Origin of the sequence: Pseudomonas serbica (assembly GCF_028823535.1) — a bacterium.
Taxonomy (GTDB): Bacteria; Pseudomonadota; Gammaproteobacteria; order Pseudomonadales; family Pseudomonadaceae; genus Aquipseudomonas; species Aquipseudomonas serbica.
On record NZ_JAQIYM010000009.1, the window covers coordinates 1 to 230,686 of the forward strand.

The 230,686-nt window shown below is 60.2% G+C and carries 204 protein-coding genes, 1 tRNA gene and 1 pseudogene (1 of these 206 cut by a window edge); 105 read left to right on the forward strand and 101 right to left on the reverse strand.

Features of this window, described 5'->3' with window-relative positions:
- The 5 genes from NQL71_RS36815 to NQL71_RS15700 all read left to right on the forward strand — a co-directional run.
- A partial coding sequence (locus NQL71_RS36815; RefSeq protein ID WP_425520686.1) for a hypothetical protein occupies positions 1-118 on the forward strand: 118 nt, incomplete at its 5' end.
- Positions 119-328: 210 nt separating this feature from the next.
- On the forward strand, positions 329-1,705 hold the full coding sequence (locus NQL71_RS15685; protein ID WP_077185290.1) for an L-serine ammonia-lyase: 1,377 nt from the start codon (positions 329-331) through the stop codon (positions 1,703-1,705).
- A 36-nt stretch (positions 1,706-1,741) separates the two neighbouring features.
- Entirely contained in the window at positions 1,742-2,866 is a 1,125-nt protein-coding gene (gene gcvT / locus NQL71_RS15690) for a glycine cleavage system aminomethyltransferase GcvT (RefSeq protein ID WP_248686868.1), read from the forward strand.
- 402 nt (positions 2,867-3,268) lie between these two features.
- Positions 3,269-3,481 carry a cold-shock protein gene (locus tag NQL71_RS15695; RefSeq protein WP_007977299.1) on the forward strand — a complete coding sequence of 71 codons (213 nt, stop codon included), beginning with the start codon at positions 3,269-3,271 and terminating at the stop codon, positions 3,479-3,481.
- Positions 3,482-3,576: 95 nt separating this feature from the next.
- Positions 3,577-4,065 carry an RDD family protein gene (locus NQL71_RS15700; RefSeq protein ID WP_046818799.1) on the forward strand — a complete coding sequence of 163 codons (489 nt, stop codon included), beginning with the start codon at positions 3,577-3,579 and terminating at the stop codon, positions 4,063-4,065.
- Positions 4,066-4,200: 135 nt separating this feature from the next.
- Here NQL71_RS15700 and nadA read toward each other — a convergent pair whose 3' ends face one another.
- The 19 genes from nadA to NQL71_RS15795 all read right to left on the reverse strand — a co-directional run bounded on the left by nadA (position 4,201) and on the right by NQL71_RS15795 (position 19,361).
- Complete coding sequence (gene nadA / locus NQL71_RS15705) at positions 4,201-5,259, reverse strand: quinolinate synthase NadA (RefSeq protein WP_008054654.1); 1,059 nt, start codon at positions 5,257-5,259, stop codon at positions 4,201-4,203.
- Between the two features lie 276 nt (positions 5,260-5,535).
- Positions 5,536-5,611 (reverse strand) — tRNA-Lys (locus tag NQL71_RS15710).
- A 63-nt stretch (positions 5,612-5,674) separates the two neighbouring features.
- Complete coding sequence (gene queC, locus NQL71_RS15715) at positions 5,675-6,367, reverse strand: 7-cyano-7-deazaguanine synthase QueC (RefSeq protein WP_046818800.1); 693 nt, start codon at positions 6,365-6,367, stop codon at positions 5,675-5,677.
- Position 6,368: 1 nt separating this feature from the next.
- On the reverse strand, positions 6,369-7,016 hold the full coding sequence (gene queE, locus NQL71_RS15720; protein WP_046818801.1) for a 7-carboxy-7-deazaguanine synthase QueE: 648 nt from the start codon (positions 7,014-7,016) through the stop codon (positions 6,369-6,371).
- A 167-nt stretch (positions 7,017-7,183) separates the two neighbouring features.
- Positions 7,184-8,029 carry a tol-pal system protein YbgF gene (ybgF, locus tag NQL71_RS15725; RefSeq protein WP_046818802.1) on the reverse strand — a complete coding sequence of 282 codons (846 nt, stop codon included), beginning with the start codon at positions 8,027-8,029 and terminating at the stop codon, positions 7,184-7,186.
- A 6-nt stretch (positions 8,030-8,035) separates the two neighbouring features.
- On the reverse strand, positions 8,036-8,533 hold the full coding sequence (gene pal, locus NQL71_RS15730; RefSeq protein WP_003178634.1) for a peptidoglycan-associated lipoprotein Pal: 498 nt from the start codon (positions 8,531-8,533) through the stop codon (positions 8,036-8,038).
- 52 nt (positions 8,534-8,585) lie between these two features.
- Entirely contained in the window at positions 8,586-9,866 is a 1,281-nt protein-coding gene (gene tolB / locus NQL71_RS15735; protein WP_178134233.1) for a Tol-Pal system beta propeller repeat protein TolB, read from the reverse strand.
- Between the two features lie 17 nt (positions 9,867-9,883).
- On the reverse strand, positions 9,884-10,981 hold the full coding sequence (tolA, locus tag NQL71_RS15740) for a cell envelope integrity protein TolA (protein WP_077185284.1): 1,098 nt from the start codon (positions 10,979-10,981) through the stop codon (positions 9,884-9,886).
- Positions 10,981-11,433: a protein TolR gene (tolR, locus tag NQL71_RS15745; RefSeq protein ID WP_162488917.1), complete on the reverse strand. Its 453-nt coding sequence runs from the start codon at positions 11,431-11,433 to the stop codon at positions 10,981-10,983. The genes tolA and tolR overlap by 1 nt, the downstream gene beginning before the upstream one ends.
- Before the next feature lie 23 nt (positions 11,434-11,456).
- Positions 11,457-12,152, reverse strand: a complete 696-nt coding sequence (gene tolQ / locus NQL71_RS15750) for a protein TolQ (protein WP_007995636.1) — start codon at positions 12,150-12,152, stop codon at positions 11,457-11,459.
- Positions 12,142-12,609: a tol-pal system-associated acyl-CoA thioesterase gene (ybgC, locus tag NQL71_RS15755; RefSeq protein ID WP_046818806.1), complete on the reverse strand. Its 468-nt coding sequence runs from the start codon at positions 12,607-12,609 to the stop codon at positions 12,142-12,144. The genes tolQ and ybgC overlap by 11 nt, the downstream gene beginning before the upstream one ends.
- Positions 12,610-12,736: 127 nt before the next feature.
- Positions 12,737-13,798 (reverse strand): Holliday junction branch migration DNA helicase RuvB, encoded by a 1,062-nt coding sequence (gene ruvB / locus NQL71_RS15760; RefSeq protein WP_046818807.1) that lies wholly within the window; start codon positions 13,796-13,798, stop codon positions 12,737-12,739.
- Positions 13,799-14,407: a Holliday junction branch migration protein RuvA gene (ruvA, locus tag NQL71_RS15765; protein WP_046818808.1), complete on the reverse strand. Its 609-nt coding sequence runs from the start codon at positions 14,405-14,407 to the stop codon at positions 13,799-13,801. It lies immediately after the preceding gene.
- Between the two features lie 114 nt (positions 14,408-14,521).
- Entirely contained in the window at positions 14,522-15,046 is a 525-nt protein-coding gene (gene ruvC / locus NQL71_RS15770; protein WP_008015799.1) for a crossover junction endodeoxyribonuclease RuvC, read from the reverse strand.
- A gap of 134 nt (positions 15,047-15,180) precedes the next feature.
- On the reverse strand, positions 15,181-15,927 hold the full coding sequence (locus NQL71_RS15775) for a YebC/PmpR family DNA-binding transcriptional regulator (RefSeq protein ID WP_046818809.1): 747 nt from the start codon (positions 15,925-15,927) through the stop codon (positions 15,181-15,183).
- 126 nt (positions 15,928-16,053) lie between these two features.
- Positions 16,054-17,829 carry an aspartate--tRNA ligase gene (aspS, locus tag NQL71_RS15780; RefSeq protein ID WP_046818810.1) on the reverse strand — a complete coding sequence of 592 codons (1,776 nt, stop codon included), beginning with the start codon at positions 17,827-17,829 and terminating at the stop codon, positions 16,054-16,056.
- Positions 17,830-17,938: 109 nt separating this feature from the next.
- Positions 17,939-18,160, reverse strand: coding sequence for an FmdB family zinc ribbon protein (locus NQL71_RS15785; protein ID WP_007977333.1), 222 nt, complete (start codon positions 18,158-18,160; stop codon positions 17,939-17,941).
- Positions 18,161-18,296: 136 nt separating this feature from the next.
- Positions 18,297-18,635 (reverse strand): ribbon-helix-helix domain-containing protein, encoded by a 339-nt coding sequence (locus NQL71_RS15790; protein WP_046818811.1) that lies wholly within the window; start codon positions 18,633-18,635, stop codon positions 18,297-18,299.
- 255 nt (positions 18,636-18,890) lie between these two features.
- Entirely contained in the window at positions 18,891-19,361 is a 471-nt protein-coding gene (locus NQL71_RS15795) for a Dps family protein (RefSeq protein WP_046818812.1), read from the reverse strand.
- A 307-nt stretch (positions 19,362-19,668) separates the two neighbouring features.
- On the opposite strand from NQL71_RS15795, the gene NQL71_RS15800 reads away from it, so the two are divergent.
- Positions 19,669-20,271, forward strand: coding sequence for a cold-shock protein (locus tag NQL71_RS15800; RefSeq protein ID WP_046818813.1), 603 nt, complete (start codon positions 19,669-19,671; stop codon positions 20,269-20,271).
- Between the two features lie 77 nt (positions 20,272-20,348).
- Here NQL71_RS15800 and NQL71_RS15805 read toward each other — a convergent pair whose 3' ends face one another.
- Genes NQL71_RS15805 through NQL71_RS15815 form a run of 3 tightly spaced genes read right to left on the reverse strand, consistent with a single transcriptional unit; the run spans position 20,349 to position 21,284 of the window.
- The gene (locus NQL71_RS15805; RefSeq protein WP_007977339.1) at positions 20,349-20,555 is read right to left on the reverse strand and encodes a SlyX family protein; all 207 of its coding nucleotides are present in this window, start codon (positions 20,553-20,555) and stop codon (positions 20,349-20,351) included.
- Between the two features lie 3 nt (positions 20,556-20,558).
- A complete protein-coding gene (locus NQL71_RS15810; RefSeq protein ID WP_046818926.1) occupies positions 20,559-20,984 on the reverse strand; it encodes an HIT domain-containing protein in 426 nt (141 codons plus the stop codon).
- Between the two features lie 54 nt (positions 20,985-21,038).
- Positions 21,039-21,284, reverse strand: coding sequence for a hypothetical protein (locus tag NQL71_RS15815; protein ID WP_143512448.1), 246 nt, complete (start codon positions 21,282-21,284; stop codon positions 21,039-21,041).
- A gap of 605 nt (positions 21,285-21,889) precedes the next feature.
- Here NQL71_RS15815 and NQL71_RS15820 point away from each other — a divergent pair.
- Positions 21,890-23,218 carry an OprD family porin gene (locus NQL71_RS15820; RefSeq protein WP_046818814.1) on the forward strand — a complete coding sequence of 443 codons (1,329 nt, stop codon included), beginning with the start codon at positions 21,890-21,892 and terminating at the stop codon, positions 23,216-23,218.
- Positions 23,219-23,422: 204 nt separating this feature from the next.
- On the opposite strand, the gene NQL71_RS15825 is transcribed toward NQL71_RS15820, so the two are convergent.
- On the reverse strand, positions 23,423-24,265 hold the full coding sequence (locus NQL71_RS15825) for a mechanosensitive ion channel family protein (protein ID WP_046818815.1): 843 nt from the start codon (positions 24,263-24,265) through the stop codon (positions 23,423-23,425).
- A 137-nt stretch (positions 24,266-24,402) separates the two neighbouring features.
- The gene (locus tag NQL71_RS15830; RefSeq protein ID WP_007977344.1) at positions 24,403-24,888 is read right to left on the reverse strand and encodes a YajQ family cyclic di-GMP-binding protein; all 486 of its coding nucleotides are present in this window, start codon (positions 24,886-24,888) and stop codon (positions 24,403-24,405) included.
- 142 nt (positions 24,889-25,030) lie between these two features.
- On the opposite strand from NQL71_RS15830, the gene NQL71_RS15835 reads away from it, so the two are divergent.
- The 3 genes from NQL71_RS15835 to NQL71_RS15845 are packed head-to-tail and all read left to right on the forward strand — an operon-like array spanning position 25,031 to position 28,614.
- Positions 25,031-25,948, forward strand: a complete 918-nt coding sequence (locus NQL71_RS15835; RefSeq protein ID WP_046818816.1) for a putative 2-dehydropantoate 2-reductase — start codon at positions 25,031-25,033, stop codon at positions 25,946-25,948.
- A 45-nt stretch (positions 25,949-25,993) separates the two neighbouring features.
- Positions 25,994-28,030 (forward strand): ATP-binding protein, encoded by a 2,037-nt coding sequence (locus NQL71_RS15840; protein ID WP_274642992.1) that lies wholly within the window; start codon positions 25,994-25,996, stop codon positions 28,028-28,030.
- A 2-nt stretch (positions 28,031-28,032) separates the two neighbouring features.
- Positions 28,033-28,614, forward strand: a complete 582-nt coding sequence (locus tag NQL71_RS15845; protein ID WP_046818818.1) for a cob(I)yrinic acid a,c-diamide adenosyltransferase — start codon at positions 28,033-28,035, stop codon at positions 28,612-28,614.
- Between the two features lie 133 nt (positions 28,615-28,747).
- Here the strand turns inward: NQL71_RS15845 and NQL71_RS15850 are convergent, their stop codons facing one another.
- The 4 genes from NQL71_RS15850 to secA form a co-directional block, all read right to left on the reverse strand.
- Positions 28,748-29,692 carry a Nudix family hydrolase gene (locus NQL71_RS15850; RefSeq protein WP_274642993.1) on the reverse strand — a complete coding sequence of 315 codons (945 nt, stop codon included), beginning with the start codon at positions 29,690-29,692 and terminating at the stop codon, positions 28,748-28,750.
- On the reverse strand, positions 29,689-30,321 hold the full coding sequence (locus NQL71_RS15855; RefSeq protein WP_274642994.1) for a glutathione S-transferase family protein: 633 nt from the start codon (positions 30,319-30,321) through the stop codon (positions 29,689-29,691). The genes NQL71_RS15850 and NQL71_RS15855 overlap by 4 nt, the downstream gene beginning before the upstream one ends.
- Before the next feature lie 133 nt (positions 30,322-30,454).
- Positions 30,455-31,672 (reverse strand): bifunctional glutamate N-acetyltransferase/amino-acid acetyltransferase ArgJ, encoded by a 1,218-nt coding sequence (argJ, locus tag NQL71_RS15860; protein ID WP_046818821.1) that lies wholly within the window; start codon positions 31,670-31,672, stop codon positions 30,455-30,457.
- Positions 31,673-31,793: 121 nt separating this feature from the next.
- Positions 31,794-34,529, reverse strand: coding sequence for a preprotein translocase subunit SecA (gene secA / locus NQL71_RS15865; RefSeq protein WP_046818822.1), 2,736 nt, complete (start codon positions 34,527-34,529; stop codon positions 31,794-31,796).
- A gap of 307 nt (positions 34,530-34,836) precedes the next feature.
- Between secA and NQL71_RS15870 the strand changes: the two genes are divergently transcribed.
- On the forward strand, positions 34,837-35,292 hold the full coding sequence (locus tag NQL71_RS15870; protein ID WP_274642995.1) for a DUF721 domain-containing protein: 456 nt from the start codon (positions 34,837-34,839) through the stop codon (positions 35,290-35,292).
- Positions 35,293-35,336: 44 nt separating this feature from the next.
- Here NQL71_RS15870 and NQL71_RS15875 read toward each other — a convergent pair whose 3' ends face one another.
- Positions 35,337-36,824, reverse strand: a complete 1,488-nt coding sequence (locus tag NQL71_RS15875) for a helicase HerA-like domain-containing protein (protein ID WP_166618698.1) — start codon at positions 36,822-36,824, stop codon at positions 35,337-35,339.
- 189 nt (positions 36,825-37,013) lie between these two features.
- On the opposite strand from NQL71_RS15875, the pseudogene NQL71_RS36820 reads away from it, so the two are divergent.
- From NQL71_RS36820 to gpgF, 5 genes and pseudogenes are all read left to right on the forward strand, one after another.
- A pseudogene (locus tag NQL71_RS36820) lies at positions 37,014-38,045 on the forward strand (cache domain-containing protein); the annotation flags it as partial.
- Positions 38,046-38,138: 93 nt separating this feature from the next.
- Positions 38,139-38,903 (forward strand): methyl-accepting chemotaxis protein, encoded by a 765-nt coding sequence (locus NQL71_RS36825; RefSeq protein ID WP_410454539.1) that lies wholly within the window; start codon positions 38,139-38,141, stop codon positions 38,901-38,903.
- A 138-nt stretch (positions 38,904-39,041) separates the two neighbouring features.
- Complete coding sequence (gene gpgS / locus NQL71_RS15885; protein WP_166618699.1) at positions 39,042-40,163, forward strand: N-acetylglucosaminyl phosphatidylglycerol synthase; 1,122 nt, start codon at positions 39,042-39,044, stop codon at positions 40,161-40,163.
- Positions 40,156-40,932: an N-acetylglucosaminyl phosphatidylglycerol deacetylase gene (gene gpgD / locus NQL71_RS15890; protein ID WP_274642996.1), complete on the forward strand. Its 777-nt coding sequence runs from the start codon at positions 40,156-40,158 to the stop codon at positions 40,930-40,932. Before gpgS ends, gpgD begins: the two co-directional genes overlap by 8 nt.
- Positions 40,929-41,924, forward strand: coding sequence for a glucosaminyl phosphatidylglycerol flippase (gene gpgF, locus NQL71_RS15895; RefSeq protein ID WP_046818826.1), 996 nt, complete (start codon positions 40,929-40,931; stop codon positions 41,922-41,924). Before gpgD ends, gpgF begins: the two co-directional genes overlap by 4 nt.
- A gap of 213 nt (positions 41,925-42,137) precedes the next feature.
- On the opposite strand, the gene purU is transcribed toward gpgF, so the two are convergent.
- The gene (purU, locus tag NQL71_RS15900; protein WP_046818827.1) at positions 42,138-42,986 is read right to left on the reverse strand and encodes a formyltetrahydrofolate deformylase; all 849 of its coding nucleotides are present in this window, start codon (positions 42,984-42,986) and stop codon (positions 42,138-42,140) included.
- 336 nt (positions 42,987-43,322) lie between these two features.
- Here purU and mvaT point away from each other — a divergent pair, with 336 nt between their 5' ends.
- Positions 43,323-43,700: a histone-like nucleoid-structuring protein MvaT gene (mvaT, locus tag NQL71_RS15905; protein ID WP_008058684.1), complete on the forward strand. Its 378-nt coding sequence runs from the start codon at positions 43,323-43,325 to the stop codon at positions 43,698-43,700.
- Between the two features lie 97 nt (positions 43,701-43,797).
- Here mvaT and sbcB read toward each other — a convergent pair whose 3' ends face one another.
- Entirely contained in the window at positions 43,798-45,228 is a 1,431-nt protein-coding gene (gene sbcB / locus NQL71_RS15910; protein ID WP_274642997.1) for an exodeoxyribonuclease I, read from the reverse strand.
- Between the two features lie 184 nt (positions 45,229-45,412).
- Here sbcB and NQL71_RS15915 point away from each other — a divergent pair, with 184 nt between their 5' ends.
- Genes NQL71_RS15915 through NQL71_RS15940 form a run of 6 tightly spaced genes read left to right on the forward strand, consistent with a single transcriptional unit; the run spans position 45,413 to position 52,132 of the window.
- Positions 45,413-46,138, forward strand: coding sequence for an RDD family protein (locus tag NQL71_RS15915; RefSeq protein ID WP_274642998.1), 726 nt, complete (start codon positions 45,413-45,415; stop codon positions 46,136-46,138).
- The gene (locus tag NQL71_RS15920) at positions 46,135-47,112 is read left to right on the forward strand and encodes a stage II sporulation protein M (protein ID WP_046818929.1); all 978 of its coding nucleotides are present in this window, start codon (positions 46,135-46,137) and stop codon (positions 47,110-47,112) included. The genes NQL71_RS15915 and NQL71_RS15920 overlap by 4 nt, the downstream gene beginning before the upstream one ends.
- Entirely contained in the window at positions 47,099-48,646 is a 1,548-nt protein-coding gene (locus NQL71_RS15925; protein WP_274642999.1) for a DUF4129 domain-containing protein, read from the forward strand. The genes NQL71_RS15920 and NQL71_RS15925 overlap by 14 nt, the downstream gene beginning before the upstream one ends.
- On the forward strand, positions 48,643-49,806 hold the full coding sequence (locus NQL71_RS15930; protein ID WP_046818831.1) for a DUF4350 domain-containing protein: 1,164 nt from the start codon (positions 48,643-48,645) through the stop codon (positions 49,804-49,806). The genes NQL71_RS15925 and NQL71_RS15930 overlap by 4 nt, the downstream gene beginning before the upstream one ends.
- Complete coding sequence (locus tag NQL71_RS15935) at positions 49,803-50,804, forward strand: AAA family ATPase (RefSeq protein WP_046818832.1); 1,002 nt, start codon at positions 49,803-49,805, stop codon at positions 50,802-50,804. The genes NQL71_RS15930 and NQL71_RS15935 overlap by 4 nt, the downstream gene beginning before the upstream one ends.
- On the forward strand, positions 50,801-52,132 hold the full coding sequence (locus tag NQL71_RS15940) for a DUF58 domain-containing protein (protein WP_046818833.1): 1,332 nt from the start codon (positions 50,801-50,803) through the stop codon (positions 52,130-52,132). Before NQL71_RS15935 ends, NQL71_RS15940 begins: the two co-directional genes overlap by 4 nt.
- 33 nt (positions 52,133-52,165) lie before the next feature.
- On the opposite strand, the gene NQL71_RS15945 is transcribed toward NQL71_RS15940, so the two are convergent.
- Entirely contained in the window at positions 52,166-52,525 is a 360-nt protein-coding gene (locus tag NQL71_RS15945; RefSeq protein ID WP_274643000.1) for a PilZ domain-containing protein, read from the reverse strand.
- A gap of 241 nt (positions 52,526-52,766) precedes the next feature.
- Positions 52,767-53,141 carry a tetratricopeptide repeat protein gene (locus tag NQL71_RS15950; RefSeq protein ID WP_046818835.1) on the reverse strand — a complete coding sequence of 125 codons (375 nt, stop codon included), beginning with the start codon at positions 53,139-53,141 and terminating at the stop codon, positions 52,767-52,769.
- A 172-nt stretch (positions 53,142-53,313) separates the two neighbouring features.
- On the opposite strand from NQL71_RS15950, the gene pyk reads away from it, so the two are divergent.
- Positions 53,314-54,765: a pyruvate kinase gene (gene pyk / locus NQL71_RS15955; RefSeq protein WP_046818836.1), complete on the forward strand. Its 1,452-nt coding sequence runs from the start codon at positions 53,314-53,316 to the stop codon at positions 54,763-54,765.
- 337 nt (positions 54,766-55,102) lie between these two features.
- On the opposite strand, the gene NQL71_RS15960 is transcribed toward pyk, so the two are convergent.
- Positions 55,103-56,038, reverse strand: a complete 936-nt coding sequence (locus tag NQL71_RS15960) for an iron-sulfur-binding ferredoxin reductase (RefSeq protein WP_077185267.1) — start codon at positions 56,036-56,038, stop codon at positions 55,103-55,105.
- Positions 56,031-57,137 (reverse strand): GGDEF domain-containing protein, encoded by a 1,107-nt coding sequence (locus NQL71_RS15965; RefSeq protein WP_274643001.1) that lies wholly within the window; start codon positions 57,135-57,137, stop codon positions 56,031-56,033. The genes NQL71_RS15960 and NQL71_RS15965 overlap by 8 nt, the downstream gene beginning before the upstream one ends.
- Positions 57,138-57,460: 323 nt before the next feature.
- On the opposite strand from NQL71_RS15965, the gene NQL71_RS15970 reads away from it, so the two are divergent.
- The 6 genes from NQL71_RS15970 (at position 57,461) to NQL71_RS15995 (ending at position 65,204) form a co-directional block, all read left to right on the forward strand.
- Entirely contained in the window at positions 57,461-58,984 is a 1,524-nt protein-coding gene (locus NQL71_RS15970; RefSeq protein ID WP_008061943.1) for a fumarate hydratase, read from the forward strand.
- Positions 58,985-59,128: 144 nt separating this feature from the next.
- Entirely contained in the window at positions 59,129-60,904 is a 1,776-nt protein-coding gene (gene mifS, locus NQL71_RS15975) for a sensor histidine kinase (RefSeq protein ID WP_248686859.1), read from the forward strand.
- Positions 60,889-62,220 (forward strand): two-component system response regulator MifR, encoded by a 1,332-nt coding sequence (gene mifR, locus NQL71_RS15980; protein WP_046818841.1) that lies wholly within the window; start codon positions 60,889-60,891, stop codon positions 62,218-62,220. Before mifS ends, mifR begins: the two co-directional genes overlap by 16 nt.
- 202 nt (positions 62,221-62,422) lie before the next feature.
- Complete coding sequence (locus NQL71_RS15985) at positions 62,423-63,742, forward strand: MFS transporter (RefSeq protein ID WP_046818842.1); 1,320 nt, start codon at positions 62,423-62,425, stop codon at positions 63,740-63,742.
- A gap of 324 nt (positions 63,743-64,066) precedes the next feature.
- Positions 64,067-64,321, forward strand: a complete 255-nt coding sequence (locus NQL71_RS15990; protein ID WP_274643002.1) for a hypothetical protein — start codon at positions 64,067-64,069, stop codon at positions 64,319-64,321.
- Between the two features lie 253 nt (positions 64,322-64,574).
- Positions 64,575-65,204: a flavin reductase family protein gene (locus tag NQL71_RS15995; RefSeq protein WP_274643003.1), complete on the forward strand. Its 630-nt coding sequence runs from the start codon at positions 64,575-64,577 to the stop codon at positions 65,202-65,204.
- Here NQL71_RS15995 and NQL71_RS16000 read toward each other — a convergent pair whose 3' ends face one another.
- Together NQL71_RS16000 and NQL71_RS16005 are read right to left on the reverse strand one after the other, a co-directional pair.
- On the reverse strand, positions 65,205-65,435 hold the full coding sequence (locus NQL71_RS16000; RefSeq protein WP_046818845.1) for a hypothetical protein: 231 nt from the start codon (positions 65,433-65,435) through the stop codon (positions 65,205-65,207).
- A 41-nt stretch (positions 65,436-65,476) separates the two neighbouring features.
- Positions 65,477-65,830 (reverse strand): putative quinol monooxygenase, encoded by a 354-nt coding sequence (locus NQL71_RS16005; RefSeq protein WP_046818846.1) that lies wholly within the window; start codon positions 65,828-65,830, stop codon positions 65,477-65,479.
- A 336-nt stretch (positions 65,831-66,166) separates the two neighbouring features.
- On the opposite strand from NQL71_RS16005, the gene NQL71_RS16010 reads away from it, so the two are divergent.
- Complete coding sequence (locus NQL71_RS16010; protein ID WP_046818847.1) at positions 66,167-67,096, forward strand: AraC family transcriptional regulator; 930 nt, start codon at positions 66,167-66,169, stop codon at positions 67,094-67,096.
- Positions 67,097-67,178: 82 nt separating this feature from the next.
- Here NQL71_RS16010 and NQL71_RS16015 read toward each other — a convergent pair whose 3' ends face one another.
- The 6 genes from NQL71_RS16015 to NQL71_RS16040 all read right to left on the reverse strand — a co-directional run bounded on the left by NQL71_RS16015 (position 67,179) and on the right by NQL71_RS16040 (position 74,604).
- On the reverse strand, positions 67,179-68,234 hold the full coding sequence (locus tag NQL71_RS16015) for an ABC transporter ATP-binding protein (RefSeq protein WP_077185257.1): 1,056 nt from the start codon (positions 68,232-68,234) through the stop codon (positions 67,179-67,181).
- 18 nt (positions 68,235-68,252) lie between these two features.
- Positions 68,253-69,101 (reverse strand): ABC transporter permease, encoded by an 849-nt coding sequence (locus NQL71_RS16020; protein WP_046818849.1) that lies wholly within the window; start codon positions 69,099-69,101, stop codon positions 68,253-68,255.
- Positions 69,098-70,006 (reverse strand): ABC transporter permease, encoded by a 909-nt coding sequence (locus NQL71_RS16025; protein WP_046818850.1) that lies wholly within the window; start codon positions 70,004-70,006, stop codon positions 69,098-69,100. The genes NQL71_RS16020 and NQL71_RS16025 overlap by 4 nt, the downstream gene beginning before the upstream one ends.
- A gap of 194 nt (positions 70,007-70,200) precedes the next feature.
- Positions 70,201-71,304 carry an extracellular solute-binding protein gene (locus NQL71_RS16030; RefSeq protein WP_046818851.1) on the reverse strand — a complete coding sequence of 368 codons (1,104 nt, stop codon included), beginning with the start codon at positions 71,302-71,304 and terminating at the stop codon, positions 70,201-70,203.
- A gap of 217 nt (positions 71,305-71,521) precedes the next feature.
- Positions 71,522-72,970 (reverse strand): aldehyde dehydrogenase family protein, encoded by a 1,449-nt coding sequence (locus tag NQL71_RS16035; RefSeq protein WP_274643004.1) that lies wholly within the window; start codon positions 72,968-72,970, stop codon positions 71,522-71,524.
- Positions 72,967-74,604, reverse strand: coding sequence for a 5-guanidino-2-oxopentanoate decarboxylase (locus tag NQL71_RS16040; RefSeq protein ID WP_274643005.1), 1,638 nt, complete (start codon positions 74,602-74,604; stop codon positions 72,967-72,969). The genes NQL71_RS16035 and NQL71_RS16040 overlap by 4 nt, the downstream gene beginning before the upstream one ends.
- 159 nt (positions 74,605-74,763) lie before the next feature.
- On the opposite strand from NQL71_RS16040, the gene NQL71_RS16045 reads away from it, so the two are divergent.
- A complete protein-coding gene (locus tag NQL71_RS16045; protein ID WP_046818854.1) occupies positions 74,764-75,645 on the forward strand; it encodes a LysR substrate-binding domain-containing protein in 882 nt (293 codons plus the stop codon).
- Between the two features lie 32 nt (positions 75,646-75,677).
- Here NQL71_RS16045 and NQL71_RS16050 read toward each other — a convergent pair whose 3' ends face one another.
- Positions 75,678-76,556, reverse strand: coding sequence for an MBL fold metallo-hydrolase (locus NQL71_RS16050; protein ID WP_274643006.1), 879 nt, complete (start codon positions 76,554-76,556; stop codon positions 75,678-75,680).
- 120 nt (positions 76,557-76,676) lie between these two features.
- Between NQL71_RS16050 and NQL71_RS16055 the strand changes: the two genes are divergently transcribed.
- Together NQL71_RS16055 and NQL71_RS16060 are read left to right on the forward strand one after the other, a co-directional pair.
- Positions 76,677-77,582: a LysR family transcriptional regulator gene (locus tag NQL71_RS16055; RefSeq protein WP_218639279.1), complete on the forward strand. Its 906-nt coding sequence runs from the start codon at positions 76,677-76,679 to the stop codon at positions 77,580-77,582.
- Positions 77,583-77,804: 222 nt separating this feature from the next.
- Complete coding sequence (locus tag NQL71_RS16060; RefSeq protein ID WP_162837843.1) at positions 77,805-77,981, forward strand: hypothetical protein; 177 nt, start codon at positions 77,805-77,807, stop codon at positions 77,979-77,981.
- A gap of 9 nt (positions 77,982-77,990) precedes the next feature.
- Here NQL71_RS16060 and NQL71_RS16065 read toward each other — a convergent pair whose 3' ends face one another.
- On the reverse strand, positions 77,991-78,887 hold the full coding sequence (locus NQL71_RS16065) for a helix-turn-helix domain-containing protein (protein WP_274643007.1): 897 nt from the start codon (positions 78,885-78,887) through the stop codon (positions 77,991-77,993).
- Between the two features lie 190 nt (positions 78,888-79,077).
- On the opposite strand from NQL71_RS16065, the gene pobA reads away from it, so the two are divergent.
- Together pobA and NQL71_RS16075 are read left to right on the forward strand one after the other, a co-directional pair.
- Positions 79,078-80,262, forward strand: coding sequence for a 4-hydroxybenzoate 3-monooxygenase (gene pobA / locus NQL71_RS16070; RefSeq protein WP_274643055.1), 1,185 nt, complete (start codon positions 79,078-79,080; stop codon positions 80,260-80,262).
- 76 nt (positions 80,263-80,338) lie between these two features.
- Positions 80,339-81,856, forward strand: a complete 1,518-nt coding sequence (locus tag NQL71_RS16075; RefSeq protein WP_274643008.1) for an MDR family MFS transporter — start codon at positions 80,339-80,341, stop codon at positions 81,854-81,856.
- 96 nt (positions 81,857-81,952) lie between these two features.
- Here the strand turns inward: NQL71_RS16075 and NQL71_RS16080 are convergent, their stop codons facing one another.
- From NQL71_RS16080 to NQL71_RS16095, 4 genes are all read right to left on the reverse strand, one after another.
- Positions 81,953-82,801, reverse strand: coding sequence for a cache domain-containing protein (locus NQL71_RS16080; protein ID WP_046818861.1), 849 nt, complete (start codon positions 82,799-82,801; stop codon positions 81,953-81,955).
- A gap of 100 nt (positions 82,802-82,901) precedes the next feature.
- Positions 82,902-83,774, reverse strand: coding sequence for a hypothetical protein (locus NQL71_RS16085; protein WP_046818862.1), 873 nt, complete (start codon positions 83,772-83,774; stop codon positions 82,902-82,904).
- Between the two features lie 107 nt (positions 83,775-83,881).
- Entirely contained in the window at positions 83,882-84,874 is a 993-nt protein-coding gene (locus NQL71_RS16090) for an NAD-dependent epimerase/dehydratase family protein (protein ID WP_274643009.1), read from the reverse strand.
- Positions 84,875-84,949: 75 nt separating this feature from the next.
- Positions 84,950-85,843 (reverse strand): LysR family transcriptional regulator ArgP, encoded by an 894-nt coding sequence (locus NQL71_RS16095; protein WP_274643010.1) that lies wholly within the window; start codon positions 85,841-85,843, stop codon positions 84,950-84,952.
- A gap of 95 nt (positions 85,844-85,938) precedes the next feature.
- Between NQL71_RS16095 and NQL71_RS16100 the strand changes: the two genes are divergently transcribed.
- The 3 genes from NQL71_RS16100 to NQL71_RS16110 all read left to right on the forward strand — a co-directional run bounded on the left by NQL71_RS16100 (position 85,939) and on the right by NQL71_RS16110 (position 87,720).
- Positions 85,939-86,340: an ACT domain-containing protein gene (locus tag NQL71_RS16100; protein ID WP_248686851.1), complete on the forward strand. Its 402-nt coding sequence runs from the start codon at positions 85,939-85,941 to the stop codon at positions 86,338-86,340.
- A 5-nt stretch (positions 86,341-86,345) separates the two neighbouring features.
- The gene (locus NQL71_RS16105) at positions 86,346-86,948 is read left to right on the forward strand and encodes a LysE/ArgO family amino acid transporter (RefSeq protein WP_046818866.1); all 603 of its coding nucleotides are present in this window, start codon (positions 86,346-86,348) and stop codon (positions 86,946-86,948) included.
- Positions 86,949-87,123: 175 nt separating this feature from the next.
- The gene (locus tag NQL71_RS16110; RefSeq protein WP_008052532.1) at positions 87,124-87,720 is read left to right on the forward strand and encodes a superoxide dismutase; all 597 of its coding nucleotides are present in this window, start codon (positions 87,124-87,126) and stop codon (positions 87,718-87,720) included.
- A 118-nt stretch (positions 87,721-87,838) separates the two neighbouring features.
- Here NQL71_RS16110 and NQL71_RS16115 read toward each other — a convergent pair whose 3' ends face one another.
- Together NQL71_RS16115 and purL are read right to left on the reverse strand one after the other, a co-directional pair.
- Positions 87,839-88,150 carry a YqfO family protein gene (locus tag NQL71_RS16115; RefSeq protein WP_077185250.1) on the reverse strand — a complete coding sequence of 104 codons (312 nt, stop codon included), beginning with the start codon at positions 88,148-88,150 and terminating at the stop codon, positions 87,839-87,841.
- 5 nt (positions 88,151-88,155) lie between these two features.
- Positions 88,156-92,052: a phosphoribosylformylglycinamidine synthase gene (gene purL / locus NQL71_RS16120; RefSeq protein ID WP_274643011.1), complete on the reverse strand. Its 3,897-nt coding sequence runs from the start codon at positions 92,050-92,052 to the stop codon at positions 88,156-88,158.
- A gap of 285 nt (positions 92,053-92,337) precedes the next feature.
- Here purL and mltF point away from each other — a divergent pair, with 285 nt between their 5' ends.
- Positions 92,338-93,798, forward strand: coding sequence for a membrane-bound lytic murein transglycosylase MltF (gene mltF / locus NQL71_RS16125; protein WP_046818869.1), 1,461 nt, complete (start codon positions 92,338-92,340; stop codon positions 93,796-93,798).
- A gap of 126 nt (positions 93,799-93,924) precedes the next feature.
- Here the strand turns inward: mltF and pdxJ are convergent, their stop codons facing one another.
- From pdxJ to lptF, 8 genes are all read right to left on the reverse strand, one after another.
- Positions 93,925-94,671, reverse strand: a complete 747-nt coding sequence (gene pdxJ, locus NQL71_RS16130) for a pyridoxine 5'-phosphate synthase (protein ID WP_248686849.1) — start codon at positions 94,669-94,671, stop codon at positions 93,925-93,927.
- A gap of 49 nt (positions 94,672-94,720) precedes the next feature.
- A complete protein-coding gene (gene recO, locus NQL71_RS16135; protein WP_046818871.1) occupies positions 94,721-95,404 on the reverse strand; it encodes a DNA repair protein RecO in 684 nt (227 codons plus the stop codon).
- Positions 95,405-95,563: 159 nt separating this feature from the next.
- Positions 95,564-96,466 carry a GTPase Era gene (gene era, locus NQL71_RS16140; protein WP_046818872.1) on the reverse strand — a complete coding sequence of 301 codons (903 nt, stop codon included), beginning with the start codon at positions 96,464-96,466 and terminating at the stop codon, positions 95,564-95,566.
- The gene (gene rnc / locus NQL71_RS16145; protein ID WP_008056598.1) at positions 96,459-97,148 is read right to left on the reverse strand and encodes a ribonuclease III; all 690 of its coding nucleotides are present in this window, start codon (positions 97,146-97,148) and stop codon (positions 96,459-96,461) included. The genes era and rnc overlap by 8 nt, the downstream gene beginning before the upstream one ends.
- 184 nt (positions 97,149-97,332) lie before the next feature.
- Complete coding sequence (gene lepB / locus NQL71_RS16150; RefSeq protein WP_248686847.1) at positions 97,333-98,187, reverse strand: signal peptidase I; 855 nt, start codon at positions 98,185-98,187, stop codon at positions 97,333-97,335.
- A 5-nt stretch (positions 98,188-98,192) separates the two neighbouring features.
- Positions 98,193-99,992 (reverse strand): translation elongation factor 4, encoded by a 1,800-nt coding sequence (gene lepA / locus NQL71_RS16155; RefSeq protein ID WP_046818874.1) that lies wholly within the window; start codon positions 99,990-99,992, stop codon positions 98,193-98,195.
- Between the two features lie 170 nt (positions 99,993-100,162).
- Positions 100,163-101,224 (reverse strand): LPS export ABC transporter permease LptG, encoded by a 1,062-nt coding sequence (lptG, locus tag NQL71_RS16160; protein WP_046818875.1) that lies wholly within the window; start codon positions 101,222-101,224, stop codon positions 100,163-100,165.
- Positions 101,217-102,335: an LPS export ABC transporter permease LptF gene (gene lptF, locus NQL71_RS16165; protein ID WP_046818876.1), complete on the reverse strand. Its 1,119-nt coding sequence runs from the start codon at positions 102,333-102,335 to the stop codon at positions 101,217-101,219. Before lptF ends, lptG begins: the two co-directional genes overlap by 8 nt.
- A 431-nt stretch (positions 102,336-102,766) precedes the next feature.
- Here lptF and NQL71_RS16170 point away from each other — a divergent pair, with 431 nt between their 5' ends.
- The 5 genes from NQL71_RS16170 (at position 102,767) to rlmF (ending at position 109,368) form a co-directional block, all read left to right on the forward strand.
- On the forward strand, positions 102,767-104,257 hold the full coding sequence (locus tag NQL71_RS16170) for a leucyl aminopeptidase (RefSeq protein ID WP_046818877.1): 1,491 nt from the start codon (positions 102,767-102,769) through the stop codon (positions 104,255-104,257).
- Positions 104,258-104,317: 60 nt separating this feature from the next.
- The gene (locus NQL71_RS16175; RefSeq protein ID WP_274643012.1) at positions 104,318-104,746 is read left to right on the forward strand and encodes a DNA polymerase III subunit chi; all 429 of its coding nucleotides are present in this window, start codon (positions 104,318-104,320) and stop codon (positions 104,744-104,746) included.
- An 8-nt stretch (positions 104,747-104,754) separates the two neighbouring features.
- Positions 104,755-105,141, forward strand: a complete 387-nt coding sequence (locus tag NQL71_RS16180) for a hypothetical protein (RefSeq protein ID WP_046818879.1) — start codon at positions 104,755-104,757, stop codon at positions 105,139-105,141.
- 225 nt (positions 105,142-105,366) lie between these two features.
- Positions 105,367-108,213, forward strand: a complete 2,847-nt coding sequence (locus NQL71_RS16185) for a valine--tRNA ligase (protein WP_046818880.1) — start codon at positions 105,367-105,369, stop codon at positions 108,211-108,213.
- A gap of 132 nt (positions 108,214-108,345) precedes the next feature.
- Entirely contained in the window at positions 108,346-109,368 is a 1,023-nt protein-coding gene (gene rlmF, locus NQL71_RS16190; protein ID WP_046818881.1) for a 23S rRNA (adenine(1618)-N(6))-methyltransferase RlmF, read from the forward strand.
- Positions 109,369-109,566: 198 nt separating this feature from the next.
- Here rlmF and NQL71_RS16195 read toward each other — a convergent pair whose 3' ends face one another.
- Positions 109,567-109,848 (reverse strand): HU family DNA-binding protein, encoded by a 282-nt coding sequence (locus NQL71_RS16195; protein ID WP_007905514.1) that lies wholly within the window; start codon positions 109,846-109,848, stop codon positions 109,567-109,569.
- A 395-nt stretch (positions 109,849-110,243) separates the two neighbouring features.
- Between NQL71_RS16195 and yejK the strand changes: the two genes are divergently transcribed.
- A complete protein-coding gene (gene yejK, locus NQL71_RS16200; RefSeq protein ID WP_046818882.1) occupies positions 110,244-111,248 on the forward strand; it encodes a nucleoid-associated protein YejK in 1,005 nt (334 codons plus the stop codon).
- Positions 111,248-111,598 carry a glutaredoxin family protein gene (locus NQL71_RS16205; RefSeq protein ID WP_046818883.1) on the forward strand — a complete coding sequence of 117 codons (351 nt, stop codon included), beginning with the start codon at positions 111,248-111,250 and terminating at the stop codon, positions 111,596-111,598. Before yejK ends, NQL71_RS16205 begins: the two co-directional genes overlap by 1 nt.
- 110 nt (positions 111,599-111,708) lie before the next feature.
- Here the strand turns inward: NQL71_RS16205 and NQL71_RS16210 are convergent, their stop codons facing one another.
- From NQL71_RS16210 to NQL71_RS16240, 7 genes are all read right to left on the reverse strand, one after another.
- On the reverse strand, positions 111,709-112,644 hold the full coding sequence (locus NQL71_RS16210; protein WP_274643013.1) for a glutathione S-transferase family protein: 936 nt from the start codon (positions 112,642-112,644) through the stop codon (positions 111,709-111,711).
- 88 nt (positions 112,645-112,732) lie between these two features.
- Positions 112,733-113,050 carry a GIY-YIG nuclease family protein gene (locus tag NQL71_RS16215; protein WP_248686842.1) on the reverse strand — a complete coding sequence of 106 codons (318 nt, stop codon included), beginning with the start codon at positions 113,048-113,050 and terminating at the stop codon, positions 112,733-112,735.
- A 40-nt stretch (positions 113,051-113,090) separates the two neighbouring features.
- Positions 113,091-113,561, reverse strand: coding sequence for a nuclear transport factor 2 family protein (locus NQL71_RS16220; protein WP_046818886.1), 471 nt, complete (start codon positions 113,559-113,561; stop codon positions 113,091-113,093).
- Between the two features lie 100 nt (positions 113,562-113,661).
- Positions 113,662-114,960: a CynX/NimT family MFS transporter gene (locus NQL71_RS16225; protein ID WP_077185243.1), complete on the reverse strand. Its 1,299-nt coding sequence runs from the start codon at positions 114,958-114,960 to the stop codon at positions 113,662-113,664.
- Complete coding sequence (locus NQL71_RS16230) at positions 114,950-115,609, reverse strand: FadR/GntR family transcriptional regulator (RefSeq protein ID WP_046818888.1); 660 nt, start codon at positions 115,607-115,609, stop codon at positions 114,950-114,952. Before NQL71_RS16230 ends, NQL71_RS16225 begins: the two co-directional genes overlap by 11 nt.
- A gap of 144 nt (positions 115,610-115,753) precedes the next feature.
- A complete protein-coding gene (gene grxD, locus NQL71_RS16235; RefSeq protein WP_046818889.1) occupies positions 115,754-116,095 on the reverse strand; it encodes a Grx4 family monothiol glutaredoxin in 342 nt (113 codons plus the stop codon).
- Positions 116,096-116,192: 97 nt separating this feature from the next.
- Positions 116,193-118,301 carry a molybdopterin oxidoreductase family protein gene (locus tag NQL71_RS16240; protein WP_274643014.1) on the reverse strand — a complete coding sequence of 703 codons (2,109 nt, stop codon included), beginning with the start codon at positions 118,299-118,301 and terminating at the stop codon, positions 116,193-116,195.
- A gap of 476 nt (positions 118,302-118,777) precedes the next feature.
- Between NQL71_RS16240 and argF the strand changes: the two genes are divergently transcribed.
- Entirely contained in the window at positions 118,778-119,698 is a 921-nt protein-coding gene (gene argF, locus NQL71_RS16245; protein WP_046818891.1) for an ornithine carbamoyltransferase, read from the forward strand.
- A complete protein-coding gene (locus NQL71_RS16250; RefSeq protein WP_046818892.1) occupies positions 119,695-120,804 on the forward strand; it encodes an ABC transporter ATP-binding protein in 1,110 nt (369 codons plus the stop codon). The genes argF and NQL71_RS16250 overlap by 4 nt, the downstream gene beginning before the upstream one ends.
- Positions 120,805-120,923: 119 nt before the next feature.
- On the opposite strand, the gene ybaK is transcribed toward NQL71_RS16250, so the two are convergent.
- A complete protein-coding gene (ybaK, locus tag NQL71_RS16255; RefSeq protein ID WP_077185241.1) occupies positions 120,924-121,394 on the reverse strand; it encodes a Cys-tRNA(Pro) deacylase in 471 nt (156 codons plus the stop codon).
- Between the two features lie 298 nt (positions 121,395-121,692).
- Between ybaK and NQL71_RS16260 the strand changes: the two genes are divergently transcribed.
- The 14 genes from NQL71_RS16260 (at position 121,693) to NQL71_RS16325 (ending at position 135,984) form a co-directional block, all read left to right on the forward strand.
- Positions 121,693-122,544: an MIP/aquaporin family protein gene (locus NQL71_RS16260; RefSeq protein ID WP_274643015.1), complete on the forward strand. Its 852-nt coding sequence runs from the start codon at positions 121,693-121,695 to the stop codon at positions 122,542-122,544.
- A 76-nt stretch (positions 122,545-122,620) separates the two neighbouring features.
- A complete protein-coding gene (gene glpK, locus NQL71_RS16265) occupies positions 122,621-124,126 on the forward strand; it encodes a glycerol kinase GlpK (RefSeq protein ID WP_077185239.1) in 1,506 nt (501 codons plus the stop codon).
- 95 nt (positions 124,127-124,221) lie between these two features.
- A complete protein-coding gene (locus NQL71_RS16270; protein ID WP_008056633.1) occupies positions 124,222-124,977 on the forward strand; it encodes a DeoR/GlpR family transcriptional regulator in 756 nt (251 codons plus the stop codon).
- Between the two features lie 271 nt (positions 124,978-125,248).
- Positions 125,249-126,787: a glycerol-3-phosphate dehydrogenase gene (gene glpD, locus NQL71_RS16275; RefSeq protein ID WP_274643016.1), complete on the forward strand. Its 1,539-nt coding sequence runs from the start codon at positions 125,249-125,251 to the stop codon at positions 126,785-126,787.
- Between the two features lie 357 nt (positions 126,788-127,144).
- Entirely contained in the window at positions 127,145-128,059 is a 915-nt protein-coding gene (locus tag NQL71_RS16280; protein WP_046818897.1) for a glutamate/aspartate ABC transporter substrate-binding protein, read from the forward strand.
- 194 nt (positions 128,060-128,253) lie between these two features.
- Positions 128,254-129,000 carry an amino acid ABC transporter permease gene (locus NQL71_RS16285; protein ID WP_046818898.1) on the forward strand — a complete coding sequence of 249 codons (747 nt, stop codon included), beginning with the start codon at positions 128,254-128,256 and terminating at the stop codon, positions 128,998-129,000.
- Positions 129,000-129,671: an amino acid ABC transporter permease gene (locus tag NQL71_RS16290; RefSeq protein WP_046818899.1), complete on the forward strand. Its 672-nt coding sequence runs from the start codon at positions 129,000-129,002 to the stop codon at positions 129,669-129,671. The genes NQL71_RS16285 and NQL71_RS16290 overlap by 1 nt, the downstream gene beginning before the upstream one ends.
- The gene (locus NQL71_RS16295; RefSeq protein WP_046818900.1) at positions 129,668-130,402 is read left to right on the forward strand and encodes an amino acid ABC transporter ATP-binding protein; all 735 of its coding nucleotides are present in this window, start codon (positions 129,668-129,670) and stop codon (positions 130,400-130,402) included. The genes NQL71_RS16290 and NQL71_RS16295 overlap by 4 nt, the downstream gene beginning before the upstream one ends.
- Before the next feature lie 162 nt (positions 130,403-130,564).
- Complete coding sequence (aauS, locus tag NQL71_RS16300; protein WP_046818901.1) at positions 130,565-132,466, forward strand: two-component sensor histidine kinase AauS; 1,902 nt, start codon at positions 130,565-130,567, stop codon at positions 132,464-132,466.
- Positions 132,463-133,791: a two-component response regulator AauR gene (gene aauR, locus NQL71_RS16305; protein ID WP_046818902.1), complete on the forward strand. Its 1,329-nt coding sequence runs from the start codon at positions 132,463-132,465 to the stop codon at positions 133,789-133,791. Before aauS ends, aauR begins: the two co-directional genes overlap by 4 nt.
- Before the next feature lie 20 nt (positions 133,792-133,811).
- A complete protein-coding gene (locus tag NQL71_RS16310; protein WP_162488918.1) occupies positions 133,812-134,141 on the forward strand; it encodes a GlpM family protein in 330 nt (109 codons plus the stop codon).
- Positions 134,142-134,283: 142 nt separating this feature from the next.
- Positions 134,284-135,204 (forward strand): arginase family protein, encoded by a 921-nt coding sequence (locus tag NQL71_RS16315; protein ID WP_274643017.1) that lies wholly within the window; start codon positions 134,284-134,286, stop codon positions 135,202-135,204.
- Positions 135,201-135,575: a DMT family transporter gene (locus tag NQL71_RS16320; RefSeq protein WP_077185238.1), complete on the forward strand. Its 375-nt coding sequence runs from the start codon at positions 135,201-135,203 to the stop codon at positions 135,573-135,575. Before NQL71_RS16315 ends, NQL71_RS16320 begins: the two co-directional genes overlap by 4 nt.
- 10 nt (positions 135,576-135,585) lie before the next feature.
- Positions 135,586-135,984 (forward strand): EamA family transporter, encoded by a 399-nt coding sequence (locus tag NQL71_RS16325; RefSeq protein WP_046818906.1) that lies wholly within the window; start codon positions 135,586-135,588, stop codon positions 135,982-135,984.
- 113 nt (positions 135,985-136,097) lie between these two features.
- Here NQL71_RS16325 and NQL71_RS16330 read toward each other — a convergent pair whose 3' ends face one another.
- Positions 136,098-136,859 (reverse strand): MipA/OmpV family protein, encoded by a 762-nt coding sequence (locus NQL71_RS16330; protein ID WP_274643018.1) that lies wholly within the window; start codon positions 136,857-136,859, stop codon positions 136,098-136,100.
- A gap of 218 nt (positions 136,860-137,077) precedes the next feature.
- Here NQL71_RS16330 and NQL71_RS16335 point away from each other — a divergent pair, with 218 nt between their 5' ends.
- From NQL71_RS16335 to NQL71_RS16360, 6 genes are read left to right on the forward strand one after another with little or no spacing between them, the layout of a single operon-like run.
- On the forward strand, positions 137,078-137,761 hold the full coding sequence (locus NQL71_RS16335) for an MtnX-like HAD-IB family phosphatase (protein ID WP_274643019.1): 684 nt from the start codon (positions 137,078-137,080) through the stop codon (positions 137,759-137,761).
- Positions 137,754-139,148 (forward strand): aspartate aminotransferase family protein, encoded by a 1,395-nt coding sequence (locus NQL71_RS16340; RefSeq protein ID WP_046818909.1) that lies wholly within the window; start codon positions 137,754-137,756, stop codon positions 139,146-139,148. Before NQL71_RS16335 ends, NQL71_RS16340 begins: the two co-directional genes overlap by 8 nt.
- Positions 139,145-140,035, forward strand: a complete 891-nt coding sequence (locus NQL71_RS16345; protein ID WP_046818910.1) for an alpha/beta hydrolase — start codon at positions 139,145-139,147, stop codon at positions 140,033-140,035. Before NQL71_RS16340 ends, NQL71_RS16345 begins: the two co-directional genes overlap by 4 nt.
- A gap of 14 nt (positions 140,036-140,049) precedes the next feature.
- Positions 140,050-141,177 (forward strand): GNAT family N-acetyltransferase, encoded by a 1,128-nt coding sequence (locus NQL71_RS16350; RefSeq protein WP_248686838.1) that lies wholly within the window; start codon positions 140,050-140,052, stop codon positions 141,175-141,177.
- Entirely contained in the window at positions 141,174-142,946 is a 1,773-nt protein-coding gene (locus NQL71_RS16355) for a sensor histidine kinase (protein ID WP_248686837.1), read from the forward strand. The genes NQL71_RS16350 and NQL71_RS16355 overlap by 4 nt, the downstream gene beginning before the upstream one ends.
- The gene (locus NQL71_RS16360; RefSeq protein WP_077185233.1) at positions 142,936-144,327 is read left to right on the forward strand and encodes a sigma-54-dependent transcriptional regulator; all 1,392 of its coding nucleotides are present in this window, start codon (positions 142,936-142,938) and stop codon (positions 144,325-144,327) included. Before NQL71_RS16355 ends, NQL71_RS16360 begins: the two co-directional genes overlap by 11 nt.
- Here NQL71_RS16360 and NQL71_RS16365 read toward each other — a convergent pair.
- A complete protein-coding gene (locus tag NQL71_RS16365) occupies positions 144,324-145,358 on the reverse strand; it encodes an alpha/beta fold hydrolase (protein WP_274643020.1) in 1,035 nt (344 codons plus the stop codon). The two genes, NQL71_RS16360 and NQL71_RS16365, sit on opposite strands and share 4 nt — an antisense overlap.
- Before the next feature lie 153 nt (positions 145,359-145,511).
- On the opposite strand from NQL71_RS16365, the gene NQL71_RS16370 reads away from it, so the two are divergent.
- The gene (locus NQL71_RS16370) at positions 145,512-150,764 is read left to right on the forward strand and encodes a dermonecrotic toxin domain-containing protein (protein ID WP_274643021.1); all 5,253 of its coding nucleotides are present in this window, start codon (positions 145,512-145,514) and stop codon (positions 150,762-150,764) included.
- 44 nt (positions 150,765-150,808) lie between these two features.
- Here the strand turns inward: NQL71_RS16370 and metE are convergent, their stop codons facing one another.
- Positions 150,809-153,121: a 5-methyltetrahydropteroyltriglutamate--homocysteine S-methyltransferase gene (metE, locus tag NQL71_RS16375; RefSeq protein WP_274643022.1), complete on the reverse strand. Its 2,313-nt coding sequence runs from the start codon at positions 153,119-153,121 to the stop codon at positions 150,809-150,811.
- Between the two features lie 107 nt (positions 153,122-153,228).
- Here metE and metR point away from each other — a divergent pair, with 107 nt between their 5' ends.
- Positions 153,229-154,146: a transcriptional regulator MetR gene (gene metR, locus NQL71_RS16380; protein ID WP_008056654.1), complete on the forward strand. Its 918-nt coding sequence runs from the start codon at positions 153,229-153,231 to the stop codon at positions 154,144-154,146.
- Between the two features lie 121 nt (positions 154,147-154,267).
- Here metR and NQL71_RS16385 read toward each other — a convergent pair whose 3' ends face one another.
- Genes NQL71_RS16385 through NQL71_RS16395 form a run of 3 tightly spaced genes read right to left on the reverse strand, consistent with a single transcriptional unit; the run spans position 154,268 to position 155,865 of the window.
- A complete protein-coding gene (locus NQL71_RS16385; protein ID WP_274643023.1) occupies positions 154,268-154,765 on the reverse strand; it encodes a GNAT family N-acetyltransferase in 498 nt (165 codons plus the stop codon).
- A 2-nt stretch (positions 154,766-154,767) separates the two neighbouring features.
- Positions 154,768-155,406 carry a LysE family translocator gene (locus tag NQL71_RS16390; protein ID WP_046818917.1) on the reverse strand — a complete coding sequence of 213 codons (639 nt, stop codon included), beginning with the start codon at positions 155,404-155,406 and terminating at the stop codon, positions 154,768-154,770.
- A gap of 24 nt (positions 155,407-155,430) precedes the next feature.
- Positions 155,431-155,865, reverse strand: a complete 435-nt coding sequence (locus NQL71_RS16395) for an NUDIX hydrolase (protein ID WP_274643024.1) — start codon at positions 155,863-155,865, stop codon at positions 155,431-155,433.
- 135 nt (positions 155,866-156,000) lie between these two features.
- Between NQL71_RS16395 and NQL71_RS16400 the strand changes: the two genes are divergently transcribed.
- Positions 156,001-157,620 carry an FMN-binding glutamate synthase family protein gene (locus NQL71_RS16400; protein WP_274643025.1) on the forward strand — a complete coding sequence of 540 codons (1,620 nt, stop codon included), beginning with the start codon at positions 156,001-156,003 and terminating at the stop codon, positions 157,618-157,620.
- Positions 157,621-157,694: 74 nt separating this feature from the next.
- Here the strand turns inward: NQL71_RS16400 and NQL71_RS16405 are convergent, their stop codons facing one another.
- Genes NQL71_RS16405 through NQL71_RS16415 form a run of 3 tightly spaced genes read right to left on the reverse strand, consistent with a single transcriptional unit; the run spans position 157,695 to position 160,517 of the window.
- Positions 157,695-159,203 carry a glucosyltransferase domain-containing protein gene (locus NQL71_RS16405; protein WP_046818919.1) on the reverse strand — a complete coding sequence of 503 codons (1,509 nt, stop codon included), beginning with the start codon at positions 159,201-159,203 and terminating at the stop codon, positions 157,695-157,697.
- A 1-nt stretch (position 159,204) separates the two neighbouring features.
- On the reverse strand, positions 159,205-160,146 hold the full coding sequence (locus tag NQL71_RS16410) for a glycosyltransferase family 2 protein (RefSeq protein ID WP_046818920.1): 942 nt from the start codon (positions 160,144-160,146) through the stop codon (positions 159,205-159,207).
- Complete coding sequence (locus tag NQL71_RS16415; protein WP_166620502.1) at positions 160,143-160,517, reverse strand: GtrA family protein; 375 nt, start codon at positions 160,515-160,517, stop codon at positions 160,143-160,145. The genes NQL71_RS16410 and NQL71_RS16415 overlap by 4 nt, the downstream gene beginning before the upstream one ends.
- 252 nt (positions 160,518-160,769) lie before the next feature.
- Here NQL71_RS16415 and NQL71_RS16420 point away from each other — a divergent pair, with 252 nt between their 5' ends.
- On the forward strand, positions 160,770-161,897 hold the full coding sequence (locus NQL71_RS16420; protein ID WP_274643026.1) for an OpgC family protein: 1,128 nt from the start codon (positions 160,770-160,772) through the stop codon (positions 161,895-161,897).
- Between the two features lie 54 nt (positions 161,898-161,951).
- Here NQL71_RS16420 and NQL71_RS16425 read toward each other — a convergent pair whose 3' ends face one another.
- Positions 161,952-163,373, reverse strand: a complete 1,422-nt coding sequence (locus tag NQL71_RS16425) for an amino acid permease (RefSeq protein WP_046818923.1) — start codon at positions 163,371-163,373, stop codon at positions 161,952-161,954.
- A 378-nt stretch (positions 163,374-163,751) separates the two neighbouring features.
- Between NQL71_RS16425 and NQL71_RS16430 the strand changes: the two genes are divergently transcribed.
- Positions 163,752-166,874, forward strand: a complete 3,123-nt coding sequence (locus tag NQL71_RS16430; protein WP_046818924.1) for a transglycosylase domain-containing protein — start codon at positions 163,752-163,754, stop codon at positions 166,872-166,874.
- Between the two features lie 372 nt (positions 166,875-167,246).
- Positions 167,247-172,073: an NEL-type E3 ubiquitin ligase domain-containing protein gene (locus tag NQL71_RS16435; RefSeq protein WP_343228881.1), complete on the forward strand. Its 4,827-nt coding sequence runs from the start codon at positions 167,247-167,249 to the stop codon at positions 172,071-172,073.
- Between the two features lie 52 nt (positions 172,074-172,125).
- Here NQL71_RS16435 and NQL71_RS16440 read toward each other — a convergent pair whose 3' ends face one another.
- From NQL71_RS16440 to NQL71_RS16465, 6 genes are all read right to left on the reverse strand, one after another.
- A complete protein-coding gene (locus NQL71_RS16440; RefSeq protein ID WP_077185227.1) occupies positions 172,126-173,379 on the reverse strand; it encodes a hypothetical protein in 1,254 nt (417 codons plus the stop codon).
- Positions 173,380-173,418: 39 nt separating this feature from the next.
- Entirely contained in the window at positions 173,419-174,669 is a 1,251-nt protein-coding gene (locus NQL71_RS16445) for a hypothetical protein (RefSeq protein WP_274643028.1), read from the reverse strand.
- Between the two features lie 25 nt (positions 174,670-174,694).
- Complete coding sequence (locus NQL71_RS16450) at positions 174,695-175,195, reverse strand: CS1 type fimbrial major subunit (protein WP_046819066.1); 501 nt, start codon at positions 175,193-175,195, stop codon at positions 174,695-174,697.
- A gap of 5 nt (positions 175,196-175,200) precedes the next feature.
- Positions 175,201-175,941, reverse strand: a complete 741-nt coding sequence (locus NQL71_RS16455; protein ID WP_077185225.1) for a pilus assembly protein — start codon at positions 175,939-175,941, stop codon at positions 175,201-175,203.
- A 40-nt stretch (positions 175,942-175,981) separates the two neighbouring features.
- Complete coding sequence (locus tag NQL71_RS16460; protein WP_274643029.1) at positions 175,982-178,504, reverse strand: TcfC E-set like domain-containing protein; 2,523 nt, start codon at positions 178,502-178,504, stop codon at positions 175,982-175,984.
- A 107-nt stretch (positions 178,505-178,611) separates the two neighbouring features.
- Positions 178,612-179,100 carry a CS1 type fimbrial major subunit gene (locus NQL71_RS16465; RefSeq protein WP_046819063.1) on the reverse strand — a complete coding sequence of 163 codons (489 nt, stop codon included), beginning with the start codon at positions 179,098-179,100 and terminating at the stop codon, positions 178,612-178,614.
- A 492-nt stretch (positions 179,101-179,592) separates the two neighbouring features.
- On the opposite strand from NQL71_RS16465, the gene NQL71_RS16470 reads away from it, so the two are divergent.
- Both NQL71_RS16470 and NQL71_RS16475 read left to right on the forward strand, forming a co-directional pair.
- Positions 179,593-180,168, forward strand: a complete 576-nt coding sequence (locus NQL71_RS16470; protein WP_046819062.1) for a PadR family transcriptional regulator — start codon at positions 179,593-179,595, stop codon at positions 180,166-180,168.
- Positions 180,169-180,200: 32 nt separating this feature from the next.
- Positions 180,201-180,950 carry a siderophore-interacting protein gene (locus NQL71_RS16475; protein WP_143512452.1) on the forward strand — a complete coding sequence of 250 codons (750 nt, stop codon included), beginning with the start codon at positions 180,201-180,203 and terminating at the stop codon, positions 180,948-180,950.
- 75 nt (positions 180,951-181,025) lie between these two features.
- Here the strand turns inward: NQL71_RS16475 and NQL71_RS16480 are convergent, their stop codons facing one another.
- Both NQL71_RS16480 and NQL71_RS16485 read right to left on the reverse strand, forming a co-directional pair.
- Positions 181,026-181,685 (reverse strand): Pr6Pr family membrane protein, encoded by a 660-nt coding sequence (locus NQL71_RS16480; protein ID WP_077185223.1) that lies wholly within the window; start codon positions 181,683-181,685, stop codon positions 181,026-181,028.
- Between the two features lies 1 nt (position 181,686).
- A complete protein-coding gene (locus tag NQL71_RS16485; RefSeq protein ID WP_046819059.1) occupies positions 181,687-181,917 on the reverse strand; it encodes a VF530 family protein in 231 nt (76 codons plus the stop codon).
- A 258-nt stretch (positions 181,918-182,175) separates the two neighbouring features.
- Here NQL71_RS16485 and NQL71_RS16490 point away from each other — a divergent pair, with 258 nt between their 5' ends.
- From NQL71_RS16490 to NQL71_RS16505, 4 genes are all read left to right on the forward strand, one after another.
- Positions 182,176-183,558: a carbohydrate porin gene (locus NQL71_RS16490; protein ID WP_077185222.1), complete on the forward strand. Its 1,383-nt coding sequence runs from the start codon at positions 182,176-182,178 to the stop codon at positions 183,556-183,558.
- A 212-nt stretch (positions 183,559-183,770) separates the two neighbouring features.
- Positions 183,771-186,179, forward strand: coding sequence for a glucose/quinate/shikimate family membrane-bound PQQ-dependent dehydrogenase (locus NQL71_RS16495; protein ID WP_274643030.1), 2,409 nt, complete (start codon positions 183,771-183,773; stop codon positions 186,177-186,179).
- 315 nt (positions 186,180-186,494) lie between these two features.
- Positions 186,495-188,546, forward strand: coding sequence for a putative bifunctional diguanylate cyclase/phosphodiesterase (locus NQL71_RS16500; protein ID WP_046819056.1), 2,052 nt, complete (start codon positions 186,495-186,497; stop codon positions 188,544-188,546).
- A 224-nt stretch (positions 188,547-188,770) separates the two neighbouring features.
- Positions 188,771-190,126, forward strand: a complete 1,356-nt coding sequence (locus NQL71_RS16505; protein ID WP_046819055.1) for an imelysin family protein — start codon at positions 188,771-188,773, stop codon at positions 190,124-190,126.
- A 72-nt stretch (positions 190,127-190,198) separates the two neighbouring features.
- Here the strand turns inward: NQL71_RS16505 and NQL71_RS16510 are convergent, their stop codons facing one another.
- On the reverse strand, positions 190,199-194,443 hold the full coding sequence (locus tag NQL71_RS16510; RefSeq protein WP_274643031.1) for a dermonecrotic toxin domain-containing protein: 4,245 nt from the start codon (positions 194,441-194,443) through the stop codon (positions 190,199-190,201).
- 192 nt (positions 194,444-194,635) lie between these two features.
- Here NQL71_RS16510 and NQL71_RS16515 point away from each other — a divergent pair, with 192 nt between their 5' ends.
- The 5 genes from NQL71_RS16515 to NQL71_RS16535 all read left to right on the forward strand — a co-directional run bounded on the left by NQL71_RS16515 (position 194,636) and on the right by NQL71_RS16535 (position 202,670).
- On the forward strand, positions 194,636-196,063 hold the full coding sequence (locus tag NQL71_RS16515; protein ID WP_166619542.1) for a di-heme oxidoreductase family protein: 1,428 nt from the start codon (positions 194,636-194,638) through the stop codon (positions 196,061-196,063).
- 26 nt (positions 196,064-196,089) lie between these two features.
- Positions 196,090-197,154 carry an imelysin family protein gene (locus NQL71_RS16520; protein WP_046819052.1) on the forward strand — a complete coding sequence of 355 codons (1,065 nt, stop codon included), beginning with the start codon at positions 196,090-196,092 and terminating at the stop codon, positions 197,152-197,154.
- Positions 197,155-197,168: 14 nt separating this feature from the next.
- The gene (locus NQL71_RS16525; RefSeq protein ID WP_274643032.1) at positions 197,169-198,269 is read left to right on the forward strand and encodes a DUF1513 domain-containing protein; all 1,101 of its coding nucleotides are present in this window, start codon (positions 197,169-197,171) and stop codon (positions 198,267-198,269) included.
- Between the two features lie 205 nt (positions 198,270-198,474).
- Positions 198,475-199,623: an efflux RND transporter periplasmic adaptor subunit gene (locus tag NQL71_RS16530; RefSeq protein WP_046819050.1), complete on the forward strand. Its 1,149-nt coding sequence runs from the start codon at positions 198,475-198,477 to the stop codon at positions 199,621-199,623.
- Positions 199,624-199,637: 14 nt separating this feature from the next.
- Positions 199,638-202,670 carry a multidrug efflux RND transporter permease subunit gene (locus tag NQL71_RS16535; protein ID WP_077185218.1) on the forward strand — a complete coding sequence of 1,011 codons (3,033 nt, stop codon included), beginning with the start codon at positions 199,638-199,640 and terminating at the stop codon, positions 202,668-202,670.
- 88 nt (positions 202,671-202,758) lie between these two features.
- Here NQL71_RS16535 and NQL71_RS16540 read toward each other — a convergent pair whose 3' ends face one another.
- From NQL71_RS16540 to colR, 5 genes are all read right to left on the reverse strand, one after another.
- Positions 202,759-202,986, reverse strand: coding sequence for a hypothetical protein (locus tag NQL71_RS16540; protein ID WP_046819048.1), 228 nt, complete (start codon positions 202,984-202,986; stop codon positions 202,759-202,761).
- A 2-nt stretch (positions 202,987-202,988) separates the two neighbouring features.
- Entirely contained in the window at positions 202,989-203,702 is a 714-nt protein-coding gene (locus NQL71_RS16545; RefSeq protein WP_046819047.1) for a lipopolysaccharide kinase InaA family protein, read from the reverse strand.
- 3 nt (positions 203,703-203,705) lie between these two features.
- The gene (locus NQL71_RS16550) at positions 203,706-204,374 is read right to left on the reverse strand and encodes a class I SAM-dependent methyltransferase (RefSeq protein ID WP_046819070.1); all 669 of its coding nucleotides are present in this window, start codon (positions 204,372-204,374) and stop codon (positions 203,706-203,708) included.
- Between the two features lie 135 nt (positions 204,375-204,509).
- Positions 204,510-205,793, reverse strand: a complete 1,284-nt coding sequence (locus NQL71_RS16555; RefSeq protein ID WP_077185217.1) for a sensor histidine kinase — start codon at positions 205,791-205,793, stop codon at positions 204,510-204,512.
- Complete coding sequence (gene colR, locus NQL71_RS16560) at positions 205,783-206,466, reverse strand: two-component system response regulator ColR (protein WP_020799911.1); 684 nt, start codon at positions 206,464-206,466, stop codon at positions 205,783-205,785. The genes NQL71_RS16555 and colR overlap by 11 nt, the downstream gene beginning before the upstream one ends.
- 219 nt (positions 206,467-206,685) lie before the next feature.
- Between colR and NQL71_RS16565 the strand changes: the two genes are divergently transcribed.
- Positions 206,686-207,429, forward strand: a complete 744-nt coding sequence (locus tag NQL71_RS16565; RefSeq protein WP_046819045.1) for a phosphatase PAP2 family protein — start codon at positions 206,686-206,688, stop codon at positions 207,427-207,429.
- Between the two features lie 88 nt (positions 207,430-207,517).
- Here the strand turns inward: NQL71_RS16565 and groL are convergent, their stop codons facing one another.
- From groL to NQL71_RS16585, 4 genes are all read right to left on the reverse strand, one after another.
- The gene (groL, locus tag NQL71_RS16570) at positions 207,518-209,164 is read right to left on the reverse strand and encodes a chaperonin GroEL (RefSeq protein WP_020799909.1); all 1,647 of its coding nucleotides are present in this window, start codon (positions 209,162-209,164) and stop codon (positions 207,518-207,520) included.
- Between the two features lie 49 nt (positions 209,165-209,213).
- Positions 209,214-209,507, reverse strand: a complete 294-nt coding sequence (locus NQL71_RS16575) for a co-chaperone GroES (RefSeq protein WP_020799908.1) — start codon at positions 209,505-209,507, stop codon at positions 209,214-209,216.
- A gap of 249 nt (positions 209,508-209,756) precedes the next feature.
- Positions 209,757-210,233: an FxsA family protein gene (locus tag NQL71_RS16580; RefSeq protein ID WP_046819044.1), complete on the reverse strand. Its 477-nt coding sequence runs from the start codon at positions 210,231-210,233 to the stop codon at positions 209,757-209,759.
- A 66-nt stretch (positions 210,234-210,299) separates the two neighbouring features.
- Positions 210,300-211,031, reverse strand: coding sequence for a HugZ family pyridoxamine 5'-phosphate oxidase (locus NQL71_RS16585; protein WP_077185215.1), 732 nt, complete (start codon positions 211,029-211,031; stop codon positions 210,300-210,302).
- A gap of 165 nt (positions 211,032-211,196) precedes the next feature.
- On the opposite strand from NQL71_RS16585, the gene NQL71_RS16590 reads away from it, so the two are divergent.
- On the forward strand, positions 211,197-211,955 hold the full coding sequence (locus tag NQL71_RS16590; RefSeq protein ID WP_046819042.1) for an SDR family oxidoreductase: 759 nt from the start codon (positions 211,197-211,199) through the stop codon (positions 211,953-211,955).
- Between the two features lie 130 nt (positions 211,956-212,085).
- On the opposite strand, the gene apbC is transcribed toward NQL71_RS16590, so the two are convergent.
- Entirely contained in the window at positions 212,086-213,180 is a 1,095-nt protein-coding gene (gene apbC, locus NQL71_RS16595) for an iron-sulfur cluster carrier protein ApbC (RefSeq protein WP_046819041.1), read from the reverse strand.
- Between the two features lie 152 nt (positions 213,181-213,332).
- On the opposite strand from apbC, the gene metG reads away from it, so the two are divergent.
- From metG to NQL71_RS16635, 8 genes are all read left to right on the forward strand, one after another.
- Complete coding sequence (gene metG / locus NQL71_RS16600; RefSeq protein WP_046819040.1) at positions 213,333-215,384, forward strand: methionine--tRNA ligase; 2,052 nt, start codon at positions 213,333-213,335, stop codon at positions 215,382-215,384.
- A 144-nt stretch (positions 215,385-215,528) separates the two neighbouring features.
- Positions 215,529-216,098 (forward strand): electron transport complex protein RnfA, encoded by a 570-nt coding sequence (locus tag NQL71_RS16605; RefSeq protein WP_274643033.1) that lies wholly within the window; start codon positions 215,529-215,531, stop codon positions 216,096-216,098.
- Positions 216,095-217,120 carry an electron transport complex subunit RsxB gene (rsxB, locus tag NQL71_RS16610; RefSeq protein WP_274643034.1) on the forward strand — a complete coding sequence of 342 codons (1,026 nt, stop codon included), beginning with the start codon at positions 216,095-216,097 and terminating at the stop codon, positions 217,118-217,120. Before NQL71_RS16605 ends, rsxB begins: the two co-directional genes overlap by 4 nt.
- Complete coding sequence (locus NQL71_RS16615) at positions 217,107-218,093, forward strand: RnfABCDGE type electron transport complex subunit D (RefSeq protein ID WP_046819037.1); 987 nt, start codon at positions 217,107-217,109, stop codon at positions 218,091-218,093. Before rsxB ends, NQL71_RS16615 begins: the two co-directional genes overlap by 14 nt.
- Positions 218,090-218,701 (forward strand): RnfABCDGE type electron transport complex subunit G, encoded by a 612-nt coding sequence (locus NQL71_RS16620; RefSeq protein WP_274643035.1) that lies wholly within the window; start codon positions 218,090-218,092, stop codon positions 218,699-218,701. The genes NQL71_RS16615 and NQL71_RS16620 overlap by 4 nt, the downstream gene beginning before the upstream one ends.
- Positions 218,694-219,281 carry an Rnf-Nqr domain containing protein gene (locus tag NQL71_RS16625; protein WP_046819035.1) on the forward strand — a complete coding sequence of 196 codons (588 nt, stop codon included), beginning with the start codon at positions 218,694-218,696 and terminating at the stop codon, positions 219,279-219,281. Before NQL71_RS16620 ends, NQL71_RS16625 begins: the two co-directional genes overlap by 8 nt.
- A gap of 25 nt (positions 219,282-219,306) precedes the next feature.
- Positions 219,307-219,945 carry an endonuclease III gene (gene nth, locus NQL71_RS16630; RefSeq protein ID WP_046819034.1) on the forward strand — a complete coding sequence of 213 codons (639 nt, stop codon included), beginning with the start codon at positions 219,307-219,309 and terminating at the stop codon, positions 219,943-219,945.
- Between the two features lie 106 nt (positions 219,946-220,051).
- Positions 220,052-220,231 (forward strand): PA3496 family putative envelope integrity protein, encoded by a 180-nt coding sequence (locus tag NQL71_RS16635; protein ID WP_046819033.1) that lies wholly within the window; start codon positions 220,052-220,054, stop codon positions 220,229-220,231.
- Between the two features lie 90 nt (positions 220,232-220,321).
- Here the strand turns inward: NQL71_RS16635 and NQL71_RS16640 are convergent, their stop codons facing one another.
- Positions 220,322-220,948: a response regulator transcription factor gene (locus NQL71_RS16640; RefSeq protein WP_046819032.1), complete on the reverse strand. Its 627-nt coding sequence runs from the start codon at positions 220,946-220,948 to the stop codon at positions 220,322-220,324.
- A 507-nt stretch (positions 220,949-221,455) separates the two neighbouring features.
- Between NQL71_RS16640 and NQL71_RS16645 the strand changes: the two genes are divergently transcribed.
- Positions 221,456-222,187, forward strand: coding sequence for a hypothetical protein (locus NQL71_RS16645; protein ID WP_046819031.1), 732 nt, complete (start codon positions 221,456-221,458; stop codon positions 222,185-222,187).
- 104 nt (positions 222,188-222,291) lie between these two features.
- Here NQL71_RS16645 and NQL71_RS16650 read toward each other — a convergent pair whose 3' ends face one another.
- Positions 222,292-223,509 (reverse strand): argininosuccinate synthase, encoded by a 1,218-nt coding sequence (locus tag NQL71_RS16650; protein ID WP_020799894.1) that lies wholly within the window; start codon positions 223,507-223,509, stop codon positions 222,292-222,294.
- Between the two features lie 129 nt (positions 223,510-223,638).
- Positions 223,639-224,544, reverse strand: coding sequence for a flagellar protein MotY (locus NQL71_RS16655; protein ID WP_046819030.1), 906 nt, complete (start codon positions 224,542-224,544; stop codon positions 223,639-223,641).
- Between the two features lie 159 nt (positions 224,545-224,703).
- Between NQL71_RS16655 and pyrC the strand changes: the two genes are divergently transcribed.
- Entirely contained in the window at positions 224,704-225,750 is a 1,047-nt protein-coding gene (gene pyrC / locus NQL71_RS16660; RefSeq protein WP_046819029.1) for a dihydroorotase, read from the forward strand.
- Positions 225,747-226,424, forward strand: coding sequence for a ribonuclease T (rnt, locus tag NQL71_RS16665; RefSeq protein WP_008057533.1), 678 nt, complete (start codon positions 225,747-225,749; stop codon positions 226,422-226,424). Before pyrC ends, rnt begins: the two co-directional genes overlap by 4 nt.
- 90 nt (positions 226,425-226,514) lie before the next feature.
- Here the strand turns inward: rnt and NQL71_RS16670 are convergent, their stop codons facing one another.
- Positions 226,515-227,117: a peroxiredoxin gene (locus tag NQL71_RS16670; RefSeq protein WP_008057532.1), complete on the reverse strand. Its 603-nt coding sequence runs from the start codon at positions 227,115-227,117 to the stop codon at positions 226,515-226,517.
- A 305-nt stretch (positions 227,118-227,422) separates the two neighbouring features.
- On the opposite strand from NQL71_RS16670, the gene NQL71_RS16675 reads away from it, so the two are divergent.
- The 6 genes from NQL71_RS16675 to NQL71_RS16700 all read left to right on the forward strand — a co-directional run.
- On the forward strand, positions 227,423-227,641 hold the full coding sequence (locus NQL71_RS16675) for a bacterioferritin-associated ferredoxin (RefSeq protein WP_274643036.1): 219 nt from the start codon (positions 227,423-227,425) through the stop codon (positions 227,639-227,641).
- Between the two features lie 199 nt (positions 227,642-227,840).
- Positions 227,841-228,317 carry a bacterioferritin gene (bfr, locus tag NQL71_RS16680; RefSeq protein WP_046819027.1) on the forward strand — a complete coding sequence of 159 codons (477 nt, stop codon included), beginning with the start codon at positions 227,841-227,843 and terminating at the stop codon, positions 228,315-228,317.
- Between the two features lie 201 nt (positions 228,318-228,518).
- Positions 228,519-229,421, forward strand: coding sequence for a chemotaxis protein CheV (locus NQL71_RS16685; RefSeq protein WP_046819026.1), 903 nt, complete (start codon positions 228,519-228,521; stop codon positions 229,419-229,421).
- A 27-nt stretch (positions 229,422-229,448) separates the two neighbouring features.
- Complete coding sequence (locus tag NQL71_RS16690) at positions 229,449-229,907, forward strand: GNAT family N-acetyltransferase (protein ID WP_274643056.1); 459 nt, start codon at positions 229,449-229,451, stop codon at positions 229,905-229,907.
- 88 nt (positions 229,908-229,995) lie between these two features.
- Entirely contained in the window at positions 229,996-230,310 is a 315-nt protein-coding gene (locus NQL71_RS16695) for a hypothetical protein (RefSeq protein ID WP_274643037.1), read from the forward strand.
- Positions 230,311-230,415: 105 nt separating this feature from the next.
- Positions 230,416-230,686, forward strand: the start of a protein-coding gene (locus NQL71_RS16700; protein ID WP_274643038.1) for an efflux RND transporter periplasmic adaptor subunit. The gene runs 890 nt beyond the window's last position; only the first 271 of its 1,161 coding nucleotides appear in the window; its start codon is at positions 230,416-230,418; the stop codon falls past the right edge of the window.

Consider the following 230,686-nt stretch of genomic DNA (forward strand, 5'->3'; position numbering starts at 1 on the left):
TTACCCGGTAGCGTCGCTGATCGAAGGCAAATACTGGCCGCCGGTCGGTCGTGTCGACAACGTTTTCGGCGACCGCAACCTGGTTTGCGCCTGCCCGTCGATCGAAAGCTACGCTTAAACGAATGGGGGCAGGTTCGCCTGCCCCCACTTTCCAGAACACCGCTCCCCCCTGCAGGAGCTGGCTTGCCAGCGAAGACGGAATATCAGCCGACACAACTGTTGCCTGACACACCGCCTTCGCTGCGATGCGGCGACCCGACAAGCCAGCTCCTACAGGATCTCCACAAGATTTGCGCCAATTCCTATAACAAGAAACCGGAGAACAACCATGTCGTTAAGCGTGTTCGACCTGTTCAAGATTGGCATCGGCCCCTCCAGCTCCCACACCGTCGGTCCGATGCGTGCTGCTGCGCGTTTCGCCGAAGGTCTGCGCCGTGAAGGGCTGTTGGCTGCAACCACCTGCGTCAAGGTTGAGCTGTACGGCTCACTGGGCGCCACCGGCAAGGGCCACGGCAGCGACAAGGCTGTGTTGCTCGGCCTGGAAGGCGAACACCCGGACACCGTGGATACCGAAACCGTCGCCGCCCGCCTGCAAACGATTCGCGGCAATGGTCGCTTGAACCTGCTCGGCGAACACAGCATTGCGTTCAATGAGAAAGAACACCTGGCGATGATTCGCAAACCGTTGGCCTATCACCCCAACGGCATGATTTTTCGCGCGTTCGATGCCGCCGGTCTGCAAATCCGCAGCCGCGAGTACTACTCGGTCGGCGGTGGTTTTGTCGTCGATGAGGACGCCGCTGGCGCCGACCGCATCGTCGAAGACGCCACCCCCCTGACCTTCCCGTTCAAAAGCGCCAAGGACCTGCTCGGTCACTGCACCACCTATGGCTTGTCCATCAGCCAGGTGATGCTGACCAACGAAAGTGCCTGGCGCCCGGAAGCGGAAACCCGCGCCGGCTTGCTGAAAATCTGGCAGGTGATGCAGGACTGTGTCGCCGCCGGTTGCCGCAACGAAGGCATCCTGCCCGGCGGCCTGAAGGTCAAGCGTCGGGCAGCCGCGCTGCATCGGCAATTGTGCAAGAACCCCGAATCAGCACTGCGCGACCCGCTGTCGGTACTGGACTGGGTCAACCTGTACGCCTTGGCGGTCAACGAAGAAAACGCCAACGGCGGGCGCGTGGTGACAGCCCCGACCAACGGCGCGGCCGGGATCATTCCGGCGGTGCTGCATTACTACATGCGCTTCATTCCCGGCGCGACCGACGACGGGGTGGTGCGCTTCCTGCTGACCGCCGCGGCCATCGGCATCCTGTACAAGGAAAACGCCTCGATCTCCGGCGCCGAAGTCGGCTGCCAAGGCGAAGTCGGCGTGGCTTGCTCCATGGCGGCGGGCGCCCTGTGCGAAGTGCTTGGCGGCACCGTGCAACAAGTGGAAAACGCTGCGGAAATCGGCATGGAACACAACCTCGGACTCACCTGCGACCCGATCGGCGGGCTGGTGCAAGTGCCTTGCATCGAGCGCAACGCCATGGGTTCGGTCAAGGCCATCAATGCCGTGCGCATGGCCATGCGCGGCGACGGGCAGCACTTCGTGTCCCTCGACAAGGTCATCCGCACCATGCGCCAGACCGGCGCCGACATGAAAAGCAAATACAAGGAAACCGCCCGAGGCGGTTTGGCGGTCAACATTATCGAGTGCTGATGCGCGCTCATCTGCACACTTCTCCAGGAGTTGAATATGTCCACCGAACAACTGTTGAAAACACCGTTGCACGCCCTGCACATCGAACTGGGTGCGCGCATGGTGCCGTTCGCCGGCTATGACATGCCGGTGCAATACCCACTGGGCGTGATGAAAGAACACCAGCACACCCGCGAGCAGGCCGGCCTGTTCGATGTTTCGCACATGGGCCAGATCCGCCTGACCGGCGCCAATGCCGCCAAGGCCCTGGAAACCCTGGTACCCGTCGACATCATCGACCTGCCGGTGGGCATGCAGCGCTACGCGATGTTCACCAACGAGAGCGGTGGCATCCTCGACGACCTGATGGTCGCCAACCTGGGTAACGACGAGCTGTTCCTGGTAGTGAATGCCGCGTGCAAGGACCAGGATCTGGCCCACCTGCGCAAGCACATCGGCGACCAGTGCACCATCGAGCCGCTGTTCGAAGAACGCGCCCTGCTCGCCCTGCAAGGCCCGGCTGCCGTGACCGTGCTGGCACGCCTGGCACCAGAAGTGGCCAAGATGACTTTCATGCAGTTCGCCCGCGTGACACTGCTGGGCGTGGATTGCTTTGTCAGCCGCTCGGGTTACACCGGTGAAGACGGTTACGAAATCTCGGTTCCGGCCGCCAGCGCCGAAGCCTTGGCCCGCGCCCTGCTGGCCGAGCCGGAAGTGGCGGCCATCGGCCTCGGCGCGCGCGACTCCCTGCGCCTGGAAGCCGGCCTGTGCCTGTACGGCCATGACATGAACACCGACACCACCCCGATCGAAGCCAGCCTGCTGTGGGCCATCTCCAAGCCGCGTCGTGCCGACGGTGCGCGTGCCGGCGGCTTTCCTGGTGCAGAAACGGTATTCGCCCAACAACAGGGCGGTGTTACCCGCAAGCGCGTTGGCCTGCTACCGCAGGAACGCACCCCGGTGCGCGAAGGCGCGGAAATCGTCAACGAAGCTGGCGAAATCATCGGCAGCGTTTGCAGCGGCGGCTTCGGACCGACCTTGGGCGGCCCTCTGGCCATGGGTTACCTCGACAGCGCCTACATCGCCCTCGACACGCCGGTATGGGCCATTGTTCGTGGGAAAAAGGTGGCTTTGCTTGTAAGCAAAATGCCATTTGTTCCACAACGCTACTATCGCGGCTGATTAACTGTTCCTATAAGTAACGCGGTTGTGCTTACACTGCACTAATGTGTAACGCAACCGCCATAAAATAGTGCATCGTTTGGCTCTAAGCTTCGATTATGAACTTTGATTATAACGATCGAAAACATTTGAACACCGCCAGTGCATAAGGCCGGGCTAGTTGTCATCCATGCCAGGAACCTGAGCAAATCCGGGCCTTGCAGAGGGCTTGTTTTTTATCCCGTAGTTGGCGTAGAGTTTGTTCACTGTGTTTGCATGGGTCGCTTGGAATCGTGACCTGGGCAGTAGCCTACAAGTTAGCTACATCCCGTTCGACGTCTTCTTACTCTCCTGCAACCAGCCCCAGTACTCTTTCATGAGAGAGAGACTGTCATTAATTTTTTGCGTCAAAGGAAATAAGAAATGTCCCAACGTCAGAGCGGTACCGTCAAGTGGTTTAACGACGAGAAAGGTTTTGGTTTTATCACTCCTGAAAGCGGTCCGGATCTGTTCGTGCATTTCCGCGCCATCCAGGGCAACGGCTTCAAGAGCCTGAAAGAAGGCCAGAAAGTGACTTTCATCGCCGTGCAGGGCCAGAAAGGCATGCAGGCTGACGAAGTACAAGCAGAAGCCTAATCTTCTGTAACGAAAAAGCCCCTGATGCTGACATCAGGGGCTTTTTTGTGCGTGTAAATCCGTAAAATGGCTTCTTTTTGCGCCCAGAGGCTGCCATGTCGAAACACCTCCTCAAACCCCAGGGCGACTTCCCCGCCGTCGGCCTGGGTCGTCGCCTGGCAGCGATGTTCTATGACTTCCTGTTGTGCACCGCCCTGCTCATCGTCACCAGCGGCGTCTACAAGATGATCCAGATGGCGATCATCGGGGAAGAGAAAATGCGTACCCTCACCGAAGCCGGCGCGCTGGACGGCGATCCACTGCTGTCGACGGTGCTGCTGTTCGTGCTGTTCGGCTTCTTTGCCAAGTTCTGGACCTACTCCGGCCAGACCCTGGGCATGCAGGTGTGGGGCGTGCGCGTACAGAATGCCGATGGCTCGTCCATCAGCCTGTGGCAGGCCCTGTTGCGCTTCGTGGTGTCGATCGCATCGTTGTTGTGCGTGGGCCTGGGGTTCTTCTGGTCGCTGTTCGACAAGCAGAAACGCAGCTGGCATGACATGTACTCCAATACCCAGCTCGTTCGCATTCCAAAGAAGACCAAATAATTTTCGGTAAACACAAACCAATGTGGGAGCGGGCTTGCTCGCGAAGAGGCGCATCAGACAATATCACTGTCGACTGATACACCCTCTTCGCGAGCAAGCCCGCTCCCACAGTTTTATCGGGTTACCTGACAGACCTCAGGCGTTCCCGGCCAGCTTCATCCGCGCCGCCTGGGTAAAGTCCAACATCCGCTTCAACGGCCGAATAGCCTGCGGAATCAACGCCGGATCAACAAAGATCTCGTTCGTCCCCTCTTTCAAGCTCTTGAGCGTGCGCTCAAGGGTATTCATCGCCATCCACGGGCAATGCGCGCAACTACGGCATGCCGCGCCGTTACCGGCCGTTGGCGCTTCGATAAAGACCTTGTCCGGACACAACTGCTGCATCTTGTAGAAGATACCGCGGTCGGTGGCGACAATCAGGGTCTTGTTCGGCAGGCTCTGTGCCGCCGCGATCAACTGACTGGTGGAGCCGACGGCATCCGCCAGCTCGATCACCGAGGTCGGCGACTCCGGATGCACCAGGATCGCCGCATCCGGATACAGCGCCTTCATATCTTCGAGCTGCTTGGACTTGAACTCTTCGTGAACGATGCAGGCACCGTCCCACAGCAGCATGTCGGCACCGGTCTGGCGCTGGATGTAGGTGCCCAGGTGCTTGTCCGGCCCCCAGATGATGGTTTCGCCGTTATCCATCAGGCTTTCGACGATTTCCAGCGCACAGCTGGACGTCACCACCCAATCCGCGCGGGCTTTGACCGCCGCCGAGGTATTGGCGTAAACCACCACCGTGCGCTCCGGATGCTGGTCGCAGAATGCGGAAAACTCATCGACCGGACACCCCAGGTCCAGTGAGCACGTCGCCTCCAGGGTCGGCATCAGGATGCGTTTCTCGGGGTTGAGGATCTTGGCCGTCTCGCCCATGAATTTCACCCCGGCGACCACCACGGTCTTGGCCGGATGGGCATTGCCGAAGCGGGCCATTTCCAACGAGTCGGAGACACAGCCACCGGTTTCTTCGGCCAGGGCCTGAATAACCGGATCGCAATAGAAGTGCGCCACCAGCACCGCGTCCTGAGCCTTGAGCTCGGCGGCGATGGCGGCACGGTAATAAGCTTCCTCGTCGGCGGTCAGCGGCTTGGGCTGCTTGGCGTCGAGGTGGGCTTGAACCAGAAGGCGTTCGGAAATCTGCGTCATTTTCGCAAGACCTGCAGGCGCTTAAGCGCGAAAGTCGAGTATACACCCCGGCTCCGGACCCTTGAGGGTACCGCCGGGAGAGTGAGTCATCATCAGAGCTTTGAAGAGGCGCAAGGCTACAGAATATCCGCGGGATGCAAAAGATGATTCTGACCTGAGCCGTGCGGTGCTGATCGGGATCGGAATCAGGATCGGCGAAAGCACAAATCGCAGGCAAAAAAAAACCCGGAAATCCTCACTTGCGTGGGCCTTCCGGATTTTCTAAACCGCCAAAAATGGTGGGTCGTGTGGGATTCGAACCTACGACCAATTGGTTAAAAGCCAACTGCTCTACCAACTGAGCTAACGACCCGCTGTGTGGTGGCGCGTATAATACTGATTTTTAAGGACTATTCAACACCTATTTTAAAAATAATCAAAAATAAGGTGTTGGGTCGCTGATTCCGGCCGCCGCAAAGCCTTCTGCGCGCAGACGGCAGCTGTCGCACTTGCCGCAGGCACGGCCGTTATCGTCGGCCTGATAGCAGGAAACGGTCAGGCCGTAATTCACACCCAGCTTCACGCCAGCCTGGACGATTTGCGCCTTGCTCAGGTTTTGCAGTGGCGCCTGGATGCGGAAGCCATTGCCTTCTACGCCGGCCTTGGTCGCCAGGTTGGCCATACGCTCGAAAGACTCGATGAACTCGGGACGGCAGTCCGGGTAACCGGAGTAATCCACTGCGTTGACACCGATGAAGATGTCCCGTGCGCCGAGCACTTCCGCCCAGCCCAATGCCAGGGACAGGAACACCGTGTTACGCGCAGGCACGTAGGTCACCGGAATGCCCTCGCCCAGCTCTTCCGGGATATCGATGCTGCTGTCGGTCAGCGCCGAGCCACCCATGCCGTTCAGGTTCAGGCCGATGACCTTGTGCTCGACCACCCCCAGGTCGCGGGCGACCCGCTCGGCGGCGTACAGCTCGGCGTGGGAACGCTGACCGTAGTCGAAACTCATGGTGTAGCAGCTGTAGCCTTCGGCACGCGCCATGGCCACGACAGTTGCCGAGTCCAGGCCACCGGACAACAGGATGACCGCACGTTTTTCAGCAGTGTTGAGTGGTTCAGTCATTTCAGCGCCCCGGTTCGTCATTCCATAGATATTTATGCAGCTGCAACTGCAAACGCACTGGCAGGTTATCCGCCACCACCCAGTCCGCCAGGTCTCGTGCATTGAGATCATGGTGGCTAGGCGAGAACAGGACTTCACCAGCGCGCTTGTCCAGACCGTACTGGATCAGCTTGGACACGGACCAGTCATAGTCTTCCCGCGAGCAGATGACAAACTTCACCTGATCGTTGGGCGTCAACAGCTCGATGTTTTCGTAGCGGTTGCGATGCGCTTCCTTGGACCCTGGGGTTTTCAGGTCGACAACGCGACTGACCCGGGAATCTACCGCCGAGATATCGATCGAGCCACTGGTTTCCAGTGACACTTCGTAACCGGCATCACACAGGCGCTTGAGCAATGGAATGGCATTGGGCTGGGCCAGGGGCTCGCCGCCCGTGACACAGACGTAGCGCGGACGAAAACCGGCGACCTGCTCGAGGATATCGTCGAGGGTGCGCAGGGTTCCGCCAGTGAAGGCGTAGGCGCTGTCGCAGTATTGGCAACGCAGGGGGCAACCGGTCAGGCGCACAAAAACAGTGGGCAGGCCAGCAGTCCGCGTTTCACCCTGCAACGAGTAGAAAACTTCGGTAATTCTCAATGTGTCTTGCATAGTCGCCACGGGCGTAACAGCTAAACAGGCTGTCCGCCTCCGTCAGGCACTTCAAGGAGCCTCGGCAATGCGCAGGCCCCAAAAAGCGTGTTTCATAAAAAGGGCGTGAATTCTAACGAAAAAACCCGCGACAAGCGCGGGTTTCTTCGAAAGGGGTCAAGCAGCCCTTACATTTTTTGCAGGTCACGCTGGGCCAGCTGAGCGGCGGAAGTGCCCGGAAACTGGGACACAACCTGCTGCAGAATGCCTTTTACCTTGTCTGGATGACCGAGGCGGCGCTCTACGTCAGCAAGCTTGTACAGCGAGTCAGGCACTTTGGCGTGCTTGGGGTACAACTGCGAAACCTTGGCAAAGGCCTGACCCGCACCTTGCAGATCGCCTTTGGCCAGGTTCACTTCACCCAACCAGTACTGGGCATTGCCGGCGTACTGGCTGTTCGGGTACTTGCGCAGGAATGCGGCAAAAGCCTGGCTGGCCTTGTCGAAATCCTTGGCCTTGATCAGGTCGAAGGCAGCATCGTAATAGAGCTTTTCCTTCGCCGGATCCGCCGGCTCGCTACCCGCGGCGGGTGCTTGAGCGGCGGCCGCTCCTGCACCTGCAGCTGCGCCAGCGGCTGCACCGGGGGCGTTCAAGTCGCCACCGGTTGAAGAATTCTCAGGAGTCGCGGCCGGTGCAACGCCGGTTCCTATGCGCCGATCAAGATCCTGGTATCGCTCCAGGCTTTCCTGCTTCATGCGCGCTACATCATTTTGCAGCTCTTCGATCACACCCTGTTGGCGTGAGATCTGATCCTGCATTTGTTGCAGTTGGTTGAACAGCTGGCCCTGTGCCGAGACAGGGGCCGAAACCCCTCCCCCGGCATAGGCGCCGTTCGTACCGTAGCCTGCAGGCGGATAAGTGCTCCCGCTATTGTTATAGCCGGAGTCATTATCGACCACAGGAACCGCAGCCCACGCCGCAAGCGGCGCGAGGCTGAGAGCCAGAACAGTTACAGCACGACGGCACGTTCGCATGACGAATTACTTACGCAGTTCGACGCGACGGTTTTGAGCCCAGGACTGCTCGTCGTTGCCGGTAGCAACTGGACGCTCTTCGCCGTAGGAAACCAGTTCCAGCTGAGCTGGGGAAACGCCTTGCAGTACCAGGTAGCGCTGAACGGCTTTCGCACGACGCTCGCCCAGTGCCATGTTGTACTCACGAGTACCACGTTCGTCGGTGTTGCCTTCCAGAACAACGCGAGCGCCGTTTGCTTTCAGGTCTTTGGCGTGAACGTCCAGAGCGCGCATGGCTTCTGGCTTCAGGTCCGAACTGTCGTATTCGAAGTAGAAAGTGGTGATAGCGCGCAGTGCAGCTTCTTCGCTCAGGGAGCCGTCAACTGCACCAGTGTTTGCGCCGTAACCAGCGTTTGGATCTACCGCGCCTTCACCGGCATTGTCGCCGCCTTTGGACGAGCAACCTACAGCTACAGCCATGGCCAGTGCCAGCGCAGCAAATTTACCAAACTTCAGCATTTCCATCGTGAAACTCCTAATGAACCCCAGTGTGTTAAGTAAAACGTATAGCGCCGCGTCAGTTCAGGTAAGGGGACCAGGAAGGTTCTCTGACTTCGCCTTGAGCGGTAGGAAGCGGGAGCCTTACGCGTCCATTGATAGACACGAGCATCAAGACTCCCCGGCCCTGCTGGCGGGTGGCGTAGATTACCATGGTGCCGTTGGGCGCGACAGTGGGCGACTCGTCCAGAGTGCTATCAGTGAGGATTTTTACACTACCGCGTTGCAAATCCTGGGCCGCCACCTTGAAATTGGTGAAGCCATCCTGACGGTGAATCATGACAAGCGTCTTTTCATCAGCCGACAGTTTAGGGTTGGCGTTGTAGTTACCGACGAAAGTCACTCGTTCGGCACCGCCGCCGCCCACACTGGTCTTGTAGATCTGCGGCTTGCCACCACGATCGGAAGTGAAGTAGATGGTCGAGCCATCCTTGCCCCAGAACGGTTCGGTGTTGATGCCAGGACCGTTGGTGACACGGGTGATCTGACGCGAACCCAGGTTCATCACATAGATGTCCGGGTTGCCGTCTTTCGACAGTACGAACGCCAGGCGATTGCCATCCGGCGACCAGGCTGGCGCGCCGTTCAGGCCTTCGAAGTTGGTGATCTGCTCACGGCGACCGGTGTCGATGTTCTGCATGAAAATGCGCGGACGCTTCTGCTCGAACGAGACGTAGGCGATACGCTTGCCATCGGGTGCGAAACGCGGCGACAGGATCGGCTCGCGCGATTGCAGCAGGGTCACGGCACGGGCGCCGTCATAGTCCGAACGCTGCAGCGTGTAACGGGTGTTCTTTTCGGAGAAGCGCTCGGCCGTCACGTACAGCAGGCGAGTCGAGAACGCACCCTTGATACCGGTGAGCTTCTCGAACGACTGGTCGGCGATGTAGTGCGACATGTCGCGCAACTGATCGACGCTGCCCGACACGCTGCCGGTCAGCACTTGCTGCTCGGTGGCGACGTTGAACAGGGCGTATTGAACCTGCAGGCGACCGCCCGCTGGCGCAATGCTGCCGACCATGACGTACTGTGCGCCCAGCGCCTTGAAGTCGCGGAAGATGATTTCGCTGGCCTGGCTAGGCTGGCTGATCATGTTCTGCTTTGGAATCGGCGAGTAGTAACCCGAGTTGCGCAGGTCGTTACCGATGATTTCCGCCATGTCGTCCGGCAGCACGCTGCCGCCCTGGTTGCCAAACGGCACGACCGCGATCGGGGTGGCCCGATCGCTGCCGCTGGTGACCAGAATGTTTTTCTCATCTGCCATCGCGATCCCTGCCATGCAGCAGATCACGACGAGCATTCCTCGAAGGAGGTTTCTCACGGGGCTAGATCCTCAGGTGTGAATGTCATCTTGAATGAACGATACGGAGCAAAATCGCTCGGCTTCATTCCCTGCATTTCTGTCAAACGTCCAATATTCTTCACTGCCGCTACGGCTGAAGCGTCAAACGGACCGTCGCCACTGGACTTGAGCACCTTGACCGAAGTCACCGTACCGTCCGGCAACATGCCGATTTGCAGCTGAACCGTCATGCCTTTGCGGGCCGAAGGTGGACGAGCCCAGCCTTCCGCTGCACGCACTCGAATCAGGTCGTCGAAACTGCCGGCGACTTCGTCACCCTGCTCATCGGCCAAGGCCTGCTGACGCTGCGGCGTGTCGGAAAGCAAATCTGCCAGGGCCTGGGCCTTTTTGTCTTCGGCGGATTTACGCGCCGCATCCTGCGATTTCTTCTTCGCAGCATCGGCAGCAGCTTTCTTCTTCGCTTCTTCGGCGACTTTCTTCTTCGCCTCTTCAGCTTCAGCTTTCTTCTTGGCGTCTTCGGCGGCTTTCTTTTTCGCGTCTTCGACGATCTTTTTCTTCGCTTCTTCAGCGGCCGCTTTCTTGGCCTCTTCTTCAGCAGCCTTCTTGGCTTCTTCTTCCGCTTTCTTCTTGGCTATATCAGCCAATTGTTTCTCTTCTGCCTTCTTGGCTTCGGCGGTCTTCTTCGCTTCATCGGCTTTCTTGGCTTCATCAGCCTTCTTGGCCTCATCAGCCTTTTTCGCCTCTTCCGCTTTCTTCGACTCGTCGGCCTTCTTGGCTTCCTCGGCCTTTTGAGCCGCGTCTTCTTTCTTTTGTTCCGCAGCCTTTATCGCTTCCTGCTCGACCTTCTTCTGTTCCAACTGCTCGACTTCGGTCTGGCGCGCGGCGGATTTCTTCGCCTCACCCGCAATCTTCTGATTGGTCTGGGTGGTCGCCTGACTTTTCGATTTCAGCTGGTACAGGGTCGCCTGGACGATCGGCTTGGCCGGCGGCAGCTCCGGGGTGAAGGCAAAACTGACGAACAGCATGCCGAACACCAGCACGTGCAAGCCAATCGCCCAGACACTAGGCCAGAAGTAGCTTTCCGAGGCGGACGGCTCTCGCTGTTGCTGCATCAGGGCGCCTCGGTAATCAAGCCAACATTACCGACGCCGGCTTTCTGCAACCCGCCCATGGCGCCCATGACGGAGCCGTAGTCGACACTCTTGTCACCGCGGATGAACACCTGGGTGCGCTTGCCGCTTTCGTTGCCCACGCGAATGATCTTGGTCACCGCATCAGTCATCTGCGGCAGGGTCATGGCCCTGTCCTGCTGCTTCTCGGTGTCGACTTCGCTGCCAAGGTTCCAGTAGTAGGTCTTGTCGGATTTGATCGAAATGGTCAGGACCTGGGTGTTGTTGTCTTGCGGCAAGGCTTCGCTGGAAACCTTGGGCAGATCAACTTTCACGCCCTGATTGAGCATTGGCGCGGTCACCATGAAGATGACCAGCAGCACCAACATCACGTCGATGTAGGGCACTACGTTCATCTCGGCGACCGGCTTGCGCTTTTTGCGAGCTCGAGCGATTAAAGCCATTGGAAATTACCTGCTTATTCTTCGCTGGTGTGCACTTTACGGTGCAGGATCGCCTGGAATTCATCGGCGAAGGTGTAGTAGCGGCCCAGCAAGGTTTCGCTGCGAGCAGCAAAACGGTTGTAAGCGATAACGGCTGGAATGGCAGCGAACAGACCGATCGCGGTGGCGATCAGGGCTTCGGCGATACCCGGGGCAACGGTGGCCAGGGTCGCTTGCTGGGCAGTCGCCAGGCCACGGAAGGAGTTCATGATGCCCCAGACCGTACCGAACAGACCGATATACGGGCTCACGGAACCGACAGTGGCAAGGAATGGCAGGCTCTGCTCGAGCTTTTCTTCTTCACGGGAAATGGCCACGCGCATGGCACGGGCCACACCTTCCATGACCGCCTCGGGATCGACCCCAGGCTGCTGGCGCAGACGGGAGAATTCCTTGAAGCCGGCGCGGAAGATCTGCTCGACACCTGAATCCGGGTCCGGGTTGCTACCCGCCTGACGGTAGAGCTTGGACAGGTCGATACCCGACCAGAAGCGCTCTTCGAAGCTCTCCAGGGCACGTCGACCGGCGCGCAGCAGGTTGCTGCGCTGAAAGATCATGATCCATGAGGTCACCGATGCGGCTACCAGGGTCAGCATTACCAGTTGCACCACGATGCTGGCATTGCTGACCAGGCTCCACATGGAGGAATGGTCGACGACGTTAGCTTCCACGCTTTATCTCCTGCTTTGAGTGTGTACCCGCGCCGCTCACGGCGGCAAAGGCCGCTCGTAGAGCTTCGGGAATGGCCCGGGGTTTCAAACTGTCGGTGCGCACACAGGCCACCAAAAACTGCCCTTCGCAGAGCAGCGCATCATCCGTCGCCCGCCTGACCTGCTGTTTGAAGCGCAGGCTGGCACGGTTCAATTCAATTACTTCAGCGCTTACCAGCAGCTCGTCGTCCAGTCGCGCCGGCGCGTGGTAGCGCGCTTCGCTGGAATGCACGACGAACAACAGGTCCTCCCCTGCCAGCTGCGATTGGGCAAAGCCCAGCTCTCGTAGCCGCTCGGTTCGAGCCCGTTCCATAAACTTGAGGTAATTAACGTAATACACGATGCCGCCCGCATCGGTGTCCTCGTAATAAACGCGACAACGATGTGCGAAAGGCTCAAGCCCGTTTTGCGCGCGCATACTCTAGTGCTTACTCCTCAGGTTGCCAATCCGGCCAGGCAACTGTTTTTCAAAGTTCTGCGGCTTTCGCGCAAAAGTACGGTCCTCGGACCACACATTGCCCGAAAAAATCAGCTCGCAACGTTAATTAATCGTCCACGGCATCAAGAAACTCGTCTACTACGGGCATTTCGCCCAATCGTGACGGAATGTTTAATCCGAAATGCAGGTACGCATGCCGAGTCACCACCCGGCCCCGCGGCGTGCGCATGATGTAGCCCTGTTGGATCAGGTATGGCTCCAGCACGTCTTCAATGGTGTGACGCTCTTCGCTGATGGCTGCGGCCAGGCTGTCCACCCCCACCGGGCCGCCATCGAACTTCTCGATCATGGTCAGCAACAGACGTCGGTCCTGATGATCGAAGCCACGCTCGTCGACATCCAGCAGGTTCAGGGCCAGGTCGGCGATCGGCTTGGTGATGTGGCCTTTGGCGCGCACTTCGGCGAAATCCCGTACCCGGCGCAGCAGGCGGTTGGCGATCCGCGGTGTGCCACGGGCTCGGCGAGCGATTTCGAAGGCGCCCTCCGGGTCCAGCGGCAGGCCGAGAATGTTCGCCGAACGGCTGACAATCGTCGACAAGTCGGCGGTGCTGTAGAACTCAAGACGCTGGACGATACCGAAACGATCACGCAACGGGTTGGTCAGCATCCCCGCCCGGGTGGTCGCCCCGACCAGGGTGAACGGTGGCAGATCGAGCTTGATCGACCGCGCAGCCGGACCTTCGCCGATCATGATGTCGAGCTGGAAATCCTCCATGGCCGGATAGAGCACTTCCTCGACAATCGGCGACAAGCGATGGATTTCATCGATGAACAGCACGTCGTGCGGCTCAAGGTTGGTCAGCAGCGCCGCCAGGTCACCAGGCCGCTCGAGGACCGGCCCCGAGGTGCTCTTGATCGACACGCCCATTTCCTGGGCGATGATATTGGCCAGGGTGGTCTTGCCCAGCCCCGGCGGGCCGAAGATCAACGTGTGGTCCAGGGACTCGTTGCGCCCGCGGGCAGCCTGGATGAACAACTCCATTTGCTCGCGAACGGTCGGCTGGCCAATGTACTCGGCCAGGCTGACTGGACGTATCGCCCGGTCCTGGACTTCCTCGCGATCACGGGGGGCGCCCGTGGCGGCGATCAGACGGTCGGCTTCAATCACTTAGATCATTCCCTTCAGGGCACGACGAATCAGGTCTTCGCTGCTCAAGCCTTTCTCCTTGATCGCGGAAATCGCCTTGCTGGCTTCCTGCGGCTTGTAGCCCAGGGAGATCAGCGCGCTGACCGCATCGTTTTCGGCGCTGTTGACCGGCGCTGGCCCGTCCGGCTGGTTCGGCACCAGGGCAAACATGGCCGGCACGGTTTCCCAGGCCTTGAAGCGATCCTTGAGCTCGACCAGCAGGCGTTCGGCGGTTTTCTTGCCGACGCCCGGCACCTTGGTCAGTGCCGAGGTGTCCTGGGACTGCACGCAACGGACCAGCTCGTCGACTTCCAGGCTCGACATCAGGGCCAGGGCCAGTTTCGGCCCCACACCATTGAGACGGATCAATTCGCGAAAAAAGTCTCGCTCACGCTTGCCGACGAAGCCATAGAGTAACTGCGCGTCCTCGCGCACGACCAGATGGGTGTGCAGCGTCAGCGGTTCACCGACCGACGGCAGGCGATAAAGCGTGGTCATGGGCACTTCAAGCTCATACCCCAGGCCATTTACATCCAGAATCAGGTGCGGCGGCTGTTTCTCAGCCAGTGTGCCGCGCAAGCGTCCAATCACGTTACAGATCCTTGAGCGTTGGCCAGCCCTGGGCCAGCGACTGAGAGAACGAGGATCTGGCGCCGACAACCCAGGCGCATCCCCCTCATTCCAGAAAAATGATTGCTGATGCTATCAGAGACGCAAGCGCCCGCCACGACTGCGTGCGGCGCCCAGGCCATGGGGCAACAGGCTGGAGCGGGTGTGCGCATGGCAAATGGCAATGGCCAGGGCGTCGGAGGCATCGATTTGCGGTTTGCTGGTCAGCTTGAGCATGTGCATGACCATCATCTGTACCTGTTCTTTATTGGCCGCGCCGGTGCCGACCACGGCCTGTTTGACCTGGGTTGCCGTGTATTCGGCGATCTCCAGGCTTTCCTCGGCGCCGGCGACGATGGCGGCGCCACGGGCCTGCCCCAGTTTCAGGGCGGAATCGGCATTGCGTGCCATGAACACCTTCTCGATGCCCATGGTGACCGGATGGTAGGTCTGAATGATCTCGCGCACCCCGCGATAGACAATCTGCAGACGCTCATGCAATTCGCCAGCTCCAGTGCGGATGCAACCGGAGGCCACGTACTCGCAGCCACGCCCGGTATCACGAACCACGCCATAACCGGTAATGCGCGAACCGGGGTCGATACCAAGAATTAAAGTCATAACGCCTGCAACGCTGAAGCAAATATCCAAGGGAATTGTAGGAGCTGGCTCGCCAGCGAAGGCGGCCTCAAGACTTGCACAAGTTCAAGGGCCTCTTCGCTGGCAAGCCAGCTCCTACAATGAAGGCGTAGCATTCAGCTTAGTTGTGCGGCGACCGATTCCGGGATTTCGGCGTTGGAGTAGACGTTCTGCACGTCATCCAGGTCTTCGAGCATGTCGATCAGCTTGAGGACTTTTTCGGCACCTTCCAGGTCGAGCTCGGCACTGGTGGTCGGCAACATGACGATTTCCGCGTCATCGCCTTTGAAACCGGCCGCTTCCAGCGCGTTGCGCACCGCGTAGAATCCGGTGAACGAGGTGAACACATCGACGGAGCCATCTTCGTTGCCGACCACGTCATCGGCATCGGCTTCCAACGCTGCTTCGGTCAAGGCATCTTCATCGACGCCTGGCGCAAAGCTGATTTGCCCCTTGCGCTCGAAAAGATAAGCCACCGAACCGTCGGTGCCGAGGTTGCCGCCGCACTTGCTGAATGCATGGCGAACAGCCGCTGCGGTCCGGTTGCGGTTGTCCGTCATGCACTCGACCATCACCGCCACGCCGCCAGGCCCGTAACCTTCGTAGGTCAATTCTTCGACGTTGTCGGCTTCGGTCGCACCCGCGCCACGGGCAATGGCGCGATCGATGATGTCGCGACTCATGTTCGCCCCAAGCGCCTTGTCCAGGGCCAGGCGCAAGCGCGGATTCGAGCCCGGATCGCCACCACCCTGACGGGCCGCGACGGTCAGCTCACGAATCCATTTGGTGAAGATCTTGCCCCTCTTGGCATCCTGACGTTCTTTGCGGTGCTTGATGTTCGCCCACTTGGAATGACCTGCCATAACTCGCTCCGAATTCTCTTTGAAACATTGCCCGCCACGCTGCATCGCGCCGGCCGGCAAAACAAAAATCTTGAACTGCTTTATGTATAAAGAAAGGGCGCATCCGCAGATGCGCCCTCCTGGGCCTTACTCAGCCTTGGGCGTTTCACGCAAGCGAATGTGCAGTTCGCGCAATGCCTTGGCATCGACCTGGCCCGGTGCCTGAGTCATGACGTCCGCCGCGCTCTGGGTTTTCGGGAAGGCGATCACTTCACGGATCGACTGGGCGCCGGTCATCAGCATCACCAGACGGTCCAGACCGAAGGCCAGGCCACCGTGCGGCGGCGCGCCGTATTTCAGGGCGTCGAGCAGGAAGCCGAATTTCTCTTCCTGTTCCGCTTCATTGATGCCCAACAGACGGAACACCGACTGCTGCATCTCTTTGCGGTGGATACGGATCGAACCGCCACCCAGCTCGGTGCCGTTCAAGACCATGTCGTAGGCACGGGACAGGGCGCCAGCCGGATTGGCTTCCAGCTCTGCCGGGGTGCACTTCGGCGCGGTGAACGGGTGGTGCAAGGCGGTGAAGCTGCCGTCTTCGTTCTCTTCGAACATCGGGAAGTCGACGACCCACATTGGTGCCCACTTGCAGGTCAGCAGGTCCAGGTCGTGGCCGAGCTTGATCCGCAGCGCGCCCAGGGCTTCGCTGACGATCTTGGCTTTGTCGGCCCCGAAGAACACGATATCGCCGTCGACCGCACCGACGCGATCGAGGATCACGTTCAGGTTGGCTTCCGGGATGTTTTTCACGATCGGCGATTGCAGACCTTCAACACCGGCAGCGCGCTCGTTGACCTTGATGTACGCCAGGCCCTTGGCACCGTAGATACCGACAAACTTGGTGTAGTCGTCGATCTGTTTGCGCGGCATGCTCGCCCCGCCTGGAACGCGCAGAGCGGCGATACGGCATTTAGGGTCGTTGGCCGGGCCGCTGAATACCTTGAAATCGACTTCCTTGAGCTGGTCGGCAACGTCAACCAATTCCAGCGGGTTACGCAGGTCCGGCTTGTCGGAACCGTAGCGACGCATGGCCTCTTCGAAGGTCATGTGCGGGAATTCACCGAACTCCAGACCCAGCACTTCCTTGAACAGGTTGCGGATCATTTGTTCGGTCAGGCCCATGATCTCTTTTTCATCGAGGAAACTGGTCTCGATGTCGATCTGGGTAAATTCCGGCTGACGGTCGGCGCGCAGGTCTTCGTCGCGGAAGCACTTGGCGATCTGGTAGTAACGGTCGAAGCCGGCCACCATCAGCAGTTGCTTGAACAGCTGCGGCGACTGCGGCAGGGCGAAGAACGAACCGGCGTGGGTACGGCTCGGCACCAGGTAATCGCGCGCACCTTCAGGGGTAGCACGGGTCAGGATCGGCGTCTCGACGTCAAGGAAGCCGTTCTCGTCGAGGAAACGACGGATGCTGGTGGTCATGCGCGAACGCAGGCGCAGCTTCTCGGCCATTTCCGGACGACGCAGGTCCAGGAAACGATAGCGCAGGCGGGTTTCCTCACCGACGTCGGAGAACTCGTTCAAGGGGAACGGCGGAGTTTCCGACTCGTTCAGCACTTCCAGCTCATAGCCCAGGACTTCGATCATGCCCGACGCCATGTTGGCGTTGGTGGCACCGGCCGGACGCAGGCGAACCTTGCCGGTGATTTTCACGACATACTCGCTGCGCACGCGATCGGCGGCGGCGAAGGTTTCAGCGCGGTCCGGGTCGAACACCACCTGGGCCAGACCGTCACGATCACGGATATCGAGGAAAATCACCCCACCGTGGTCACGACGACGGTGGACCCATCCGCAAAGGGTAATTTCCTGGCCGTCCAGGCTTTCGTTCAGTTGGCCGCAATAATGGCTGCGCATCATGGTAGTGGTTTCACTTCTCGTAATTCGACATTCGGTTGGAGTGCTTGCGTCGATCCGCTGACGGATGACGCAAGCACTCGCGCGTGTGGTTCAACTCAGGTCCGAAACCCTAGTCAGCTTTGTCACCGCCGGCCAGGTTCTTCTTGGAACCGGTCTTGAAATCGGTCTCGTACCAGCCCGTGCCGCTGAGGCGGAAGCCTGGCATGGATAGCATCTTCTTAAGCTCCGGTGCCTGGCACGCAGGGCAGTCGACCAACGGTGCATCGCTGATCTTTTGAATGGCTTCCAACTGATGACCACAGGAAGCACATTGGTAATCGTACATCGGCATGGGGGTTGTCTCGGCGATCAGATTGCTACCGCGCACGCTGGGTTTTGCGGCAAAGAGCGGGATTATATCCATTAAATGCAGCCTGTGCAGCCGTAAGACTGCACAGATCGACACGTTGCTCTTTGATTCATTCGGTTCATGCCATGGCCGGGCAACGCCCCTCCTTGAGGCTGTGGACAACACAGACCACCCGCACCAACCCGCTGAAATTTCGCACCCCACCATGACGCAAATGCACTTCGCGATCGAAATGGGACAGCAACGCACTGACCGAACAGCAATTGACCCTGGCCATGTCGGCCAAAATATCCCAATACACCTGCTCAAGCCGCAAGCAGGTGGCAAAGCCATTCAATCGCACCGATCGGGACTGCGGCCGGGCCAGCCCCATGTCGAACTCGCTGACAAATGGATCGATCCATCCATCCCTGGCCGAACTCACCCGCCCCTCGCCTCTCCTGCCTTCATATTCCATAACGCTGACACTCCTTTGCCATTTGCGGTTTCTATAAAAGCCATTGCATGCCTATAAAAACGTGAGGGCAAAGTTATAGCCAGATGACTTTATGACCATCCACGTAGGATAAGCCAACAACAGAAGGCGGATCAGGGAGAGCGTCCTAGTCCAGCACTTTTCCCACAGCAACAAGCGAAGAATCGTTCAGGCTACAGATCGCTAATCCGAAGAAACGCAGCGCGCAAACAACAGAGCCATCCGCGCGCCGGCGCATCATTGATCGAGCATTGCGCGGAGCATCCAAGCCGTTTTCTCGTGGACCTGCATGCGCTGGGTCAGCAGGTCAGCCGTAGGTTCATCGCTGACTTTGTCGAGCAGCGGGAAGATCCCCCGGGCTGTACGCGTGACAGCCTCCTGCCCCGCCACCAGTTGCCTGATCATGTCCTCAGCCGCAGGCACGCCCTCTTCTTCCTTGATGGAGGACAGGCGCGCATAAACAGAATAGGCACCCGGCGCCGGAAACCCGAGCGCACGAATACGCTCGGCAATTGAATCGACCGCCAAGGCCAACTCGTTATATTGTTCCTCGAACATCAAATGCAGGGTTCGGAACATCGGGCCTGTAACGTTCCAATGGAAGTTATGGGTTTTCAGGTAAAGCACATAGGTGTCCGACAGCAGGCGCGAAAGCCCTTCGACGATGGACTTGCGGTCCTCTTCACTGATACCGATATCGATTGCCATGTTTTTCCCCTAAAGGTGATGAAGTTCATCCAACAGGTGCAGGACCACTCTAGCAAGCCTGTCGCCAGGCTGCAGCCCGACCACCTCGCCAGGCGATGGCAAGATCACCCGATGCACCGCTGGACTCCTTGATTTGAGTAGGCTGCAGCTTTGCTGTTAAATAGGCAGCGTGTCGTCAGTGCCTATTTTTTCGGGCGCTACGCATAGGCTGATACCGGGCACGTGTCCAACGCCTCTTATTTATTCCGAAGCGAACCGTGCGCCATCAGCTCTTCCTTTTGAGCTGTCTTAACGTGAGTTAATCAAAATGTTGAAAATCGTCCACCTGCTGATAGGCGCAGCGGCTTTGCTGCTGTCCTTCATCCCTAGCCTGCGATCCGAAGCTTTACCGTACCTGCAACAACCCGATGCGCTGTACCTGGCCTTTTTCGGCCTGCTCAACCTGACGCTTGCCCCAGTTATTCCTTACTGGAACAAAGGCCCTCGCCATCAACTGCAAAACCTGGTCAGCATCCTGCTGGTTCTGGCGGTCGTCCTGCAAACCGTGACACTGATCGCGGAAATGCCGGTCATTGCCGGTCAGCCTGCCGTGCTGTTCAGCCTCATTGCAGCCTTTATCGCTGTTGCCCTGCACCTGGCCATCAGCTTCTACAAATCGTCACCGGCCGCCGCTTCGCCTAGCTATGACATGAGCAACCGCGATACCGGGACCGTCAAGTGGTTCAACACCTCCAAAGGCTTCGGCTTTATTTCCCGCGACTCAGGCGACGATATTTTCGTGCACTTCCGGGCCATTCGCGGCGAAGGCCATCGTGTCCTGGTCGAAGGCCAGCGCGTCGAGTTCTCCGTCATGAATCGTGACAAAGGCCTGCAAGCCGAAGACGTCATCGCCGCCCTGCCGCGACGCTGATACAAAGGCAAATAAAAAACCGCGAACATGTTCGCGGTTTTTTATTGCCTGCACTCTTTGTAATGGGGCCGCGGCGCTTAATAATGTGGCGGCGGCGCTTCTTCTTCGAAAGACTCGAACTGGCCGACCATTTCCTCTTGCCGCTTGAGCAGCGCGGCCATTTGCAGCTGCAGGCGTTCGACCACCCGCTGCTGCGCCACCAGGACATCATTCAACGCCTGGATGGTGTCATCCTGAAACGCCAGTCGGCTTTCAAGGTCGGTTACGCGTTCTTCGAGGCTCATGGCTCAACCCTCCACAAACTTGAAATCATCGGTCAACACCAGGCGCAGCCGTTCGCGAATCGCCGCGACCTGCTCTGCATTGTAAGGCTTGGCTGAAATTTTGCCCCAGATCGGCGCGGGCCAGGCCGCGTCTTCACGCTTGCGCACGATCACATGCATGTGCAACTGGCTGACCACGTTGCCCAGGGCAGCGACGTTCAGCTTGTCGGCATCGAACGAGTCCTTGAGCAACTCCGACAACGAGGTCGTTTCCTGCCAGAGTTGCTGCTGATCGGCGACACTCAACTGAAATATCTCGCTGATATCGTCCCTGCGTGGCACGAGGATGAACCAGGGGTAGTTCGAATCATTGGACAACAGTAACCGACAAAGCGGGAAATCACCGATCGGTAGTGTGTCTTGTTGAAGTCGTGGATCTAAAGTGAACACTGCGCATACTCCCGCCAGGTCATCATTTTTCAGCTTGGCGCCCATCCCGAGAGATCATACGCCACGCCACTTGACGGAAGCATACCCTGCTGGCTTCACGGCGAACCACTGCTTGCGCCGCCGGAGGATCAACAAATGGCGCGAACCCGCCCCGCGATGAGACATTTCCTGCGAAAACGCACCAACACCGAACCAAGCATCGACAAAATGCGCTGAAATGACCAGAAAACCACAACCTGTTCCCGATACGTCAAATGCCCGGCTGTGTGAATTCGGCACAGTCATAAAAATTTTTTGCACCAAAACCGCACAGTACGTCTACGCTGAGTGCTTCGCACATCCGCCAATTACTCACTGGCGGGGTGAACCGGTAACGCTTTTATCTGTCGCGCGACCAAACAGAAGGCTAAACCACGAGGCCAACCACGGCGTCAAGCCCGCAGCAAAGAGGTGTGATACCCCCGGTTTCATGAGGTTTTTACCGCATCAGGCAGCCAATCAGAAAAAAAATCCGTAGAGTTCTGATTTGTGCACGTTTGTTGCATTGTTACCCACATCGTCTATAAGGCACCGCGGGAAGCGGGCAGCCTTAAGACCAAGAAAAACAGTGGCAGGGTAGCCCGATGGAGATTCAAACGTTTCACCAGGGACTCTTTTTATCGATGCGCCAGTCCAGAAAAACAGCATTAAAGTTGTCAGTCCGGTTGCATCGGGGCTGTAAATTTGCGACATCTAGCTAGCCGTTTACGACAGGGTCGTAAAGAAGCTGAAAGGATAGATGCGCAAGTATCGCCAACATTGTCGGCGTGATATAAGTTTGCGCCGACACAAAAAGAAAGAGCCGCCCAGATAATAAAACAGGTGGAGCGGCAGTACTCTTCTAAAAACCAAAGGAGCAAATCACGATGCGCGTGATGAAGTGGAGCATGATCGCACTGGCTGTTGCAGCAGGCACCTCGCAGTTCGCAATGGCGTCTTCCCAGGACGAATCCAAGGGTTTCATCGACGATTCGAGCCTGAAACTCAAAACCCGTTTTGAGTACATGAACCGCGACTACAAGAATGGTGCAAGCAACCCTAGTTCCGGCACTGCCGGCTATCGTCAGGATTCCGGTCTGAGCCAATTGCTCACCTACGAGTCGGGCTTCACTCAAGGTATCGTTGGTTTCGGCCTCGACGCCATGGCCATGGGTTCGGTCAAGCTGGACGGCGGCTCGGGCAAGCGCGGTAACGGCCTGTTCGCCAACGACAGCGACGGCAACCCGGAAAAATCCCAGGGCAAGGTAGGCGGTGCAGTGAAACTGCGTCTGTCCGACACCACCCTGAAATACGGCCAGCAATTCGTTGCCAGCCCTGTATTCGCTACCGACGACAGCCGTCTGATCCCGGAAGTCGCTACCGGCACCCTGCTCACCTCCAAGGAAATCAAAGGCCTGGAACTGAGCGCTGGTCGCTTTACCGCGCTGAGCAAGCAAACCGGCATGGCCCGTGACAGCATCGGCGGCGTATCCGATGAAGATGGCAACCACGGCAAAGGCCTGAGCGGCGGCATCAACATCTTCGGTGCAAGCTATGCCTTCACCGACAACTTCACCGCTGCACTGGCTGCATCGGATGCCGAAGAGTACTTCAAGAAGTACTACGCCAACCTGAACCTGACCCTGCCGATCAACGACGAACAGTCGCTGAACTTCGACCTCAACGCTTACAAAACCAAAGGCGATAAGCGCGGCGACACCATCGACTTCCTCGGTGACGGCGTTCTGGGCGTGGACAACAACCTGTGGTCCCTGGCAGCAGCCTATAGCCTGGGCGCTCACAAGTTCACCCTGGCCTACCAGCAGTCGAGCGGCGACAACGCTTACTACTACGGCGTTGACGGCAACAGCACCATCTTCGTATCCAACTCCATTCAGATCTCCGACTTCGTGGGCCGCGAGGAGAAATCCTACCAAGCTCGCTATGACCTGAACATGGCGACCTACGGCGTACCTGGCCTGAGCTTCATGACCCGTTACGTAATGGGTGACAACATCAAGACCAACGGTCTGGGTGAAGGTAAGGAAAACGAGTGGAACCTGGAGTCCAAGTACGTAGTACAGGAAGGTCCAGCAAAAGACCTGTCGTTCCGTGCTCGTTTCGCCAACTACCGTTCGAACGGTGCGTACAGCGCCTATTCGGCTGACAACTACGACACCCGCCTGATCATCGAGTACCCGCTGAGCATCCTGTAATCAGGCTGTAAAACCGGAACTCTGTAGATCAAGAAACCGCCCACCTCTTAAGGTGGGCGGTTTTTTTATGCCTGCCACATACCCAACACTTGGGCAAGCAACTTGCGCGCATAACGTTAATACTTTTTTCAATGAACCGATCAATAGTCACAAAAAAACCCAAGAGACTATTAGCCTCTTGGGTTTATGCAGTAACAAACAGACTTACTGTACTGACGCTTCCTGAACCACGCGAACTACACGCTGGGGAAATGGAATGTCAATACCCGCCGTCTTCAATCGGTCACGCGACTGTTCGTTAAACATGAACATCACGTCCCAGTAATCCGCCGTTTTCACCCAGACCCGCAGGGAAACAGTGATGGAACTGTCACCCAGGGTCGAAATGACTGCCTGAGGCTCCGGATCGGTCAATACGCGCGGATCCTTGGCCAGTTCCAGCAAGACTTCACGGGCCTTTTGCAAGTCCGCTTCGTAATCGACCCCCACATCGAATACCACCTTGCGGGTCGGTTGGCGGTTGGTGTTGGTGATGATGCCGTTCGACAGGTTGCCGTTAGGCACGATGATGGTCTTGTTGTCGCCGGTACGCAGTACGGTGTGGAAGATCTGGATGCTGTCGACGGTGCCGGCAACCCCTTGGGCTTCGATCCAGTCACCGATACGGAACGGACGGAACAGCAAGATCAGCACGCCGCCGGCGAAGTTTGCCAGGCTGCCCTGCAACGCGAGGCCGATGGCCAGGCCCGCAGCACCGATCGCCGCGACGAACGAGGTGGTTTCAACACCGATCATCGACGCTACGCTGACGACCAGCAGGATCTTGAGAATGATGTTAGCCAGGCTGCTGATAAACCCTTGCAGCGCAAGGTCGGCGTTACGCAGGGCAAGCAGGCCGCCAAGCTTTTGCGTGACCTTGTTGATCAACCACCAGCCGACAGCCAGGGTGATCACCGCCAACAGCACACGGCTGCCATACTCCATGATCATTGGGATCCATGACTGGGACACCTTGACCAGGTTGTCTACTTCAGCATTCAAATCCATTGTCGTTCTCCTGATTTCCGGCTACCCGGTACACGAAAAATAAACGGCAGAAAAGACCGTACCCGTCAGAGTCAATCGTTTCTACCGTTGCTTGGGCCTCGGACGCCTAAAACGCCTTTAGGTTCCCGCCTTGCAGGTCAATCGCGGAAGTTGTTGAACTGCAGCGGCATGCCGAATTCCTTGGCCCGCAACACAGCAATGGCTTCCTGCAGGTCGTCACGCTTCTTGCCGGTGATGCGCACTTGCTCACCCTGGATGGCAGCCTGCACCTTCAGCTTGGCGTCCTTGACGTGAGCGACGATTTTCTTCGCCAGCTCTTTGTCGATACCTTCCTTGAGCACCGCTTCCTGCTTCATCAGCTTGCCCGATGCGAACGCATCCTTGACCTCAAGGCACTGCACATCGATCTTGCGCTTGACCAGGGCCAGCTTGAGGATCTCAATCATCGCTTCGAGCTGGAAATCCGCTTCAGCGGTCAGGTTGACGGTCAGGTCCTTTTCCTTGAATTCGAAGCTGCCTTTGCCTTTCAGGTCATAACGACGATCGAGCTCCTTGACGGCGTTCTCGACCGCGTTGGTGACTTCGTGTTTGTCCAGTTCGGATACCACGTCGAACGACGGCATGTAATCTCTCCAATAAATAGGGCACGCTCAATCAAGAGGGAGCACGCCTGGCTTGCGGTTAAAATCCGCGCTGATTATAACGGGTCTTTCCCATCATTCACTGCGAGCCTCCCATGCGCGCCTTAAACAGAGCAAAAAGCTGATGTCCACCACCTGGCATGTTCTAGGCGCCGGTAGCCTCGGCACATTGTGGGCCGCGCGTCTGGCGCGGGCCGCCGTGCCGGTGCGACTGATTCTGCGTGACGCGGCCCGGTTGCAGGCGTACGAGGCGGCAGGCGGCTTGACCCTGGTCGAACATGGCCAGGCTCAGTGCCATGCGGTAAGCGCCGAAACGGCCGACAGCCTCACCCCGATCAATCGCCTGCTGGTCGCCTGCAAGGCTTACGACGCGGAACAGGCCGTGGCACAACTGGCACCGCGCCTGGCGCCCGGGGCCGAACTGATCCTGTTGCAGAACGGCCTGGGCAGCCAGGACGCCGTGGCAGCGCAAGTACCGCAGGCGCGTTGCATTTATGCGTCAAGCACTGAAGGCGCCTTTCGCGATGGTGACTGGCGCGTGGTCTTCGCCGGGCACGGGTTCACCTGGCTGGGAGATGCCGGGCATCCCGTCGCACCGATCTGGCTGGACGACCTCGACGCCGCGGGCATTCCCCATGAGTGGAGTACCGAAATCCTCACCCGGCTGTGGCGCAAACTGGCACTCAACTGTGCGATCAATCCGTTGACGGTGCTGCACGACTGCCGCAATGGCGGATTGCAGGAGCATCACTGTGAGGTTGCCACCCTGTGCGGTGAGCTGATCGAGCTGCTGGAGCGTTGCGGTCAGCCGGCAGCAGCGGAAAACCTGCAACAGGAGGTTGAACGGGTGATTCACGCGACCGCCGCCAACTACTCGTCGATGTATCAGGATGTCAGCAACCGGCGCCGCACCGAAATCAGCTACCTGCTCGGCCACGCCTGTAAAGTTGCCGCACGGCATCAACTGACCCTGCCGCACCTCAATCAGCTCGAATCGAGGTTGATCGCGCGCCTGCAAAGCCTTGGATTGCCCAGCGACTGAGCAGCGGCTACGCTGGCCACTTGTTCCTTCGCAGCGATTAACCTGATGCCATTGCGCCAGCGTCTTGAAAACCTCCCTGTCGGCCAGAAGCTGCTGGCCGCCCTGTTGGTGCTGTTGACCACTGTACTGCTGGTCGCCAACCTGACCTTCATCAGCGCCGCGTACTACATTTCCCAGGAAAGCATGGCGCCCCAGGCCCTGCAAACCATCGGCCGCCTGGTCTCCAACCCGAGCCTGGTGTCCGAAGCCTTGCAGTCGCCGGAAAGCGCCCAACGCCTGCTCAATGAGCTCGACAGCTATTCGCCGCTACGGGCCGCAGCCCTGTATGACGGCAAGGGCGAGCGCCTGGCGCAGTTGCAGCATGGCGATCATCTGAGCCTGCCCAAGCGTTACCAGCACATCGAATCCTGGCAAGTCACCGAGTTTCGCAGCAACCAGGTCATCACCCTGCCCCGCACCGGCACCGCACCCGGCCATCTGCTGCTGGTGGCCAGCAGTGAGTTGCCCATGGCGTTCTATACCGGGACACTGACCGCCAGCCTGGGCATCCTGATTTTCAGTGTGCTGCTATGGATGATCATCGCGCGGCAGATCAAACGCCTGATTACCCAGCCTATCCATCAGCTGGAGGAACTGTCCCGGCAGGTGACCCGGGAAGAGAACTACGCCCTGCGCGCCTCCCGGGGCAACCACGATGAAATCGGCAGCCTGGCCGAAGCATTCAACACCATGCTCTCGCGGATCGAGGCCCGAGAGCAGCAACTCAAGCGCGCCCGTGATGACTCCCAGGCCGCGTATGACCAGGCCCAAGGCCTGGCAGAGGAAACCCGCCACACCAATCGCAAGCTGGAACTGGAAGTCCAGGTCCGGAGCAAGATCGAGAAAAAGCTCACGGGATTTCAGAATTACCTCAACAGCATCATCGACTCCATGCCATCGGCACTGATCGCCCTCGACGAACAGCTCTACGTGACGCAGTGGAACCAGGAAGCCAGCGCCCTTTCCGGTACGCGCCTGGATGAAGCCTTGAACCAGCCGATCTTCCTCGCCTTCGAACCGCTCAAGCCCTTCCTCCCGCAGCTCAAGCAAACCGTAGAGCAGCACACGGTGGCCAAGATCGAGCGCGTGACCTGGGTCAAGGACGATGAACCGCGCCACTACGCCCTGACCTTTTATCCGCTGATGGGCGGTGCCGGGCGTGGCGTGGTGATCCGGATCGACGACATCACCCAGCGTCTCTCACTGGAAGAAATGATGGTGCAATCGGAGAAAATGCTTTCCGTCGGTGGCCTCGCCGCCGGCATGGCCCACGAAATCAACAACCCGCTCGGCGCGATCCTGCACAACGTGCAGAATATCCGCCGTCGCCTGTCCCCCGAACTGCCCAAGAACCTGGAGCAGGCCGAGCAGGTCGGCATCGAGCTGTCGACCGTCAACCAGTACCTGCAAGCGCGCGAAGTGCCGCAGCTGCTCGACGGTATCCAGCAGGCCGGCGCCCGGGCGGCGAAGATCGTCACGCACATGCTCAGTTTCAGTCGCCGCAGCACCCGGCAAATGGCCCCGTGCGATCTGCCGGCACTGATCGATCAAGCGGTGGAAATCGCCGGAAATGACTTCGACCTGGCCATTGGCTTCGACTTCAAGGGGCAGGCAATCATCCGCCAGTTCGACCCGGCGCTGGGGCCGGTACCCGGCACCGCCAACGAGCTGGAACAGGTGCTGCTCAACCTGCTGAAAAACGCCGCTCAAGCCATCCATTTACGTGAAGACGACAGTGAACCTGGCCGTATCATCCTGCGCACCCGTCTCAATCCACCCTGGGCGGAAATCCAGGTCGAGGACAACGGCATCGGCATGAGCGAAAGCGTGCGCAAGCGCACCTTCGAACCGTTTTTCACCACCAAGGAAATCGGCCAGGGCACCGGCCTTGGCCTGTCGGTCTCGTATTTCATCATTACCAACAACCACAAGGGCCAGATGGAAGTGCAATCCACCCTCGGCCAAGGCACCTGCTTCACCCTGCGCCTGCCATTGGCGAGCACCCCGCTCGTCTCTCAAGAACTCAACCAGCTATCGAGGTAATCATGGGCTTTCGCCTGTCGAAGATTTACACCCGCACCGGCGACAAAGGCGAAACCGGCCTGGGCGACGGTCGCCGCGTGCCCAAGGACCACCCACGGGTCGAGGCTATCGGCGAAGTGGATACGCTGAACAGTCAGGTCGGCGTATTACTGGCCGCACTGACGGCAGAAAGTGCCCTGCATCCGGGTTTGCAGGAAGTGATCGAGGTCTTGGCACCTTGTCAGCACAGGTTGTTTGACCTGGGCGGTGAGCTGGCGATGCCGGAGTATCAGGCGTTGAATGCCGGGGAAATCGAGCGCCTGGAAGTGGCGATTGATGTGTGGAATGAAGAGCTGGGGCCGTTGGAAAACTTCATCCTGCCCGGCGGCTCGATGCTGATTGCCCAGGCTCATGTCTGTCGCAGCCTGGCGCGCAGTGCCGAGCGCCGCTGTCAGCATCTGAATGCGATCGAGCCGCTGGCCGGGGTGGGTTTGGCATATATCAATCGGTTGTCGGATTTGTTGTTTGTGGTGGCACGGGTGATTGCCCGGCGCCAGGGGGTTGCGGAGATTCTTTGGCAGCCGGCGGCGAAACCTGAAGCTTAGTCGTCGCCTATTAGGCCCATTTCGCGGGCAAGCCCGCTGCCACAGTGATCGCGTCGAACACAAAACCTGTGTACACCGCTAAACCTGTGGGAGCGAGCTTGCCCGCGAAGAGGCCGGCAGCATCACAGCATAATCAGGCCTCAGGCCAAAAAGCCCGAATCCCCGCCACGCCCTGGGCACCTGCCGCCCAAGCCTTCTGAACCTGCGCAGGGCCAACGCCGCCCAGCAAAAACACCGGTTTGCTGAAGCCCTCGATCAAGCTCGAAGCCTGCTCCCAACCCAGCGGTTGCGCCCCCGGATGCGTCAAAGTCGGTTGTACCGGCGACAAGGTCACAAAGTCGACGCCCATTTCTTCGGCCAGCGCCAGCTCCTCAGCGTTATGGCAGGACGCCGCCAACCAGCGCGATGCCGGCAGTGGCCGACCAGCGGCTGCGTACTTGCGCAATTGTGCCGAAGTGATGTGCCAACCAGCGGAAGGGAAATCCCCCAGCCACTCGAACGGCCCCTTGATCATCAATTGCGCCTTGCCGGCACACAGCCCTGCCGCATCCACGGCCAGATCGCGGTACTTGGGGTCGTAACCGTTTGGCGCGCGCAACTGGATCAACTTGATGCCGCCCGCGATGGCCTTCTGGATTCCCCGCAGCAGAGCCGGGGTTTCCAGATCTTCCGGGGTGATCAGGTATTGCTCGGGCAAGCGGGCAGCCGCGACGATCGGCCGGTTGGCCTCGGGGAACTCGTATCCCGACAGGTCCCGGGCGGTGACCCAAGCCAGGGGCTGGCCTTCGGCGCCATGAGGCTCGCCGGTGAACGCCGAGACTTCCCAGACGTCCAGCAACACCTGTTTGTCCGGGTAATCATGGTGGACCTTGATCAACGGGCGCGCCGCGCCGACCACGATACCCAGCTCTTCGTGCAGCTCTCGGGCCAGGGCGCTTTCGACCGACTCGTCGGCCTCGACCTTGCCACCGGGAAACTCCCACAGGCCGCCTTGGTGCTGAGAGTCGGCACGGCGGGCGATGAGGATCTTGCCGCTGTCATCACGGATGACGGCGGCCGCTACGTGTACTCGTTTCACCGCTCGATTTCCTCCAGGCCAGCCTTCTGCCAGGCCTTGAAGGCTGGCCATTGGTAGATGGTTTGAACATAGGCTTCGTCAGTCTCGGGCAATTTCACCTGATAGGTGCGCAGGCGTACGGCAATCGGGGCGAAGAACGCATCGGCCAGGCTGATACGGCCAAACAGGTACGGACCACTTTCGGTGGCCGCAGCACGGCACTCGGCCCACAGGGCCGACATGCGCTCGATGTCGGCCTGCACGTCCGCCGGGAGCGGCGAGAGTGGCGCATCATGGCTCAGGTCGAAGGGCATGTTGCCGCGCATGGCGAAGAAACCGCTGTGCATCTGCGCGCACGCCGAACGTGCCTGGGCGCGAGCGCGCACATCTTTGGGCCAGAGGCCAGCGTCCGGAAACTGTTCCGCCAGGTATTCGGCAATCGCCAGGGAGTCGGCGATGGTGCCGTGCTCGGTCTTCAACAGCGGGACCTTGCCGGTTGGCGAGTGTTTGAGCAGGCGTTCGCGGGTGTCCGGCTGGTTCAGCTTGATCAGTTCTTCGGTGTAAGACGCGCCGGCCAGATCAAGGGCCAAGGCGCCGCGCAGGGACCAGGAAGAAAGCAGTTTGTCGCCGATGATCAGGTGCAGGCTCATGTTCAAGCGTCCTTCAAGCTAAAGGGATACCTGTAGGAGCTGGCTTGCCAGCGATAACGGTAGCGGCCTCAACACATCTTTCGCTGCAGAGGACGCCTTCGCCGGCCAGCCGGCTCCTACAGTTTCTGCAGCGTTATGTACGGTACTCGGCGTTGATCTTCACGTATTCGTGGGACAGATCGGTGGTCCAGATGGTTTCGCTGCAGTCGCCACGACCCAGCTCGATACGGATGGTGATTTCTTCCTGTTGCATCACCGCTGCGCCCTGGGCTTCGGTGTAGGTCGCAGCGCGGGCGCCACGGCTGGCGATGCACACTTCACCAAGGAACACATCGATCTTGCTCACATCCAGGTTCGGTACGCCGGCACGACCGACCGCCGCGAGGATACGGCCCCAGTTCGGGTCGGAAGCGAACAGTGCGGTCTTGATCAATGGCGAGTGGGCCACGGTGTAGCCGACGTCCAGGCATTCCTGGTGATTGCCGCCGCCGTTGACTTCAACGGTAACGAATTTAGTCGCACCTTCGCCGTCGCGTACGATCGCCTGGGCCACGTCCATGCACACCTCGAACACCGCTTGCTTGAGCTTGGCGAACAACTCGCCTTCGGCGCGGGTGATTTCCGGCAGCGCCGCCTGACCGGTGGCGATCAGCATGCAGCAGTCGTTGGTCGAGGTGTCGCCGTCGATGGTGATGCGGTTGAACGACTTGTTGGCGCCGTCCAGCATCAGGTTCTGCAACACATCGCGGGCGACCTTGGCGTCAGTGGCGATATAGCCAAGCATGGTCGCCATGTTCGGACGAATCATGCCCGCGCCCTTGCTGATACCGGTGACCGTGATGGTCACGCCATCGTGCTGGAACTGGCGGCTGGCGCCCTTTGGCAGGGTATCGGTGGTCATGATACCGGTGGCGGCAGCTTCCCAGTTGTTCTCCGACAGATCGTCGAGGGCGGCTTGCAATGCACCTTCGATTTTCTCGACCGGCAGTGGCTCGCCGATCACGCCGGTGGAATACGGCAGCACCTGGCTGGCATCGACACCGGTCAACTCGGCCAGTTTGGCGCAAGTACGCTCGGCCGCGGCCAGGCCTGGCTCACCGGTACCAGCGTTGGCATTGCCGGTATTGGTCAGCAGGTAACGCACCGGCCCCTGCACGCGCTGCTTGGCCAGGATTACCGGGGCTGCGCAAAAGGCGTTCAGGGTGAACACGCCCGCCACCGTGGAGCCTTCGGCACAACGCATGACTACAACATCCTTGCGCCCCGGGCGCTTGATACCGGCCGAGGCGATACCGAGTTCAAAACCGGCAACCGGGTGCAACGTTGGCAAAGGACCAAGACCAACAGCCATGAATGCGCTCCTTTATAGATGATGTCTGCACCGCTTTAGCAAAAGCGGGGGATTGAAATGGCAAAACGCCGCGACGGCATGAGCCGGTCGCGGCGCGGGTATTTCAGCGTATGGAACGGGTTTACTGGATCTGCCCGTGGCAATGCTTGAATTTCTTGCCCGAACCGCAGTAGCACAGCTCGTTACGGCCCAGCTTCTGCTCGTTGCGAACCGGGGCGGTAGCCAGGGCCACATCGACCTCTTCACCCAACTGCTCCGGCTGCTCCAGGCTCGGGGCCTCTTCATGCAGGAACTGCATGCGAGCGGCCAGCGCTTCGGCTTCCTGGCGCAGGCGCTGCTCTTCTTCGATCGGATCTTCGCGACGCACCTGAACGTGCGACAACACACGGATCGAGTCGCGCTTGATCGAATCCAGCAGCTCGGAGAACAGCGTGAACGACTCGCGCTTGTACTCTTGCTTCGGGTTCTTCTGCGCATAACCGCGCAGGTGGATGCCGTGACGCAGGTGGTCCATGGTCGACAGGTGGTCTTTCCACAGGTCGTCCAGTACGCGCAGTACGATTTGCTTCTCGAAGGTGCGCAGCGCTTCGGCGCCCGCCTGGTCTTCTTTCTCGTTGTACGCGGCGATCAACTCCTGCATCAGTTTCTCGCGCAGGGTTTCCTCGTACAGGTGATCGTCTTCGTCGAGCCATTGCTGGATCGGCAGTTTCACCCCGAAATCGCTTTCCAGTGCCGCTTCCAGACCCGCCACGTCCCACTGCTCTGGCAGCGATTGCGGAGGAATGTGCGCGCTGACGGTAGCGTTGAGTACGTCCTGACGGAAGTCGGCAATGGTTTCACCGATGTTGTCAGCGGCCAGCAACGTGTTACGCATGTGATAGATCACTTTACGCTGTTCGTTGTTGACGTCGTCGAACTCGAGCAGTTGCTTGCGGATATCGAAGTTGCGGCCTTCGACCTTGCGCTGGGCCTTTTCGATGGCGTTGGTCACCATGCGGTGCTCGATCGCTTCGCCAGGCTGCATGCCCAGGGCCTTCATGAAGTTCTTCACCCGGTCCGAGGCGAAGATGCGCATCAGGCTGTCTTCCAGCGACAGGTAGAAACGGCTCGAACCGGCGTCGCCCTGGCGACCGGCACGACCACGCAACTGGTTGTCGATACGGCGCGATTCGTGACGCTCGGACGCGATCACCTGCAAACCGCCCGACTCGAGCACTTGCTGGTGACGTTTCTGCCAGTCGGCCTTGATCTGGGCGATCTGCTCAGGGGTCGGGTTTTCCAGGGAAGCGACTTCAACTTCCCAGTTGCCACCCAAGAGGATGTCGGTACCACGACCGGCCATGTTGGTGGCGATGGTCAGTGCACCCGGACGACCGGCCTGGGCGATGATCTCGGCTTCCTTTTCGTGGAACTTGGCGTTCAGTACCTTGTGTTCGATGCCTTCCTTCACGAGCAGGCTGGACATGTGCTCGGAGGTTTCGATGGTCGCAGTACCCACCAGCACCGGACGGCCAGCGGCCATGCTTTCCTTGATGTCGGCGACGATGGCCGCGTATTTCTCGTCGGCGGTCAGGAACACCAGGTCGTTGTAGTCCTTACGGGCCAGCGGCTTGTTCGGCGGAATGACCATGACCTGCAGGCCGTAGATCTGGTGGAACTCGAACGCTTCGGTGTCGGCCGTACCGGTCATGCCGGACAGTTTGTTGTACAGACGGAAGTAGTTCTGGAACGTGGTCGACGCCAGGGTCTGGCTTTCGGCCTGGATGTTCAGGTTTTCCTTGGCTTCGATGGCCTGGTGCAGGCCTTCGGACAAGCGACGGCCCGGCATGGTACGACCGGTGTGTTCGTCGACCAGGACAACCTGGCCATCCTGCACGATGTATTCGATGTTGCGATGGAACAGCTTGTGCGCACGCAGGCCGGCATACACGTGAGTCAGCAGGCTCAGGTTATGCGCCGAGTACAGGCTCTCGCCTTCGGCCAGCAGGCCGATGCGAGTGAGGGTTTCCTCGACGAACTGGTGACCGGCTTCGTTGAGTTCGACCTGGCGGGTCTTCTCGTCAACGGTGTAGTGGCCGGCCTTGGTGACTTCGCCTTCAACTTCTTCAACGTGCAATTCCAGCTGCGGGATCAGTTTGTTGATCTCGATGTACAGCTTGGAGCTGTCCTCGGCCTGACCGGAAATGATCAGCGGGGTACGGGCTTCGTCGATGAGGATGGAGTCGACTTCGTCGATCACGGCAAAATTGAGTTCGCGCTGGAATTTTTCTTCCATGCTGAACGCCATGTTGTCGCGCAGGTAATCGAAACCGAATTCGTTGTTGGTGCCGTAGGTAATGTCGGCAGCGTAGGCCGCGCGCTTCTCTTCCGGCGGCTGGAACGGCGTGACCACGCCGACCGTCAGGCCGAGGAATTCGTAGAGCGGACGCATCCAGTTGGCGTCACGGCGGGCCAGGTAGTCGTTCACGGTCACAACGTGCACGCCCTTGCCGGACAACGCGTTGAGGTAAACGCCCAGTGTTGCCACCAGGGTCTTGCCTTCACCGGTACGCATCTCGGCGATCTTGCCTTCATGCAAGGTCATGCCACCGATCAGCTGGACGTCGAAGTGGCGCATGCCCATGACACGCTTGCCGGCTTCACGGGCGACCGCGAAGGCTTCCGGCAGCAGCTTGTCGAGGGTTTCCCCTTTGGCGAAGCGGGCCTTGAACTCATCTGTCTTGGCACGCAATTGATCGTCCGAAAGGGCCACCATTTGCTCTTCGAAGGCATTGACGAATTGCACCGTCTTGAGCATGCGTTTGACTTCACGCTCGTTCTTGCTTCCAAAAAGTTTCTTTAACAAAGGCGCAAACATATCGGCAGGATCTTCCACACTAAAGGGATGGAGGGCGGCCCCGTGAGTCGCCCGAGCAGCCCTCATGGCCGCATGCGAACGAGCATTCTACCCGGAAACGGTGGTGAGGAAAGTGGCGTTGTTCCACGATGCTGGCACTGCGTTGTAACGGGGCTCACTTAAAATAAGGGCAAATCGCTGAACTTCAAGCCATTCACGGCAGAAGTTACTTGTTGATTTAATGGGTAAAGCACGTGCAAAGCAATGGGTCGGGCGCATCCGCTGCTTTCTGCTACCATGGCGGCTCTGTTACTTCAGGTGTCTGATCATGGCATTTCGCCCTCTTACGGCCAGAGCACCCGCCGTTCTGCTTCGCGAAGCCAAGCCGCTCAAGGCCATTCTCGGTCACGCCCAACGCCTGGGGCATTTGCAACGTCTGCTCGAAAGCCAGCTGCAACCCGCCGCGCGCGCCCATTGCCATGTGGCGTCCTGGCGCGAAGGCAGTTTGTTGCTGATTGTCACCGACGGTCATTGGGCCACTCGTCTGCGTTACCAACAAAAACGCCTGCTCCGGCAATTGCAGATGTTCGACGAATTCGCCAACCTGACGCGAATCCTGTTCAAGGTGCAGCCGCCGACCGTGCAGCAAGGTGCGGCCGGGCATACCATGGATTTATCCGATGATGCCGCCGCGACCATCCAGGCCACGGCTGACGGGATCAGCGATCCGAACCTGCGGGCGGCGCTGGAGCGGTTGGCGGCGCACGCCAGACCCAAAGCCTGACACAGACCCCATGAGGGAGCGGGCAAGCCCGCTCCCTCATGGATTTAGCGGCTTTTCTTGCCACCTAATAATGAACCCATCAAGCCGCGCACCAATTGTCGGCCCAACTGGTTGGCCGCCTGTCGCATCGCCGACTTCAGTGCCTGCCCCGCCGCCGTGCCGAGGAACTCCCCGGCCTGTTCGGTGAAGCTTGGCTCTTCGGCCGCCGGTTTACCCGGTGCCGCCTCAGGTTCCGGCGCCAGCCCCTTGCGCCCCATCAGCACCTCATATGCCGATTCCCGATCGATCGGTTTGTCATACCGCCCTTTGAACGGCGAGCCGCCGATCAGCACGGTGCGTTCCGTGTCACTCAATGGCCCGATTCGCGACTGTGGTGGCGCCACCAAGACACGCTGGACCCTCTCCGGCGTGCCCTTGTCCTGCAAGGTACCCACCAGCGCCTCGCCGATGCCCAGTTCGGTCAGCACCGACAGGGCGTCAAACGCCGGGTTCGGGCGAAAACCGTCGGCCACCGCCCGCAGGGATTTCTGCTCCTTGGCGGTGAACGCGCGCAAGCCGTGCTGGATGCGCAGGCCCAACTGTGCCAGCACGTCGTCGGGCAAGTCGCCGGGTGATTGGGTGACGAAATACACCCCCACCCCTTTGGAACGAATTAGCCGCACCACTTGCTCCAGGCGGTCCTGCAGCGCCTTGGGTGTGCCGGCGAACAACAAGTGCGCCTCGTCGAAAAACAGCGCGAGCAGTGGTTTGTCCGAATCGCCGCGTTCAGGCAGTTGCTCGAACAGCTCGGCCAGCAGCCATAACAGGAAAGTCGCATAGACCTTCGGCGCTTCATGCACCAGGCGACTGGCATCGAGCAAATGAATGCGACCGCGGCCATCGGCAGTCGGTTGCAGAATGTCCTCCAGTTGCAGCGCCGGCTCACCGAATAGCGCTTCAGCGCCCTGCTGTTCCAGGGTTGCCAGGCGCCGTAGCAGGGCCTGGCTGGAGCCGGTGGTCATCAGCGCCGCGTCATCACCCAACAACTGTGGATTGTCCTTGAGGTGATTGAGCAGTGCCTTGAGGTCTTTTAGATCCAGCAGCAACAGGCCTTCGCGGTCGGCAACCTTGAACGCGGCATACAGCGTCGACTGCTGGCTGTCGGTCAGTTCCAGCAGGCTTCCCAGGAGTAACGGTCCCATTTCGCTCAAGGTCGTGCGCAGCGGATGACCGGACTGACCGTGAATGTCCCACAAGGTCACCGGATACGCCGCAGGCTTGTGGTTCAGCCATGGCATGCCGGCTATCCGCTCGGCGATCTTGCCCTGGGGGTTGCCGGCAGCGCCCAGGCCGCACAGGTCTCCCTTTATATCGGCGGCAAACACCGCCACGCCGGCATCGCTGAAGGCTTCGGCCATGCGTTGCAAGGTTACGGTCTTGCCGGTCCCCGTAGCACCCGCGATCAAACCGTGGCGGTTCGCCAGGCGCATGGCCTGGGCGATCGGCTGTCCCGCGAGGTCGGCGCCGATAACTAGCTGCAATGAATCAGGCATTTGGTCACCCATGGTTAATCTTTGGTCCTACACGGCCGATAGAAATAACGACAAAGCAGACAGACACAAATCTGTCGGACATTTCCCTTAAGGAGCGATGGAAATTTCACTTGCTTTCAACATTGCCCATCGTGCGTCCCTTTATAAAAGCACGCGCAGGACATTAAGACCTTAGCGGAACCCCAAGCCATGAACAAAAATCTACGCTTCAGCCATAAAATCCTGCTTGCCGCCGCCCTCATCGTCATTGCCACTTTCGCCTCATTCACCCTGTATAACGACTATTTACAGCGCAATGCCATCCGCGAAGACCTGGACAACTATCTCAACGAGATGGGCGACGTCACCGCCAGCAACATCCAGACCTGGCTGACCGGCCGTATCCTGCTGATCGAGAACCTGGCGCAAAACATTGCCATCAACCCGGAACAAACCAACGTCGCCGCCCTGCTGGAACAGAAAGCCCTGACGTCGACGTTCATGGCGTCCTACCTCGGTGACGCCACCGGGCACTTCACCATCCGTCCGGATGCGAAGATGCCAGACGGTTTCGACCCACGGGTTCGCCCTTGGTACAAGGGGGCGCAAAATAGCAGCACGCCGACCCTGACCGAACCCTATGTCGACGCGGCGACCGGTCAGACGATCATTTCCATCGCCATGGCCTCGACGAAAGCCGGGCAAGGCGTAGGCGTGGTGGGCGGCGACCTGAGTTTGCAAACCTTGATCGACACCCTGAGCGCCCGTGACTTCGACGGCATGGGTTACGCCTTCCTGGTCAGCGCCGACGGCAAGATCCTGGTCCACCCGGACAAGGCCTTGGTCATGAAGTCCCTGGGCGAGGCATACCCGCAAAATACCCCGCGCATCAGCCGCGACTTCAGTGAAATCGTGGTCGACGGCAAAACCCGCATCGTCACCTTTACCCCGATCAAGGGCCTGCCTTCTGTCAACTGGTACATCGGTCTGTCGGTGGACAAGGACAAAGCCTTCTCGATGCTCAGTGAGTTCCGCGCCTCGGCGGTGGTTGCCACAGTGATCGCCGTCGCCATCATCATCGCCCTGCTGGGCATGTTGATCCGCCTGCTGATCCAGCCACTGCACGTCATGACCCGGGCCATGGCCGACATCGCCGACGGTGAAGGCGACCTGACCAAGCGCCTGGTGATCCAGAACAACGACGAGTTCGGCAGCCTCGGTACCGCCTTCAACCGTTTTGTGGAACGTATCCACGGTTCGATCCGCGAAGTGTCCTCGGCCACGGGCCAGGTCAACGAAGTGGCGTTGCGCGTGGTCGCCGCCTCGAACTCGTCGATGTACAACTCCGACCAACAGGCATCACGCACCAGCAGCGTGGCAGCGGCGATCAACCAGCTCGGCGCTGCCGCCCAGGAGATCGCCCGCAATGCCGCGCAAGCGTCGAGCCAGGCCAGCGATGCCCGTAACCTGGCCGAAGATGGCCAGCAAGTGGTGGACCGTAGCATTGCCGCGATGAATCAACTGTCGAACATGCTCAGCGCGTCCAGCAGCAACATCGAATCGCTCAACAGCAAAACCGTGAACATCGGACAGATTCTCGAAGTGATCACCAGCATTTCCCAGCAAACCAACCTGCTGGCGCTCAACGCTGCCATCGAAGCGGCGCGGGCCGGGGAAGCCGGGCGTGGATTTGCCGTGGTGGCCGATGAAGTGCGCAACCTGGCACATCGCACCCAGGAATCGGCGCAGCAAGTACAGACCATGATCGAAGAACTGCAGGTCGGTGCCCGCGAGTCGGTCAGCACCATGAGCGACAGCCAGCGCCACAGTCAGGACAGCGTGGAAATTGCCAACCTGGCCGGCGAGCGCCTGAGCAGCGTCACGCAACGCATCGGCGAAATCGATGGCATGAACCAGTCCGTGGCGACCGCCACCGAGGAACAGACCGCGGTGGTCGAGTCGATCAACGTGGACATCACTGAAATCAACACGCTGAACCAGGAAGGCGTGGAAAACCTGCAATCTACCTTGCGTGCCTGTTCGGACCTGGAGCAACAGGCGGCGCGGTTGAAGCAGTTGGTGGGCAGCTTCCGCATCTAACCTTTTATCCAGCTTCTTCGCGGGCAACGCTCCAACTTGCCCGCGAAGTAGCTCTTCCAGGCACGCCACCCCTCCAAATCCCAACCGAACATCTATTCTTCATAAAGGTCAACCAAGGGAGAACAACGGACCGGAGGGATGTTCATCGTGCATATCGCTGACATAACCATGTTCTACGCCCCTGCCAGCGGTGGCGTGCGCACCTATCTGGATGCCAAGCATCATCGCCTGTGCACCAGGCCAGGCATTCGCCACAGTGTGCTGATACCAGGAGCAGTCCTCAGCGAAAAGGATGGCATCTACACGGTTCCGGCGCCTGCCCTGCCCTTCGGCAAAGGTTATCGTTTCCCTCTGCGTCTCGCGCCCTGGCGCAATGTCCTGCAGGTTCTGCAACCCGATCTGATTGAAGTCGGCGACCCTTACCTCACCGCCTGGGCGGCTTTGGACGCGCGTCGCCAACTGGATGTGCCAGTCATCGGCTTTTATCATTCGGACCTGCCACTGCTGGCCAGCAATCGAATGGGCAACTGGGTCACGCCAAATGTCGAGGCCTATGTCAGCAAGCTCTATGGCAATTTCGACCGGGTACTGGCACCGAGCCAGGTCATGGCCGATAAACTGACCGCCCTGGGGGTGAAGAATGTTTTCGTGCAGCCCTTGGGGGTCGACCTCCAGGTGTTTCATCCCGACGCACGGGATACCGGCCTTCGGGCCGAGCTGGGACTGGACGAAAACACTTATCTATTGATCTTCGCCGGGCGCGGTTCCAAGGAGAAGAACCTGCCGGTACTGCTCGAATGCATGAAACGCCTGGGCCGACGCTATCACTTGCTGCTGGTCGGGTCGTCGATGCCAACCACGGTGCCGGACAATGTCACGGTTATCGACCAATTCTGCCCGGCTACGCAAGTCGCTCGCCTGATGGCCAGTGCCGACGCACTGCTGCATGCCGGTGACCAGGAAACTTTTGGCCTGGTGATCCTTGAAGCCATGGCCTGCGGTATCCCGGTAGTGGCGGTGGCAGCTGGCGCGTTTGAGGAAATCATCACCGAACAATGTGGCCTGTTGTGTGCCCCCAACGATCCGTTGGCCATGGCCAACGCGGTGCGCGAGCTGTTCAGCCAGGGCAGCGCAGCCCTGGGCCAGCAAGCCCGACGCCATGTCGAGCGGCACTATGCCTGGGACGCGGTAGTCAACAGTCTGCTCGGCCACTATCACGCCGTCCTCGGCAGCCAATGGCCGCGAGCCGCCAATGCTTGAAACCACGGATGCGCCCGGCTTGCTGTTGGTGCTGCACGATGTCGCGCCACCGACCTGGGCCGATTACCAACCCTTTGTCGAAGCCGTCGACGCACTGGGCCGTGTGCCAATCACCTGGCTGGTGGTGCCGGATTTCCACAAACACAACGACCTGCAAGCCCATCCGCAATTTCGTCGTCAACTCGGCGCACGGCTCGAGCGCGGCGACGAACTGGTGCTGCACGGTTACTTTCACTGCGACGACGGTCCGAAGGCGAGCAATCCCCGCGACTGGTTCATGCGCCGGATCTACACCCACGAGGGCGAGTTCTACAGTCTGTCTCGCGAGGCAGCACTCACCCGCCTGCATGCCGGCATTGAAATGTTCCAGCGCTACAATTGGCCACTGCAGGGCTTCGTCGCGCCAGCCTGGTTGATGAGTGACGGCACGCGCCAGGCCTTGAGCCAATTACCGCTGAATTACACCAGCGACGCCCGACATCTGTATCGCCTGCCTGATTTCACCGCGATCGATGCCCCAGGACTGGTCTGGAGTGCGCGCAGTGCCTGGCGTCGTGGCGTGTCGAAACTGGTCAGCCAGCAACTCGAACAACGCTGGCGAACAGCGCCGGTGATTCGCTTGGGTCTGCACCCGGTGGACATGCGCCATGAGTTATCGCGCACGTACTGGCTGCAAACCCTCAAGCGCCTGCTCGATGAGGGCCGCGTGCCGATGACCAAGGCCCGTTGGCTGGCCTTGCACTGCCAGCGCATGGGGCTTGCGGCATGAGTCGCTCGATTCTGCTGTGCATCGGCCTGCTCGCCGCGCTGCTGATTCCCTGGCTGCTGGGTGGCAGCGAAACCTGGTCTCGGCTCAATGACTTTCCGCTGAGCAGCTTGCTGGTCATGTTCGGCATGATCCTGCTGTGTTGGGTGGTCAATACGATGCGCTTGCGCCTTTTGCTGGGGGATCAGCGCGACAAGGTCCGCCCGCTAAAGAGCCTCGGCGTGGTGATGGCGGCCGAATTTGCCTATTGCGCCACACCAGGTGGCAGCGGCGGACCACTGACCATCATGGCGTTGCTGGCGCGCAACGGCGTGCGACCGGCCCGGGGCAGCGCCGTGTTTGCCATGGACCAACTGAGCGATTTGTTGTTTTTCCTCTGCGCATTGATCGGGATCCTGATTTACGCCCTGTTCCAGCATCTCAGCCAGCACATGGCGTGGTTGCTGATCGTCAGTGCCCTGTCGATGTTCGGTGGGCTGGTCGGTTGCGTGGTGGTGGCGCGCTATCACCGAATGCTGATTCGCATGGGGGGCCGACTGCTGGCACGCCTCAACGTCGAGCCCTCGACCCGTATGCGCTGGGCACGCAAGCTCCTGCACTTTCTGGCGGCGTTCACCGATACCCTGAAGCTGCCTGCGCACACGCTGATCACTGTGTTTGGCTTGACGTGCGTGCACTGGATCTTGCGTTACAGCGTGTTGTACCTGGCGCTGCGCGGGCTCGGCGCGGACTTGCAATGGGCCTGGAGTTTTCTGATCCAGATGGTTTCACTGAGTGCGGGGCAGTTCAGCCTGTTGCCAGGCGGAGCGGGGGCGGCAGAATTGACTTCAGCGGCATTGTTGGCGCCCATGGTCGGCAAATCCACGGCGGCGGCGGCCATTCTGATCTGGCGGGCGGTGACTTATTACTTTTATTTGCTGGTGGGTGGACCGGTGTTTTTGTTGATGCTGGGGCGGCCGTTGCTCAAGAAACTCATGAAGAGCGTGTATTTGTAGGAGCCTGGCTCGCCAGCTCCTACATGCCATCTTCAGGGCTCATTTCATCGGGGGCGTAACGGCTCAAGCACCCCTCGCCCAAGGTCGCGGGTGCCCTGCAAGTGGCTTTGTCCAGCGGATCGGCCATGTTCAAATCCTCGGTGCAGAAACGGCGAAGGGCCTGCAGCGATTGAACGCCCAGGCCCTTCGAATTTCAACCGTTTAGTGCGGTGATCAGAACACCACGGTTTTGTTGCCGTGGACCAGCACCCGGTCTTCAAGGTGGTAGCGCAGACCACGGGCCAGCACCATTTTCTCGACATCACGGCCGAAACGCACCATGTCTTCGATACTGTCGCTGTGGCTGACGCGCACCACGTCCTGCTCGATGATCGGGCCGGCGTCCAGTTCTTCGGTTACATAGTGGCAGGTAGCACCGATCAGCTTCACACCACGCAGGGAAGCCTGGTGGTAGGGCTTGGCGCCGACGAACGACGGCAGGAAGCTGTGGTGGATGTTGATCACTTTGTGCGCATATTCACGGCACAGCTCAGGCGGCAGGATTTGCATGTAGCGGGCCAGTACGACCACTTCGGCATCGTGTTGCTTGACCAGGCGCGAAACCTCGGCGAATGCAGGCTCCTTGTCCTGGGGATTGACCGGTACGTGGTAGTACGCAATGCCGTGCCATTCGACCATGCTGCGCAGGTCGTCATGGTTGGAAATCACGCAGGCGATTTCGCAATCCAGTTCATCGCTGTGCCAGCGATGCAGCAAGTCGGCGAGGCAGTGAGATTCGCGGCTGGCCATCAGGACCACACGCTTCTTCTGCGCGGTATCGGTGATGCGCCAGTCCATCGAGAACTCTTCGGCAATCGGCGCAAAGGCTTCGCGCAAGGCGTCGATACCGAAAGGCAGCGAATCGGCACGAATTTCGTGACGCATGAAGAACCAACCACTGAGATTGTCCGAGTGGTGGCTCGCTTCGGTGATCCAGCCGTTATGGGACGCCAGAAAGTTACTGACTTTGGCAACGATGCCGACGCGGTCCGGGCAAGAAATCACCAGCCGAAAAGTGCGCATGAGGGGGAAACTCCAGAACTTCGCAAAGGCGGCCATTCTAGCGATTGCGCAGCAAAACTGCAGTATTGATGACGTATTGCCTCAGCCAACGGCTGGCGCCAAGGTTCTCGCGCCACCAGATTCGCACCGGGCACAGTGCACTAGACCCTCGACAAGCAGCAGTTTGTAAATATCTGTAGCACAAGCAGCGAACTATTTAACTGCGTATCCAATGTGCGCTGAATTCACAGGAATTAAATTAAATAAACTCAGGTTTAATGTTTACTTGATGAAACACCCTGACTATTATTGCCGCACTGTCACCTGCCATCCTGTGCCCTACATAAGGTAGTAATCATGTCCTTGATCAACGAATATCGCGCCACCGAAGAAGCTATCAAAGAGCTGCAAGCCCGTTTGAAGAACCTGTCCCAAGACGACAAACTGCAAACCGAGCTGGAATTCGAAGGCAAACTGCGCACCCTGATGGGCGAATATTCCAAGTCCCTGCGCGACATCATCGCGCTGTTGGATCCAGAAGCCAAAACCAAAGCCCCACGTGGCGGCGCAGTAAAAACTACTGGCACCAAGCGTGCTCGCAAAGTTAAACAATACAAAAACCCGCACAACGGCGAAGTCATCGAGACCAAAGGTGGCAACCACAAAACTCTGAAAGAGTGGAAAGCCAAGTGGGGCGGTGACGTGGTTGAAGGCTGGGCGACCCTGTTGGGCTAAGTCTGCTTGCCTGTCGCAGCTCGATTGCGACAAAAAACGCCAGCACAAGCTGGCGTTTTTTATGCCCGGAGTTTTTTGCCGCCGGGCATTTTCGAATTCAAAGATTCAAACGTTTGCGCAGATCCTGAACATATTCCTGCCATTCATTCAGTACCGCCTGTTGCAACGATGTGGCGGTTGGGGCCAATTGGGCTGCGGCCTCTACGAAACTATCCAGGGTATGTGGCGCGCCGTATTCAGGCACTGACAAACGTTTCTGACAGAATATTCGCCAGCGTTCTTGCTCGTCGAGACTCAAGGTGTCCGGAAAGTTACGCGCTCGATATCGAAACAATAGCTCGGGCAATCGTTCATCATCGAAAGGCCATTGCTGTTGTGCCAATTGCAGTGGGTCGACTGTTCTGACTTGCTCGCATAGACGCCGATCACGGTCGCCGATAAATCCGTCGTATAACTGTTGTTCAGGATCCTCGCTGGGGGAAAAATCTTCACGGGCATAAATCGCCACAACTTTAGCTTGCCACTCTTGCTGCGCGCCACTTAGTCGCAGCGCTCGTTGTCGATAGAGGGCAACATCCGTCTCCAGGCGCAGCTGATCTTCAGGCCGAAGAACCGCTAACGGCGCCACCACGGGGCATTTGTTGATGTGGATAAGCTTGAGCGGTACTGGCAACTCACCGTCGGCCAGGTCTTCGCGACGGGTATACAGGCGCTGGCGCAAGGTTTCGGCATCGAGATCGAATAAACCCTGCGGGTCGAGGTGCAGGTCGCAGACGATCAAAGCATTCTTGTTGCGCGGGTGCCAGGCCAAGGGCAACACCACGCCGACATAGTTGCGCGCCGCAGAGAAACGCCCCGACACATGCACCATGGGCTGCAACAGACGAATCTGGTCCAGAACCTTTTGCTTGCTGCGAAGCTGAAACAACCAGTCATACAACTTCGGCTGTTTCTCCCGGATCAGGCGCGCCAGGGCGATGGTGGCGCGGACATCCGACAGCGCTTCGTGGGCATTGCCATGATCGATGCCGTTGGCGGCGGTCAGGCGTTCGAGCTTGAGCGTCACCCGCCCCTCATCGTCCGTCGGCCAGACAATGCCATCGGGGCGCAAGGCATAGGCCGCGCGCACGACATCGATCAGGTCCCAGCGACTGTTGCCGCCCTGCCATTCCCGTGCATAAGGGTCGAAAAAATTGCGGTACAGGCTGTAGCGGGTCATCTCGTCGTCGAAGCGCAACGTGTTGTATCCCGCACCACAAGTGCCCGGTGCCGCCAGCTGGGCATGGACCCGGGTCATGAAGTCGGCTTCGCTCAACCCGTCCTCGGCCAGTCGGGCAGGCGTGATGCCGGTGATTGCGCAGGCTGCGGGATGCGGCAGGATGTCGTCGCTGGGCCGGCAAAAGAGGTTGACCGGATCGTCGATTTCATTGAGCTCGAAGTCAGTACGCAACCCCGCCATTTGCAGGGGGCGGTCGCAACGGGGATTGATGCCCGTCGTTTCGTAGTCGTACCAGAAGATGGAGGTCACGGGCTATTCCTGAACTGAAGATTGGCGAAGTCTAGGCGTTCCCGTCCCGCTCCGGCCAGCAATCGCGCCATTCAATCATCCCTGGCTACGCAATGTGCAATACATAGTTATGTCGTTTTTCCCGGTGAGGCTGCTAGCATCCCGTGAAGAGACAAACCGATCAGGCCACACCATCAGGTTGCCTATGCTCGACACTACAGCACTGCCACGGAAAGCAACGCTGTCCCCGCCACTGGACACGCGGTACCAGGTCGAAACGCCCGAAGGCATCGACTTGCCACTGCGCCCGGCCGGGTTGATGGTGCGCGCCCTGGCGTTTTCCATCGACCTGGCGTTGCGCGGGTTGATCCTGGGCCTGCTGTTCGTTGCCCTGGCGATGCTCGGAAAACTCGGTGCGGGGCTGGGATCGATCCTGCTCTTCGCCGTGAGCTGGTGGTACATGGTGCTGTTCGAAGTCTTCAACCAAGGCTGTTCACCGGGCAAACAATGGATGGGCCTGCGTGTCATCCAGGACGATGGCACGCCCGTTGGCTGGTCTGCATCACTGCTGCGCAACCTGTTGCGGTCTGTCGACATGCTGCCCTTCGGCTACTTCCTCGGCGCCATCAGTTGCCTGCAACATTCCAGCTTCAAGCGCCTCGGTGACCTGGCCGCCGGCACGCTGGTGGTCTACCGCGAACAGCCGCTCACCCGCCCGCAACTGCCACCTTCACCACCCCGGCGCCCACCTTTTGCACTGACATTGTCCGAGCAGCGCGCCATCCTAGGGTTCGCCGAACGCCAGGCCGGGCTTTCCGACGCCAGGGTCAACGAGCTCGCCTCGATCCTCGCGCGCCCCTTGCAGGTTCCGCCACCCCAAGCCATGGCCGAACTCAACGGCATCGCCCATGGCTTGTTGGGGCCGGCATGAAACAAAGCCATTTCGAACACCGGCACATGGCCGAATGGGAGCAGTTTTCCCTGTTGCTGGACAGGCTGGAGCGGGACAGGCAAGCCGAGGGCGCCGCTCATTTCCCGGCCGATTATCGGCGCATGTGCCAACACCTTGCACTGGCTCGCGAGCGTGGTTACAGCAGCTTCCTGATCGACTCACTGCAGCAACAGGTGTTGCGTGGGCACCAGCAACTTTATCGGCATCGCAGCCAGCTGGGGGCCAATGCGCTGGGTTTCATCCTGGCCGGCTTCCCCCGTCTGGTACGCGAACAATGGCGCTTCGTACTCGCCGCCAGCCTGATGTTTTTCGGCAGCCTGATCGTGTTTGCAGGGCTGGTGTATCTGTTTCCGGAGCTGGTCTATAACCTGATTCCGGTCGAACAGGTCAGCGAGATACAAAGCATGTACGACCCCGATGCCGGTCACCTGGGGCGCTCCGTGGAGCGGGCAGCCAGTGAAGACTGGGCGATGTTCGGCTACTACATCACGCACAACATCGGGATCGCCTTCCAGACGTTCGCCAGCGGTTTGCTGTTTGGCTTGGGCAGCGCTTTTTTCCTGGTCTACAACGGCTTGATGATCGGTGCGGTGGCCGGGCACTTGACGCATATGGGCTATGGGCAAACCTTCTGGTCATTCGTGGTGGGGCACAGTGCCTTTGAACTGACGGCCATTGCCCTGGCGGGTGCCGCCGGCCTGCAACTGGGTTGGGCGTTGATCGCACCGGGACGCCTGCCCCGTGCCGAATCCTTGCTCCTGATGGCCCGCAAGAGCGTGCTGCTGATTTGCGGAGTCATGATGTTTCTGCTGATTGCGGCATTTATCGAAGCCTACTGGTCGTCGCGGACAGCCCCGGCGCCCCTGGCCAAATACCTGGTCGGTGCAGCCCTCTGGGTGCTGGTGGCGGTTTACCTGCTATTCGCCGGAAGGAGCCGCCATGCGCCTGAGTGACACCACAGTGGTCATTCGCCCGAGAGCCTCCTGGGAAGCCATGGATCTCGGCGTGCTGTTGAGCCAGCGCCACCGGCGCCTGCTGATGACCAGTTGGGCGTTTGTCACCTTGCCGGTTTTCGCCCTGCTCACCTGGTTGCTGTGGGATTCGCCGACCCTGGCCGTGTTCATCTTCTGGTGGCTGAAGCCGGCCTTCGAACGCTTACCGTTATACATCCTCTCCAAAGCCATCTTCGGTGAAACGCCCACCCTCAAACAGGCACTTTACCAATGGCCACGGTTGCTCAAGCCGCAACTGCTGGCCAGCCTGACCTGGCGACGCCTGAGCCTGAGTCGCAGCTTCCTGCTGCCCGTGTTACAGCTCGAAGGCCTGAGCGGTGAGGCACGCCAACAGCGATTGCAGGTGTTGTTGCAGCGCGACGCTGGTGCGGCACGCTGGCTGACGGTGATCGGTGTGCACCTTGAAAGCGCGCTGTGGATCGGTTTGATGGTGCTGTTTTACCTGCTGTTGCCGCAACAGGTCGCACTCGACTGGAGCTGGCAGACGCTGATCAGCGCCGCGACGCAGGACTGGCACTGGCTGGAACACCTGTCCAACGGGTTCTACGCCCTGGTGCTGGTGGTGTGGGAGCCGGTCTACGTGGCCGCAGGCTTCAGCCTGTATCTGAACCGGCGCACCGCGCTCGAAGCCTGGGATATCGAGCTGGTGTTTCGCCGCCTTTCCCAGCGCCTGAGCGGCGCAACCCTTGCCCTGTTGCTGGCGGCGACCTTGCTGGTGCCGATCGCATCCACCGTCTGGGCGGCGGGGCCAGCGCCTGCAGCACCCGACAGCCCGCGCTTGCTGGAGCAATCATTGACCAGCCAGGCATCCCGGGACAGCATCAAGGCGATCCTCGATCAACCTCCGTTCAAGAACCGGGAAACCATCACCCGTTATCGCTTCGGCGAAAACCAGGCCGCCGACGAAAGCGCGGATGACGACATCACACCCCAATGGCTGAAAGCGTTGCTCCAGATGTTTGACAAGCAGCATTTCGGCGCCTTGGCCACGCTGATCGAAGTCATGCTGTGGGCAGCCGTGATCGGCGCCATTGGGGTCCTGGTCTGGCACTATCGTGAGTGGTTGCAGGCGTTCGTCAGCCGCCGCCCGCGCCTCGCTGAGAAAGCCCCACGTCCACTTCCAGCACAGGCCTTCGGCCTCGACCTCGACCGCGAAACCCTGCCCCCGGACATCGCTGCCAGTGCCGAACACCTCTGGCAGAGCAACCCGCGCGCAGCGCTTGGCTTGCTCTATCGCGCCCTGCTCAGCCGCTTGTTGCACGACTTCGATATCCCGCTCAAGGCCGCCGACACCGAAGGCCAGGTCCTGGAACGCATCGAGCAACTGCAGCAACCGGCCCTGCTGGCCTTCAGCAAGGACCTGACCACCCACTGGCAAAACATGGCCTACGGGCACCAACTGCCGCCCGCCCATGTGCAGCGCCAACTGTGTGATGGCTGGCGTGGCGTATTTGACCCGGGAGGCGTCCGTTGAACCGACGCACCTGGCATATCGTCAGCGCGGTGAGCGCTGTGCTGCTCGGCACACTGATGATTTATCTGTACCTGAAGGCAACGCCCTATCCGGCCGAAATCGACCACGGCCCGGCGCCTGAAGCCCAGGCTAATCCCTACCTGGCCGCCGAGCATTTCCTGCGCAAACAAGGCCTGAGTGTCAGCCATGCCAACAGTCTCGACATCCTGCCCAGCCTGACGCCGAACCATCACAGCCTGTTGTTGTTCGGCGACCGCTACAACATGACGCCCAGGCAGATCGATCAAGTGCTGGAATGGACCCGGGCCGGCGGGCGCCTGCTGTTTGTTGCTCAATCGCTATGGGATGAGCAGACCGGGCAAAGCAATGACCTGTTGCTTGATCGGGTGCAACTGCAGCAATCGCTGAGCAAAGACCTCAAGGATCCGCCGTCCGACACCCCGGGCGATCCCTACCCGCAGCTGACCAAACTCTATCTGGAAAATGAAGACGCACCGGCCTACGCCGGCTTCGATACCGCGTTCCATCTCGAAGACCCGAAAAACCTCGCCCAGGCCTGGGCCAACAGTGGCAAGGCCACCCATATGATGCAACTCAACCACGGCCTCGGTTCGATCATTGTGGTGACCGATGCCGACCTGTGGAAAACCCCGGCCATCGATCAATACGACAATGCCTGGCTGCTCTGGTACCTGACTGTCGATACCGATGTGACCCTGTTGTTCAACGCCGAGCACGATAGCCTGCTGACATTGCTGCTGCGGCATTTCCCCCAGGCGTTGGTCGCCTTGGTCGCCCTTATCGGGCTGGCTTTCTGGCACTTCGGCGTGCGCCATGGCCCATTGCAGCAACCGCAGCCCAAAGCTCGCCACCAGTGGCAGGACCACCTGCGCGCCAGCGCCGATTTCATGTTGCGACACAATGGCCAGGACAGCCTGCTGCAAGCCTTGCAGCAAGACGTACTGCGCCGTGTGAGACATCGCCATCCCGGCTACGAACAATTCGATGTTGCCGAACAATGGCGGGTACTCGCCCGCTTGAGCGGCCAACCCACGAGCGCGGTCAGCCAAGCCATGAGCCCGCGGCCGAGACAGCGGCTTTCCAGCGCTGAATTCAGCCGCCAAGTCGCCCGTCTGCAAAACCTGAGGAATGCGTTATGAGTCAACCGACCGAGCCCGATGCAATCAATCACGCCACTGCGCAACGCCAGCGCGCCAGCCAGTTGGCCCAGGCGGTGCGCCATGAATTGCAAAAAGCCTTGATCGGCCAGGACACGGTCATCGACGACGTGCTGACAGCATTGCTCGCCGGCGGCCACGTGTTGCTCGAAGGCGTACCGGGGCTGGGCAAGACGTTGCTGGTCAGGGCGCTGGCACGTTGTTTCGGCGGCGATTTTGCGCGCATCCAGTTCACCCCGGACCTGATGCCCAGCGATGTCACCGGGCATGCGGTGTACGACTTGCAGACCGAGCAATTCAAACTGCGCAAAGGTCCGTTGTTCACCAACCTGTTGCTGGCCGACGAGATCAACCGCGCCCCGGCAAAAACCCAGGCTGCACTGCTCGAAGCCATGCAGGAACGCCAGGTCACCCTCGAAGGCCGCGCCCTGCCGATCGCTCAGCCGTTCATGGTGCTCGCCACACAAAACCCCATCGAACAGGAAGGTACCTACCCCCTGCCAGAAGCCGAGCTGGATCGCTTCATGCTCAAGGTGCGCATGGACTACCCCGATGCCGAGCAGGAGTTGAACATGGTGCGTCAGGTCAGCCGCTCGACCCGGGCAGACATGCTCGACGTGCAACCGCTGCGCACCGTGCTGCAAGCCAAGGACGTGCTGGTCCTGCAACGCATTGCCAGCCAATTGCCAATGGATGAACAGGTCCTCGATTATGCCGTGCGCCTGGCCCGCACCACCCGCAGCTGGCCCGGCCTGACCCTCGGCGCCGGGCCTCGTGCGTCCATTGCGCTGGTGCGCTGCGCGCGGGCCCGGGCCTTGTTGCGAGGCGGCGAGTTCGTGATTCCAGACGACATCAAAGGCTGCGCCCTGTCAGTGTTGCGCCATCGCGTGCGCATCGCGCCGGAGCTGGATATCGAAGGTCTGGACGTCGATCACGTGCTACGGCAACTGCTCGATCAAGTACCGGCGCCACGCCTTTGAAACCTTCGCGCCTGCTGCTGATCTGGCTTGCGATCCTGCTGCTGATCGGCATAGCACTGGGCACATTGCAGGCACTGGACATTGCCGTTCCATCAACGCTGTTCTCGATCAACTGGGGCTTGCTCCTGGCGCTATTGGCCCTGGCTATGCTCGACGCCCTGCGTCTCAAACGCCTGCCCTCCCCCCGCGTACAACGACAAATGCCCGGTAGCCTGGCCCTCGGCCGTTGGAGTGAAGTGCGACTTAAAGTCGAGCACGACTTTGCCCTGCCACTGAACATCCGGGTCCATGACCACGTACCCGACGGTCTGAGCTTCGAGAACCTGCCCCTGTCGATCGAACTGCTTCCCGGCCAGCACAGCCACGTCGGCTATCGCCTGCGCCCGCTCAAGCGTGGCCACTTCACCTTCGATCACTGTGAGATCAATCTGCCGAGTCCATTGGGCTTATGGTCCGGCAAACGCCTGCTGAACGTGACCGACAACACCCGGGTCTACCCGGACTTCGCCCGACTCTACGGCGGCCAACTACTGGCGGTAGACAACTGGCTCAACCAACTCGGTGTGCGCCAGCGGCAACGACGTGGCCTGGGCCTGGAGTTTCATCAATTACGGGAATTTCGCGAAGGCGACAGCTTGCGCCAGATCGACTGGAAAGCCACCGCCCGTCAACGCACACCGATTGCCCGGGAGTACCAGGACGAACGCGACCAGCAGATCATCTTCATGCTCGATTGCGGTCGACGCATGCGCAGCCAGGACGGTGAATTAGCGCATTTCGATCACGCGCTCAATGCCTGCCTGCTGCTGAGCTACGTCGCATTGCGCCAAGGGGATGCGGTCGGCTTCAGCACTTTTGCCAGCGACCACCCGTGCCATCTCGCCCCCGTGAAAGGCGCCGGCCAGCTCAACGTCTTGCTCAACACGGTATACGACCTGAAGAGCACCCAACGCAGCGCCGACTATCAAGCGGCTACCACCCAACTGCTGGCTCGACAGAATCGCCGGGCGCTGGTGCTGCTGATGACCAACCTGCGCGACGAAGACGATGAAGAACTGCTGACCGCCGTCAGGCGATTGAGCAAAAAGCATCAGGTGCTGGTCGCAAGCTTGCGGGAAAATGTCCTGGATACAACACGACTATTGCCGGTGCAAACCTTGTCGGAGGCATTGGTCTATTGCGGGACCGTTCAATACCTGAATTCACGCGCAGCACTCCATGAGCGTTTGAACGCCCATGGAGTTCAGGTAGTGGACATGCAGCCTGAGGCGCTGGGCCCAGCATTGGTCTCGCGTTATCTGAACTGGAAAAAAGCAGGAACGATTTAGAGCCGCTCTTCTCCCGGCGCAACGCTGGCCAGATCAGGCCGAAGCCGGCAACGGCTGGAAACTGAAGTATTGCTTCAATGCCTCCACCAACTGCCCATACTCCGGCGGTGCCCGTTGCAGGCTGAACCCGGCGTCGTAATGGTGGGGTGTTTCGTCCTCGTGGCACCACAAGCAACACGCCTGCAAATCGATGACCTGCATACACCCGCCGCTCGCGGGGATTTTCAGGCGCAAACCGAAATCGGCACCGATCATCATCGGCAACTGACTGATGAGCATCAGCCCGTCTTCGGAGACGTTGCCCAGAAACCCAATCGGCTTGTCGGTGACACTGTTGAACACTTTCAGAAAGTACGGCAGTTGATGCCGCTCGATACGGCGGTCAGTGAACATGCGCAATTCGCCCAGCCAGGCCCTTAAGCAGGGCCGCACTAATGCTTCGGAACGTGCCTGCCCGCTGTTGCATAAGGCATGGGCGCGCTCTCCCCGTTCCTGGTGCGACAGTCCATGAACCGCTGCCGCTTACTCCTGCCGATCACGGGTGTTACGTCGGTTTCGAGGCGAGGCTCCAAACCGCTTTATTCGACTATAGCTCACCGTCGCCGGTGAGCCAGCCACCCAATGATAATCACAATCAGAAGCGGGTAGGACGCACCGCCGCCGAACTGCGCAGCGGGTAGTGACCCAGCGCTTGCAAGGTTTCCAGGCGCGCCTGGGCGCGGTAGGCGTATTCGCTTTGCGGGTATGACGCGATAATGAACTGGTAGGTTTGCGCCGCATCGACAAACAGTTTCTGCCGCTCCAGGCACAGACCGCGCAGCATCGACACTTCCGGCCACACATAAGGCCGCGCGCGACTGGCGCGTTCGACCTTGGACAGCTCGAGTGTCACTTGCTCGCAATTACCGCGGTCATAGGCACTGTAGGCAAGATTCAAATGATGGTTCATCGACCAACGGGTGCAGCCCACGACACTGAGGGCAAGGACGGCTATGAGCACGAATCGCATGGGAGTTCTCCTGACTTGAGTTCTGTATCGACCCATGGCTCAAAATCTTCAGGCTGCCGACAACCAAAAGTGTTCGGTTCAATAAACAAACGAATAAGTAGTGCACATGAACAATGACTACACCCCAAGAGCATAGTAGCCTCACTCAGCGCTTGAACTCAGGAGTCTTTGCATGTCCGTCCGTCGTACCAAAATCGTCGCCACCCTTGGCCCGGCCAGTAACTCGCCGGAAGTTCTCGAACAGCTGATCCTGGCTGGCCTGGACGTCGCCCGCCTGAACTTCTCCCACGGCACCCCCGACGAGCACAAGGCTCGCGCGAAGCTGGTGCGTGACCTGGCCGCCAAGCACGGCCGTTTCGTTGCATTGCTGGGTGACCTGCAAGGCCCGAAAATCCGTATCGCCAAATTCGCCAACAAAAAGATCGAGCTGAAGATCGGTGATCAATTCACCTTCTCCACCAGCCATCCCCTGACCGAAGGCAACCAGCAAGTGGTCGGCATCGACTACCCGGACCTGGTCAAGGACTGCGGTGTAGGCGACGAGCTGCTGCTCGACGACGGTCGCGTGGTGATGCGCGTCGATACCGCCACTGCCACCGAACTGAACTGCACCGTGACCATCGGCGGCCCGCTGTCGGACCACAAAGGCATCAACCGTCGTGGTGGCGGCCTGACCGCTCCGGCCCTGACTGAAAAAGACAAGGCTGACATCAAGCTCGCTGCGGAAATGGAAGTCGACTACCTCGCGGTTTCCTTCCCGCGCGATGCCGCCGACATGGAATACGCCCGTCAACTGCGCGATGAAGCCGGCGGTACTGCCTGGCTGGTGGCGAAGATCGAACGCGCCGAAGCCGTGGCCGATGACGATACCCTCGACGGCCTGATCAAAGCCTCCGACGCCGTGATGGTGGCCCGTGGCGACCTCGGTGTGGAAATCGGCGACGCCGAGCTGGTGGGCATCCAGAAGAAGATCATTCTGCACGCACGCCGCCACAACAAGGCCGTGATCGTGGCGACCCAGATGATGGAGTCGATGATCCAGAACCCGATGCCGACCCGCGCTGAAGTCTCTGACGTAGCCAACGCCGTGCTCGACTACACCGACGCCGTGATGCTTTCGGCCGAAAGTGCTGCCGGCCTGTATCCGCTGGAAGCCGTTCAGGCGATGGCGCGCATCTGTGTCGGCGCTGAAAAGCACCCGACCAGCAAGACCTCCAGCCACCGTATTGGCAAGGAATTCACGCGCTGTGACGAAAGCATTGCACTGGCGACCATGTACACCGCCAACCACTTCCCGGGCGTGAAGGCGATCATCGCCCTGACCGAAAGTGGCTACACCCCGCTGATCATGTCGCGCATCCGCTCCTCGGTGCCGATCTATGCGTTCACCCCGCACCGCGAAGCCCAGGCCCGCGCGGCCATGTTCCGTGGCGTGTACACCATCCCGTTCGACCCGGCGTCGCTGGCGCCGAACGAAGTCAGCCAGAAGGCGATCGACGAGCTGGTCAAGCGCGGCGTCGTACAGAAAGGCGACTGGGTCATCCTGACCAAGGGCGACAGCTACCACACCACCGGCGGCACCAACGGCATGAAAATCCTGCACGTTGGCGATCCAATGGTCTGAGTGATCGAGCGCTGAAAAGTAAAAGCCCTGCCATGTGAATGGCGGGGCTTTTTTTCGTTTGAAGGAGTCAGTTCTCTCTAATGGCCAAGCGCCAGCCGTCAACGTTGACAGTTCCTATTTTTCCTCCGCGGTTTTACTAATGAACAACTGCAGATATGCCTGCAGAACATTCCAGGGAGAGAGAAATGACCATTTCAGTTGCAGCACAAACGACAAAATTGTCATTGCCGGCCTATCAGAATTCAGGAGTGCTGTAATTCGCTACCACGGCTGACACGTTGCACCCGCGGATCGCCAACGGGATGGTCAGAGTGGCCGACCACTGAAATATCAGCGTTCAGCCACGGCTCAGGAACACGTCGGCCAACAGCTGATTGCGCGGCAGTCCCGCCAGATACAGGCGCCGGGCAAAGACGTCGACGCTGTCGGGGGCTCCGCAGACCAAGGCCAGGGTTTGTCGGGAAACAAGACGCAGTTGTGTCAAGGCCGCTGGTAACTCGGCCGGCGTCCAGAATTCAACCGTCAGGTTCGGGCGACTGGCCGCCAGGGCTTGCAGTGGTTTGGCCAGATAATGCTCGTTGGCATCGTGCGCCAGGTGAATGACGCGAATGGCGCCTCGATGATCTTGGCGTAACGCTTCTCGCAACACCCCAAACAAAGGTCCCAATCCGGTGCCGGCCGCCATCAGCCACAGCGGTCGGTCGTGCCAGTCCGGGTCGTATTGCAAGGCCCCGCCGCGCAACTCGCCGAGACGGATCGGGTCACCGATGTTTAGCTGACGAGCTGCGTCGCAAAATTCCCCCGACTGGCGACAATCGAGGTGAAACTCGAGAAAGCGGTCCTCTTCCGGGAGGCTGGCAAGGGAGTACGGCCGCGCCACGTTACCCGCCCACAGCACCAGATGCTGGCCGGCCCTGTAGCGCAATGGCCGCAGTGCAGTCAGGCGCAAGCGCAATACGTTGGGGCTCAACCAATCGGCGGCGGCGACCTCGGCCGGACGACCGTCCTGTTGCGGGTCGAAGGTGTGCACTTGCAAGTCCTCGACCACCTGGCACTGGCAGGCCAGGCGCCAGCCTTGCTGACGCTGCTCCGCGCTCAGGGCATCGGGGCGGCTATCGCTCGGCAACCCCTGCACGCACTGCACCAGGCACGCATGACAACTGCCGGCGCGACAGCTGTAGGGTACGGGCACACCGTTCTGATTCAGGGCATCGAGCAGGTTTGTGCCGGCTGTCACCGACCATTGGCGATCGCCCACGCGTAATTCAGGCATCGACATTTTCCCATGCCGCCGCGCAACGATTGCGGCCGTCACGCTTGGCGCGATAAAGCGCCTGGTCTGCCCGCTGCAAGGCTTCATCGAGATCATCGCCCATTTCCAGCAGGGTCATGCCGGCGCAAAGGCTGAGACTGCCCACCTTCAAGCCAATCAGCTGGACATCGGTAAAGGCGATGCGCAGCCGCTCGCAACAGGCGGTCAACCGTTCGGCATCGCAATCAGGCAGTAACACCACGAACTCTTCTCCGCCGTAGCGTGCCAGGACATCACCGTCACGCAGGCAGGCCGACGCCACGCCGGCAAAAGCCTGCAGCACCTGATCCCCAGCCGCATGGCCGTGAAGGTCATTGATGCGCTTGAAATGATCGAGATCGATCAGCGCAAGGCCATGCACGACGCCGGCCTCCATGGCTTCCAGTTCCCGTGAAGCCAGGCTCAGGAAATGCCGGCGATTGAACAGCCCGGTCAACTCGTCGGTAGCCACCAGGTCCTCGAGCTGGCGCATCATCCCGCGCAACGTGTCCTGGTGCGCCTGCAAGGCGAAGCGGCGCTGGCGCATGCGCAGGCGTGAAGCCTGGACGTGACGGGCGTACACCTCAAGCCAGACCAGGACAATAAACAGCACGCACACCTGCAACACCGCTAGCGCCGGGTCGGCCAGCTGAAAGTGGTAGCCCTCCCACAGCGTGATCGCGCTGAAACTGAAGAACACCAGCAACGCGCACCGGGCAAACGCGCGGCGCGACAGATGAAACAGCCCGAACAACAGAATCAGCACGTAGAACACCAGGAACGCGCCGCGTGCCTCATCCAGATTGACAATCAGCCAGGTTTGCCAGCCCAGCCCCAGCAATACCTGCGCCTCGGTCAGGCTGGGGTCGGAAAAACGCAGGTTGCAGCCGCTGTAGAACACCACGAACAACGCCGCCTGGCTGATGACCACGAGTGCGCTGCCAACGGCGACATTGGCCAGCGGCTCATCGTAATGACCGGTAAAAAACGCCAGCCACAGCAGCAGCAAAGCCAAGGCATAGGTGCCGGCCGCGAGGGCAAAACGTTTGAGCAACAGGCGCTGGATGGCGTTATGGGTCAATCGTTGACTCACCCTATGAAAGGAGACTGACAGAGCGTCCTACTCTACAGACCGATTGCCACTTTAGTGGTGCGGCCGATAAATGACCATTCAATTTTCAGGGGTTGCAGGCACTTTGCCCATAGCGGGGATCGGCTACGACAATGAGACCAAGGTTTGACCACCGGCGCGTGTACCCGCCAGCAAGGCGCGTTATACTGCCGCGCCTTTTTAGCGTCGCGCCAGCATGCCCGGCGTGCCTTGAAAGGTGCTTGCAACCGACCGATGCACCCAAGCTGCAAGCACCTTATTGAATGTTCCCGTCTTTTAGAGGAGCGCGACTCATGACCGTGATCAAGCAAGACGACCTGATTCAGAGCGTTGCCGACGCCCTGCAGTTCATTTCCTACTACCACCCCGTGGATTTCATCCAGGCGATGCACGAGGCCTACCTGCGTGAAGAATCGCCGGCAGCTCGCGATTCGATGGCGCAGATCCTGATCAACTCGCGCATGTGCGCCACCGGCCACCGCCCGATCTGCCAGGACACCGGCATCGTGACCGTGTTTGTCCGGGTGGGCATGGACGTTCGTTGGGATGGCGCCACCATGGGCCTGGACGACATGATCAACGAAGGCGTGCGTCGCGCCTACAACCTGCCGGAAAACGTCCTGCGTGCTTCGATCCTCGCCGACCCGGCGGGCGCTCGCAAGAACACCAAGGACAACACCCCGGCCGTTATCCATTACTCCATCGTCCCGGGTAATACCGTGGAAGTGGACGTGGCGGCCAAGGGCGGCGGTTCCGAGAACAAGTCGAAAATGGCCATGCTCAACCCGTCCGACTCGATCGTCGACTGGGTTCTGAAGACCGTTCCGACCATGGGCGCCGGCTGGTGCCCACCGGGCATGCTCGGCATCGGCATCGGCGGCACCGCCGAGAAAGCCGCGGTCATGGCCAAGGAAGTGTTGATGGAATCCATCGACATTCACGAGCTGAAGGCCCGTGGCCCGCAGAACCGCATTGAAGAAATGCGCCTGGAGCTGTTCGAGAAGGTCAACCAGCTGGGCATCGGCGCCCAGGGCCTCGGTGGCCTGACCACCGTGCTCGACGTGAAGATCATGGACTACCCGACCCACGCCGCTTCGTTGCCGGTGTGCATGATCCCGAACTGCGCCGCCACCCGTCACGCCCACTTCGTGCTCGACGGTTCCGGCCCGGCCTCGCTGGAAGCGCCACCGCTGGACGCCTACCCGGAAATCGTCTGGGAAGCCGGCCCGTCGGCCCGTCGCGTCAACCTCGACACCCTGACCCCGGAAGAAGTGCAGAGCTGGAAACCGGGCGAAACCGTCTTGCTCAACGGCAAGATGCTCACCGGTCGCGACGCTGCGCACAAGCGCATGGTCGAGATGCTGAACAAGGGTGAAACCCTGCCGGTGGACCTCAAGGGTCGCTTCATCTATTACGTCGGCCCGGTTGATCCGGTTCGCGAAGAAGTGGTTGGCCCGGCTGGCCCGACCACCGCGACGCGGATGGACAAGTTCACCCGCCAGATCCTCGAGCAAACCGGCCTGCTGGGCATGATCGGCAAATCCGAGCGCGGTCCTACCGCCATCGACGCGATCAAGGACCACAAGGCCGTTTACCTGATGGCAGTGGGCGGCGCGGCTTACCTGGTGGCGCAAGCGATCAAGAAATCCCGCGTTGTCGCTTTCGCCGAACTGGGCATGGAAGCGATCTACGAGTTCGACGTCAAGGACATGCCTGTGACCGTTGCGGTCGACAGCAAGGGCGAGTCCGTGCACATCACCGGTCCTGCCATCTGGCAGCAAAAGATCAGTGAAAGCCTGGCGGTAGAAGTGCAGTAAGCGCTTCGACCGGCACGAAAAAGGCGACAGGGGGATGCTCCTGTCGCCTTTTTTATTGCCTGCTTTTGCAAGAGCCGCTTTTATGGGATGACAGCAAAGCCCCATGGTATGGTGCGCCCCCGTACACCTGTGTAATACCCAAGCATGTTTGAATCCTCTCGTCCTTTGCGCCTGGCGCTGTATACCCTGTTGATCATCGCTGGCGCCGCCCTCGCCGCGACCCTGGCCGTTCGTCAAACCGTGCGCCAGTCACTGGTCGATGACGCAGCCCGTGCCAATCAGCAATTGGCGCTGTATGCCACCTCCCTGCATACCCTAATCGAACGCTACCGCGCCCTGCCCTCGGTGCTGGCACTCGACCCGCAATTGCGCGACGCACTCAAAGGCCCGGTGAGCCCCGGGCAACAGGAGGTGCTCAACCGCAAACTGGAACAGATCAACGGCGCCGCCGAGTCTTCGACCCTGGAACTGCTCGATCGCACCGGCCTGGCCGTGGCAGCGAGCAACTGGCGTTTGCCCAGCAGCTACGTCGGCCACAACTACGGTTTTCGCCCCTACTTCAACCAGACCCGCACCCAAGGCACCGGGCGTTTTTACGCCGTGGGGGTGACCAGTGGAATTCCGGGCTACTTCCTCTCCAGCGCGGTGACTAACGACGATGGCCAGTTTCTCGGCGCCATGGTGGTGAAACTGGAGTTTCCCGAGCTGGAACGCGAATGGCGCCAGGGTAGCGACACCCTGCTGGTCAGCGACGCCCGCGGCATCATCTTCATCGCCAACCAGCCGGGCTGGCGCTATCGGCACCTGAAACCGCTGAGCGACATCGATCGCGCCGAACTCAAGACCACCCGCCAATACGACAAGCAGCCGCTGATGCCGCTTGAATACCGATCATTGCGCCGCTTCGACGAAAACAGCGACCTGGCACGGGTCGATGGCCCCGACGGCCCGGCCGATTACCTGTGGGAATCCCTGCCGCTGGCCGCCGAAGGCTGGACCCTGCACCTGCTGCGCCGCCCGCAGGTTGCCTTTGAAGACAGTCGTAACGCCGCACTCGCTGCAGCGGGTATATGGCTGACGCTGGTGTTTCTGCTGCTGTTTCTCAACCAGCGCTGGCGCCTGGCCAAACTGCGCCAGCGCAGCCGCGAAGAACTCGAGCAACTGGTTGAAGAACGTACCCGCGACCTGCGCACCGCTCAGGAAGGCCTGGTGCAATCGGCCAAACTGGCCGCCCTCGGCCAGATGTCCGCCGCCCTCGCCCACGAGATCAACCAGCCGCTGACCGCCCAGCGCATGCAATTGGCGACCCTGCGGCTGCTGCTCGATCACGGCCGGGTCGACGAAGCCTACAAGGCGCTCAAGCCGCTGGATGAAATGCTCACGCGCATGGCCGCGCTCACCGGTCACCTGAAGACCTTCGCCCGCAAAAGCCCCAGTGGCTTGCGCGAACGCCTGGACCTGGCCTCGGTGGTGGACCAGGCGCTGCAACTGCTCGACACACGATTGCGCGACGAACAGGTCAGCACCGTGCTGCACCTGACGCGACCGGCCTGGGTGCGTGGCGATGCGATTCGCCTGGAGCAAGTGCTGATCAATCTGCTGCGCAATGCCCTGGATGCGATGCAGGACAAACCCTGCAAGCGTCTGGAGATTCGCCTCGAAGCCGAAGAGCAAGCGTGGCGCCTGAGCGTCATCGACAACGGCGGCGGGATTGCCGAAGAACATCTGTCGAAAGTGTTCGACCCGTTCTTCACCACCAAACCGGTGGGCGATGGCCTGGGTATCGGCCTGGCGGTGTCCTTCGCTATCGTTCATGAATCGGGTGGACGCCTGACGGCGGATAATCATGACAAAGGCGCGGTGTTCTCCCTGACCTTGCCGATCGACCTGGAGGCGCACGGTTCATGCTCAATTCAGTGATGGTGGTCGACGACGAAAGCAGCATTCGCAGCGCCGTCGAGCAATGGCTGAGCCTGTCGGGTTTCGAAGTGCAGTTGTTCAGCCGCGCCGACGAGTGCCTCGCGCAGTTGCCCAGGCATTTTGCCGGGGTGATTCTGAGCGACGTGCGCATGCCCGGCATGAGCGGCCTGGAACTGCTGGCCGAAGTACAGCGCCGCGACGCCGATTTGCCGGTGATTCTGCTGACGGGCCACGGCGATGTCCCCATGGCGGTCGACGCGATGCGCGATGGCGCCTACGATTTCCTGGAAAAACCCTTCAGCCCTGAAACCCTCCTCGGCAGTTTGCGCCGGGCGCTGGACAAGCGCCGGCTGGTCCTGGAAAACCGAGCCCTGCACGAACAGGCGGACAACCGCGCCAAACTTGACGCCACCTTGCTCGGTGTTTCCCGTAGCTTGCAGACCTTGCGCCGGCAGGTGCTCGATCTGGCGGCGCTCCCGGTCAATGTCTTGATCCGCGGCGAAACCGGCAGCGGCAAGGAGCTGGTTGCCCGTTGCCTGCACGACTTCGGCCCACGTGCCGATAAACCCTTCGTCGCCTTGAACTGCGCGGCCATCCCCGAACAACTGTTCGAGGCCGAGCTGTTCGGCCACGAAAGTGGCGCATTCACCGGCGCCCAGGGCAAGCGCATCGGCAAGCTTGAATACGCCGATGGCGGCACGCTGTTTCTCGATGAAATCGAAAGCATGCCCCTGGCGCAGCAGGTGAAATTGTTGCGGGTGTTGCAGGAGCAAAAGCTCGAGCGATTGGGTTCAAACCAAAGTATTCGCGTGGACTTGCGGATCATCGCCGCGACCAAACCGGACTTGCTCGAGGAAGCGCGGGCCGGACGTTTTCGCGAGGACCTGGCTTACCGTCTGAACGTCGCTGAGTTGCGCCTGCCACCCTTGCGCGACCGCCGCGAAGACATTCCGTTGTTGTACGAGGCCTTTGCCCGCAGTGCCGCCGAGCGCCTGGGCCGCACCTTTGCGCCGTTGAGCGGGCCGCAGCTGAGCCATCTGTTGAGTCACGACTGGCCGGGCAATGTGCGTGAACTGGCGAATGTTGCCGAGCGTCAGGTGTTGGGACTTGGCGAGCCTGTACCGGCGGGCATAGAGCCCGGGCAGTCACTGGCGGCGCAACAGGAAGCCTTTGAAGCGCAGTGCCTGCGCGCGGCGTTGACCCGGCACAAGGGTGATGTGAAAGCGGTGCTCGAAGAGCTGCAACTGCCGCGCCGGACATTCAATGAAAAAATGCAGCGGCATGGATTGAACCGGGAGATGTTCCTCGGTGAATGATCGTTCCCACGCTCCGCGTGGGAACGATCAGGCTCGGCGAATTTCCGCTCACAGCCATTCCTTCATAAGCGGATTTCCGCTCATCCACTCTACCAAACCCCTCTAAACCGGCCTTCTCCCTGTTGGCACAGCTCCTGCTATAGCCCCCGCAGGCTGCGTTAACGCGCGCTCCACAAAAAATAATTAAACGAAGGATCCTTCAATGGATAACTCCAATACCCTGCCCCGTGGGTCGGCTGCCGTGCCGACAAAAGAACGAACCACCTCCAGCCGCATCAAATCGATCTTCAGCGGTTCCGTGGGCAACATGGTCGAGTGGTATGACTGGTATGTCTACGCCGCTTTCTCGCTGTACTTCGCCAAGACCTTTTTCCCCAAAGGCGATACCACCGCACAACTGCTGAATACCGCCGCGATCTTCGCCGTGGGTTTCCTGATGCGTCCGATCGGCGGCTGGTTGATGGGCCTGTACGCCGACAAGGTGGGCCGCAAAAAGGCGCTGATGGCCTCGGTGTACCTGATGTGCTTTGGCTCTCTGCTGATCGCCCTGAGCCCCGGCTATGAAATCATCGGCATCGGCGCGCCGATCCTGCTGGTGTTCGCCCGTCTGCTGCAGGGCCTGTCGGTCGGTGGCGAGTACGGCACCTCCGCCACCTACCTCAGCGAAATGGCGACCAAGGAACGTCGTGGTTTCTACTCCAGCTTCCAGTACGTGACCCTGATCTCCGGTCAGCTCATAGCGCTGGCCGTACTGATCATCCTGCAAAACGTACTGACCACCGAAGAACTGTATGCCTGGGGCTGGCGCATCCCGTTCGCCATCGGCGCGCTGTGTGCCGTGGTCGCGCTATACCTGCGTCGCGGCATGGAAGAAACCGAGTCCTTCACCAAGAAGGAAAAGGCCAAGGAAAGCGCGATGCGCACCTTGATGCGCCATCCAAAAGAACTGATGACCGTGGTCGGCTTGACCATGGGCGGTACGCTGGCGTTCTACACCTACACCACCTACATGCAGAAATACCTGGTGAACACTGTCGGCATGAGCATCTCCGACTCCACCACCATTTCTGCGGCCACGCTATTCCTGTTCATGTGCCTGCAACCGATCATCGGCGGGCTCTCGGACAAAATCGGCCGCCGACCAATCCTGATTGCCTTCGGCATTCTGGGCACACTGTTCACCGTGCCGATCCTCACCACCCTGCACACCATCCAGACCTGGTGGGGCGCGTTCTTCCTGATCATGGCGGCGCTGATCATCGTCAGCGGCTACACCTCGATCAACGCGGTAGTGAAGGCCGAACTGTTCCCGACCGAAATTCGCGCCCTGGGCGTGGGCCTGCCGTATGCCCTGACCGTGTCGATCTTCGGCGGCACCGCTGAATACATCGCGCTATGGTTCAAGAGCATTGGCATGGAAACCGGTTACTACTGGTATGTCACTGCCTGCATCGCCGTGTCGTTGCTGGTCTACATCACCATGAAAGACACCCGCAAGCATTCGCGGATCCTCACCGACTAAGTCCAGGCGCGTCTTGGCAAAAGGGGGCAGTCCGTCGGGATCTGCCCCCTTTTTTGTTTGTCCTGAGCGCTGTAGGAAAAATCTGTCGTGCACAGCGTCAGACGGATTAATCACGAGTTAATGCCCGCCCGCCATCCTGAACACGTCCACTCGATTGACTGCGATTCGCTCATTCAGCTTCTGATAGCGAAAAAGCCTGACGGCCTTAACATCTAATTAATCGATTGTTCTTAGCATTATTTTGCGCTTTTTAATCAGTTTAATTGGCGTAGCATGAAACCCATACCCAAGACACAAAACGCCAAAGAACCTGGAGAAATGAACATGAAAACCAAACTGATCCTCGCCATCGCCCTGTCCGTATTGGCCGCCAACACCTTTGCCGCCGACGGATTCGACCGCACAGGCTCCGCCGTTGCCGCCGATGGCTACGACCGCACCGGCGGCGCCACCGTCGCCGAAGATGGCTACGACCGTACTGGCGGCGCCACCGTCGCCGAAGATGGCTACGACCGTACTGGCGGCGCCACCGTCGCCGAAGATGGCTACAACCGTACTGGCGGCGCTTCCGTCAGCTGATTCATTCAAGCGGCATCACAGCCCGGCTTCGGCCGGGCTTAGTCATTTCTGTGGCACCGAAAATCTGCGGGCAAACCATAGAACCTGTGGGAGCGGGCTTGCTCGCGAATGCGGTTTTACATTCAACATTTCTGTTGCATGACACACCGATTTCGCAAGCGAGCCCGCTCCCACATTGACTGAGTCCGTACTGGAAAAATGTCGGCGGTCCTTGCACCATGTCCGCCTCCCGTAAGTGCCAGGAATTCCCGCCATGCCCGACGACATCCACTACTACGAACCCGTCAACGGCCACGGCCTGCCCCACGACCCGTTCAACGCGATCGTCGGCCCGCGTCCCATCGGCTGGATTTCTTCACAGGATGCCGAAGGCCGCTTGAACCTGGCGCCCTACAGCTTCTTCAACGCCTTCAACTACATTCCGCCGATCATTGGTTTTTCCAGCGTCGGACGCAAAGACAGCCTGAACAACATCGAACAGACCGGTGAGTTCGCCTGGAACCTGGCCACCCGGCCATTGGCTGAGCGAATGAACCAGAGCAGCGCCATGGTCGAGCCGCAGGTCAACGAATTCGAACTGGCGGGCCTGAGCACTGTCGCCTCGAAAGTCATTCAGGTGCCACGGGTCGCCGAAAGCCCGGTGTCTTTCGAGTGCAAGGTCACGCAGATCATTCAGTTGCAGCGGGCGGACGGCAATGTGGTGCCGAGTTGGCTGATTCTCGGCGAAGTGGTCGCCGTGCATATCGCCAAGTGGCTATTGAAGGATGGGTTGTACGACACCGCCGCGGCAGAACCGATTCTGCGCGGCGGCGGGCCGGCGGATTATTTCCAGTTGGGGCCCGAGGCGTTGTTCAAGATGTACCGCCCGGGGGCGGTGAAGTAATTACCAGATCAGCCCGCCGTCCTCGCTGACCCCCTTGAGGTGGGTCAACTGCAGGGCTGCGGCTTCGTCCGCATCTTTGGCGGTCTTGAAAGTCTGTTCTTCCAGCAATTTGTTGAAGCGAGGCGCACCGGAACCACCAATGGCTTTGGTGGCGATTGCCGCGTAATACCCGCCCTCACGGGGGACTACAGCCGATACGGCTTCGAAGGTTTCAAAGGCTTTACGTGCCATGTCGCGAATCCTGGCTGATTGAGAATGCCGTCATTAAACCCTCAACCGGCCAGTTTGTGTATATCTGCCCCGGACTGACGCAAGGCCTGCGCCGCCGACACATCCTTGAAGGTGTGAAAATCCAGGCTGTCGACCACCAGTTCCTGGACCAATTCGGCAAAAACCTCCATCGCCGGCGTGCTGAAATACGCGGTCATGGCTTGCTGGTTGGCCCAGAAACCGGACACCAGCCACAACTGCGGGTCGCATTGTGAATGCTGCAAGGCAAAATTCAGGCAACCGGGTGCGGCGCGGGACGGTTCGATCAGCGCACTCAGGCGCACACCCAGCTCTTGGGAACGCCCGGCGCGCGCTCGGACAAAGGCCATATGACTGACGGGGATCTGCTTGGACATGTTCAACCCTCCCGGGGAGTCGCGTGGCAGCCAGGGGACGGGCTGCGACAGGATCAAAGGTTAAAGGCCACGGCGCCTGTGTCGTTAGTCGATTCCTGCTGGCGCGTTGCACAATCCTGCGAACGTGCATGGGCGACCTGTAACAATGTGTGAAACCCAGGCAGGCTCGTGCCATACGTGTTTCAAGCAAGTTTTCCCGTCTGCGTCCTGCCTTGTCCGGATCCGCAAACAATCCCGTGCAGAATCAGGCAAGCATCAGGCAGGATGTGTCTACCGCTATTGCTTGCACAAACTTATGCTCTGCCCATCACCCATGCCTTGCCGAGGATGCCTTGCATGTCGTCGTTCGATCAATTCCAAGCCCCGCTTGACACCGACATGGAAAAGCAACGCGCGGAACTGGCGGCGATCATCCGTCGCAACACCGCCGAAGATGGCAGTTATGCCACTGCCATCGGCTCACTGTTCATGTCGCGCCACAGCCAGTCCCACGAGTTCGCCCCGGTGCTCGCGCAACCGGCGCTGTGCATCATGGCCCAGGGGCGCAAGGAAGTTCAGCTGGCTAACGAGTACTTCAATTACGACCCGCTGAACTATCTGGTGGTCTCGGTCTCGATGCCGCTGAGCGGGCGCGTGGTCGATGTCTCGGCCGAGGAGCCGATCCTGGCGTTGCGGCTGGACATCGACCCGACGGAAATCACCGCGCTGATCGCCGACGCCGGCCCTCTCGGCGTACCGACCCGGCCAACCGGGCGCGGGTTGTATGTCGAGCAGCTCGACAGCGCCATGCTCGACGCCGTGCTGCGCCTGGCACGGTTGCTCGACACTCCGAAAGACATCGCCATGCTCGCGCCGCTGATTCGCCGGGAAATTCTCTACCGCCTGTTACGCAGCAAGCAGGGGCACCGGCTGTATGAAATCGCCATTGCCAACAGCCAGAGTCATCGCATCAGTCAGGCGATCAAGTGGCTCAACGGCAACTATGAGCAGCCGTTGCGCATCGATGAGCTGGCAAAGGAAGTGAACCTGAGCGTGTCGACCTTGCATCACCGCTTCAAGGCGATGACAGCGATGAGTCCGTTGCAGTATCAGAAGCAATTGCGCCTGCAGGAAGCGCGGCGGCTGATGCTGGCCGAAGGGTTGGAGGCTTCGGCGGCGGGGTATCGGGTCGGGTATGAAAGCCCTTCGCAGTTCAGCCGGGAGTACAGCCGATTGTTCGGGGCTCCGCCGTTAAGGGATCTGGCGCGGTTGCGGTTGACGGTTTGATCCGGCGCCTTCGCTGGCAAGCCAGCTCCTACAAGGGATCGCTGTAACCTGTAGGAGCTGGCTTGCCAGCGAAGGGGGCCTGTCAGGCGCCGAGTACCCGGCAAGCCTCAGCTGGCAATGTCACCGACACCGGATGCCCAACGCTCAAGCCAAAGCCCTGGCACGGCGTACTCAGCGCCGTAAACGACACCCCGGAACACTCCACCGTGGTCTCGATGGTCGCGCCGATATCGCGCACGAACGTCACCTTGCCCAGCAAGCGGTTACCCGCCGTGGCCTGCGGTGCCGACAGTTGCAGGTCTTCCGGGCGAATCAGCATCTTCACTTTCTCCCCCACCACGATGCTGCTGCAGATCGGCACTTGCAGTGCATCGCCGCCCGGCAGGCTGATCTTGCCGTTGCCCAGCGCCGTGGCCGGGAAGATATTGCCCGAGCCAATGAAGTCGGCGACGAACTCGTTGGCCGGGTGCCGGTAGATCTCGATCGGGGTACCCACCTGCTGCACCTTGTGTTCGCCCAATACGACGACGATATCGGCCATGGTCATGGCCTCGCGCTGGTCGTGGGTCACCATGATGGTGGTGATGTTCAGGCGCTGTTGCAGCTGACGGATCTCCACCTGCATCGACTCGCGCAACTTGGCATCCAGCGCCGACAGCGGTTCGTCGAGCAAGAGGATTTTGGGGTGCGAGGCAATCGCCCGGGCAATCGCCACGCGCTGACGCTGGCCGCCGGACAGTTTCGCCACCGGCCGATCGATCATGGGTTGCAGCTGGATCAATTCCAGCAACTCCACCACCCGCGCCTGCCGATCCGCCTTGCTGACCCCGCGCAGTTTCAGAGGATAAGCAATGTTTTCGCCCACGGTCATGTGCGGGAACAGCGCCAGCGACTGGAACACCATGCCGAAATTTCGCAGGTGCGCCGGGGTGTGACCGATGTCTTCGCCGTCCAGGCGAATTTCGCCACCGCTCAGGGTTTCCAGCCCGGCGATCATCCGCAGCAAAGTGGTTTTGCCGCAACCCGAGGGGCCGAGGAAACACACCAGTTTGCCTTCGGGCAAATGCAGGTTTACATCCTTTACCGCGCAGGCCGAGCCGTAATGTTTCTCGACGTTTTCCAGAATCAGACCAGTCATGTGAATCACCTCAAGAAATCAGAACGAAACGCCACCTTCACCGACCAGCTTCTCCAGCGCCCAGATCAGGACGAAGTCGATCAGCACGATCAGCACGGCAAACGAAAATACGGTTGGGTCGAGCGAAGACACGGTGCGGCTGTACATCCAGATCGGCACGGTCATGACGTCGATGGTGTAGAGGAAATAGGTCACGGTGAATTCGTTGAACGAAACGATGAACGCCAGCAGCATGCCCGCCAGGATCCCCGACTTCATCAACGGCACGACCACGTCGACAATCGCCCGCAGCGGCGAAGCGCCAAGCATTTGCGCAGCTTCCTCGACTTCGCTGCCGATCGAGAGCATGGCCGCCGTGCAGTTCTTCACCACGAACGGCAAGGCCAGGATCACGTGGGCAATCACCAGGCGCGAGGTGGTCATATGGAACGGCAGGCTGTCGAACACCAGCAGCAGCGCCAGGCCCAACACCACCATCGGGAACACCAGCGGCAACGACATCAGTTGCAGCGCCACGGCCTTGCCGCGGAACTCGCAACGGGTCAGCGCGTAGGCTGCCGGCACCGCGATGATCGTAGCGAAGATCATGGTCAGGCATGACACCAGCAAGCTGGTGGTCATGGCTTGGCCGAGACTCAGCACGTCACTGGAATCAGGTGACACAAAGGTGTGCCAGGCGGCCTTGTACCATTGCAGGCTGTAGCTGCTCGGCGGGAAGTCGAGGTTCGATGCGCCGCTGAACGACATGACGATCATGGTCAGGATCGGCAGTACCGCCAGCAGCAGGATGAAGCCCGAAAGGATGCCGGCAAACTTGCCGGTCTCGCCGGGCAACAGTCCATAACGCTTCTTGGTCAGGGTGCTCATTGGGAAGCCTCCAGCATGCGCCGACGACGGCCAGTGATGTATTCGGACAAGGTCATGATCGCGAGCGTGGTGACGATCAGCACCACGCCGGCAGCGGACGCGGCGGGCCAGTTCATCAGCGGGGCGATCTGGTCATGCACCATCACCGCCAGCATCGGCACGCGCCGGCCACCGAGCAGCAAGGGCACCACGAAGCTGCTGGCGTTGTAGGCGAACACCAGGGTCGCGCCGGTGATGATCCCCGGCATGCTCATCGGCAACACCACCTGGCGGAACACCTGGAAGCGACTGGCGCCGAGGGTGGCGGCCGCTTCTTCGTAACTGCGGGCGACGCCGCGCATGGCGCTGGCAATCGGCAACACGGCCAATGGGAAAGCGGTTTGCACCAGGCCCATCAACACGCCGTTCTGGTTGTAGAGCAGCATGATCGGGCGCTTGATCAGGCCCAGGCCCATCAGCGCCTGGTTGAGCATGCCACCGGGGCCGAGGATCACCAGCCAGCCGTAGCTTTGCAGCAGCAGGTTGACCAGCAATGGCAGCAACACCGCCGCCAGGAAGATCCGTCGCACGAACGGCGAGGTCAGGCGCGACATGGTGTAGGCCACCGGGATCGCCAGGATCACTGCGATCACCGCGCTGATCAGCGCCAGGCGCAGGGTCAGCATCAGCGACTTGAGGTAATAGGGTTCAAGCAACTGGGCGTAACTGGCCAGGCTGAAGCCGGACCATTCCGCGCCCTTGGTGCCCACGCTCATGCGCAGCACCAGCAGGCTGGCGGCAATCAGCACGCCCAGGAACAGCATCGACGGCGTGAGGAAAAACCAGGCGCGGGCGGTCGGCGAAACACCGAGGCGTGGGCGCGACTCAGCGGCGCTGACCGAATGGGTCAAAGGTTGGTGTTCCATAGCAAAGGTCTCGTCAATGGAAAGCAGCTGACAGACACAAGACTTCCAGACACATCGGCCCCCTTGTGGGAGCGAGCCTGCTCGCGAAAGCGGTGTGTCAGTCACATCAATATTGAATGTGCTGACGCATTCGCGAGCAGGCTCGCTCCCACAGGGGATCTTCAGTGTTTGAAGATCCTGTGTAGGTCACTCGATCAGGAAGAAAAGATTTCCGTGTAACGACGAATCCATTGGTCATGCACGGTGGCCAGGAAGGCGTTGTCGTGCATGATCGCCTTCTCGGCAATCTGCTCCGGCGTGAGGATGTACGGGCTCTTGCGCGCTTCGGCGGAGATGATCGCCTTGGCGTTGACCGGGCCGTTGTAGATGTCTTCCGCCATCTTGCCCTGCACCAATGGGTCCAGAGAGTGGTTGATGAACGCGTAGGTCAGGTCGGTATCGCCCGGACGATTCTTCGGCATCACCGAAAGCATCAGGTCGGTGTAGAAACCTTCCTTCATGCCGAAGGTGGCGCCCAGGCCGTAGTTCGGATCGCGGATCTGTTTCGGGAAAAACGCCGGGGCGTACAGGCCGCCCATGTCCAGGGAACCGGTGCGGAACAGCTCGGCGATCTGGTTCGGGTTTTCGCCCAGGGTCACCACACGGTCCTTGAGCTCGGCGAGTTTCTTGAAGCCCGGCTCGATATTGTGCTCGTCACCACCGGCCAGTTTGGCGGCAATGATGATCAGGTCCATGGCCTCGGTCCAGTTCGGCGGCGGCAGGAAGATGTTCGGCGACAGGTCGGCATCCCACAGGGCGGCGTAGCTGTTCGGCGCTTCCTTGATCGTACGGGTGCTGTAGACCAGGCTGTTGCACCAGAGCAAGTAGCCGATACCGTGGCCATTGGCGCCGGTGCGGTATTTCTCAGGTACATCGACCAGGTTGGGAATGCGGTTGAGGTCGGGTTTTTCCAGCAGGTTGGCGGCGGCCAGGCCTTCGGCGCCGACGCCGGCCAGGGTGATGATGTCGTACTGCGGACGATCACCGCCGGCCTTGAGCTTGGCGACCATTTCCGAGGTACTGCCGGTGCGGTCGGCGATGACCTTGCAGCCATACTTGTCTTCAAACGTCGCGGCGATGTTGCGCAGCGCAGCCAGACCGGTGTCGTCGGACCAGGTCAGCAGGCGCAGGGTCTTGCCTTGAAAGCGGGTGTCGCTGGCATTGGCCTTGACGAACGGCAGGCTCATGGCTGCCGCGGCAACCGAGGCTACGCCCACGGTCTTGATGAATTGACGTCTGTTCAGATCATGCTCGCCCATTACGGACTCCCTTTGTTTTTGTAGGTATAAGGCAGGTCGAAACTGTTGCATCCGCGCGGCTGGACCAGCGTTACCCCTCGTATTTTCGGGGGTTTTACTGAGCCAGCGAGGTCATCCTGAGGTCGTGTAAAACAGCTGACTATCGATAAAAACTCATTGAAGCCATGACGCCGGCGCATGCCTCATCACATGGCACGCGCCGACCGTTTTCGTGCCGTCAGACGGCACGAATCACGTGCTTGATTTCCTGGAAAGCCTGCAAGCCCCACGGCCCCAATTCGCGGCCGATGCTGCTCTGCTTGTAGCCACCCCAAGCGGTCTGCGGGAAGATCACCTGCGGCGCGTTGATCCACACAAGCCCCGCCTGTAAGGCGTTGGCGACGCGGTCCGCAGTCTCGGCATTGCGCGTAACCACGCTGGCGACCAGGCCGAACTGGCTGTCGTTGGCCAGGGCAATCGCTTCGGCCTCGGAGGCGAAACGGCGCACGCAGATCACCGGGCCGAAAATCTCTTCACACCACAGCGCACTGTCCAGGGGCACGTCGGTGAAAACCGTCGGCTGCAAAAAATACCCGCGCGGCAGGTCGGCCGGACGATTGCCACCGCACACCAGCCTGGCGCCAGCGCTCAAGCCGCGATCGATGTGGCCGAGCACGCGCTGGTATTGCGCCTGATTGACCAGCGCGCCCATTTCCACGTTCGGGTCGAACGGGTCGGCTACGCGGATGGCTTCAGCGCGGGCTTTCACACGGGTGAGGAATTCATCGGCCAGTTCATCGGCGACCAGCACGCGGCTGGTGGCGGAGCACATTTGCCCGGCGTTGAAGAAACCACCACCGCAGGCCACCTCCACCGCCAGGTCGAGATCGGCATCGGCCAGCACCAGCAAGGAAGATTTGCCGCCCAGTTCCAGGCTCACGCCCTTGACGGTTTCCGCTGCACGCTGCATGACATGCACGCCGACTGCGTTGCTGCCGGTGAACGACACCTTGGCGATACGCGGGTCCGCTGTCAGCGGTGCGCCAACGGACAGGCCCGTGCCGCACACCAGGTTGAACACACCAGCCGGCAAGCCGGCCTGGGCAATGATCGTCGCCAGTTCCAGCTCCGGCAGCGGCGTCACTTCCGACGGCTTGAGCACCACGCAGCAACCGGCGGCCAGGGCCGGGGCGAGCTTCCACGCGGTGGTGACCATCGGGAAGTTCCACGGCACGATCAGGCCGACCACACCGCAAGGTTCACGGCGCAGGCGCGCACTGAAGTCGCCAGTCGGCAGTTCGACCGGGCTGTCCTGTTTCGCATCCAGCCCCTCGGCCAGGCCTGCGTAATACTCGAACGTGGCGATCACGTCATCGACGTCGATGGCCGCCTCGAACAATGGCTTGCCGTTGTTGCTCGACTGCAGGTGCATGAGTTTTTCGCGACCGGCCTGCACGCCTGTCGCAATTGCGCGCAGGATTGCACCGCGCTCGGCACCGCTGGTGTGCGACCAGGCGGCGAAGGCCTTGGTTGCCGCGCCCACGGCCAGGTCGACGGCGTGTTCGTCGCCGCCATTGACCGTGGTCAACAGCGCTTCAGTGGCCGGGTTGATCACCCGCAAATGTTCGTCGCCCGCCGACCATTGACCGTTGATGTACAAGCCGTCCAGGGTGATTGGAAAACTCATTTCGACACCGCCTTGGTCCACTCGGCCTGATCGATTTCAATCAGGGTCGGGCCCTGGCGATCGGTGGCGACACGCAATGCCGTGCGCAGTTGCTCGACACCATTGACCGCCTCGGCCGCGCAGCCCAAAGCCTTGGCGACACCGATGAAGTCCGGGGTATAGATGTCCACGCCGACCGGCTCGATGGCGCGGTTGACCATGTACTTCTTGATCTCTTCGTAGCCCTGGTTATTCCACAGCAGCACGATCACCGGCGTGCGCGCTTCAACGGCGCTGGCCAGTTCCGGCAGGGTGAATTGCAGGCCACCGTCGCCGATCAGGCACACTACCGGAGGACGTGCGCCGCCTTCGACAGTGCCGCCCAACCAGGCGCCAATCGCCGCTGGCAAGGCGTAGCCGAGGGTGCCGTATCCGGTGGACGAGTTGAACCAGCGACGCGGGCGCTCAGGGTTGAATGTCAGGTTGCCGGTGTACACCGGTTGGGTCGAATCGCCGACGAATACCGCGTTCGGCAGTTCGTGCAGGACGGTTTCCAGGAAACGGGTCTGGGCCAGGGTCGGCGCATCCCAGTTGGCGGCCAGCGCTTCACGCAAGCGGGCCGCGCGCACCTGGCCCCAATCGTTGCGGCGCTCGGCCAGTGGCTTGTGCGACAGTGCGCTGAGCAAGGCCTGGGCGGCGTTGCGCGAATCGGCCACCAGGGCCACGTGTGGCGGGTAGTTGCGAACGGTCTGGTCCGGGTCGATGTCGATGCGCAGCAGCTTGCCGGGAATCTCGAAGCCACCGGCGAAGGTGACATCGTAGTCGGTCTCGGCCAGTTCGGTACCGATGGCCAGGACCACATCGGCCTCGGCGACCAGTGCGCGAGTGGCGACCAGGCTCTGGGTCGAACCGATCAGCAGCGGGTGGGCGGCGTGCAGCATGCCCTTGGCGTTGATGGTCAGCGCAACGGGCGCGTCCAGCAATTCAGCCAGCTCGGTCAGCTCGGCGGCTGCATCGATGGCGCCGCCACCGGCGAGGATCAACGGCCGCTTGGCGCCCGCCAGCAGTTCGGTCATGCGCGAAACGGCGGACGGCGAAGCGCCAGCGCGGTCGATGTGCACCGGCAGGCTGCCCAGCAGGTCGTCGGCGTCTTCAACCAGGACGTCCAGCGGAATCTCGATGTGCACCGGACGCGGACGACCCGCCTGGAACAGCGCGAAGGCGCGGGCCAAGATACCCGGCAACTCGGACGCCGACATCAGGGTATGGGAGAACGCCGCCACGCCGCCGACCAGTGCGCTCTGGTTCGGCAACTCGTGGAGCTTGCCGCGACCGCCGCCCAGTTGGTTGCGGGTCTGTACGCTGGAGATCACCAGCATCGGGATCGAATCGGCATAGGCCTGGCCCATCGCCGTGGTGATGTTGGTCATGCCGGGGCCGGTGATGATGAAGCACACACCTGGCTTGCCGCTGGTGCGGGCATAGCCGTCGGCCATGAATCCGGCGCCCTGTTCGTGGCGAGGGGTGACGTGGTTGATGCTCGAACGGGCCAACCCGCGATACAGCTCCACGGTATGCACCCCGGGAATGCCGAACACCTGCTCGACCCCGTAACCTTCGAGTAACTTGACCAATACTTCGCCGCACGTCGCCATGTGATTGCCCTTCTTGTTCGTTTGAGACGCCGGGCCTGCGCAGTGTTTATGATGGATTCGCAGGTCCAGGGATGGCCTCATTGGAACGGGCGACACGTAGCCGCAACAATGGATAAAAAGTCATACTAGCCATGTCCTCACGTCATACCTTGGATCCCAATGAAACGATTGCCTCCCCTGCCGGCGCTGCACACTTTTCTGATTACCGCGCAGTGCTGCAACTTCACCCGGGCCGCCGAGCAACTGCACATCACCCAGGGCGCCGTGAGCCGGCAGATCGCCGGGCTGGAAGATCACCTGGGTTATGAACTGTTCATTCGCCAGGCCCGAGGCCTGGACCTGACCGCCGAGGGACGCGAGTGGCTGCCCCGGGTCCAGCAGATTTTCGGCCTGATCGACGAAGCCGTTGAGCAGATCGGCGAGAAGCGCGAAACCCTGCAACTCAAGGCCCCGACCTGCGTCATGCGCTGGCTGTTGCCACGGTTGTTGCAGTGGCAAAAAGAACGCCCGGACGTGCCGGTCGAACTGACCACCACGGTCAAGCATGGGGTGGATTTTCACCTCGAACAATTCGATGCGGCGGTGATGTACGGTGCGTCGCCAGACCATTCGCTGGTGGCGCAAAAACTCTTCGATGAGCAACTGACGCCGGTGTGTTCCCGGCCCATGCTCGAAGGCCCCATGGCCCTGCAGACACCGACCGACCTGCAACAACACTTGCTGCTGCACCCGACTCGCGATGAACGGGACTGGAAGGCCTGGTTGAAAGCCGCTGATGTGCAATTGAGCAATGTCGGCAAGGGCCAGCATTTCGAGACCCTGGACCTGGCCATGTCGATGGCGTCCCAGGGGACCGGCGTGGCGATCGGTGACTGGTCGCTGATCGGCGACGACTTGAATGCCGGCCGATTGGTCATGCCGTTCGAATTGAAGGTGAAAACCGGACTGGCGTATTACCTGGTTTTCCCGGAAAAACCCGGGCCTTCGGCGAAGTTGCGTGAATTGATGGGGTGGTTGGTGGAACAGGCGCAGGCGCGTTGAAACGCCCCCGCGCCTTCATTTGATACCGTGGGTTACCACTTCATCTCGCCCTTGGCGACCTTCGCGCTCAACTGCAGTGAGCTCTCTTCACCCAGTGCCGGGTAGCGCTTTTTCATCGCCGCGATCAGGGCCGCCGAATCCTTGGCCTTGGCGGTTTCCTCGTCAAAGGCCTTGATGTAATCGGCGGTGAATTGCACGGCGGCCAGGGAACGGGCGCTGTCGCCAAGGTAGTGACCCGGCACGATGGTGGTCGGCTTCAGGGTTTCGATCGAGTGCAATGTCGCCAGCCAGTCGGCGTGAGACTGCGGGGTTTGGGTGTCGGCCATCCACACGTGGATGTTGTCTGCCACGACCACGCCACCGACCACGGCCTTGATCGATGGAATCCACACGAAACTGCGATCCGGTTGCTTGCCCTCAAGGCCGACCACCTGCAGCTTCTGCCCTTCGAGCATCAGGCTGTCGCCCTTGAGCACGTCCGGCACGAGGGTTCTGGCCGGCACATCGGCGCCCATTTTCGGGCCCCAGAACGCCAGTTTGCCGTCGACGGTCTGCTTGATGTGATCCACGGTCGGCTGTGATGCGAGCACCTTGGCCTTGGGGAATGCAGCGGTGAGGGTATCGAGGCCGAAGTAGTAGTCCGGGTCGCCGTGGCTGATGTAGATGGTGGTCAGTTGCTTGCCGCTGGCGCGGATTTTTTCCACCACCTGTTCGGCCTGGGATTTGCCGAACTGGGCGTCCACCAGAATCGCCTCTTTCTCGCCGCTGACCAGCACCGACGTCACCGGGAATATCGCTTTTTCGCCGGGATTGTACACGTCCAGGGTCAATGTCGACGCCGCGGCGTGGGCGGCGAAACCGAAGGCGGTTGCCGCCAGCAAAACGCGCTTGAAGGTAGTTAAACCGGTCATCTGTTGCTCCGTTGTTTGAAGGCCTGGGTTGGCCGATAACTGGGAACAGAGCTTAGTTGCCTGGATCAGTACAAAAAATGCGATGCTTGAACATAGTTTGTTTCTGAAATCGGGCAAATCATGGATCGTCTACAAGCAATGCGGGTGTTCGTCACGGTGGTCGATCTGGGCAGCCAATCGGCCGCCGCCGATCATCTGGAGCTTTCAAGGCCGGTGGTTTCGCGTTACCTGGCGGAACTGGAAGATTGGGTCGGCGCACGCCTGATGCACCGCACCACGCGCAAATTGAGCCTGACCGCCGCCGGCAGCGAAATACTGCCGCGCTGCCGGCAGATGCTCGACTTGTCCACGGACATGCAGGCCGCCGTCAGCGTGCCGGACGATGCACCCCGTGGCCTGCTGCGCATCAGCGTCAGCACCTCGTTCGGCCAGGCGCAACTGGCCGATGCCATGGCGGCCTACGTCAAGCGCTATCCCGGTGTCAGCATCGACCTGCAGATGCTCGATCGCACGGTGAACCTGGTGGATGAGCGCATCGACCTGGCGATTCGTACCAGCAATGACCTGGACCCCAACCTGATTGCCCGTCGCTTGACGGTGTGTCGCTCGGTGATCTGCGCCGCCCCTGCCTACCTGCGCGAACACCCGGCACCCCAGCGGATCGAGGACCTGAGCGCACACAATTGCCTGACCCACTCCTACTTCGGCAAAAGCCTGTGGCACTTTGAATTGAAGGGCGAGCAAGTGTCGGTGCCCGTGCAAGGCAACATCAGCGCCAACGAAGCCAGCACGCTGCTGCGCGCCACCCTGGCCGGCGCCGGTGTGGCGATGCTCCCCACTTACCAGGCCGGTGTGCACATCCACAGCGGTGAACTGGTCCGCCTGCTGCCCCAGGCCGAACCGCGGCAGATGAACGTGTACGCGGTGTATGCCTCACGCAAGCACATGCCGGCGGCGCTGCGCAGCTTGCTGGATTTTCTGGTGGCGAGGTTTCCGGAAGAACCGGAGTGGGATGTTGGCCTGTAATCGGATCAAAAATGTGGGAGCGGGCTTACTCGCGAAGAGGTCGGTACATCCGACGCAAATTTTGCGCGTGAACTACCGCTTTCGCGAGCAGGCCCGCTCCCACAAGGGGTCATCAGTGTTCTGAATACCAGGTCAAATGCGACGCCCGTAACCCTGGCAACTCACCACCCCTGACCTATGCTCAAGGTAATACCCAAGGGTATCCGTTCAGAGGTCTACGCCATGAACATCAAGACAAGAAGGTACCTCGCCATCTTCATCACCTGCGCGGTCACGCTCGGGCTATACGGTGCTGCCGCGTGGCGCGTCGAGCAGCTGCGCAATCTGCCCCGGGAGTATGCCAGCTGCAATTTCGAGCGCTGCATTCCCCACAACGCGACCCTTAACGCCCTGCGCTAAGCCGGTGGGTCAGGCGTCGTTGTCCTGATCGGCCTTCAGGCGGTCGCGGAACGCCTTCGGCGAGATTCCCACTCGGCGTCGGAACAGGCGCGTGAAGTTGGTCGGATCAGAGAACCCCAACACGTCGGACATTTCATAGATGGTCATGCTGGTGTAGGTCAGCAGTCGCTTGGCCTCCAGCAACTGCCGCTCGTGCATGATCTGCAACGCCGGTTGTCCCGCCAGCTCTCGGCAGGTGCCGTTCAGGTGAGAGACCGAAATCCCCAGGCGATGGGCCAGGTCCTCGACCTTGACGTGCTGGCGATAGGTCTCTTCCACCAGCTGGATGTAGCCATTGAGGTATTCCCGCGCCCGCTGCGGCCGTTGACTGGCCGACCGGCGCTGGATCACCTGGCGACTGACCCAGACCATGATCACGCTGACCAGCGAATGCATGAGCATTTCCCGCGCCGGTTGATGGCTGGTGTACTCGTTCTGCAACGCGCAAAACAGACTGTTCAGGTACTCGGCGTCCTGGCCTGCGGGGTAGCTCTCGGCCTGGGCCAGGGCATTCACCGAATGCCCCAGTTGCCCCTGAAGGTGCGCGATCAGGGGCGCCGCGAGGGTGACCACGAACCCCTCGACATCTTCGCTGAAGCGGAAGCCATGCACCGACAGCGGCGGCAGGATCTGGATCGCCGGATCAGTCAGTTGCGTACGTTTGCCTTCGATTTCAAGCTCTGCCTGACCTTTCAATACGAAGAGCAACTGACATAAATCGGCGTGACGGTGGGGTTTGATTTCCCATTGATGTTCGCGACTGCGTTTGGAAATGGTTTCACAGTGCAGCAAGTCCGGAGTCGGCCAATCCAGGCTTTCCCCGTAGAGCTTGAACACCGGAATCGAAGGCAGGTCAGGCTTGTTCATCACTTCAATCCAGGTTTCGGAATGGACGGCGGGCGATAATCGCACCGATTGGCAGAATGTACAGCTATCCGCTCAGTTTTCACCTTCAATTGACAGACCCGCAAGTGAAAAATGCAAGCACTCGATCCATAAAAATCATTCACCGACCCCCGTCGCGTGTAGCTTGCGAGTCATAAAAACAATGAAAACACTGAAAACCCAAGTTGCCATTATCGGTGCCGGTCCGTCCGGTTTGCTGCTCGGCCAGTTGCTGCACAACGCCGGCATCGACACGGTCATTGTCGAACGACAGGCCCCGGATTACGTGCTCGGGCGAATCCGTGCCGGCGTACTTGAACAAGGCATGGTAGAGCTGTTGCGCCAGGCCGGTGTGAGTCAGCGCATGGACGCCGAAGGGCTGGTCCACGGTGGCTTCGAACTGGCGCTGGACGGCCGCCAGGTGCATATCGATCTGCAGGCGCTGACCGGTGGCAAAACGGTGATGATCTACGGTCAGACCGAAGTCACCCGTGACCTGATGGCCGCTCGTCAGGTCGCCGGCGCGCAGACGATTTACCAGGCCGCCAATGTCGTTCCCCACGGCATGAAAACCGATGAAGCGTTCGTGACGTTCGACAAGGACGGCGAAAGCTGGCGACTCGATTGTGACTATATTGCCGGTTGCGACGGGTTCCATGGCGTAGCGCGGCAGGCGATACCCGCCGAATGCCTGAAGGTCTTCGAACGGGTCTACCCGTTCGGCTGGCTGGGGATTCTCGCCGATACTCCGCCTGTGCACGAAGAATTGGTGTACGCCCGCCATGCGCGGGGCTTTGCCTTGTGCAGCATGCGTTCGGCCACGCGCACCCGCTATTACCTGCAGGTGCCAGCGGACGAAAAGGTCGAGGCCTGGTCCGACCAACGCTTCTGGGATGAACTCAAGACCCGCCTGCCCTCATCCTTGGCGGACAATCTGGTGACCGGTCCATCCATCGAAAAGAGCATCGCGCCATTGCGCAGTTTCGTGGTCGAACCGATGCAGTATGGGCGCATGTTCCTGGTCGGCGACGCGGCGCACATTGTCCCGCCCACCGGCGCCAAGGGCCTGAACCTGGCGGCCAGCGATGTCAGCACTCTGTTCAATATCCTGCTCAAGGTTTACCGCGAAGGCCGTCTCGATCTGCTCGAGAAGTACTCCGAGGTCTGTCTGCGTCGGGTGTGGAAAGCCGAGCGGTTTTCCTGGTGGATGACCTCGATGCTGCACCGTTTCGATGATCACGACGCCTTCAGCCAGCGCATTGCCGAATCGGAGCTGGATTACTTCGTCGACTCCGAAGCGGGCCGCAAGACCATTGCGGAAAATTACGTCGGTCTTCCCTATGAGGCTATCGAATAGCTTGCTACCGACTTAAACTGGCGAGCATCCCGCTCGCCTTGCCTCTGGCGGGTCTATCACTGCCGCAGGTTTCCCCGTGACCACTCTCCACCAGCCTGAATTGCCCAAACCGGCCATCCGCAGCGTGCTGATCGCGCTGATGCTGGCCATTTTTCTCGGCGCACTGGACCAGACCATCGTTGCCGTGTCGATGCCGGCCATTTCCGCGCAGTTCAAGGACGTCAGCCTGCTGGCCTGGGTGATTTCCGGCTACATGGTGGCAATGACGGTGGCGGTGCCGATCTACGGCAAACTGGGTGACCTGTACGGCCGGCGCAAACTGATGCTGTTCGGCATGGGCCTGTTCACCCTCGCGTCGTTGTTCTGCGGCATGGCCCAGAGCATGGAACAGCTGGTGCTGGCGCGCATTCTCCAGGGGATCGGTGCCGGTGGCATGATCTCGGTCAGCCAGGCGATCATCGGCGACATCGTGCCACCCCGCGAGCGCGGCCGCTATCAGGGCTACTTCAGCAGCATGTATGCGGTCGCCAGCGTGGCCGGTCCGGTTCTGGGCGGGTACATGACCGAATATCTGTCCTGGCGCTGGGTCTTCCTGATCAATCTGCCGCTGGGCCTGGGGGCGTGGCTGGTGGCCAATCGCACCCTGGTGGGCTTGCCGATTCCACAACGCAAGCCGGTGATCGATTACCTCGGCACGCTGTTGATGATCATCGGGCTGACGGCCTTGCTGCTGGGCATCACCCAGTTCGGCCAGGGCCATTCCTGGCGCAGTGCCGAAGTCCTGGGTTTGCTGGCGTGTGCGACAGCTGTGCTGGGCCTGTTCGTGCTGCATGAACGACGAGCGGCGGAGCCCTTGCTGCCGATGCACCTGTTTGCCAACCGTAATGCGATCCTGTGCTGGTGCACGATCTTCTTCACCAGCTTCCAGGCCATCTCGTTGATCGTGCTGATGCCGCTGCGTTTCCAGAGTGTCACCGGTGCCGGCGCAGACGCCGCCGCCCTGCACCTGTTGCCGCTGGCCATTGGCTTGCCGATCGGTGCGTATTTTGCCGGCCGCCGTACCTCCATCACCGGGCGCTATAAGCCGATGATCCTGGGCGGCGCTCTGCTGATGCCACTGGCGATTCTCGGCATGGCGTTCAGCCCGCCCCAAGCCTTTTTGCTCAGCAGCCTGTTCATGCTGCTCTGTGGGATCGCCTCGGGGATGCAGTTTCCAACCTCTCTGGTCGGCACGCAGAACTCGGTGCAACAGCGCGACATCGGCGTGGCCACCAGCACCACCAACCTGTTCCGCTCATTGGGTGGTGCGGTGGGCGTTGCATTGATGTCGGCGCTGTTGCTGGCGTTGTTGCAGGATTCGAGCTTCACCCACTTGGCCGGCGCTTCACTGCTGGGCGAGGGTCACTCGGGCAATGTCTTGCTGGACGGCCTGAATGCCGCGCCGGGAGATGCTCAAAACGCCTTGCGCGCTGAATTGCTGCTGACTTTCCGGCATTTGCTGATGATGAGCGCGGCTGTATCGCTGCTGGGTTTGGCGGCGGCGATTGCCATGCCGAACATGTTGTTGCGCGGGCGCGAAGATAAAGTCCTGTAGGAGCCCGGCTTGCCGGCGAACCAGACGCTGCGGTGTGTCTTCAATACCGCGTTATCGTTTTTCGCCGGCAAGCCGGGCTCCTGCAGGTCTGCAATCTCAAGGACTGTAGTAACCCACCGCCACCAGGAAATGCCCGACCTTCTTCAGGTAGGCATGCTTGTTCTCGACCTTCCCGGTCACCGGGTTTTTCCAGCGGTACTCATACTCGCCGTAATCCTGTTTCGCGATGAGCGCCAGCATCGGCTCACCCACCGGTTTGCCATCCGGATCCTTGATCAGGCTGAAATCAGTGTTGATCAATCGCAGGTTGGTGCCATGGGCCACGTAGCGCCCGGTATCGAGGTCGACGACAAAGACATACAGGTCATCCTGCAGATAGCCGCCCTTGAGGGAGTTGATCGCTGCCAGGGTGCCCTTCTCGTCCTTGGCCAGGTCGGTTGCCGCCTTGTTCAGCAAGGCCATGGCCTGTTCCGCCGAGGCCCGGGGCAAGTAGTAGCCAACCGCGAGAATGCGCTGGCCGACGCGCTGATAGTAGACATGCTTGCGCTCGACCTTGCCGTCGGACCAGTTCTGCCACCGGTACTCCGCTTGCTGGATGCCATTGCCCTCGGGCGTTTTCAGCGCATCCTTGAAGGCCTTCTGCAGATCCGGCCCCAGCACATCCGACACATCCCGGCCAATCAGCGCCGCCGAAGGCCCGCCGCTGGCGAGCATCACACCCTTGGTATCGACAACGAAGACATACCGGTCCTGATCGACGAACTCGCCCTGGCGGCTGAACGCGGCAAAGGCCTTGTCGCCATTGTCGTGGTAGTAGGCCAAGGCCTTTTCCAGCAAGGCGATGGCGGCCTGGCTGTCAGCCTTTTGCGTTTGGGCCGCTTGAACCTGGCCCAGGCACATCAGCAGCATGCCGCATAACCAGGCCAACTTGTGCACAACTCCCATGGCGTGTCCCTCGTTCTTTTTTGATGTTTCAAGAGCGTAGACGGCAATGGCGTGGGTGCGGGAGGGATTCATTCCCGGCGAACCGGGAATGAAGCAGGGCTTACTGGCGAGTGCGCAACTGCTGTTGCAGGTGCTGGATCTGCGCTTGCAGGGAGTTGATGGTCCGGGTGACCTGGCTGCGGAACGCATCGAACTCCGCCAGGTTGGCGCTTTGAGAAGCGCCCGGACGGTTGTCCTGCTGGCTTTTGAGGACAACGATGTCCTGCTCCAGACGGTCGATGGCGGCGCTCGGATTCCCCTGTTTCTTCAGCGCCGTGATGTCAGCTCCCAGGCTTTTAAGCTGCGCATCGAATTTTTCGGTGTCCGCCGGGGTATTTTTCAGGGTTGTCAGTTCAGCGCTCAAGGCTTTGACCTGCGCCTGCAGTTGCGTATCGGCATTCTGTTGTTCGGTGTACTGGGCCGCCATTTGGGCCAGGCGCTTGTCCAGATCGCTGGTTTGCGCGGTCATCTGCGCCAGGCGCTTGTCCAGGTCCGAAGCCTGGCCGGCGACGCCCTGTTGTTGCTTGCCCTGATCCTGCAACTGGTTTTCCAGCTGTTTGATTTGCAGCTTCAGCGCTTCGCTGTCGGTGGTGACGTTAGTCTGGCTGGCGACCACCTTGCCGGAAATGTCCTGCAGGCGCCCCGCCGCTTCTTCACTGATTCGCGCAAAGCTTTCCTGGGTCGCCACCAACTGCTGCTCCATCAGCGAAATCTGCTGGAAGCTCCACCAGGCCAGGCCCGCGAAGGCAAAGAACAAGGCGCCGACCAGGGCCCACAATGGCCCGGTGCTCGCCGCCTTGACCTTGACCACGGGCGGCGTGCGCGAATGCATGGTGGTGCGGGTGTTCTTGGGGAAATCATCGTCATCGAGGATGTCTGCACGCAGGCTCGGTACATCGTCGAAGTCATCGTTGGCATCGTTACGCATGGACATTGAGTCAACCTTTGTGAAACGCGGTGATGGCTTGATGCGGCGCAGTATAACCTTCATGGCCGCATCGATTGACCCTGAACCCGAGCCCTTGTTCAGTGCAGCGGGTATCAGCGGATGTCCTGAGCCTTCCACCACGCGCAGAATTCATCGAGCGCGGTCCAGAGACTGACCTTGGGGTCGTAGTCCAGATAATGCCGGGCGCGGCTGATATCCAGGGTGAAATTCTTGTTCATGACCTGCATGCCCAGGCGCGACAGGGTCGGCTCCGGTCGTCCCGGCCACAGCTTGCAGACCCCCTCGTTGAGCGCCGCGACGCTGTAACCCAGGCCGTAGGAACGGTAGCGCGTCACTTGTGGGACTTCCATCCTGCGCATGACGTAATTGACTACGTCCCACAACGGGATCGGCGCTCCGTTACTGATGTTGTACACCTTGCCCAAGGCTGAACCGCTGGCCAGCAAGCTGCTGAGCAAGGCTTCATTGAGGTTTTGCACACTGGTGAAATCGACCTTGTTCAAACCGTTGCCAATGATCGCCAGACGTCCCTTGCGCTGCATGTTGAGCAACCGCGGGAAGATGCTCATGTCCCCCGCGCCGGTGACGAAACGCGGGCGAAGCGCTACGGTTTCAAGGCCAAACTCCTGGGCACCGAAGACTTTTTGCTCCGCCAGGTACTTGGTCGCGGCATAGGGGTGCTTGAAGCGTTTGGGCACTTGCTCTTCGGTCAGCCCCAGGTGATCGCGGCCATCGAAATAGATCGACGGCGACGACAGATGCACCAGACGCCGCACCCGCTGTTTCAGGCAGGCTTCGACCACGTTTTCGGTGACCTGGACGTTGCCCAGATGAAAGTCCTGATAACGCCCCCACAGGCCAACGGCACCGGCGCAATGCACCACGGCCTCAACCTCGGAACACAAGTCGCGTGCCAGGAGCGGGTCGCTCAAGTCCCCCTGGATAAATTCGGCGCCGCGGCGCACCAGATGCTCGACACTTTCGGCCCGGCGACCGGTGACCCGCACGTCCAGGCCCTGCTCCAGGGCGAAACGCGCAAAGCGCCCGCCAATGAAGCCGCTTGCGCCGGTGACCAGAATCTTCATGTATTGCTCCGAATATTTCGTTTTGCGTTTTGCGTTTTGCATATTGCGTAGGGCGTGAGGACTTGACGCTGCCCGTCAGTCCAACGGCACCAACCATTGCTTCGACGCCTGCACCAATTGCTCGGTCAGCAACCCCAGCAACTGCCCGCCATTGCGCCAATGATGCCAGTACAGCGGCACGTCGATCGGTTTATCTGGCAGAAGCTCCAGCAAAATGCCGCGCTCCAGTTGCTCGCGCACCTGCAATTCCGGCACCAGGCCCCAACCCAGTCCGGCTTCGGTGAGGCGGATAAAGCCTTCAGACGATGGGCACAGATGGTGTTCGAAACCGCCATCAACGCCCAGGGACGCCAGGTAGCGATGCTGCAGGAAGTCGTCCGGGCCGAACACCAGCGCCGGGGTACGGGCCAACTGGTCGGCACGTATGCCTTGAGGAAAGTGCCGTGCAATGAACGCCGGACTGGCCAAGGCCCGGTAACGCATGGCGCCGAGCAACACGCTGCGCGCACCGGCTACCGGGCGCTCGCTGGCACAGAGGCACGCGGCGACTTCGCCGGCGCGCATGCGTTTGAGGCCAACGGTTTGATCCTCTACCACCAGATCCATCAACAGCTGTTGCTCTGCGCAAAAATCCCCCACTGCCTGGGCCCACCAAGTCGCCAGGCTGTCGGCATTCAGGGCGATCCGCAGGCGCTCCGGCAGGCCCTCTTCGTCCAGCGCCGGCACCAGCGTCTGCAAATCCCGCTCAAGCAGCCGCACCTGTTGCACGTGGTTGAGCAGACGCCGGCCGATCTCGGTGGGTGACGGCGGCGTACCCCGCACCAATACCGGTTGGCCGACCCGTGCCTCGAGCAATTTGATGCGCTGGGAGATCGCCGATTGCGACAAACCCAACACTTGGGCGGCCCGTTCGAAACCGGCCTGCTCAACCACCGCAGCCAAGGCAGAAAGCAATTTATAGTCGAACATCAGTTTTCCTAATGAGCGATCAGCAATATTGGTTTTTCTTATACAGGCTCGTACCCGACAATAGCCAGCAAGAACTCTTCAAAAGGACCACTGATATGGCTGGCGAAACTTCATTGGCAACGCTGCTACGCAGCATGAGCCCGCAACTCAACGCCGGCGAGTACGTGTTCTGCACCCTGGGCGACGGCCAGTTGCCTGCGGGCCTGGAAATCGTCGGCAGCTTTCGCGAGCAGGAAGGCCTGACCGTGATTGTCGAACGTTCCCGCGCCGAGCAGGCGGGCTTGAGCTTCGACTATGTCGCCGCGTGGATCACCCTGAACGTGCATTCGGCCCTTGAAGCCGTCGGCCTCACCGCTGCATTCGCCACGGCGCTGGGCCAGGCCCGGATCAGCTGCAATGTGATCGCCGGTTATTACCACGACCATTTGTTTGTCGGTCAGGCCGACGCCGAACGCGCCCTGCAAGTGTTGCGCGACCTGGCGACGAACGCGGAGTAACTACCATGTGGCAAAGCTATGTGAACGGCCTGTTGGTGGCCTTCGGACTGATCATGGCGATCGGCACGCAGAATGCGTTTGTGCTGGCGCAAAGTCTGCGCCGCGAACATCACCTGCCGGTGGCGGCACTCTGCGTTGCCTGTGATGCCTTGCTGGTGGCTGCCGGTGTATTTGGCCTGGCGACGGTGCTGGCACAGAACCCGACACTGCTGGCCATCGCCCGTTGGGGCGGCGCTGCGTTTCTGTTGTGGTACGGCAGTCAGGCGCTGCGCCGTGCCTGCTCGAAACAGAGCCTGCAACAGGGTGAAAACCAGACTGTGCGCTCGCTGCGCGCGGTAATGCTCAGCGCCTTGGCGGTAACGCTGCTCAATCCGCATGTCTATCTGGACACCGTATTGCTGATCGGCTCCCTCGGCGCACAGCAAACAGAACCCGGCGCTTATGTGGTGGGGGCGGCGAGTGCTTCGTTGTTGTGGTTTTTCACCCTGGCGCTCGGCGCGGCATGGCTGGCGCCGTGGCTGGCACGGCCAAGCACCTGGCGTATTCTTGACCTGCTGGTGGCCGTGATGATGTTCGCCGTAGCATTGCAACTGATCAGTGCTGGCTGATTTATTCCAAAAGGCTCTGGAACCTCTATTCCACACAGTTGTTGCGTGGTTATGCCGCACCCCCGGTGCTATGATCCGATCCCTGCGCCGCAAAGAGTACAAACTCCCGGCGCTTGTTTGGCCGCCCGTGATCGGCCTTGCGCTCACCGCAACAGACCTGATTAGGAGAATCATCATGGCTTTCGAATTGCCGCCACTGCCGTACGCACACGATGCCCTGCAGCCGCACATCTCCAAGGAAACCCTGGAGTTTCACCACGACAAGCACCACAACACCTATGTCGTGAACCTGAACAACCTGGTGCCAGGCACCGAGTTCGAAGGCAAGACCCTGGAAGAGATCGTCAAGACTTCCTCGGGCGGCATCTTCAACAACGCCGCTCAAGTGTGGAACCACACTTTCTACTGGAACTGCCTGGCACCAAACGCTGGCGGTCAACCAACCGGCGCGCTGGCGGAAGCCATCAACGCAGCCTTCGGTTCGTTCGACAAGTTCAAGGAAGAGTTCAGCAAGACTTCCATCGGCACCTTCGGTTCCGGTTGGGGCTGGCTGGTGAAGAAAGCTGACGGCTCCCTGGGCCTGGCCAGCACCATCGGCGCCGGCAACCCGCTGACCAACGGCGACACCCCGCTGCTGACCTGCGACGTCTGGGAACACGCTTACTACATCGACTACCGCAACCTGCGTCCGAAGTACGTTGAAGCGTTCTGGAACCTGGTCAACTGGAAATTCGTGGCTGAGCAGTTCGAAGGCAAGACCTTCACCGCTTAAGCTCGACGCTCCTGAAAAACCCGGCTTTCTTGCCGGGTTTTTTTATGCCTGAAGAAACCGCAGGCAATAAAAAACCCGCTGATTCGTCAGCGGGTTTTTTATTGCGACGATCCAAGGATCAGAAATCCTCCAACCGCCACACTTCATAAGCCGGTGTCTCATAGGGATGGCTCTGCTTCAGAGCCTCCACTACCGGGCGAATCAACTCATCGGCCACCACAAGCTCGACCTTCCATTCCTCGACCTGTTCGACCTGCCCTGCCTCGCCAATGAACGGCTGGCTGCCGTCCAGTGGGCGAAACTGGCCCTGGCCCAATACCTGCCAGGCGCAGTGATCGTAAGCGCCGATCCGCCCGCCACCGGCAGCGAAAACGGCGCTCTTGACCGATTCGACATGACTGTCGGGAACGAAGAACGCAAGCTTGTACACGGCTATCAGTTCACCCACACACGCGCATTACGGAACATACGCATCCAAGGTGCGTCTTCATTCCAGTCTTCCGAACGCCACGAGTTCTGCACGGCACGGAACACACGCTCCGGGTGCGGCATCATGATGGTCACGCGACCGTCGCGGCTGGTCAAACCGGTGATCCCGCGCGGCGAGCCATTCGGGTTGGCCGGGTAGCTTTCGGTGACCTTGCCGTGGTTATCGACAAAACGCATCGCCACGCAACCGGACAGATCGGCTTCCAGCAACGCTTCTTCACTGGCGAACTCGGCATGGCCTTCACCGTGGGCGATGGCGATCGGCATGCGCGAACCGGCCATGCCCTGCAGGAAGATCGAGTTAGATTCCTGGATTTGCACCATGGCCACACGGGCTTCGAACTGCTCGGAACGGTTACGCACGAAGTGCGGCCAGAACTCGCTGCCCGGGATCAGCTCGTGCAGGTTGGACATCATCTGGCAACCGTTGCACACGCCTAGGGTGAAGCTGTCGTTACGCTCGAAGAAGCCCTGGAACGCATCGCGGGCACGGCTGTTGAACAGTGCCGACTTGGCCCAGCCCTCACCGGCACCCAGTACGTCGCCGTAGGAGAAACCGCCACAAGCCACCAGGCCCTTGAACTCGTTCAGGTCGACACGACCGGCCAGAATGTCGCTCATGTGCACGTCGATCGCATTGAAACCGGCGCGGTCGAAGGCAGCCGCCATTTCCACCTGACCGTTGACGCCCTGCTCACGCAGCACGGCAACCTGTGGGCGGATGCCTTTCTTGATGTAAGGCGCGGCGATGTCCTGGTTGACGTCGTAGCTCAGCTTGACGCTCAGGCCCGGGTTGTCTTCTTCCAGCAGCACGTCGAACTCTTGATCGGCGCAATCGGCGTTATCACGCAGACGCTGGATCTGGTAGCTGGTCTCGGCCCACTGGCGTTGCAGCAGACGACGCTGGCCTTCGAACACGGTGTCACCGTTGAAGGTGATGTTGATCTGGCCATTGTTGATTGGCTGACCGATCACCGACACGCATTCGCCCAGACCGGCAGCGCTGAACTGCGCGAGGATGTCTGCGGTAGCGTCCTGGCGAACCTGGATCACGGCGCCCAGTTCTTCGTTGAACAGGATCGCGGCGATGTCAGCGGAAGTTTCCGCCAGGCCGTCGAGATTCAGGCTCAGGCCGCAATGACCGGCAAACGCCATCTCGACCACGCTGGTCAGCAGACCACCGTCGGAACGGTCGTGGTAGGCCAGCAGGTGACCGTCGGCGTTGAGGCCCTGGATCACCGCGAAGAAAGCCTTCAAGTCTTCAGCATCGTCGACGTCCGGCGCCTGCTTGCCGAGCTTGCCGTGAACCTGGGCCAGGATCGAGGCGCCCATGCGGTTCTGGCCACGGCCCAGGTCGATCAGGATCAGGTCGGTGGTGCCCTTGTCCATGCGCAGTTGCGGGGTCAGGGTCTGACGGATGTCAGTCACTGGCGCGAAACCGGTCACGATCAGGGACATCGGCGAAGTGACGGATTTGTCGACGCCTTCATCGTTCCAGCGCGTGGCCATGGACATCGAGTCCTTGCCCACCGGAATGGTGATGCCCAGCTCAGGGCACAGTTCCATGCCGACTGCCTTCACGGTGTCGTACAGACGCGCGTCTTCACCCGGGTGACCAGCGGCGGACATCCAGTTCGCCGACAACTTGATGTCGGAGATCTTGCCGATGCGCGAAGCGGCGATGTTGGTCAGGGTTTCGCCGATGGCCATGCGGCCCGACGCCGGAGCGTCCAGCAGTGCCAGCGGCGTACGCTCGCCCATGGCCATGGCTTCACCGGTGTAGACGTCGAAGCTGGTGGCGGTGACGGCAACGTCAGCCACCGGAACCTGCCACGGGCCGACCATCTGGTCACGGGCCACGAGGCCGGTGATGGTGCGGTCGCCGATAGTGATCAGGAAGCTCTTGCTCGCCACGGCCGGGTGATGCAGGACGCGCTCGACGCATTCGCCGATGTCCAGGGTCGACGGATCGAAATCGTCGCCCAGCTCGTTTTCACGCACCACCGAACGGTGCATGCGCGGGGCTTTGCCCAGCAGCACTTCGAGTGGCATGTCCACCGGGCTGTTGCCGAAGTGGCTGTCGGTGACAGTCAGCTGCGGTTCGGCAGTGGCTTCGCCGACGACGGCAAACGGGCAACGCTCGCGTTCGCAGATCGCCTTGAAGCGCTCGAAGTCGGCCGGGCCGACTGCCAGCACGTAACGTTCCTGGGATTCGTTGGACCAGATTTCGTGCGGGGCCATGCCCGGCTCGTCGTTTGGAATGTTGCGCAGTTCGAAACGGCCACCGCGGTCGCCGTCGTTGACCAGTTCCGGGAAGGCGTTGGACAGGCCGCCCGCACCCACGTCGTGGATGAAGCTGATCGGGTTCTTTTCGCCCAGCTGCCAGCAACGGTCGATCACTTCCTGGCAACGACGCTCCATCTCAGGGTTTTCACGCTGTACGGAAGCGAAGTCCAGGTCGGCCGAGCTGGTGCCGGTGGCCATGGAGGAAGCCGCGCCGCCGCCCAGGCCGATCAGCATTGCCGGGCCGCCGAGCACGATCAGCTTGGAGCCAACGACGATCTCGCCTTTCTTGACGTGTTCTTCACGGATGTTGCCCATGCCGCCGGCCAGCATGATCGGCTTGTGGTAACCACGCACTTCGTCGCCGTGCGGGGTGCTGATCGACTGTTCGAAGGTACGGAAGTAGCCGGTCAGCGCCGGACGACCGAATTCGTTGTTGAACGCAGCGCCGCCCAGCGGGCCCTCGATCATGATGTCCAGTGCGGTCACGATTCGCTCGGGCTTGCCGTACGGCACTTCCCACGGCTGTTCGAAACCCGGGATCTGCAGGTTGGACACGGTGAAGCCGGTCAAGCCAGCCTTCGGCTTGGCGCCGCGACCGGTCGCGCCTTCGTCGCGGATCTCGCCACCGGAACCGGTGGAGGCGCCCGGGAACGGGGCAATCGCGGTCGGGTGGTTGTGGGTCTCGACTTTCATCAGGATGTGCACCGGCTCCTGCACCGCGCCGTACTGGCGGGTTTCAGGGTCCGGGAAGAAGCGCCCGGCCACGGAGCCGACGATTACCGAAGCGTTGTCCTTGTAAGCCGACAGGACACCTTCGCTGTGCATCACGTAGGTGTTCTTGATCATGCCGAACAGGCTTTTTTCCTGGCTCTCGCCGTCGATGTCCCAACTGGCGTTGAAGATCTTGTGACGGCAGTGCTCGGAGTTCGCCTGGGCGAACATCATCAGTTCGATGTCGTGCGGGTTGCGCTTCAAGCCGACGAAGGCGTTGACCAGGTAGTCGATCTCGTCTTCGGCCAGGGCCAGGCCCAGCTCGGTGTTGGCTTTTTCCAGCGCAGCGCGGCCGCCACCCAGCACGTCGATCGCGGTCAGGGGCTTGGGTTCGGCGTGGCTGAACAGGCCGGCGGCCTGCTCCAGGTTGCCCAGGACGATCTGGGTCATGCGGTCGTGCAGTGCATCGGCAATCAGCTGGGCGTCAGCATCGCTGAACTGGCCGGCCACGTAGAAGGCAATGCCGCGCTCCAGGCGCTGGATCTTGGTCAGGCCGCAGTTGCGAGCGATGTCGCTGGCCTTGCTCGACCAGGGCGAGATGGTGCCGAAACGCGGCAACACCAGGAACAGACGACCGGTCGGTTCCTGGACGGGAACGCTTGGACCGTACTTCAGAAGGCGCGCCAGCACCTGCTGTTCGTCGCCGGTCAGGACGCCGGCAACTTCGGCGAAGTGAGCGAATTCAGCATACAGGCCGCTGACAGCCGGAACCTTCTGGCTCAGTTGCTCAAGGAGCTTGCTGTGGCGAAAGGCAGAAAGGGCAGGAGCGCCGCGCAGGATCAACATCTTCGGGACAGCCTCGGGAAGGGGTGTGCTTTGAGGCCGTGCATTCTAGCCTAAACAGCCCGCGACAGCACCCGAAACGCTACGCACGGTTGCACCCGAGTGTCGATCTGTGTTTCTGCCCCGAAAGTCAGGTTAATCGGGCGTGTAGCCACAGCTTATTTTTACTGTATCAAAATGCACAAAAGGCCCATTCCTGCGGGGTTTCGTCCGTTTTTCCCATCGCTAGCAGATAGGCCCTTCGCTGTCGAGATATGGCGCCCGTGGTCCTTTGCGTATACTGCGCAGATGTTTTCCCCAATGGCTTTGCGTCCGCGGTACGCCAAATGGCTGATCGCAACCGGACTCTTCCTGATGCTCAGTGGCTGTGTTGATAAACCCAACACACTGGAGCGCGTAAAGGAGGATGGTGTGCTGCGGGTGGTTACCCGAAACAGCCCCGCCACCTACTTTCAGGATCGCAACGGTGAAACCGGCTTCGAATACGAGCTGGTGAAGCGCTTCGCCGACGATCTGGGGGTCGAGCTCAAGATCGAGACGGCCGACAACCTCGACGACCTGTTCGACCAGGTGGGCAAGCCCAATGGCCCGGTACTGGCGGCCGCCGGCCTGGTCAGCAGCGAAGCGCGCAAGAAGCAGGTGCGGTTTTCCCATTCCTACCTGGAAGTAACGCCGCAGGTCATCTATCGCAACGGCCAGTCGCGCCCCACCGACGCCAAGGATCTGGTCGGCAAGAAGATCATGGTGCTCAAGGGCAGCACCCACGCCGAGCAACTCGCACAACTGAAACAGAAGTTTCCTGGCATCGAATACGAAGAATCCGACGCGGTCGAGGTCGTGGATCTCCTGCGCATGGTCGACGAAGGTCAGATCGATCTGACACTGGTCGACTCCAATGAAGTCGCGATGAACCAGGTGTACTTCACCAACATCCGGGTCGCCTTCGACCTGGGGGATGCCAGCAACCAGAGCTGGGCCGTGGCGCCGGGCGACGACAACAGCCTGCTCAACGAGATCAACGAGTACCTCGACAAGGTCAAGAAGAACGGCACCCTGCAACGCCTCAAGGACCGTTACTACGGGCATGTCGATGTACTCGGCTACATGGGCGCCACCACCTTTGCCCAGCACTTGCAGCAACGCCTGCCCAAGTACGAACAGCACTTCAAGGCGTACGCCAAGAAAGAGAAAGTCGACTGGCGCCTGCTGGCGGCCGTCGGTTATCAGGAGTCGTTGTGGCAACCGGCCGTGACCTCCAAGACTGGCGTGCGTGGCCTGATGATGCTGACCCAGAACACCGCGCAAGCCATGGGCGTGTCCAACCGCCTCGATCCGAAGCAGAGCATCATGGGTGGCGCCAAGTACCTGGCCTACATGAAGGACCAACTGGACGACTCGATCCAGGAACCGGACCGCACCTGGTTTGCCCTGGCCGCCTACAACGTTGGCAGCGGGCACCTCGACGACGCCCGCAAGCTGGCGGCCAAGGAAGGGTTGAATCCGGACAAATGGCTGGATGTGAAAAAAATCCTGCCGCGCCTGTCCGAGAAGAAGTGGTACAGCAAGACCCGCTACGGTTACGCCCGTGGCGGCGAGCCGGTGCATTTCGTGGCGAACATCCGTCGCTACTACGACATCCTGACCTGGGTCACGCAGCCGCAGCTTGAAGGCGACCAGGTGGCCGAGGGCAACCTGCATGTGCCGGGGATCGACAAATCAAAACCGACGCAGGAACCTGCGCCGCTCTAACAGTCACCGCAAAGCAAATGTGGGAGCGGGCTTGCTCGCGAAAGCGGTGTCTCAGCCAACAAAGATGTTGAATGATAATCCGCATTCGCGAGCAGGCTCGCCCCCACAGTAGTTTTGGGTTGACCTTTAAGCCTTGGTAGCCGCCGCCAGAATCAGCGCCTTCATCTCCGAAACAGCCGACTTGAAGCCCACGAACAACGCATGGGCCACCAGTGCATGGCCGATGTTCAGCTCGTTGATGCCCTTGATCGCCGCCACTGCCTCGACGTTGTGATAATGCAGGCCGTGGCCGGCATTGACGATCAGGCCTTGAGTCAGGCCGAACGCTACGCCGTCGGCAACACGCTTGAGTTCCTCAGCCACTTCGATCGGCGTCTCGGCATCGGCATAACGTCCGGTGTGCAGTTCGATGGCTGGCGCACCGACGCGACGCGACGCTTCGATCTGTCGCTCGTCGGCATCGATGAACAGCGACACTTCCGAGCCGATCTTCGACAGGCGCTCTACGGCAGCCTTGATCCGCGCTTCCTGCCCCGCCACATCCAGTCCGCCTTCGGTCGTCAGCTCCTGACGGGTCTCCGGCACCAGGCAGATGTGCGCCGGGCGAATGCGCTCGGCGAACTGCATCATTTCTTCGGTGACGCCCATTTCGAAGTTCATGCGGGTTTGCAGCACGTCCTTGAGCAGCAGCACGTCGCGCTCCTGGATGTGCCGGCGGTCTTCGCGCAGGTGCACGGTGATGCCGTCAGCGCCCGCCTCTTCCGCATCCAGTGCCGCCTTGACCGGGTCCGGGTAGCGCGTGCCCCGGGCCTGACGCAGGGTGGCAACGTGGTCGATGTTTACGCCAAGAAGAATGCGGGTGCTGGTGGTCACGGAAGCGCTCCAGAATCAGAAAAAGTTCGGTACACAGCATACGGGGAGACTACGGCTTGCGAAACAGCTCGCGACTGACCAGGGGCCGACCACCCAGGTGAACGGCCAGCGCCTGGCGCATCAAACGCTTGGCCGCCGACAACGCACCCGGTGCGCTCCAGTCGGCGTCAGCCATGGCCAGCAGTTCGGCGCCATTGAACAACCCGGGTTGCAGCAGATAGACCCGCTCCAGTCCCGCATCGACCTGCAAACGGTAAAGACCGTCGGGCGCAATGGCTTCGTCATGGATATCGGCAGTCAGTGAAAAGCCGTAGCCCAGATCATCCAGCAGGCGCCATTCGAACGACCGCAGCAACGGCTCCAGCGCTCGACCTTCGGCCAGGGCCAGCAACGTCGCGGCATAGTGGTCGAACACCGAAGGGAAAGGGTCTTCGGCGGGCAGCAGGCGAATCAACAGCTCATTGAGGTACAGCCCGCTGAACAGCGCCTCGCCGTTGAGCCAGGTGGCGATGCCGGCACTCTCCATGCGCCCGACGTTCTTCAGTTCGCCACGCCCGCGAAACTCGACCTCCAGCGGCACGAACGGCCGCGCCAGCGTCCCGGCCTTGCCCCGCGCACTGCGCAATACCGCCCGCAGCCGACCTTGCGGCGTCAGGAAGTCGACCAGGGCGCTGCTTTCGCGGTAGGCGCGGGAGTGGAGGACGTAGGCGGGTTGGGGGATGGGTTGGGACATGGAATTCTCAATGAAGGACTGCTGCTTTCAGACACCCCAAAACCACTGTGGGAGCGGGCTTGCTCGCGATGGGGGACTAACATTCAACAGAGTTGTTGACTGATAGACCGCTATCGTGAGCAGGCTCGCTCCCACAGTTTTATCACCTGTGCTCAGGTATTACAGGTCGCCGTAACCCAGCGAACGCAAGGCGCGCTCGTCATCGGACCAGCCGCCCTTCACCTTGACCCACAGGTTGAGCATGATCTTGGAGTCGAACAGCAGCTCCATGTCCTTGCGCGCCTCGGTGCCGATGCGCTTGATGCGCTCGCCCTTGTCGCCAATGATGATCTTCTTCTGGCCATCACGCTCGACCAGGATCAGTGCATGGATGTGCAGCGTCTTGCCCTGCTGCTTGAACTCTTCGATTTCGACGGTGATCTGGTACGGCAGCTCGGCGCCCAGCTGGCGCATGATTTTTTCCCGTACCAGTTCGGCAGCAAGGAAACGGCTGCTGCGGTCGGTGATCTGGTCTTCCGGGAAGAAGTGATCGTTCTCCGGCAGATGGTCAGCGATGACCTTTTCCAGTGCGTCGAGGTTGTGCCCGTGCTGCGCGGAAATCGGGATGATCTGCGCGTTCGGCAGCTGCTCCTGCAACCAGCTCAGGTGCGGCATCAGCTCGGCCTTGTCTTCGATGCGATCGGTCTTGTTCAAGGCCACGATCAGCGGACCGGTCACGTACTGGACGCGTTCGAGGACCATCTGGTCTTCTTCGGTCCACTTGGTGCGATCAACCACGAAGATCACCACGTCGACGTCTTTCAACGCCGCCGAAGCGGTTTTGTTCATGTAGCGGTTCAGGGCCTTTTCGCCGCCCTTGTGCATACCGGGCGTATCGACGTAGATCGCCTGCACATCACCCTCGGTCTTGATGCCGAGCATGTTGTGACGGGTGGTTTGCGGCTTGCGCGAGGTGATCGCCAGCTTCTGGCCGAGGATGTGGTTCAGCAGCGTGGACTTGCCCACGTTCGGACGGCCGACGATGGCAACATAGCCACAGCGCGTTGCATTTGTATCAGTCATTGCCATTCTCCACACCCAGGGCAATCAGTGCTGCGGCGGCCGCTACCTGTTCGGCAATACGACGGCTCACACCTTGACCTCGGCTTTTTTCATTCAATAGGGTGATTTCACATTCGACGAAGAACGTCCGGCAATGCGGCTCACCCTGGATATCCACCACTTCGTAACGCGGCAGCTCGCAACCACGGGACTGCAGGAATTCCTGCAGGCGGGTCTTTGGATCTTTGTTGGTGTCGACCAGCGTCAGGCCTTCGAACTCTCCAGCCAGCCAGGCCAGCACGCGCTCGCGTGCCACTTCCATGCCCGCGTCCAGGTAGATCGCACCAATCAGCGCTTCCAGGGCATCGGCCAGAATTGACTCGCGACGGAAACCGCCGCTTTTCAATTCACCGGAGCCCAGGCGCAGGTATTCGCCCAGATCGAAACCACGGGCCAGTACAGCCAGGGTTTCACCTTTGACCAGGCGTGCGCGCAAACGCGACAGCTGGCCTTCGCGAGCCAGCGGGAAGCGATCGAACAAGGCTTCGCCAGCAACGAAATTGAGGATGGCATCACCCAGGAATTCCAGGCGCTCGTTGTTGCGCCCGGCAAAACTGCGGTGAGTCAGGGCCAGGACCATCAGTTCCTGATCCTTGAAGGTGTAGCCGAGCTGACGCTCGAGACGGCTTAAGGAGACGCTCACGGTTTACCCACGCTGAGTTCGTGGTTGGATTCCACCGCCATCGCCGTGAGTCGGCGCAGGCTTGGGACAATTAACGCTGTGTTCAAAAATAACGTCCTGAATATCGTTGTTTTCATGCTTCTGTCGCCGATTGTGCCGACTCCAGAAATGCATTCGGCGCTGTGTTCAACAGCGCCGTGTTTGATTACTGGATCAGGCCAACCCGCGAGAAATTCGGCAGGTGACTGAGTTTGGGTTCCGGCCAGCTCATCCAGACCGCGAAGGCCTTGCCGACGATATTCTTGTCGGGAACCATGCCCAGCAGATCCTTGGGAATAGCTGGATCATCCCAGTAGCGACTGTCGTTGGAGTTGTCGCGGTTGTCGCCCATCATGAAGTAGTGCCCGGCTGGCACGGCCCACGAACGGTCCGGCGTTGCGCGATAACGGCTCATTTCCTTGCGGATCAAGTGCTCGGCGGCACCGAGTTTTTCCTTGTAGAGCTCGGCGCTGCCCAGCGTGCCCGGCTCGGAGCCGATCAGCTTCTCGGCAATCGACTCGCCGTTGACGAACAGACGCTTGTCAGCGGTATACCGCACCGTGTCGCCCGGCAGCCCGACTACACGCTTGATGTAGTTGACGTTCGGATCGCTCGGGAAGCGGAATACCATCACATCGCCACGCTGTGGCTCACCGACTTCGATGATTTTCTTGTCGATCACCGGCAAGCGAATCCCGTAGGAAAACTTGCTCACCAGAATGAAGTCGCCGACGTCCAGGGTCGGTTTCATCGAGCCGGACGGGATCTGGAACGGTTCCACCAGGAACGAACGCAGTACCAGCACGATGAACAACACCGGGAAGAACGACTTGCCGTATTCGACCAGCAGCGGTTCCTTGCTCAGCTTCTCGACCACCACCCCATCAGGCTGGCTGACGCTGCCCTGATAAGAAGCGATGGCGGCACGCCGACGCGGTGCCAGGATCAACAGATCAAGCAACGCCAACAGGCCGCAGACGAACACGGCGATGACCAGCAACAGCGGGAAATTTAGTGACATAGGACCTAACTATCCAACCTGAGCACGGCAAGGAAGGCTTCTTGTGGAATTTCCACGTTGCCGACCTGCTTCATGCGTTTTTTACCGGCCTTTTGCTTTTCCAGCAGCTTTTTCTTACGGCTGACGTCACCGCCGTAGCATTTGGCCAATACGTTCTTTCTGAGCGCCTTGACGGTTGTACGCGCCACAATCTGCCCGCCAATGGCGGCCTGGATTGCCACGTCGAACATCTGCCGCGGAATCAGTTCTTTCATCTTCTCGGTCAACTGGCGACCTTTGTAGTGCGCATTGTCACGGTGCACGATCAACGCCAGGGCGTCGACCTTGTCGCCGTTGATCAGCACGTCCAGTTTCACCAGACTAGCCGATTGGTAACGATCGAAATGGTAATCCAGCGAAGCATAGCCGCGGCTGGTGGACTTCAGGCGATCGAAGAAGTCCAGCACCACTTCGTTCATCGGCAAGTCGTAGGTCACCTGGACCTGGGAGCCGAGGAACAGCATGTCGACCTGCACACCGCGTTTTTCGATGCACAGGGTAATGACGTTGCCCAGGTGCTCTTGCGGCACAAGGATGTTGGCGCGCACGATCGGCTCGCGCATGTCTTCGATCGACGACAGATCCGGCAACTTCGACGGGTTATCGACGTAGATCGTCTCACCGGTCTTGAGCAGCAGCTCGAAGATTACCGTCGGCGCCGTGGTGATCAGGTCCAGGTCGTACTCGCGCTCCAGGCGCTCCTGGATGATCTCCATGTGCAGCATGCCGAGGAAGCCGCAACGGAAGCCGAAGCCCAGGGCGTCGGAGCTTTCCGGGGTGTACTGCAGCGACGAGTCGTTCAGGGTGAGCTTTTGCAGGGCTTCACGGAAGTCTTCGAAGTCGTCGGAGCTGACCGGGAAAAGGCCGGCGTAGACCTGCGGCTGAATGCGCTTGAAGCCTGGCAGCACATCGACGTCCGGCGTCGAGCTCAAGGTCAGGGTGTCACCCACCGGTGCACCGTGAATGTCCTTGATACCGGCGATGATGAAGCCTACTTCACCGGCCTTGAGGTCGACGGTAGCGGTGTGTTTCGGGTTGAACACGCCCACGCTGTCCACCAGGTGGATCTTGCCGGTGGACTTGACCAGGATCTTGTCGCCCTTCTTCACGCGACCGTGGCGCACGCGCACCAGGGACACGACGCCCAGGTAGTTGTCGAACCAGGAGTCGATGATCAACGCCTGCAGCGGATCTTCGATGTTGCCGGTCGGAGCAGGAATGGTGGTGACCAGACGCTCCAGCACTTCATCGACGCCCAGGCCGGTCTTGGCACTGCAAGTGACCGCGTCGGTGGCATCGATGCCGATGATTTTTTCGATTTCTTCTTTTACGCGGTCCGGATCGGCCTGTGGCAGGTCGATCTTGTTCAGGACCGGCATCACTTCCAGGCCCTGCTCGATCGCCGTGTAGCAGTTGGCAACCGATTGCGCTTCAACGCCTTGACCGGCATCGACCACCAGCAGCGCGCCTTCACAGGCTGCCAGCGAACGGCTCACCTCATAGGTGAAGTCCACGTGACCGGGCGTATCGATGAAGTTCAGTTGGTAGGTGACGCCATCGCGAGCCTTGTAATACAGCGTGACGCTGTGCGCCTTGATGGTGATCCCGCGCTCACGCTCAAGATCCATGGAATCCAGTACCTGGGCTTCCATTTCACGCTCGGCCAGGCCGCCGCACATCTGGATGAAGCGATCGGCCAGCGTCGACTTGCCATGGTCAATGTGGGCGATGATGGAGAAATTGCGGATATGACTCAAATCACTCACGGATCAACACTCAAAAAGGCTGCAGGCATAGCCCGCCGAAAAATAGCCGGGAATTGTACCTGATCCACGGCGCAAGCGTCACGTTTGCAGGCCAGACGGCCCGTACAAAAACGCCCCGGTCTTGCGACAGGGGCGTTTTTATCACCAGTCAAGCGTCGAACAGACCGCCATCAACCAGCGCGACGCAACAACCAGAGCCCGGCCAGGGCACAGATACTGGCGGGCACAAGCACCGCAAACAGTGGCGAGAAACCGAAGACCAGGCTCGAAGGACCCAGCAAATCCTGGGCTATACGGAAGGTGAAACCCACCAGTACACCGGTAAACACCCGCTGACCGAGGGTCACTGAGCGCAACGGACCAAAGATGAAGGAAATCGCCATCAGTACCAGGGCAGCGGTGACCAGCGGCTGCAACACCTTGACCCAAAACGCCAGCCAGTAACGGCCATTGTTCAGCCCCTGGTCCGCCAGATAGTGGATGTAGCCCCACAGCCCCGAGATCGATAGCGATTCCGGCGCCATGACCACCGTACTCAACAGTTGCGGGCTCAACGCCACATCCCAGCGCTCGACCGGGGCGGTCACCACTTCGGTGTTCTTCTCATGAAAAACCGTGGTGGTGACATCGGACAGCTGCCAGTGATCCTTGTCGAACTCCGCGCGCTTGGCGAAGCTGGCCGACAGCATGTGGCGTTCCTTGTCGAAGTGATAACGGGTCACGCCATACAGCAGGCCATTGGGTTGCACGGAGTTGACGTGGATGAATTCGTCACCCTGGCGATGCCACAGGCCGTGCTTGGCGCTTTGCGCGTCGCCACTGCCCTGGGCCAGCGAACGGTTGGCCTGGGCGGTGCTTTCGGTCGCCGGCGCAACGTATTCGCCGATCAGCACGCCCACCACCATCAGCACCAGCATCGGCTTCATGACCGCCCAGACGATTCGCCCGATGGACACGCCAGCCGCACGCATGATGGTCAGCTCGCTGTTGCTGGCCAGGCTGCCGAGGCCGATCAGGCAGCCGATCAGGGCTGCCATCGGCAACATGTCGTAGAGCCGGCGTGGCGCCGTCAACAATACGTAGCTCAGGACATCGAGCAAGGTATAGGTATCGCTGGCGTCGCCCATTTCGTCGATGAAGGCGAACAACGTGGCCAGGCCGAGAATGATCCCCAGTACCGCCAGGATCGCCACGAACACGCTGCTACCAATGTAGCGGTCGAGCTTAACCACGGGCCACCTCCAGCGCACTGCGGCGACTCGCCCTCTTCAACTGCAAGGGCTCCCAGTAGAGCAAGCCCAGGCCGATGACCAGGAATATCCCGTGCACCCACCACAACCCCAACGCCGGCGGGATCTTGCCCTTTTCGAGGGCGCCGCGAGCAGCAATCAGGATGGTCAGGTAGGCCATATAAAGAAGGATTGCCGGCAACAGTTTGAGGAAACGGCCCTGGCGCGGATTGACCCGCGACAGCGGCACCGCCATCAAGGTCACGATGAACACCAGCAACGGCAGGGACAGGCGCCATTGCAGCTCGGTGCGGGAACGGAGGTCGTCGCTGCCCAGCAAGGAGCTCGTGGGCATGGCGTCCCGGTCGGTCACTTCGTCGCTCACGTCCGGCTTGGGCAGCAGCACGCCGTATTCGTCGTACTTGATTGCCCGGTAATCGGCCTGACCTGGATTACCGTCATAGCGGTAGCCGTTGTCGAGGATCAGGTAGCGGTTGCCGTCAGGGCGGATTTCCTGCCGGCCTTTTTCCGCCACCAGCACCGAGATCCCGCGATCCTTCTTGTCGGAACTGACGTTCTTTTGCGAAATGAAGACCCCGGCCAGATTGATGCGGTCGTCCGACAACTTCTCGGTATAGGTTACCCGCGTGCCGTCGCGCAGGGCCTGGAAACGGCCAGGCTCAAGGGTGTCGAACTCGGTCAGGGCATCCTGCTTGTTCAGCAGCAACTGGAACTGATTGGCGCCCTGTGGCGCCAGGCTCAGACTCAACCAGGCAACGATCAGCGCAACCAGGGTTGCCGGGAACAGGGTCATGCGAAACAGGCGTTGCTGGCTCATGCCCGTGGCCGACAGCACGGTCATCTCGCTTTCCAGGTAAAGGCGGCCATAGGCCAGCAGGATCCCGAGAAACAGGCCCAGGGGCAGGATCAGCTGCAGGAACCCCGGCAGGCGAAAGCCCATGATGAGGAACAGCGAGCCCGGGTCCAGCTGACCCGATGCTGCCTGCGCGAGGTACTTGATGAAGCGTCCACTCATGATGATGACCAGCAACACCGCACTGACGGCACTCAAGGTCAACAGGACTTCGCGGGATAGATAACGGAAGACAATCAAACCAGACACTCCAGGGTTGTCAGGCTAAGGCGGCCAAACAAGCAAACACATCAGACAGCCCACAATGCAGAACTGCCGAAAAAAAAGATGGCGCATTATCCTGTGATTGGGTCCGCCTGTCACTGCGCAATGCATTGGCGCGGGTGTAGGAGCGAGCTTGCTCCGGGCGGCGATCCGACGATGGTCGTCAACGATAACGCGGAAAACCTGCACCCCCTCGGCGCCCCCAGGTTCTTCGCGAGCAGGCCCGCTCCTACGGTGGCCGACAAAACCGCGAAGATCGTACAACCGAGGGTTGTCAGGCGCCGCTGGCGAGGTTCAAACTGCCGCCTTCGTCGCCGGTCGATCCTGGCGCCTTCCTATTTATAAGCAAGCGCTGCCCGTACCTTGTCCAGCGCTTGCGTATCGACCATCAATTCAGGGACCCGGACATGGAACTGGTTGTAAAAAGCGTCAACCCGCAAACGTTGAAGACCGCCACGCTGGTGGTTGCCGTCGGCGAAGGCCGCAAGCTCGGCGCTGTGGCCAAACAGCTCGACGAACTCAGCGCCGGCGCCATCAGTGCAGTGCTCAAGCGCGGCGACCTGGCCGGCAAGGTTGGCCAGAGCCTGTTGCTGCACAGCCTGCCAAACCTGAAAGCCGAACGGGTATTGCTGGTCGGCGTGGGCAAGGATGAAGAACTGGGCGACCGCCCGTTCCGCAAGATCATCGCCGGCATCCTCAACACGCTCAAGGGCCTGGGTGGCAGCGATGCAGTGCTGGCCCTGGATGAAATCGTGGTCAAGGGCCGCGACAGCTATGGCAAGACCCGCCTGCTGGCCGAAACCCTGGTGGATGGCGAGTACCAGTTCGATCAGTTCAAGAGCCAGAAAGCCGAGCCACGCGCCCTGAAGAAAGTCACTTTGGTGACCATCAAGGCCGCCGAGGCGGAAGTGCAACGCGCCGTGAACCACGCCACTGCCATTGCCAACGGCATGGCGTTCACTCGCAACCTGGGCAACCTGCCGCCGAACATCTGCCACCCGACTTTCCTCGGCGAGCAAGCCAAGAACCTGGGCAAAGCGTTCAAGGACCTGAAAGTCGAAGTCCTCGACGAGAAGAAAATCAAGGCCCTGGGCATGGGATCGTTCTATGCCGTCGGCCAGGGTAGCGCCCAGCCACCGCGCCTGATCGTCATGCAATACAACGGCGGCAAGAAATCCGAGAAGCCGTACGCGCTGGTCGGCAAAGGCATCACCTTCGACACCGGCGGCATCAGCCTCAAGCCGGGCGCCGGCATGGATGAAATGAAGTACGACATGGGCGGCGCCGCCAGCGTGTTCGGCACCCTGCGTGCCGTGCTCGAACTGAAGCTGCCGATCAACCTGGTGTGCATCCTGGCCTGCGCCGAGAACATGCCGAGCGGCAACGCTTCGCGTCCGGGCGACATCGTCACCACCATGAGCGGCCAGACCGTGGAAATCCTCAACACCGACGCCGAAGGCCGCCTGGTGCTGTGCGACGCCCTGACCTACTCCGAGCGTTTCAAGCCGCAAGCGGTGATCGACATCGCGACCCTGACCGGCGCCTGCGTGGTTGCCCTGGGTTCCCACACCTCGGGCCTGTTGGGCAACAACGACGAATTGATCGACCAACTGCTGAGCGCCGGCAAGGCTGCCGACGACCGCGCCTGGCAACTGCCGCTGTTCGATGAATACCAGGAACAGCTGGACAGCCCGTTCGCCGACATCGCCAACATTGGCGGCCCGAAAGCCGGCACCATCACGGCGGCCTGCTTCCTGTCGCGCTTCACCAAGAACCTGAACTGGGCACACCTGGACATCGCCGGCACGGCCTGGACCAGCGGCGGCAAGGACAAGGGTGCCACTGGCCGTCCGGTTCCCCTGCTGACCCAGTACCTGCTGGATCGCGCCAAAGCCTGAAACCGTTGATGGGCAGCGGCGTCACTTTCCGGTGACGCCGCTAGCCGCTCTGGAACCGCCATGACCAAAGTCGACTTCTATATCCTGCCCAGCGCCGATCCTTCGGCACGCCTGGACTTTGCCTGCAAGCTCACCGAGAAAGCCTGGCGCATGGGCCACCGCATCTACCTGCATTGCAGTGATGCGGCCCAGCGCGATGATCTCGATGCACGCCTGTGGGCGTTCAAGGGCGAAAGCTTCGTGCCCCACGGCCCTGCCGACAGCGAACCTGACGGCTTGATTGCCCTGGGCTTGGGCGAAGACTGCGGTCAGCATCAGGATTTGCTGGTCAATCTCGACCTGAAAGTCCCGGCCTTCGCCAGCAAGTTCGCCCGAGTGGCGGAAGTGGTGGTGGAGGATCCGACGATCAGGGCTGCTGCGCGGGAGAGTTTCCGTTTCTACCGCGAACAGGGCTATCCTCTGCAAGATCACCGTTTACAGCGACTCTGAGCATTCCGATGGACACTCCAAAACCGCTGCAACAATCCGCGCACCTGCTGGACGACCTTGAGTCGATCCGCCAACTGCTCGGCGATGACAACCTGCAACCTCCCCTGCTGACCGATACGGTCGAAGAAGGTGACCAGGAACAGATTCCGATGTTGTTCGACACCGTGAACGAGCCTGCGCCGGTCGTCGAGCCACCCGCTCCCAAACCCGCCGAACCGGCACCGACGACCAGCAAAAGCGCTGACGCCCTGCTGTACCTCGACACCGAACTGCGCGCCGCCGCGCAATTGATCATGCAAGACGTGATCGACGACTTCGCGCCGCACATCGAAACCGAAATCAAACGCCGCCTCAGTGCGCGCATGGAGCGGCTTCTCAGCCAGTACAACGACTGAGCCCAAACACAGCTCCCCCTGTGGGAGCGGGCTTGCTCGCGAAAGCGTGTGCCAGCCACCATTCAAGTCGACTGACACACTGCCATCGCGAGCACGCTTGCTCCGACAAGGGGATTTGCATCAGTTTTGCGGACGCGCCCTGTCCGCACCTGCTCGCCCTACGCCCCATGCCCCGCTATACTTGCCGGCTTTTCCTGAATAAATGCCAATAGGGTCCCGCCGCGCATGGATAAGACCTACCAGCCGCACGCCATTGAAACTTCCTGGTACAACACCTGGGAGTCAGAGAATTACTTCGCCCCGCAAGGCGCGGGCGAGTCCTACACCATCATGATCCCGCCGCCGAACGTCACCGGCAGCCTGCACATGGGCCATGGCTTCAACAACGCGATCATGGACGCCTTGATCCGTTTCCGCCGCATGCAGGGTCGCAACACCCTGTGGCAACCGGGTACCGACCATGCCGGTATCGCCACGCAAATGCTGGTGGAGCGTCAACTCGAAGCCCAAGGCCAAAATCGCCACGATCTGGGCCGCGACAAATTCCTCGAGAAAGTCTGGGAATGGAAGGATCAGTCCGGCGGCAACATCAGCCGTCAGATCCGTCGCCTCGGCTCGTCCGTGGACTGGAGCCGCGAGCGCTTCACCATGGACGACGGCCTCTCGGAAGCCGTGAAGGAAGCCTTCGTGCGCCTGCACGAAGACGGCCTGATCTACCGCGGCAAGCGCCTGGTCAACTGGGACACCAAGCTGCACACGGCGATTTCCGACCTTGAAGTGGAAAACCACGACGAGAAAGGTTTCCTGTGGAACCTGAAATACCCGCTGGCCGACGGCGCCAAAACCGCTGAAGGCAACGACTTCCTGATCGTCGCGACGACTCGTCCGGAAACCATGCTCGGCGACTCCGCCGTCGCGGTTAACCCGAACGATGAACGCTACAAAGCCCTGATCGGAAAATTTGTCGAGCTGCCGCTGGTCGGCCGCCGCATCCCGATCATCGCCGATGATTACTGCGACCCTGAATTCGGCACCGGCTGCGTGAAAATCACCCCGGCCCACGATTTCAACGACTACGAAGTCGGCAAGCGTCACAACCTGCCGCTGCTAAACATCTTCGACAAGAACGCCAACGTCCTGCCAGCCGTTCAGGCGTTCAACCTCGACGGCAGCCTGAACGAAACGATCGACGGCAAGATCCCGGCTGAATATGCCGGCCTGGACCGCTTCGAAGCGCGCAAGCAGATCGTAGCGGCATTCGAAGCCGCAGGCCTGCTGGTCAGCGTCGACGATCACGCCCTGAAAGTGCCGAAAGGCGATCGCTCCGGCACCATCATCGAGCCGTGGCTGACCGACCAGTGGTACGTGTCCACCAAACCGCTGGCCGAACCTGCGATTGCCGCCGTTGAAGACGGTCGTATCCAGTTCGTGCCCAAGCAGTACGAGAACATGTACTTCTCATGGATGCGCGACATCCAGGACTGGTGCATCAGCCGTCAGCTGTGGTGGGGCCACCGGATTCCCGCCTGGTACGACGAGTCGGGCAAAGTCTACGTCGGTCGCGACGAAGCTGAAGTGCGCGCCAAGCACAACCTCGGCCCGGACGTGGCGTTGCAACAGGACAACGACGTACTCGACACCTGGTTCAGCTCGGGCCTGTGGACCTTCTCCACCCTCGGCTGGCCGGAACAGACCGAATTCCTGAAAAAATTCCATTCCACCGACGTGCTGGTCACCGGTTTCGACATCATTTTCTTCTGGGTTGCCCGGATGATCATGCTCACCATGCATTTGGTGAAGAACGAAGACGGCACGCCGCAGGTACCGTTCAAGACCGTGTACGTGCACGGCCTGGTGCGTGATGGCCAGGGCCAGAAGATGTCCAAGTCCAAGGGCAACGTCCTTGACCCGCTGGACATCATCGACGGCATCGAGCTGGAAGAGCTTGTTCAAAAGCGTACCTCCGGCATGATGCAGCCGAAACTGGCGAAGAAGATCGAGAAGCAGACCCGCGAAGAGTTCGCCGAAGGCATCGCCAGCTACGGCACCGACGCCCTGCGCTTCACTTTCTGCTCGCTGGCGTCCACCGGTCGCGACATCAAGTTCGACATGGGCCGCGTCGAAGGCTATCGCAACTTCTGCAACAAGATCTGGAACGCTGCGCGCTACGTGCTGGACAAAGGCGAAGACTGCGGTCAGAACGGCGAAGCCTACGAGCTTTCGCTGGCCGATCGCTGGATCATTTCGCAGCTGCAGCGCACCGAAGCCGAAGTGACCCGTCAGCTCGACCAGTTCCGTTTCGACCTGGCTGCGCAAGCCTTGTACGAGTTCATCTGGAACCAGTATTGCGACTGGTACCTGGAACTGTCCAAGCCCGTGCTGTGGGACGAAAACGCACCGGTCGAACGCCAGCGCGGTACGCGCCGCACCTTGGTTCGCGTGCTCGAAGTGGCCCTGCGCCTGGCGCATCCGTTCATGCCGTTCATCACCGAAGAAATCTGGCAGCGCCTCGCGCCGCTGGCCGGTATCGAAGGCAAGACGATCATGCTGCAACCTTGGCCTGTGGCCAACGAAGCACGCATCGACCAGGCCGCCGAAGACGACATCGAATGGCTCAAGGGCCTGATGCTCGGCACACGTAACATCCGTGGCGAAATGAACATCGGCCCGGGCAAACCGCTGCCGTTGTTCCTGAAGAACGTCAGCGCCGAGGACCAGCGTCGCCTGAGCGAAAACGAAGCCCTGCTGAAGAAACTGGCGCGCCTCGAATCGATCACCGTGCTGGCGGCTGGCGAAGAAGCGCCGCTGTCCGCCACCGCACTGGTCGGCGAGATGGAAGTGCTGGTGCCGATGGCCGGCCTGATCGACAAAGGTGCCGAGCTTGCGCGCCTGGACAAGGAAATCCAGCGCCTGCAAGGCGAAGTGCAGCGCGTCGGCGGCAAGCTGTCCAATGCCGGTTTCGTTGACAAGGCGCCTGCCGAAGTCATCGAGAAAGAACGCGCCAAACTGGCCGAAGCCGAACAGGCTCTGGGCAAGCTGGCGGAGCAACATGCGCGGATTGCCAGCCTGTAACGGCAAATCGCAATAAAAAAGGGAGGCCCGGGTGGCCTCCCTTTTTTATGCCCGCCACTTTTTTCCAAACACCCCTAAACACCTGTGGGACAATGCCAGCCACTTTCAGCCATACCCGAATCGACCACACCCATGACCGCCCCCCGCACACCCAGACCTGCGCGTAAAAAGCCCGAATCCGCGACCCCGGCCAAGGCCGTTGAGCCGCGCGAAAAGGCCAGCCTGCACCCGCGCAATCGCCACCAGGGTCGCTACGACTTCCCGGCACTGATCAAGAGCACGCCGGAGCTGGCGAAGTTCGTGATCATCAACCCGTACGGCAAGGAAAGCATCGACTTCGCCAGCCCGGACGCGGTGCGGGTGTTCAACCGGGCGCTGCTCAAGTCGTTCTACGGCATCGCCCACTGGGACATACCGGCCGATTACCTGTGCCCGCCGGTCCCGGGCCGTGCGGACTACGTACACTTCCTCGCCGACCTGTTGGCCAGCGTCAATGACGGCGTCATTCCCCGCGGTGCGGCGGTGAAGGTGCTGGACGTGGGCATGGGCGCCAACTGCGTGTACCCGTTGATCGGCCACAGCGACTACCGCTGGCAGTTTCTCGGCTCGGAAATCGACACCACCGCCATTGCCGCCGCCAAGGCCATCATCCAGTCCAACGGCTTGAACAAGGCCATCCAGGTTCGTCAGCAGGGCAACCGCAAGCATATCTTGCTGGGCCTGCTGGAGAGCGCCGAGCGCTTTGACCTGACGATGTGCAACCCACCGTTCCACGCCTCGCTGGAGGAAGCCACCCGGGGCAGCAGCCGTAAATGGCGCGCGCTGGGCAAGGCCGATCCGAAACGCAAACTGCCGGTGCTGAATTTCGGCGGTCAGGCGGCGGAGTTGTGGTGCGAGGGCGGCGAAGCGCGGTTCGTTACGCAACTGATCAGCGAGAGCGCGCAAGTGGGCCAGCAGGTGTTGTGGTTCAGCACCCTGGTGTCGAAAGCCTCGAACCTGCCGGCGATCCAGACCGCCCTGAAGAAGGCCGGCGCCCTGCAAAGTCAGGTGGTGGAAATGTCCCAGGGCCAGAAGCAGAGCCGTTTCGTGGCCTGGACCTTCCACACTCAAGAACAGCAGCAGGCCTGGCGCGAGCGTTGGACAAGCAAAAGCTGAACAAGTGATCGACGCAGATCAACTGTGGGAGCGGGCTTGCTCGCGAAGGCGGTGCATCAGTCGACTTCAATGGTGACGGATACACTGCCTTCGCGAGCAAGCCCGCTCCCACATTGGAAATAGGGTGTTCGTGGTAAATCGCAGATACAAAAAAACCGTGCGCGGATCGCTCCGGCGCACGGTTTTTTTTAACAAGTCTTACTTGTTAACAGCGTCGGTCAGGCCTTTGGCCACAACCAGCTTGATCACTTTCTTGGCAGCGATTTCGATGGCAGCGCCAGTCGAAGGGTTACGGCCAGTACGGGCAGGACGCTCAGTCACTTTCAGCTTGCCGATACCTGGCAGAGTGATTTCGCCGCCGTTTTCCAGCTGATCGGCAACGATTTGGCCCAGTTGGTCCAGAGCGTTACGCGCGGTGGTTTTCGGCGCGTCGATAGCTTCAGCGATGTCGGCGATCAGTTGGTCTTTAGTAAGAGCCATGTAGTGTTCCTTCCCTATCAAATTCATATGGATTGCAGAGTGCAGTGTCAGCCATCGAGCCCGATCTTCTGGATCTGGCACCCTCGGTCAAATAACCACGGGATCGGGGTTATAGATTCCGAAATCAGGGTTTGGTTCGACCTGACAAATGCTGAATGCACGCTTAACGCAGTGACTACGCGTAAGACCGGGCAAAACTAGCACAGAGACGGGGAAATATCCGCCTCTAGCTACCCAATTGGTCAGCTTTATTGCTCTAAATCGGGAAAAAACCGCATAAGCACCACCGGTCACCCCGCAATTGCCGTTCGCACCACGCCAAAACCAGTGGTTGCGGTACACTGGGCGCTTTTTCGGGGAGCGCGCACTCCCGTCTTCAATCAGCCGAGAAGCCCATGCCGATCCGTCATTGCATCGTCCACCTGATCGACAAAAAACCCGACGGCACACCTGCAGTTCTGCACGCTCGCGACTCCGAACTGGCCGAGTCGAGCGCCATCGAGAACATGCTTGCCGACCTCAACGAAAGCTATAACGCCAAACAAGGCAAGGCCTGGGGTTTCTTCCATGCCGAATCCGGGGCGCATCCGTTCAGCGGCTGGCTGAAGGAGTATTTCGAGGGCGGCAAGGACTTTACCGCCTTCAGTCGCGTGGCTGTCGAGCACCTGCAAAAACTGATGGAGGAGTCCAACCTCTCGGTCGGCGGCCACGTCCTGTTCGCCCACTATCAGCAAGGCATGACCGATTACCTGGCCATCGCCTTGCTGCACCACAGTGAAGGCGTCGCAGTGACTGACGAACTGGACGTGACCCCCTCCCGCCACCTGGACCTGGGCCAGTTGCACCTGGCGGCGCGGATCAACGTGTCCGAGTGGCAGAACAACAAGCAGTCCAAGCAGTACATCTCGTTCATCAAGGGCAAGAACGGGAAAAAAGTATCGGAGTATTTCCGCGACTTCATCGGCTGCCAGGAAGGCGTCGACGGCCCCGGGGAAACCCGCACCCTGCTCAAGGCCTTCAGTGACTTCGTCGAAAGCGAAGACCTGCCCGAAGACGACGCCCGCGAGAAAACCAAGACCCTGGTGGACTACGCCAGCAGCCAGGCCAAGCTCGGCGAGCCCATGGGCCTGGAAGAGTTGTCGGGGCTGATCGACGAAGAACGCCCGAAAGCCTTCTACGACCATATCCGCAACAAGGACTACGGCCTGTCGCCAGAGATCCCGGCCGATAAGCGCACCCTGAACCAGTTCCGCCGCTTCACCGGCCGAGCCGAAGGCCTGTCCATCAGCTTCGAAGCGCACCTGCTGGGTTCGAAAATCGAGTACGACGAAGAAGCCGGCACCTTGATCATCAAGGGCCTGCCGACCTCGCTCACTGACCAGCTCAAGCGCCGCAACTGATGCTGGGCAACGTACTGAAGAAATGCCTGCTGGTCCTGCTGGTGGTCGTGGTCTATCAGAACTGGGGCAAGATCGAGCGGGTATTCAACCCTTCACAGGTGGTGTCCGAGCAGACCCAGGCCAAGGCCAACGTCGTGCTCTACGCCACTGAGTGGTGTGGCTACTGCAAGCTGACCCAGCGCTTTCTTGATCAGAAGGGCATTGCGTACAAGGCGTTCGATATCGAGAAGGATGCCGAGGCTCGCAAGGCCTACCAGGCGTTGGGAGGCGGTGGGATTCCGATCATCGATGTGAACGGGACCTTGATTCGCGGGTATGACCCGGATGCGATTCTGGCGGCGTTGAAATGACTGGTAGGAGCTGGCTTGCCAGCGAATGCGGTGGTTCAGTCGGCACATTTGTCGACTGAACCACCGTCTTCGCTGGCAAGCCAGCTCCTACAGGGTCGCGTAGGGCGAAGTTATTGCGCCTCGATACGGAAACCGAATCGCGGAACGTGTACATGCACCACGCCGCCACGCTCGTCTTCTCGACGCACAATCAACTCCTCCCTGCCGGCAAACACCAACTCCCCCGCCACCGGATCAACGCCATAGTCAGTGGCGGCAATCACCACTTGCTGACCCGCCTTGAAACCATTCGGATCTTCGAACGCTTCATCCGGCAATGCAGCAGGCGTCGCGTCACGGGCCACACTCAGCGCTTCTTCAGACGTCATTTCACTCGGCGCACCGTGGCCGAATCCCAGCACCCGCGCCAACCACGCCGAGATCGCCGGGTAGTTATCCACAAGCGGCGAAGTCACGGGTGTTGCCTTGAGGAACCACAGCGGATGAGCCATGGCGAAGTCGGCAATCGACGGCTCGCCAAACAGGTAATCCCCCTCCTCGCGCTGCAGCTGCTGCTCCAGGCGCGCCATGATTGTCGGCCATTGGTGCCGGGCCTGCTCGGCGGACAAGCGGGTCGCACTGCCGCCACTGAACAAACCGGTCCGGTCGGCGATGAAGGCCTTGATCGCTTCAGGGGACAAATTGCCGAAACGCACCGCTATCGATTCCGGCTGGAATACCAGGCTGACCGCATGCTGGAACACCACCGAATCGGCCCACGCCGCGAAGGACGCGGCGATCATTTCCTGTCCTTCGGGGAAGAACGCCGGCAGGGCTTTTTCCTGCTCGAGGCGACGGGCGATCAAGGCGGTGTCGCAATAGATATCCGCGCCGATCTGCAACACCGGGGTCTTGCGATAACCACCGGTCAACGCCGTCAAATCGGGCTTGGGCATTACCGGCGAAATTTTCACCGAGTGCCAGGACAGTCCTTTGAAACCTAACAGCAGCCGGGTTTTTTCGGCGAAGGGGGACGTCGGGTAATGATGCAGAATCAACTCGGACATGCTCGGCTCCGCCGCAAGAATCAGGAACCCGCAGCTTAGCGCGCAATCTGTTCGCAGCCTACAGATCGGCCTGATGGGAACTGATCAGTCAAATTGATAAGGCGGTATTCGCGCTCGCCACCAGGCACTCCTTGGCACTCTTCCTGAGTTTCTTTATCAGGCGCTCCTGGCGCAACGCGTCGCTCTTGTCGCGACAGGCTTCGGTGTAGACCAGCGCCATGGCCGGACTGGAGAGAAAGAAGCGTGCGCCCTTACCGCTTTGGTGCTTGGCGAAACGTTTTTGCGGATCGTCACTGATCCCACAATAAAGCGATCCATTGGCCGCGCGAACGAGGTAGACGAACCAGGTTTTACTGACGGGTGTGGGTTCGGCGGCAATGGCGCAGGATTCGCTTGGGCTGTTCACGTGACGATCGGGGCTTGGAGGGAAACAAGCCGCAATCTTATCAGCGACTGGCCTGGAATGCCTTCAGGCCCTTCAGCGCCTGTGCTCGAACGGCGTTGCGCACCAGTGGGCTCCAACCCAGCAGCAGGCCTTTGAGGCCCAGTGCCTGACGCGACCACTTCCACAAATCAAAGCGGTCGTGATGCTCGCAAATCTTGCCGTCGCGAAAGACGAAGCGCGCATGGATGTCGTTGATCACCGTGTTGCCCGTCTGGCTGAACAGGTACGTCGCCACCCAATGAGCAGTACCGGTGCGCTCGCCCGCTTGAACGTTATCGAAGGTCAGGGAAAAATCCTTGGCCCGGGTCGTCAGCATGCGCCACATGTCACCCGCATCGCGCCCGCGAAGCTCGCCGAACGCCGGATCACTGAACACCACGTCATCGGTATAGCAGGCACTCATGGCCTCGGCATCCAGCCGCTGGAAGGCTTGGTAGAACTGGGTGATCAATGCGCTATGGGCATCACTCATGGGCAGGCTCCGTACGGTTGATGAATTGCCTGCACGATAGTCTGCAAATACACCGAACACTATCGGCATTCGCAAGGCGAATACCGATAGTGGGCAGGGGTCAGACTTTTTCGCTTGCGACTTGCACGTACAGTGCCCGCCCGGCACCGAGCCCGGCGATGATCGCACCCAGGCCGATGACGCCGAAGATCCAGCCCACGGCGTTCCAGCCACCGGTCCAGTCATGCACGATGCCGACCGCGAACGGCCCCATGGACGCCAGGGTGTAACCGAAGCCCTGGGCCATGCTCGACAGGTTCGCGGCCACATGGGAGTCCCGTGAGCGCAGCACGATCAGGGTCAACGCCAGGCTGAACGTGGCGCCCTGCCCCAGTCCCAGCACAATCGCCCAGCCCCACAAGCCATCGATTGGCGCGTACAGGCAACCGAACAGGCCACCCAGGGTCAGCGCCATGACGATCACGATCGCCAGGCGCTGGTCCTTGCCGCGTGTCGCCAGCCAGGGTGCCGCGAGGGAGCTAACCAACTGAACGATCACTGAACCCGACAGCACCAGGCCGGCCTGGGTCGGGGTGAGCCCGCGACCGATCAGGATCGACGGCAACCAACCGAACACGATGTAGGCCAGCGACGATTGCAAGCCCATGTACAAGGTCACCTGCCAGGCCAGCGGGTCGCGCAGCAGGCCACGCACTCGATAGGCCACGTTGTGCGCGCCGTGTTTGTGCCCGACCTGGGGCAACCAGAACAGCGCCGCGACCAGCGCCGGAATCACCCAGAAACCGAGGCCCATGGCCCAGCTTTTATCGAAATGTTCACTCAGCGGCACCGTCGCGCCCGCCGCCATGGCCGCACCGAGGCACAGGGCCATGGTGTAGACGCCGGTCATGGTCCCGGCCTGTTTGGCGAAGTCGCGCTTGACGATGCCAGGCAGCAACACGCCGATCACGCCGATGCTGGCACCTGCCAGCACGCTGCCAGCGAACAGGCCGATCTCGCCAAAGGAACTGCGCAGGATGATCCCGCCCGCCAGGGTCAGGAGAATGCCCAGCACCACCCGCTCCGCGCCGAATCGACGCGCCAGCACCGGCGCCAGCGGCGCGAACAGGCCAAGACAAAGCACCGGCAAGGTGGTCAGCAACCCGGCCTGTGACGCCGACAGCCCGAGGCTTTTCGACACTTCACTCAGCATCGGCGCCATGCTCGACAACGCCGGGCGCAGGTTCAGTGCCACCAGGATCAAACCCAGCAGCAACAGCCACGGCCGAACCAGGATCGGTTGGGTTTGCTGGACCTGTTCGTCATCGGCCTCGGCATCGATCAGCAGCTCTTCCAGCTCTGCCGTGCGCTTGGGTGATGGGAGATCTCTGGACATGGGGTTCTCGGTTTCAAGGTTCATTGATCAACTGCCTCGACAGGGCTTTGGCCCGTTCCGGGTCGCGTTGCTCCACGGCATCGAGCAATTCGACGTGCAGGTCGAAGACCTCCTGGCGCCGTGGCGTGATGTTCAGGCAGTGGCGCAATTGTTCGCCGACGACGCTGGAGAAATAGCGATACAGCTCGCTGAGGGTCGGGTTGTGTGCGGCGTCCACCAAGCGGCGGTGGAACACCAGGTCACAGGCGATGTAGGTGTCGAGATCGCCGTGATAGTGGCTGCCGCTGACGCCCAGGGCCTCGCGCAATGCCACCAGGTCTTCATCGGTACGGCGCAGGGCAGCAAGGCCGATGGCCTCGACTTCGAGGATGTGCCGGGTCTCGCGTGCCTGCTCGAGGGAACAGCGGGACAGCGCCTTGAGGGTGTCCAGCGGGTCGACCAAGGCTCGCAGGTAACTGCCGTCACCCTGGCGAATCTCGATCAACCCGGAAAACGCCAGCACACGCATGGCTTCGCGCACCGTGTTGCGACTGATGCCCAGTTCGGCGGACAGCTCGGGCTCGGTCGGCAGGCGTTGCCCCACCGTCCAGACGCCCTGGTTGATGCGCAAGCGCAATTGCTCCAGGGCCTGGTCGACCAGGGAGCGTTTTACTAGCGGAGAAATATCAGACATCGGATTCGCCCTGTCATCCAATCATAGGATGAATTTTCTGACATGTTAGTCAGCTTCATCCGGCAGGACAACCCCGATGATTTTTCCCGGGGCGAAAAAAAACCCTTCACGAATAACCGTGAAGGGTTTTTTTGATGCCCTGTATCAGGCTTCGGTCTTGGCTGCTGCAGCTTTGGCTGCCGCGTCCTTGATCAGGGACTGCAGCGAACCGTCAGCGGACATCTCGGTCATGATGTCGCTACCGCCGACCAGCTCGCCCGCTACCCACAGCTGCGGGAAGGTTGGCCAGTTGGCGTACTTTGGCAGGTTGGCGCGGATTTCCGGGTTCTGCAGGATATCCACGTACGCAAATTTTTCGCCACACGCCATCACGGCCTGCGCGGCTTTCGCGGAGAAGCCACACTGCGGGGCATTCGGCGAGCCTTTCATGTAAAGCAGAATGGTGTTGTTGGCAATCTGCTCTTTAATCGTTTCGATGATATCCATGGAGCACCTCGGCTGAACTTTCCGACTCATGGGTCGGCACGGTGGCGCATTGTAACGGAAAGCCGAGCGCCCTGCTCGGTCTCTCCGTCAGATGCGATCAGGCCGCTACTACGGTCACCGGCACACCGTTCAACGCCGCGTTACCCGACAACTCGTCGAGCTGACACTCGTCGGTCAGGTCATTGGCGCTGGAGCCCGGTTGGCCGCTGGCGATGGTCATCTGTACGCCTGGTCGCGCATGACCCCAACCGTGCGGAAGGCTGACCACACCTTTCATCATATCCAGGCTGGCCAACACTTCCACCTCGATCACCCCGACCCGCGAACTGACCCGTACCCGCTGCCCGTCGTTCAGCCCGCGACTGGCCAGATCCTGCGGATGCATCAACAACTGGTGACGCGGCTTGCCCTTCACCAGCCGGTGATAGTTGTGCATCCACGAGTTGTTGCTGCGCACATGGCGCCGGCCGATCATTAGCAACTCATCGGCGGCGGGCGCCTGCAATGCCGCGAAGCGCGCCAGGTCGGCGAGGATGGCGAAGGGGGCCGCCTGGACTCGCTGGTTGGCGGTTTTAAGACGCGGCGCCAGGTTGGGTTTCAGCGCGCCCAGGTCAACCCCATGGGGATGATCGAACAGGGTGGCCAGTGACAGCTTGTGCCGGGACGCGTCGCCGTAAAGTCCCAGGCGCAAACCGCGGTCGATCATCTGCGCCGGGGCGATGGTGGGCTTCAACTCCTTGCCCGTTTTTGCCGCGAACGCCTTGGCCAAGCCGACGAAAATCTCCCAGTCGTGCAAGGCACCTTCAGGCTTGGGCAGTATGGCGCGATTGAAGCGGCTGACGTTGCGCACCGCAAACATGTTGAAGGTGGTGTCGTAATGATCGTTTTCCAGCGCCGAGGTGGACGGCAGGATCAGGTCGGCATAACGCGTGGTTTCATTGATATACAGGTCGATGCTGACCATGAACTCCAGGCCATCCAGCGCCTGTTCCAGCTGACGACCATTGGGCGTGGACAGCACCGGGTTGCCCGCTACGGTAATCAGCGCGCGAACCTGCCCTTCGCCTTCGGTCAGCATCTCTTCGGCCAACGCCGACACCGGCAGTTCGCCGCCGTACTCAGGGCGCCCGGACACCCGGCTCTGCCACAGATTGAAATGCCCGCCCGACGTCGAGGCCACCAGGTCAACCGCTGGCTCGGTGCACAACGCGCCGCCGACGCGGTCGAGGTTACCGGTGACCAGGTTGATCAACTGCACCAGCCAATGGCACAGCGTGCCGAAGGCCTGGGTCGAGACGCCCATGCGGCCGTAGCAAACCGCCGTGGGTGCTGCGGCAAAATCCCGCGCCAACTGGCGGATCTGCTCCGCCGGCACCGCGCACAAGGGACTCATGGTTTCGGCGCTGAAACCTGCCACGGCTTCGCGCACGTCATCCAGGCCGTCCACCGGCAAATGACTGTCGCGGGTCAGGCCCTCGGCGAACAAAGTATTGAGCAGACCGAACAGCAGCGCCGCATCGCCACCGGGACGCACGAACAGATGCTGGTCGGCAATCGCCGCCGTTTCGCTGCGACGCGGATCGACCACCACCACTTTGCCGCCCCGGGCCTGGATGGCCTTCAAGCGTTTTTCCACGTCCGGCACAGTCATGATGCTGCCGTTGGAGGCCAGCGGATTGCCGCCGAGGATCAGCATGAAGTCGGTGTGATCGATGTCCGGTATCGGCAACAGCAAACCGTGGCCGTACATCAAGTGACTGGTCAGGTGATGGGGCAACTGGTCGACCGACGTCGCGGAAAACCGGTTGCGGGTTTTCAACAGGCCAAGGAAGTAATTGCTGTGGGTCATCAACCCATAGTTGTGCACGCTGGGGTTGCCCTGGTAAACCGCTACCGCGTTCTGCCCGTGGCGCGCCTGGATGGCCGCCAGGCGTTCGGCAACCAGGTCGAAGGCGGCGTCCCACTCGATCGGCTGCCATTCGCTGCCCACCCGCAGCATCGGTCGATGCAGGCGATCCGGATCGTTCTGGATGTCTTGCAGGGCCACCGCCTTGGGGCAGATGTGCCCGCGGCTGAAGCTGTCCTGGGGGTCGCCCTTGATCGAGGTGATCTGCAGGTTTCCGGCTTCGACTTCGGTGGTTTCGATGGTCAGGCCGCAGATGGCTTCACACAAATGGCACGCACGGTGATGGAGAGTCTTGGTCATGGCCAGTCTCTGTCTTGTTCTGGGCGGGCAATATCGACCGCGGGAACAAAACTATGGCGCCAGCCCCGCCACCGCGCCAGCGACGTTCGTCTTGTGAATCGGTGGACATCAGGCCTGCCGATAACCGCCGGCGATCATCGCGACGACAGCCTCGGTGGCGGCGACGGGTAACCGTGCGCAAAGCGACTGCCTGCGCACCATCCCCGCCCCCTCTGATTGCCAAGTTCCACGGCGCCGGTGTACAAATACCTGGCTGCAGTCAGGAAACAGGCTTCAAAAGCGCTATCGCGGTCATCCCGTAGCCCCTCCGAATCCCCTAAAAACCGTAGCCCTATTGGTAAGACGCGACATTTAATTATAAGATCGCGCCTTCCCCTATTTCGTCGCCCCGTGCGGCTTACGCCGCAGGTCTCGCCCGTTGTTCCGTTAAACAAGGCTTTGAGCATCTGCGGTTTGTAGCAAAAAGGTAGTCAATGATGAGCGCAAGGCACTTTCTCTCCCTGATGGATTGCACGCCCGAAGAGCTGGTCAGCGTGATCCGTCGAGGCGTTGAGCTCAAAGACCTGCGTAACCGCGGCGTACTGTTCGAGCCCTTGAAAAATCGCGTGCTCGGGATGATTTTCGAAAAGTCCTCGACCCGCACCCGCATTTCCTTCGAAGCCGGCATGATCCAGCTCGGTGGCCAGGCGATCTTCCTGTCGCCCCGCGATACCCAATTGGGCCGTGGCGAGCCGATCGGCGACTGCGCGATCGTCATGTCGAGCATGCTCGACGCCGTGATGATCCGTACCTTTGCCCACAGCAACCTGACCGAATTCGCCGCCAACTCCCGCGTGCCGGTGATCAACGGCCTGTCCGACGACCTGCACCCGTGCCAGTTGCTGGCCGACATGCAGACGTTCCTCGAACACCGTGGCTCGATCCAGGGCAAGACCGTGGCCTGGATCGGCGACGGCAACAACATGTGCAACAGCTATATAGAAGCGGCGATTCAGTTCGACTTCCAGTTGCGTGTGGCCTGCCCGGAAGGTTACGAACCCAACCCCGAATTCGTGGCCAAGGCCGGCGACCGGGTGACCATCGTTCGCGATCCAAAGGATGCCGTGCGTGGTGCGCACCTGGTGAGCACCGACGTCTGGACCTCGATGGGCCAGGAAGAGGAAACCGCCAAGCGCCTGCAACTGTTTGCGCCGTATCAGGTCAACCGCGCCCTGCTCGACCTGGCTGCTGAAGACGTGTTGTTCATGCACTGCCTGCCGGCTCACCGCGGCGAAGAAATCAGTGTCGACCTGCTCGACGACGCGCGTTCGGTGGCATGGGACCAGGCTGAAAACCGCCTGCACGCGCAAAAAGCCCTGCTCGAGTTCCTCGTCGAACCGGCGTACCACCACGCATGAGCCAGCCATTACTGCTTAACCTGCGTAACCTTGCCTGCGGCTACCAAGACCAGCGGGTGGTGCAAAACCTTAACCTGCATTTGAACGCCGGTGACATCGGTTGCCTGCTCGGCTCTTCAGGGTGCGGCAAGACCACCACCCTGCGTGCCATTGCCGGTTTCGAACCGGTGCACGAAGGGGATATCCAGCTGGCGGGCGAGACCATCTCCAGTGCCGGTTTCACCCTGGCGCCGGAGAAACGCCGGATCGGCATGGTGTTCCAGGATTACGCGCTGTTTCCGCATTTGAGCGTGGCCGACAACATCGCCTTCGGTATTCGCAAGCATCCGCACAAGGATCGCGTCGTCGAAGAGTTGCTGGAACTGGTCAATTTGAAGAACCTCGGCAAGCGCTATCCCCACGAACTCTCCGGCGGCCAGCAGCAACGGGTCGCACTCGCTCGCGCACTGGCGCCGGAACCGCAATTGCTGCTGCTGGACGAACCCTTCTCCAATCTCGACGGTGAGTTGCGCCGCAAACTCAGCCACGAGGTGCGCGACATTCTCAAGGCCCGGGGTACAAGCGCGATCCTGGTGACCCACGACCAGGAAGAAGCCTTCGCGGTCAGCGATCACGTCGGTGTGTTCAAGGAAGGCCGGCTGGAGCAGTGGGATACGCCCTACAACCTCTATCACGAACCGCTGACGCCGTACGTGGCCAGCTTCATCGGCCAGGGGTATTTCATCCGCGGCCAGCTGAGCAGCCCGGAGTCAGTGCAAACGGAACTCGGGGAATTGCGCGGCAACCGCGCCTACACCTGGCCGGTTGGCGGTGCGGTGGATGTGCTGCTGCGTCCGGACGACATCGTTTATGCACCTAACAGTGCATTGAAGGCGCGGATCGTCGGCAAGTCTTTCCAGGGCGCCTCGACGCTTTATCGCCTGCAATTGCCTACCGGCGCGCAGCTGGAATCGATCTTCCCAAGCCATGTCGATCACATGATCGGCGCAGAAGTCGGTATTAGTGTCGCGGCGGAACACCTGGTGCTGTTCCAGGCGTCCGGCAGCATGGCGGCGCAGATTCCGACGGTTGATTCAGGGGTCCGGCGCTACAGTCCCGCCCACTGAAGAAGCAATTCGCTGTAGGAGCTGGCTTGCCAGCGAAGGCGTAGTCTCAGTCGACATCTTCGTTAACTGATCTGCCGCATTCGTCGGAACGCCGTCTGGGGCAAGCCCGCTCCTACAGTTCAAGCACGGCCAATCTCGGCAAATTTCCCCTGGGTGTGCTCCGCCAGCACCGCCGGTGCCAGTTCGACTTCCAGCCCCCGCCGGCCCGCACTGACAAAAATGCTCGCCAATGGTTGAGCCGAACTGTCGATAAAGGTGCGCAAGCGCTTCTTCTGCCCCAGCGGACTGATCCCCCCCAATAGATAACCGGTGGAGCGCTGGGCCGCCGCAGGGTCGGCCATTTCGACTTTCTTCACCCCGGCCGCGTGCGCCAAGGCCTTCAAGTCCAGACTTCCGCCAACCGGCACCACAGCCACCAGCAACTCGCCTTTCTCACTGGCCGCCAGCAGGGTCTTGAACACCTGCGCCGGATCCAGTCCGAGCTTCTCCGCGGCTTCCAACCCATAGGACGCCGCCTTCGGGTCATGTTCATAACTGTGCACACGGTGTTCGGCACGAACCTTTTTCAGCAAATCCAATGCGGGTGTCATGACGGCTCCAGACTGGGTGGCAGTAGAAAAATCCTGCGCCGGATTCTAGGACATTGATCCACAAAAGGCTCTATCGCCTCGCAGCTGCAATAAACGCCGCGCCCGCGCACTGACGCGATCATTCACACAACTAATAGATTATTTGTGACCGATGGTTCACTTTCGACCTTTGACATCAGCGTTTCTTGTCTATATTTTTTCGTTTCTGAATCTGTATGAAAAATCCTACCGCAGTACCCTGCTGTATACCGGGAACAGTGGAATGAAAGCGCCAGACAAGAAAAACAATGAGGTTTCAATGACAACTGCTTTACAACAACCGTCACTCTCAAGCCAATGCATGGCCGAGTTCCTGGGGACTGCGCTGCTGATCTTCTTCGGCACCGGTTGCGTTGCCGCGCTCAAGGTCGCGGGTGCCAGCTTTGGCCTGTGGGAAATCAGCATCATCTGGGGGGTCGGCGTGAGCATGGCGATCTACTTGACCGCCGGAGTGTCCGGCGCTCATCTGAACCCTGCCGTGAGTATCGCACTGAGCCTTTTTACCGACTTCGAAAAGCGCAAACTGCCTTTCTATATCATCGCCCAAGTGGCGGGTGCCTTCTGCGGCGCCTTGTTGGTGTACACGCTGTACAGCAATCTATTCTTCGATTTCGAACAAACTCACCAAATGGTTCGCGGCACCGCTGCCAGCCTTGAACTGGCGTCGGTGTTTTCCACCTTCCCCAACCCAAGCCTGTCCACCGCCCAGGCGTTCCTGGTTGAAGTGATCATCACCGCCATCCTGATGGGCGTGATCATGTCGCTGACCGACGACAACAATGGCCTGCCCAATGGCCCGCTGGCACCGATCCTGATCGGCCTGCTGATTGCGGTGATTGGCAGTTCGATGGGGCCGCTGACCGGTTTCGCGATGAACCCGGCGCGCGACTTCGGTCCTAAACTGATGACTTTCTTCGCTGGCTGGGGTGAAATTTCCTTCACTGGCGGCCGAGTCATTCCGTACTTCCTGATTCCGGTGTTTGCACCGATTGTCGGTGCCTGCCTGGGTGCTGTCGCCTACCGCGGCTTGATTGCCCGTCACCTGCCGGGGACTGCACCTGCTACAAAGGATGCACAACCTGCCATTGACGGCAAGCCCAGAACCTCTTGATTCCGTTGGCGCGCGCCCCTGCCCGTTTGATCGCGCGCCAGACTTCACTCTCCCTTTTTCGTCCAAGGCAATCGACATGACCGACACTCAGAATAAGAACTACATCATTGCCCTCGATCAGGGTACGACCAGCTCGCGCGCGATCATTTTCGATCGCGACGCCAACGTGGTCTGCACCGCCCAGCGCGAGTTCGCGCAGCACTATCCGCAAGCCGGTTGGGTCGAACATGACCCAATGGAAATTTTCGCTACCCAGAGCGCAGTGATGGTCGAAGCCCTGGCGCAAGCTGGCCTGCATCATGACCAGGTCGCAGCCATCGGCATCACCAACCAGCGTGAAACCACCGTGGTCTGGGACAAGAACACCGGCCGCCCGATCTACAACGCGATCGTCTGGCAATGCCGGCGCAGCACCGAGATCTGCCAGCAGCTCAAGCGCGACGGCCACGAGCAATACATCAGCGACACCACGGGCCTGGTCACCGACCCATACTTCTCCGGTACCAAGCTCAAGTGGATCCTTGATAACGTCGAAGGCAGCCGCGAACGCGCGCGCAACGGTGAGCTGTTGTTCGGCACCGTCGACAGCTGGCTGATCTGGAAATTTACCGGCGGCAAGGTGCACGTCACCGACTACACCAATGCCTCGCGCACCATGCTCTTCAACATCCACACCCTGGAGTGGGATGCGAAGATGCTGGAAGTGCTGGATATCCCGCGGGAAATGCTCCCGCAAGTCAAATCGTCGTCGGAAATTTACGGCCGCACCAAAAGCGGCATTGCCATCGGCGGCATCGCCGGTGATCAGCAGGCCGCCCTGTTCGGTCAGATGTGTGTCGAAGCCGGTCAAGCGAAAAACACCTACGGCACCGGTTGCTTCCTGCTGATGAACACCGGTGACAAAGCCGTGAAATCCAACCACGGCATGCTCACCACCATCGCCTGCGGCCCCCGTGGCGAAGTGGCTTATGCGCTGGAAGGCGCGGTGTTCAACGGTGGTTCCACCGTCCAGTGGCTGCGCGACGAATTGAAGATCATCAACGACGCCCACGACACCGAATACTTCGCCAACAAGGTCAAGGACAGCAACGGCGTGTACCTGGTCCCGGCCTTCACCGGCCTGGGTGCTCCGTACTGGGATCCCTATGCCCGTGGCGCGTTGTTCGGCCTGACCCGTGGCGTGCGCGTCGATCACATCATTCGCGCCGCGCTGGAGTCGATTGCCTACCAGACCCGCGACGTGCTCGACGCCATGCAGCAGGACTCCGGCGAACGCCTCAAGGCCCTGCGCGTGGACGGTGGCGCCGTGGCGAACAACTTCCTGATGCAGTTCCAGGCCGACATTCTCGGCACCCAGGTCGAGCGTCCGCAGATGCGCGAAACCACGGCCCTGGGCGCCGCTTACCTGGCGGGCCTGGCCTGCGGCTTCTGGGGCAGCCTGGACGAATTGCGCGGCAAGGCAGTGATCGAACGCAAGTTCGAGCCGACGCTGGATGAAACGGCGAAGGAAAAACTCTACGCCGGCTGGAAAAAAGCCGTCAGCCGCACCCGCGATTGGGAGCCACACGAAGGCGCTGAATAAGCCAGGTTGAGGGCTCGTATCGGGATGTAACTGGTAGGGAGCAGATTCCTGCGGCATCATGGGCAAATTTTGCACGGCAGCCCAAAGGACGCCCCATGAATCTGCCTCCCCGTCAGCAGCAAATCCTCGAACTGGTCCGCGAGCGCGGCTATGTCAGCATCGAGGAAATGGCCACGCTGTTCGTTGTTACCCCGCAGACCATCCGTCGCGATATCAATCAACTGGCAGAAGCCAATTTGTTGCGCCGCTACCACGGTGGCGCGGCTTACGATTCCAGTGTTGAAAACACCGCCTACGCCATGCGCGCCGATCAGATGCGCGACGAGAAACAGCGCATTGGCGAAGCCATCGCCGCGCAGATCCCAGACCACGCCTCGCTGTTCATCAATATCGGTACGACCACTGAATCCATTGCCCGTGCCCTGCTCAACCACAATCACCTGAAGATCATTACCAACAACCTGCATGTGGCCTCGATGCTCAGCGCCAAGGACGACTTCGACGTGCTGCTGACCGGGGGCAATGTGCGGCGTGACGGTGGCGTGGTCGGCCAGGCCAGCGTCGACTTCATCAACCAGTTCAAGGTCGACTTTGCCCTGGTCGGCATCAGCGGCATCGATGAAGACGGCAGCCTGCTGGATTTCGATTATCAGGAAGTGCGGGTATCCCAGGCCATCATCGCCAACGCCCGCAAGGTGATTCTCGCGGCCGACTCCAGCAAGTTCGGGCGCAACGCCATGATCCGCCTGGGGCCGATCAGCCTGATCGATTGCCTGGTCACCGACCAGCAGCCCGTGCCAGCGCTGACCCAGTTGTTGAATCAGCACAAGATTCGTCTGGAGGTCGTTTAACACCGAAGGTGCTTAAACAACCTGTAGGAGCCGGCTTGCCGGCGAAGGCGATCTCAGCAACGCCTTCGCCAGCAAGCCTGGCTCCTACGGAACACACGCAATCCCTCCCGCCTTTTAAATGTTCGAATATTTTCCTTTAATCACCCTTCGATGAGTATTTTCAATCGAAGCCGACTGGCTGCGCGCGTCTTTATAGGCTAAGATTTTCGCAAATGAACATTAATGTTCGAATTCAAATACAGAAAATCAAAGAATTCCGAGGCCTTAGCCGATGCCCACTACTCATTTGCCAACGCCGCCTCTCGCCGAGGTCTACGATATCGCCGTCATCGGTGGCGGCATCAATGGCGTTGGAATCGCGGCAGATGCCGCCGGTCGCGGCCTGTCGGTGTTCCTTTGCGAAAAGGATGATCTGGCCAGCCACACCTCGTCGGCCAGTAGCAAGCTGATCCACGGTGGCCTGCGCTACCTCGAACATTACGAATTCCGTCTGGTGCGCGAAGCCCTGGCCGAGCGTGAAGTGTTGCTGGCCAAGGCTCCGCACATCGTCAAGCCCATGCGCTTCGTGCTGCCGCATCGCCCGCATCTGCGCCCGGCCTGGATGATCCGCGCCGGCCTGTTCCTTTATGACAACCTGGGCAAACGGGAAACGCTGGCCGGTTCAAAAAGCCTGAAGTTCGGCCCGGACAGCGCGCTGAAAAGCGAAATCACCAAAGGGTTCGAATACTCCGACTGCTGGGTCGACGATGCGCGCCTGGTGGTATTGAACGCCATGGCGGCCCGGGAAAAAGGCGCCCACGTCCACACCCAGACTCGCTGCGTGAGCGCGCGCCGCACCAAAGGCCTGTGGCACCTGCACCTGGAGCGCGCCGATGGCAGCCTGTTTTCGATCCGCGCCAAAGCGCTGGTGAATGCGGCCGGCCCGTGGGTCGCCAAGTTCATTCGCGACGACCTGAAGATGGAATCGCCGTATGGCATCCGCCTGATCCAGGGCAGCCACCTGATCGTGCCGAAATTGTACGAAGGCGATCACGCGCATATCTTGCAAAACGAAGATCAGCGCATCGTCTTTACCATTCCGTATCTCAATCACTTCACCCTGATCGGCACCACCGACCGTGAGTACACCGGCGATCCGGCAAAAGTGGCGATCACAGAGACCGAGACCGATTACCTGCTGCAAGTGGTCAACGCTCACTTCAAGAAGCAGAGCAGCCGTGACGATATCCTGCACAGCTATTCCGGCGTGCGTCCGCTGTGCAACGACGAGTCCGACAACCCGTCGGCCGTCACCCGCGACTACACCCTGGCGCTGTCGGGCAGCGGCGAGGAAGCGCCCCTGCTGTCGGTGTTCGGCGGCAAGCTGACCACCTACCGCAAGCTGGCCGAGTCGGCGCTGGCGCAACTGGCACCGCACTTTCCACAGATCAAGCCAAGCTGGACCGCCACCGCGACCCTGCCGGGTGGCGAAGACATGAGCACACCGCAGGCGCTGAGCTCGCTGATCCGCGACAAGTACGACTGGATTCCCAGCGAAATCTCGCGCCGCTGGGCCACCACCTACGGCAGCCGGACCTGGCGCATGCTCGATGGGGTACAGAATCTCGATGACATGGGCGAACACATTGGCGGCGGCCTGTACACCCGTGAGGTCGATTACCTGTGCAGCGAAGAGTGGGCAAGCAGCGCCCACGACATTCTATGGCGTCGCAGCAAGCTCGGTCTGTTCACCACCCCTGAACAACAGGAACGGCTCGCCGATTACTTGAGCAAGGTCGAGCAGAACCGCAGCAAGATCCAAGCAGCCTGATCCCCCCTCTGGTAGGAGCCCGGCTTGCCGGCGAAGGCGTCCTCAAGCCTTGCGCCAGTCTGTCGGGCGCCTTCGCCGGCAAGCCGGACGCCTATGGATTCGCATTCGGTTTTCCGAACGCGACTCGGCGGTCAATTCGGTAAACCGGATTTCTTCTGCCCGCCAACGCCCCCAATAAATATTTAATTTCCTTATAAATCAGTTAATTAGCCCATACAGCCTGGCCTGGCACGAGTCATGCTCTACACTCTTGAACGAATGCCTGTTGTGCCAACACTTCAGGAGCCGTCAGGCATTCGAAGCACAAAAGGGCCGAAGAACTGGCTCCATAAAAAAAACAATGTCGAGGAAAATTTGATGCGCATCGTTCCCCATATCCTGGGCGCAGCCATTGCTGCCGCTCTGATCAGCACGCCAGTTTTCGCCGCCGAACTCACCGGCACCCTGAAGAAGATTAAAGAGTCCGGTGTCATCACCCTCGGGCATCGTGACGCTTCCATTCCTTTCTCCTACATCGCGGACGCTTCCGGCAAACCGGTCGGCTACTCCCACGACATCCAGTTGAAAGTCGTCGAAGCCCTGAAAAAAGACCTGGACCTGCCGAACCTGCAGGTCAAGTACAACCTGGTCACCTCGCAAACCCGTATCCCGCTGGTGCAGAACGGCACCGTGGACTTGGAATGCGGCTCCACCACCAACAACGTCGAGCGTCAGCAGCAAGTTGACTTCTCCGTCGGCATCTTCGAAATCGGTACCCGCCTGTTGTCCAAAAAGGACTCCAAGTACAAGGATTTCGATGACCTCAAAGGCAAGAACGTCGTGACCACCGCCGGCACCACGTCCGAGCGCATCCTCAAGGCGATGAACGCCGACAAGCAGATGGGCATGAACGTGATCTCCGCCAAAGACCACGGCGAATCCTTCCAGATGCTGGAAACCGGCCGTGCAGTGGCCTTCATGATGGACGACGCCCTGCTCGCCGGTGAAGCAGCCAAGGCCAAGAAGGCTGATGACTGGGCCGTGACCGGTACTCCACAGTCCTACGAAATCTACGGCTGCATGGTGCGCAAAGGCGACGAGCCGTTCAAGAAGGCCGTGGATGACGCCATCAAGGCCACCTACGCGTCGGGCGAGATCAACAAGATCTACGAAAAATGGTTCATGCAGCCAATCCCGCCAAAAAACCTGAACCTGAACTTCCCGATGAGTGACGAACTCAAGGCCCTGATCGCCAATCCGACCGATAAAGCGGCTGACGACAAGAAGTCCTGATTTCTGACTAACCTTATCTCCTGAGAGGGCCCCGGCCCTTTCGGGGGGTTGTCACTCCCTGCTGGCATTTTTTGGAAACACTCGCACCGGTCGCTGTCGAGCCGATGTCGTGTGCCTGACCGTCAAGGTCGGGCGGGAACGGAGCTTCCCCCAAGCGGGTACCTGTACATCGATCGATCTGAGGGGAGACCCTAATGAATTACAACTGGGACTGGGGCGTGTTCTTCAAGTCCACCGGCGTTGGCAGCGAGACCTATCTCGACTGGTACATCACCGGCCTGGCCTGGACCATCGGCATCGCCATCGCGGCCTGGATCATTGCCCTGACACTGGGCTCGATCCTGGGTGTCATGCGTACCATGCCGAACCGCATCGTATCGGGCATCGCCACCTGCTACGTCGAACTCTTCCGTAACGTGCCGCTGCTGGTCCAGCTGTTCATCTGGTACTTCCTGGTACCCGACCTGCTGCCCGCAGACCTGCAAGAGTGGTACAAGCAGGACCTGAACCCGACCACATCGGCCTTCCTCAGCGTCGTCGTGTGCCTGGGCCTGTTCACCACCGCACGGGTTTGCGAACAGGTGCGCACCGGTATCCAGGCGCTGCCCCGCGGCCAGGAATCCGCGGCCCGCGCCATGGGCTTCAAGTTGCCGCAGATCTACTGGAACGTGCTGCTGCCCCAGGCCTACCGGATCATCATTCCGCCGCTCACCTCGGAATTCTTGAACGTCTTCAAGAACACTTCCGTGGCCTCGCTGATCGGCCTGATGGAGCTGCTGGCGCAGACCAAGCAGACCGCCGAGTTCTCGGCCAACCTGTTCGAAGCCTTCACCCTGGCCACGCTGATCTACTTCACCCTGAACATGAGCCTGATGTTGCTGATGCGCCTGGTCGAGAAGAAAGTCGCCGTACCGGGCCTGATTTCCGTAGGGGGTAAATGATGGAATTCGACTTCTCGGGCATCATCCCGTCCCTGCCGGGCCTGTGGAACGGCATGGTCATGACCCTCAAGCTGATGGCCATGGGCGTGATCGGCGGGATCATCCTCGGCACGATCCTGGCGCTGTGCCGTCTGTCGCACAACAAACTGCTGTCGAACCTGGCCGGCGCGTACGTCAACTACTTCCGCTCGATCCCGTTGCTGCTGGTGATCACCTGGTTCTACCTGGCGGTGCCGTTCGTGCTGCGCTGGATCACGGGCGAAGACACACCGATCGGTGCGTTCACCTCGTGCATCGTCGCGTTCATGATGTTCGAAGCGGCTTACTTCTGCGAAATCGTCCGCGCCGGGGTGCAGTCGATTCCCAAGGGCCAGATGGGCGCTGCCCAGGCGCTGGGCATGACCTATGGCCAGATGATGCGCCTGATCATCCTGCCGCAGGCGTTTCGCAAGATGACCCCGCTGTTGCTGCAGCAGAGCATCATCCTGTTCCAGGACACCTCGCTGGTGTACGCCGTCGGCCTGGTGGACTTCCTCAATGCTTCGCGCGCCAGTGGCGACATCATTGGCCGCTCCAATGAGTTCCTGATCTTCGCAGGTCTCGTGTACTTCATCATCAGCTTTTCCGCCTCGCTGCTGGTCAAGCGTCTGCAAAAAAGGTTCGCCGTATGATCTCTATCAAAAGCATCAACAAGTGGTATGGGGACTTCCAGGTACTGACTGATTGCAGCACCGAGGTCAAGAAAGGCGAAGTGATCGTGGTGTGCGGGCCGTCCGGTTCCGGCAAATCGACCCTGATCAAGTGCGTCAATGCTCTGGAACCGTTCCAGAAAGGCGACATCGTGGTCGACGGTACGTCCATCGCCGACCCGAAGACCAACCTGCCGAAACTGCGTTCGCGGGTGGGCATGGTGTTCCAGCATTTCGAACTGTTCCCGCACCTGACCATCACTGAAAACCTGACCATCGCGCAGATCAAGGTGTTGGGCCGCAGCAAGGAAGAGGCCACCAAGAAAGGCCTGCAGTTGCTGGAGCGTGTCGGCCTCTCGGCCCATGCGCACAAGCACCCGGGTCAACTGTCCGGCGGCCAGCAGCAGCGCGTGGCGATTGCCCGCGCGCTGGCGATGGACCCGATCGTCATGCTGTTCGACGAACCGACCTCGGCGCTGGACCCGGAAATGGTCAACGAAGTGCTGGACGTGATGGTGCAACTGGCCCACGAAGGCATGACCATGATGTGCGTGACCCACGAAATGGGCTTCGCCCGCAAAGTGGCCGACCGCGTGATCTTCATGGACGCTGGCAAGATTATCGAAGACTGCAAGAAAGAGGATTTCTTCGGCGACATCAGCCACCGTGCCGAACGTACGCAGCACTTCCTCAACAAGATCCTGCAACACTAAGAAAACACCGCTCCCCAAATGTGGGAGCGGGCTTGCTCGCGAAAGCGGTGTGTCAGTCGCACCTGTTTTGAATGTGCCGCCGTCTTCGCGAGCAAGCCCGCTCCCACATTGGGTCAGCGGTGATTTTAAGATTTGTGTTGTGGTTGACCCAAGGCATCTGTGATGAAATGCGACCCCAATCTTTATCGCGCCACGTCGCCATCACTCGCCGTGAAACCCCGCCTGATTCGCCATCTGTTCCTGCCGCCGCTGATCATCGCGCTGATGATCGGACTGGGTTATATCGGCTTCTGGACCAGTGAACACTATGGTATCCGCAGCCTCGGCGAAAACGGCCAGCGCCAGCTGGAACTGCACGCCCGTGCCGTCGAAAGCGAGATCAGCAAATACACCTACCTGCCCAGCCTGCTGGAACTCGAAACCAGTGTTTCCAAGCTGCTGGCCGACCCGACGCCGGAACACCGGCAGACCGTCAATGATTACCTCGAAGGCCTGAACCGACGCAGCCGCAGCCGGGCCATCTACGTGATGGACACCACTGGCCGCGTCATGGCCACCAGTAACTGGCGCGATGTCGACAGTTACCTGGGCGAAGACCTGTCCTTCCGTGCCTATTTCCAGAACGCCGTACGCGGTCAGCCCGGCCGTTTCTATGGCATCGGCAGCACCAACGGCGAACCCGGTTACTACCTGGCCCATGGCCTGGAAGAACACGGCAAGATCATCGGCGTCGCGGTGGTCAAGGTGCGCCTCGAAGCCATGGAAGAACGCTGGCAGAGGGCGCGCCTGGAAGCCTTCGTCAGCGACGAGAACGGCATCATCATTCTCTCCAGCGATCCGGCACGACGCCTGAAGTCAGTGGTACCGCTGAGCGAAGAAACCAAGGAAAAGCTCGCCCGCAGTCTGCAGTACTACTGGTTTCCGCTGAACGAACTGCAACCGCTGGCCCGGGAAACCCTATCCGAGGGCGTGGAAAAACTCACCTTCCCCGCCAACAGCGAACTGGTTTCCGATGACGAAAACATCAGCTACCTGTCGCAAACCCGGCCCTTGAGCGACACCCCCTGGAATTTCACCCTGCTTACGCCACTACAGGATTTGCGCCGCGAAGCGATCAACCAGGGGATTCTGGTGGCCGTGGCATTTGCCCTGGTCGCGTTCCTGCTGATTGCCTGGAACGAGCGGCGCAAGGTGATCGCCACCCGCCTCGCCGCCCGGGAAGCCTTGCAGGAAGCCAACAACCAACTCGAGCGTCGGATTACCGAACGCACCACCGACCTGCGCGCCAGCAACGAGCGGCTCAAGGGTCAGATCCGCGAACGTCGTCAGGCCGAAGAGACGCTGCGCCGTGCCCAGGACGAACTGGTGCAGGCCGGAAAACTCGCCGCGATCGGGCAGATGTCCACCAGCATCGCCCACGAATTGAACCAGCCATTGGCGGCGCTGCGCACCCTGTCCGGCAACACCGTGCGTTTCCTCGAGCGTGGTCAACTGGACGTGGCCAGCACCAACCTGAAGACCATCAACGAATTGATCGACCGCATGGGCCGGATTACCGCCAGCCTGCGCTCCTTTGCCCGGCGCGGTGACGACAAGGGCCAGGCCTGTCTCGGCAAAGCCGTGGACGCGGCCCTGCAATTACTCGGCGGACGCATGGAAAACGCCCATCTGCAATTGCATCGCCACTTCGAGGATGTTCAGGTGCGGATCGACCAGACCCGCCTTGAGCAAATCCTGGTCAACCTGATCGGCAATGCCCTGGACGCCATGCAGGCGCAACCGCAGCCAGAGTTGTGGCTCGAAGGCGAAGTATTCGATGGCAAACATCGTCTGCGAGTGAGGGACAATGGCCACGGCATCGATGCCGAAGCGCGCAAGCACCTGTTCGAACCGTTTTTCACCACCAAACCTGGCGAACAAGGTCTCGGCCTCGGCCTGACCCTTTCCGCGAGCCTGGCCGCTGCCACTGGCGGTCATCTGGGGGTCGAGCACCCGGCCAGTGGTGGTACCGCTTTCGTCCTCAGTTTACCGTTGGTAAGCCCCACTTCCGCTGAGCCAATATGAACAACGACCTTAGTGTATTGATCGTCGAAGACGACCCACATGTGCTCCTCGGCTGCCAACAGGCGCTGACCCTGGAAGACATTCCCTGCATCGGTGTCGGCAGTGCCGAGGAAGCCTTGGAACGGGTGGGCGATAACTTTGCCGGCATCGTCATCAGTGACATTCGCCTGCCGGGCATCGATGGCCTGGAACTGCTGAACCGCCTCAAGGCCCGCGACCGCAGCCTGCCGGTGGTGCTGATTACCGGTCACGGCGACATTTCCATGGCCGTCGGCGCCATGCAGAAAGGCGCCTACGACTTCATGGAGAAACCCTTCTCGCCCGAACGCCTGGTGGACGTCGCCCGTCGAGCCCTGGAACAACGCAGCCTGGCACGGGAAGTCTCATCGCTGCGCCGGCAACTGGCCGAGCGCGACTCCCTCGAAGGGCGGATCATTGGTCGTTCGCCGGCCATGCAGAACCTGCGCGAACTGATCGCCAATGTCGCCGATACTTCAGCCAACGTGCTGATCGAAGGCGAAACCGGCACTGGCAAGGAACTGGTCGCGCGCTGCCTGCACGACTTCAGTCGTCGGCACACCCGGCCATTCGTCGCGCTCAACTGCGGTGGCCTGCCGGAAAACCTGTTCGAAAGTGAAATTTTCGGCCACGAGGCCAACGCTTTCACCGGCGCAGGCAAACGGCGGATCGGCAAGATCGAGCACGCCGACGGCGGCACCCTTTTCCTCGACGAAGTGGAAAGCATGCCCCTATCCCTGCAGATCAAACTGCTGCGGGTGCTGCAGGAACGCACCCTCGAACGCCTCGGCTCGAACCAGAGCGTGGCGGTCGACTGCCGGGTGATCGCGGCCACCAAATCCGATCTCGATGAATCGAGCAAGGCCGGTGAATTTCGCAGTGACCTGTATTACCGCCTCAATGTGGTGACCCTGGAACTGCCTCCCCTGCGCGAGCGCCGCGAAGACATCCTGCAACTGTTCGAGTATTTTTTGCAGCAGTCGTCCTTGCGCTTCGACCGCGTCGCACCGGAACTGGACAACCAGACCTTGTCAAACCTGATGAGCCACGACTGGCCAGGTAACGTGCGCGAACTGCGTAACGTCGCCGAACGATTTGCCCTGGGCCTGCCGGCGTTCAAGAAACCGGGTGCAGGCGGCGGCGCCCAAGGCCTGGCTTTCGCTGAAGCGGTGGAAGCCTTCGAGCGCAACCTGCTCAGCGACGCCTTGCAACGCAGTGGTGGCAACCTGACCCAGGCCAGCCTGGAACTGGGCATGGCCAAGACGACGCTGTTCGACAAAGTGAAAAAGTACGGCCTGAGCCATTAAGCGAGACCCGTGTGGACCTGATACTCAAAGCAACCTTGGGCGCGGCGGTGGTGGTGATCCTCGCCGCCCTGGCCAAGACCCGGAACTACTACATCGCCGGGCTCGTGCCGCTGTTTCCGACTTTTGCGCTCATCGCCCATTACATCGTCGGCAAGGGCCGTTCGCTGGATGACTTGAAGACCACCATCGTGTTTGGCATGTGGTCGATCATTCCGTACTTCATCTACCTGGCCACGCTGTATGTGATGGTCGACCGCCTGCGTCTTGAGGCATCGCTGGCCGTGGCGGCCGTGGCGTGGTTGATCGCGGCATCGGCATTGGTCAGTGTCTGGGTTCGCCTGCACGGTTGAGCACAATCTCCTGTTACAGCCTGGCACGAATACCTGCAGGTGCTGGCCCGCCCCTTGCATTTACCCTCTAAAGCCCCTCGGCCGGTCTTCATGTCAATGAAGCCGGTGTCCGGGAGGGGTCTGCCAAGGGTGAATACTGACCTTGAACATTCTAGATCTCGACCACAGCCTCACGGCCCAGGCACCGATCGCGCAGTTGCTCGACAGCGGCCGCGCCAAACGCCTGGACCTGCTCGACCTCGGCCCGAAACTGCGGCTTTGGTCCAGTGAACGCACCTGGCGCCGCTTTTGCGAGCGCTTGCAACAACGCCCCCGCCACAGCGGCCCACAGCCGGAAATATTCTTCTTCGGCTCCGGCGACTACCACCATTTGACCCCGGCTTTCCTCACCGACCTGCCGGAGCCCACCAGCCTGATCCACTTCGACAACCACCCCGACTGGGTTCGGTTCGCGCCGCGCAGGCATTGCGGTTCATGGGTCAACCAGGCACTGAAACTGCCGAACATCCAGCGCATCGTCACCCTCGGTCCCTGTAGCGACGACCTGCAAAATCCGCAGCTCAAGGGCGGCAACCTGCCAGCGCTCAAGCGCGGCGTGTTGCAACTGTTTCCCTGGCAGCACGCACCGTCGCGCATCTGGGGGCTGATCGGCGATGGTGCCGGGCATCGGCAACAGGAAAACCTGCTGCACTGGCACAACCTGGCTGGATTGGACTGGCCGGCGTTTCTCCAGCAACTGATCGCCAGCCTGCCTACGCAGGCGGTGTGGATCACGATCGACAAGGACGTGCTGGCCAGCGAGGACGCCGCCACCAATTGGGACCAGGGCGCCATGCGCCTGAGCCATCTGTTGCAGGCAATTCGCATGCTGGCAGCCGGCAAACGCATCCTCGGCATCGATGTCTGTGGCGACTACGCCAGGCCGGGCTTCAGTAATGTCCTGAAACGCTGGGAGGCCAGGTCTGACCAACCCCCGGCCGAGCGCTGGTGCGAAGCCGACCTGCTGCGCAATGCCGCGACCAACCAGGCTTTGATCGAGTTGCTGGAGGAGCTGTTCCCATGACCTTCACCGTGATCGTGCTGGTGGCGATTTCCATTGTGCTGGACGTCATCGGTCAACTCTGTTTCAAACTCGGCCTTGATCGCTTGCCGGAGCTCGAAGGCGGGTTTCGCCTGAATGCGTTCTGGGGCCAGGTATTCAGCGCGCCACTCCTGTGGTGCGGGGTCGGCGCCTACGTGATCGAGTTCTTCATCTGGCTCGAAGCCCTGTCCAGGGCACCGCTGAGCCTGTTGTTTCCAGCGGCGGCGCTGGCCTATTGCGGTGTGGTGTTGGCGGGCAAGGTCATTCTCGGCGAACACGTCAGCCGACGACGCTGGCTCGGCACGCTGGTGATTACGGCGGGCGTCATGCTCGTGTGTGCGGTCAATGCATGAAGATCGAGCGATGATCAGGAGCAAGGCCGACTGGCTGCACGAACGTCTGGGCACCGTTGTCCTGTGGGTCCTGTTGATCGGCCTGGAAAGCGCGGGCCAGATCGCTACAAAGGTCGGTGGCGATGAATTGGGGCAAATGGACTTCAACCTGCAGTGGCTGCTGGCAGTGGCGGCAAACACCGGGGTCTGGCTGGCAATTGCCTGCTACATCGCTGCGTTCTTCGTGTGGATGCTGATCCTGCGACGCAGCCATTTGTCCCTGGCCTTTCCCTTGAGCTCACTGGTGTTCGTTGGGGTACTGCTGGGATCCTGGCTTTGGTTGGGGGAGCACATCAGCGTGCTGCATTGGTTGGGAGTAGCCGTGATCATGGCAGGGATTGTGTTGTTGGCCGGGGGTGAAGAAACCTGACTCAGCCCATCCGCCATTTCCTCTTTAGGAGCTCGATTGCGCGAAAGCGCCGTGCCTGTCACATCGCGTCGTTTGGTTCGCCAGCAAGCCGGTTCCTACGGACGCTACGGGAATCAGTCGAACTCATAGGCAAGCGCAGCCTGGAATTCTCTCTGACGCCCGTCACCAACGGCTTTGACGATACTGCTGTCGGCCGCAGAACCCGTCAGGTGAATCCAGCTGGCGCTACTCAGCAGCGACCAGTTCGGCGCCAAGGGAATCTCGAAGCTCAGGCTCAGCGCCACGTTCTGCAACCCTCCACTTGCGCTGTAGCGAGCAATCCCCGAAGCCTGTGATTCATCGGCACTGACGCCGAAGTAGGTCTGGGTTTGTCGGGCATCGGCGAAGTGCGCTGTCAGGTTGGTGCTGCCGATCACCCCGCCTCCCACCGGGTAACCCACCTCGCCACCTACTCGACCCAGCACGCCACCCTGCCCGTCGTGCCCGCCGACCGCTTGGCCAACAGAGGCAAATACCCGCCAGAAATCGGCCGGGGCGAATTGCACGAACCCGCCCACCTCGCCCATGTCCGGCACATCGCGCAGGCCCTGCAACTGACCGTTCGCGGTCCGGCCCGGCAGGTAATTCACGAAAGGCCCGGCGCTGAAACCGTTGACCTTGAATGCATTCCAGGTCAGCCCGTCATCAGTGCCCAGGCTGACATCGCCCCAGTCCAGATCGAGGTACGGCAAGGGCCGGGTTTCGTAACGACTGCCGGTCGGATCGTGGGGTTGATAGCTCAGGCCCAGCCCGGCTTCACCGCTGATGCCATCGGCGCGCACGTTGATTGAAAGGCAAGCAAGCGCACCAAGTAGCGCAACTGTAATCCTCGACATGAGGCAATTCCTTGAACGGGACATGCGCGCATCAATCCCCGGATTGCCCCGACCACGCAAGCACTCATGTTGATTGTAGAAACCTACAAAAATTGTAGCTCCGCCTCCGACAATATCTGCCAAACCCCCGGCCCCACGGGGCCAGCCACGATTGGCACAGTCCCTGCTCTGTCCCTTGGAAAGCGCACGGAGCGCATCCTGCCCAATAGGTACAAAACATGATTGACTGGCATATCGTGTGTGATTTCGACGGGACCATCACCCGCACCGACGTGATCGACAGCATCCTCCAGCGTTTCGCCGACCCAGGCTGGGAAGCGATCGAAAATGCATGGCTGGCGGGCGACATCGGCTCCCGAGAATGCCTCAGTCGCCAGCTTTCGCTGGTCAAGGCCACGCCTGCCGAACTGCTCGGCCTCTTCGACAGCATCGAAATCGATCCGCACTTTCCCGATTTCGTCGACCACGCCATCGGCCTCGGCGCGTCCTTCGAAGTGGTCAGCGATGGCATCGAACAAGCCATTGCAAGAATCCTGGCGCGCCACTACGTCAGCCTCCTGCCGATTCTCGCCAATCGCTTGCGCCAGGTCGAAGACAGCCGCTGGCGCATCGACTTCCCGCATGCCAGCGACGCCTGCCGCGGCGCTGCCGGCAATTGCAAGTGCAAGTCTGCACCGATGGCCCGTCGGGTCCTGGTGATCGGCGACGGCCAGTCCGACATGTGCGTAGCCTCCACCGCCGATTTCGTGTTCGCCAAGGATCGCCTGGCCGAACACTGCGAACGCAACAACATCGCTTACGCACGCTTTGACAGCTTCGCCGAACTTCCCGCCCTGCTGCCAAGCGTCAGCGCCGCCAACACTTTCAAACGCGCCACACAGGAGTTTTTCCAGCATGTCTGATATTCGAATCGCCACCGCTGAAGACCAGCTTCTTTTGGAAAAAGAAGCCCGCTATTGCTCCTACGGCGACACCGTCCACTACATAGAACCACCCCGTATTTTCAGCCGCTGCAAAGGCTCGTATGTCTGGGACACCAGCGACCAGGCCTATCTCGACTTGCAGATGTGGTATTCGGCGGTCAACTTCGGCTACGCCAACCCCCGCCTGAACAATGCACTGAAACAGCAGATCGATGCGCTGCCGCAAATCGCCAGTCAGTATCTGCACAAGGGCAAGATCGAGCTCTCGGAGATGATAGCGGTCGATGCCAGGAACAAGTTCGGCCTGGACGGGCGCGTGCATTTCAACGTGGGCGGTTCACAGTCCATCGAGGACTCGTTGAAAGTCGTGCGCAACGCCTCCCAGGGCAAGAGCCTGATGTTCGCCTTCGAGGGTGGGTATCACGGGCGCACCCTAGGTGCTTCGTCGATCACGTCCAGTTACCGCTATCGACGCCGCTACGGCCATTTCGGCGAACGCGCCCACTTCATCCCGTTTCCGTACCACTTTCGCGGCCCCAAAGGCATGACCAAGGAAGAGTACGGCAGTCACTGCGTGAAGCAATTTGCCAGGCTGTTCGAGACTGAATACAACGGCGTCTGGGACCCGAAAGTCGGCCAGTGCGAATACGCTGCATTTTACGTCGAACCGATCCAGGGAACCGGCGGCTATGTCATCCCACCGATGAACTTCTACAGCGAACTCAAGCATGTGCTCGACCAGCACGGCATTCTGCTGGTGGTCGACGAAATCCAGATGGGCTTCTACCGCACCGGCAAGCTGTGGTCGATCGAACACTTCGACGTCAAGCCGGACGTGATCGTCTTCGGCAAAGCCTTGACCAACGGCCTCAATCCCCTCGGTGGCCTCTGGGCCAGGGAAGAGCTGATCAACCCCGGGATCTTCCCGCCAGGGTCGACCCACTCGACCTTTGCATCCAACCCGCTGGGCACCGCCGTCGGCCTGGAGATGTTCAAGATGACCAGTGAATTCGATTACGGCGCGATGGTCATGAACAAAGGCAAGTATTTCCTCGAGGGCTTGAAAGACCTGCAGAAACGTTACCCGATCATTGGTGATGTCGACGGTCTCGGGCTGGCCCTGCGTTGCGAAATCTGCGCTCCGGACGGATTTACTCCAGACAAGGCAACCCTGGACTTCATGGTCGAAGAAGGCATGAAGGGCGACATCGAAATCGACGGCACCCGACTGGGCCTGATCCTGGATGTGGGCGGGTACTACAAGAACGTGATCACCCTGGCACCGTCGCTGGAAATCAGCTACCAGGAAATCGACCTTGCCATCGCCCTGCTCGATCGCCTGCTGCATCGGGCGATGCAACGATGAACGCTCGGCCTTCACCCGAAGCGGTCGACATTGGCGAAGGTGACGCCGGGTTCATTCTCGGCAGCGGGAATGTGGCGGTGTTGCTGATTCACGGCCTGACCGGCACGCCGACGGAGTTGCGTCGCGTGGCCATGGGCCTGGCCGCGGTGGGGTATACGGTCTACGTGCCAACCCTGGCCGGCCACTGTGGCAGCAACGCCGACCTGCAAGCCACGCGATGGCGCGACTGGTACGAGAGCGCACGCAACACCTACCTCGGCGTACGGCGCAAACACCAACGCGTTTTCGTCGGCGGCTTGTCCATGGGTGCCGTGCTGTCGATGTACCTGGCGGCCGAGCACCCGGGACAGATCGAAGGCCTGCTGCTCTACTCGACCACCCTGCGCTACGACGGCTGGAACATACCCAAGGCAGCGATACTCACGCCGTTGCTGATGGCGATTCCGTTCGGCGTGCACCTGTGCCGCTTCAAGGAAAAATCACCTTTTGGCATCAAGGACGAACGCCTGCGGGCAATCGTCGAGCGACAGATGAAGGCAGGCGACAGCGGTAATGCCGGGCTGTTGAGCATGTCCGGGGTCTGTATTCGCGAACTGCACCGGTTAGTGGCGGCAGTGAAAAAACGCATGCCGCACATCACCACCCAGGCACTGGTGGTGCATTCACGCGAAGACGATATCACCAGCCGCTGGAATGCCGACTACGTGGAACGCAATCTCGGCGGACCGGTCGTGAAAATCCTGCTCGACGACTGCTACCACATGATCACCGTCGACCTGCAGTACCGGCAGGTGGTGGCGTTGAGCGTGGATTTTATCCAGCAACGTTTCAAGCAGCAGTCCAACACCCCGCTTTCCGTGCGCCAAACATATCGGCAATTGGCCTGAGACAAGGAAACCCCGTGATCACTGCCCTAGCCTTTTCGACCATCGAGGCCATCGACCGCGATGCCTGGAATGATTGCTTCCCTGCCGAGCTCGAGGATTGGGATTACTACCGGGCTGTTGAACGGGCGGGCATTGCCGGTTTTCAATGGCGCTATCTGGCTGTGTATGAGCAACAGGTTTTGATCGCCGCAGCCGTGGCGTTCACCACTGCCTATTCACTGGACACCACGGTTCAAGGCCTGGGCAAGCGTATCAGTCAACGGTTGCGCCGCTGGTGTCCGGGGCTGCTCGACATTCCGCTCTACGCCCTGGGCTCACCGGTGGCCGAGCGCTGCCATGCGGGCACGCTCCGGCATATCGAACCTGCCAGACGCCCCGCCTTGCTCGAGCAATTGTTGATCCTGGCCCGTAACGATGCGGACCAGGCCGGCATTGGCTTGATGGCTGTGAAGGACGCATCCGACCGGGACCCGCAGTGGTTGCAGGCGTGCCACGATGCCGGCCTGCAAAGCATGCCCGGCTTGCCCGGCGCCGAACTGCCCATCAGGTTCGCCAGCCTCGACGCCTACCTCGACACCCTCGGCAAATCCACCCGCAAGGACCTGCGCCGCACCTTGCGCACCCAGGGGCCGCGTATCGAGTGGCGACGGCAAGTGGAAGATCTGCTGCCGGTCATGATGCCGCTCTACGAATCCACATTGAACCGCAGTGACTTGACGTTCGAACGCTTGCCACCAGCCTACTTCAGCCAGGTGCTGGAACAACTCGATGAACGAGCCGCCTGTGTACTCTATTGGCTCGACGGCGAACTGGTCGCGTTCAACCTGGTATTGCTGGACGACCAGCAGATGGTCGACAAGTTTTTCGCCCACGACCTTGACCGCACCCGCGAACACAACCTGTACAGGCGCAGCTGGCTGGCCAATGTCGACTACTGCATTGAACATGGCCTTACGATCTATGCAAGCGGCCAGGCCGGCTATGCCGGTAAGCTGCGCCTGGGTTGCTCGTTTACCGCCAACACCGTGTTTTTCCGCCACCGCAACCGCTGGCTCAACGGCCTGTTGCGCGGGCTGAAAATGTTTATCCGTCCGGACCGATCCGACCCTGCCATGGCTGCTGCGATAAGCGAAACCCGATGACTAATGCCCCACGCCCCAACACCCGCCCCTTCGCCCTCTCCGGCTGGAGCCTGCAGCGCAAACTGGTGCTGGCCTTCTGGCTGGTCAGCGTGATTCCGACGATGATCGCCGCCGAACTGGCGGCCACCACCCTGTCGCAGATTTTCGACAGCAACGTGCGGATCTGGCTGCAGGAGTCGACCAGGATCGTCGAGGACGAAATCAGCGAAATCCTGCGCGACCATACTCGGGCCGTGCACCTGTTCCTACGCTATACGCGCCCGTCCACGGACCGGCTATCTGCCCGAAATGACAAACTGACCACTGACATCGCCGACTCAATGGGCATCGATGTGGTGGCGCTGGTGCGCAGCAACGATCAAAAAGTGGTATTCAGCACCGTCGCCGACGATATCGTCCGCCAGATCAGCACGGCCCCCAAAGCCACGCTGCAAACCTTGCAAGTCGCCGGGGTGGCCACCGGCACTGTGGTTTCGACCTTCGAGACCGAGCAGGAAGGCCTCGCGTACAAACTGGTGATCGCCACTTATCTGGACAACAGTTTCCTCACCAGCGTGGCGGACGTTCATTCCCTGGACCTGCGCCTGTACCTGGCCAAGGCGGGCGACTTCTCGGAGATTTTCTCAACCCAACGCTTCGAGAATCACCCCCTGCAGGTTCCAGCAAAAATCGAACAGTCCATGCGCCAGAGCAAACAACCCATTGAGCAATTCACCAGTCGCTACAGCGGCATCTACCAACCGATACTCAACGAAAACGGCGAGCTGCAAGGCGTGATCTACAGCGGGCTGCTGCGCCACAGCAGCCTGGTCGGGCTGGTGAACCAGAGCAACCTGTTCATCCTGATTTTCCTGCTCAGTTCGGCGGCCTCACTGGCGGTCGGCTGGATGGTTTCGCAACGGCTGACCAAACCCTTGCGCGGGCTCTCCAAGGGCGTGCAGGCCGTGATTGCCGGGGACTATCGCCAGCGCTTGCCCGTGACCGGCGGCGACGAACTGGCGGAATTGAGCAGCACCTTCAACCACATGAGCGAGCGCCTTGGCCAGTTGCAGCATTTGGAATCGCAGCTGCGTCGCCGCGACCGCCTGCTTGCCCTGGGCGAAGTCGCCATGGGCCTGGCCCATGAAATCCGTAACCCGCTGGGGATCATCAAGACCGCGACACAACTGCTGCATCGGCGCGCCGATCTGCCAGAGTCCGACAAGCGTCACCTGGAATACGTTGTCAGCGAAGTCAGCCGGATCAACGACCTGATCAGCGATTTTCTCGAATTCGCCAAGCCCAGTGCGCCCATGCGTTCTACGCAAACAGTCCGGTCGCTGGTAGAGGATTTGCTGGGCTTCTGCGCACCAGAGCTGGCCAGCCACCACATCGAGGCGCACATCGACGATCAGGCCCCCGGTGCCACCGTCCACGCCGACCCACGACAACTCAAACAAGCCGGCCTGAACCTGATCGTCAACGCCATCGATGCCATGCCCGACGGTGGACAGCTGACCCTTGCGATCAGAAGCGATCCGCCATACACCGTGATCAGCATCCGCGACACCGGCCCGGGCATCGACCCGGACATGCTCGAACGCATTTTCACGCCGTTCGTCACCACCAAGGCCTCGGGCACCGGCCTGGGCTTGGCGAAGGTGTATTCGATCATGGAAAGCCATGAAGGGCGCATCGAGTGCACCAGTGGAAAAAATACCGGCGCCACATTCAGCCTTTACCTACCGGCCAAGGGTGATGGGTTCGACGAGGGTAGCGATGACACATAACGTACTGGTGGTCGACGACGAGCCCAAGCTCTGTGACCTGCTGGCGTCGGCGCTGAATCAGAATGGCATCACGGTGTTCACTGCGGGCAATGGCTTGCACGCCCTGAAAGTGCTGGAGACCGAAGACATCGACCTGGTCATCAGCGACTGGCGCATGCCCGGCATGGACGGTCCGCAGTTGCTGGCAGAAATCAAAAGCCGATTTGCGCACTTGCCGGTGATTGTCATGACGGCCTACAGCACCGTGAAAAACGCCGTGCAATCGATGCGCAACGGGGCGTTCGACTATATCGCCAAACCGTTCGACATTGATGAACTGGACATCACCGTCAGCAAGGCCCTGCAATTTCGCGACATCCTCAAAGACAACCAGCGCATGCGCGCCGAACTCGATGAACACCAGCAAATCGACAGCCTGATCGGGGACAGCCCGAGCTTCCGTCGGGTGTTGCAGGCGATCGATTCGGTACGTGAAAGCAATGCGACGATTTTGCTGACCGGCGAAAGCGGAACCGGCAAGGAAATGGTCGCCCGGGCCATCCACAAACATGGCAATCGCGCCGACAAGCCTTTCGTCGCGGTGAACTGTGCGGCCATCCCCGAAGGATTGCTTGAGAGCGAGATGTTCGGCCATCGCAAAGGCGCGTTTACCGGCGCCGTGGCCGACCGCGTCGGGCGCTTCCTGCAAGCGGACAAGGGCACGCTGTTCCTCGATGAAATCGGCGAAATGCCCTTGGCCTTGCAGGCGAAGATCCTGCGGGCGTTGCAGGAGCGTGTGATTGAGCCGGTGGGCGATCCCCGCGAGCGCAAGGTGGATGTGCGAGTGATTGCGGCCACCAACAAGAACCTGCTCGATGCGGTGGCCAACAAGGAGTTTCGCGAAGACCTCTACTACCGCCTCAACGTATTCCCGATCCCGCTGCCGGCCCTGCGCGAACGGGTCGAGGATATCGCCCCGCTGGCCCGGCATTTCGCCCATGTCCTGGGCGCAACAGCTGGCAAACGCATCAGTGGGTTCAGCCCGGCGGCGCTCCAGGCCATGGCCCGATATTCGTGGCCTGGCAACATTCGCGAACTGCAGAACTGTGTGGAACGTGCGACCATCGTCGCGTCAGGGACGGTCATCGACGACGACGATCTGCCAGCGTACCTGTTTGCTTCAGCCGCGGCCACCTGCAGTGCCATTCCCACCGAGGGCATGGGCGTGCCGTCGGACCTGGAAGCCGCACTGGCGCAGGTCGAGAAGAACTACATCCTGGCAGCCTTGGCCCAGAGCAACGGTGTACAGGCCGCGGCGGCGCAGTTGATCGGTATTTCCGAGCGCAGCTTCTGGTACCGGCTGAAGAAGCTGGGCATTCACGTGGACAAGATCGTGCGCTAAAGAAGGTTGTGTTCAGCCACAGGCTCGATCTGCGCCCAATGCGAAGTGTCCTCTCGATGAGCGCGCAGGTACGGCAAGACTGCCGCCAGCAACGGCGCCTTGAACGCTTCCTGAAAACGATGGGCCAACCCCGGTATCAACTTCAACTGGCTGCCACGCAAATGCGCCGCCAGGTGCACGCCATGCATCACCGGCAACAACGGATCGGCCGTGCCATGCACGACCAGCGCCGGCACCCGTAACTGGTTGAGCAATGCCACTCGGCTCGGCTCGGCCAGGATCGCCAGGATCTGGCGCTTGGCCCCCTCGGGGTTGAAGGCCCGGTCATACGCCAGTGCCGCCTGCTGCAGCAAGGCCTGTCGATCATCAGTCACCGCCGGACTGCCCAGTGCCGCCAGCAGGTCCGCCTGCTGCTCCAATGCGACTTCACGATTGGGCGCCCCCCGACGCGCCAGCAACTGCAACAACGCCGCACTCGGCGCCGGCAATCCTTCGGCTCCGGAAGTGCTCATGATCAGGGTCAGGCTCTCGACCCGTCGTGGCGCCATCGCCGCCATGTGCTGGGCAATCATGCCGCCCATGCTGGCGCCCAGCACGTGAAATTGCTCGATGTGCAACGCATCCATCAGCCCCAGGGCATCGTCCGCCATATCGGTCAGGGTGTAAGGCGCCGACACCGGCAAGCCGAGCTTGTAGCGCAACACTTCGAAGGTCAGGTTGGTCTCGGCCGGCGCTTGCCGCCAGGTCGACAGGCCGACATCGCGATTGTCATAACGAATCACCCGAAAACCTTGCTGACACAGTGCGACCACCACTTCGTCGGGCCAGTGGATCAACTGCCCGCCCAGCCCCATCACCAGCAGCAGTGCCGGATCCGACGCACGGCCGATGCTCTGGTACGCCAGGCTTACCTGGGCCAGATCAACCCGTTGGGTGGCAACATCGACGTCACAGCGAGACGCCGCAAGAGACGGCAGACCGCACAACAGTGCGGCCAGGAATAGAACCCGTGAAAAAAACCAAGCACCCATGGAAAAACACCAAAACGCAGAACCCCAGTAGAGCGCGAGTCTGATGAAGTTTGTTCAATCGCGCTGCCACAGTTGCATGACAGTTTCATGAATGCTGCTCAATGGTCGATGCGATAACTATGTAGTGCCACGGGTCCGGAGGATTTTTTTTTAATGGCGCTTGATCAGGCGCGGATCCGCCGCTCCTCCTGGATGAGCTACATCACCATGACCGAAAGACTCTTCCCGACACTCCCCCTCTCCTCGCCAACGGCCGCAGACGAGTTTTCGACGCTGCCAGGCAATATCGACCAGAGCCTGCTGCAAAGCGCCTTGACGCGCTGGCAAGCCTGCCAGGAAGGTTTGCAGGCGCTGCTCACAAACGCACCGCCGGACGCAGGCGCGACGGCCTATTGGGAGGCTCGCGCCCCCGGTACGCCGCTGTCGCGCCGCGATCGGGCGGTTCAGCTATACCGCGGACACATTGAAGCTGCAGCGCAAATGGGATTCGCCCAGAGAACCCTGAGCGCCGAGCAATTGAAACCACTCTGGTTGATCCTGGACTCCGGGACAGAGGCGATGCGCCTGGACGACCAGCCCATCCATTGCGAACAGCTGGCGCTGAAACTGAGCGACAACACCTTGGTAAAAATCCCGGCAGCCTGGGTGATCAGCGTGGGCAACCGGCAACCCGTCGAACAATTGCTGTACCTGCCCTCTCGACCGGTTCCCGTCCAGGCCTTCGACGAACGCAGCGACATGGAGCACTGGTTGTCCGGGCAATTACTTGTTCCGCCAGAGTTGACCACTCGATACATCAGTTTTGAATACACGGCCAAAAGCGGCCCATTGACGACAGGCATCACGGCCCTGTTTGCCCCCGGACCTCAAGCCAGCCGCACCGGCGTATTTGCCCAGGCACCGACCCTCGAGAGCCTGGAGCTGATCGGAGCGTTTGACAATGTAGATCAATCATCGCCTTTCGACAGCCTGGCGGCCGATATTCCACTGGCCTTGCGTCAGTCCTCGCTGCGTAAACAGCTCGCAGCGCTGGAAACACTGCTGGGAGATGATGGCGATAGCGACCGTCATCGGACATTCAACGACACCCTCAAGACTCTGGAAGTGGCAGAACAGGCTGCGGACAAGGCTGCATTCGCCCTGCTCTACCGATCCAGAGTCCTGGACCTTGAGACTTTCAACCGTGAGTTCGGCGCGCTGTATCAGGCCCGCAAAAACGGCTTGCAAGCCGAGGCCAGGCTGCAACGGTCCCTCGATCAGTTGGACAATGTGCAGTTGGACATGCTTCAGGCCATCCTGGACCCGGCTGACGAAACCGATAGCGATGTCATGGCGGCCAGCCTGTCGTTGGTCGACCAGAGCACTGGCAATAAAACCCAGGCACTGGACGGTCCGTTTGTCATCACCCGATCCCAGGCGCTGCTCGATCCTGCCGCACCTCACAGCCTGCTGCTCTACTGGCCCGGCACTGGCGGCGGCTTGCAGCGCTTCGCCAATCGCCGGGAGCTGGAAAGTCAGTTGTTCAAAATCCAGGAACAGGATCCGGAGCTGACGCTGAAACTGACGAAAATCAGTTCCGATCCGCTGCTTCACAGTCTGAATCAACAGACCAGCCACTTTGAAGAACAGGCCGCGCAAATACGCCAGCGCCATGCCGACCCGGCACAGGCGTCAGCACGCGAAGATGAACTGGCAAAGCTGCGACAAACAACCCTGGCCGCACTGCAGGTCCCGATGAACGCGGCCAGGCTTCTGGCTCTGGCGCATCGTCTGGAACAAAGCCGCAGTGCCGCCATTGCCTCCCGGCTGCCCGTCTGGCTGGCGACGCTGTCGGCGTCCGCCAGTGCCGGGCTCAAAAGCCTGGTCGAGGCCTATATCCAGGCCATGCATCGCAGTCACGAGCAACTGGAATCGGCGCTGGCGCCCCGCGACGCATTCACCCGTCGACATCTCCAGGCGCGGTTGCGCGAAGACTTCTCGCTAACGGGACACTTTGACGTCCAGCTGGACCTGCCGGATTCGGTCAAACTGCAAAAACAACTGGCCGACGGCGCGGCGCCAGGCACCCCGCAAAAACTCGTGCCGGTACCCAGTGCCAGCCGAAGCCGAATGTCACTCGAGGAGCTGGCCCAGCTCAATATCGATAACACCCCGTCCATGCAGCTGGAACCTCTTTCGCTGCGTCTAGGTTTCATGCGGGTGCACGTCAGCGCGGCCAACGAAAGCGAACGCCAGGCACTGGCGGCCGGCATCACATCGACCTACCTGCGCAGGGTCCTGCCCGAGCTTGACCTGCCCCAGCTCTACGAAGACCAGATTCGCAATACCTTCATGGGCTCTTCCAGCGAAACACTCTTTGTCAGAGAGCATCGCCGTGAATGCCTGATCGAGCCGTGGCGCCTGATGCTCAAATTGCAGGGTCAATGCGCGCACCTGCAAACGCAGATCAATCAGGATCAGCTACAGGTCTTGACCATTGCCATCGATGCCCAAACGCGTGAAGCCTGGCAAGCGCAGGGCAAACGTATCGTCCTGCTCCCGGTGCATCTGACTGCTGGCGGCAAGGACACACCAAACGAAGGGCCGACCACCCTGTCCGGCGTGACCTTCATCGAAGAACAGGTCAGCAAGATGACATTGCTGTATCTGCCCGATAGCCCCGACGGCCAATTTCTGCGCAGCTATAGCGACCTGGAGACCGCTCGTCGGGCCCTGTTCAATCTTTGTCTGCGCAGCGAGATGGTCAGCTACCTGGCCGGGCGAGCTCTGTCAGGCAATGAGCAAGCCCATGCAAGCCGGATCAACCAGGCCGTATTGAAGCATTTCGACGCGATGATCGGCGTTGGCGTACCGTGGCCCTCGACGACGTCACTGGCCGAACATTTGCTCAATGCCCACATGGGCCGCCTGATCGAAGCCCATCGCGACACATCGCGCTCGCGCAATGCCTTGTACCTGGAGCGCTACGCGCTCAGCGGCTCGAAAGCGTTGAACTACATGAAGATGGCGTTGGGGCTCGTGCCCTTCGTCGGTACCGGGATTGCGCTTTATGATGCCTGGAGCAGTGCCAACAAGGCCGTCACCGCAATGATCAACGGCGAGGTGGGTGAGGGCCTGACAGAGATAGAGTCAGTGCTGCTGGCGTTGATCGATGCCGCCATGGACATCGCTCCCGGCACTTCTCTGCCTCCCCGCTCGACCACCACCGCCCGCTCGCTGACCCGTGCCCGCCAGTTGAAGGCGCTGGGCAAAGACGCTTCGGCGTTACAGCCGACGACAACGCGCCAGGCACGGCACGTCGCCCAGCGTTTCGCCGGTTACGAGTATGAACGTCCGATATCCCTCGCCGGGTTGCAACCGGTCGAGCACGGAGTCTATCGCAATGTCTATCGTCATGCCGATGGCGACTTCATCACTCGCCAGGGGCGCATTTTCCAGGTTGAACTGAGCAAGGACTCACGCGGCTTTAGGCTGAGCGGCACGCACAAGAAAACCTACAAGCAACCGATCGCCCTCGATGACGCAGGCCATTGGGACACCTGGTTCGGTGTTTACGGATCGACCTTCGAAGGCGGCGGGCTGGGCGGCGGAGGCGTGCTTGGGCATCTGGCGGACACCCTCGATCCGATCTGGCCACAAGCCATTCGTGCCCGCTTGCCAGAGTGGTGGCGCAACCGGGTGGTTCGTCGGCATGAGCAACTCACCGCAAAAGCGAACAGCCTTACCCAGCAAATGAATGATCGAATTCCGACAAGCAATGCCGCTATCAAAACCTACCATGCCAGCTCGCTCGACAAACGCAAGGCAATGCTGTCGTCCGTCGACGCAACGTGTATCGCCGACATCGAGTTGGGCATCCGGCAGTATCGGAACCTGGTTGAGTTGCTGCCCCTGGCCAGAGGCAATAAACTAAGTAGAGCACGCGTCATGCAAAGCAATGCCGCCCACCTGCTGGCAGACCGGTTCAAACTGCGCATTTACTATCTCAATCACCGGATGTCGCCATTGCTGGATGAGATAGATGACTTGATCGAGAAACTGGACAATTTGCCACAAGATTCGCTCAAGCAACGCCTGGCCACCCTGGAGCAGATCCGCAGTGTACGGGCGGCCGTGGTCCGGGACATCGATCAGATCGATGCGTTGATGGTCGACCTTAACACCTGGTACGCACGCATCACCAACAAGGGCGAAAAAGCGACACTCACACCCGAAGTCGAGGAAATGACCGGGCGCTTCAGCGATGCAAATCTGCTCTATCTGAAAACCGCCCATTTGATGGAAACCGTCAATCGCTTTGACGGCATCAAGGATGTGTCCTGGTTCTACCTGCAACAACAGTCAGGCAGCCTGCGGGCCAGGGTCGATCGGGCCTTGTATACCCAGCACATGCTATCGCATGGCAGTGGCATCCGGGGCCGCAACCAGGTATTGCAGAACGCCCTTGCGCTTTACACCCGATTCTTGCGGGAAATGAAAGTCTGGACCACCAGCTACCCGCAACACTTCCATATGGACTCGGTCGAGCAATTGATGGCGGGCATCGAGAAGATGGCGGAACGGGCTCGCAAGGGCATTGACCTTCCCGCACTGCCTGCACCGCCCGGGCAGGCCAGGAAAAAAGTCTTCACCACAGAAGATGAGCAGGTGCTTTTCGGCGTTGAAGAGTGGGTGGAGGCAACCCAGTCACACCGGTACCGTTTGACTGGAAAAGGCAACGTCGAGGAAGTCTGGGAACAAGGCAGTAACGGCAGGTTCCGCCAGTTGAACGCCCCGGTTGCGCCATCGACGACAGCGCCAACGGATCTGGCGATGCTGGTGGCCGACGCGCGCAAACGCTTGGACTTGCAGCCGACGTACCAGGCCAAGGTGCAGTCCTATGCCGAGCAAGACATGCTGCCAGTCGACCTGGAACACATGATGGTCAGCGAAGCAGACGAACTGACCCGACGCGCCCTGCACATCGAACAATTGGACGCGCAGAACACTATCATTCAAACCCTGCGTGACAAGGCCGGCGAACTCACCACCCTCGGACGTACCCTGCGAACCCGGCAGTCGCTGAGTAGCAAAAGGCCTACCGACGGCATGCTCGATGATCTTGTGCGCCAGAATGCAGTGGAGATCCGCAAACCCGACGTCATCAAGAACCTCGGCAAGCGCAAGGACGGTCGCGTTGATTACCTGCAGGAATACGAGATCTGGAACCTGAATGCGATACCCGCGAACGTCCTGTGGTACGCCCACTTTCACTACACCAATGCCACGCCGGTATTCAGGCAATTCGAGAAGGCCCATTTGAAATTACCCGAACACCGTTTTCTGACCCACGCTGACGACGCCAGCCTGCCCTATGCGGATATCGGCAAACGATCGGCCGCACTGGAACACTTCGAGAGCCTTTGAACATAAAGGGAGGGCGTGGGTTGCCCACACCCTCCCCAGTGGCTTCAAGCCAACTGACTGCGCAACTGTCGCGCTGCCGCCACCATGTTCACCAGCGCCGCCTCGGTCTCCGGCCACGCCCGAGTCTTCAACCCGCAATCGGGGTTGACCCACAAGCGCTCCGCCGGAATCCGTTTCACGGCCTTGCTGATCAACTTGACCATCTCGGCCGTGTCCGGCACCCGTGGCGAGTGGATGTCATAGACTCCCGGACCGATTTCGTTCGGGTAGTCGAACGCTTCGAAGGCTTGCAGCAACGCCATGTCCGAGCGTGAGGTTTCGATGGTGATCACATCGGCATCCATCGCCGCGATGGCCTCGATCACGTCGTTGAATTCGCTGTAGCACATGTGGGTGTGGATCTGCGTTTCATCACGCACACCGCTGGCGCTCAAGCGGAACGCCTGCACCGCCCAGTCCAGGTATTCCTGCCATTGCGCCCGACGCAGCGGCAGGCCTTCGCGGAACGCCGCTTCGTCGATCTGCACAATCTTGATGCCGGCGGCTTCCAGATCCAGCACTTCATCGCGCAGGGCCAGGGCCAGTTGCTGCGCCTGGACTTTGCGCGACACGTCTTCGCGGGGGAAGGACCACATCAACATGGTCACGGGACCGGTCAGCATGCCTTTCATGACCTTGTCGGTCTGGCTCTGTGCATAGGTGATCCAGTCGACCGTCATGGCTTTCGGGCGGCTCAGGTCGCCGTAGATGATCGCCGGTTTCACGCAGCGCGAGCCGTAGCTCTGCACCCAGCCGAAACGGGTGAAGGCATAACCATCAAGCTGCTCGGCGAAGTACTCGACCATGTCATTGCGTTCGGCCTCACCGTGCACCAGCACGTCCAGGCCCAGACGCTCCTGGATTTGCACGGCGTGGCGAATTTCGTGGTGCATGGCGTCGGTGTAGTCGTTGGCCGACAGCTTGCCCTGCTTGAACGCCTGACGCGCCAGGCGAATCGACCCGGTCTGCGGGAACGAGCCGATGGTGGTGGTCGGGAACGCAGGCAGTTTCAACCGTGCACGCTGTTGCTCGATGCGTTTGGCAAACGGCGAATGGCGCTGGCTGTCCGCAGCACCGATGGCGTTGATCCGCGCCTGCACCTGGGTCTTGTGGATACGCGGCGACTCGGCGCGGCGGGTCGCAATGGCACGGCTTTCGGCCAACGCGGCTTGTACCCTGGGCGCTTGCGGATCGTTCAGGGCATCGCGCAGTACAGCAATTTCACCGCATTTTTGCACCGCAAACGCCAGCCAGCTTTTCAGTTCCGGATCGAGTTTGTCTTCGCGCTCCAGGTCCACCGGGCTGTGCAGCAGCGAGCAGGAGCTGCTGACCCAGAGGTTGTCGCCAAAACGTTCCTGGGCAAATTGCAGTTGCGCCAGCACCGGTTCCAGCTCACAGCGCCAGACATTGCGCCCGTTAACCAGCCCCACCGAGAGAATCTTGTAGGTCGGCAGGCGATCGAGCACGTGCAGCAGTTGATCCGGCGCGCGCACCGCGTCGATGTGCAAGCCTTGCACCGGCAGGCCGACGGCCAGGCCGAGGTTGTCCTGCAGGCCGCTGAAGTAGGTGGCCAGGAGCTTTTTCAGCGGCGAGTACTGGAGGATGTGGTAGGCGCGTTCAAAGGCGTTTTTCCACGCCTGCGGCAGGTCGAGGGTGAGGATCGGCTCATCGATCTGTACCCACTCCACCCCTTGGGCCGCCAGGCGCACGAGGATTTCGTTGTAGACCGGCAGCAGGCGGTCCAACAGCTCGAGTTTGTCGAAGTCGTTGCCCTTGACCTTGCCCAGCCACAGGTAAGTCAGCGGGCCGATGATGACGGGCTTGACGGTGTGCCCCAGGGCCCGGGCTTCGTCGACTTCGTCGAACAGCTGTTCCCAGCTGAGTTTGAACGCCTGGTCGGCACTGAATTCCGGGACCAGGTAGTGATAGTTGGTGTCGAACCACTTGGTCAGCTCCTGGGCGTATTGCGCCTGGCCGTGCTCGCTGCCGCAGCAGCTCGCGGTGGCGCCGCGGGCCATGGCGAACAGAGTGTCGAGGCTGGGCAGGCCGCGCTCGTCCCGGGTGCTGTCGAACCGCTCGGGGATCACACCGAACGCCAGGGAGTGGGTCAATACCTGGTCGTACCAGGCGAAGTCGCCGACCGGCAGCAGGTCGATGCCCGCGTCTTTCTGCAATTGCCAATGGGTGGCGCGCAATTGGCGACCGACGTTTTGCAGCGACGGCTGGTCGAGGTCACCCTTCCAGTAGGCTTCGAGGGCTTTTTTCAGTTCGCGGTCGGCACCGATGCGGGGAAAACCAAGGGTGTGGGCTACGGCCATGTCGAATTGCTCCTGTAAAAGATGGCGCTATTGTCGACAGCCGAGGCATCATGAGACAAACTCAACCTTTTCGTGTTGATCACAAGTTTTCCTCATGGAGCCGCCCGGTGCTTGAAATCCGTCACCTGAAGACCCTGCACGCCTTGCGCGAAGCCGATAGCCTGGTGGACGCGGCCGACCGCCTGCACCTGACCCAGTCGGCGCTGTCCCATCAGTTCAAGGAGCTCGAGGAACGCATGGGCATGCCGTTGTTCGTGCGCAAGACCAAGCCGGTGCGGTTCACCAGCGCCGGTTTGCGCCTGCTGCAACTGGCCGATGCCACGTTGCCGCTGCTGCGCGCCGCCGAGCGCGACATCGCGCGGTTGGCCGGTGGCACCGCCGGGCGCCTGCACATGGCCATCGAATGTCACAGTTGCTTCCAGTGGCTGATGCCGACCATCGACCAGTTCCGCGATGCCTGGCCAGAAGTCGAGCTCGACCTGGCGTCGGGTTTTTCCTTCGCCCCCCTGCCCGCCCTGGCCCGTGGCGACCTGGACCTGGTAGTAACGTCCGACCCGGTGGAGCTGGTGGGGATCACCTATGTGCCGCTATTTACCTATGAAGCGATGCTCGCCGTAGCGAACCAGCACCGCCTGGCCAGCAAAGCCTACATCGTCCCGCAGGATCTGCTCACCGAAACCCTGATCACCTACCCGGTGGAACGCGACCGCCTGGATATCTTCACGCGCTTCCTGGAACCGGCCGACGTCGAACCGGCCCAGGTCCGCACTTCTGAATTGACGGTGATGATGATGCAGCTGGTGGCCAGCGGGCGCGGCGTGTGCGGCATGCCCCATTGGGCGCTGCATGAATACAGCTCACGGGGCTACGTGAAGGCCAAGCGCCTGGGCGAGAAAGGCTTGTTTGCAACGCTGTATGCGGCGATCCGGGCCGACATGCTCGATGCGCCCTATATGCGCGACTTTTTGCTGACGGCCAAGGACACGTCGTTTTCGACATTGGATGGGGTGAGTGCGGTTCGTTGAAATGCGATCAAATGTGGGAGCGGGCTTGCTCGCGAATACGGTTCAACATTCAGCATTGAAGCTGACTGATACACCGCTTTCGCAAGCAAGCCCGCTCGCACAATTTTTGATCGGGGTGGCTTCAGAGTTCGCGCCACATGTGGATCTTGTCGAAGTACTCCTCCCCCACCCGCACCGCCATCGGCTCCAGGCCAAACTGGACGAAGCCGCAGCGCCGATAGAGGTTTAACGCGGCATCGTTGCCGGCGGTGACGGTCAGCTTGACCAGTCGCAGATGCGCGTGGGTTTGCGCCTCGGCCAGCACCGCCTGCACCAGCTGCAAGCCGAACCCGCGCTGGCGCACGTCGGCGGATACGTACATGCCAAACAGCGTCGCCTTGTGCCAGGCTTTTTCCCGGGGCTCGAAGGCCAGCCCGGCGATGCCCGCCAACCGGCTGTCGTCGAAGGCACCGAGCACCACATCCTGCTTGCCGGTCAGGCGCGATTCCCACCAGCTCAAGGGCATTGAGGCACGCTCGCGCACGCTGGAGGTGAATGCCTGCGGATGCCGGTCGTAAGCTTCGAGCGTCATCGTCCGATAGTCCAGCGCGTGGCTGGCATCGAGTCGCTGAATCCACATGTTCAGGCCATCCGTTTTTGCTCGAGCATCAGGCGCAACGCCAGTGCCGACAAGACAAAGCCCATGAAATAGCGCTGCATCGCCAGCCAGGTCGGATTGCTGACAAACCATGAGGCGATACCCGCCGCGAACAGGGCGATCATCAGGTTCACGCAGAAACTGACGCTGATCTGGGTCAGGCCCAGGACGATGCTTTGAGTAAACACCGATCCGTGCTCGGGGCTGATGAATTGCGGGAACACCGACAGGTAGAACACCGCAATCTTCGGGTTCAGGGCGCTGGTCAGAAAGCCCATGGTGATCAGCTTGCGCGACGAGTCCGGTGGCAACTGCTGCGCTTCGAACGGCGAACGGGCACCCGGCTTGACCGCCTGCCAGGCCAGCCACAGCAGGTACAACGCGCCGGCCCACTTCAACACTTCATAGGCCATCGGCACCGCCAAAAACACTGCGGTCAACCCGGCCGCGGCGGCGAACAGATGCACGAAGAACCCCGCGACCACGCCGAGCAAAGAGGTCACCCCGGCCTTGCGTCCCTGGCATATCGAACGGGAGATCAGGTAGATCATGTTTGGCCCCGGTGTCAGCACCATCAACAATGCGGCAGCGGCGAAAATCAGCAGGTCTTGAAGCGGGATCATGGGCGAAGTCCCTGGCGTGAATGATCAGGCGGTCGCGATCAGCGAAGCTCGATAAAACGGCAGGATCAGGTCCCGTGTCAATGGTGCCAGAACGACGCCACCGTCGGTGGCCGGATCCATCCAGATCACCTCTTCGATCTCGGCGGCCGGGGTGACATCGGCATCGATGGCCAGCAGAAACAGTTCGGCCTGCACGACAAAACCCGGCTCATTGGCGGCGGGTGCCGAGAACTGCCCGAGGAAGGTGGCGTGCGTCGGATCGATGACCAGGCCCAGCTCTTCTTCCAGCTCCCGGGCCAGTGCATGGGCAGGTTTTTCATGGGCCTCGATTTTGCCACCCGGTTGCATGAACGCCTGGGTGCCGCGCTTGCGCACCAACAGGGTTCGGCCGTCGGGGCCGATCAACAGGGCGGCGGCAATGTGAATAAGTCCGCAGGGTTGGGTAGCAAAAGTCGACATGAAAAAGGCCTTTTGACTCAAAAAGGTCATTATATTCAACATTGATGCTGGCTGACCCACCGCTTTCGCGAGCAAGCTCGATCCACAGTGGTTTTTGCATCGCAAATTTTTTCAGTCCGAACCCAAGGAAACCGTATGAGCCTGTCACTCCTGAGCCGCTACGCCTTCTTTGCCGTCTGCGTGATCTTCACCCTCGCCAGCCTGCCCTTCCTCGAACACGACTGGCTCTGGCCAATCACCGCCATCACCGGGGTGCTCAGCCTGATCGGCCTGATCGATCTGCTGCAAAGCCCCCATGCGGTGCGCCGTAACTACCCGATCCTGGGCAATATTCGCTATCTGGTCGAAGCCATTCGCCCGGAAATCCGCCAATACCTGCTCGAATCCGACAGCGACGCGCTGCCCTTTTCCAGGGCCCAGCGCTCGCTGGTTTACTCCCGGGCCAAGAATGAAAGTGCCGACAAACCGTTCGGCACCTTGATCGACGTGTATCAGTCGGGTTTCGAATTCATCGGCCACTCGATGAGCCCGGCGCCCTTGAGCGACCCGAGCGGTTTCCGGGTCACGGTTGGTGGCCCGCAGTGCACCCAGCCGTATAGCGCGTCAGTGTTCAACATTTCGGCCATGAGCTTCGGCTCGCTCAGCGCCAACGCCATCCGCGCGCTGAACCAGGGCGCCAGGCTCGGCAACTTCGCCCATGACACTGGCGAAGGCAGCATCAGCCCCTATCACCGCGAACACGGTGGCGACCTGACCTGGGAGCTGGGCAGTGGCTACTTCGGCTGTCGCACCAGCGATGGCCGCTTCGACCCGGAGCGTTTCGCCGCGCAGGCCCGAACGCCTCAGGTGCGGATGATCGAAATCAAGATGAGCCAGGGCGCAAAGCCAGGTCACGGAGGGATTCTGCCCAAGCACAAGGTCACCCAGGAAATTGCCGATACACGGGGCATCCTGATGGGCGAAGACTGCATCTCGCCGTCACGCCACAGCGCGTTTTCAACGCCGATCGAGATGATGCATTTCATCCAGCAATTGCGTGAGTTGTCCGGCGGCAAACCGGTGGGCTTCAAGTTTTGCCTGGGGCATCCGTGGGAGTTCATGGGCATCGCCAAGGCCATGCTGGAAACCGGCATTTTGCCGGACTTCATCGTTATAGACGGCAAGGAAGGCGGCACCGGCGCCGCGCCCGTGGAGTTCACCGACCACATCGGCGTGCCGATGCGCGAAGGCCTGTTGTTCGTGCACAACACCCTGATTGGATTGAACCTGCGGGACAAGATCAAGCTCGGCGCCAGCGGCAAGATCGTCAGCGCGTTCGATATCGCCAGCGTGCTGGCCATCGGTGCCGACTGGGCCAACTCGGCGCGCGGTTTCATGTTCGCCATCGGTTGCATCCAGTCGCAAAGTTGCCACACCAACAAATGCCCGACCGGCGTCGCCACCCAGGACACCCTGCGCCAGCGCGCGCTGGTGGTGCCGGACAAGGCCCAGCGCGTCTACAACTTCCACCGCAACACCCTCAAGGGCCTGGCCGAGATGCTCGCCGCCGCGGGCCTTGAACACCCATCGCAGCTATCGGCCAAACACCTGGTGCGACGCATGTCGGCGACCGAGATCAAGTTGTTCTCGCAGCTGCATGTGTTTCTCAAGCCGGGGGAATTGCTGACCGGTGAGATCAATGGCGAGTTCTACTCGCGGATGTGGCAGATGGCGCGGGCCGACAGTTTCGAGCCCAATGAAATCGCCGCCGCCTGACCCGAACCTACTCTTGCAGGAGCTGCCGCAGGCAGCGATCTTTTACGCTTCAACGCGCCCCCTTCAATGCGTTTTCACCAACGCAACGATTTGATCGGGGCGGGTTCCTTCATGACAATGAACCCATAATCGCCAATCAGGTAAATCCGGTAGAACTGGCTCTCCACCAGCGGCGGGTAGCCTTGATAACCCACCCGCGTCGCGTTGCGTCGCTCCTTCTCCGCCACCACGTTGGTGATGCCCACCTTCGGCAGATTTTCCGCCAGCATGTAGAAGTCGATGTTCAGCAGATAATGCAACACCGGCATCTGTTTGAACGAACCCGCCGCCCCCAGCAGCCAGTGATCGGAATAAGTCACCGACATGTAGATACGCTTGGCGTCACGCAAGGGTTGCTGGCTGGCGATGTCGCGTTCAAGGCTGTTCAGCGCACTGGTGGCGAAGGATTTCTGCACCGTCAGGACCCGGCCATAGGCGAAGGACAACGACAACATGGCCAGCAGCGGTATCAGCAACAGCAGCGGCAAGCGTTCGTGCAGCGTTGCCAGCGCCAGATGACTCAAATAGAACAGCAGCACCAGCAACACCGCGAAGCCCATCAAGGTCCTGGCGCCTTCGTTGAAGTCGCGGAAGAACAGCGCGACACCGGACACCAACAACACCACCACCGGTACGGTCAGCAAACACAGCAGGCCGATCAACAGTCTCTTTGGCCCGCTGTCCTTGCGCTTGACAACCTTCAATCCCAAACACCCGGCGCCGGCAATGGCACATAGCAACAATCCGGCGGCCAGCCAGGTAAATCCGCCATGGAACAGCAGCACGACTTTTTCCAGTACTCGCGCGATGTTGATGTGGATCTGCAGCAAAGGCTGCGCTGCCCAGTTCAGCAACACCGTGCGACGCTGCCCCATGAAGGGGTAGGCACTGACAAGGTAAATCAGCCCACCGAGAAACAATTGGGAGATTCTCCAGCCGATCAGACTGCCCCACTGCGGCCACGCCACTTTGTCATTGACCGCCCTGAGCACTTCAAGACAGCACAGGCCGAGAAACACATTGATGCTGATTTGATACAGGCCCAGCGCCAGCGCAATCAGGAAGGACGGCACCAGCCATTGCAGACTGCGCGAGGGGTGACGAAAGGTGATGGCGTAAATCACCGCCACCACACTCAAGATCATGACCGGCCCGTCGTATTGATAGGTCAGGTTCTGCAGAAAAAACGGGCTGTACCAGAGCGGCAACAGCACCAGGCAGCAGCCGATGGTCGGTTGGCGGAAGTGGTGAAAGGTCAGGCTGGTCAGTGCCCAGGACATGGCCAGGGTGGCGATCAATAACGGCAGTGGATAGATGTTCGGCGCACCGTTGCTGAAAGTCAGGGCCTTGTAGAACAACTCGGCGAACAGGCGCCCTTCCTTTGCCCAGGCCATGCCGGCCGCCAGCGCGCGCCAGTTGTCATCGATGTAGGGATAATCCGCCAGGATCAGCGGCAGGACATACACCAGGGTCGCGAGCAGAAAAAACAGCCAGGCCTGACGTCGCGTGAGTTCCTTGATGAAGAAATCGCTGAACCTGCTCATGCTAGGGTTTGCGCCTGTCTTTGCCGCCGACGATATCCTTGACCACATAGCGCGGCCGGTGCTTGGCTTCGATGTAGATCCGACCGACATACTCACCGAGAATGCCGATGCCAATCAGCTGCACGCCGCCGAGAAACAGGATAGCGGTCATCAGCGAAGGGTAACCGGGCACGTTGTTACCGAAGAACATCTTGTCCAGCACCATGTACACCGCATAGAGCACGGCGAAGATCGACACACACCCCCCGACGTACGTCCATAACCGCAATGGCACCGTGCTGAAAGAGGTCACGCCTTCCAGCGCCAGGTTCCAAAGTTTCCAGCCGTTGAACTTGCTGTCCCCCACTACCCGCCTGGCCCGTTCGTATTCCACCACCACGGTATTGAAACCCGCCCAGGACAGCACGCCCTTCATGAACAACTGATGCTCAGGCAAGGTGCGAATCACGTCCACCACCTTGCGATCCATAAGCCTGAAGTCACCGACGTTCTCTTCGATCCGGGTGTAGGAAATTCGATTCAACAGGTGGTAGAACAGCGCTGCACTGTGGCGTTTCAAATAACCGTCGGCGGTGCGGTCGCGGCGTTTGGCCAACACCACGTCCGCGCCTTTTTGCCATTGTTCGATCAATAACGGAATGACGCTGATCGGGTCCTGCAGGTCGACATCCATCGGAATCACCGCATCGCCGCTGGCATATTCCAGGCCGGCAAACAGCGCCGGCTCCTTGCCGAAATTGCGCGAAAAATTGATCAGCACGACCTGTTCGTCCACCTGCGCCAGGGCTGACGCCCGTTCGGCTGTGCCATCGGAACTGCCGTCATTGATAAACACGATCTCGACTTCGATGGCGTCGAGTTTCAACTCACGTCTTACCGCCTGGTAAAACAGATCGATTGCCTGTTCTTCGTTGAACACCGGGACGATGAGCGAAACCTTCATACATCACGCTCACGAAACACCACATGCTTGGAAAACAGGAAGCCGAACACCAGGCTCAGCGCAGAAAACAGTGCCACGGTCAGCAAGCCATGCAGCCGCCAGACATCGCCGGCATGGCCCACACCCAGGCTGAGCGCACCCATCGCCAGCATGAACAACAGATAGCCGCCGACTGACGCCTTGGCATCGAAGGTATAGAGCGCATTCATATAAAAGGAAAACGAGGCTGCCACACAAAAGGCTGCCAGGTTGCTGGTCGCTTGCGTGAAGCCGAACGCCACGCTCAAGAGAAAAAAGATCTGCCAGTGAATCAGCGTATTGGCGACGCCAATCACGCTGTAGCTGGACAAGCCCTTGCATGAAAGTCTCACATGACGCTCCTGCAATAGAACGCTGCCTACATAGGTATTTGAGCTTGTCTACTGTCAGAAATCGCAGGTATGACGACCTTTCAGACCAGCGGTCAGGGTCTGCGCCAACGTCAGGAGACATCCAGCAATATCCCGCCTTTGCAATTGCCGGCGAATCAGTCCACCCTGCGCGCCGCCAATAGTTAGCGCGCAACTTTTTGCGCTTTCGGCCAATCCTTTGTTCAATACCTGTTTACCAACGAGCCTGCCGTCATGACGCTAGCGCGCGATCACCGGATCGATTTTTTTCGCGGTCTGGCACTGATCTTCATTTTCTGGGATCACGTGCCACACAATCCTCTGGGTCAAATTACCCTGCGCAATTTCGGCTTCAGCGATGCCGCCGAAGTCTTCGTGTTCCTGGCAGGTTTCGCGGCCGTCCTGGCCTACGGCAAAGTCCTTGCCCGGGAAGGTTTGCTGATCGCCTGTGTGAAAATCCTGCGCCGCGCCTGGGTGCTCTATGTGGTGCACATCTTCCTGTTGGCGATGCTGATGGGCATTGTGTTCTTCGCCAACAGCCACGTGGAAACCCGCGACCTGGTGGAAGAAATGGGCATGCACCACTTCATCAGCGATCCCCAGCAGGCCTTGATCGATGAACTGTTGCTGCGCTTCAAACCAAACCTGATGGACCCGCTGCCGCTGTACATCGTGTTACTGGCGGGCTTGCCGCTGGTGTTGCCGATACTGGTGCGCAAGGTCTGGCCGGTGGTGGCGGTGTCGTTTGCGCTGTACCTGACCGTGCCGCTGTTTGGCTGGAACCTGGCTGCGATCAAGGATGGCGTCTGGTACTTCAACCCTGTGGCCTGGCAACTGCTGTTTATCCTTGGCGGCGCGGCGGCGATTCATGCTCAACGTCCACGTGTGCCCGACACCCGGCCGCTGGTGCGCCAGCCGCTGTTCATGACGGCGGCGGTGTATGCGGTACTCGCCGCGGTGCTGACGTTCGCCTGGCGCTGGCCACAGGTCCACGACGCCCTGATGCCGGCGAGCCTGAGCAACCTGCTGTACCCGATCAGCAAGACCAACCTGTCGCCGGTGCGCTTGCTGCACTTCCTGGCGCTGGCCTACGTCACCGCGAAACTGGTGCCCGACACCGGCTGGACGCAAAACTGGCTGGCCCAGCAAAGCTGCCGCATGGGGCGTTTTTCCCTGGAGATCTTCTGCCTGGGGGTGTTGCTGGCGCCCCTGGCGGACATGCTCAATGCGCTGACGGACGATGCATTCGCCATGCAGATCTTCACCGCGTTGGTGGGGGCCGGGTTAATGGCGTTGCTGGGGGCGTGGCTGGAATTCAACAAGCGCTTGAATCGACCGTTGTCGGCGGTCACCGCCGTGTAGGTGAAAAAAAGCCCCGATCAACTGACCGGGGCATTGCATTTCAGGCGTTACGGCTTACGAAGCCGAACTCACTGCACCTTGCGAAACATTGGTCGGTTGCAGCTTGAACATGTAGAACAGCACCGTCAGCAGCACCAGGAACGCCGGGCCGACATACAGCGCCACGCGGGTGTCCGGGAAGTACGCCATCAGGCCGACCACCAGCACCAGGAATGCCAGCGCCAGGTAAGAGCTGATCGGGAACAACCACATGCGGTACTTGAGGCCGGCACGCTCGCTGGCGCTCAGGCCTTTGCGGAACTTGAGCTGGGCCAGCAGGATCATTACCCAGGTCCAGATCGCGCCGAAGGTGGCAATGGCCGTCACCCAGACAAACACCTTCTCAGGCACCAGGTAGTTGAGCAGTACGCCCAATAGCAGGGCACCAATGGACAGCAGCAAGGCGCGACGCGGCACGCCGTTGCTGGAGGTCTTGGCGAAACCGGCCGGGGCCTGGCCGTTCTGCGCCAGGCTGTAGAGCATGCGCCCGGTGCTGAAGATGCCGCCGTTGCAGGACGACAACGCCGCCGTGATCACCACGAAGTTGATGATGCCGGCGGCGGTCTTGATGCCCAGACGCTCGAAGGTCATCACGAACGGGCTGCCCTGGGTGCCGATTTCGTTCCACGGGTAGATCGACAGGATCACGAACAGCGCGCCAACGTAGAACAGCAGGATGCGCCAGAACACCGAGCCGATGGCGCTGGGAATGGTCTTTTGCGGGTTTTTCGCTTCACCGGCGGTCAGGCCGATCATCTCCACCCCGAGGTAGGCGAACATGACCATTTGCAGGGACATCAACACGCCCTGCACGCCGTTCGGCATGAAGCCACCGTGGGTCCAGAGATTGGCAATGCCGAGGGCCACACCGTCGTTGCCAAAGCCGAAGGCGATGATGCCGATACCACCGAGCACCATCGCAATGATGGTGACGATCTTGATCAGGGCGAACCAGAATTCGAATTCACCGAAGGCTTTCACCGCGATCAGGTTGATCGAACCCATGCTGACCAATGCCGCCAGCGCCCAGATCCAGCGCGGCACATCGGGGAACCACACGCCCATGTACACCGCCACGGCAGTGATTTCCGCGACACAGGTCACCAGCCACAGGAACCAGTAGTTCCAACCGGTGAGGAAGCCCGCCAGCGGGCCGAGGTAGTCTTGGGCGTAGCGGCTGAACGAGCCGGCGACCGGGTTGTGCACGGCCATTTCGCCCAGTGCACGCATGATCACCAGGATGGCCAGGCCACCGATGATGTAGGACAGCATGATGGCCGGGCCGGCCATTTCGATGGCTTTGGCCGAACCAAGGAACAGACCGACGCCGATACAGGCACCGAGCGCCATCAAGCGAATATGCCGTTCGCCGAGTTCGCGTTTGAGCGGGCCGCCTTGAGCGGTCTCGCCGTGGGGCAACTGATTGCCTACGGACATGGGGTACAACCTCGTCTTGTTATTGGATATATCCACCGAGTGGCGAAGCGCTGACCGATAAGCCAGTGCCTCCCGTAACCGGCCCTGCTTCATGGGCAGTACCGTCTGGCAGGGCAGAACCTGCGAGATCAGCGGGGGATGCAGTATAAAAAGCTTGTGTCAGAGATTTTCACTCTATAAACCACAAAAATCAGGCGTAAATCTCGGAGAAACCGCTATTCACGGAGATGGATTATCTGATATTCACACGATTTTATCGATCCCTATAGGAGCCGGCTTGCTGGCTCCTACAGTCCTCACAATTTTTTCACCAACGCCAACCACCGACTAAGCTTCAAACAAGTCCGATAAATCTGCGCGTGAATGGATCAATCGACTATGGGCGCTTTAGAACAAACTGATTCGAGTAAAACCGTGGTCCAGACTGAACCTGTGGATGAAGCGCCAACACCTGAAAAACCACCTCGCAGTCGCGTCAAGCACGGCTGGAAAGCGTTCTGGCTGTTGCTGGTGATCATTGCGATCGTCCTGGGCCTGGCGGCGTCCAAGGAAATGCGCACGTCGCGGTTTCAAGCCCGGGAAGCCAGCAAGTTCGCCAAGACCCTGAGCTATGAGCTCAAACCCGGCCCCACCGATTCGATTCGCTACCCAGGCGCCGGGCCTTTCGACCTGCGCCTGGGCTACAGCTCGCTGGGCGAGTTCCTGCCGCGCCTGCTCAAGCGCGATTACGTGATTTCCGCCCAGACCCGGTTTTCCCCCGCCTTGATGGACTACACCAGCAAGGGCCTGTTCGTGCCCTATGCGGAGAAAATCCAGGCGGGATTGTCGATCACCGATTGCCGCGCCAACCCTCTGTACCAATACAAGTATCCGCAACAGCTCTACTCCAGCTTCGAGGCGATACCGCCGGTGGTGGTCAACAGCTTGCTGTTCATCGAAAACCGCTTTTTGCTCGACCCTCGCCAACCCCTGGCCAACCCGGCTGTGGACTGGCCGCGGTTCGGCATGGCGGCCTATACCCAGGTCGCCAAGATGCTGCACCTGCCCGGTCAATCGGCGGGGGGCAGTACCCTGGCCACGCAACTCGAGAAGTATCGGCACTCACCCGACGGGCTGACCGTGTCGGGCGGGGAAAAGATTCGCCAGATGGTTTCCGCCACCGTGCGCGCCTACCAGGATGGGCCGCAAACGCTCAAGGCCCGGCAAAACGTGGTGCGCGACTACCTCAATAGCGTGCCGCTGTCGGCGGTGCCGGGCCACGGTGAAGTCCATGGCATGGCAGAGGGATTGCGCGTGTGGTACGGCGCCGACTTCAACAAGGCCAACGAAACCCTGGCGAGCAATGCCACGGATCCCAAGAGCCTGGCGGACAAAGGCCTGGCCCTGCGCGAAATGCTGTCCTTGATGATTGCCCAGCGCCGCCCTTCCCATTACCTGACCAAGGGTCGCGATGAACTGGCCGACCTCACCGACAGCCACATTCGCCTGCTGGCACAAAATGGCGTGATCGATGCGCCCTTTGCCGCCGCGGCACTGGCCAGCAAAGTGACCTATCGCGACTGGGCGACCCAACCGACCATCCAGCCGATCGAAACCAACAAGGGCATCAGCGTGGCGCGCAGCCGCCTGGCCGGGCTGCTCAATCGTCCGCTGTACGATCTGGACCGGCTCGACCTCTCGGCCACCAGCACCCTGCAGGGCGAACTGCAAACCCAGGCCACCGCCTACCTCAAGCGCCTGGCCGACCCGGTCTATGCCGCTGAAATCGGCCTGATGGGCGAACGCTTGCTGACCCCCACCAGCACCACCCAGGTGCGCTACAGCTTCACGCTGTTCGAACTGACACCGGATGGTTCGCGGGTGCGGGTACAAACCGACAGCACCGACCAGCCGTTCGATATCAATGAAGGCAGCAAACTGGAACTGGGCTCCACGGCAAAAATGCGCGTGCTCACCACTTACCTGCAAATCATTGCCGAGTTGCACGAAAAATATGCCGATATGAGCGTCCCGGAACTGAAGAAAATCGAGGTGCCGGAGCAGGATCGCCTGAGCCGCTGGGTCGTCGATTACCTGATCCAGAACAAGGACCACAGCCTGCAACCCATGCTCGGCGCCGCACTGGATCGCAAGTACTCCGCCAGCCCCGGCGAAGCGTTTTTCACCGGCGGCGGTTTGCACACGTTCAATAACTTCCGCAAGGAAGACAACGGCCGCAACCCGACCCTGCGCGATGCCCTGCGTGAGTCGATCAACCTGCCGTTCATTCGCCTGATGCGCGACCTGGTGCGCTACACCACGTATTCCGGCGTCAACAACCGGGCCGAATTGCTCAAGGACGACCGTGACCCCCGACGCCAGGAATACCTGGCGTCCTTTGCCGACCGCGAAGGCACGTCGTTCCTGCTCAAGTTCTGGAAGAAATACAAGAACAAGGACACCCAGGAGCGGCTCGAGACTTTCCTCGACAGCATGCGCCCGACCCCCATCCGCTTGGCCGCCGTGCACCGTTACCTGTTGCCGAACGCCAGCCAGCAAAGTTTCAACAACTTTGTGCGTTCGCACCTCAATGGCGAAAAGGTCACCGACAAAGAGAAGCTCACCGACGAGCGCCTCGAACGCCTGTACCTCGCCTATGGGCCCGGCACCTACGACCTGCCCGACCAGGGCTTCATCGCCAAGGTCCACCCGCTGGACCTGTGGATGATGGGCTACTTGCTGACCCACCCGGACGCCACGTTCAAGGACATCGTCAAAGCCAGCCAGTTCGAACGCCAGGAAGTCTACAGCTGGCTGTTCAAGAGCCGTCACAAGGGCGCCCGGGACAACCGTATTCGCACCATCCTGGAGATCGAAGCCTTCCTCGACATCCACCAGCGCTGGCAGAAAGTCGGCTATCCGTTCGATCACCTGGTGCCATCGCTGGCCACTGCCATCGGCAGTTCCGGTGACCGGCCGGCGGCGTTGGCAGAGCTGATCGGCACCATCCTCAACGACGGCGTGCGCATGCCGACGCTGCGCATCGACAGCCTGCACTTCGCCGCGAACACGCCCTACGAAACCAAACTGATCAACGACCCGGATGTCGGCAAACGGGTGATGCCTTCCGAAGTCGCCACGGCCATGCGCGAAGCCTTGTCGCAAGTGGTGGACGCCGGTACAGCCAAACGCGTCGCCGGCAGTTTCATCACCCCCGATGGCAAGCCGTTGGCCATGGGCGGCAAGACCGGCACCGGCGACAACCGCATCGAAGCCATCGGTTCAGGCGGACGGATCCTGAGTTCGAAGTCGATCAACCGCACGGCGACCTTCGTGTTCTACATCGGTGACACCCATTTCGGCACCCTGACCGCCTTCGTGCCGGGACGCACGGCCGAGGCCTTCAAGTTCACTTCCGCACTGCCGGTGCAAGTGCTCAAAGGCATGGCGCCGATTCTTACCCCCTATTTGCAACCAGGGAGCAATACACAGTGCCTGCCCGTAGAGGTGGCACGGCGTTGAGCAACGAAGGTAGTAATTAATAATTTTCGGCATGGAAAATTCCGCTGTTTCGTCCAGACGAACAGCGGTTTAACCACAAGAATTCAGACTTTTACTTTGGGCGATGGAAGATAGGCTGGTGACTTCCATCATTGCTCAAGGATTGAAAGCACGATGTCTGATTTACAAGGAAGTGCCGCCGAGAACAAAGGCCACCACTACGACTTTATAAAAAGCCGTATTCCCGACACCTTCAAAAAAGCCTCAGTGCGCAGAGTCAAGGAACTCAGTGCCCGCCGAACAGGGCCAAATCAATGGCTATTCACTGCCTCCAACACGAGTCACAACTTACTGCGAGACGCTAACCTGAAACTTTGGGAATCACAAAGCCAGGTGGATACAACGCTTGATGGGCTACAGGATGTCTATACCTTCGCCGAACCCTTGCTAAGCGCCGCCCTGAAAGAACAGTACGGCGTCGACGATGATGTTAGAACAACTTACTTGCATCTTTACCTCCCCAAGGAAAGACCCTGGTATGCCGCCAACCTATCCAAGGGGGTGGTGACCCGCAAGGTTTCACTGCTTGATGCTGCACTGCATAACTTCGCCGAATCGGAAACCTGCGAAGCGGATTCCGACTTCATCAGCCAGCCCGATGAACGCGGCCACTTCGATATCAAGCCGATCAAGAAAAAAATGTCCATCGCCCAGTTCCAGACCCTGTGTCGCGAACTGGACATTGGCTCGCGTTATACCGAACACCTTGAAAGTTATTTGCTGTCCGATAATCCGGTTGCCCAGGCTTGGCTGCAAATCAAAGTGATCGAGAGTCAGAAGGCCGCACTCACAGCGGCGACGCATCTGGCGCAGATGACTGGCGACATTACGCACGATACCCGCGAGCTGATGCTGTCCATGATCGATGGCCAGCGCACGCTCACCCTCAAGGGCAAGATCGTGCAATTCGGCGAGCTGTCTCTTCTGGACACTCCCTTGACCGGCATCGTGCTGATATCAGCGGATCTGAACAAGACCGAGGATACCGTCCCGGTGATCGCCTACGTTCCTCAGGATCCCGAGCATCCGCTCAAGGAATACCCCTCGGTCACCGCCTTCATGAATGAGCTGGCTCGCCAATTTCGCGACAACGACTTCATCGAATCATCACAAATGACCTATTGCCAGTTCTTCAGCCAGTTCGTCGCCCAGCCACAGCGCGGGCACTTCTTTGCCGAACTCCAGCAACGCCTGTTCACGGTCACGCAACACGAAAAACAGGCACTGGACCAACGCCCGGTGTGGCGACAGGAGCCGGTGGATAACCCCAGGCTGCAATTGAGCGTCACTGCGATGACAGGCGATGTCTGGACCCACCTCTACCAGCAGAAACTCAACAAGATTCTCAATGACGCCAGGCACATTGCCGTCTCCACCGCCGACACGGATAGCGATGCCCGCTGGGCCTGGTGGGACAACTTCAAGAAAATCGTCTCGGACATCTTCAACTTCGCCCTGATGATCGTCACCCCGTTCGTCCCCGGCCTGGGCGAAGTGATGATGGTGTACACCGCGTACCAGATCACCAGCGACGTCATCACCTCCATCGTCGACCTCGCCGAAGGGCAGTGGATCGAAGCCGCCGAGCATGTCATGGGGGTGGTCACCGACATCATCCAGCTGGCAGCCTTCGCCGCAGGCGCCGAGATCGGCAAACTCGCGCGCCTGAAACTCTCGACCTTGATCGAGGGCATGAAGCAAGTGCAACTGCCCGATGGCCAACCGCGGCTGTGGCACCCCGACCTCAAGCCCTACGAACAGCCGGATCTCCAGTTGCCCGTCACTTCCCTTCCCGATGAGCAAGGCCTGCATACCCACGAGGACCAGAAAATCCTGGCGCTGGAGGACAAACATTACGCCGTGCAACAGGAACCGCTCACGGGCAACTACCGCGTCAAGCATCCAGGCCGCGCCGACGCCTATCAACCCGAGTTGAAACACAACGGCCAGGGCGCCTGGACCCACGAAGCCGAGAACCCCCGAGACTGGGAAGGCTCGACGTTGATGCGGCGCCTGGGGCACAGCGTGGCGGATCTGAGCGACATCGAACTCGAACAAGTCCGGACGACCAGCGGCACCGAGGACAACGCCCTGCGCAAGATGCACATGGACAATGCGCCGCCACCGCCGCTGCTGACCGACAGCCTCAATCGTTTCAAGATCCACAAGGACGTCGCCGGGATCGGCGAACGCATCCGCAACGGCCAGCCGCTTGACCCATCCTCCTACTGGTTCGAAAACCTCCCGACTTCGCTCGAAGGCTGGCCTGCCGACAAGGCGCTGAAGGTGTATGCCGATGCCAGCCAGACCGGAAGCTTTCGACAGTATGGAAACCCCGACGCGAGCCCCGGGCAGACACTCGCCACCGATCTCTCCCAGGTCATGGGCGCAAAGCTGCCAGAGAGCATTCTGGCCTTTCTTGATGAGGACGAACTCGGGCACTTGTTCGGCCGCCGAGTCCCCAAGGATGAACAGCTGCAAGCGCTGCGCAATCTATTGGCCGATGAAGCGGAGTCGCTGAAAACCGAGATTTTCAATCAGCGGTACCAGGCCAGTGAACGGTCGGATAACCCGCAGGTGCAGCAGCTCGTACAAAGCGCTCCGACGCTGCCGCGCAGTGCGGCGCAAAAGCTCTTGGGCCAAGCTGGCCAAGCTGATCTTACGCGCATGAAACAGGAACAACGCGTGCCCCTGGACTTGAAAAGCCAGGCCCGTGAAGCGGCATTCGAAGCGCGCACCAGCCATGCCTATGAAGGTTTCCATGACGATGCCCTGCTGACACCCGACACTGAAAGTCTGGCGCTCAATGCGCTTAGAATCCACTCCGACACCTTCAGCGATTTACGCGTCGAAGTGCGTGACGCTACGTTTGACGGGGCATTGCGGTGCAGCGTTGGCAGCGACGAGGCCACAACCCTTCGGACCCTGATCAGGGATGAACATGGTAAGTACGAGGTGCACGACGGCACTAACAAAACCTTGCACGAAAGCGACGACTTCTACGACTCGGTGCTCTACGCCTTGCCGGCGGAAAAACGCACGCAACTGGGCTATCGGACGGGTCAGGGCAGGCAGTTCAAACAATGGGTGATGGCAAAAACCGAAGCACCCAGCGAGCGCCGCACAGCACTACTTGAACCACCGATTCGCCCGGTCGCAGCCCCGGAAACAGTCACCCTTCTTCGGGGGCCCATGATCTCCAGGATGCCAGCGACCTTGAAAGAACGCGTGCAGGATCTTTATCCCCGATTGACCGAACAGGAGGTCGATACGTTTGTTCAATCTCTTGGCGACTCGCACGACCAGGCGCTTGAGACGGTCCGGCGGCTTGAGCGTGAACTGGACACGCTTCGCCAAACGCTTGACCAATGGAGTTTCGGTCAAGTCGACGCCTGGCACCCGACTCGACAAGATTTCATTTCCCGCGGAGGAAAGCACATTGCAGACCGGATCCTGGAATGCTTCGAAAGAAAACCAAGCGTCTTTGGCGAACGCAGCGCCACCGTTGATGGGGGTTATGCACTGGATTTGTCGACAGAGCTCAGCCGTTACGATCTGGAGTACTGGTGGAAAAAACTGCCCGACATCAAGTACTACCTCGACCAGATAACCACCCTGAGCCTGGACCGTACAAGGTTTGCGACGGACGCCGGTGGCTTGTTGAAAGACTTTCCTCGTCTTTCTCAGCTCAGCGCTGCGCACTGCGAACTGACCGAACTCCCGGAAGGGATTGGCAAGATGCACTCGCTGCAAACACTGCGCCTGACAGATAACCAGATTACATTGACACCCACGGCGGTGGAGCAGCTGAGGAACCTGACTCGCATGGAAACGATCAGGCTCGATGACAACCCTCAGCTAGGGCTGCAGCCAAACGTCGAGCGCATGCCCAGACTGAAAACCCTGGGTTTGAGCAATACCGGTGCGACCACATGGCCTGAAGGCCTGTTCAAGAAACGCCGGCCGAGGGACTTCTTTCTCAACCTGCTGGAAAACCCACTGAGTGAAATACCCAGCGTGATCCCGGGCTCCGATGACGCCTACGTCGTCGCACGCGCGCGACTGGATGCACCTCGCCTTTCGGACGCCAATCGTAGTGCCTACGAAAGCTATCGCCGATCAGTCGGACTGAGTGCCACCCAGGCCTATTCCGCCGCGGCTGAGCGCGCGATCGAACAATGGCCGATACCAGAGGACTCCAGATGGTGGGGCGAAAACACCACAGGGCTGCACGGATTCCGAGTGGAAGCCTGGCATGACTTGATGGCTGAACCGGGAAGCCAAGGTTTTTTCGAACTGATTCAGAAACAGACCCTCTGCGCCGATTACCAGGCAGGGGGGGCGTTGCGCAAGCAACTATCGAATCGCGTGTGGCGCATGATCGAGGCGATGAACCTGGACAGCAGGCTGCGCAAGGAGCTGTTCGAAATAGCCACGGCCCCCACCACTTGCGCCGACGCCGGTGCGCAGGTGTTCAACCACATGGGAATCAAGGTGCTCGTCAGCGAAGCGTATGCCCTGTCCGCATCGCCTGCGAAACTTGAAAGCAGGCTGGTGCTCCTGGCAAAGGGCGCTGCCCGCCTGGCACGTGTGGATGACATTGCACGGGCGGATTTCGGCAGCAGGTCCGGCAATCCCGATGAGGTCGAGGTGTACCTGGCGTACGAAACCGGCCTGGCTCAGCGCCTCGGTTTACCCTGGCAATCCGCAGCGATGCTGCATCGAGATATTGCCGGTGTCTCCCCCCGCACGCTTGAGTCAGCCTTTAACACCATCGTATCCATGGAAGAAGGCGACGGCCTGGTCAACGACATGCTCGAGCAACCGTTCTGGGAAAAATACTTGCGCGACACCTACCCAGACGAGTTTCGCCGCAATGCCCGACGCTTCCAGACCAGGTCCGACTTGCTCGATCAGCTGCGCGACGCTCAGCATGCCTGGGTCGATTCAAGTGGATCGGAGCCCGCGCAACGGGAGCCGTTGGAAAAACGAGTGAAAGACCTCTGTGGACAACTTGGCATCGCGCAAGGTATCGCACTCACCGATGAACCCATGACCGATGAGGTGTATGACGGTTTGCTCAACGACATCGGTTACGAGGAAAAGCAATTGAGCAGAAACTTGACCCGCGCGGCGCTGCAAAAAGCCGGGCAGTCATGATCGAGTAACCAGCCCCTGAAGGCGCGATGAATCGCCCTCAGGGGCCCCCGCCTCAACCGACTTCCGAATCCCAGATAACCGTGACGCGTCCTGAATACTGACGCTGTTGCCCGGGGCGAATCATCTCGCCGACTACACTTGCAGGGATATCGAAATGCAGGGTTCCTGGCTTGCGATCCACATAGAACCCTGGCAAAAAGATCTGCATGACACCACCGTTGCGCCGTAATGGCAGGCGATTGACAGGTTGTCCTGCGATGTTCGTCAAGCCAGCAGGCAGGCTCACGCTGACATTCAGTGGTGCGACATGACCGCTCAGAGGATCGCTCACCGCGCAGGTCTGACCGTCCAGGCTGTATTCACACTCCATCTGCATCTTGAAACGCGAACTGGCGGAAATATTGAAGGTCTGGTCGCGGAACAGGCGCGTCGGTTTTCGACCCTGTGTGAGCCAGGATTGCCAGCCGCCTTCGGGCACCAGTTCCACGCGATTACCGCCCGGTGGTACATCGACCTTGAGGGTGTGCAGCACGCTCAACTCGAAATTCAATGCCAGGAAATTACTGCTGGGCAGCATGACGTCGCCCATGTCGAAATCCGCCCCAGGGCCGAGGGTGTAGGTCAGCTGTCCAATGTATTTTCCCGAGGACATGCCCAACGGGTTAGGCGTTACCAGTTCATAGGCAAAATCCAGGTACTGGTAGCGCAGCCAAGGCACATTGAACCTGGCCTGTTTTACGCAAGCGCCTTCTCTAGGCGTTCTCCAGAAAAAGCGATACCGGGTCGGACTGAAAAAACCCATACCGCTGTAACCGCAGGGAGCGGGTGCGTAGACCCAACTGCTGCCCCACAGTTGATTGTGGGCAAGCCGATAGTCATTACCCCCACCCACCAGCTTGATCACGTCATCAGATTCGGCGGCGGAGCCAAAACCGGCGATACGCACTTGTACGTCTTCCTGTTCACCCGTGGCCTCGTGAATGACGGTTAACGTTCTCCACTGCGCCGGAACCTTTATGTACGCTCCCTGACGTGGATTCTCATGGTTGGCCATGATCGGCCTGCTGGAATTGAACTGAATCGGGACCTGCAAGCTAAACATCGCATTTTCTTGACATTGCGCTGGGTAGCTGCCGCAGTAACCACTTGACGGCGTATCGTTTTTGAATTTATTGCGCTGCGGGTTCGCCGAGTCCGGCTTGAACGAGGCCTGAATCGACACCTCCGCAGCCCCTGCCGATGTCAGCCACAGCGACACAAAAACACCCACGCTCGCCCATCGCTTGAACAACTGAAAACGCTTCATCCCTTTAGCCTCATTCCTTTTCGTTTCTACAAAAGGCTACTAAACCTCCGAATCCCAGATGACGGTCACGCTTCCGGAATACTGTCGCTGTTGCCCGGGGCGAATCATCTCGCCCACGTCACTTGCAGGAATTTCGAAATGTAGCGTTCCCGGTTTCCGATCCACATAAAGCGCTGGCTGGAACAACTGCGTGCCACTGCCATCGAGTCGTAGCGGCCTGCGATCGACCGATTGCCCGTCTGTATCCGCCAATCCATGGGGCAGGCTCACGCTCACGTTCAGTGGCACGACGTGACCTGACAGCGGTTCTCGTAACGAACAGGTCTTGCCGTCCTGGGTGTATTCACACTCCATCTGCATCTTGAAACGCGAACTGGCGGAAATGTTGAAGGTCTGGTCGCGGAACAGGCGCGTCGGTTTTCGACCCTGCGTGAGCCACGATTGCCAGCCGCCTTCGGGCATCAGTTCCACGCGATTACCGCCCGGTGGTACATCGACCTTGAGGGTGTGCAACACGCTCAACTCGAAATTCAATGCCAGGAAATTACTGCTGGGCAGCATGACGTCGCCCATGTCGAAATCCGCCCCAGGGCCGAGGGTGTAGGTCAGCTGTCCAATGTATTTTCCCGAGGACATGCCCAACGGGTTGGGCGTTACCAGTTCATAGGCAAAATCCAGGTACTGGTAGCGCATCCAGGGCACATTGAACCTGGCCAGTTTTACGCAAGCGCCTTCTCTAGGGGTTTTCCAGAAAAAACGATACCAAGTCGGATTGTAAAAACCCACACCGCTGTAACCGCAGGGAGCGGGCGCGTTGACCCAACTGCTGCCCCACAGTTGATTGTAGGCAAGCCGATAGTCATTACCCCCACCCACCAGCTTGATCACGTCATCAGATTCGGCGGTGGAGCCAAAACCGGCGATACGCACTTGTACGTTCTCCCGTTCACCCGTGGCCTCGTGAATGACGGTTAACGTTCTCCACTGCGCCGGAACCTTTATGTACGCTCCCTGACGTGGATTCTCATGGTTGGCCATGATCGGCCTGCTGGAATTGAATTGAATCGGGACCTGCAAGCTAAACATTCCATTTTGTTGACATTGCGCTGGGTGGTTGCCGCAGTAACCACTAGACGGCGTATCGTTTTTGAATTTATTGCGCTGCGGGTTCGCCGAGTCCGGCTTGAACGAGGCCTGAATCGACACCTCTTCAGCTCCCGCCGAAGACAGCCACAGCGAAAACAAAATAGTCACGCCCACATATCGCTGGAACACTTGAAAACGGTTCATCCCTTTAGCCTCATGGAATCGGGGCTCAAGCCCCTGGCATGACCGCGTTGAAGATCATGTTGACGTTGCCAAAATAATTGCCGGGCTTGTAAACCCCATCGGCCGGCGGCATCGGCAGGATTTCCAGCAGCACGCGTTTGCCGGAAGCGGCGTCGCTCAGGGAAACCACTTCGCTGCTTTGCTGCTCGCTCAACAGCTTGCCGTTGAACAGCACCCGCATATCAATGTCGTGGGCGGCGGTGCCGTTGGACAGGTAGGGGCGGCCTTCAAGCCGGGCTTCGATCGAACCGGCTTCGTTCCTCACATCGAAATACTTGCGCAAACCGCCCAGGGTCGACGACGTGAGATTCCACGGCAATTGCTGCTCGCGGTGGATCCAGCCGGGGTCGGCCGGGATCACATAGAACGCCAGGGAGGGGATGGTCACGACCACGTCGAAACGATGTTCCTCACGGGCAGAAAAAACCGGCGTGGACGTCCCCGCGGCGATGGCCGAGACAAACACCAGAAGCAGCGATTTGCACATAGTCATCAGCCTTTAACGTCCAGTTTCTTGATGCTTTCACCCTCAACCAGCGTGAAACGGTACTCACGACCCGCCTGCTTCTCGAACTCGAACGTTCGCCCGGCGAGGATGTGATGCTTGGTCGTCGGCTGGCAGTCCTGCTCGTTCTTGACCGAGCAATCCTTGAACTCATCGATCACCACGACGGTGTTGCCGTTGTTGCGGATTCGATAGGTGCCCGCCGCGTTTTCTATCGCGCTTTCGAAGCGTGTGGCCTTGGGCCGTACGAAAAACACTGCGCCGTAACCCGCCAATACGTTGACCCCGGCAGAGAGGGTTTTCTTATAGTCCTCACGCTCCTCGCTGGAGACGGCGAATTCGTCTTCCTTTTCGGGCACCACCGGGACGAAACGCACGCGGAAATAGCGTTCCTTGTCGCGCTCGCCCATGAACAGCAATCGCGTGCCCTGCATGCCGTTGGCCGGCACGATCAAGCGCGCCGGGCTGGCCATCAAGCCGTCGCGGGATTTGCCGTCGGCCTGGGGCTTGAGGGGCACTTCCTGTGATTTTCCGTCGGCGTCATAGAGGATCTCGAGGATGTTGACCTTGACGAACGCGGTGCTGTCGCCACCGTTGAAAACCCGTTTCAGGTAGGTACTTTTGTCGCCGTCCAGATAGTCGTAGACGGTGCCGATATTGATGCTCGGTGTGGCGTGAGCAGTCTGGGTGAACAAACAAAAACCAAATAATGCCAACAGGCGTTTCATCGTCCTGTACCTCGTTGATTAATCACGTTCTGCCGGGCTATCAACCCGCTGTCCGATCGATAGGATTCACGTCCGCCAACGTATCCGGCGTGCAGCGCAGGTCACCAATCATCAACACGTTGTTTTCAGTGCGGCCATTGCGCGTGTCGAGGCGGAACTGGCACAGCAACTGGTTGCCGTGACGCACTTCCAGGGTCGGTGAGCCGGCGTTCATTTCCATGGAGAAGAAGCCGTCCACTTCGCTCACGCCGCGACTGGCGTGGTTGATGATGTGGTGGCCCTTGAGCGGGTTGCCCTGGGGGTCGATCAGGCGGCCGAGCACGGTCAGGGTTCGCATCACTTTCACCTGGCGATACTCCACGCCGCCCTTGTTCAAGTGATAACTGGAACGGGCCGGCTGGATGGTCGCGGCGGGCACATGATTGCCTTCGAAGTCGAAGCTGACCGAGCTGCTTTTGTAGGCGGTGATCGGCACGAAGTTGCGCCCCGGCCGCAGTACCGCGCTGCCGCCGCTCAAGTCGTCGGCGCGCAGGGCGATGCCATCGATATCCGATTCGACATCGATGATCATGCCGGCACCATCGCGGTGATACTGGCTGGTCATGACTATTTTTTGACCGCCCACGGCCACGGTGCTGTCCAGGTTCAAGCCACCGGTGAGGTCGTTGTTGAAGGACGAACGCTGGATGAAACCGTCGCCACTGACCAGGTCCGATTGCATGCTCGCCATGGCGTTCAACCCGACGCCGTAGGTGTCGGTGATGGCGGTGGCCGAGACGCTTTGCAACAGGTGATCCTGCAGGCTTTTGCGGTAGGTGACCGAGGCGTTGTTATCCCGGCCGCCCTCTCGGGCTGTGCGCGTGCCAATGCTGCCGGAGATCTGCTCACCCGGACCGCCCAAGGCAATGTTGACGCTCAGGTCGACGCCACGATTGCGGTCGTCACCCGAGCTGAAACTGCCGGGTCGGTCGAACAGGGCCAGGCGCCAGTTGGCATCGCTGCCAAACAGTCGGGTGCGCTGGGTCCAGCCCAGGTCCACGCCCGTGCCTTCGGTATTGCCTTCGCTGTGGGACACCCGGGCATTGATCGAGCTTTTGTTGGTGATTCGATGATTCACCGAAAGCGACGAGTTGCTGGTCTGACCGACAAATACATTGCGCTGGCGCACCCGCGTGCCGTCCGGCAGGGTGTCATAGAGCCGGGTGGTGTCGAGCCAGCTGCGGTTGTGACTGGCAACGATGCTGCCACCGCCGTAGGAATACAGCCCCTGCACATCCAGACCGGTGCCGTAGTCTTCAGTCTGGTAGACGTTGGCAAAGAGACTGGCATTGTTGACGATCGACCAATCGACCGAGGTGCCGTACTGAAACGAGTCGCGCACCTGGCGTCCGCTCAACCCCAGGATGACCCGTGGATGCAGCAGGAAGTTGAACGCCGCACCCGCGGTCATGTCGCCATCGTCCTGCTCGTCCCAGTTGCTGAACACTTTGGACTCACGGCCGGCGAACAGGTTGTAGCGCCAGCGTTCTTCGTGATCGCGCCAGTTGCTCGGCTTGTAGACCAACTCCTGGGTGCTGGAGGTGATCTGGCCGTCTTCGATCAGGCGCACTTCCACTTCATAGATGCCACCCGGTAGCGGGCGAGTATCGAGGGTTTGCAACCCGGCGGGCATCGCCTGGGTATTGATCAGCAAACCGTCGCGGTAGATTTCCACCGAGCCCTGGCGATTGGCCGTGACATAAATCGGATACACCGCCGGTTTGGGGTTGTTGATAGCCAGGCTGTCGGAGCTGCCATACATCATGCCCACTGCGGTGTCGGGGCTGGCGCCGAAAGCACGCGGTTGTCGGGTCAGCCCTTCGGACGAGGGCGTGAACAAACCCAGGCGCAGGAAACTGCCTTGCAGTTCGCGCTGGGTGTAGAGCTCGTTCACCGAGTGATAAAGCTGGTTATCCAGACCACCCAGGCGAGACAGTTGAATGTTGACCGCTTGAGTCCAGTTGCCCAGGCTGCTGCTGGCCTCAAGGCCATAGCGCCCACCCAGGTCCTGGTTCTGACCGCCGTTGAGGTTCAACTGATTACGCACGATCAAGCCGGTACTGCCGCCTTCGGGCAAGCTGTAGTAACGCTGTACCTGGTCGTCGCGCTCGGCGTTTTCGGTAAGGATCGAAACCAGTGAGTTTTCCAGGCTGTAGTGCACCGCCACCAGTTGCTCCGGGCAGTTGGCCTGACAGCCGCCCAGCGCTACACCTTGTTTCAGATAGTTCGACCAGGTGTCGCGCTCACTGGGTTTAATCGTACTGTCGCTGATATCCGTGAAATCAACGAGGGTGACGCGATCGTCGCGCGATAACACGACCATCGCCTCACCGAGAAATTGTTGGTCAAGCTCCACGCGCACAGCCAAGGGCACATCAAAAAAATGCTCTTCGAACTCGCTGGGCAAACCCTTGGCTTGTGCCAGCAAACTTCGAGGCGTATTAGCGTTATCCGCTGGCGCGGCCAAGGCCGTTGCGCAGAAAAAAAGGGCAAGCGCCGTCGCGATGGGAGTCATCGGGAACATGGACGAGATTCTCTGGAGATATGTGCGTTAAAACCCGATCGACAGGCAGAAGCAACCTATCGACCGGTAAGTTAACGAATCAGGACAAGTCTTGAATCAGGGCTGTATTACTGGATGCGCGGGATGGCATCAAAGATCACAACCGGAGTGGCGGTGTACAGGCCCGTTTGCGCTGCAGTGGGTTTGGCCGCGGCAATCACCAGGTCAGCCCGCATGCCACCGTTGGACTCGGTATCGCCAACCACTTCCTGAGAAGCGCCGGTCAAGGTAATGCCGTTGAAACTATAGGTCAGAGCAATGTTGCTGCTACCGTTGAACAGGGGTTGTGGCCCGCCTTCCACATAAGCACCGACCGAACCATTGGTGTGTCGAATATCGTAAGTCGCACGCACCGGGTCCAAGGTACCGGACGCCAGGTTGTAGAACATTTTTTCATCTTTACCAAAGTCAGGGTTGACCGGTTGGGCATGGAACACCTGGGTTGGAATGTTGGCGCTGATATTGATGGAGGTGCGCGCTTCTTCCGCAGCGAACGCCATCGAAGAGCTGAGGGCCAGGAGGGTCATCGGGACGGCGATTGCAAACTTCTTGAACATTGTCGAGTACCTGTTTTTTTCAAAGGATTGGTCTGTAGAGAGTTCAAATTAACCGTGCCAACAAGCAGAGTGATGGCATTTCGGTTCAACTTTCGACAGGGAGGATGATCAACCAATTGCCTAAGAAAGTAAGTACGAAAACTCTGCGCAACATGTAGTAAAAGTGACTCACGCAGCTGTAGAAAAAGCAGGCAAAACAGCAAACTACGTTATTTACCCATCAGCCATATCCTACACACAGTTTTAACTGAAAAAGCATGCAGATATAAATTAAAACAACTTCTGTAAGAAGCATACTACTTTGCCCGCAACTAACGGCCAACAACAGTTGCAACACTGATGATTAGTTTAATTACTCTAAAATTACCAGCACTCCCGGCCCCCGCCTGACCGGTGGAGAGCCGTTGCCCTCCCGACCGTCGGTCAAAAAAGCTTGCACGCACCATAAGATATATCTTACGTTGTATCTAGACACGACAGGAGAAGGAAAAAATGAGAGACCATCATTCCCCGCACCGCGAACATGGCGACGGTCGCGACGGCTTCGAAAAACGCCCCGGCCGCGAACGCGGCGGTCGCGGTCCACGGGTATTCGCCCCCGGCGACCTGAAATTGCTGTTGCTGGCCCTGATCGCCGAACAGCCCTGCCACGGCTATGACCTGATCCGCCAGATCGAAGGCATGTTCGACGGCGCCTACAGCCCCAGCCCCGGCGTGATCTACCCCACCCTGACCTTTCTGGAAGAAAGCGAAATGATCCAGGGCGATGCCCAAGGTGGAAAAAAGCGCTACAGCGTGACTGACGCCGGTCGCCAGTCCCTGAGCGAGCAGGCGGTCGCCCTTGAAGGCGTGCGGGTGCGCATCGATGTGAGCAAACGCTCGCTGCGCGGCCATGATCGCCCCCCGGAAATCCACGAGGCAGTGCATAACCTGCGCCATGCCCTGCAACTGCACCATGGCCGCTGGAGTGCGCAAGAAATCCAGCGCGTTGCCACCCTGCTCAACAACACCGCCAAAGCCATTGTCGACGGCCCTGCCGTTCAGGCTCGCCAGGAGATCGCCGAGTGACCACAGTCGATACCTCAACCATTCACCGTGTCATGCACGAAATCAAACGTCGCCGCCTTGAAGTCTTGCGCGTCGTCGACCTGACCCCGCGCATGCGCCGCATTACCCTGGGCGGGCCTGAGCTGGCCGGCTTCATCAGCCTCGGCACGGATGACCACGTCAAGCTGCTGTTCCCGCAGAACGCGGCACAACAGGCGGCGCTGGACACCCTGGTGCTCGGCGCCGGCAAGGACAACGGCGCGATGCCGGCCATGCGCGACTACACCCCGCGCCGCTATGATCTGGATACTCTGGAGCTGGACATCGATTTCGTCCTGCACGGCGACGGCCCTGCCTCGACCTGGGCCGAACAGGCTCAACCCGGGCAGTTCCTGCACATCGGCGGGCCACGGGGTTCAATGATCGTGCCGGATATCTTCGACAGCTACCTGCTGATCGGCGACGAGACCGCCCTGCCCGCCATCGCCCGACGCCTTGAAGGCCTGGCCGCCAATCGGCGCGCACTGGTAATTGTCGAAGTGGAAAACGGCAAGGAACAGCAAGTGCTGCACAGCCCTGCCGAGGTCAATGTGATCTGGGTGCTGCGCGAAGGGGGTAAAGATCACTTGTTGAGCACCGTGCGCCAGATCCAGGTGCCCACGGGCAATCTGTATGCGTGGGTGGCGACCGAGAGCAAAGTGTCGCGGCAGATTCGTCGTGTGTTGCTCGATGAGCATGGGCTGGATGAGCAGTTCGTCAAAGCCGTGGGTTACTGGCGGCTGGATGACACTGACCAGGAGTGACCGGCTTCAGGCCCTATCGCCAGCAGGCTGGCTCCCACATTGGATCTGTGTACACCACACCCTTGTGGGAGCCTGCTACAAATCCAGGCCTTTGGCGCGACGCCCCAGCCACCGATCCCACCCGATCAGCAGCAACGCAATCAAGACAAACCCTGCCAACAATCCACCGGCATTGATGAACACCTGTGGATAACCCAGTTTCTCGACATCGATGAACGGGTAGGGATACACCGCCAGCACATGCCCTCGCAGCAGCGAATAGGCGAAGTAGACCAACGGATAGATCACCCACAACCCGATGTGTTCCGGCCGCAGCCGGCCCTTGGGCACGCAACGCCACCAATACAGCAGAAACAGCAACGGCATCACATCGTGCAACAGCTCATCGGCCAGCCACTGCCAGCCTTCTGGATGCCACAAGTGCCGCAACAACAGGTTGTAGGCCAGGCTGACCAGAGCGATGCTCACGGCAACGCCACTGCTGACCCACGGCTGCAGGAACCAGCGCCGCGCCGCCGACTCGCGGGACGTCGCTGCACAGGTCAGCACGGTCGCCACCAGGGTGTTGCTCAGCACGGTGAAATAGCTGAAGAAACTCACCAGGCCACCCAGCAGACTGGCGCCGATATTCCAGCGTGCAAAAAAAATCAGGTACAGCTGAATACTCAGTCCGGCCCAGCCAAGCACGGCCGCCAGCGTGAACAAGCGTCGCTGCATGCCTTGCGCAGGGGGCATGTCAGACCGGGCGCTTGGTGCGCATCAGTTTCACGTACAAGCGCTCGACCTTCTCCCGCGCCCACGGGGTTTTACGCAGGAACGTCAGGCTCGACTTGATGCTCGGATCGCTCTTGAAGCAACGGATATCGACGCGCTCGGCCAACCCTGACCATTCGTAATGGGTCACCAGTGCATTGAGGATCTGTTCCAGGGTCACGCCGTGCAGCGGATCGGGGTTGTGTTCGTTCATGCCGGGCCTTCGAGCAGAGTGGGAATTGGAAGCCGCGCACCTTACGTTAAATGTAGGTGAAACGGAAAAGATCGCAGCCTTCAGCAGCTCCTGCAGGACTGTTACCGAATTCGAAAGGATGCATGTCAGTAAAAGCCCTTCCTCTATTTGTAACAGAACATTATCCTTACGCCCGCCATAGCTGAAACGCTTCTGCCATGCGCTTTACTTGCGCCGTTTACGTTCATCCTCCAAAAAAAGATCAAGAATTTCTTCCCTATGCCTGATTTTCCATTTTCTAAAGACAGCGCTGTCTTTACGCCTGCTGCGCGCCTGAAAGCCCTGAGCCTGTTCACAGGCCTGGGCGCTTTCAGCCTCGCTACCTGTACCCCGGCGGCACCGGCCTTTGACAGCGACTCACCCTGGATGCTCGGTGACTGGAACGGCACCCGCAGTGAACTGTCGGCAAAGGGTTATGATTTCAAGCTCGACTACACCGGCGAAATGGGCAGCAACCTGCAGGGCGGCTACGACCATGATCGCACCGCTCGCTACAGCGACCAGTTCGCGCTGGGCACACACCTGGACCTGCAGAAAATCCTCGGCTGGAACGACGCCGAGTTCCAGCTGACCATCACCAAGCGCAGCGGCAACAACATCAGCAACGACCGGATCAACGACCCACGGGTCGGCGGTTTCACCTCGGCACAGGAAGTCTGGGGCCGTGGCCAGACTACGCGCCTGACGCAGATGTGGTACCAGCAGAAGTTCCTCGACCAGACACTCGACATCAAGGTCGGCCGCTTCGGCGAAGGCGAAGATTTCAACAGTTTTCCCTGCGACTTCCAGAACCTTGCGTTCTGTGGCTCCCAGGTCGGCAACTGGGTGGGCGACATCTGGTACAACTGGCCGGTCAGCCAGTGGGCGATGCGGGTCAAATATCACCTGACGCCCGAGTTGTACGCGCAGGTCGGCGCCTATGAGCAGAATCCGTCGAACCTCGACCGCGACAATGGCTTCAAGCTCAGCGGCAGCGGCACCCAAGGCGCCATCCTGCCGGTGGAACTGGTGTGGACGCCAAAGCTCAACGGTCTGCCGGGTGAATACCGTGCCGGCTACTACTACAGCAACGCCAACGCCACCGATGTCTACAAGGACAGCCACGGCCAGCCTGCCGCCCTGAGTGGCGAGGCGTACCGCAGTGCATCGAGCAAGCACGGTGTGTGGCTGGGCATTCAACAGCAGGTCACCAGCATCGCCAGCGACCATTCCCGCGGCCTGAGCCTGTTCGCCAACGGCACGATGCACGACAAGAAAACCAACGCCATCGACAACTATGTCCAGGCCGGCCTCGTCTACAAAGGCCTGTTCGACGCCCGCGCCCGGGATGACATCGGCTTTGCCATGGCCCGCGTGCACGTCAACCCGGCGTATCGCAAGAATGCCGAGGCGAGCAATCAGGCCAAGGCGGTCTTCGACTACGACGACCCGGCCTTCCTGCCGCCGCAGGACACCGAGTACAGCGCCGAACTCTATTACGGCGTGCACGTCACGAACTGGCTGACCGTGCGCCCGAACCTGCAATACATCCGCCATCCCGGTGGCGTGAACGACGTCGATGACGCCTTGATTGGCGGGATCAAGATCCAGTCGTCGTTCTGACCCACACCACTCCCCCTTGGAGGAGCTGGCTTGCCAGCGAAGGCGGCGTATCAGTCGACACCTATGCCAACAGACACACCGCTTTCGCTGGCAAGCCAGCTCCTACAAGGACTGCGTGAACCCAATAGATTTATCTGAACCATGCCCACGCAGGATCGTCATCTACAGTGAACCTGCGCGGGACCACTTGAAACGTTACGGAGAACCACACTATGAGCACTGAGGGTGCTTTGAGTCGAAGCCGTCTATTGCCGACCCTGCTCGGCATACTGCTTCTGCTAATGGGCCTGGCCATGCTGGCCGGCGGGATCAAGCTGAGCATGCTTGGCGGCTCACTGTACTACCTGCTGGCCGGTATCGGCCTGGCGCTGAGCGGCATCCTGCTGATCGCCGCGCGTCGTGCCGCACTGGGCCTTTATGCACTGGTGCTGTTCGCCAGCACCGTTTGGGCACTGTGGGAAGTCGGCCTCGACTGGTGGCAGCTGGTGCCGCGCCTGGCGATGCTGTTCGCGCTGGGCCTGGTCATGTTGCTGCCGTGGTTCCGTCGTCCACTGCTGCGTGATGGCGCCGCCCCCCTGGGCACCGGCGCCCTGAGCGTGGCCGTGGTGATCGCCGGCGCAACCGCCCTGGCCAGCCAGTTCACCCACCCGGGTGAAATCAAGGGGCAACTGGACCGCGACAGCGTGCCGGGCATGACCAACACCGCCCCGGCCATGCCCGACGGTGACTGGAACTCCTATGGCCGCAGCGCCCATGGTGACCGTTACTCGCCGCTGGCGCAGATCACCCCACAAAACGTCAACAAGCTGGTACCGGCCTGGACCTACCGCACCGGTGACCTGCCTGGGCCGAACGATCCGGGCGAAACCACCGCCGAAAACACCCCGCTGAAAGTCAACGGCATGCTCTACGTGTGCACGCCGCACAGCCAGGTGATCGCGCTGGACCCGGACACCGGCAAGGAAATCTGGCGTTTCGATCCGAAGCTGTCGACGCAGAATGCGGCGAACTTCAAGGGTTGGGCGCACATGACCTGCCGTGGCGTGACCTATCACGATGACGCGGTGTATGCCTCCGAGCAGAGCCCGACCGGTTCGGCCAGCCCGGCCCCGGCCAGCGCTTGCCCGCGCAAGATCTTCCTGCCGACCGCCGACACGCGCCTGATCGCACTGAACGCCGACACCGGCAAGATGTGCGAAGATTTCGGCGACAAGGGCCAGGTCGACCTGCGCGCCAACATCGGGGGCTTCACGGCCGGTGGCTACTACTCCACCTCGCCACCCGCGGTCACCAAGGACCTGGTGGTGATTGGCGGCCACGTCACCGACAACGTCTCCACCGACGAGCCAAGCGGCGTGATCCGCGCGTTCGGCGTGCACACCGGCAAACTGGTGTGGAACTGGGACAGCGGCAACCCGGACGACACCACGCCGATTGCCGAAGGCAAGACCTACACGCGCAACTCGCCGAACATGTGGTCCATGTTCGCGGTCGATGAAAAACTCGGCATGCTGTACCTGCCGATGGGCAACCAGACCCCGGACCAGTTCGGCGGCGCGCGTACGCCTGAATCTGAACTGCATGCGGCCGGCCTGACCGCCCTGGACATCGCCACCGGCAAAGTACGCTGGCACTTCCAGTTCACCCACCATGACCTGTGGGACATGGACGTCGGCGGCCAGCCGACCCTGATGGACCTGAAAACCGCTGACGGCGTGAAGCAGGCCGTCCTGGCGTCGACCAAGCAAGGCAGCATCTACGTGCTGGACCGCAGCACCGGCCAGGCCATCGTGCCAATCAACGAAGTGCCGGTGCCGCAAGGCGCGGTGGAAGGCGACCACACCTCGCCAACGCAACCGAAATCCGACCTGAACCTGATGCCGCCGCCGCTGCAAGAGCGCGACATGTGGGGCGTGACGCCGTTCGACCAGCTGATCTGCCGGATCGACTTCAAATCCATGCGCTACGACGGCCCGTTCACCCCGCCGTCGCTGCAGGGTTCGATCGTCTATCCCGGTAACTTCGGTGTGTTCGACTGGGGCGGAATCTCGGTTGACCCGGTGCGCCAGATCGCTTTCGTGAACCCAAGCTACATGGCGTTCAAATCGAAGATGATCCCGGCCGCCGAAATCGCCGCCCAAGGCCCGCGCAAAAGCGAAACCGAAGGCGTGCAGCCAAACAAAGGCGCGCCGTACGGCGTGGTCCTCGAAGCCTTGCTGTCGCCAATGGGCCTGCCGTGCCAGGCGCCGGCGTGGGGCTACGTGGCCGCGATCGACCTGACCACCCATGAAAAAATCTGGATGCACAAAAACGGTACCGTGCGTGACAGCTCGCCGGTTCCGATTCCACTGAGCATGGGCGTACCGAGCCTGGGCGGCACCTTCACCACCGCCAGTGGCGTCGGTTTCCTCAGCGGCACCCTCGACCAGTACCTGCGTGCCTACGACGTGAAAAACGGCAAGCAACTGTGGGAAGGCCGCCTGCCGGCAGGCGCGCAAACCACGCCGATGACCTACACCGGCAAGGATGGCAAGCAATACGTGCTGGTCGTGGCGGGTGGTCACGGCTCGCTGGGCACCAAACAGGGTGACTATGTGATTGCGTACAAACTGTCGGAGTAAGCAATATCCGTAGTTAACGCCAAGGCGACTCTCGCAAGGGGGTCGCCTTTTTTGTGCCTTGAAACCGGCGCTCGGCACCTTGCCTCAACGCCACAGCCGTCTAACATCAAACAAAAGGAAATTTTGTCCCAATCCCCTCAAGTTGAAGGACTCGACTACCGACACAGTACTCATCGGGCAATTGCCCAGACCACAGCAAATCGGCCAAGCTGCAGGCAAAATCCCGCAGGGTGGATTGTCCCTTTGACTGACATCACGGGATTGCCAATACTCATGGCAACTTGATGCTACCCGCACGGAACAAGGAATAACCCTTTGAAGCTGGAACTCAAGAACAGCTTGTCGGTGAAGTTGCTCCGGGTCGTGCTCCTGTCGGCATTGATCGTCGGCGTGGTCTTGAGCTGCGCGCAGATCGTTTTCGATGCCTATAAAACGCGCCAGGCCGTCGCCGGCGATGCCGAACGCATCCTCGACATGTTCCGCGACCCCTCGACCCAGGCCGTCTACAGCCTGGACCGGGAAATGGGCATGCAGGTAATCGAAGGCCTGTTTCAGGATGATGCCGTGCGCCAGGCGTCCATAGGCCATCCCAACGAAGCCATGCTGGCGCAGAAATCCCGTGAGTTGCAGCACTCCAGCAGTCGTTGGCTGACCGACCTGATCCTGGGCAAGGAACGCACCTTCACTACCCAGTTGGTCGGACGCGGCCCCTACAGCGAGTATTACGGCGACCTGAGCATCACCCTCGACACCGCCACCTACGGCAAGGGCTTCATCGTCAGTTCGGTGATCATCTTCATATCCGGGGTATTGCGTGCTCTGGCGATGGGGCTGGTGCTGTACCTGGTCTATCACTGGCTATTGACCAAACCCCTGTCGCGCATCATCGAGCACCTGACCGAAATCAATCCCGACCGTCCCAGTGAGCACAAGATTCCGCTGCTCAAGGGCCACGAGAAAAACGAACTGGGGCTGTGGATCAACACCGCCAATCAGTTGCTGGAATCCATCGAGCGCAACACTCACCTGCGCCACGAAGCGGAAAACAGCCTGTTGCGCATGGCCCAGTACGATTTCCTCACCGGCCTGCCGAACCGCCAGCAATTGCAAACGCAACTGGACAAGATCCTGGTCGATGCCGGCAAGTTGCAACGCCGGGTCGCGGTGCTGTGTGTCGGGCTCGATGACTTCAAAGGCATCAACGAACAGTTCAGCTATCAGACCGGTGACCAGCTGCTGCTGGCCCTGGCCGATCGCCTGCGTGCGCACAGCGGACGCCTTGGCGCCCTCGCCCGCCTGGGTGGCGACCAGTTCGCACTGGTGCAGGCCGATATCGAGCAACCCTACGAAGCCGCCGAACTGGCGCAAAGCATTCTCGATGACCTGGAAGCGCCGTTTGCCCTGGATCATCAGCAGATCCGCCTGCGCGCCACCATCGGCATCACCTTGTTCCCGGAAGATGGCGACAGTACCGAGAAGCTGCTGCAAAAAGCCGAGCAGACCATGACCCTGGCCAAGACTCGCTCGCGCAACCGCTATCAGTTCTATATCGCCAGCGTCGATACCGAAATGCGTCGGCGTCGCGAACTGGAAAAAGACCTGCGCGACGCACTGACGCGCGACCAGTTCTACCTGGTCTACCAACCGCAGATCAGCTATCGCGATCACCGGGTAGTCGGCGTCGAAGCGTTGATTCGCTGGCAGCATCCCGAACACGGGATGGTACCCCCGGACCTGTTCATCCCGCTGGCCGAACAAAACGGCACCATCATCGCCATCGGTGAATGGGTGCTGGACCAGGCCTGCAAACAGTTGCGCGACTGGCACGACCAGGGCTTCAGCGACCTGCGCATGGCGGTGAACCTGTCCACCGTGCAGCTGCACCACGCCGAGTTGCCACGGGTGGTCAACAACCTGTTGCAGATGTATCGCCTGCCCCCGCGCAGCCTGGAGCTGGAAGTCACCGAGACCGGCCTGATGGAGGACATCAGCACCGCCGCCCAGCATTTGCTCAGCCTGCGCCGCTCCGGCGCGCTGATCGCGATCGATGACTTCGGTACGGGTTATTCGTCGCTGAGCTATCTGAAAAGCCTGCCACTGGACAAGATCAAGATCGACAAGAGCTTCGTTCAGGACCTGCTCGATGACGACGACGACGCGACCATCGTTCGCGCCATCATTCAACTGGGCAAGAGCCTGGGCATGCAGGTGATTGCCGAAGGCGTGGAAACCTTGGAGCAGGAGGCCTACATCATTTCCGAAGGCTGCCACGAGGGTCAGGGCTACTTCTACAGCAAGCCCCTGCCGGCGCGGGAACTGAGCGCTTACCTGAGGCAGGCCCAGCGCAGCAACGCCGCCATCCTGTAATCCCTGCAGGAGCGAGCCTGTTCGCTATGGACGTCAGGGCGGCGCGTTTATCCAGACAGCACGCGTTATCGTTAACGTCCATCGCGAGCAGGCTCGCCCCTACCGGTGAATAAGAAATATTTCCAACCACAACCCTTTACACATAATGCGAAAGATTTGCATTATGTCGTCGTTTTGCGCGCTGGACGCGTTATACCACCCCCTCTCGAAGCAGGATGTTCGCCATGATTCGTATGCCTCTGGCTACCGCCAGTCTGTTGGCCATCGCAATTTCCCTCGCCGGTTGCGGTGAAGGCAAAGACAAAGAAAAAGCTGCCGCTCCTGCGCCAGCGGCCAGCACTGCCGCAGCACCGGCTGCTCCAGCGGCTGCACCTGCCGCTGCCAGCAAGGTCGACGAAGCCGCTGCCAAAGCCGTTGTCGCGCATTACGCCGACATGGTTTTCGCCGTTTACAGCGATGCCGAATCCACCGCGAAAACCCTGCAAACCGCCGTCGATGCCTTCCTCGCCAAGCCGAACGCCGACACCCTCAAAGCCGCCAAGGCTGCCTGGATCGCTGCCCGCGTTCCTTACCTGCAGAGCGAAGTGTTCCGCTTCGGCAACACCATCATCGACGACTGGGAAGGTCAGGTGAACGCCTGGCCACTGGACGAAGGCCTGATCGACTACGTCGACAAATCCTACGAGCACGCCTTGGGTAACCCTGGCGCCACTGCCAACATCATCGCCAATACTGAAGTCCAGGTCGGCGAAGACAAGGTCGACGTGAAGGACATCACCCCGGAGAAACTCGCCAGCCTGAACGAGCTGGGCGGTTCCGAGGCCAACGTCGCCACTGGCTACCACGCCATCGAATTCCTGCTCTGGGGCCAGGACCTGAACGGCACCGGCCCTGGCGCCGGCAACCGCCCAGCTTCGGACTACCTGGAAGGCAAAGGCGCCACCGGCGGTCACAACGATCGTCGCCGTGCTTACCTGAAATCCGTGACCCAATTGCTGGTCAGCGACCTGGAAGAAATGGTCGGCAACTGGAAGCCGAACGTGGCCGACAACTACCGCGCCACCCTGGAAGCGGAACCGGCTGAAAGCGGCCTGCGCAAAATGTTGTTCGGCATGGGCAGCCTGTCCTTGGGCGAACTGGCGGGCGAGCGCATGAAGGTTTCCCTGGAGGCCAACTCCCCGGAAGACGAACACGACTGCTTCAGCGACAACACCCACAACTCGCAGTTCTACGATGCCAAGGGCATCCGTAACGTGTACCTGGGCGAATACACCCGTGTCGATGGCACCAAAATGACCGGCGCCAGCCTGTCGTCCCTGGTCGCCAAGGCCGACCCTGCAGCCGACACCGCGCTCAAGGCCGACCTGGCCGCCACCGAAGCCAAGATGCAGGTGATCGTCGATCACGCCAACAAGGGCGAGCACTACGACCAGCTGATCGCTGCTGGCAACACCGCCGGCAACCAGATCGTCCGTGACGCCATCGCATCGCTGGTCAAGCAGACCGGTTCGATCGAAGCCGCCGCTGGCAAACTGGGTATCAGCGACCTGAACCCGGACAACGCCGATCACGAGTTCTGATCAACGCAGGCTAGCCTGTCCAATAAAAATGCCCCGACACGTTCGGGGCATTTTTTTGCCGCTTCGCCAGCCTCAGATGCGGAGAATGAAAATATTGACCGCGCCACCACCCACTGGCCGCTGGATACCGCCGATCAATGTGACCAGGTTGTTGGTGGCTTGCGCTTGAATGAACAACGCACGGGTCGCCGAATCCATCAGGTCAGTCCTTGGACCGACATAGTGGCGGCCTTCGACCACGTCCCCCGCGACGCGTCGTAATGTCAGCCAATACAGCGCCTCACGCCCCGGACGCCTGAAAATCAGTTCGGACACGGCACCGCCAGCGACCAACTCGTAGCGACTGCCGGTCAATCGCTCGATCATCAATGCCCTTAGCGTGCTTCCCGACCTGCTGCTCAGCGCGTCATGCAACAGTAATGGAATCCCGTCAGTGCTGAAATTCAGCCGACTGTAATAACCCGGCAGACTATTGAGCGGCCAAGTCCCATCGTGCGCCCTCGGCGTTCTCGGCAGCATGGACAACGGATCGCCCAGTGAAACACGGTTTCCCACCGGCCAGAAACGCCAGTTCTGCAGGGTTCGTCGCAGAGCCGCGATCCCCCAGCCGGTCAGTCCCGCTGGATTGGCCCGATTGAACAGCACGTTGGCCACCTGCAACTGCGTCGCCGCGGTGAACGTCGGGAACCCGTCTCCCACGTACGCGGCGATACTTTTCTCGAAAGACAAATCAAGCGGATGGACCCACCGGGACAGTGCGCCATTGAACGTCGCCACTCGTGGCTGGCTAAACCGATCAGTCCCAAGCAAGTGCTCGAATTGGGCAAAGGTATTGATCTCAATGGCCGGGTCGTACATGAACACGACACCACTTCTCATGGTTGTCCCTTGCGGCAGGATCGGAAAATAGCGCTCATCGATCTTCACATAGTCGCGCCCGACCAACGCCGGGGCGCCCGCCGTTCGTCGATAGATCCCCATTTCAGCGTTTTGCACCTGAAGTTCGGCGGAATCGATGGTTTGCCCCCAATCGGCAAATTTCTCGTTGGGTGGACGGACTGGGCGCGCCGGAGCGGTAGTCGCTCGACTCGGCCCCGGTGTCGGTTCGATGGGAGCCGGTCGGCTGGCGTCGACAACACTCCCGCCGCTCCACGAGCGCGGCAAATCCAGTCCTCTGAGGCGTAGACGCAAACGTTCAGGAGAAACCGTCAGATACGGGTCGAAGACATTCAGGGTCGAACCTGAGCGCAAGTAATGAACCAGGTTCAACTCAAACTCGCTTTCACGTCCTCGCGGAAAAACGAACGAATCGAATACGCGCCTGGCCTGAGTTTCGTCAAGAAACGGATAGAGATCCCTGAGTGCTCTTTCCGTGAACCCGCCGCCCAACCCGGGCGCATCGCGATGAGTGCCGATTTCCCAGTGCCCTGCCGAATCCCGGCGAATCGGTGAGTAATGCCACTGGATCGGTTTGCGAGCATCCCTGACTCGCCAGGCTTCCTCGAAACCTTCATCCAGGATCGCGTACCAATGGTTTTGGTCACTGAGGAAATAATGCTTTGAACCATCGGGTTTCGACGTCCTGTAGTAGATGCCCTTGCCCTCCCACCCTGGCAAAGGCAACAGACCCTCGGGTTTTTTCCCGAGGGCCATTTCCGGGTTCAACCCTCGAGCGCCGGGAGCGCTTTTCAGTCCGCCACTGACAGAGCGCATGCCGATCACGCCATCGGCCAGCGCCCCGACAAACTCGCCCAATGCCCGGACTACGTGGTGGGCCGCACCGGCCCGATCCCCCAGGTTCGCCGCCTCTACCGCGCTGAAGACAGAAAACAGGCTCCTGGCCAGGCCGATCGGCAGCGTCACCCGCACCGGCAACACCATCGTCAGGACATCGACCGCCGTGGTGGCAATGGCAAGCCCGGTCTCGACATTGGTTTGTTCGGTGGTGGTCACTTGTGCCGCGGCATCGTTGATCGCGAAGTTGACCTCAGTCTCGTAGGCGTCTTCAAAAACGTTGTTCGCGATCCTGGACATGTGAACCATCGAGAAATCGCCCCGGCCTTTCAACGTGGCCAGGACCTGAGGCTGGAACGCCCGCTCTACCCGCCCGACCAGGTATTCACGCCAGTGACTGTTGTGGGTGAAATCTGGCACGAAGCGCTCACCGACAAACTCATGGAACACCCGGCCGCCAGGAGCCTGCGGCGTATACACCACAATCGAGCCGCCAGCCACGGAGGTACGGAACAACAACACCCCGCGCACCCGTTGACCGCGCAGTTTCAAATGCTCTACCACTACCCGATGCCCCTCGACCTCGCGACGCCGATGGTCGTCGACCGGCACATCGAGCACCGCCTGGACCCAGGCGAAACCGCGCGCCAACCTGTCCGGGTAAAAATCGCCATTGATCTTGGCTTCAATGGCGTCCAGGCGCAGCTGCCGCTCCATGGTCCGGACATAATTGCGCTTGCGAAGCGCCGCCCCCGGGGACGTGATCAAGGCGTCCTTCAAAAACGCGTTATGGCTTTGACCGACGTTGAGCCTGCGCACCAGTTCCTTGACCTGCTCGAGACTCAAGCCGGCAAAAGTCTCGGCCGCTTGCGCTGCAAGCATATCCTCGGGCCGCAAGGCTTCATCGGGCTTGTCGCTGCCCTCGGTCTTCAAGGTCAGCCTGGAGAATTCGGTGAAGTTGAAATCCAGTCCACCGATGTTTTCCAGAGCCAGTTCGGTCAACGTCCGCCGACGGTGCTGGAACTGCGGCTTGCCGGGGTTCTGGATGCTGGAACCAGGGGCACCGGGAGCGATGATAATCGCAGGGACTGATGGATCCCGACTGTGGACGATGAGGTCATCCGGATTTACCGTCAGGCCGTATTCGGACTCAAGTACCGCGCGCAGTCGGCGATTGCTGTAGGCCAACAGGTCGCGGCGATCGCTGAACTGGGCTAATGAGGGAAACCCTTCGGGCTCGGACAGGTTGGCCAGCTCCTCGCCATAACTGGCAATCGCAGCGGCCCAGGCATTTCTGTCGGTCTCGTCTGCATCCTGCAGGAAGACCGCCAACCGGGCCTGGCAACGTTTCTTGATCCTCGCCCACAACACCGGTTCGATATCAAAGGCACGGTGTAGATCGGTCACCCGGTCACAGCCGCGGGGCAAGTCCGCCTTATCGATGTGCGCCCCCGAGGCCTGGTACCTGGCGAGGGTCGAGGCGAGGTTTTCCCGAATCATCAGGCATTGTGATTCGACGCCATGACTGAAGGGGGAGTCCAGACGCTCAAGGTAGTGCAGCCGATCGCGCACAGGGGCAGCGCGATGCAGCGCCAGGCCGCGTGCCTGGTCCTTGTCGGCCACCCAGGCCAACAGCGAGGCGAACTCGGCGCCATGACCCAAGCGTCGATGCAGTTCATGGTCAAGACTGGCCAACGATTCGAACGCCTCAAGGCCAGCGTCCGGGATAAACAACAACACCCGGCCCACATTCGCTGGCGGCGCCACGGGACGAGCCGTCAGGGGGACGTCCTTGGTGTCCCACTTCACCTCCGCGTCTTGCGGATCCCGAGCGGTCAGGATGAAAGCTCCATGCAAGGGGATCGGGGCAGCCTCATCGTCCTTGAGCGCCACGCCATACACACAAGGACGATAGGTGTTCAAAAACTGTCGGGCCTGGGCATTCGGGTAACGCAACACCTTGGCAAACAGCGCCTCATCGGTGGCGTCGAGCAGGCCATCGCTTTTAAGCAGGGCGACCTCGTTTTTCAGCGCCTCGGTGCGAATATCAATCAACCATTGCTTGCGGGTTCGCGAATCGGTCGAGCTCACGGCGCCAGCCCAGTAGGCATCCAGGTACTGTCCATAGTGCGACAGCAGGTTCCCGGCCAGGCCATCGAGGAACGTGTCGAACGCAGCGGGCGTTAACGCGGTAAAGAGCGTTGGCTCCCCGCCCGCTTCGGGTACACGATAAAAGCGGGCCTGCCGACCGGCAAAGCCTGCGGCTTGCCCAGTGACGATACGTTGCACCACCGCATCCATCAGGCTGGACAACAATGCCTGGATATCGGATGTATCGTCCGGCTCGCCACCGGTGGATGTGTCGTCATTTTCGCGACACTTGATAAAGCTGCGCAGCAGATCCAGGCGCGGCGTCACGTCGGGGAACGCCTGATCGAAGCGCTGTTGCACGAAAGCATGGAAAGCAGGCTGGTTCTGGAACAGCTCTGCGGTCTGGATATCCAGTGCCGACAGTTTCCTCCCCAGGAGGATCTGTAAAGGGTTGTCCCGCATGGCAGGCAGTGTTGAATGTTCATGCAGCATGGCGCATCTCTTCTGTGGGTGAACTACCCTCATCGTGCCCCTGCGCCATCCCACCGGTGCGTTACATATGTATGGCGTGCGTTACGCCTCGGGTCGTTGTCCCAAATCAGGCAAACGATAATTCCTCTTATTTAAAACCCCCTGCCCTGTTAGACTTTGCGCCCTTGTTTTGCTCGTCTTGCAGGATGTCTGATGCCCTCGCTGCCTCTTCGCTTGTCCGCACTGCTGCTGGCCCTGGGCCTGAGTGCCTGCGATGACGCCCCGAAGTTCACCCAGGCCGAACCCGGTGAAGCCCGCTCCGGCGGCGGCACGACGGTGCGCAAGACCGATCAGAACGCCTTTTCGCTGCCCTCCGCCAACCTGCCGCCGTCGCGGCGCGTGGACTTCAGCGTCGGCAACAGTTTCTTTCGCAGCCCCTGGGTGATCGCGCCGTCGACCACCACCGCCCGCGACGGCCTCGGCCCGCTGTTCAACACCAATGCCTGCCAGGGCTGCCATATCAAGGACGGTCGCGGCCACCCGCCGCCTGCCGATGCGTCGAATGCCGTGTCGATGCTGGTACGCCTGTCGATTCCCGACACCCCGGCCTATGCCAACGTCATCGAGCAACAGGGTGTCGTGCCGGAGCCGGTCTATGGCGGGCAGTTCCAGGACATGGCCGTGCCCGGGGTCACGCCGGAAGGCAAGGTGCGGGTCGACTACACGCCCGTCACGGTTCGTTTCAAGGACGGTACCCAAGTCGAGCTGCGCAAACCGAGCCTGAACATCACCCAGCTGAACTACGGCCCGATGCACCCCGACACGCGATTCTCGGCACGGGTGGCGCCACCGATGATTGGCCTGGGCTTGCTGGAGGCCATCCCGGAAGAGGCGATCCTGGCCAACGCCCAAGCCCAGGCGAAGGACGACAACGGCATCGCCGGACGTCCTAATCAGGTTTGGGATGATGCGCAGCAGAAGACCGTGATGGGGCGATTTGGCTGGAAAGCCGGGCAACCGAACCTCAATCAACAAAATGTCCACGCGTTTTCCGGTGACATGGGCCTCACGACCCGCCTGCGACCCTTTGACGACTGCTCCGACGCGCAAACGGCCTGCAAACAGGCGCCGAGCGGCAACGGCCCCGATGGCGAGCCGGAAGTCAGCGACAACATCCTGCGCCTGGTGCTGTTCTATACCCGCAACCTCGCTGTGCCGGCGCGCCGCGATGTCGCCACGCCCGAGGTGCTGGCCGGCAAGACCCTGTTCTACCAGGCTGGCTGCCAGTCCTGTCACACCCCCAAGTACACCACCGCCGCCAACGCCGCCGAACCTGAGCTGGCCAATCAAGTGATTCGCCCGTACAGCGATTTGCTGCTGCATGACATGGGCGACGGCCTGGCCGACCACCGCACCGAGTTCCAGGCCAGTGGCCGCGACTGGCGGACCCCGCCGTTGTGGGGCATCGGTTTGACCCAAGCGGTCAGTGGCCACACCCAGTTCCTGCATGACGGCCGCGCCCGCAACCTGCTTGAAGCCGTGCTCTGGCATGGCGGCGAGGCAAAGGCGGCGCAGCAACAGGTTTTGTCTTTCAATGCCGAGCAGCGTGCTGCGCTGCTGGCGTTTTTGAATTCCCTTTAATACCCATCTTCCAGCGGGAGCCCGACATGTTTCGTCCCAAATTGTTGTTCACCAGCCTTGCCGCGCTAGCCCTGGGCGCCTGTTCGCCGCAGGATCCGCAAGCCGTCACCTCGGCGGCGATCGCCAAGTCAGTGATTCTGCCCACCTACACTCGCTGGGTTGAAGCAGACCGCCAGTTGGCTGTCAGCGCTCTCGCCTACTGCGAAGGCAAGGAAACCCTGGATACCGCCAGGGCTGACTTCCTGCACGCGCAAAAAGCCTGGGCCGAGCTGCAACCCCTGCTGATCGGTCCACTGGCCGAGGGCAACCGTGCCTGGCAGGTGCAATTCTGGCCGGACAAAAAGAACCTGGTGGGTCGTCAGGTCGAACAACTGGTCACCGCGCAACCGCAGATCGACGCCGCTGCACTGGCCAAGTCCAGCGTGGTGGTGCAAGGCCTGTCGGCCTACGAATACATCCTGTTCGACAGCAAGCCTGATGTGGCCAACGCCGAGCAGAAAGCCAAGTACTGCCCACTGCTGATCGCCATTGGCGAGCGCCAGAAACAGCTGGCCGAAGAGATTCTCAAGAGCTGGAACAACACCGACGGCATGCTCGCGCAGATGAGCAAGTTCCCGAACCAGCGTTACGCCGACTCCCACGAAGCAATCGCCGATCTGCTGCGCGTGCAGGTCACCGCCCTCGATAGCTTGAAGAAGAAGCTCGGCACCCCGATGGGCCGCCAGAGCAAGGGTGTGCCGCAGCCGTTCCAGGCCGATGCCTGGCGCAGCCAGTCGTCCCTGACCAGTCTCGAAGCCAGCCTCGCCGCCGCCAAAACAGTGTGGGAAGGTGTCGACAACAAAGGCCTGCGCGGCCTGTTGCCGAGCGAACAGAAACCCCTGGTCGACAAGATCGACGCGGCCTACGCCGCTTCGTTGAAACTGTTCGCCAGCAGCCAGCGCTCGTTGACCGAAATGCTCAGCGACGACGCCGGTCGCCAGCAGCTCAACGATCTCTACGACAGCCTCAACGTCGTCCATCGCCTGCACGAAGGCGAGCTGGCCAAGGCGCTGGGCATTCAACTGGGCTTCAATGCCAACGACGGTGACTGATGAGGGCCAGTTCCATGCTGCGACGCCAGGCGCTGAAGTTAGGGAGTTTGCTGCTGGGTGCGGTGACACTGGGCGGCTGGACGCTGTCCAGGCACAAGGATCAAAGCCCGCTGCTGCTCTCCGCGCGGGACGATACCGACGGCAAGCATTACGCCGTCGGTTACCGGCTGGACGGCACCCGGGTGTTTGCCACCCAGGTCGACCAGCGCTGCCATGACATCATCAACCACCCTGCGTTGCCGATCGCGCTGTTCGTTGCCCGCCGTCCCGGCACCGAGAGCTACCTGATCGACTTGCGCGACGGCACGCTGCTGCAAACCCTGAAGTCGCAGGCGAACCGGCACTTCTACGGCCATGCGGTGATTCACCACAGCGGCAACTGGCTGTATGCCACCGAAAACGACACCAGCGATCCGGGTCGCGGCCTGCTCGGTGTGTACACGTTCGAAGGCGAACGGCTGGTGCACAGCGGCGAGATTTCCACCCATGGCATCGGCCCGCATCAAGTGTCGTGGATGCCCGATGGCGAAACCCTGGTGGTGGCCAACGGCGGCATCCGCACCGAAGCCGAAAGCCGGGTCGAGATGAACCTCAATGCGATGGAGCCGAGCCTTGTCCTGATGCAGCGCGACGGCACCCTGCTGAGCAAGGAATCCCTCGGCCAGCAAATGAACAGCGTGCGTCACCTGGGCATTGCCAGCGACGGCACCATCGTCGCCGGCCAACAATTCATGGGGGCGGCTCACGAGCACTCGGAGCTGCTGGCGATCAAGCGTCCCGGCCAGCCGTTCGTGGCGTTCCCAGTGCCTGAGCATCAACTGCAGGCCATGGGGCATTACACCGCCAGCGTTGCAGTGCACAGTGAATTGCGCCTGGTCGCATTGACCGCGCCTCGAGGCAATCGCTTCTTCATCTGGGACCTGGACAGCGGCGAAGTGCGTCTGGACGCGCCCCTGCCCGATTGCGCCGGCGTAGGCGCGGTGGCCGATGGTTTTGTCGTGACCTCGGGCCAGGGGCGCTGCCGGTACTACGATTGCCGCCAGGCAAACCTCGTTGCAAAACCCCTGGAGCTGCCGGCGGGGCTCTGGGACAACCATTTGCACCTGATGGCTTGATGGAGATCCTGTAGGAGCTGGCTTGTCGGGTCGCCGCATCGCAGCGAAGAGGTCCGAAAGATCGCTGCAAATCCAGCGGCCCCTTCGCCGGCAAGCCGGCTCCTGCAGATAGGGGGAAGCCCCAAAAACATCCATTGGAATCACCCGCGGAGTCGGGGTAAGGTTCCCAACTGTCTCACCTGATTTTCTCCAAGGAACTGGAATTATGCTGCGTCGCCGCATGCTGATCATGTTGGGTGTTGTTCTGTTGATCGTGCTGGTCCTGGCCGGTTACAAAGCCTTCTCCATCTACACGATGATCCAAGGCTTCTCCGCGCCAAAACCGCCGATCAGCGTCGCCGTGGCCACGGCAACCGAACGTCCGTGGCAAGCCCGCCTGCCCACGGTCGGCACACTCAAGGCGCTGCAAGGCGTGGACCTGAGCCTGGAGACCGACGGCACGGTCGTCGATCTGCAGTTCGAGTCCGGGCAGAAAGTCAAAGCCGGTCAACCGCTGTTACGCCTGGACAGCGCCGTAGAAAGCGCCCTGCTCGAAACTGCCCAGGCCGATCTCGGGCTGGCCCAACTTGATTACGGTCGCGGTAGCCAGCTGGTGGGCAGCCAGGCCATTTCCAAAGGCGAGTTCGATCGACTGTCGGCGGTACTGAAAAAGAGCAAGGCCACGGTCAATCAACTGAAGGCAGCGCTCGGCAAAAAAAGTATCGTCGCCCCCTTCAGCGGAACCATCGGCATTCGTCAGGTGGACGTTGGCGACTACCTGGCCAGTGGCACCATGATTGCCACCCTGCAGGACCTCAGCAGTCTCTACGTCGATTTTTTCGTGCCAGAGCAGTCGGTACCGAAGGTCGCCATCGGCCAGCCGGTGGAAATCGTCGTCGCGGCCTACCCGTCCCGGACCTTCCCCGGCACCATCAGTGCAATCAACCCGAAGCTGGAGAACAGCACGCGCAACATGCAGGTCCGCGCGACCCTGGCCAACCCCGATGGCCAGCTGCTGCCTGGCATGTTCGCCAGCCTGCAAGTGATGTTGCCCGACCCGCAACCGAGCATCGTCGTGCCGGAAAGCGCGATCACCTACACGCTCTACGGCAATTCCCTTTACGTAGTCGCAGAGAAAAAAGCCGAAGACGGCAGCCTCGAAAAAGACGACAAGGGCCAGCCGGTCCTGATCGCTGAACGGCGGTTCATTGAAACCGGTGAACGCCGCGACGGCCTGGTGGTGATCAGCAAAGGTGTAAAAAGCGGCGAGAAAGTGGTCACGGCCGGCCAGATCAAACTGGACAGCGGTGCGCACATCGCCATCAGCGACGACAAGACCCTGGCCGAGAAGAACAGTCAGCCTCGCGCTGATTGATCAAGGAACCCCCAATGGCTTTTACCGACCCGTTCATCCGTCGCCCGGTGCTCGCCACCGTGGTCAGCCTGTTGATTGTGCTGCTGGGCTTTCAGGCATGGAGCAAATTGCCGCTGCGCCAATACCCGCAAATGGAAAATGCGCTGATCACGGTCACCACCGCGTACCCCGGGGCCAACGCCGAAACCATCCAGGGCTACATCACCCAACCGCTGCAACAGAGCCTGGCCAGCGCCGAGGGTATCGACTACATGACCTCGGTCAGTCGCCAGAACTTCTCGGTGATCTCGATCTACGCCCGTATCGGCTCCAACAGCGACCGCCTGTTCACCGAGCTGCTGGCCAAGGCCAATGAGGTCAAGAACCAGCTGCCCCAGGACGCCGAAGACCCGGTGCTGAGCAAGGAAGCTGCCGACGCGTCTGCGCTGATGTACATCAGTTTCTTCAGCAAGGAACTGAGCAACCCGCAGATTACCGACTACCTGTCGCGAGTCATCCAGCCGAAACTGGCGACGCTGCCGGGCATGGCCGAAGCCGAGATTCTCGGCAACCAGGTATTCGCCATGCGCCTGTGGCTGGATCCGGCGAAGCTGGCCGGTTTCGGCCTCAGTGCCAGCGACGTGACCAACGCGGTACGCCAGTACAACTTCCTTTCCGCCGCCGGCGAATTGAAAGGCGAGTATGTGGTCACCAGCATCAACGCCAACACCGAACTCAAATCCGCCGAAGCCTTCGCCGCCATCCCGCTCAAGGTCGACGGTGACAGTCGCGTGTTGCTGCGCGATGTCGCGCGGGTCGAGATGGGGGCGGAGAACTACGACAGCATCAGCTCGTTCGGCGGTACGCCCTCGGTGTACATCGGCATCAAGGCCACGCCCGCGGCCAACCCGCTGGACGTGATCAAGGAAGTGCGCAAGCTCATGCCGGAGCTGCAGGACCAGCTGCCGCCCAACCTCAAGGGCGAGATTGCCTACGACGCCACGCTGTTCATCCAGGCGTCGATCAACGAAGTGATCAAGACCCTGTTCGAAGCGGTGTTGATCGTGATCGTCGTGGTGTTCCTGTTCCTCGGTGCGTTGCGCTCGGTGGTGATCCCGGTGGTCACCATTCCGCTGTCGATGATCGGCGTGATGTTCTTCATGCAGATGATGGGTTATTCCCTGAACCTGCTGACCCTGTTGGCCATGGTGCTGGCCATCGGCCTGGTGGTGGACGACGCCATCGTGGTGGTGGAAAACATCCACCGTCACATCGAGGAAGGCAAGACACCGCTGGACGCCGCCATCGAGGGCGCCCGGGAAATCGCCATGCCGGTGGTCTCGATGACCATCACCCTGGCGGCGGTGTATGCGCCGATCGGCTTCCTGACCGGTCTTACGGGGGCGTTGTTCAAGGAGTTCGCCCTGACCCTGGCCGGTGCGGTGGTGATTTCCGGCATCGTCGCCCTGACCCTGTCGCCGATGATGTGCGCCCTGCTGCTGCGCCATGACGAAAACCCCACGGGCCTGGCCCATCGCCTGGACACGATTTTCGAAAGCCTCAAGCGCCGTTACCAGAGCATGCTGCACGGCACCCTCAACACCCGGCCGGTGGTGCTGGTGTTCGCGGTGATCGTGTTGTGCCTGATTCCGGTGCTGCTCAAGTTCACCAAGTCGGAACTGGCACCGGATGAGGACCAGGGCATCATTTTCATGCTGGCCAACGCCCCCCAACCGACCAACCTCGACTACCTGAATACCTACACCGACGAGTTCATCACGATCTTCAAGGCGTTTCCCGAGTACTACTCGTCGTTCCAGATCAACGGTTTCAATGGCGTGCAATCGGGCATCGGCGGTTTCCTGCTCAAGCCCTGGAATGACCGCAGCCGCACGCAAATGGAAATCCTGCCCGAAGTCCAGGCCAAGCTGGCAAGCATTTCCGGGTTGCAGGTGTTCGGCTTCAACCTGCCTTCCCTGCCCGGCACCGGCGAGGGGTTGCCGTTCCAGTTCGTCATCAACACCGCCAACGATTACGAGTTGCTGCTGCAGGTGATCGACCGGGTGAAAAAACGCGCGATGGAGTCCGGCAAATTCGCCTTCGTCGACGTCGACCTGGCCTTCGACAAGCCGGAAGTGGTGGTGGATATCGATCGTGCCAAGGCCGCCCAGATGGGTGTGTCGATGCAGGACCTGGGCGGGACACTGGCGACATTGCTGGGCGAAGCGGAAATCAACCGTTTCACCGTTGATGGGCGCAGCTACAAGGTCATTGCCCAGGTCGAACGTCCCTTCCGCGACAACCCCGACTGGCTGAACAATTACTACGTGAAGAACACCCAGGGTGAACTGCTCGCCCTGTCGACCCTGATCAGCGTGACCGACCGGGCGCGGCCGCGACAACTGAACCAGTTCCAGCAACTCAACTCGGCGATCCTGTCCGGGGTGCCGCTGGTGAGCATGGGGGAAGCCATCGACGCCGTGCGTCAGATCGCCCGGGAAGAAGCTCCGGCAGGCTTTGCCTTCGACTATGCCGGCGCATCCCGGCAATACGTCCAGGAAGGCAGTGCGCTGTGGGTCACCTTCGCCCTGGCATTGGCGATCATTTTCCTGGTGCTGGCAGCACAGTTCGAAAGCTTTCGCGACCCGCTGGTGATCCTGGTGACCGTACCGCTGTCGATTTGCGGCGCTTTGCTGCCGTTGTTCCTCGGCTGGTCAAGCATGAACATCTATACCCAGGTGGGGTTGGTGACGTTGATCGGCCTGATCAGCAAGCACGGGATCCTGATCGTCCAGTTCGCCAACCAGTTGCGCAAGGACAAAGGCCTGACGCCCCGGGAGGCAGTGGAGGAAGCTGCGGCCATTCGTCTGCGCCCGGTATTGATGACCACGGCGGCGATGGTGTTCGGCATGGTGCCCTTGATCGTCGCCACGGGGGCGGGCGCGGTGAGCCGGTTTGACATCGGTACGGTCATCGCCACCGGGATGTCGATCGGTACGCTGTTCACGCTGTTCGTGTTGCCCTGCGTGTACACGCTGCTGGCCAGATCCGATAAACCCTCACGCTAAGATCGTTCCCACGCAGAGCGTCGGAACGATCAACACCAACAAAAAAGGCCTCGCATGAGCGAGGCCTTTTATTTTGGCTTTGATCTGTTCAACTTTGCGGCCTCAGTCCTTGAGAAAGCCCGAACATGAACAGCAACAAATCATGATCGGGTTGAGTGGCCACGGATGCCTTGGCAACCCGTGGCAACGGACAGTGCGCGTCACCCTGCACTGAACTGAGGACTTGCGTGCGGGGCTGCTCCCATGCCGCCACCGCGAGTGAAGCAACTGCCAAGGCTCCTACGAGAAACAAACCTCGCGCAACTTCAAGTTTCATTGCTATAAACCTTTGATAGCGCTGCCAAACGCCGTCTCATAAAAATAGACGAGTTTCTTCCAGTCCGTCGAGCTGAATGACGAGTGGCGGCGCAGCTGCTTCATGTCATGGGCAGCCGCCTGCCGAGCGGTCAATCGCTGTCGGCACTTCTCCAGATCGATCAAGGCAACTTCCACTTTGGCAGCCTCGCCCTCCCCGGTGACGCGAACAAATACGTGCTTGATATAGATGCAGCTGTGTTGCCAGCGCCCCTTGTGCATGCGCGCCAGGTTCTCGGCCAGGTCCTTGAGCACACGATCGTGCACAGCCTCGCCATGGCGCTCGCGTCCACCACCCTCGTACCACTTCTCGATTTCCTCGAAGCCGTCCAGGGACTTGGTCACCAGCAATGCGCGCCATTTATGCACGGGATCGCGTTGCGCTTCGCAGAAAACGATTTCCGGAACTCGCACATTGAGTAGGCGAAGGCCGGTGAGTGCATCACGCTCGCGCAACACCGTCGGCCGTCCGAAGGGGTGCAATAGACCCCGATGGATATGGCCGGTCTGGCGTTTTACGTAGAGCAGTTGTCCATCACTGCCCATCAGGCGCTGCACACCACTCTCACCGCCACGCCGGACATTGGGCTCTTCCACCCACTCTCCGCGCTGACTCCAGAAATAATCGAATCGATCCTGGGAAGCGACATCCGATGCTGCTGCACACTGCTCTGCCATCTGTTACCTCTTGCGTAATACGTAAACTCGCCACATGGCATAGAGCGGCAAAAAGTCGAGTCGTTCCTGAATACGGAAACCTGCCTGCTCAAATTCTTTTTCTACAACAGCCGCCGGTAACACAAATCGGTTTTGGTAACCTTCCTGCCCACGGGTTTTTTCCGCGCGCTTGCGTTTCCAGGCCTTGAAGTTGCCATCGACCCATAGCGAGAGGATGACGCTGTCACGGCTGACGCGCTCGAATTCGCGCAGGATCGCCAGTCTATGCTGGGCTTCACCGATGTGGTGGAGCAAACGCATGCAGAAAATACTGTCGACAGCGTTATCCGGCAGGGCGATGTCGAACGCAGACGTCTGCAAGGGTTGTACCCGTTTCACCACTTCAGCCGGTTGCGACTGTGTAGCGATCTTGATCATGGACTCGGAGTTGTCGGCACCGATGATCACGCGGTTAGGTTTTTCCGCCAGCATTGGCCAGAAACGCCCCGCACCGCACGGCAGATCGAGGACCAGGCCCGGCTCGCCGACCAACGTCAGCGCCTTGCGCGCCATTTGTACGTCACGCCAGTGGGACAGGCGGCGACCCACGCCATCCTTATGCTTTTGCAGGTAACGTTGGGCGTGTTGATCGTCGTACTTGTTGGAAAAATCCAGTTTGATCGGTCCATCCACCATCTTTAATGTCTCCTGAGCTTCTGATCCGACCACCTTAGGTAGCAATGTGTCGGTTTCAAGTCATGCAATTGTGAAAAATTCGTGACAGCAAACCCAGAATCGTTTCGAAATCTTACAAGACGACGAAACCGATCAACTCACATTGGCTGGATGGAACTGCACCTGAAAACGACAGCCATTGGGCTCCATGGTCGTCAGGGTGACGCTCCAGCCCTGGTTTTCACAAATCCGTTGTACTAACGATAGTCCAAGCCCGAGGCCTTCTCCGCGCTTCTCGTTACCTCTCACGAAAGGTTCGAACATCGCTTCGCGTTTTTCCTCCGGAATGCCCACGCCACTGTCCTCGACCATGAACCCCATGGGCAGCAGTGTGAGTCGGATAAACCCCCGGTCGGTGTAATGCAGCGCATTACGCAGCAAGTTGCCCATGACGGCATGCAGAAGTGTCGCGTTGTAACGTGTATCGCTTGGGTTTCCCCAGTCGACGACCAGCTTGAGACCTTTGGCCTCGATCGGCTGGCGCCACAGGCTGATCAACCCATCGGCCACTTCGCCCAAGGTCTGCTGCGCAGACATGCTGGCATCTTCGCGCTGGGCGCGGGCCAGCATCAGGAAGGTTTGTACCAACTCGCGCATTTCTTCGCTGGCGCGGGCAATTCGCTCGACCTGAGCACGGCCGCGCTGATCGATGCCGGGGTTTTCCAGCAGCAGCTCGCAGGAACTGGCCAGCACCATCAAGGGCGTGCGCAGTTCATGACTGACGTCACTGGTGAACATGCGTTCGCGGGTCAGTGCCTGGCGCAAACGGCCGAGGGTAGCGTCGAAGGCCACGGCCAGCTCACCCACTTCATCGGCCGCGTAGTCGGGCGCCAGCGGCGGCGCCAGGCCCAGCAACTGATCACGATGACGAACCTGCCGGGCCAGCCTGACCACCGGCGCCATTACCTTGCGTGCCAGCACCCAGCCGAGGAAGACCGCCAGCGCCAGACTCAGCACGAACCCCACCAGCACCACGGCAAACAGCACTCGCTCGCGTTCTTCGAAATCACTCTGGTCCTGCAACAGCACATACCGCCGGCCGTCGACTACTTCGACCATCGCGTGATACGACAACTGCTCGCGAAAAACCTCATGAAAACCCGGATCCAGATGCCGCAGATCCTTGGGCAGGTCGAAATCGCCCGGCCCGCCGCTGAAATAGAACAGCTGGTCCGGTTCCGGGCGATGGCTCCAGTCCGAGACGTTATCCATCAGCAACAGGCGCTGCAAATCACCGCCCAGGCCCGCCGAGATCAGCTTTTCTTCCACCAGGTGCACGGTGGCGACGATGCCCATGGCGAAAGCGCCCGCCACCAGCGCGCTCATCAGCGCAAAGGCAATGATGATCCGTTGCGAAAGGCTCTGTTTAAACTCCATCACGCCCCTCGGCCAGGCGGTAACCCACACCGTGCACGGTTTGCAGCAACGGTTTGGCAAACGGCTTGTCGATCACCTGGCGCAATTGATGGACGTGGCTGCGCAGGCTGTCGCTGTCCGGGCAGTCATCGCCCCACAGGGCTTCTTCGAGAATTTCCCGGCGCAGTACATGCGGGCTCTTCTGCATCAGGACCGCCAGCAACTTCAGGCCCACCGGGTTGAGTTTGAGCAATCGGCCTTCGCGGGTGACTTCCAGGGTGTCGAGGTCATAACTCAGGTCGCCGACTTGCAAGGTCCGGCGACCGCCCCCTTGGGTGCGCCGCATGACCGCTTCGATTCGCGCCGCCAACTCAGACAAGGCGAAGGGTTTGATCAGGTAATCGTCGGCACCGGACTTGAAGCCTTGCAGCCGGTCGTCCAGCTGATCGCGAGCGGTGAGCATGATCACCGGGGTATCGCGTCGGGCATCTTCGCGCAGGCGCTTGCACAGCGTGTAGCCGTCGATGCCGGGCAGCATGATATCGAGCACGATCAAGTCGTAATGCTCGGTGGCCGCCAGGTGCAGGCCCGACAAACCGTCCTGTGCGCAATCCACGGTGTAGCCCTTGAGTCCCAGGTAATCGGCCAGGTTGGCCAGGATATCGCGGTTGTCTTCAACCAATAAAATTCGCATGGGCATCTCCTCCGTAAACAGTTACGGCCGTCTTGGCCCGCGCAGCTTAAGGCCAAGTGTGGCTCAGGGCCAGGGTTGCGTGCAGTCGTTTATTTGGCGAAATGGCCGACTCGCGCCTCAACGGTTTTTTCACTATCGGTTCACGGCTTGACGACACGAGAGAGCGCATGCTCCGCGCGGCTGCGCATTCAAGAACATTTCACTGACCAAGGATCCGCCATGGTTTCGATCTCTGCACGCCCCGCTTCTCGCCCGCTCAACTTCTGGGTGTGCGTGGGTGTTCCCGCCGTTGCAGCAATCATTCTGGTATTGCTCGAACTGACGACCCTGGACATGGACCTGGCCAGGCTGTTCTACGACCCGGTCGCCGGGGGATTCATCGGGCGGCACAGTTACTTCCTGGAAACCGTCCTGCATGACCGGGCCAAGCAGATGGTCATCGCATTCTCGGTGCTGGCTATCCTCGGCTTTGCCGGTTCGTTCTTCATGGCCCGGCTCCAACCGTTCAAGCGCGAATTGGGTTGTCTGGTGCTGTCCCTGGGGCTGGCGACGTCTTTCGTTACCCCGATGAAAGCGGTAACGGCGGTGCAATGCCCATGGAGCCTTGAGCAGTTCGGCGGTCACGAGACCTACAGCGAGTTGTTGAGCCCGCGTCCGGCCACGGAAAAACCGGGTCGGTGCTGGCCTGGCGGTCATGCCGCGACGGGTTTCACCCTGTTTGCGCTGTTCTTCGTGTTGCGTGATCGCCGTCCCCGCATGGCACGCGCGGCGCTGGTTTTCGCCTTCGCCCTGGGTTCGGTGTTTTCCATCGGCCGGATGCTGCAGGGGGCACATTTTTTCTCGCATAACGTGTGGACGGCGGTGTTCTGCTGGCTGATCTGCCTGGGGTCGTATTATTGGGTGCTGTACCGGCCGGCGGTGAAGGCTGAGCCGGCGGTTGAAGCGCGACCTGCCAGCGCCTGACAGCGGTCTTTTAGTCTCGAATTGAAGCCAATAAAAAACCCCGCCAGCTTTCGCCGGCGGGGTTTTTCAATACAGGGGTAAGGCTGGCTTACATCATGCCGCCCATGCCGCCCATACCGCCCATGTCTGGCATGCCGCCGCCAGCACCGCTGTCTTTCTTCGGTGCATCAGCTACCGCAGCTTCGGTGGTCAGGATCAGACCGCCGATCGAGGCTGCAGCTTGCAGAGCCGAACGGGTGACCTTGGTTGGGTCCAGGATGCCCATTTCGATCATGTCGCCGTATTCGCCAGTCGCAGCGTTGTAGCCGAAGCTGCCTTCGCCGTTCTTGACCTTGTCGACCACTACGCTTGGCTCGTCGCCGGAGTTGGCAACGATCTGACGCAGTGGCGCTTCTACAGCGCGACGCAGTACAGCGATACCCACGTCCTGATCGGCGTTGTCGCCTTTCAGTTGAGTCAGTGCTTCCAGAGCACGGATCAGGGCTACGCCACCGCCAGGTACCACGCCTTCTTCAACGGCTGCACGAGTAGCGTGCAGGGCGTCTTCAACGCGGGCTTTCTTCTCTTTCATTTCGACTTCGGAGCCAGCGCCAACCTTGATCACTGCAACGCCGCCGGACAGCTTGGCCAGACGCTCTTGCAGTTTTTCACGGTCGTAGTCCGAGGAAGTCTCGGCCACCTGGGCACGGATCTGGTTGATGCGTGCTTCGATGTCGCCTTGAACGCCAGCACCGTCAACGATGATGGTGTTTTCCTTGGACAGGGTTACGCGCTTGGCGTTACCCAGGTGCTCCAGGGTGGTGCTTTCCAGGCTCAGGCCGATCTCTTCGGAGATAACGGTACCGCCGGTCAGAACGGCGATGTCCTGCAGCATGGCCTTGCGACGGTCGCCGAAGCCTGGAGCCTTGACGGCTGCGACTTTGACGATGCCACGCATGTTGTTCACAACCAGAGTCGCCAGGGCTTCGCCTTCAACGTCTTCGGCCACGATCAGCAGCGGACGGCCGGCTTTGGCAACGGCTTCCAGCACTGGCAGCATTTCGCGGATGTTCGAGATCTTCTTGTCGACCAGCAGGATCAGCGGGCCGTCCAGCTCAGCGACCATGGTCTCTGGCTTGTTGACGAAGTACGGGGACAGGTAGCCACGGTCGAACTGCATGCCTTCAACAACCGACAGTTCGTTTTCCAGGCCCGAGCCTTCTTCAACGGTGATCACGCCTTCTTTACCGACTTTTTCCATGGCTTCGGCAATGATGTCGCCGATGGAGTTGTCGGAGTTGGCGGAGATGGTACCTACCTGAGCGATAGCCTTGGTGTCAGCGCATGGCTTGGACAGGGCCTTCAGCTCTTTGACGATCGCGATGGTCGCTTTGTCGATACCGCGCTTGAGGTCCATCGGGTTCATGCCGGCAGCGACGGCTTTCAGGCCTTCGTTGACGATCGACTGAGCCAGAACGGTAGCGGTGGTGGTGCCGTCGCCTGCGTCATCGTTGGCACGGGAGGCAACGTCTTTGACCAGCTGCGCGCCCATGTTCTCGAAACGGTCTTCCAGTTCGATTTCCTTGGCTACGGAAACGCCGTCCTTGGTGATAGTCGGAGCGCCGAAGCTCTTCTCGATGATCACGTTACGGCCTTTCGGGCCCAGGGTCGCTTTTACTGCGTCAGCCAGGACGTTGACACCGGTGAGCATTTTCTTGCGGGCGGAATCGCCGAATTTAACTTCTTTAGCAGCCATGATCGATATTCCTTAAATACTTTGTAGTAACGGGAAAATGAGCGGGTAATCAGCCTTCGACAACAGCGAGGATTTCGTTCTCGCTCATTACCAGCAGGTCTTCGCCGTCGACTTTCACAGTGTTGCTGCCGGAGTAAGGACCGAACACAACCTTGTCGCCCACTTTCACGGACAGTGCACGCACTTCACCGTTTTCCAGTACGCGGCCGGTGCCGACAGCGAGGATCTCGCCGCTGTTGGCTTTCTCAGCAGCCGAACCTGGCAGGACGATACCGCCAGCGGTTTTCTTTTCTTCTTCGCTGCGACGGATGACGACGCGGTCATGCAGAGGACGAAGCTTCATTGTCGATCTCTCCTAATTGTGGTTTTCATCGGCCGGTGTAGTCCCGGCGGGTTTAACAAAGTCCGGCGGTGCCGGGTGCGGTTCGTCGAGCGAACCGCGGAAGTCTGTCTGGCGTGTTCGCCAGAAACCTTGCGGTGACCGTTACATAAGGGCGTACAAGCTGATTACAAGGGCGGGGATCGAAAATTTTTTACGTCGATCTACCGAAAACGAACACGGCACCCGAAGGTGCCGTGTGCAGGTGACGTATCACTTGGTATCGCGGTGTTCAAACTCGCCTTCGATCACATTGGGCTCGCGACCGAGCGGCTCGCGGGGTGCCGGGCCGCCACGGGGCTGGAGATCATCGGCGAAGGCACGCTGGCGGATCGCTTGTTCCTCGGCACGTTGGCGCATTTTGTTGGCCAGCAGGCGACGGCTGATCGGCAGCAGCATGATCAGGCCGATCACATCGCTGATGAAGCCTGGAAGGATCAACAGACCACCGGCCAATGCCAGCATCAGGCCCTCGAGCATGGTCTGGGCGGGCAGCTCGCCGCGGTTCAGGCTTTCACGGGCACGCAGCGCCGTCGCCAAGCCGGCGATGCGTAGCACGAACACACCGAACATCGAGCCGAGAATGATCAGCAGCAGGGCCGGGAAAAACCCGATCGCCCCTGCCACCTTGACGAATACGAACAGCTCCAACACCGGGAACAGCAGAAAGAGCAACAAAAAAGGGCGCATCAAATGTTTCCTCAACGCAAGAATGCCTTGCCAGTAATCCTTAGATGACGTCGCCGTTTCGTGAATTCAAGCGTCGGCCACTGCATTTTTCGGCCAATGCTCGGCGTGAGCCAGGAAAACCAAGGCTTCGCGAACTTGTGTCGGCGTATTACAAGGCGCTTGAAACGGCAACCAGTGCAACCCCTGGCCGATGAGCAGGTGCATGCCTTCGCTGTCGATGCCCACCAGCCTGGCCGGCGAGGTTTTCGGCAGGCCGGCCAGCTCGACGTAATGGGCGATGGCCTTGGCGTGATCGGCGTTCATGTGCTCGACCATGCTCAGCTCAGCCTTGCCGGCAAAGGGGTTGGCCAAGGTCAACTCGTTGACCCAGTGGATCGCGCCAAACCCGCCGATGTAGCGATGGCGCACCGGCTTGAGCACCCAGAAATCGAAATCGTGGGCCTTGTGATAGCTCTGCGAATCCGGGAAGTAGCGGTAGTAACGTTCGGCGGCGGCTTCGATGGCAGCCTCGTCTTCGATCTGTTGCGCCTCGGCCAGGTAGGTCAGGCGACCAACGGCCTGGACGTCCTCGGCCCCACGCTCGCCTACGAACAGCGAGCATTTTGGATCCTTTTGCAGGTTGTGGGTGTGCTGGGCGATGCGGCTGATCAGGATCAGCGGCCGGCCGAGCGCGTCCAGGCAGTACGGAACCACGGAGCCAAACGGAAAACCGGGCATCGATTTTGAGTGTGTCGAGAGCACCCCACGGTATTCCTTGAGGAGCAATTCTCGTGCATGCTTAGCCGCTTCAACGCTCAATTTATGACTCCTTATTAAGAATCCGTCGGGAAAACGGACAGGCTGCTGATGGAAGTTTCAGCAAGCCATCGGGGCAGTTCTCATGTGCAGCCGGGCCACTTCAGGCGCAGATCGAGAGGCTCTCTAAAGGAAACCAACCAGACCTGCCTTCGGGGGCCATGCGAAATGCAACTCACTGACAAAGTAATCATTATCACTGGCGGTTGCCAGGGTCTAGGGCGCTCCATGGCCGAGTATTTCGCCGCCAAGGGCGTGAAGCTGGCGCTGGTGGACCTCAACCAGGAAAAGCTCGACGACACCGTCGCTGCCTGCACGGCCATGGGCGTCGAAGCCCGCGCCTACCTGTGCAACGTCGCCAATGAAGAGCAAGTGAGCCACATGGTCGCCCAGGTCGCCGACGACTTCGGTGCGATCCATGGCCTGATCAACAACGCCGGGATCTTGCGTGACGGCTTGCTGCTCAAGGTCAAGGATGGCGAAATGACCAAGATGAGCCTGGCCCAGTGGCAGGCGGTCATCGACGTCAACCTGACTGGCGTATTCCTGTGCACCCGTGAAGTCGCGGCGAAAATGGTCGAGCTGAACAACAGCGGCGCGATCATCAATATCTCGTCGATTTCCCGTGCCGGCAACGTCGGCCAGACCAACTATTCCGCCGCCAAGGCCGGTGTCGCCGCCGCGACCGTGACCTGGGCCAAGGAGCTGGCGCGCTACGGCATTCGCGTGGCCGGCATTGCACCAGGCTTCATCGAAACCGAAATGACCCTGGGCATGAAGCCTGAAGCGCTGGAGAAGATGACGTCGGGGATTCCGCTCAAGCGTATGGGCAAGCCGGTAGAAATCGCCCAATCGGCGGCTTACATCTTCGAAAACGACTACTACACCGGTCGGATCCTGGAGCTGGATGGCGGGTTGCGTATCTAAGGGCACCACAAGACAACTGTGGGAGCGGGCTTGCTCGCGAAGGCGTTAGGTCAGTCAACTTATGTATTGATGACACACCGCAATCGCGAGCAAGCGCGCTCCCATCATTGGATCGCGTTTCTTCAGCCAATCAATCGTCGCTGATGGTGATATTCGGCATTGCCGGCGATACCGCTTCCTGCAACACGATCCGCGCGCCGACATGACGGGCCAGTTCCTGGTAGACCAGGGCGATCGGGCTGTCAGGCTCGGCGATCACCGTTGGCTTGCCGCCATCGGCCTGTTCGCGGATGGCCATCGCCAGCGGCAACGAAGCCAGCAGCTCGACGCCGTACTGATTGGCCAGCTTCACCCCGCCGCCCTCGCCGAACAGATGCTCGGCATGCCCGCAGTTCGAGCAGATGTGCACGGCCATGTTTTCCACCACGCCCAGCACCGGGATGTTGACCTTGCGGAACATTTCCACGCCCTTGCGTGCGTCCAGCAGTGCCAGGTCCTGTGGCGTGGTCACAATCACCGCTCCGGCCACCGGGACTTTCTGCGCCAGGGTCAGCTGGATATCGCCGGTGCCTGGCGGCATGTCGATGACCAGGTAGTCCAGGTCGCCCCACGCGGTTTGCGTCACCAGTTGCAGCAATGCACCGGAAACCATCGGCCCGCGCCAGACCATCGGCGTGTTGTCGTCGGTCAGGAACGCCATGGACATCACTTCGACGCCGTGGGACTGAATCGGCACGAACCATTTCTGGTCCTTGATCTGCGGCCGGGTGCCTTCGGCAATACCGAACATGATGCCCTGGCTCGGACCGTAGATGTCCGCATCGAGAATCCCGACCTTGGCGCCTTCGCGGGCCAGGGCCAGCGCGAGGTTGGCGGCGGTGGTGGATTTGCCCACGCCGCCCTTGCCGGACGCCACGGCCACGACGTTCTTGACGTTGGCCAGGCCCGGGATCTGGGCCTGGGCCTTGTGCGCGGCGATCACACTGGTGATCTCGACGCGGGCAGCGCTGACACCGTCAAGGCCTTCAATAGCCATTTGCAGCATCTGCGACCAGCCACTCTTGAACAAACCGGCGGCATAACCCAGTTCCAGCTGCACGCTGACGCGGTCGCCCTGGATCTCGATGTTGCGCACGCAACCGGCGCTGACCGGATCCTGGTTCAGATAGGGGTCGGTGTATTGGCGAAGGACGGCTTCCACCGCTGCACGATTGACGGCGCTCATGGGCAACTCCGAAACAAGACTGGGAAAAGATGGCGGGTATCCTACCCCTTCTGTCTTCCGGACGGCATGCCCGGCAACGATTTGCAGGGGTGAAATATCTTTGCCGGCGCTTTATAGTGGCCGACCTCCGTTTCATCAAGTAGCCGAGCCCCATGTCCGAGCCACGCAAGATCCTCGTCACCAGCGCCCTGCCCTATGCCAATGGTTCGATTCACCTCGGCCATATGCTGGAGTACATCCAGACCGATATGTGGGTGCGCTTCCAGAAACACCGCGGCCACCAATGCATTTATGTCTGCGCCGACGACGCTCACGGTTCGGCCATCATGCTGCGCGCGGAAAAGGAAGGCATCACCCCGGAACAACTGATCGCCAACGTCCAGGCTGAACACAGCGCCGACTTTGCCGAGTTCCTGGTGGACTTCGACAACTTCCACTCCACTCACGCCGAAGAAAACCGTGAGCTGTCGAGCCAGATCTACCTCAAGCTGCGCGACGCCGGGCACATCGCCCAACGCTCGATCACGCAGTACTTCGACCCGGAAAAGAAAATGTTCCTGGCCGACCGCTTCATCAAGGGCACCTGCCCGAAATGCGGTACCGAAGACCAATACGGCGACAACTGCGAAAAATGCGGCGCGACCTACGCACCGACCGACCTGAAGGATCCAAAGTCGGCAATCTCCGGCGCCACCCCGGTGCTCAAGGATTCCCAGCACTTCTTCTTCAAGCTGCCGGACTTCCAGGAAATGCTGCAGACCTGGACCCGCAGTGGCACGCTGCAGGACGCCGTGGCGAACAAGATCGCCGAATGGCTGGATGCCGGCCTGCAACAGTGGGACATCTCCCGCGATGCGCCGTACTTCGGCTTCGAAATCCCTGACGAGCCGGGCAAATACTTCTACGTGTGGCTGGATGCGCCGATCGGCTACATGGCCAGCTTCAAGAACCTGTGCGACCGCACGCCGGAGCTGGACTTCGACGCGTTCTGGGGCAAGGACTCCACCGCCGAGCTGTACCACTTCATCGGCAAGGACATCGTCAACTTCCACGCCCTGTTCTGGCCAGCGATGCTCGAAGGCGCGGGTTACCGCAAGCCGACCGGCATCAACGTGCACGGCTACCTGACCGTCAACGGCCAGAAAATGTCCAAGTCCCGCGGCACTTTCATCAAGGCCCGGACCTACCTCGACCACCTGTCGCCGGAATACCTGCGCTACTACTACGCAGCCAAGCTGAGCCGTGGCGTCGATGACCTGGACCTGAACCTCGAAGACTTCGTGCAGAAGGTCAACTCCGACCTGGTGGGCAAAGTCGTCAACATCGCCAGCCGTTGCGCCGGGTTCATCAACAAGGGCAATGCCGGTGTGATGGTCGAGACCAACGCCGCGCCGGAGCTGACCGAAGCTTTCCTGGCCGCCGCGCCAAGCATCGCCGACGCCTATGAAGCCCGCGACTTCGCCCGGGCCATGCGTGAGATCATGGGCCTGGCCGACCGTGCCAACGCCTGGATCGCCGACAAGGCACCGTGGTCGCTGAACAAGCAGGAAGGCAAGCAGGATGAAGTCCAGGCGATCTGCGCCACTGGCGTCAACCTGTTCCGTCAGCTGGTGATCTTCCTCAAGCCGGTACTGCCGCTGTTGGCCGCCGATGCCGAGGCGTTCCTGAACGTCGCGCCGCTGACCTGGAACGACCACGCAACCTTGCTCGCCAACCATCAGTTGAACGAGTTCAAGCCGTTGATGACCCGCATCGACCCGGTAAAAGTGCAAGCCATGACCGACGCCTCGAAAGAAGACCTGACCGCCAGCCAGACCGACACCGGCGAAGCGGCCCCGGCCGGCAACGGCGAGCTGGCGAAAGATCCGCTGTCGCCGGAAATCGAGTTCGACACCTTTGCCGCGGTTGACCTGCGCGTCGCCCTGATCGTCAAGGCCGAACACGTGGAAGGTGCCGACAAGCTGCTGCGCCTGACCCTGGACATCGGTGACGAGCAACGCAACGTATTCTCCGGTATCAAGAGCGCCTACCCGGACCCGTCCAAGCTCGATGGTCGCCTGACCATGATGATCGCCAACCTCAAGCCACGGAAAATGAAGTTCGGCATTTCCGAAGGCATGGTGATGGCCGCAGGCCCCGGCGGTGAAGAAATCTACCTGCTCAGCCCTGACAGCGGCGCCAAGCCTGGCCAGCGGATCAAGTAAGGTATTGCGGTAAACCGATCCCACAGTCGTGCCTGGCGCGACTGTGGGATTTTCATGTCTGGCCCAACCCTCCGTCCTTGCCGGATAATGCCTAAGCTTTTTAGACCGCTGCGGTAAAAAAGCCCCGTTCCTGCCGGCACGATCATGACCGAAACCCTGCTTACGCTTATCAGCACCGCCCTGCTCAACAACCTCGTGTTGCACTGGCCGCTGGGTGTCGATCCGCTGTTGTCCAGCGAACGTCGCCAGGTCCATGCCCTGGGCATCGCGACGACCTGCCTGATGCTGATCACAGGGGTGCTCGGCTATGCGCTCTATCACTGGCTGCTGGTGCCGCTGGAGTTGACGGCGCTGCACCTGTTCGTGTTCCTGCCATTGAGTGCGCTGCTGATCGGCCCGTTGTTGCAGCTGCTTGCACGGGTGTTTTCAACACTGTCCTTCGAACACCTGTGGCCGCTGCTGCTGTGCAATGCCGGGATTCTTGGCGTTGCATTACTCAATGCCCGGGAGGACAAAGGTTTTTTTCACGCCACAGCCTTGAGCTTCGGCGCCGGGCTGGGCTTCTGGCTGGTACTGAGCCTGTTCAACGACCTGCGCCAGCGCACACTCGATAACGATGTGCCCCTGCCCTTTCGCGGCTTGCCGATCGACCTGATCGGTGCCGGCTTGATCGCAGTGGCCTTTCTCGGATTCAGCGGACTGATCAAAACATGAGTCTGATTCAACGCATCGACGCCCTCTTGCCGCAGACCCAGTGCGGCAAATGCGGCCATCCCGGATGCAAGCCGTACGCCGCAGGCATCGCCAGCGGCGAGCCGATCAACAAGTGCCCGCCCGGCGGCAGTGAAACCATCAACGCGCTGGCCGAACTGTTGCACGTGCCAGTGCTGGAACTGGACGTCAGTCGCGGTTCGGCCCCGGCGCAGATTGCCTATATCCGTGAGGCCGAATGCATTGGTTGCACGAAATGCATACAGGCCTGCCCGGTGGACGCCATCGTCGGCGCGGCCAAGTTGATGCACACGGTCATCATCGATGAATGCACCGGGTGCGACCTTTGCGTGGCGCCTTGCCCGGTGGACTGCATCGAAATGCATCCGCTGCCCTTGAACAGCGTGCTGCCGATTGTCGGTGGCCTGGCCTTCAGCCTGGAAGAGCAACGGGCCCGCGCGGCAAAACGCAATCATGCGCGGCGCCGTTTCGAGCAGCGCAACGCCCGCTTGCAGCGTGAAGAACAACAAAAAAACGCCGAGCGAGAGGCCCGTGCGCAACGGGCTGCCCAACCCAGCACACAGGCACAGGCGGACACAGCGCTCGATCCGGTACAGGCAGCCCTGGAGCGTGTCCGCGCGCAGAAGGCCGCGAATGCCGATGCGGCGCTGAAAAAAGCCAAGATCGACCTGGCGATGAGCCGGGCGCAGTTGAACAAGTCCCTCAAGGCCTTCGGCCATCCGCCGACCTTCGAACAGCAATCGCAGTTGATCGTGCTGCAACAGCAGTTCGAAGCCGCCGAGCAAGCCTTGGCCCAACTGGAACGCGCTGCGCCACCGCCCCCGCCCCCCGTCGCGGCCCCGGTGCAGGACGCCGAACTGAAACGCGCAAAAATCCAGCTGGCCATGCGCCGCGCCGAACTGAAAAAAGCCCAGGCCAGCGCAGCACCCGCCGAGCAGATCGAAGCCCTGGAGCGAGCCCTGAGCGAAGCCGAACGCCAGGTGGATGCCCATGCCGCCCCTTGAGCCGGTCGACGAGCGCCTGCAACAGGCGATGAAACTGGTTCTGCTGGCGACGCTGCCAGGGCTGCTGGCGCTGTTCTGGTTCTACGGTTGGGGGGTGTTGCTCAACCTGATCCTGGCAGGCCTCAGTGCGTTGGCCGCTGAAGCGGCAGTGCTGCGATTGCGCAAGCGTGCGCTCAAGCCAACCTTGAGCGACGGCAGCGCTCTGGTCAGTGCAACGCTACTGGCCCTGGCCTTGCCACCCTATTGCCCCTGGTGGCTGACGGTCAGTGCTGCCGCGTGTGCCATGTTGTTCGGCAAGCACCTGTATGGCGGGGTCGGCAGCAACCCGTTCAACCCGGCTATGCTCGGTTTTGCCTTGGTGATGGTGACGTTTCCACAACAGATGACCCACTGGCCCGCCTCCCACGGCATGGACCTGTGGGGTGGTGTGCAGCAAGTGTTCGGTTTCGACCAAAGCCCGGACGCCTGGGTCCGGGCCACGGCACTGGACAGCCTGCGAATAAACAAGAGCCTGACCATGGACGAACTGTTTTCGGCGAATCCGGCCTTTGGTCGTTTCGGCGGCAGCGGCGTGGAATGGGTCAACCTGGCCTTTCTCGCCGGCGGCGCGTTTTTGCTGCAACGCCGCGTGTTCAGTTGGCATGCGCCAGTGGGCATGCTCGCCAGCCTGTTCGTCATCAGCCTGTTGTGCTGGAACGGTTCGGGCTCGGACTCCCATGGTTCGCCGCTGTTTCACCTGCTCAGCGGCGCCAGCATGCTGGGCGCATTCTTCATCGTCACGGAACCGGTATCCGGCGCCAAAAGCCCCGGGGCGAGATTGCTGTTTGGTGCGGGCGTCGGGGTGCTGACCTATCTGATTCGTACCTGGGGCGGCTACCCGGACGGCGTGGCCTTTGCCGTGCTGTTGATGAACCTCAGCGTACCGGCGCTGGAGCGGCTCGTCGCGGCCAGGCAGGAGCGGATCGCACCATGAGCCGAGCGTCGAGCGCCGCCATCCTCGTCTTACTGGCAGCCCTGGGGGCAGGCCTGACCTATCTCGCACAGCACGGCAGCGCGCCACGAATAGCGGCTGAGCAGCGCCTGATCGACAGTCGTTACCTGCTGGACCTGCTACCGCCCGGCAGCTACGACAACCAACCGCTGGACCAACCGCTCACGCTCGAAAACACCGCGCTGGGCAACAGCACGCTGCTGGCGGGTTACCGCGCGACCAAGGCCGGCCGAGCCTGTGCCGTGCTGTTACGTAGCCAGGCCTTGGGTTACGCCGGCACCATCGACTTATTGATCGCTATCGATCTCGACGGCAGACTGCTGGGGGTCAAAACCCTCAAGCAAACGGAAACCCCGGGGCTCGGCGCACGCATCGCCGACTGGCCCAATGCCTGGCTTGGTGCATTTTCCGGCAAGTCCCGAACCGATCCGGGTGACAATGGTTGGGCCTTGAAAAAGGACCAGGGACATTTCGACCAGATCGCGGGGGCGACGATCACCTCAAGAGCGGTGATCAACGCCACCCACGACGCCTTGCGCTATTTCGATGAGCACCGGCACTCACTGCTTGGGAGCCCTTCCGATGAGTAACCCGTTGCAGTTGCAGAACACCTTGATGCTCGCACCGTTGATTGGCGCCACCGACTCACTGGTGAATGCCCTGGGGCTGTGGCTGATGTTCATTGTCGTGACCAGTGCCTTCGGCCTGGGCATGAACGCCTTGCGCTCGCGCCTGCTCCCGGCGGCCCATTTGCCGGCCAGCGTACTGCTTGCCGCCACGTTGACCAGTTGTGCAGAAATTGGCGCGCAGGCCTGGTCGCTGCAATGGCACCAGCATGCCGGGATCTATGCCGGCTTGATCGCCTTGCAATGCGTCGTGCTGGAGCGCTCCGATTTCTTCCAGAGCCCGTGGCGAGAGCGCTGGCGCCTGTGTGGCCTGTTCGGCGCAATGATGGTGGCTTTGGGTCTGCTGCGCGAAATCATCGGTTACGGGACACTCGGCAATCATCTACCGTGGCTGGCTGCTGTCACGCACGCGGACTGGCAAGGCTGGGTGCTGTCCGCTGACGGTGGCATGCGACTGGCCACGCTGGCCCCTGGCGGCTTCATACTGCTGGGATTGCTGATCGCCGCCTGGCAAGCCTGGCACCGCACCACACGCTCACACTGACTGCCTTCGAGGAAACGCATCGCCCATGAATGCTGCAAAACGTCTGGAAATTTTCCGCAGGCTGCATGAAGACAATCCGGAACCGAAGACCGAACTGGCCTACTCCTCACCCTTTGAATTGCTGATTGCGGTGATTCTTTCCGCGCAATCCACCGATGTCGGCGTGAACAAGGCCACGGCAAAACTGTTTCCGGTCGCCAATACCCCCGCGGCGATGCATGCCTTGGGGGTTGAAGGATTGTCGGAATACATCAAGACCATCGGCCTGTACAACAGCAAGGCAAAAAACGTGATCGAGACCTGCCGCCTGCTGGTTGAGCGTCATGCCGGTGAAGTGCCGCAGACCCGCGAAGAACTGGAAGCCTTGCCTGGCGTTGGTCGCAAGACCGCCAACGTTGTGCTCAATACTGCATTCCGCCAGTTGACGATGGCCGTGGACACCCACATTTTTCGAGTCAGCAACCGCACCGGCATCGCGCCGGGCAAAAATGTGGTGGAAGTCGAGAAAAAATTGATGAAGTTTGTGCCCAAGGAGTACCTGCTCGACTCCCATCACTGGCTGATTCTTCATGGACGTTATGTCTGCCTGGCCCGCAAGCCTCGCTGCGGCAGTTGCCGGATCGAAGACCTGTGCGAATACAAGCACAAGACCTCGGACGATTGAGCCGCTATTGGGTTTATCGATTTATCGATTGAAAAAATCTTTTTTACCCATCGCAGGATTGTCGATATAAGGAGCCCCAAAGGCCTTCTTCGCCTGGAGTAACTAAATGAGCACTGGCAAAGAGCAATTGGACGTAGATGACGACTTCACCCCCGTAGAGGCTGATGACGCCGAGCCGGTGGTTGAAGTAGCGAAAACCAACCTGAGCAAGCGCCGGACCATCGACAATCTGCTGGAGGAGCGCCGACTGCAAAAGCAATTGGCCGATTACGATTTTGACTTGTAAAACCTAAAAGCCTCCCGAAACGGAGGCTTTTTACCAAGTGCCGAACCGCGATAGGTACTCGCCTGGCGCACTTCGTCAGACGCAGGCTCATCATGCCAGGCCGTTACGCTGGGCCAGTTCGATCAGATCCACCAGGGAGCGCGCATTGAGCTTCAACAGCAATCGGGTCTTGTAGGTACTGACGGTCTTGTTGCTGAGAAACATTCCATCGGCAATCTCTTTATTGGTCTTGCCCCGGGCCAACTGTTGCAACACCATCATTTCCCGTCCTGACAAACGATCCACCATGTCGGCTTCACTGGCGTTACCAAGACTGGCACGCACTGTATGCAAGGCCTGGTTGGGAAAGTAACTGTAGCCTGACAAGACCGCTTTTATTGCACTGAGCAACTCCGTGAGGTCCTGTTGTTTGCAGACATAGCCGGCGGCTCCCGACTGCATGCAGCGCATGGAAAAATGCCCAGGGGACTGGGAAGTCAATATCAGCACTTTCATCGGCATCGCGGCCGATGTCAGTCGTGCAATTACTTCCAGCCCATCCAGTTTCGGTATTCCAATATCCAGGATGACAATATCCGGCAGGTATTCGCGGGCTAGTTGTAATGCGTCCACACCATTATCTGTTTCTGCAATGACTTCGTAGCCATGACGCTCCATCAGCATTCGTACCGCAAGACGAATGACGGGGTGATCATCCACAATCAGCACTTTATTCATGGGCAAGTCCAATTTCGCTGTTCGAATTTTTAGAGCCCGCACAATAGCCTAGTCGTTTCCTCCCTGGCATGTCGCTCCCCCCAACCACTCGCACCGAGAGACATTCCCTACAAAAATTCAGGAATTTTCTTACAAGAAATCCAATAAATCAGAGGAAAGAAAACTTTTTTTGAAGACTTGACTTTCCGATTGTGATTATTTTTTTGTTTCGACCTGCAACAAAAAAATAAGGGGAATTTGACTTCCAGACAGCGATCAGACATGTATCAAACCTGCCCGCATTTCCAAAGACAGCCGGGATCATCCAATATCAACGCGCACTAAAGAAATATCACACACAACTTATCCACTCGTTCTTACAGCAAAAATCATCACATCATCGATTATAAGATAAACACAAACAGGATAGCGCACACCCGACACTGAATAAATGTTAATTCTGAATATTCAATATCCGTTAGATACACAAAATCAAAAGCAGACACGCACCTGCCAAGGAGACTTGAAATGAACAAGATAAGAAAAAGAATAAGCAACCCCATGACAGTGATCGCGATATTCGCAACTTTGTCTGAAACATCAGCCGCCGTTTCGCTGCCCTTTCTTGATGACGAGGATAGGGACGTCTACGTCTGGTTCCTGATCAGCTTTCCCTTTTATTTGCTGTTGCTATTCTTCGCCACACTCAACTTTAACTATCGATCGCTCTATGCCCCGTCCGACTTTGAAAAGGGAAAGCATTTCATAAAAGCCATGGACGGCGCCGAGCAAGCCGAGAACAGGAAGAGCAGAAAGCCCGCCGGCAGGACATCAGTCACTGACGGCCGATACACTCGTCGCCCGTCCAAGGCACAAGACCCACCGCCAGAAATGGTTGCCCTTTCGGCACTCCACCATCATGTGCGTCTGCCTGAACGGTTGAAGGACCTGTATGTAATTGATGCGCGCGAGATGACAGGACAGACCGGATTCAGCCATGTGTTGGAGAGTTTGCAGATCAAGCCGGGAAAAGCTGCACGTGCAGTCGTATTTCTCACCTGTACCGAATCGGATTCAAGATTGAAGCAAGATGCAGCGCGCCCTTCAAAACACGTGAGAAAACACTGCCGCACGACGTTCTGTGCTGCCTACAATTTGAATTCGCAGGATTTGACGGTCATTGACGAACACTTGCCAATCGACGCACGGCAGTCCGTTGCGATTGACGATCATTCAGAAGGGAATCGAGAGGGGCAATAGCAAAAACGGAAAAGGACACTGATGCGGGCATTTAGCAACTCACCCCCTTTCAGATGTGTGGCCCTGTCGATGACCGGGCCACACATTGCATTACGTCAAAGATCTCAGAAAAGCTTGCGACCTTTGTTCGCCGCGATGCGCATGCGCAAGGCGTTGAGCTTGATGAAGCCCGCTGCGTCGGCCTGGTTGTACGCGCCGCCATCTTCTTCGAAAGTGGCAATATTGGCGTCGAACAGCGACTCGTCGGACTTGCGACCGGTGACGATCACGTTGCCCTTGTACAGCTTCAGGCGAACAACGCCGTTCACGTGGGCCTGGGAAGCGTCGATCATCTGTTGCAGCATCAGACGCTCAGGGCTCCACCAGTAACCGGTGTAGATCAGGCTGGCATACTTTGGCATCAACTCGTCTTTGAGGTGAGCCACTTCGCGGTCCAGGGTGATCGATTCGATCGCACGGTGGGCACGCAGCATGATGGTGCCGCCAGGGGTTTCGTAGCAGCCACGGGACTTCATGCCCACGTAACGGTTCTCGACGATGTCCAGGCGGCCGATACCATGCTCGCCACCGATGCGGTTCAGGGTCGCCAGCACGGTGGCCGGAGTCATTTCGACGCCGTCCAGTGCCACGATGTCGCCGTTGCGGTAGGTCAGTTCCAGGTACTGCGGCTTGTCGGGAGCCTTCTCCGGGGAGACGGTCCAGCGCCACATGTCTTCTTCGTGCTCGGTCCAGGTGTCTTCCAGCACGCCGCCTTCATAGGAGATGTGCAGCAGGTTGGCATCCATCGAGTACGGGGATTTCTTCTTGCCGTGACGCTCGATCGGGATCGCGTGCTTTTCAGCGTAATCCATCAGCTTTTCACGGGACAGCAGGTCCCATTCGCGCCAAGGTGCGATCACTTTTACGCCTGGCTTCAAGGCGTAGGCGCCCAGTTCGAAACGAACCTGGTCGTTACCCTTGCCGGTGGCGCCGTGGGAAATGGCATCGGCGCCGGTTTCGTTGGCGATTTCGATCAGGCGTTTGGCGATCAACGGACGAGCGATGGAAGTACCCAGCAGGTACTCGCCTTCGTAAACGGTGTTGGCGCGGAACATCGGGAAAACGAAATCGCGCACGAACTCTTCGCGCAAATCGTCGATGTAGATCTCTTTCACGCCCATGGCTTGAGCCTTGGCGCGTGCAGGTTCGACCTCTTCGCCCTGACCCAGGTCAGCGGTGAAGGTCACCACTTCACAGTTATAAGTATCCTGCAGCCACTTGAGGATCACCGAAGTGTCCAGGCCGCCGGAATACGCCAGAACGACCTTGTTTACGTCCGCCATGCCATCACTCCACGGGGTTCTACGGAAAGCCGTCAAGTCTACCGCCCATACAAGATAATTTACAGTGGCGCGACAGCTTATGACGACGAAGCGACAGATTATGTCGAGAGCGCGACGATGACAAAAAGGTCAGGAAGTTGCCGACGTGGCCGGCTTCGTCCCTTGAGGGGCCACCTGCTCGGCAGGAGTTCCCCGCTCCAGGCGTATCGCTACCCGACGGTTTTTCGCGCGGTTGGCGTTGCTGGTATTGGGTGCCAAGGGATAACGCTCGCCATGGAAACGCAGGGTGATTTGCGACTCCTGGATGCCGTTGGCCTTGAAGAACTCCATCACCGCCAGCGCCCGACGCCGTGACAGGTCGCGGTTGGTCAGGCGGTTGCCGCTGTTGTCGGAGTGGCCGTCAAGCTCGATGCGATTGACCGTCGGATCGGCTTTCATGTACTCCAGCATGACCTGCAGCCTGGCCTTGGCGGCGGCATCCAGATCGATACCGCCACCTGGGAAGCCGATCTGCGATTGCTTGACCTGATCGAAGTTCTGCGGCAGCAACTTGGCCACGCACCCCTGATAATCGGCAAAGGCCTTGGTAAACCTGACCGGCAACAAACGCACCTCCGATACCCGGCCATCGCCCGAGGCGTGCCGGACCACAGGACTGCGCCCGTCCATCAGGCCGCTGATCAAGCGTCCGGCCTGTGCCTGCGAACTGTTGAACAGGATGTTGCCGCTGCCGATTCTCACCGTACCCAGGTCGATATCACCGCGTCCCGGCTGCCAAGGCGCAGCGGCGGCCAGCAAGGTCGCAGAACCTCCGCCCATCATTGCGTTGTAGGCATTCAAGCGAAATGTCGCCTGCTCCCCGGCGCGCCGCACGAACTCACCCGAGCCGAAATCGGTGATCGGCTGACTCAGACGGCACTCGAATTTATCGCCTTCGACCGTCCACTCAATACTCTCCAGGCGAGTCTGGAACGTGAGCGCCAACGCAGGAAGGCTGGCAAACACACTGAGCAAGGCAAAATAACGCTGGCGCACGGGAGGCTCCACTGGCTTCTTACGACAAAAGACCGACACACAGATGTCTACGGCATACCTGTTGGATATCGGAAGCTTCCCGTAAAACTTGATAGCGGGTGCCTGCAAGAGTCTTTTCCGGTAGCATTCCCCTCAGTTTGACCCGCCTGGAATCCCCTCATGTCCGACCGCCTGACCCTGCTGCGCCCCGACGACTGGCACATTCATCTTCGCGATGGTGCCGTGTTGACCAATACCGTCGCGGATGTCGCGCGCACCTTTGGTCGCGCCATCATCATGCCCAACCTGGTACCACCGGTGCGCAATGCGGCTGAAGCCGACGGCTATCGCCAGCGGATTCTCGCTGCCCGTCCGGCCGGCAGCCCGTTTGAGCCGCTGATGGTCCTCTACCTCACCGACCGCACCCAGCCTGAAGAGATTCGCGAGGCCAAGGCCAGCGGTTTCGTGCACGCCGCCAAGCTGTACCCGGCCGGGGCGACCACCAACTCGGACTCGGGCGTCACCAGCATCGACAAGATCTTCCCTGCGCTGGAGGCCATGGCCGAAGTCGGGATGCCCTTGTTGATCCACGGTGAAGTCACCCGCGGCGATGTCGACGTGTTCGACCGCGAAAAAATCTTCATCGATGAACACATGCGTCGTGTAGTCGAGCGTTTCCCGACCCTCAAGGTGGTGTTCGAACACATCACCACCGCTGACGCCGTGCAGTTCGTCAACTCGGCTGGGGCCAACGTTGGCGCGACCATCACCGCGCATCACCTGCTGTACAACCGCAACCACATGCTGGTGGGCGGGATTCGGCCGCACTTCTACTGCCTGCCGATCCTCAAGCGCAATACCCACCAGGAAGCCTTGCTCGACGCCGCCACCAGCGGCAGCGAAAAATTCTTTCTCGGCACCGACTCGGCGCCCCACGCCCAGCACGCCAAGGAAGCTGCCTGTGGCTGTGCCGGTTGCTACACCGCTTATGCGGCGATCGAGATGTACGCCGAAGCCTTCGAACAGCGCAACGCGCTGGACAAGCTCGAAGCCTTCGCCAGCCTCAACGGCCCGCGCTTCTATGGCCTGCCGGCAAACACCGATCGTATTACCCTGGTCCGCGAAGAATGGACCGCCCCGACCAGCCTGCCATTTGGCGAGCTGACCGTTATCCCGCTGCGCGCCGGTGAAAAACTGCGCTGGCGCCTGCTGGAGGAACACGCGTGAGTGAAGACCATTTCGACGACGAACAGGAAGGTCAAGGCGGTGGCGGCGGTTCCCGTCATCCAATGGCCGCCCGGTTCCGTGGCTACCTGCCGGTTGTCGTCGACGTAGAAACCGGTGGTTTCAACTCGGCCACCGACGCCCTGCTGGAAATCGCCGCGACGACGATCGCGATGGATGAAAAGGGTTTTGTGTACCCGGATCACACCTACTTCTTCCGGGTCGAGCCCTTTGAAGGTGCGAACATCGAAGCGGCAGCCCTGGAGTTCACCGGGATCAAGCTCGATCACCCGCTGCGCATGGCGGTGAGTGAAGAAGCAGCGCTGAACGATATCTTCCGCGGCGTGCGCAAGGCACTCAAGGCCAACGGTTGCAAACGGGCGATCCTGGTTGGGCACAACAGCAGCTTCGACCTGGGCTTCCTCAATGCCGCGGTCGCGCGCCTGGACATGAAACGCAACCCGTTCCATCCATTCTCCAGTTTCGATACCGCGACACTCGCCGGTCTGGCCTATGGTCAAACCGTGCTGGCCAAGGCTTGCCAGGCCGCCGATATCGACTTCGACGGTCGCGAGGCCCACTCGGCTCGCTACGACACCGAGAAGACGGCCGAGCTGTTCTGCGGCATCGTCAATCGCTGGAAACAGATGGGCGGCTGGGAAGACTTCGGCGACTGATCCGGGTGCGCACCTGCTCCCACAGGGTTCCAGACATATCCCACCCATAAAAAAACCGGCCCTGAGGCCGGTTTTTTTGTACCTGGTACCTTACAGCGCAGCAGCGTGCTCGGTCAGGTAAGCAGCAACGCCTTCTGGCGAAGCGTTCATGCCTTTGTCGCCTTTTTTCCAGTTGGCAGGGCAAACTTCACCGTGCTCTTCGTGGAATTGCAGGGCGTCGACAAGACGCAGCAGCTCTTCCATGTTACGGCCCAGCGGCAGGTCGTTGATGATCTGCGAGCGGACAACACCTTTGTCGTCGATCAGGAATGCGCCACGGAACGCCACGCCGTCAGCGGACTGAACGTCGTAGGCCTTCATGATTTCCTGCTTGATGTCGGCAGCCATGGTGTAACGAACTGCGCCGATACCACCATCGTTTACCGGGGTGTTGCGCCATGCGTTGTGGGTGAAGTGCGAGTCGATCGACACAGCGACCACTTCAACGTTACGTGCCTTGAACTCGGACATGCGGTTGTCCAGAGCGATCAGCTCCGACGGGCAAACGAAGGTGAAGTCCAGCGGGTAGAAGAACACCAGGCCGTATTTGCCTTTGATGGCCGACGACAGGGTGAAGCTGTCCACGATTTCGCCATTGCCGAGTACGGCCGGTACGGTGAAGTCAGGGGCTTGTTTGCCTACGAGTACGCTCATTGGATATCTCCTGGTGTAGAAGCGTTAAGAACTGGGTTTGCATCAGCCTGCCACCCTCAGGCGACAGCCCTGTGACACCAACCCGTTTCGAAAAGACCGGTCATCATACACTGCGTTTTTGGCCTGTCCGTAACGGTTTCTCCCATGGGCGTAAAAAAGGACGAAGGGTATTTCCGTTTACAGCGCATCGTTGGCCAACCGTTCGTCAGGCCTGTCAAAAAGCCCTTCCAAAGCACTTTGACAATCATTCTCGTTAACATTAAGATCCATCGCATTCGAGACATAAACAGCGACGGTTTTCACTTATGTATGTTTGCCTCTGCACTGGCGTCACCGACGGCCAAATCCGCGATGCGATCTATGAAGGATGCTGCAGCTACAAGGAAGTGCGCCAGGCCACCGCCGTTGCCAGTCAATGCGGTAAATGTGCCTGTCTCGCCAAGGAAGTGGTCCGCGAGACCCTGACCAAATTGCAAACCGCCCAGGCGACGATACCTTTTCCTGTCGAATTTACTGCTGCATAAATACCGTATTTCAAAGAACCGGACACGTGTCCGGTTTTTTTATGTCTGAAAATCAACTGCTTAGACTCAAGACGCGGAACACAAACATTCTTATTCCGATTAATTTTCATATATGATTCAATAACTTAGGTTTGACACTCTTAGTTGTGCGGCTCAAACTCTGCCTTTATAGACAGCTAATACAGGGCAGGACCCCATCATGAAAGGCGACGTTACAGTCATCCAGCATCTCAACAAGATCCTTGCCAATGAGCTGGTCGCGATCAATCAATACTTCCTGCATGCACGCATGTACGAAGATTGGGGTTTGAACAAGCTCGGCAAGCACGAGTACCACGAATCCATCGACGAGATGAAGCACGCGGACAAGCTGATCAAGCGCATCCTGTTCCTTGAAGGCCTGCCGAACGTCCAGGACCTGGGCAAGCTGCAAATCGGCGAGCACACCCAGGAAATGATTGAGTGTGACCTGCGCATCGAGAAGACCGGCCATGCTGATCTGAAAGTGGCGATCGCGCATTGCGAAACAGTGGGCGACTTCGGTAGCCGTGAACTGCTTGAAGAGATTCTTGAGTCCGAAGAAGAACATATCGATTGGCTGGAAACCCAACTGGGTCTTATCGACAAGATCGGTATCGAGAACTACCTGCAGTCGCAGATGGGCGACGACGAGTAAGTTCTACACCAACCGCCTCGATGCAAGACAAAGCCCCGCTCTCTTTTGAAGAGGCGGGGCTTTTTCGTTTCATTTTGAAAGGACCTGAAACGGCCCCGGGGATTTTTCCTAAAGCCTGCTCCCGACAAGTCGATAAGCTGGTATCGATAGCTGTGGCTGATCCACTGATCGCCTCACCACCTTTTTCCACGGAAGGTTTTTATGTCCTCCACCAAAGCCCGCGCAGATTCACTTTCGCTTCTGCTGTTTACCTTGCGCAGTGGCAAGCTGATGGCGATCAACCTGCTCAAAGTCAGTGAAATCATCCCTTGCCCGCCACTGACCAAACTTCCCGAATCGCATCCCCACGTCAAAGGCATCGCCACCCTGCGCGGCAACTCGTTATCGGTGATCGACCTCAGCCGCGCCATCGGTGAGCGCCCGCTGGAAGATCCCGACGGTGGGTGCCTGATCGTCACGGACGTCAGCCGCTCCAAGCAAGGTTTGCATGTGCAGGCGGTGAGCAAGATCGTGCACTGCCTGACTACCGACATCCGTCCGCCCCCCTTCGGCTCGGGCGGCTCACGCTCGTACATCACGGGTGTCACCTCGGTCGACGGCACCCTGGTGCAGGTGCTGGACATCGAAAAGGTCATCCATGGCATTGCCCCGGTACCAATCGACATGGCGCCAACCGAGCTCAGCATGGAAGATGCCGAGATCCTGGGCAGCGCTCGCATTCTGGTGGTCGATGACAGTCAGGTCGCGCTACAGCAATCGGTGCATACGTTGCGCAACCTGGGCCTGCAATGCCACACGGCCCGCAGCGCCAAGGAAGCTATCGATTGCCTGCTGGATCTGCAAGGCACCGCCCAGCAGATCAACCTGATCGTCTCCGATATCGAAATGTCCGAAATGGACGGTTACGCCTTCACCCGCACCCTGCGTGAAACCCCGGACTTCGCGCACCTCTACGTACTGCTGCATACGTCCCTGGACAGCGCCATGAATAGCGAAAAGGCACGGCTTGCCGGCGCGAATGCGGTGCTGACCAAGTTCTCTTCACCGGAACTGACCAAGTGCCTGATCGACGCGGCCAAGGCCGTTGCCGAACAAGGTCATTGAGTCGTGGCCGAGCAATTCTGCCTTCTCATGCGGCGCAGTCTCGCTGACGCCGTGCCCGCCATCACCTGGCCCCAGGGGATCGTGCTGACCGGGTATCGTCCCGAACGGGCGGAGGAAGTTCATCGCTTGATGGAACAGGGTCACTCGCAAGGCGGCGGCCGCGTCCCGGGCCTGGACGTATGGCAACAGCGATTTGAAACCGATCCTGAGTATGATCCGACACTATGCTTCATCGCGCTGGATACCCTGGGTATCGTGGGCGTCTGTCAGTGCTGGACCAGCGCCTACATCAAGAGTCTGGTGGTGCATCCACGGGCTCAAGGCCGCGGTTTGGGGCGAGCCTTGCTGCTCAATGCCTTCACCGAATTTCAACGGCGGCACGAAGGCTACGTCGACCTGAAAGTGCTGGAAGGCAACCTTCGCGCACAGCGGTTGTATGAAAGCGCCGGGATGTATGTGGTGCGCCGGGAACCGGTTCCGGTCTGACCCGTCCCTCGCCGAGCCCCGCGTTCGCCCCTCCAAGCCTTCAGGCATACTCACACCTTGGCCAACCCCGCCCAAGGATCCCTGAACCATGAAAGCTGTCACCCTGACCTTCGCCTGCCTCACAGCCCTCGCCACCCAGGCCCACGCCTCCAGCCCCGATGCCTGGGCCGCCTTCGACAAGGCCGTGCTCGCCAGTTGCACCAAGGCCAGCGGTCTGGCGAACGCCAAACCCGTCGGCAACGCCGCACAATTCGATGATCGGGTCGGCTACACCGCCCTGCTGCTGCAAGGCCAGTACCCGCAAAAGCACATGAAAGGCCAGCAAGGTACCGAACTGTGCCTCTACAACAAGAAGAGCAAAACGGCCTATGTGACCGAGTGGGACTCCATACGAGCAAACTGACACCGCTGTCAGTTAACAGTCACTTTCCTGACCGGGTCATGGGGCTATAACGTAGAAAGACAAAGCTGCGAACACTTCCATTTCCCGACCCGGCGCCCCTCTCGCATGCGAACCCAGAAAAAATCCGTTCTTCTAGCAGCCTTTCTGATCGTGCTGGTGGCGCTGGGCGCGTGGTACCTGATGAAATCATCCACGGTTAAAGTCGCCGCACCGACCGCCATCCCGGTGCGCGTGGTCAACGTGGTCGAAAAAGACGTGCCCCGCTACGTCACCGGCATAGGCTCGGTGTTGTCGCTGCACAGTGTGGTGGTCCGCCCGCAGATCGACGGGATCCTCACCAGGATACTGGTCAAGGAAGGCCAACTGGTAAGCAAAG

Excerpts from the sequence above, each read along its gene's own strand:
- NQL71_RS16400 (WP_274643025.1), top strand. The coding sequence starts at position 156,001 with ATGAGCCTGTCACTCCTGAGCCGCTACGCCTTCTTTGCCGTCTGCGTG.
- NQL71_RS16030 (WP_046818851.1), bottom strand. The coding sequence starts at position 71,304 with ATGGGCGAGCATGATCTGAACAGACGTCAATTCATCAAGACCGTGGGC.
- NQL71_RS16340 (WP_046818909.1), top strand. The coding sequence starts at position 137,754 with ATGTCTGATATTCGAATCGCCACCGCTGAAGACCAGCTTCTTTTGGAA.
- NQL71_RS16420 (WP_274643026.1), top strand. The coding sequence starts at position 160,770 with ATGACGCTAGCGCGCGATCACCGGATCGATTTTTTTCGCGGTCTGGCA.
- NQL71_RS16580 (WP_046819044.1), bottom strand. The coding sequence starts at position 210,233 with ATGCGCCCTTTTTTGTTGCTCTTTCTGCTGTTCCCGGTGTTGGAGCTG.
- NQL71_RS16105 (WP_046818866.1), top strand. The coding sequence starts at position 86,346 with ATGTGGCAAAGCTATGTGAACGGCCTGTTGGTGGCCTTCGGACTGATC.
- NQL71_RS16370 (WP_274643021.1), top strand. The coding sequence starts at position 145,512 with ATGGCGCTTGATCAGGCGCGGATCCGCCGCTCCTCCTGGATGAGCTAC.
- NQL71_RS15775 (WP_046818809.1), bottom strand. The coding sequence starts at position 15,927 with ATGGCAGGTCATTCCAAGTGGGCGAACATCAAGCACCGCAAAGAACGT.
- NQL71_RS16535 (WP_077185218.1), top strand. The coding sequence starts at position 199,638 with ATGGCTTTTACCGACCCGTTCATCCGTCGCCCGGTGCTCGCCACCGTG.
- groL (WP_020799909.1), bottom strand. The coding sequence starts at position 209,164 with ATGGCTGCTAAAGAAGTTAAATTCGGCGATTCCGCCCGCAAGAAAATG.
- NQL71_RS16635 (WP_046819033.1), top strand. The coding sequence starts at position 220,052 with ATGAGCACTGGCAAAGAGCAATTGGACGTAGATGACGACTTCACCCCC.
- era (WP_046818872.1), bottom strand. The coding sequence starts at position 96,466 with ATGACTGATACAAATGCAACGCGCTGTGGCTATGTTGCCATCGTCGGC.
- NQL71_RS16520 (WP_046819052.1), top strand. The coding sequence starts at position 196,090 with ATGTTTCGTCCCAAATTGTTGTTCACCAGCCTTGCCGCGCTAGCCCTG.
- NQL71_RS16605 (WP_274643033.1), top strand. The coding sequence starts at position 215,529 with ATGACCGAAACCCTGCTTACGCTTATCAGCACCGCCCTGCTCAACAAC.
- NQL71_RS15795 (WP_046818812.1), bottom strand. The coding sequence starts at position 19,361 with ATGGCAATCGATATCGGTATCAGTGAAGAGGACCGCAAGTCCATCGTC.
- argF (WP_046818891.1), top strand. The coding sequence starts at position 118,778 with ATGAGCGCAAGGCACTTTCTCTCCCTGATGGATTGCACGCCCGAAGAG.
- mifR (WP_046818841.1), top strand. The coding sequence starts at position 60,889 with ATGCTCAATTCAGTGATGGTGGTCGACGACGAAAGCAGCATTCGCAGC.
- pyrC (WP_046819029.1), top strand. The coding sequence starts at position 224,704 with ATGTCCGACCGCCTGACCCTGCTGCGCCCCGACGACTGGCACATTCAT.
- NQL71_RS16015 (WP_077185257.1), bottom strand. The coding sequence starts at position 68,234 with ATGACTGGTCTGATTCTGGAAAACGTCGAGAAACATTACGGCTCGGCC.
- NQL71_RS16515 (WP_166619542.1), top strand. The coding sequence starts at position 194,636 with ATGCCCTCGCTGCCTCTTCGCTTGTCCGCACTGCTGCTGGCCCTGGGC.
- purL (WP_274643011.1), bottom strand. The coding sequence starts at position 92,052 with ATGTTGATCCTGCGCGGCGCTCCTGCCCTTTCTGCCTTTCGCCACAGC.
- NQL71_RS15820 (WP_046818814.1), top strand. The coding sequence starts at position 21,890 with ATGCGCGTGATGAAGTGGAGCATGATCGCACTGGCTGTTGCAGCAGGC.
- ybgF (WP_046818802.1), bottom strand. The coding sequence starts at position 8,029 with ATGCGAACGTGCCGTCGTGCTGTAACTGTTCTGGCTCTCAGCCTCGCG.
- NQL71_RS16230 (WP_046818888.1), bottom strand. The coding sequence starts at position 115,609 with ATGTCTGATATTTCTCCGCTAGTAAAACGCTCCCTGGTCGACCAGGCC.
- NQL71_RS16575 (WP_020799908.1), bottom strand. The coding sequence starts at position 209,507 with ATGAAGCTTCGTCCTCTGCATGACCGCGTCGTCATCCGTCGCAGCGAA.
- aauR (WP_046818902.1), top strand. The coding sequence starts at position 132,463 with ATGAACAACGACCTTAGTGTATTGATCGTCGAAGACGACCCACATGTG.
- pyk (WP_046818836.1), top strand. The coding sequence starts at position 53,314 with ATGTCCGTCCGTCGTACCAAAATCGTCGCCACCCTTGGCCCGGCCAGT.
- yejK (WP_046818882.1), top strand. The coding sequence starts at position 110,244 with ATGCCGATCCGTCATTGCATCGTCCACCTGATCGACAAAAAACCCGAC.
- NQL71_RS16180 (WP_046818879.1), top strand. The coding sequence starts at position 104,755 with ATGGACACTCCAAAACCGCTGCAACAATCCGCGCACCTGCTGGACGAC.
- NQL71_RS15875 (WP_166618698.1), bottom strand. The coding sequence starts at position 36,824 with ATGCCTGATTCATTGCAGCTAGTTATCGGCGCCGACCTCGCGGGACAG.
- NQL71_RS16540 (WP_046819048.1), bottom strand. The coding sequence starts at position 202,986 with ATGAAACTTGAAGTTGCGCGAGGTTTGTTTCTCGTAGGAGCCTTGGCA.
- mvaT (WP_008058684.1), top strand. The coding sequence starts at position 43,323 with ATGTCCTTGATCAACGAATATCGCGCCACCGAAGAAGCTATCAAAGAG.
- NQL71_RS16625 (WP_046819035.1), top strand. The coding sequence starts at position 218,694 with ATGAGTAACCCGTTGCAGTTGCAGAACACCTTGATGCTCGCACCGTTG.
- NQL71_RS16220 (WP_046818886.1), bottom strand. The coding sequence starts at position 113,561 with ATGAGTGATGCCCATAGCGCATTGATCACCCAGTTCTACCAAGCCTTC.
- NQL71_RS15990 (WP_274643002.1), top strand. The coding sequence starts at position 64,067 with ATGAAAACCAAACTGATCCTCGCCATCGCCCTGTCCGTATTGGCCGCC.
- colR (WP_020799911.1), bottom strand. The coding sequence starts at position 206,466 with ATGCGAATTTTATTGGTTGAAGACAACCGCGATATCCTGGCCAACCTG.
- NQL71_RS16080 (WP_046818861.1), bottom strand. The coding sequence starts at position 82,801 with ATGGGAGTTGTGCACAAGTTGGCCTGGTTATGCGGCATGCTGCTGATG.
- NQL71_RS16530 (WP_046819050.1), top strand. The coding sequence starts at position 198,475 with ATGCTGCGTCGCCGCATGCTGATCATGTTGGGTGTTGTTCTGTTGATC.
- queC (WP_046818800.1), bottom strand. The coding sequence starts at position 6,367 with ATGACTGAACCACTCAACACTGCTGAAAAACGTGCGGTCATCCTGTTG.
- NQL71_RS16615 (WP_046819037.1), top strand. The coding sequence starts at position 217,107 with ATGCCGCCCCTTGAGCCGGTCGACGAGCGCCTGCAACAGGCGATGAAA.
- NQL71_RS16170 (WP_046818877.1), top strand. The coding sequence starts at position 102,767 with ATGGAACTGGTTGTAAAAAGCGTCAACCCGCAAACGTTGAAGACCGCC.
- NQL71_RS16010 (WP_046818847.1), top strand. The coding sequence starts at position 66,167 with ATGTCGTCGTTCGATCAATTCCAAGCCCCGCTTGACACCGACATGGAA.
- tolB (WP_178134233.1), bottom strand. The coding sequence starts at position 9,866 with ATGCTCGTCGTGATCTGCTGCATGGCAGGGATCGCGATGGCAGATGAG.
- NQL71_RS16195 (WP_007905514.1), bottom strand. The coding sequence starts at position 109,848 with ATGGCTCTTACTAAAGACCAACTGATCGCCGACATCGCTGAAGCTATC.
- NQL71_RS16285 (WP_046818898.1), top strand. The coding sequence starts at position 128,254 with ATGAATTACAACTGGGACTGGGGCGTGTTCTTCAAGTCCACCGGCGTT.
- NQL71_RS16005 (WP_046818846.1), bottom strand. The coding sequence starts at position 65,830 with ATGTCCAAGCAGATCCCCGTCAGTCATATGGCCTTTGTCCGAGCGCGC.
- NQL71_RS16045 (WP_046818854.1), top strand. The coding sequence starts at position 74,764 with ATGAAACGATTGCCTCCCCTGCCGGCGCTGCACACTTTTCTGATTACC.
- NQL71_RS16000 (WP_046818845.1), bottom strand. The coding sequence starts at position 65,435 with ATGGCACGTAAAGCCTTTGAAACCTTCGAAGCCGTATCGGCTGTAGTC.
- gpgS (WP_166618699.1), top strand. The coding sequence starts at position 39,042 with ATGTTCATCGTGCATATCGCTGACATAACCATGTTCTACGCCCCTGCC.
- glpD (WP_274643016.1), top strand. The coding sequence starts at position 125,249 with ATGCCCACTACTCATTTGCCAACGCCGCCTCTCGCCGAGGTCTACGAT.
- NQL71_RS16240 (WP_274643014.1), bottom strand. The coding sequence starts at position 118,301 with ATGACCAAGACTCTCCATCACCGTGCGTGCCATTTGTGTGAAGCCATC.
- NQL71_RS16060 (WP_162837843.1), top strand. The coding sequence starts at position 77,805 with ATGAACATCAAGACAAGAAGGTACCTCGCCATCTTCATCACCTGCGCG.
- argJ (WP_046818821.1), bottom strand. The coding sequence starts at position 31,672 with ATGGCTGTTGGTCTTGGTCCTTTGCCAACGTTGCACCCGGTTGCCGGT.
- mltF (WP_046818869.1), top strand. The coding sequence starts at position 92,338 with ATGTTTTCCCCAATGGCTTTGCGTCCGCGGTACGCCAAATGGCTGATC.
- nth (WP_046819034.1), top strand. The coding sequence starts at position 219,307 with ATGAATGCTGCAAAACGTCTGGAAATTTTCCGCAGGCTGCATGAAGAC.
- NQL71_RS16565 (WP_046819045.1), top strand. The coding sequence starts at position 206,686 with ATGGTTTCGATCTCTGCACGCCCCGCTTCTCGCCCGCTCAACTTCTGG.
- NQL71_RS15790 (WP_046818811.1), bottom strand. The coding sequence starts at position 18,635 with ATGGAATATGAAGGCAGGAGAGGCGAGGGGCGGGTGAGTTCGGCCAGG.
- NQL71_RS16345 (WP_046818910.1), top strand. The coding sequence starts at position 139,145 with ATGAACGCTCGGCCTTCACCCGAAGCGGTCGACATTGGCGAAGGTGAC.
- NQL71_RS16280 (WP_046818897.1), top strand. The coding sequence starts at position 127,145 with ATGCGCATCGTTCCCCATATCCTGGGCGCAGCCATTGCTGCCGCTCTG.
- NQL71_RS16335 (WP_274643019.1), top strand. The coding sequence starts at position 137,078 with ATGATTGACTGGCATATCGTGTGTGATTTCGACGGGACCATCACCCGC.
- ruvC (WP_008015799.1), bottom strand. The coding sequence starts at position 15,046 with ATGACTTTAATTCTTGGTATCGACCCCGGTTCGCGCATTACCGGTTAT.
- NQL71_RS15695 (WP_007977299.1), top strand. The coding sequence starts at position 3,269 with ATGTCCCAACGTCAGAGCGGTACCGTCAAGTGGTTTAACGACGAGAAA.
- NQL71_RS16385 (WP_274643023.1), bottom strand. The coding sequence starts at position 154,765 with ATGTGGATTCAGCGACTCGATGCCAGCCACGCGCTGGACTATCGGACG.
- NQL71_RS36825 (WP_410454539.1), top strand. The coding sequence starts at position 38,139 with ATGTACAACTCCGACCAACAGGCATCACGCACCAGCAGCGTGGCAGCG.
- NQL71_RS15785 (WP_007977333.1), bottom strand. The coding sequence starts at position 18,160 with ATGCCGATGTACGATTACCAATGTGCTTCCTGTGGTCATCAGTTGGAA.
- NQL71_RS16110 (WP_008052532.1), top strand. The coding sequence starts at position 87,124 with ATGGCTTTCGAATTGCCGCCACTGCCGTACGCACACGATGCCCTGCAG.
- NQL71_RS16430 (WP_046818924.1), top strand. The coding sequence starts at position 163,752 with ATGGGCGCTTTAGAACAAACTGATTCGAGTAAAACCGTGGTCCAGACT.
- NQL71_RS16395 (WP_274643024.1), bottom strand. The coding sequence starts at position 155,865 with ATGTCGACTTTTGCTACCCAACCCTGCGGACTTATTCACATTGCCGCC.
- NQL71_RS16250 (WP_046818892.1), top strand. The coding sequence starts at position 119,695 with ATGAGCCAGCCATTACTGCTTAACCTGCGTAACCTTGCCTGCGGCTAC.
- NQL71_RS16050 (WP_274643006.1), bottom strand. The coding sequence starts at position 76,556 with ATGACCGGTTTAACTACCTTCAAGCGCGTTTTGCTGGCGGCAACCGCC.
- NQL71_RS15685 (WP_077185290.1), top strand. The coding sequence starts at position 329 with ATGTCGTTAAGCGTGTTCGACCTGTTCAAGATTGGCATCGGCCCCTCC.
- NQL71_RS16175 (WP_274643012.1), top strand. The coding sequence starts at position 104,318 with ATGACCAAAGTCGACTTCTATATCCTGCCCAGCGCCGATCCTTCGGCA.
- NQL71_RS15985 (WP_046818842.1), top strand. The coding sequence starts at position 62,423 with ATGGATAACTCCAATACCCTGCCCCGTGGGTCGGCTGCCGTGCCGACA.
- tolA (WP_077185284.1), bottom strand. The coding sequence starts at position 10,981 with ATGCAGCAACAGCGAGAGCCGTCCGCCTCGGAAAGCTACTTCTGGCCT.
- queE (WP_046818801.1), bottom strand. The coding sequence starts at position 7,016 with ATGCAAGACACATTGAGAATTACCGAAGTTTTCTACTCGTTGCAGGGT.
- NQL71_RS16465 (WP_046819063.1), bottom strand. The coding sequence starts at position 179,100 with ATGTTCAAGAAGTTTGCAATCGCCGTCCCGATGACCCTCCTGGCCCTC.
- NQL71_RS16620 (WP_274643035.1), top strand. The coding sequence starts at position 218,090 with ATGAGCCGAGCGTCGAGCGCCGCCATCCTCGTCTTACTGGCAGCCCTG.
- NQL71_RS16645 (WP_046819031.1), top strand. The coding sequence starts at position 221,456 with ATGAACAAGATAAGAAAAAGAATAAGCAACCCCATGACAGTGATCGCG.
- NQL71_RS16325 (WP_046818906.1), top strand. The coding sequence starts at position 135,586 with ATGATCAGGAGCAAGGCCGACTGGCTGCACGAACGTCTGGGCACCGTT.
- NQL71_RS16475 (WP_143512452.1), top strand. The coding sequence starts at position 180,201 with ATGCACGAAATCAAACGTCGCCGCCTTGAAGTCTTGCGCGTCGTCGAC.
- NQL71_RS16290 (WP_046818899.1), top strand. The coding sequence starts at position 129,000 with ATGGAATTCGACTTCTCGGGCATCATCCCGTCCCTGCCGGGCCTGTGG.
- NQL71_RS16205 (WP_046818883.1), top strand. The coding sequence starts at position 111,248 with ATGCTGGGCAACGTACTGAAGAAATGCCTGCTGGTCCTGCTGGTGGTC.
- NQL71_RS15970 (WP_008061943.1), top strand. The coding sequence starts at position 57,461 with ATGACCGTGATCAAGCAAGACGACCTGATTCAGAGCGTTGCCGACGCC.
- NQL71_RS16690 (WP_274643056.1), top strand. The coding sequence starts at position 229,449 with ATGCGGCGCAGTCTCGCTGACGCCGTGCCCGCCATCACCTGGCCCCAG.
- NQL71_RS16355 (WP_248686837.1), top strand. The coding sequence starts at position 141,174 with ATGACTAATGCCCCACGCCCCAACACCCGCCCCTTCGCCCTCTCCGGC.
- gpgF (WP_046818826.1), top strand. The coding sequence starts at position 40,929 with ATGAGTCGCTCGATTCTGCTGTGCATCGGCCTGCTCGCCGCGCTGCTG.
- secA (WP_046818822.1), bottom strand. The coding sequence starts at position 34,529 with ATGTTTGCGCCTTTGTTAAAGAAACTTTTTGGAAGCAAGAACGAGCGT.
- rlmF (WP_046818881.1), top strand. The coding sequence starts at position 108,346 with ATGACCGCCCCCCGCACACCCAGACCTGCGCGTAAAAAGCCCGAATCC.
- NQL71_RS16295 (WP_046818900.1), top strand. The coding sequence starts at position 129,668 with ATGATCTCTATCAAAAGCATCAACAAGTGGTATGGGGACTTCCAGGTA.
- NQL71_RS16040 (WP_274643005.1), bottom strand. The coding sequence starts at position 74,604 with ATGGCGACGTGCGGCGAAGTATTGGTCAAGTTACTCGAAGGTTACGGG.
- NQL71_RS16410 (WP_046818920.1), bottom strand. The coding sequence starts at position 160,146 with ATGAAGGTTTCGCTCATCGTCCCGGTGTTCAACGAAGAACAGGCAATC.
- NQL71_RS15995 (WP_274643003.1), top strand. The coding sequence starts at position 64,575 with ATGCCCGACGACATCCACTACTACGAACCCGTCAACGGCCACGGCCTG.
- NQL71_RS16020 (WP_046818849.1), bottom strand. The coding sequence starts at position 69,101 with ATGAGCACCCTGACCAAGAAGCGTTATGGACTGTTGCCCGGCGAGACC.
- NQL71_RS15920 (WP_046818929.1), top strand. The coding sequence starts at position 46,135 with ATGAAACAAAGCCATTTCGAACACCGGCACATGGCCGAATGGGAGCAG.
- NQL71_RS15945 (WP_274643000.1), bottom strand. The coding sequence starts at position 52,525 with ATGTTCACTGACCGCCGTATCGAGCGGCATCAACTGCCGTACTTTCTG.
- NQL71_RS15825 (WP_046818815.1), bottom strand. The coding sequence starts at position 24,265 with ATGGATTTGAATGCTGAAGTAGACAACCTGGTCAAGGTGTCCCAGTCA.
- NQL71_RS16495 (WP_274643030.1), top strand. The coding sequence starts at position 183,771 with ATGAGCACTGAGGGTGCTTTGAGTCGAAGCCGTCTATTGCCGACCCTG.
- gcvT (WP_248686868.1), top strand. The coding sequence starts at position 1,742 with ATGTCCACCGAACAACTGTTGAAAACACCGTTGCACGCCCTGCACATC.
- NQL71_RS16490 (WP_077185222.1), top strand. The coding sequence starts at position 182,176 with ATGCCTGATTTTCCATTTTCTAAAGACAGCGCTGTCTTTACGCCTGCT.
- aspS (WP_046818810.1), bottom strand. The coding sequence starts at position 17,829 with ATGATGCGCAGCCATTATTGCGGCCAACTGAACGAAAGCCTGGACGGC.
- NQL71_RS16685 (WP_046819026.1), top strand. The coding sequence starts at position 228,519 with ATGTCCTCCACCAAAGCCCGCGCAGATTCACTTTCGCTTCTGCTGTTT.
- NQL71_RS16470 (WP_046819062.1), top strand. The coding sequence starts at position 179,593 with ATGAGAGACCATCATTCCCCGCACCGCGAACATGGCGACGGTCGCGAC.
- metG (WP_046819040.1), top strand. The coding sequence starts at position 213,333 with ATGTCCGAGCCACGCAAGATCCTCGTCACCAGCGCCCTGCCCTATGCC.
- pal (WP_003178634.1), bottom strand. The coding sequence starts at position 8,533 with ATGGAAATGCTGAAGTTTGGTAAATTTGCTGCGCTGGCACTGGCCATG.
- NQL71_RS16035 (WP_274643004.1), bottom strand. The coding sequence starts at position 72,970 with ATGAGTTTTCCAATCACCCTGGACGGCTTGTACATCAACGGTCAATGG.
- NQL71_RS16185 (WP_046818880.1), top strand. The coding sequence starts at position 105,367 with ATGGATAAGACCTACCAGCCGCACGCCATTGAAACTTCCTGGTACAAC.
- NQL71_RS16270 (WP_008056633.1), top strand. The coding sequence starts at position 124,222 with ATGAATCTGCCTCCCCGTCAGCAGCAAATCCTCGAACTGGTCCGCGAG.
- NQL71_RS16440 (WP_077185227.1), bottom strand. The coding sequence starts at position 173,379 with ATGAAGCGTTTTCAGTTGTTCAAGCGATGGGCGAGCGTGGGTGTTTTT.
- NQL71_RS15840 (WP_274642992.1), top strand. The coding sequence starts at position 25,994 with ATGCCATTGCGCCAGCGTCTTGAAAACCTCCCTGTCGGCCAGAAGCTG.
- NQL71_RS16390 (WP_046818917.1), bottom strand. The coding sequence starts at position 155,406 with ATGATCCCGCTTCAAGACCTGCTGATTTTCGCCGCTGCCGCATTGTTG.
- NQL71_RS16450 (WP_046819066.1), bottom strand. The coding sequence starts at position 175,195 with ATGTGCAAATCGCTGCTTCTGGTGTTTGTCTCGGCCATCGCCGCGGGG.
- lepB (WP_248686847.1), bottom strand. The coding sequence starts at position 98,187 with ATGTCACTAAATTTCCCGCTGTTGCTGGTCATCGCCGTGTTCGTCTGC.
- grxD (WP_046818889.1), bottom strand. The coding sequence starts at position 116,095 with ATGGATATCATCGAAACGATTAAAGAGCAGATTGCCAACAACACCATT.
- NQL71_RS15835 (WP_046818816.1), top strand. The coding sequence starts at position 25,031 with ATGTCCACCACCTGGCATGTTCTAGGCGCCGGTAGCCTCGGCACATTG.
- NQL71_RS16510 (WP_274643031.1), bottom strand. The coding sequence starts at position 194,443 with ATGCTGCATGAACATTCAACACTGCCTGCCATGCGGGACAACCCTTTA.
- NQL71_RS15960 (WP_077185267.1), bottom strand. The coding sequence starts at position 56,038 with ATGCCTGAATTACGCGTGGGCGATCGCCAATGGTCGGTGACAGCCGGC.
- NQL71_RS16445 (WP_274643028.1), bottom strand. The coding sequence starts at position 174,669 with ATGAACCGTTTTCAAGTGTTCCAGCGATATGTGGGCGTGACTATTTTG.
- aauS (WP_046818901.1), top strand. The coding sequence starts at position 130,565 with ATGAAATGCGACCCCAATCTTTATCGCGCCACGTCGCCATCACTCGCC.
- NQL71_RS16455 (WP_077185225.1), bottom strand. The coding sequence starts at position 175,941 with ATGAAACGCCTGTTGGCATTATTTGGTTTTTGTTTGTTCACCCAGACT.
- NQL71_RS16360 (WP_077185233.1), top strand. The coding sequence starts at position 142,936 with ATGACACATAACGTACTGGTGGTCGACGACGAGCCCAAGCTCTGTGAC.
- NQL71_RS16545 (WP_046819047.1), bottom strand. The coding sequence starts at position 203,702 with ATGGCAGAGCAGTGTGCAGCAGCATCGGATGTCGCTTCCCAGGATCGA.
- NQL71_RS15935 (WP_046818832.1), top strand. The coding sequence starts at position 49,803 with ATGAGTCAACCGACCGAGCCCGATGCAATCAATCACGCCACTGCGCAA.
- NQL71_RS16485 (WP_046819059.1), bottom strand. The coding sequence starts at position 181,917 with ATGAACGAACACAACCCCGATCCGCTGCACGGCGTGACCCTGGAACAG.
- NQL71_RS16025 (WP_046818850.1), bottom strand. The coding sequence starts at position 70,006 with ATGGAACACCAACCTTTGACCCATTCGGTCAGCGCCGCTGAGTCGCGC.
- NQL71_RS15870 (WP_274642995.1), top strand. The coding sequence starts at position 34,837 with ATGGCATTTCGCCCTCTTACGGCCAGAGCACCCGCCGTTCTGCTTCGC.
- NQL71_RS16695 (WP_274643037.1), top strand. The coding sequence starts at position 229,996 with ATGAAAGCTGTCACCCTGACCTTCGCCTGCCTCACAGCCCTCGCCACC.
- NQL71_RS16670 (WP_008057532.1), bottom strand. The coding sequence starts at position 227,117 with ATGAGCGTACTCGTAGGCAAACAAGCCCCTGACTTCACCGTACCGGCC.
- NQL71_RS16210 (WP_274643013.1), bottom strand. The coding sequence starts at position 112,644 with ATGTCCGAGTTGATTCTGCATCATTACCCGACGTCCCCCTTCGCCGAA.
- recO (WP_046818871.1), bottom strand. The coding sequence starts at position 95,404 with ATGTCCCAACCCATCCCCCAACCCGCCTACGTCCTCCACTCCCGCGCC.
- NQL71_RS16590 (WP_046819042.1), top strand. The coding sequence starts at position 211,197 with ATGCAACTCACTGACAAAGTAATCATTATCACTGGCGGTTGCCAGGGT.
- NQL71_RS16365 (WP_274643020.1), bottom strand. The coding sequence starts at position 145,358 with ATGGGTGCTTGGTTTTTTTCACGGGTTCTATTCCTGGCCGCACTGTTG.
- NQL71_RS16330 (WP_274643018.1), bottom strand. The coding sequence starts at position 136,859 with ATGTCGAGGATTACAGTTGCGCTACTTGGTGCGCTTGCTTGCCTTTCA.
- apbC (WP_046819041.1), bottom strand. The coding sequence starts at position 213,180 with ATGAGCGCCGTCAATCGTGCAGCGGTGGAAGCCGTCCTTCGCCAATAC.
- NQL71_RS15950 (WP_046818835.1), bottom strand. The coding sequence starts at position 53,141 with ATGCGATTCGTGCTCATAGCCGTCCTTGCCCTCAGTGTCGTGGGCTGC.
- ybaK (WP_077185241.1), bottom strand. The coding sequence starts at position 121,394 with ATGACACCCGCATTGGATTTGCTGAAAAAGGTTCGTGCCGAACACCGT.
- NQL71_RS16425 (WP_046818923.1), bottom strand. The coding sequence starts at position 163,373 with ATGTCCGTAGGCAATCAGTTGCCCCACGGCGAGACCGCTCAAGGCGGC.
- NQL71_RS16065 (WP_274643007.1), bottom strand. The coding sequence starts at position 78,887 with ATGAACAAGCCTGACCTGCCTTCGATTCCGGTGTTCAAGCTCTACGGG.
- rsxB (WP_274643034.1), top strand. The coding sequence starts at position 216,095 with ATGAGTCTGATTCAACGCATCGACGCCCTCTTGCCGCAGACCCAGTGC.
- NQL71_RS15915 (WP_274642998.1), top strand. The coding sequence starts at position 45,413 with ATGCTCGACACTACAGCACTGCCACGGAAAGCAACGCTGTCCCCGCCA.
- NQL71_RS15805 (WP_007977339.1), bottom strand. The coding sequence starts at position 20,555 with ATGAGCCTCGAAGAACGCGTAACCGACCTTGAAAGCCGACTGGCGTTT.
- NQL71_RS15800 (WP_046818813.1), top strand. The coding sequence starts at position 19,669 with ATGTTGAAAATCGTCCACCTGCTGATAGGCGCAGCGGCTTTGCTGCTG.
- NQL71_RS16505 (WP_046819055.1), top strand. The coding sequence starts at position 188,771 with ATGATTCGTATGCCTCTGGCTACCGCCAGTCTGTTGGCCATCGCAATT.
- nadA (WP_008054654.1), bottom strand. The coding sequence starts at position 5,259 with ATGACGCAGATTTCCGAACGCCTTCTGGTTCAAGCCCACCTCGACGCC.
- NQL71_RS16055 (WP_218639279.1), top strand. The coding sequence starts at position 76,677 with ATGGATCGTCTACAAGCAATGCGGGTGTTCGTCACGGTGGTCGATCTG.
- NQL71_RS15830 (WP_007977344.1), bottom strand. The coding sequence starts at position 24,888 with ATGCCGTCGTTCGACGTGGTATCCGAACTGGACAAACACGAAGTCACC.
- NQL71_RS16320 (WP_077185238.1), top strand. The coding sequence starts at position 135,201 with ATGACCTTCACCGTGATCGTGCTGGTGGCGATTTCCATTGTGCTGGAC.
- NQL71_RS16100 (WP_248686851.1), top strand. The coding sequence starts at position 85,939 with ATGGCTGGCGAAACTTCATTGGCAACGCTGCTACGCAGCATGAGCCCG.
- purU (WP_046818827.1), bottom strand. The coding sequence starts at position 42,986 with ATGCGCACTTTTCGGCTGGTGATTTCTTGCCCGGACCGCGTCGGCATC.
- NQL71_RS16090 (WP_274643009.1), bottom strand. The coding sequence starts at position 84,874 with ATGAAGATTCTGGTCACCGGCGCAAGCGGCTTCATTGGCGGGCGCTTT.
- NQL71_RS16555 (WP_077185217.1), bottom strand. The coding sequence starts at position 205,793 with ATGGAGTTTAAACAGAGCCTTTCGCAACGGATCATCATTGCCTTTGCG.
- gpgD (WP_274642996.1), top strand. The coding sequence starts at position 40,156 with ATGCTTGAAACCACGGATGCGCCCGGCTTGCTGTTGGTGCTGCACGAT.
- NQL71_RS16260 (WP_274643015.1), top strand. The coding sequence starts at position 121,693 with ATGACAACTGCTTTACAACAACCGTCACTCTCAAGCCAATGCATGGCC.
- NQL71_RS16525 (WP_274643032.1), top strand. The coding sequence starts at position 197,169 with ATGCTGCGACGCCAGGCGCTGAAGTTAGGGAGTTTGCTGCTGGGTGCG.
- metE (WP_274643022.1), bottom strand. The coding sequence starts at position 153,121 with ATGGCCGTAGCCCACACCCTTGGTTTTCCCCGCATCGGTGCCGACCGC.
- NQL71_RS16480 (WP_077185223.1), bottom strand. The coding sequence starts at position 181,685 with ATGCCCCCTGCGCAAGGCATGCAGCGACGCTTGTTCACGCTGGCGGCC.
- NQL71_RS15700 (WP_046818799.1), top strand. The coding sequence starts at position 3,577 with ATGTCGAAACACCTCCTCAAACCCCAGGGCGACTTCCCCGCCGTCGGC.
- NQL71_RS16640 (WP_046819032.1), bottom strand. The coding sequence starts at position 220,948 with ATGAATAAAGTGCTGATTGTGGATGATCACCCCGTCATTCGTCTTGCG.
- NQL71_RS16085 (WP_046818862.1), bottom strand. The coding sequence starts at position 83,774 with ATGTCCATGCGTAACGATGCCAACGATGACTTCGACGATGTACCGAGC.
- NQL71_RS16650 (WP_020799894.1), bottom strand. The coding sequence starts at position 223,509 with ATGGCGGACGTAAACAAGGTCGTTCTGGCGTATTCCGGCGGCCTGGAC.
- NQL71_RS15845 (WP_046818818.1), top strand. The coding sequence starts at position 28,033 with ATGGGCTTTCGCCTGTCGAAGATTTACACCCGCACCGGCGACAAAGGC.
- NQL71_RS16225 (WP_077185243.1), bottom strand. The coding sequence starts at position 114,960 with ATGAACCTTGAAACCGAGAACCCCATGTCCAGAGATCTCCCATCACCC.
- ybgC (WP_046818806.1), bottom strand. The coding sequence starts at position 12,609 with ATGCGCGCGCAAAACGGGCTTGAGCCTTTCGCACATCGTTGTCGCGTT.
- NQL71_RS16405 (WP_046818919.1), bottom strand. The coding sequence starts at position 159,203 with ATGAGCAGGTTCAGCGATTTCTTCATCAAGGAACTCACGCGACGTCAG.
- NQL71_RS16460 (WP_274643029.1), bottom strand. The coding sequence starts at position 178,504 with ATGTTCCCGATGACTCCCATCGCGACGGCGCTTGCCCTTTTTTTCTGC.
- NQL71_RS16675 (WP_274643036.1), top strand. The coding sequence starts at position 227,423 with ATGTATGTTTGCCTCTGCACTGGCGTCACCGACGGCCAAATCCGCGAT.
- glpK (WP_077185239.1), top strand. The coding sequence starts at position 122,621 with ATGACCGACACTCAGAATAAGAACTACATCATTGCCCTCGATCAGGGT.
- NQL71_RS16095 (WP_274643010.1), bottom strand. The coding sequence starts at position 85,843 with ATGTTCGACTATAAATTGCTTTCTGCCTTGGCTGCGGTGGTTGAGCAG.
- NQL71_RS15925 (WP_274642999.1), top strand. The coding sequence starts at position 47,099 with ATGCGCCTGAGTGACACCACAGTGGTCATTCGCCCGAGAGCCTCCTGG.
- NQL71_RS15855 (WP_274642994.1), bottom strand. The coding sequence starts at position 30,321 with ATGAGCCTGCACCTGATCATCGGCGACAAACTGCTTTCTTCCTGGTCC.
- bfr (WP_046819027.1), top strand. The coding sequence starts at position 227,841 with ATGAAAGGCGACGTTACAGTCATCCAGCATCTCAACAAGATCCTTGCC.
- mifS (WP_248686859.1), top strand. The coding sequence starts at position 59,129 with ATGTTTGAATCCTCTCGTCCTTTGCGCCTGGCGCTGTATACCCTGTTG.